Source organism: Synechococcus sp. BMK-MC-1, from assembly GCF_014279955.1.
Taxonomy (GTDB): Bacteria; Cyanobacteriota; Cyanobacteriia; order PCC-6307; family Cyanobiaceae; genus Synechococcus_C.
The window spans coordinates 1288640-1508543 of record NZ_CP047939.1; the positions used below are offsets into that span (position 1 = coordinate 1288640).

Consider the following 219904-nt stretch of genomic DNA (forward strand, 5'->3'; position numbering starts at 1 on the left):
TCGCTTCGCAAGCGCGGCGTAACGTCCTTATGGCCAAGAACAAGGGCGTCCGGATCGTTGTCACTCTCGAGTGCACCGAATGCCGGTCCAGCACCGAAAAACGTTCCCAGGGTGTGTCTCGATACACCACTGAAAAAAACCGTCGGAACACCACCGAGCGGTTGGAGCTGAAGAAGTTCTGTCCCCACGACAACAAAATGACGATTCACAAAGAGATCAAGTGATCTGCTGAATCCGAACTTTCTGTCCAAACGTCTTCTTCAACACCACCGCAATGTCCAGCTCCTTTTTCAAGAAGCGCCTTTCACCGATTAAGCCCGGCGATCCCATCGATTACAAAGATGTGGATCTGCTCAAGAAGTTCATCACTGAACGCGGCAAGATTCTGCCCCGTCGTCTCACAGGTCTGACGGCGAAGCAACAGCGTGACCTCACCAACGCCGTCAAGCGTGCTCGCATCGTGGCCCTCCTGCCCTTCGTGAATCCCGAGGGCTGATTTCTGGCGATCGCTGATTTCCAATCCGGTGACCTTGTCGGGGTCAGCGACCTCAAAGCTCCTCAACTTGCTGTCGTCCTTTCAGTTCAGGGCAGCAAACGGCGTTTGAGCGTGGGTTTCAAGGCCAAGGAGCAAGTCCTCCCGGCCCGGCAGCTCACCCTGATAGCCCCCAGCTCACCGTCCACCGCTGTGGCCGGCAAGTTGGGGGTTTTTCCATGGGATTTCAACGAACAAGCCCTGACTAGAGCGCGTCTCATGCATCGCGATTGGGGCCAAGCCTGGGTCCTGCTCGGTGAATTAGGTGAGACAGTTGCGCTGTCTGATTTTGCAGATCTTGTTTATGGGTCTCAAGATCCCCTGCACTGTGCGTCCGCTTGGTTGAATCTCGAGTCAGGGCATGATCTTTTCCGCCTCAAGCAAGGCTTGGTCAGTGCGCGATCGCTTGATGAGATCCGCTCCCGACGGCTCGAGAGGCGACGAGAGCAACTCGGGCAGGCCCGATTTCAACGTTGGCTGGATTACCTCGGCGCCAAAAAAGGTGTGGAACGGCAGGTGCTGGATCCACTCCATCTCGAATGGATTGAGCAACTGATTGGTTTCTGCGCTGGAAGCAACAGCTTCGACGACCTCACGGCTGGGCTTCGACAGTCGCTGACACAATTGCGCTTCGATCAAAACCGTGGGGATGTTCGCGAGCGTCTTGTGACCCTGGGTCATCTCGATCCTCATCAGCTTTCATCCATCGCCGGAACGCCGTGGTCTTACGGATTCAGCGCGGAGCTCACAGCTGAAGCGGAACGCTTGATGCGTTGCAGCATGCAGGCTCAGCCTGGTGATTCCGAGCGTCGCGATCTCACCCACCACGCCTGCTTCACGATCGATGACGCCGAAACAAAAGATATCGATGATGCCCTAGGGCTTGAACGACTGGCCGATGACCATCTCCGAATCTGGATTCACATTGCCGATCCCAGTCGATTGATCACAGCGGGCTCTCCCCTCGATCTCGAGGCGCGCCGCAGGGGAAGCAGCTTGTATCTCTCCAGGGGACTCTTGCCCATGTTCCCCTCAAAGCTCTCAAGCGAAGTGTTCAGCCTGAAGGCAGGCCAGCGCAATCCAGCCTGGAGCACCTGGGTGGATCTTGATGCCTCCGGTGACGTCACAGCCAGTGGACTCTGCCGAAGCTGGGTCAACCCGCGCTATCGGCTCACCTACGACGATGCCGACGAATTGATTGATTTGGCGCCACCGGAAGAGGCTGATCTCTCGGATCTTCATGCCTTGCTCACCACTAGACGTCAGTGGCGCGTGCAACGGGGAGCGTTGTTGATGGATTTGCCGGAAGGTCGCATTCGCTGTCGGGATGGTCAACCAACCATCGAGATCACCGAACCCAGTCCATCTCGGGACATGGTGGCCGAAGCCATGATCCTTTGCGGCAGCGTTGCGGCATCCCAGGGCATCGAGCACGACCTGCCTCTTCCCTTTCGAAGTCAGCTTCCTGCTGAACTTCCATCAGCGGCTCAACTGGAGAGCCTTGGTGATGGTGCCGTGCGTTTTGCAGCCATCAAGCGCTGTCTCAGTCGCGGGTTGATGGGAACCACTCCCGCAGCCCATTTCAGCCTTGGTCTTTCCGCGTATGCACAGGCCACATCCCCGATCAGGCGCTACAGCGATCTGGTGGTGCAGCGTCAGTTCGCAGCCCTGCTCTACCCACATGCAAATGAAGAGCCTCTGAACACCGAGTCATTGCAAACCCTTCTCCAGCAGATCGACACAGCCGTTCGTGAAGGCATTGCCGTCACCCGGGAAGATCAGCGCCACTGGCAGCAGGTTTGGTTCGAGCAACACGCCAACGCGCGTTGGCCGGTTGATTTTCTGCGCTGGCTGCGTCCTCAGGATCGCCTGGGGTTGGTGCGCCTCGAAGAGTTGGCCCTTGATCTTGCTGCTACCTGTCCAGCTGGCAGCGAACCCGGTGATGCCCTGGTGCTTGAGGTGGCAGGTGTTGACTCCATCCGCGACCAGTTGCATCTCGTCGCCAACGTCTCTAGCGGTCGTTGACCATTGCGTCAGGCCAGCAACGCTCGCAGCCGGCGAGCCAACGCTTCGAGCGAACCACCATCATTGGGGGCTGTGCACCGCTCACCTGTCTCCCCGTTCATCCACACAGGGTGCTGTCCGTGCCAAAGGATCGGTCGTGTGGGTTGATCGGCCCATGAAAGGGTCAGATTGAGATCGGATCCGCTCCGGTAGAGCTCCAGCTCGAGATCATTGCGTTCGAGACGAATCCCGTCAGCATCACGGCACTCGATCCTGCCGCAGTAATCCTCAGGGGTTGCATCCTCAGCGGAAACAACCGCATGAAGCCAAGGCTTGCAACACAGATCAGCTGCTGCTGCGATCAGGATTTCCAGCGGCGCACAGGACGCCATCTCAGAAGGCTTCGATGGAACGGATCAACAACGCAATCGATCCTGATCGGAAGCCGGGGTTGGCTTCGCCATCGTCGCCGAATCGGGAATGCAGCAGTTGAAGCCGCGTGATGCAGGTGGGATCAAAGCGGAGTGGCAACTTGATGGGGCTGGCCCTCACAACGGGTTTGAGCTGATCAAAAGGAATGTCAATCACGGTGGTGCCTTGCGATTGAGTCGGCACGGTGGACACCCATCGCAACCCGCCAGGGATGAGCTCTGTTAATCCGAGCACGCCATCACGGCACGCCACTGCAAACTTGAAACTCCGCCCCTGCCCATCCAGGGACAGACGCAGCCCTCGGAACGCAGACAGATCCAAGGGCGGTTTGTAAACCGGAGAGCGGCAGCTGACAAAGCCGCCGCCCTCGCTCACGACGTCGCCTTCCAGTCGAAGGCCCTCATCGGTGACGCGGCAGCCAGCCCTGCTCGACCCGCCCATGATCGTGTCATTAAGGCTGGCCCATCCATTGAAGGAGGCGCCGGAAGCAAGCACACGGATCTGGGGAGCGGGCTGGGATGGTGGCGTCGTCAAAGACCTTGGGAAGCAGCCTGATCAGCAAGCACAAGAATTTCCGTGCTTGGACTCACCAGTTTGGCAGGGGTTCGTTCTGACGATTCTGAAGGGTCAATCAGGCGCGACAGTGCCTGATGCTTGCCTTCTCCACTCACAAGGAACAACACTTTCCTCGCTGCACTCAGAACCGGTGCTGTGAGTGTGATCCGGTCGAGTCCCTTGCCTCGACCGACCGTGCTCCATTGATCCTGCACCTTCGGAGCGTCCGTTCCTGGGAACAGCGATGCGGTGTGACCGTCATCACCCAGACCGAGCAACATGAGATCAAACACCGGCGGATTTCCCTCACAAACCTTGGTCAGCAGAGAGGCGAAAGCCTCCGCACTGGCTTCTGCAGTGGGCAACTCCACGGTGGGAACGGGATGAAAGCAGGCGTGGGAGCCTGGTTGCCCTGCTTTGAGAAGCGTGTTGCGCAGCATCCGGGCATTGCTGGATTCATCATCAGCTGCAACCCAGCGTTCATCGCCAAGCACGACATCCACACGGTCCCAGGGAAGATGCTCTTGAGCGAGACGCTCGTAGGCACGGGCGGGTGTGCTTCCTCCTGAGAGGGCAATCTGGGCGCGATCGCGCTGATCAAGAGCCAAATCGATGGCAGCACCGATGTGCTCAGCGGCGAGGCGGGCCAGATCCTGAGGATCTGAGGCCCGCTCGATGCGATAGGAGGTCATCGTTCTGAGCTCAGTTCAACCATTCAGTGTGGAAGATTCCGTCCTTATCGACACGCTCATAAGTGTGTGAACCAAAGCAGTCGCGCATGGCTTGCACCAGGTTCTGAGGCAATCGCGCCGTGCGATAGCTGTTGATGTAGTCAAGCGTGCTGCTCAAGCAGGGGACAGGAATTCCAGCTTCGGCAGCTCCGGCGACCACCTTGGCCAGACCTGGAAGCCTGCGGTTCACCTGCTCCGCAAACCAAGGATCGATCAACAGGTTGGCCAGCTGAGGATCAGCATTGAATGCATCCTGAATGCGTTTCAGAAGCCGAGCACGGATGATGCAGCCACCCTTCCAGATCTGAGCGATCGAGGGCATGTGCAGGTTGTAATTGTGCTCAGCTGAAGCAATGCGCAACAGCTCCATTCCCTGGGCGTAGCTCGCCATACAAGCCAAAACCATGGCATCCATCAATGGAGCCATTCCATCGGCTGGGGTCCCCATATCAAACGACTTGATCGCCGGGCCCTTGAGGATTGGCTCCGCCTTGATCCGCTGCTCCTTCATCGAACTCATCACTCGTCCGTTCAAGGAGGCATAGATCGTGGGGACAGAGGCCCCCATCTGCAGGGCACTCACAACGGTCCAGAGCCCTGTTCCCTTCTGCCCGGCCTTGTCTTGAATTTTTTCCACCAAGTCGGCGCCATCGTCGGGATCCTTGGTGCGCAGGCACACTTCTGTGATTTCAACGAGGTACGACGACAGCTCTTCGGTGCTGTTCCAATGGGCGAAGACGTCGGCCATCTGGGTGCCGTTCATGCCACCCACGCGCTTCATGAGGTCGTAGCCCTCGGCAAGGATCTGCTCAATCCCGTATTCAATGCCGTTGTGGACGGTTTTCACGAAGTGACCAGATCCCCCTGGACCGATGTAGGTCACGCAGGGGCCGTCCTCCACTTGGGCAGCCATTTTGCGAACCAGGCTCTCAATGGCGTCGTAGGACGCCTTTGTCCCGCCTGGCATCATGCTTGGCCCCTCGAGAGCACCTTTGGCGCCACCGGAGACGCCCATGCCGATGAAGCCGAAACTTTTGCTCTCCAGCTCAGCGACGCGGCGCTCGGTGTCGTGATACTCGGAATTTCCACCATCGATCAGCAAATCTCCCTCTTCCAGAAAAGGAGAGATCTGCTGAATCACCGCATCAACCGGTCCCCCAGCCTTCACCATCATCAGAATGCGGCGGGGGCGCTCCAGCTTGCTGACGAAGTCTTGAAGGTCGGTGGCACCCTGAATGTTTTTATCGGCTCCCCGTCCAGACAGGAACTCCTCTGTCTTGGCGTAGGTGCGGTTGTAGACGACGCTTGAAAAACCGTTGCTCTCTGCGTTGAGGACAAGGTTTTCCCCCATCACACCGAGCCCGATCAGACCGAAGTGGGCCTTAGACATGGTCACACAAACGACACTCTGGCGTCAGTGTGACCACGTAATCAAGGTTCGGCTGCAACCTGGATAACCTCTGTGAGGATTAGGGGATCAGATCACCGTTCCGTCGGGGATCGAGGCGTTTTTCACCACAACAACAATTCCGTTACGGATGTAGAAGCCGTGCTCGGGACGATCGGCTTCTTCAACGTGGTCCTTGTTGACGATGGTGACGTTGCTGCCGATGCGGGCGTTCTTATCGAGGATCGCTCGCTTCACAGTGGTTCCTTTGCCCACACCCAGCGGGATTCCCCCACGCTCCCTCAAGACGGCTCGTTCGCTCGATGACTCGAAGAAGTCCGAACCCATCAGCAGCGAATCTTGAAGAACCACCTCGTCTTCAACACGGCTTCTCACCCCAAGCACCGAATGATGGATGCTGCAGGACTTGAGGATCGAGCCCTCACCGATGATTGAGTCGGTGATCTGAGAATCCACAAGCTTGCTGGGAGGTAAGTAACGAGGACGGGTGTAGATCGGAAACTCAGCGTCGTAAAAACTGAACGGCGGAGTGGGCTGCTGGGTCAACGCCAGGTTGGCTTCGTAAAACGCCCCGATGGTGCCGATGTCTTCCCAGTAATCATCAAAGACATAGCTCTTGAGACGATCGCCACGCTGAAGTGCTTCAGGGATCACCTCTTTGCCGAAATCCTTGTGGGTTGGATTCTGGTGAAGGAGATCAAACAGGGTGTCACGGCTGAACACGTAGATCCCCATGGAGGCCAAGTAAGGGCGCTCTTTGGCTGACTCAGCACTGAGCCCGAACCGAGACGTGTCAACCGCCATCTCCAAGAGGGAATCACCCTTGGGCTTTTCCCTGAATTCCAGGATGCGGCCATCCTCGTCGGTGCGCATTAGACCGAATGCCTCAGCCTGCTTGGCGTCAACGGGGAGAGCCGCAACAGTCAAGTCTGCGCCGGTGCTGCGGTGGTGATTGATGAACAGGCTGTAGTCCATTCGGTACAGCTGATCACCCGAAAGGATCAGATACTCATCAACGTCCCACTCTTGGAAAAGCCACTGGTATTTGCGAACAGCATCCGCAGTTCCCTCGAACCAGGATGGACTTTCCGGGGTCTGTTGAGCAGCCAGGACCTCAACGAAACCCTGACCAAAACCCGCTGAAAGGTTATAAGTCTGGCTGAGGTGCCTGTTGAGTGAGGCGCTATTGAACTGTGTCAACACATACATCTTGTTGATGTTGGAGTTGATGCAGTTACTGATCGGTATATCAATCAGTCGGTACTTACCAGCGAGTGGCACTGCGGGCTTGGCCCGCATCTTGGTGAGAGGGTAAAGGCGCGTTCCAGCGCCTCCCCCGAGAATGATGGCCAGAACGCGCTTCATGCCGCCCCCGCAGATCGGCGTTGCGGAGCAAACTTACTGGACTTTTCCCGATCTCAACCGGGGAATGGGCAAGATCCAGCAAGAATGGTGCGAATCAGTTCTGGACTGAGTCTTCGTCGGCTTGCAGATCAAACAAGCGCTCCACGACTGAAAGGGCGTTCTGACGATCGGAACGCGGCTGAGGGCTTCTCAGCGCCGTGACAGGAGTGTGCAGGATTTTATTGATGATGCCCTTGCTGAGGGCCTCCACCACCTTGCGTTCCCGCGCTGAAAAATCAGGACCCATGCGGCTCAGGGCTTTCATCAGCTCCTCCGAACGGATGGATTCCATGGAGGAACGCAAGCGATTGATTGTGGGGACAGCCTCCAGGGAGTCCCACCACTCAAGGAACTGCCGTGCTTCATCATCCAGAAGGCCTTGGGCTTCCCGGGCCACCTGCTGACGGGCCTCTTGGTTGCGCTCAACCACCTCTTTGAGGTCATCAACGTCGTGGGCATCGACTCCGCCAATGCCCTCAACATCGGCTGCAATATTGCGGGGAACGCCGATGTCGATCAAACGCAGTGAACTGCGTCGATTCAGCTTGGATAACCGCTCTGCATCAATGATCGGATCGTCAGCAGCCGTGCTGGTGAAAATCAAGGAGCAAGTGCTCAGGCAGTGATCGAGATCCTTGAGCGGTCTGCATTGCACAGGCAGGGTTGGAAAGTCTGCAGCGAGAGCTTCCGCTCGCGCCACCGTGCGATTGAGCACAACCACCCCTGAAGCACCTTTGGCCTGCAGATGTTGCAACAGCAAACGACTCATCCGGCCTGCGCCGACAACGGCGACCTGCTCATCTTCGAGGGTGACAAGCTCGTCGAGACCACGACTTTGGCCCAGCTTGAGTTGGGCCAGTTCAACAGCGGCAGAACTGATGGAGACGGCTCCGGTGCCGAGATTTGTTTCTGAACGGACGCGTTTGCCAGTGCTTACAGCCTGGGTCAGCAGGCGATTCAGGATCGGGCCAAGGGACTTGTGTTCCTGCCCCAGGCGCATCATTTTTTTGACCTGGGAGAGGATCTGTCCTTCTCCAAGCACCAGACTGTCGAGGCCAGCAGCGACTCGCAGGAGATGCCCCACGGCATCCTCGTGGTGATAAGCAAACAGGTGGGGTTTAAGGTCCCCAGTTTCCAAACCGGAATGGCTGCTTAGGAATTCGCGAACAGCACTGATTCCAAGCTCGGGATTACGAACCAGTGTGTAAATCTCAAGACGGTTGCAGGTGCTGAGGATGGAAGCCTCAAGCACCTGGTCATGACCGCGCAGGTTCTGAAGAGACTCCTCCATGGTCTGCTCAGGGATGCTGAGCTTTTCGCGCACTTCAACCGGTGCCGTTCGATGACTGAGGCCGACAACGGCGATGTGCATGGAGGAATCCCTTGTTGCGTGTACGAAAAAGTCAGCTCAGCGCGATGCTCTGAGCTCCGTCCTTGATGTGCACCGTGTTGGTGAAGCGGCAGGTGTTATCGAGATTGCTGATCACCAGGCTGCTTGTGCGCGTGCAGTCCGACTCGAACTTAACGCCATGGAAAAGCAACCCGTCAGTGATTCCACTGCCGGCGAACACCACGTGTTCCCCAGAGGCCAGTTCCTCGGCTTCATAGATCTTGTCGGGATCAGCGATACCCATTTCAGCCAAGCGGGCGAGATTGCCCTCTTTGGTGAGATCAGCCCATTCCTTGGTCTGGGCGACGGCGGGGTCGTAGACGAGCTGACCCTGGAAGTGTCCGCCGAGAGCACGCATGGCAGCTGCGGAGATCACGCCCTCGGGAGCTGCGCCGATGCCCATCAGACAGTGGGTGCCAGTGCCAGCAAATCCGCAAGCGATTGCGGCCTGCACATCGCCATCGGAGATCGGTTGAACACGAGCGCCTGTGGCACGGATCTCAGCGATCAAGTCCTTGTGGCGAGCACGGTCCATCACCACGATTGTGAGCTCACTCGCCGCCATTCCCAGACACTCGCTGAGAATCTTGATGTTTTCGGTGGCCGACTTGCGGATATCCACCTTGCCCTTGGCAGCCGGAGGTGCAGCCAGCTTCTTCATGTAGAAGTCTGGAGCGTTGAAGAGACCACCGCGATCGGAGGCAGCCAGAACGGCCATGGAGCCTCTCTGGTTGTTGGCGCACAGATTCGTGCCTTCGCAGGGGTCGACTGCGAAGTCAACGCCCGCACCTGATCCACTGCCGACTTCCTCACCGATGTAAAGCATGGGAGCTTCATCACGCTCGCCTTCACCGATCACGATGCGGCCCTGCATTTCGATCTGACCCATGCGCTGACGCATGGCCTCAACAGCGGCAGCATCGGCTTCATCCTTCTTGCCGAGACCAGTGAGGCGGGCTGAGGCGATAGCCGCCTGCTCAACGACCTCGAGAATTTCCTGGATGAGAGTGCGATCCACGGGAGTGCGGCGGGGGGGACGGATGCGATGAGTGTCAGCTCACTGGGCTTGGTGCCACTGGGCTTTTCACTCAAAAGCGCGGCTAACTGTATCAGCGACTTCCGCACTCTTTACAATCTCCTGGTCTCAGCAGTCTTCCCGTCATGAGCACCAAGTCCCTGGTGGTCTCTCCATCCATCCTTTCTGCGGATTTCTCACGACTCGGCGAGGAGGTCAAAGCTGTTGACCAAGCCGGCGCTGATTGGATCCACGTCGACGTGATGGACGGTCGCTTCGTTCCCAACATCACGATCGGTCCTCTGATCGTTGAAGCACTGCGACCAGTCACGACCAAGCCCTTGGACGTGCACCTGATGATCGTTGAACCCGAAAAGTACGTTCCCGATTTCGCTAAAGCCGGTGCCGACATCATTTCGGTTCAGGTTGAGGCCTGCCCCCACCTGCATCGCAATCTTGCTCAGATCAAGGACCTCGGCAAACAGGCAGGTGCTGTTCTGAATCCCAGCACGCCCTTGAGCACCCTGGAGTATTGCCTCGAGTTGTGTGATCTCGTGTTGATCATGAGCGTCAACCCCGGGTTTGGCGGCCAAAGCTTCATCGAAAACCAGGTTCAGAAAATTCGCGATCTCCGTCGCATGTGCGATGAAAAAGGTCTAGATCCCTGGATCGAAGTGGATGGCGGCGTGAAGGGTGGCAATGCTTGGAAAGTGATCGAAGCTGGAGCCAACGCCATCGTGAGCGGCTCAGGGGTGTTCAACCAACCCGATTACGCGGCTGCCATCCAAGGCATTCGTGACAGCAAGCGTCCTGAGGCCGTCCTGGTCTGAGATTGACGTCCGGACACCTTGTTGGGGCCGATTGCTCAAATGCTTTCGGCCCCAGCAAGGTGTTGTCCGCGGGATTATCAAAGAAAATCGCAGTGATCGTTATCACTCTCTGCTTCTCTTGCCTGAATCGCCAATGCGGAGAGGGGTAAGAGCATGGCCAATCCGATGAACAATTCCATGGTGCGGATGCATCAAGAACAGAAATGATCGACGTATGAGATTCAGAAGTCTGAATCAATCATTACCGTTCTAAACTATGTTTGGAAGCGAACACCTGAAGCTGGGTTGCATTATTCATTTTGTATTGGTTGTAATTGATACATTCAATCAAAAAAAGCTTGCTTACGTTTAAATGAGATGAATTGGTCTAGTGCCCTGGAATCCTGATTTGATCTTCAAAATCTCTGAATCGGACAGCATGCGGATGTCAGGAGGTGACTACCGGCACTGTGATGAACATCATCAATGCAGAGTCGTAAGCGCCCAAAGGTTGACAGGTGCTTTTGACGAGTTTCAAAACAGCAGCCACTACCGTGCCTATCCCAGTGATTGATGTTGTCATGCCTGCAAAAGGCTGATCGTGCAGGCCGTTGTTCTTGCTACGCATCAAAGAACCAGCCATAGCTATGCAGTCCGATACCCAGCAAGTTGACGCCGATATAGCAAACCACAATCACGACCAAACCCAATGAAGCAACCATTGCTGGTCTTCGCCCTTGCCAGCCGCGACTCAGTCGCGTGTGCAGATAAGCCGCATAAACCAACCAACAGATCAGAGCCCAGGTCTCCTTGGGATCCCAGCTCCACCAACTTCCCCAAGCCTCGTTGGCCCAAACGGCTCCACTGATGATTCCCACTGTCAACAACAGGAATCCCACAGTGATGGTTCGATAGCTGAGACTGTCGAGCTGTTCACTGCGACTGAAATCGATCGATGACAACTGCAGTTCGGGTGCAGCTTGCACTCCAACGGCACTTGTCTCACCTGTCATCGACACGGCTTTTCGGAATGCCCCGCTTCCAATGGAACTGCTGCGAAGCTCAAGTTGCTGACCACGATCCGTCACCAGAACAGCAACCGAGAGCAGAGAGCCCACCAGAAGTGCGGCATAACTCACCATGATCACACTCACATGCATCACCAGCCAGCTGCTGCGCAAAGCAGGAACCAAGGGCGATGCTTGCTGCAATTGATCCGGCAAAGCGAAACTGGCAAAGGCAATACACCCGAGCCCCATGGGTGTGGCGGAGGCAGCCACGAGTGGTGAAGGCCACTGACGTTCCACTAAGAGCTGGGTGAGGGTGCACGCCCAAGCCAGGAAGCACAGTGATTCGTAGAGATTGCTGATCGGGAAATGCCCTGATTGCCACCAACGCAACACCAGCTGTGCGGTTAGCAGCAGATTCGATAAGCCCAAAAGAGAGCGCACCCCACTGGAGCTGCGGCCGTTGGACAGGGCCCAGAAGCACCAAGGAAGGGCTATGAGCAGCAAAGCAAACGCTGCCAATCCCAATAGCAGCACCGGTTCTGAAGTGATGGATTGCAGGTCGAAACTCCCCAAAGCAGCCAAGAGACGATCAAGAGTGACCTGATTCTGCCGGGAAGGATCAACGGCTGGCCTGTCGAAGCAGAAAACCACCACCAGCCAATGAAATCAAAACCGGTGACCAAGCGGCCAACAATGGAGGCAGGGTGCCTTTGACGCCAAGGGAACTGAAGCTGAAGCTCAACACGTAATACACAAGGATCAACACAACGCTGATTCCGAACCCTTGGCTACGGCTTGTACGGCTATTGGGCTTCGCCCCCAGGCTGGCGCCGATCAGGCCGAAAACCAGGCATGCCATCGGCAGCGTGAATTTCTCTTGAATTCGCACCTGAAGCCGCCGCGCTTCTTTGATATCACCCGCTTGTTCCAGCAGCTCCCGCGCACGCAGGGCTTCGGCAACCGTCATGTTGTTGGCATCTTTCGGCAATTGAGCGATGCGGATCGGCGCTGCACTGAGTGGATAGAGGTATTGATCGAAGTCGGCTGATGTAGTGCTGCCAGAGGGGGTCAACGTGAGAATCTGCCCATCAAAAAACTGCCACTTGGCTTGGCGCTCGTTCCAGACAGCACGATCGGCCACAAGCATCTGCGTGAAGCCAGCGCGGGTGAAATCGAGAACGGTGACTCCGCTCATCACGCCATCTTTGAACTGCCTGGCATAAAAAAGTTGCGCGAGTCCTTTGCTACTGCTGCCATCGGGGTCTTGAATTCGACCAAAGCGGGAATACACAATGTTGCTTCCCTTTTCTGTGGCAATTGCCTTCCCAAGCGCACGACGCAAGGTGATTTCAGCAGATCGATTGGCTCTGGGCACCACCACATCGTTAAAGACGAAGGTGAGGCCTGACATCAACAGCGCAACAATCAGGGCGGGCACGATCATGCGCGTGGCTGTCACGCCAACACTGCGCAGGGCTGTGAGCTCGCTGTTGGCTGACAGACGGCTATAGGCCAACAAGGTTGCCATGAGGGTGGCCATCGCAAATGAGATCACCAGAAAGCTGGGGAGCCTTAGCAAAAGCACTTGCACTGCTATGGCGACAGGAAGGCCCGACTCAACGATCTGACGCACCAGTTCGAACATCACCCCAACTGAGAGGGAGACCACGGTGAAGGCGGCAATCGCAAAAAGCAGCGGACTGAGAAGCTCCCCGATCAACCAACGATCCAAGAGGGGGATCCGCTGAATGAGCCGATGGATGGAGGCCTTAATGGTGTCGATCACAGCTGGAAACCCTCACCGAGATAGTGACGACGGACCAACGGGTCATGGGCGACCTGTTCAGACAATCCAGAAGCCAAGATGCTTCCATCGGTGAGGATGTAGGCGCGATCTGTAATCGCGAGCGTCTCACGCACGTTGTGGTCGGTGATCAAAATGCCCATGCCCCGTTGGCGCAGGGAATGAATGAGTTGCTGCAAGTCGGCGACCGCCAGCGGATCGACACCAGCGAAGGGTTCGTCCAAAAGGAGGTAACGGGGTCCTTCCAAACCCACTGCCAGAGCCCGGGCGACCTCGCACCGTCGTCGCTCACCACCTGACAACTGATAGCCGCGGCGGTTGAGAAATGGTTCGAGATGAAAGTCTCTGATCAGTTGCTGCAGGCGTTCCCGGTACTGACCACCGGTTAGCCCACTCTGATCAAGCACCAGTTGCAGGTTCTCCCGCACGGTGAGCTGACGAAAAACACTGGGCTCCTGGGGTAGATAGCCTATTCCGAGCCGGGCACGCTGGGGCATGGATAAGCTGGCGACAGGATGGCCATCCAGCAGAACCTCCCCGCTATCCGGGCGGAGCAATCCGATAATCAGGTTGAAGCTGGTGGTTTTACCGGCACCATTCGGTCCAAGCAGACCAATCACTTCACCGGGGTCCAGGCTGAGAGTGAGGTTTCTCACCAGTGGTCTCCCCCCAAGGGTGAGAGACACGCCATTGAGGCTCAAACTCATGGTGTTAGCGGGGTCTTTGCAGGCTGATCAGGGCGCAGGATCATGGTGGACCGCACCTGCGCACCCTCACTCGGAACGGCCACAGCACGTTCATCATCGAGGTTGTAGGTCACTCTTTCGGCTCGCAGAGTGCTGCCATCGTCTTGAATCACGTCCACATCACCACTGAGAACCAAACGCCCTTCGCGGCTGAAATATTGGGCCTGCCGCGACGTGGCCACCATTCCCCTGGCTGGATAAACGATTCGAACATTTCCCGAAGCGGTGACCACTCCGGTGACATTGTCGGCGCTCTGGCTGTCCGACTCAATGGTGATCAAACCACCGTCCATCGGCTCGGACTGATTCACTGGTGCCGGTAGGGACTGGGAGCGAACCAACCCAATGGAGCCAACCGCTACAAACGCCATGAGCCAATGTCTCAGGGCAGGGATGGCAGTCAGCGAACGCGACTTGAACAACGGTGCTCGGCGATGAACCATCAGAGACTCATGATCCCACGGCATCATTCGTATGAATAAGCTTTGGGGGCGGATCGTCGTCCGGGTTGCCATCGTTTTGCAAGGCATTCAGGCGATCGCTTGACGCAGTGTGCAGGGCCTGGAGATCAAGCCCCAACGCTGAAGGAAGCGATGGCTTGAGACGACCGATTCCTTCCCCCAAAAGGATGGTGGCCCCACGGGTGTTCCCGCGCTCAAGGTGAACATGAGCAACGGCGATTTGAAGAATTCCCTGAAGCAGGCGTCTGTTGGGATCGACCTGCTCATGCCAGAGTTCTTCAAAGGCATCGTGCGCTTCATACCAGGCCCCTGAGTTGAACAACTCAAGAGCCTTGCTGAATCGAGGATCGTCTAGCAGGTTCAACGCTTGGACTTGGCCGCCTTCTTGGAAGGAAGTTTGCGCAGACGGATCGATTCAGGCGTGACTTCGAGCATTTCGTCGGGACCGATGTACTCGAGGGCTCTCTCGAGCGTCATCTGAACAGGAGCTTGAAGGGTGTCGAGTTCTTCGGCACCAGCTGAGCGCATGTTGGTGAGCTGCTTCGTCTTGCAGACGTTGATCTCCAGATCCTGGGGACGGTTGTACTCACCAATAATCATTCCCTTGTACACCTTGGTTCCAGGGGAGATAAAGAACTGACCGCGGTCTTCGGCATTCTTGAGGGCATAGAAAGTCGCAGTTCCCTCCTCGAATGCGATCAGCACACCATTGCGCCGGGTGTCGAAATCGCCAAGCATCGGGCGGTATTCGAAGAATGAGTGACTCATGATCCCTTCGCCGCGAGTCGCTCGGATGAATTCACCGCGGAAGCCGATCAAGCCGCGGGATGGCACCACGAATTCAAGCTGTGTACGGCCGTCCTGACCGGTTTCCATGTTTTGCATTTCACCCTTGCGAGTCCCGAGCTTCTCAATGCAGCTGCCCACAGATTCCTCGGGTACATCCATCACCAGGGTTTCCACTGGCTCACAGGGAGTGCCATCAATCGTGCGATAGATCACCTGCGGCTGGGAGACCTGGAACTCGTAGCCCTCACGACGCATGGTTTCAATCAAAATGCCGAGGTGAAGCTCACCACGACCACTGACGGCGAAGCGATCCGGTGAGTCAGTGTCCTCAACCCGCAGAGCGACATTGGTGAGCAGCTCGCGCTGAAGCCGGTCTCTGACCTGGCGGCTGGTCACGAATTTGCCTTCCTGACCGGCAAAGGGTGAATCATTGACCACGAAGGTCATCTGCAGGGTTGGTTCATCCACCTTGATCAGAGGCAATGCCGAAGGCTCGTCTGGACAAGCGATGGTTTCACCGATGTTGACGTCGTCAAAGCCGGCGACAGCCACAAGGTCACCAGCGGAGGCCTGATCAATCTCCACGCGCTGGAGACCTTCAAATCCAAGCAATTTGCTAATACGACCTTTCTTGACGTTGCCGTCATCCTTGATCAACGCAGCATTTTGCCCCTGTTTGATCACACCATTGTGAACCCTGCCGATAATGATTCGACCCAGAAAATCTGAGTAATCAAGGGTTGTGATCTGGAGCTGCAGAGGCTTTTCGGGATCGCCGACCGGGGGCGGAACATGTCGCAGGATCGCATCAAACAGCGGGCGCATGTTTTCGCTGTCGGTCTTCATGTCCGGCTTGGCAAAACCTCCCAAGCCACTTCCGAACAGATAGGGAAAATCGCACTGATCGTCGTCAGCACCCAATTCGATGAACAGATCCAGCACCTTGTCGACCGCTGTCTCGGGGTCGACGCGGGCTCGGTCAATCTTGTTGACGAACACGATCGGACGCAGTCCCTGCTCCAGTGCTTTCTTCAGCACGAAGCGGGTCTGGGGCATGGGGCCCTCGTTGGCGTCAACGATCAGCAGGCAACCGTCCACCATGCCGAGCACGCGCTCAACCTCACCACCGAAGTCGGCGTGGCCAGGGGTATCAACGATGTTGATTCGCGTGTCGTTGTAGGTGACCGCTGTGTTCTTGGAGAGAATGGTGATTCCGCGCTCTCGCTCCAGATCGTTGGAGTCCATCACGCAGGTGGGAACGGCCTCGTTATCCCGGAAGATGCCCGACTGGGCCAGCAGAGAGTCGACCAAGGTCGTTTTGCCGTGGTCAACGTGGGCGATGATCGCGATATTGCGGATCGCCTTTTGCTGGGCGCTCATGGGGGGTCCGTGTTGGGTCGAGAGGTCGCTGGGACGCCCGCAGGCGCAGCCGGTGAAGACTATCTCAACGTGAGATCGATGGAGTTCCCTGCGCACGATCTGCGCGAAGACTGCCCCGCGTGACACCGAGGCGATGTTCAATCTGCTCGCGGCGCCACACCTCAGCAGAGGGCATGCGTCCACCCAGGGCCTCGCCGTAAAGCCGCACGCGCCGCTTGGCATCCTCCGCATCTTCATCAAGCAGGTCCAGCCGGAAATGCCTCAATCCGCGCGAGCGCATGGCTGGAAAGGCTTCGATCCCGGTTTGCGCGGTTCCGTTGAACAGTGTGTTGCGACATCCGAGGTCTGCACGCAAGGGGTGTTCAACACCGCTGCGGTCTTTCAGCAGAACGGTGTGGGACTCACAGGGTCTGCCGCAATCCGTGTGATCGTGCCCATCCGAAAGCAAGGCGCAGAACAGGCAATGCTCCATATGAAAAAGAGGCATGTGCTGGTGCAGAACGACCTCCAGCCGATCAGAGGGCGAGTTCTCGGCTAAATCCAGAAGCTGCTGAAGATTTAAGTCACAACTTGCTGTGACCCGTTGCAGTCCCCAGTGCTCGAGAAACCACAAAAGACTGAGAGGATTGGCCACATTCAGACTGAAGTCGCCCCGGCAGGGGGCTGCCTCGCAGAGACGCTCAAGCTGATCGGCATTTCGCACAAGGAACCCGTCGGGTTTGGCACGCAGGAGCGGGTCCAACGTCCATCCCTCATTGGGACGCGTGACTTTGGGACCGGTTAGCCAAATGCCATCACTCCAGCAACCCCGTGCAATGGCAACAGCCTCCTTGAGCTCACGGGGTTGCTCCAAGTCGGCGATGACCCCTTCAATCGGCGTGTCATCGCCTAGCTCGATCAACCCCTTGAGTTGATCGAGACTTCGTACCAACACTGTGAGTCTTGCGACCTGAGGTTGATCGGACGTTTCGGCAGGTAAACGCTTGAAGCAGCTGCGAACCAGCTGCTGACGTTCAGCGCGACTCGGTATTGCCCTGCAGGGTCGTTGGGACATCAAACGGTTAGCAGGCGTCAGTCCGGCGTCAGCCATCGCTTGGAGCAGGGCTCGTCGGAGACGGTTGAGATCGCCGATTGGCAGGAAAAGCGACCCAGACAGGTCCAAGTGCAGAGTCTCCAGTCGCCAGCCTGTGCCTCCAAGACGGCCTAACTGAGCCTCTAGGCGCTCCCGATCCAATCCGTGATCCTTGGCTGGCTCGAGCAATCGCTTACTGACAACGGCGATGGGTTGGGCCTCTAAGCCATGGGCGCTTCCAAGCTCAAGAACCAGTGGCTCACCGATTCGGCCGCGAACGACCAGAGAAAGAGGAGCCTCTTGCGGAGGCGTCTCTCGACCGGCTCGGCGAGTCCAGATGGAGTGCCAATGAGGGTCACTCGTGAGCCAGACCGGAGCGCCAGGGCGCAGTCCCATTGAATCGACGCGACCCGGACCAAGCTTCAGTCGCCAGCAGGCTGGTCCTGAACGCTCCGATTCCATGATTCGGCCCCCCACCTCCCGAGGGATCTGAAAGGCTCCGCCCTCGCCTGCAGCCACTTCCAACACAATGCCTTGACCACGCTGAGGCTCAATCTCCGCCTCAACCTCGATCCAGCCCAGGGGATGGACTTTGACGAGGCATCCGAAGGACGGCCCACGCTTTTTGCTCCAACGGCCATGCACGAGTTCTGAATGGTCAATGCCTTCAAGCCAACCCGTGCCCAGTCCCCGGGAAAAACCAAGTTCCAGCTGATAACGAGTGGACTCTGGATCATCGAGAACTCCGTCGAGGGCGCGGCGATACACGTCGGTCACCGCGGCGACGTACGTGGCACTTTTCAACCTCCCTTCAATCTTGAGGCTGCTGATGCCGATCCTTGCGAGCTCCGGAATCACAGACCAGGCTGCGAGGTCTTGTGGTGAAAGCAAATAACGTTGGTCGCCTAAATCACGCTCCTCACCATCAACGATGAGTTGATAGGGAAGTCGACACGCCTGGGCACATTCCCCTCGGTTGGCACTGCGTTGACCCAACGATTCGCTCGTCAGGCACTGGCCTGAGTAGGCCACACACAGCGCACCGTGAACAAACACCTCAAGTGGAACATCAAGCTGCCGCTGCTTGAGTTGTTGCTGCACCCGTTCCAGATCGTTCAGCGTGAGCTCGCGTGCCATCACAACCCGCTCGCAACCAGCGGCGGCTGCCTGTGCAACACCAGCGCTGCTGGTCACCGACATCTGGGTTGAGGCATGCAAGGCCAGATCGGGCACCAGCTCTTGAGCCAGAAGGCACAGACCAAGGTCCTGAACAATCAAGGCATCAACCTCGGCCGACCAGCACTTCACCAGCAGTTCGGAGACCTGCTCAAGCTCATCGGTGAAAACCAACACGTTCAAGGTGAAAAAGCCCTTGACACCTCGCGCATGCAACCAATCCATCACTTCGGGAAGGTCTTGCACGCTGAAATTTTCAGCACGCAACCGGGCGTTGAAGAGTTCTACCCCGAAATAAACAGCATCAGCTCCACTGGCGACGGCAGCCTTGAGGGCGTCCCAATCGCCTGCAGGTGCCAAGAGTTCGGGTCGGCAGGCCATCGTTAACGACCGTCAGCCAATCGTCGCGCCGGTTCGAACGCACGCAGAGCCTCTGATGTTCCTTCAAAACGCCAATGCCACGGTTCGTAGCTCACCCCCTGGGGATTGACGGTGGGAAATGAAAGTGTGAAGTGATAACTCGCCGCATGGTCTTGCAACCAACGAAAGGCGCTCGTGTTTTCAAACGATTGGGACAGGTTGGTGGCGGGATCGTCGCCATCTCCGAGATCAACGGCGTAGCCGGTGCTGTGCTCTGAATAGCCAGGAGGTGCAGACACCTTCGCCCGTTCAGCTGCTGATTGATTGCGTTCCGACTTCACATCAAAAAAAATACTTTTCTGCAGATCGTGGGAGCGGTAACCGCTGAGAAGGCGTAAATCCACCCCATCCGCTGCTGCTGAGCGACGCATGGCATCGAGTGCACGCGCTGCATCACGGTGCAGTTCAATCCCAGCTTCCACCGGTACGAGAACGTCAACACCAGCCTCGGGGTAAGGAAAGTGTCCGAGCAAACGGCCATCGCCTGAAGGGCGAGCATCGATCCCCTCAATCGGTGCCGGAGAACGTTTGGCGTTCAACCACTCCGGGACAAACAGAACCGTGGCAAGGGATGCGGAGAAAACCAGTCCACAGGCCAACAGCAGACCTAAACCACTGCGACGCTTGGGAGCAGCCGATCGGCTGCGACGCGCCACAGGAATATCGTCGCGGTTGAGATCGCGGGATCTGCTGCGGCTGGCGACAGCCCGTGACACGACGCTTCTTGCAGTGTTGTTTCGATCGTAAGGGGGGGGCGCCAGTGCAGCCCTCAGTCGCGCCTCAACGGTGATAGCTTTTTAATAACAATCCAGCGGAGTGAGCTGAGATGCTGAGAGTTGCCGTCGTCGGAGGTGGTCCGAGCGGATCCTGCGCAGCCGAGATTCTGGCCAAGGCTGGCATCAGCACCTGGTTGTTCGAGCGAAAGCTCGACAACGCCAAACCTTGTGGTGGAGCGATTCCTCTCTGCATGGTCGAGGAATTCGACCTGCCGGAATCGATCATCGACCGCAAGGTGCGGAACATGAAAATGATCTCCCCCTCGAACAAGGAGGTGGATATCAAGCTTGATCCCCTCGGGTACGACGACAACGCTTATATCGGGATGTGCCGCCGTGAGGTCTTCGATGCCTTCATGCGCAACCGTGCCGCTGACCTCGGCACAACCCTGGTCAATGGTCTTGTTCAGAAGATCGACACCGGCAATGCACGTCAGGGTCCTTACACCCTGCATTACGCCGACTACAGCTCGGGGGGTCCGACCGGTGAACTGAAAACCCTTGAGGTGGACTTGATCATCGGAGCCGACGGTGCCAATTCCCGTGTGGCCAAAGCAATGGATGCTGGTGATTACAACGTGGCCATCGCTTTTCAGGAACGCATCAAACTGCCTCCTGAAGAGATGACTTACTACGAAGATCTCGCCGAGATGTACGTCGGGACCGACGTCTCTCCCGATTTTTATGCCTGGGTTTTTCCGAAATACGACCATGTGGCCGTGGGAACAGGGACCATGCAACAGAACCAGTCCCTGATCAAAGGGTTGCAAAAGGGAATCCGTGAGCGCGCACGCAAGCGCTTGTTCAAAGGTGAAGTGATCAAAGTTGAAGCCCATCCGATTCCTGAACATCCCAGGCCGCGTCGTGTCGTTGGGCGAATGGCTCTGGTTGGGGATGCTGCCGGTTACGTCACCAAGAGTTCTGGTGAAGGCATCTACTTTGCTGCCAAAAGTGGGCGGATGTGCGCTGAAGCCATTGTTGAGATTTCAGCGAACGGCAGCCGCGTCCCCACTGAAAAGGAAATCAAGTCTACCTACCTCAAGCGTTGGGATCGTAAGTACGGAGCCACCTACGCCGTTCTCGACATTCTTCAACGGATTTTCTATCGCAACGATGCGGCCCGCGAAGCATTCGTCGAAATGTGTGACGACCGTGATGTGCAGAAACTCACGTTTGACAGCTATCTGTACAAGAGGGTGGTGTTGATGAATCCCTGGCAGCAAATCAAACTCACCCTTCGTACCCTTGGCAGCCTGCTTCGTGGTGAAGCCCTTGCTCCTGCTGGCTACGACGCCGTTCCCTCCGCTGTGGGGCGGTCAGAGGGAGATTTCCTCGCTGATGAAGCAGCCCAGGCCATCAAGGCGCAGGCTCACAACGAATCCACCGCAGAGCCGAAAGAGCGCCTCACCGTCACCACAGGCTGAATCTCTGAGCAGCTGAATCTGCAAGATGCAGATTCAGCTGCAATCTCAGCTTTAGCTTTGGATATGGTCGAATCGAGCCAAAACTGAGGCTTGATTGCGCAGCACTCCCAGCAGGTTGAGGCGATTTCGCCTCACTGATGGGTCTTCAGCCATCACCATCACGCTGTCGGAGCCGTCAAAGAACGCTTCAAGCGCACGGGCTGCTCCCTGAAGTCTCTGAGCCAAACGCTCGTAGTCTTTCGCTTGGGCCAGGGGTCTCAAGGCTTCGAGTTCCACAAGCAGCGCAGCTTCACTCGGTGAATCAAAGAGGGAGGCATCCACGATGCCTTCAACAGAGAGCTTCGACGGAGGCAAGTCGCCTTTTTCAGCCAGACGGGATGCACGCTGGACAACAGCTTGAAGGTCTTGCAGTCGGCCAGATTCTCGCAGTGTCTTCAACAGCAGAAGGCGATCCCGTGCATCCACCGGATCCTCCAGCAAGCGCTCGGTGCTCACCCCTTCCCCACAGACGGCCTGCACCAGATCGATCGCAAATCCATCGTCTTCGAATTGGGACACCATGCGCTGACAGAGCAGCTGTCCGAGATCGTTGGCGAGGGCTTCAGCTTCAACATTGAAGGCTGGAAAACGCTCAGCCCAGTGCGTTGATGCGGTTGTGAAGAGGGACTGCAGAGGCAGTTGCCAACCCCGATTCCAGAGGATCTGAACAATTCCATTGCCGGCTCTGCGAAGGGCATAGGGATCAGAGGATCCCGTCGGTCGCTGACCTTTGGCGAAAATGCTCAGCAGCAATTCGATGCGTTCCGCTAAAGCCAACAGGGCACCAGCGTCACTGGCAGGGAGCGCATCACCGGACCCAGCAGGCAGATAGTGCTCTGCAACCGCAAGAGCCACGTCTCTGGGCTCTCCTTCTTCAAGCAGATACTTGCCGCCCATCAATCCCTGCAGTTCAGGGAATTCTCCAACCATCTGACAGACAAGATCGTGCTTGCAAAGGTGGGCGGCACGTCTGGCATGGCTGGCGACCGTCCCTTCGAGCTGAAGCGCAAGCAGCAATTGGTCCATGACCCAACTGATGCGTTCACTTCGATCGAAAAGCGACCCCAAACCCTCAGCAAAGGTGACACGCTCCAGGCTTTGCCGTCGCTGCTCACTGGACTGACGCCGATCAACATTGAGGAAGAACTCGGCATCGGCTAGCCGGGCCCCAAGAACGCGTTGATTTCCGCTGACAATGGTGTCCGAAGCGGACTCCACTCCATTGCTAACCAGCAGGAATTCAGGCTTCAGAACGTTTCGGGCCTGAAGCTGCAAAGGGTCTGAAACAGCCTGCGGGATCCGCAAAGGCACGTAACGCTGATGGGCTTGCATCACCGTGACAATCACTTCGGGTGGCAGCTCTAAAAAGCGATCCGCAATCCGGCCTTTCAGCACCGATGGGCTTTCAACAAGATCGACAAGTTCCTGAAACAGCGACTCTGGGCAATCAGCTTGTCCATCACAGCGCTCGGATTCCGAGACGATCGCAGCGCGAATGGTTTCAGCCCGTTGCTCACGGTTCACCATCACCCCGGCGTCGTTGAGTTGCCTCAGAAGGTCCTCGGCAGAGTTCACCTCCTGAAGCTGTTCATGCAAACGATGACCACGGCTTGTGCGTCCGCTGGTCACCACAGGGTCTGCAGTATCAAGAGTCACAGGAATGACGGCATCCCCCAGCATCACCACCAGCCAACGCACCGGTCGACTGAAGCGCTGCTCTCCACAGCCCCAACGCATGAATCGACGACCCTGCAGTGCATCGATCCATCGGGGAACACACTCTCCAAGCAGTGCGGAACTGGGTTGGCCTGGAGTCTTGACCCGTGCAAATAGACAAGGGCCTTTCGGCGTGTCCTTGGGCTGGAGATCCTCTGGATCGACGCCACAGCGCTTGGCAAAACCGATTGCAGCGGGTCCAGGCCGGCCATCCACTAAGGCCTGGGAAACTGGTGGACCTTTGCGGTCTTCTTCCAGATCGGGCTGAGAATCGATCAGTTCCCTGACGACCACAAGAAGTCGACGCGGTGTTCCCGTCACGGACAGTTCCCCGTGGGCCAGGCGCAGATCCTTGAGATCGCTACGAATCCTCTGCTCCAATTGCCGAAGAGCCGAGGGAACGAAATCGGCGGGAAGTTCTTCAGTGCCGATCTCGAGAAGGAACGTGTTCGCCACAGCACGCGGATATCCAAGAAGAGACTGTATTGGAAGCCGCTAATAGGAGTCGCTAGAGGTGGCCGCTTCGCTAGCTTCAAGAGGTTGCTGCAGCTCTTTGCCGGTGAGTCAGTCCAGTGTGGAATCCGCCACGGAATCAACCACTACCAGGCTGCCGAAGGCTGAGCAACGCAAGCTCGACAGTCATCACCTGCGGGACCCCCTGCTGGACGAACTCGCGAACGATCTTCCCTTCTTCAGTGAGGATGCCCTGCAACTGCTGAAGTTCCACGGGAGTTACCAGCAAGATGACCGCGATAAAAGGGAGAAAGGAAAAGACAAGACCTGGCAAATGATGCTGCGCCTGCGCAGTCCTGCCGGTCGCATCCCTGCCCAGTTGTTCCTGGCCATGGATGACCTGTCCAACCGCCTCGGTGATGGATCCCTGCGCGCCACGACGCGACAGGCCTTTCAAATGCATGGCATCCCGAAAGGGGACCTGAAAGAAGTCATTGGAACCATCGTGGAAAACATGGGTTCCACCTTGGCGGCCTGTGGAGACATCAACCGCAATGTCATGGCACCGGCTGCTCCTTACGCCAAAGGGGCTTATCCAGCGGCTCGCCAATTGGCCGACGAGATTGCCGATGTTCTCAGCCCCGAAGCCGCTGAATCCTCATACCTCGACTTGTGGATCGATGGCGACCTCAGTTACCGCATTCGTCCTTCGCGATCGGTGAAGGCAGCACGCCTCCGTCAACGCGATGCCGGCGTGTTCTCCGGCAGCGACGACGAGCCTCTCTACGGAGACACCTATCTCCCCAGAAAGTTCAAAGTGGCCGTGACGGTCCCTGGGGACAACTCCGTCGACCTTCTGACCCAGGACATTGGCCTCGTGGCGTTCACTGATGCTGCAGGTGCTCTGCTCGGCTGCAATGTGTATGTGGGCGGCGGCATGGGCCGCACCCACAACAAAGAAGAGACTTTCGCGAGGGTTGCTGATCCCCTTGGCTACGTCGCAGCAGGCGATGTGCTCGATCTCGTGCAGTCGATCCTGGCCCTGCAGCGCGATCACGGTGATCGTCAGATCCGGCGTCATGCCCGGATGAAATATCTTCTTCACGACAAAGGCGTGTCCTGGTTCAGGACCGAACTCACGCAGAACTATTTCCGCGGTGAGCTCAAAGGTCTTCGCAACGAGTCGAAAGCCAAGCTCAGTGATTACCTCGGCTGGCACCGACAGCAGCCCGGTGTTTGGTTTGTTGGCATTCCATTGCTGTGCGGACGACTTGAGGGATCCTTCAAGGCAGGGCTCCGCGACATCGTGGATCGCTACCAGCTCGAGCTGCGTTTAACACCCAATCAAGACGTGCTCCTCTGCAACATCGGCAGTGCTCAGCGCAATTCCGTGCGTGACGCGTTGTCGGATCTTGGAATGCAAACGCCGGAAGCGCCCCCACCGCTGGCTCGTCATGCCATTGCTTGCCCTGCCTTACCCACATGCGGGTTAGCCATTACTGAATCCGAACGCATCCTTCCCAAGGTGCTCGAGCGGCTGGATGCCCAACTCAGCAGGCTTGAAATCGAGAAGTCACTCCTGTTCCGCATGACGGGATGTCCCAATGGTTGTGCCCGTCCATACATGGCAGAGCTCGCACTGGTCGGCAGCGGTGTGAATCAGTATCAACTGTGGCTTGGTGGCAGCGCCAATCTTCAGCGCTTAGCGAAACCCTTTCTGCAACGCATGCCATTGGATGAACTTGAAAGCACGCTGGAACCGCTGCTTGTGAGCTGGAAGCAGGCTGGTGGTCGGAGAGGTTTTGGTGATCACGTGAACCGGCTCGGTGATGAGCGCGTCGCTGAACTGCTCGCCGCAGCGCACGCGTCACCATCCACGCGGCCGTAAACAGCGATCGACTCCGCAACCGTCCAGGCCCACAGCTGATCCCCGTGGCTGAAATGCCACCACTCATTGGGATGACGCACAAAACCCGCTTGTTTCATGGCGGCATGCAAGCTGCACCGTCTCTGGTGCCAGAGGGCTTCTGGGCTGTTGGGATTGGCCTTCGCAGCGGATGCATGGTGGTCTGGCAGGGATTCAGAGCCGATGGCATCGAATGCTCCCCCCATGTTCAAAGCCGCTCCACGCTGATCGGCCAGCGTTAAATCGATCGCTGCACCCGTGCTGTGGGGAGGCGGCATGGAGCGATCCTCGCTGGGTGGCGCCCAGAACCGTGAAACCTCGCGCTTAACCTCATCCAGTGCCGTCTGCCATTGGGGCTGCGACGGATTGAGGCCACGACGTCCACACTCCTCCTCAATCGCGTGCTCGATCATGAAGGCTTGAACACTGACTGGACGCCAGGCATCCAACACAAGGAGCTGAAGCGGGCCGACCTCGGGGTCCGGATGCTGAATGAGTTGGTTCTGCGCTTGCACCAGTCGCGCGATCACACTTGCGCGCAGCCTGAAGGGATCACCCTGATCTCCGTAGGGGGCACCGAGTTTTGCGTAGGGATGGGGCTCAAAACAGAGGAACGTCCCTCTGAGCGACTGCAGCGGTTCACCGCACTCCGTGATGGCCACATCACTCCAAGGCCGGCGCATCGTTGATCTTGCAATCAACCGAACTCTATTGATCAGCTCCTTAATTCAACTGCGCCGCAGACGTCACCCGGTTGCGTTGCGCATCCAGCAGGCTGCGCAGCACAGAGTGATCGATCAGATCAGGATCGTTGCGGAGAATATCGGCCGCTTCTTCCCGAGCTTCCTCCAAAACGGAGCCATCATCAGCCAGGCTGGCCAAAGCCAGGTCCGGCAACCCGGACTGGCGAGTCCCCAGCACCTGGCCGGGACCACGAAGTCGCAAGTCCATTTCGGCGATTTCGAAACCGTCGGTTGAACGTACAAGCACTTCAAGCCTTTGCCGGGCCAGGGGGTTGCGACTGTCGTTGATCAGCAAGCATCGGGATGCGGCCGCACCTCTGCCAACCCGCCCACGGAGCTGGTGAAGTTGGGCCAATCCGAAACGATCGGCATGATCAATCATCATCACGCTGGCTTCCGGAACATCCACACCAACCTCCACAACGGTTGTGGACACCAGAACCTGCGTCTCACCTTTCGCGAACGCCTGAATCACCGCCTGCTTGTCCACACTTGGCAACCGTCCATGCAGGAGTCCGACCTTGAGATCTGGAAACACCTCATCCTCAAGCTGACGATGCACATCAACGGCTGAGCGCAAGTCCATTTTTTCTGACTCTTCCACCAGGGGAAGCACCACATAGGCTCTCTGACCTTTCTCCACCTCTTCGCGGATCAAGCTGTAGGCCTGATCGCGCTCAGAGCCGGCCAGCATTGTGGTCATGATCGGCGTGCGGCCAGGGGGGAGCTCATCGATCTGACTGACGTCGAGATCACCATGAAGCGACAACGCCAGCGTCCGCGGAATCGGTGTCGCCGTCATCGTGAGCAGATGGGGTTGCAGCCCTTTTCCAAGAAGTCGATTGCGCTGACGCACCCCAAAGCGGTGCTGTTCATCGACAACCACCAAGCCAAGACGTTCGAAGGCCACGGGATCTTCGAGAAGGGCGTGAGTCCCCACGAGAACCTTGCAGGCCCCGGAAGCCACATCGGCGAGAAGGCGCCGACGCTTCTTCAGCGGCGTGGAACCGGTGAGCAACTCAACCGAGACATGCAAAGGGGGGAGCCATTGGCAGAGACTGCGGTAGTGCTGTTCAGCTAGCACCTCGGTGGGGGCCATCATGGCTCCCTGTAATCCAGCCTGAATGGCCTTGAGCAAGGCAGCGACCGCAACAACGGTTTTGCCGCTGCCCACATCACCCTGCACCAACCGAGCCATGGGTTCCGAGCGCTCGAGATCGGCATCAATTTCTGCCAACACTCTGGTTTGAGCGTTTGTGAACTGGAACGGAAGATTGTTCAGGAATCGACTCAGGAGACCGTCTCGATCCGACGTGATCTTCAGGGATGGCGCTGTTCGTTGGCGCAGTGCCGCCCTGCGCTGCATCAATCCAAGCTGGAGCAGCAGAAATTCATCAAAGACAAGCCGGTGACGGGCCTGTTGGAGTTGCTCGGATGACTCCGGTCGATGGATCGCCGTCATGGCCTGGTGCCGATGCAGCAGCTGCCTGGCCTGGCGTCGTTGAGCCGGCAGTGGCTCGGGCCACAAACGGATGGATGGCAGGGTTGCCTCCACCAAGCTCCTGAAACGATCCGCTGTCAGTCCTTCGGTCAGGGAATACACCGGTAGAAGCCGGCCGATGCGTTTGGATTGCAAAGGAGCCTGGGGACTCTCCATCACCTCAATCAACGGATCCTGAAAGCTGCGGCCGTAGGGTCCGTCCTTGACCAGTCCGCTCACTGCGACGGTGGCTCCATTCGGATAGAGCCTGGTCTGTCCATGGAGATAGGAGGGGTTGCTAAAGCGGCGACCGGCGAGGAAGCGGCTGACTTTGATCCGTCCGGTGGGATCTTGCAGCTGCAGTTCGATGATCGAAAGATTGGGGTTTCTCGGACTTGTGAAGCCGTGACAGCGACGGACCGTGGCCACGATGGTGGCCGTTTCCCCAGGAACTAAGGCCTCAATCCGGCGTAAAGCGGAATAGTCCACATAGTCCCTTGGGTAGTGCAGCAATAAATCTCTAACCACCAGCAGCCCGAGGCTGGCCAAGCGTTCCGCCTGCTTGGGACCAATGCCTCGAACCCGTGACAGCGGTGCGTCGAGAGAGAGATCTCCCTGCTGATGGGCTGCAGCCGCCGTGCTGCGAGTGGCAACCTTCAATTTGGGAGGTGCCATCGGTCGCGTGGGTTCCAGGCGCTGACGCAGGGCGTGAAGCCACTGCCTCACCGTTGTGACAAGGCGCCGACGCGCAGCATCACTGAGGGAGGGATAAGACTGAAATTCATGGCAGAACGCCTGAAGGCGCTCCTCGCAATCGGGCGGGAACGCGCCTGCTGGTGGAGCACCCAATTCACGGCTCATGAATCCGTGAAAGGTGTCCTGACGGCCTTGAACATTGACGAATCCACGATCCGCCTCAAGCGCCAGCGCTTGTTGAAGCGGGCGTAGCCAAATATGAAAACGTTCCAGGGACTGATGATCCTGCCCAGAACTCAATGGTGCGGAGGACTCTCCGTTTGGTTGGGCCACCAATGGGTTTGAACCTCTCTGGCGCTGCTGCGACGTTGCCAGTGTCGCTCCTTCACCACAAGAGTGGAGAGTGCTCGCCGTTGATGCTGGAGACGTCCGCGGCAACGGCGGAGAGCGTGATCATCGAATTCCAGTTCGGAGCTGCGCAGCAGCAAGCATTGCGCTTCGTAAGACTGCTGATCACCAGCCGTTGGTAGGGGCAGCTGAAGCTTCAGAAGATTGGACTGGGTGGCTTCCGATGGAATCTGACCGTTCAAGGCAGCCTCCAGAAGCTGAATAGGCAACAGGCTTCGAATGATTCCCGCACGCATCAGCTCCACGTTGAGCGCATGGGACAGGTTGCGCAAACGCCAGCTAAGAGCCGCATCAATCCCCTCCATCCAGACCAGCAGAGCACTTGGTGAGGTGGGCATCAACTGATTCGATTCAGTGCCATCCAACCTGAGAAGGGGATCTGTCGAGTCCGTGGATTCCGTGGAAGATTCTCTGGGTTCGATGGCTTCACCAGCGAGCACAAACAACGACCGGAGCAGGTCAAGCTCTGTCGTCTCCTGAGGGGGAGGGAGGTCATCGTGGGACGGCTCATCCATCTCGCAATCAGGCGACTCCTCAACGGTCTCCTGTGCAGGGAAGAGGCCTTCAATCAGGTCTGGACGTTCCAGGGGAAGGGACAGGCCGAGATGAACTTCCTCACAAACCCCGGGTGCAGCCGGTTGTTCAGCAGAAGGTTGTTCAGCAGAAGGCTGTTCAACAGCCGTGGTCAGTGCCTGGACTTGCAGCAGCCGGATGCGTTGCGCATCGCGACGCAGACGATCGGCCGTGACCAGAAGCTGCTCAACGGTGATCAGAGACGTGGTTCTCTGTACCAGGGCATCAACACGCCGAAGCAGATCGCCCACTCCATCCGCTCTGCGGATGGTTGGATCGACACTGCGCGCACAAAGAAGGTGCTTGATGGCTGTACGCACAGCTCTGGAGAGCTGATCGCGCACGATCTGAAGATAGAGCGCCTCTTCCCGGTAAAGAACAGGTGTAAGGGAGCGACACCGGCGACCCAGACGCTCCAGCTGGAGGTCTGGGTCGTGACGATGGCGGCTCTCCGAATCAGCCCCCAAAATCAGCCCTTGGTCATCGAAGCCACTTCAGCGGCGAAATCATTTTCCTCAACTTCAATGCCCTCGCCGAGGGTATAGCGCGTGAAACGGCGAACCTTCACGTTCTCGCCGATCTTGCCGGCCGTTTGCTTCACCAGTTCAGCAACAGTGAGGGAGCTGTCTTTGATGAAAGGTTGCTCCATCAGGGCCAGTTCCTTCAGACGCTTGTTGATCCGGCCTTCGACGATCTTCTCCTTCATCTGCTCAGGCTTGCCATCGAGGTCATCGCGGCCCATTTCAATGGCCTTCTCGCGTTCGCGGATCTCAGAGGGAATGTCATCGGTGTTGACGTACTCCACGCCTGGACAGGCAGCCACTTGCATGGACACGTCTCTGAGCAGTTCCTGGAACATGTCACCACGGGCGACGAAATCGGTTTCGCAGTTGATTTCGATCAGCACGCCCACACGGGCGCCTGTGTGGATGTAACTGCCGATGGCTCCTTCAGCAGCAGTTCGGCCTGATTTTTTCTCAGCACTGGCAATACCTTTCTGGCGAAGCCATTCGATGGCTTTGTCAGCATCGCCGTCGGTGGCTGCAAGTGCTTTCTTGCAATCCATCATTCCAGCGCCGGTCTTGTCGCGCAGGTCCTTAACGAGCTTGGCGGATACGGCAGCGGCCATCAGAGGAGAAGGAGAGGAGTGTTTGGACAAAAAGCCGCCCTTCCCGATTCATCGGAAGGGCGGCGTGAACTTAGCGGCTCGCGGGACTCAGCCTTCGCTGCCGTCACCACCACGCTGTTCATTCGAGCCGTGACGGCCTTCATTGATGGCATCGGCCAAACGGCTCAGCACCAACTGAACGGAACGCACAGCGTCGTCGTTGCAAGGAATGGGGACCTCACAGAGATCGGGATCACAGTTGGTGTCCAGCATGGACACCAGAGGAATATCCAATTTGCGGGCCTCGAGCACCGCATTCGTTTCCCGGCGCTGATCGACCAGCACCATCACATCGGGAAGACGGCGCATGTTCTTCAGACCACCCAGATACTTCTGGAGACGATCCAGTTCACGGCGAAGAACAGCACCCTCCTTCTTGGGGCGCATGGCGATGGCTCCGCTGGCCTCCATGCGCTCCAGGTCCTTGAGACGATCGATCCGGGCCTTCATGGTGGTCCAGTTGGTGAGCATGCCGCCCAACCAGCGTTGGTTCACATAGGACCCACCGCAACGCAGGGCCTCCTGGGCCACAACTTCAGACGCTTGCTTCTTGGTTCCCACGAACAGGAAACGTTTGCCGCTTCTTGCAGCAGAGCGCACCCATTTGTAGGCGTTGTTCATGCAGACAGCGGTCTGCACGAGGTCAATGATGTGGACCCCGTTGCGCGCGCAGTAGATGTAGCGCGACATTTTGGGATTCCAACGACGGGTCTGGTGCCCAAAGTGGGCACCAGCTTCCATCATCTCAGCGAGAGTGACGACAGCCATGATTGATTGAGGTTTCGGGTTGGCCTCCACCTGTCAGGGATCACGTGGCGGACTGAAGCCGATCACGATCAGCACCCGAAACAGACAGGTGTGCGGTTTGAAAGAACAGATTGAATGTATCAAATGGGCTGGTCAATGCAGACCCATGACCTTGGCTTCTCTGTACAAAGCCTCCACACCAAGTCGGTTCAATGGAAGGCGCAAGAGCTCCAGAGCCAGAGAGGGCTGTCCTTGACGGATCAACCAGGAGAGAAGCGGTTTGAGTGTTTGCTCGTTGACCAATCCCCCGAGGGTTAAGACCCACCAGAGAATCCTGTGCATCCAAGTGAACTGAATGATCATGCGCACTCGGCGGCTCGGATGCTTTCTGTAAAAGACAAGCCCCATGCGGGCCCGCTCTCTCTCCACACGAATCAGATCGGGGATTTGTTCAAGCCGAAAAGCGGGATGCCAGTGATATCCCACGGCTTCAGGGCAGCGGACGAGCGCAACACCCATTTGTCTGAGTCGTTCACCCAGCTCAAGATCCTCCCAGCCGTAGAGCCGGAATCCAGTATCGAAGAGACCTGACTGCTCGAGAACGCGGCGATCGATGGCGACGTTACCCGTTGCGAAATAAGCCCAGGACAGGTCTCTGAGCTTGTGCCGCTCATGGGTTGGATGCTCAAAATTCGCAGTGTTGATCACTGCGCCGTAGGTAAAACACAGGCGATGACCACTGCGATGCCACTGAGCAGCAAGGGCTCTGGCATGACTGGCCAGAAACGTTGGCGTGACGACCAGATCACTGTCGATAAAGACAATGACATCTCCACGGGCATGGCTGACACCCCGGTTGCGACCTTCCGCAGGCCCGCCGTGGCTTTGTTCAATCAGACGCACGCGGGGGAAGCGGCTGCTTGAAGCCCTCAACCAGTCCGTCGTTCCATCGGTGGAGCCGTCATCGACGACGACCACCTCATAATTTTCAATCTCCCCACTGGGATTTTGCCCTTCCAGTGCAAGCAAGCACTTTTCCAGGATCGGGCGTCGGTTGTAGGTGGGAATGACGACGCTGATGAACATCCGCGCTTCTCGGGAATCCGATTGACGTCAGCCTAAGGGCACAAAAAAAGGGGGGAAGCCCCCCCCGCTCTGGAAAGAGCACGCCCTTAATCGGCGGCTCCGCCGTTGTTGGCGGTTCCTGTCACACCGTTGCCGGCACCCTCGCCACGGCCGTCATTGCGCATCTTGCGCTTTTTGAACTTGCGCGCGTAAGCGCGGTTGCGCTCTTGCTTTTCTTTCTTGAGATTTCTGCGCTTGGCCATGCGTAGGTTGCAACTTTGGCGGTTGTCTTCCCAACTTACTCAATGGCCTGAAAGAGGCAGCCATCTTCCATGCGCACCAGCCGATCGGCAACATCAAGAATCCTCGGGTCGTGGGTGACCATGAGCACTGAGCAAGACTGTTCTCGCGCTAGACGCTTCAACAGTTCCACCACTTCTCGACCCGTCGCGCTGTCGAGGGCGGCCGTGGGTTCATCAGCCAGCAGGAGCTTGGGCCGTGCGGCAAGGGCACGGGCGATGGCCACACGCTGTTTCTGACCTCCCGAGAGATCGTGGGGAAGCTTGCTGAGCTCAGCATCGAGACCTACAGCACGCAACCACTCCCTGGCTTGATCGCGACGGGCCCGGTAGCTGAATCCAGGGAGAAGATCGGAGCCCATCTGAACGTTCTGTTCAGCCGTGAGGCAACGAAGAAGGTTATGGCCCTGAAAAATCATGCCAATCCGGCGGCGAAGCTTCTGTCGCTGCCCCCGCCCAGCTCCCTTCAACTGTTGTCCGAACACGCGAACATCACCGTCCTGCACCTGGCGTAGGGCTCCGATCAGTGTGAGAAGGGTGGTTTTCCCACATCCAGAGGGCCCCGTCAGCAGAACCACTTCACCAGCGGCAATCTGCAAGTCCACACCTTGCAACACCTGGCGACGGGTCGACCCCTTGCCATACCAATGGCTCAAGCCGCTGATGCTCACACTCAGCTCCTGTCGTGAGCCTTGCCTGGAATGGCTTTCTGAGAGGGTTGTGCTCGACATCAAAAGATCTCCGCCGGATCGGCATCGACAAGGCGTCGCATGGCCAACCCCGCTGACGCCATGCACATGATCAGGATCATCGTGAATACGCTTAATGCTCGGCTGAAATCCATGGCAACAGGGAGTTGGGTTGCATTGCTCACAAGCAGATACAAACCTTGGCCAGCGGCATAAGCAGGAAGATATCCAAACAGGGCCAGTAGTAAGCCTTCACGCACGACAACCCCGAGCAGGTTGAAAAGCCGATATCCCATCGCCATCAACGTGGCGTATTCAGGCAGGTGATCGCTCACATCGGAATAAAGAACCTGATAAACGATCACGCAGCCAACCACGAACCCCATGGCAGCTCCGAGGGTGAAGATGAAGCCAATCGAGGTGCCGGTTTTCCAATAGTTCTGCTCGAAATCGATGAACCCTTGTTTTGTCAGAACCGTGACATCGTCAGGTAGCAAGGTCTTCAGACGCATGACCACCTCCTCAGCGTCGGCATCAGCATTGAGGCGGATCAACCCAACCTCGATGCTTCCTGGAGGCGTGTTGGGGAGCAGTTCACGGAATGTTTCGCTGCTGGTGAGCAGGTTTCCATCGGCGCCAAACGATGTACCAAGCTCAATTAAGCCAGCAACGCGAACACGTTTACCGGCAATTTCGCTTTCAACAACGCGACCTTCGCGAAACCACTCAGCAACTGGCCCGAATTCCGGTCGCGATCGTTCATCAAAGAGAACACGGCCCTTTTGGGTGAGCTGTTTGGCTTTGGGTGCCAGGGTTGCATCGGTAAACAGAGGATCACCGGGCTCAAACCCAAGGGCCAAAATGGAGCGAGTTCCTCGGGTTTCCGGATTTCTCCAGAGGAGAAGATTCCAATTCACAGGGGTGATCCCTTCCACTTCAGGAAGGGCCATGGCCTGGACTAAACGCCTTTTCGGAAAGCCAGCCATACTCACCGAACTGGTCGATCGCGGGCTGATTAAAACAATATCGGTATCGAATAACTGATGCACAGTGACACTGGCATCAAACAACCCATCCCGAAAACCGAGCTGCATGAACATCAGAATTCCGGCAAAACTGATGCCAGCGAGAGCGACAGCCAAGCGCACAGGCTGTCGAATCAACATCAAAGAGGCCAGAGGAATGCCTCTGTTGCTCCAGAACCCACCACTCATGAGGTTTTGAAGCGAGCGATCACCTTCAGCCCCGCTAAGGATTCAACCCGTCGGGCCGAGTCACGATCAAGGCTGACCTGAACCTCCACAACCCTGGCATCGGCGTCACCGGTTGGATTGGTTGACAACACCTCGCGCTGCCTCACCTGGGGGCTGATGCGTTCGACGCGCCCCATCAGACGCCCATCAAATCCACCGTTTTCGCTGACGAGCGTCACAGGATCACCGACGGCGATCCTGTTGATGTCGGATTCATACACTTCAATTAGCGCTTCCATCGATTGGCTGGCGCCCACTTCGAGCACGCCATCAGCACCGGGGCGCTCACCGACTCGGGTGTGCAGCCTGAGCACAGTGCCGTCAATCGGTGATCGCAGCTCACTGTCGACGAGATCAGCCTCGAGGGCGCGGCGCTCAGCAATCAACTCGATGCGCTTGCGCTCCACCAATGTCAAATCTTTCTGTTTCTCTTCGAGAATCACCATCGAAGCGGCACCAACCTTGGCTGCTTCTGCGTAGCGAGCCACTTCTCGACGTCTCAGGGGTATTTCCGTATCAACCGTGCGGATCTGGGCATCAAGAGACTTCAGATCAGCTTCGATCTGAGGGCGGCTATCAAAAACAGACAGCACCTGACCGCGCGTGACCGTATCGCCCTCAGCCACCAGAAGTTTCGAGACGCGAGGGGTGCCTCCGAACCTGCTCATCGGTGCGGCGAGCCGGCGAATCTCTCCGAGAGGTCGAAGCCGCCCCAAGGCAGCGACGGCCTCCGGAGGGCGCGGTGATTCGGTCTGAGGAGCCTTCGCAACAACACGGGCAGGGCGTTGGAGAAACGCAACACCGCCGGCAATCACCAGGATCGTGAGCGTCCCTGCCCCAATCCATAGACCACGTTTGGACATCATGGACTCACCGGCTCGTCGAACAGCAGTTGTTCGATGTAGCGATCGGCCCAGTCCGTCCCGAAGGCTTTCTCCAGAACCCGGCGAGTTTTGTCGTTGCGTTTCTGTTGCTGACAATACGACACCTGCCCGTGGTATCGGGCAATCGTAAACGGATCGTTGGATGCCATTGGTTGGGCACGCTGCACAGCGCGGCTCAGGATGTTGAGGTAGCTCTCAACGAGCTCCACAAACCATTCCTCCTCCTGGCCATTAGCAGGACGGATGAAGCGAACGAAGGGCGAAAAAATTGTGGCCCACGCAGGGAGATCACGGACCTGTTCAAAAGCAGGCATGCCGATGCTGCTGAGGTCGTCCTCGATCGCAGCTGGCAGGTGCTCACCCACTGGCGAAAGATCAACGATGGCCGCAGAGATTCCCGCTGGACTGGCAACAATATCGGCTCCGAAAATGGGCAGATCGAAGCGTGGGTCGGGAAAGAACACGCAGTGGAGAATTTGCAGGCCCACGCCGAGTCGCGCGGTTTCGAGATGCAATTTGCGCAAACCACGGCAGTGGTGCACTTCATTGCTGATGCTCAACGCCTCACCATCAAGACTGCCGATGATCTCCTCAAGATCGGCCGGAACCGCAAGGTCCTGCAGCTCGGGAAGGCCCTCGCGACACTGACGGATGCGAGCGGCGAGAGACACCACCAACGGATGAAGCTCCGGGCCGCTTGAGGACTCAGGCATCAATCCGATCCGTCATTGCACAGAATGGGACTTTGCCACGGGACCCTGACAGCGATCTCCTCCGGTCCTGCACTGGATTACCTCACTCTCCCGAACCAAAGCACTCTGGTCTCTGCAGAACTACCGGGTGCCGGTCTGACCTGCCTTGATTTCTGGTGTCGGGGAGGAAGCTTCTGGGAACACGCAGGCGAGGAGGGCATCGCTCACTTTCTCGAGCACATGGTGTTCAAAGGCAGTGAGCTGTTGCAACCAGGAGAGTTTGATCGCCAAATCGAAGCCCTTGGCGGCAGCAGCAATGCTGCAACCGGCTTCGATGACGTGCACTTTCACGTTCTCGTTCCACCCAAGGAAACGCCAGCAGCGCTCAAGCTGCTGCTTGATCTGGTCCTGCGCCCATCGTTGGAACAGGACTCGTTCGCCATGGAGCGCGAGGTGGTTCTCGAGGAAATCTCTCAGTACCGCGATCAACCCGATGATCTCGTTTTCCAAAAAGTGCTGGAACTCGCGTTCCCCAACCATCCCTACGGCCGGCCGATCCTCGGAATCGACACCAGCTTGAAGGCGATGAATCCCTCGGGAATGCGTCAATACCACCATCGCCGTTACCAGGGGCCGAACTGCTGCCTTGCTGTCGCCGGTGCGATCCCTGGTGATCTCATCAACCACGTGAGGGACAGCGCGCTCTCCGCATTGAGCGATGGGGTTGAAAGCGCAGCACAACACCCACCTGCCGGTGAGCCCCCCTCTGCCAATCCGCTTCCCTTTCAAAAGGGAAGGGACTGCCAAAGCTTTGCCAGGCTTGAGTCAGCGCGCCTTCTCATGGTCTGGCCAACCGCGGCGGCGGCGGATCCCATCGCGGTAGCGGGCGCTGATCTGGCGACAACAATTCTGTCCGAGGGACGTCGGAGCCGACTGGTGCAACGGCTGCGCGAAGATCTTCAGATCGTTGAATCCATCGATATGGATGTGACGACCCTTGAGCAGGGAAGCCTGGTGATGCTTGAGGCATGTTGCCCGGAAGAGCAACTGGAACGGGTTGAACTGGAGATTCGACAGGAACTGCAGCGCAGCGCTGAAGCCCCCGTTCTCGAGGAAGAGCGACAGCGAGCTCTTCACTTGGTGGGCAATGGACTGCGCTTCAGCCTTGAAGCCCCCGGTGCGGTTGCTGCCTGTGCGGGCTCCCAAGCCGTTTGGGGACGGCAGCGGCAACTGCTCGACCCTCTCAACGATCTCGAACAGTGGACCGCGGAGGCCCTGAAGGACGATGTGATGCAGACACTGCAGCCCGACCAGGCCTTCACGTTGATCGCCCGCCCTGCGGAATCAACATGAACGGCACTACTGAAGTGGTCATCGACCCGGTCGCTACCACCGGGGTTCTTTCCGCGAAGCTCTGGATCTGCCGAGGAAGCGGCGCAGATCCTTTCGGTCAGCGGGGTGGACATCAGCTCCTTGGTTCCGTGCTCAGTCGTGGCTGCGGACCTCTCGACCATCTCCAGCTGGCTGATTTGGTGGAAGGCTGCGGTGCAGGACTGCGTTGCGACACCCACGAAGACGGGATTCTGGTGAGCCTGAAATGCGCGCAGAACGATGCCGACAGGTTGCTGCCAATCCTTGGCTGGATGCTGCAGCGCCCCCATCTGAACCCAGCTCAGATCTCTTTGGAAAAGGATCTCAGCCTGCAAGCGCTGCAACGACAGCAGGAAGATCCATTCCAACGTGCCTTTGACGGCTGGCGGCAACTCGCTTTTGCTCAAGGTCCCTACGGGCACGACCCCCTAGGAGTCGCTGGTGAGTTAGAGGGTCTTCATCACAACCACCTGGTGGACCTTTCCACTGCACTGAACGTCGACGGATCCGTCCTGGCTCTCTCCGGAACGATTCCCGAAACACTCCCAGACATTCTCGAAGGTTGGGGGGATGACCCCGTGGAATCTCGCTCCCAGAGCCGCCCCCGTAGGAGCAAGGCAGAGGGAGCGGGTGACTCATCAACTCTGAATAGCGTCGAGACCGAACAGGTGGTGCTGATGCTTGGTCAGGCCACGCTCCCCCATGGTCATCCGGATGATCTGGCCTTGAGAGTGCTGCAGGCCCATCTGGGATCAGGGATGTCGAGCCTTCTGTTCAGGCGTTTACGGGAAGAGCATGGCGTTGCTTACGACGTGGGACTTCACCATCCGGCAAGACAGCATGCGGCGCCCTTTGTGATGCATGCGTCCACCGGAGTGGATCGGGCTCGGCTCAGTCTCGAATTGTTGATGCGGAGCTGGGACGATCTGCTGAACACAGTGATTGACCCAGCGGACCTCGAGTTGGCGATGGCCAAATTCAGAGGGCAGCTGGCCCATGCATCCCAGACCACAGGACAGAGGGCGGAGCGTCGCGCCCAGCTCCGCGCGCTTGGCCTACCCGACGACCACGATCGCCACTGTCTCGATCAGCTCAGCAGCCTCAGCGGTGATGCACTCAAGGCAGTGGCGCAGCAACACCTGACCCAGCCGATGCTCAGCCTGTGTGGGCCAGCTGACTCCCTCAGCATGCTCAAATCAGTTTGGAACAACGGGCCGTTCGCGTCAGCTTGAGGCCTCGTCGTCGCTGGGGGTCAGCGCATCGGTTCCCAACAGAAAAGTCCCTCGCGAAAAACGCACCGCCACGGTCTCTCCGGGATGCAGAGCGGTCACGGTTCCCACCTCATCAAGGTCCACCAGATCGGGTGGACGCAGCATCGGCATCGGATCCGCTGATTTCAGATAGGGCTGAGCACGAAGCAGTCGTACTTGGTCACCAATGGAAACGGCCATAGGAGCTGGGCAATGCCTCCCTCTTACAGCAGGATGGCTCCAGCTGACGACTGTCCGTGAGGGCTCTGGCCACATGGAGCGGCGCTGTCGCCGGTCTGTTTCTGATTTTGGTAGGCAGCTTGATTCAGGCGGCCCTCGTGGTTCCTCTCCCTGAGCAACCTGGAGCTGTGCTGCCATTGCCCAGCACCTGGCAGGTTCCAGCATTGCTTTTGTGCGCCCTGGTTGCAGGCCCCCGTGCCGGTGTCATTGCCTCGGTCGCCTATCTCACCATCGGCCTTGTGGATCTGCCGGTTTTTTACGGGGGCGGCGGCTTTGCCTATGTGCTCACCCCTGGGTTCGGGTACTTGGCCGGATTCATACCTGCCGCGTGGCTGACCGGTCGGTTAGCGATGCAGAGCGGCATGAATGACATCCCACGGCTCACGCTGGCTGCCATGGCCGGTCTGCTGATTATTCAGCTCTGTGGCTTGCTCAATCTCCTTTTGGGAACCGCACTCGGTCGCTGGCAGCAACCCCTGGCAGAACTGTTGTTTAGCTACAGCCTTGGTCCCCTGGTGGCGCAACTCGCTCTTTGCTGCGCTGCAGGCCTCTTGGCACGTTGGCTGCGGAGTCTGTTGTGGGTGGAATGAATCCAGCCGGTCGCGCAGGGCAACGAACCCGTCGGTCGCTGCGGCGCGAAGCATTGCTCGTGATCAGCGTTGCGATGGTGATCCTGGATCAGTGGAGCAAGCACTGGGCGCACTCCGCTTTGATTCTTGGCAGGCCAATGCCGTGGATTCCTGGATTGCTGCAGCTTCGCCTGGTGAAGAACACAGGCGCAGCCTTCAGTTTGTTCACAGACTCCACCCTGTTTCTCGGCGTTCTCAGCCTGCTGGTCACCCTTGGCGTTGGCGCCTGGATCTGGCGTCAACCCAAGCGAGATGTCTGGATGGGTCTTGCGTTGGCATGTCTCCTTGGAGGAACTCTGGGCAACGGCATCGATCGTTGGCGCCTCGGATATGTCACCGATTTCCTGGAATTGGTGCCCATCCAGTTCCCCATTTTCAACTGGGCTGATGTCGTGATTAATGTCTCCGTCGTCTGCTTTGCCATCGACGCCTTCCGCGAACGCCGTGGCCATGACGAATCCTGATCTGAAGGGCGCAGCCCGGCTCACAATCCATCAGCACGATCGGCCTGATCAAATCCTTGTGCTGCACGGGGAGGGATACCGAATTGGTCGCGACCAAGGTCTGGAGATCTGCATCGAGCATCCCGCCGTCAGCCGTCAACACGCTGTGCTGCAGAAGCGCAAACGGCAGTGGTGTCTCGTTGATCAAGGCTCAACCAATGGCCTCTGGTGGAAGGGCCGCAGGGTCAGGGAAATCGAATTGAAAGACGGTGACCAGATCAGCCTGGCTCCCGCCAGCGAAGCCGGAGCCCCCTCCCTGCGGTTTGAAAACCCAGCAAATCGGGTTGCACAACGCATCCGGCGCTGGTTTGGCCTCGGACTTGTGCTGGCACTGGGGGGATCGGGTGCTCTTCTTGTTCTTGCTGGTCTGAATGTGCCCGTCCGTGGCCGCCTGGCCACAGTGCGTGGCCCGGTGGCCATCTACGACGGCAACAACAAACCGCTCGATTCCGTTGACTCCAGTCGTCACCGGGAACTGGACTCTCTTGCTGAGTTTTCACCGTCACTGATTAACGCCCTACTCAGCAGTGAAGACAACCGTTTCTGGTGGCACCCAGGGGTTGATCCCATCGGCACCATCCGTGCGTTCGCCACCAACATCACCGGCGGACGGGTTCTGGAGGGGGGAAGCAGCCTCACCCAGCAGCTGGCCAGAAGCCTCTACCCGGATCTGGTGGGCGAAGGAGACACCCTGGGCCGGAAATGGAGAGAACTGCTGGTCGCCCTTCAGTTAGAGAGTCGCTTCAGCAAGGGTGAGCTGCTGTTGAGTTATCTCAACAGGGTGTACCTCGGAGTGGGCTGGGGGTTTGACGATGCCTCCCGAATCTTTTTCAACAAATCAGCTGGATCACTCTCGGTGGAGGAAGCGGCGCTGTTGGTGGGCCTGTTGCCCTCGCCCAATGGCCACGACCCTTGTCAGTTCCCGCAACGCGCTCTCGAAGCACGCAACAGGGTTCTCAACAAGATGGCGGACGCCGGGCGGCTCTCCCTCGATGCAGCGCGCGCGGCTCGTCGTCAGCCCATTCAGCTGGCCCAAAATGCATGCAGCAAAGAGGCCACCCGTCGCTCAGCACCCTTCTACACCGATCAGGTGAAAAGGGACCTCACCGCTCTCGTGGGCCCTGAGGTGGCAGCTGAGGGGAACTTCCTGATCGAAACCCACCTCGATCCGGTGCTTCAAAACGTGATTGAACGACGACTGCGCAACCTGATTAGGACTGCTGGCGGTTTGGGAGTCACAGAGGGCGCTGCGGTGGTGATCGACAGTCGCAGTGGAGGCGTACTCGCGATTGCCGGTGGACGCGACTACCGCTTCAGTCAGTTCAACCGTGCCTCCATGGCCATGCGTCAGCCAGGAAGCACCTTCAAGCTCATGACTTACCTGGCTGCTTTGGACAAGGGGATCAAGCCCACTGAGAGCATTGACTGCAGCGCCATGGAATGGGGCGGACAGCGGTTTGAAAGTCCCTGCAAGGGGCGTCTGACGCTCACCAGTGCTTTTGCATCAAGCAGCAACACAGCAGCCCTGCGCCTGGCCAAGCGCGTGGGATTGGAGCAAGTGGTCCGTCAGGCAAGGGCCCTGGGCATCACCACCCCTCTTGATCCCGTGCCTGGATTGGCGCTTGGACAGAGTGAAGTGCGCTTGATCGAGCTCACCAGTGCCTATGCCGCCGTGGTCAACAAAGGGCAATGGAAACCAGCCACAACGATCCGTCGGCTGATGGATGCTGAAACCTGCCGCCAGGACAATCTGCGTGGATGCGGCAGTCTCACTGGACCACAAGCAAACAGCCTGAATGCCGGACGTCAGGCCATCCGTCCGGACGTTGCCAAACAAATGCAGGGGATGCTGCGCGCGGTAGTGAGAAGCGGCACTGGAACCGGAGCGTCTCTCGGAGGACAGGAAGGCGGCAAGACCGGAACCACCAATGACGGGCGCGATCTCCTGTTCATCGGCTATGAACCAAGCCGTCACTGGGTGCTGGGAATCTGGCTCGGCAATGACGACAACAGCCCCTCGGCCAGCTCGAGTGCCCTGGCGGCGTCTCTTTGGGGAGAGATCATGCGTTCAGCAGGACGGGGCGGGCTGAATACGCGATAACTGGCGCATGAAACAACAGACCCGCTTGCTCTTGGCAGGAACTGCGGCTCTGATCGCACTGATGGTGGTTGGCCTGGTGCTTCAGGCCATTCGCAACCTGCTTTGGGATCTCAGTTATTGGCTGCCTCCCTGGCTTGTTGGGCCCGTGCTTCTCATCGGCGCTGTGCTTCTGGTGGCTGCGCTGGTCCAATTCGGTGTTCCGTTGGTTCAACGCTGGAAGCAGGGACGCCGGGCCCAGGGCACAGGGGCATCCAGTCCAGTCCCGCCGAGCAATCGACGGGATGCCGCCCGTCAGAGCCTTGAGAGTGTGGATCGACTTCTGGCTCGACTACAAGACGATGTCGCTCGCCAATCGTTGCTGGAGGAGCGGGAACGCGTGGCCCGACAGCTTGACCGTGGCGACCTGGAAGTGGTGGTGTTCGGCACCGGATCAAGTGGAAAAACCTCACTGATCCGTGCCCTCCTGCGGGACATCGTGGGCGAGGTGGGGGCATCGATGGGATCCACCAGTGAAAGCCGCTCGTATCGCTTGAGGCTGAAAGGATTGGAGCGAGGCGTGCTTCTTGTGGATACGCCTGGAATCCTTGAAGGGGGCCAGGACGGACGCACCCGCGAGCAACAGGCCAGACAACGGGCGTCGCGCGCTGATCTGATGCTGGTGGTCGTGGATGGTGATCTGCGCAGCCAGGAACTGGCCATCGTTCAGAGCCTCTCAGGTCTTGGCAAGAGGCTTCTCCTCGTGCTCAACAAGTGCGACCTCCGAGGGGAGGACGAGGAGCGACGGCTCCTGCAGCTTCTGCGTGAACGCTGTCTGGGATGGCTTTCCCCTGAGGATGTCGTGGGGACCAGCGCGGCACCACAATCGTTGCCGAGGCCAGGGCAAAACCCTTGGCAACCTCCACCAGAGGTGGGGGCGTTGCTTACACGACTCGCCGTCGTTCTGCATCAAGACGGCGAGGAGTTGCTTGCCGACAACATCCTTCTCCAATGCCGATCGCTTGGTGAAACGGGCCGCACGCTGCTCGATCAGCAACGCGAACAGGAAGCCCGACGCATCGTTGATCGCTACACGTGGATCAGTGCAGGGGTGGTGGCAGCCACTCCCTTGCCGGGTGTGGATCTACTCGGCACAGCCGCGGTCAATGCCCAGATGGTGATGGAAGTGGCGGGTGTTTACGGCATTCAGCTCACCCGCGACAGGGCTCAGAACCTCGCGCTTTCCGTTGGGCGAACCTTGGCAGGGCTCGGTGTGGTGAAAGGAGGAGTGACGCTCATTGGCACAGCACTGAGCGTGAACCTTCCCACGCTTCTGCTCGGACGAGCCGTGCAGGGAGTCGCCGCTGGATGGCTCACCAGAATTGCAGGGGCCAGCTTCATCACGTTCTTTCAGCAGGATCAAGACTGGGGCGATGGCGGCGTCCAGGACGTCGTTCAGAGGCATTACGACCTCAACCGACGCGATCGCTCACTTCGGGAGTTTCTTGAGACGGCACTCCGGCGGGTTGTGGACCCACTTCAGCAGGAAGCGAAGAAACGACTGCCGCCCCGACCAGGGCCTCGGGCGGAGGCGGACGCATGGGACCGCGGCTATCGAGAACCGTGATCAGCCCGAGGTAAAGCAGGCCAATCAGGATCGAGACCGCTCCTGTGAGCACTGCAATCCATCGGCCTCGCTGTTGCTGCGAGTCAGGGCCTGACATCAGTGCTCACTCCGTGCGATCGATTGGTTGATGCACATCCCCAGATGATCGATCAGAGCATTGGAGGTATGGGGATTTCCGAGCACCATTTTGATGTGGTGGAGCCCTTGGTATTGGGGTCTTGACACCATGATCTGTTCATCAAGGAGACGCTGACGCAGTTGTGTGGACCAACGTTCACTGGAATCGCAGTCAGCATTTTTCGGCGCACAGCTCAGGAGGTGGAGCGGGCCGGAACGCACATCAAGGGCTTGATCGTCGAGGCATCGTTGCAGGCGCTCCCTGCGAGCCAGAGCATTGAACAAAAGCGAGTGAATCCCTTCCATTCCCAGTTGACGCAATCCAAGCCAGAGCTTGAGGATTTCCGCCGGTCTGCTTCCTTGCAATCCCATTTCGCCACCGTGAGCACCAAACGCGGCAGGCTCCATGTAGGGAAGTCCAGTTCCGAAGGCAGCTTGGAGCTTTGACACGTCGCGAACCAGCAACAGCGAGGAGGTCTTGGCGATCCCGAGCAGCTTCTGCGGATTCACGGTGATTGAGTCGGCTTCACCCGATCCGTCCACCAGGGAACGGGTTTTCTCAGAGAGAGCAAAAACAGCGCCGATGGCACCATCCACGTGCAGCCAGGTGCCATGGGTTTGGGCCATTTTGGCGATCGCCCTCAGGGGGTCGATCGCACCACGCACCGTCGTACCGGCCGTGGCGACGATGGCCAAACAGGGACGTTGCTCAGTCGCGAGATTGTTGAGCTCCTGTTGCAGAACATCCACCCTTAGACATCCATGCCCATCCACGGGGATCCGCCGCAGACCATCGGCGTGAAGCCCCATCACCCTGCAAGCTTTGGCCAAGGACACGTGAGCGTCGTCGCTTGTTAAGACGACAGCGTTGGACACAGCATCCAGACCAAGGGAATGGCGGGCGGTGACCAAGGCGGTGAGGTTGCTGAGCGTGCCACCACTGGCAGCGACCCCGCCTGCTCCCTCGGGGAGATCGAGACGGGAGGCAAACCATCCACAAAGTTGACGCTCCAGCTGGGAAAGGCTGGGTGAGAGTTCCTCCGCCAAAAGGTTGTTGTTCAGTCCTGCACAGATGAGCTCTGCGGCAATCGAGGCCGTATTCGGAGGAGGATCCAGATGGGCTAAGGCTCCCGGATGGGATGGCTGGTAAGCACCATCCATCACCTGCTGAAGATCATCCAGAAGATGTTGTGCTCCAAGGCCTTCCGTCTCCGGGAAGGCATGGGGGAGTAAACGCAGCGATGGCAATGGTGATCGCTGGTTCGCAGAACCAAACCAACGGCAAAGTTGCGCGCTGGCCTCCTCCAGAAACGTCTGCAACTGAGGGTCCAGGCCATCAGGTGAAGCGAAGGGGGCCAATCGGTCCAATGCTTCCGAAGATGACCGAGCGGAGCCGTGCAAGAAACAGTCGCGATCAAAAACCATTGTCACCTTTGGTGGCACATTGGAAGTCAGGCAGCGATGCATGGCCGTGCGGGCGGACCCGGTTCAGCTCACTCCCCAGGCGATGAGGGCTTGGATGCAGCGGCTGCTCAACAGGGCTGAGCGCGTGGGCGCCACTGGCGAGATTCCAGTAGCGGCTGTTCTCCTCGATGAAGCAGGGCGGTGTATCGGCCATGGATCCAATCGCAGGGAATGCCTCAACGATCCCCTGGGACATGCGGAGTTGATGGCCTTACGACAGGGCGCCTGGCTGCTCGGCGATTGGCGCATGAACCACTGCACCCTGATGGTGACCCTGGAGCCATGCCCCATGTGTGCTGGAGCCCTGGTTCAGGCCAGAGTTGGACAGGTGATCTTCGCTGCCCGAGACAGCAAACGCGGCGGGCTAGGGAGCACGATCAATCTCGCTGAACATCAAAGTGCTCACCACCACATGCGCGTGGTGAGCGGAGTGCTGGAAGAGCAGGCCTCGGCACTGCTGGCGGGCTGGTTCAGGCAGCGACGCAGGAACCTTCGCGGAAACGAGGAAGCTCAGTCTCAAACAAATTGAGCAGACGATTCACGTTTTCAGGGGTGGAGTTGTAGCCCATCAGGCCAACTCTCCAAATCTTTCCTGCCAGAGCGCCAAGACCACCGCCCACCTCAATGCCATGGGTGTTCAACAGATAAGACGAGAAGGCCTTGCCGTCCACGTCGTCTGGGATGCGCACGGTCGTGAGGGTGGGCAATCGCAAGGCCTCGGGGACATGCATCTCAAGGCCAAGAGATTCCAATCCTTTCCAGAGCGCTTCGGCATTGCGGCGATGCCTTGACCAGGCGTTGTCCAATCCTTCGTCGGCAAGAAGCCGGAGGGCTTCACGCATACCGAAATTCATATTCACTGGAGCGGTGTGGTGATAAACCCTGTCGCTTCCCCAGTACTGATTCAGCAAGGAGACATCCAGATACCAGTTTGGAACTTTGTCCTTTCTCGCAGCAAGCTTGGCTTCAGCACGAGGGCCCATGGTGAACGGTCCAAGGCCTGGAGGACAGCTCAAACCCTTCTGGCTGCAGCTGTAGGCCATGTCCACCTTCCACTCATCGAGGTAGAGGGGAACACCTCCAAGAGATGTGACCGTGTCGAGCAGAAGCAGACAGTCGTGCTTGCGGCAGAGGTCACCAACGCCCTCCATGGGTTGGCACACCCCTGTGGAGGTTTCTGCATGCACCATGGCCAGAATCGCCGGCTTGTGATGCTGGAGTGCAGAGTCCAGCTCGTCGAGCGTGAACGCCTCCCCCCAGGGTTTTTCAATCACGCGAACATCGGCTCTGTAACGGCCGGCCATATCCGCCAGGCGATTGCCGAAATAGCCCTTGACTGCGACCAACACGCGATCGCCGGGCTCAACTGTGTTGGCCAGGGTGGCTTCCATCGCCGCGCTTCCTGTACCGCTCATGGGCAAGGTGAGGCGATTGTCGGTCTGCCAGGCGTAACGCAGCAATTCCTGCACTTCACCCATCAGATCCACATACAAGGGATCGAGGTGACCGATCGGCGTTCTTGCCAGTGCAGACAGAACAGTGGGATGGGCATTCGAGGGACCTGGGCCCAGCAGGAGGCGGTCAGGCGTACTGATGGGCTCTACAGAACGGCGATGGCGCGAATCAATCTGGGGAAGAGAGTGCGTCATCGGCAGGCCGGAAACCATTAATAAGTGGTGAAAGCCTACGCATCAATCGAGCCGGTTTGAGCTGGAAAGCCCTGTTCCGATGCCGCTTGAAACGATCAGACACTCCCTAAGGAATTCAGCGCTGACGAACATCGCTGGCGGCGAGGCCCGATGCCATGTGCTCAAAAGGAGCTCGAACCAAATCCAGGCTCTTGGTGGGGACACCCTCTTCCAGGAGACGTTCGCAGAGAACATCAGCAAGCAGAACCATGCTTCTCACCGTCGGTCCGGTGGGGACGCCCAAACTTTTATAGGTATCGTCCAATCCGTTCAGAACCCGCTCATTGAGAATCGTGCTGTCACCTGCAATCAAGGCGTAGCTGGCGTAGCGAAGGAAATAATCCATGTCGCGCAAGCAGGCAGCAAGACGCCGTGTGGTGTAAGCGTTGCCTCCGGGAAGCAGCAGTTCTGGATCTCCTTGAAACAGACGCTGACTCGCTTCACGCACAAGCTCGGCCGCTTCACGGTTGATCAACTCAACGGCCTTCAGCCTGATGGCGGACTCATCGAGATAGCTCTCGATCCGATCGATGGCGGAGCGATCGAGGTATCGGCCGAGCTGGTCGTACCGACCGATCAATCCGGTGATGGCATCACGCATGCAGAACTCTGGCCACGTTGGCCGGAAGCTAACACCAACATCGATCCGAAACCGCTTCCAGCGCGTGGGATCCCGGGAACTTGACAGAAACGGTTACCAAGAAAGCCGTCGATCCAGCTCAACGCCGGCGAGAGAAAAAATGTACTCATTGATACAAAACCATCCCACGGCGATCCCTACGGTCCTGGAGTGATCGAAGACCCACTAACGCCAATGGCTAGCACCGCCCAGGATGTACTCCGGCAGATCAAGGATGAAGGCATTGAACTGATTGATCTCAAGTTCACTGATCTCCACGGGAAGTGGCAGCACCTCACCATCTGCTCTGACCTTCTGGAAGCGGACTCTTTCGAGGAAGGACTGGCCTTCGACGGATCCTCAATCCGTGGCTGGAAGACCATTGACGCCTCAGACATGGCGATGGTTCCTGACCCATCGACAGCCTGGATCGATCCGTTTTACAGCCATAAAACACTGAGCATGATCTGCTCGATCCAGGATCCGCGAACGGGCACCCTGTACGACCGCTGTCCCCGCGCCCTGGCGCAGAGAGCATTGGCTTATTTATCTGGCAGCGGTTTGGCAGATACGGCCTTTTTCGGCCCGGAGCCAGAATTTTTTCTCTTTGACGACGTTCGTTACAACTCCAGCGAGGGAGGGAGCTTTTACAGCGTTGACACCATTGAAGCGTCCTGGAATAGCGGACGCCTGGAGGAAGGTGGCAACCTCGGCTACAAGATTCAGCTCAAAGAAGGTTATTTCCCTGTTGCACCCAACGACACAGCGCAGGACATCCGCTCCGAGATGCTGTTGATGATGGCCCAACTGGGAATCCCGATCGAAAAGCATCACCATGAAGTGGCGGGTGCTGGCCAACACGAACTGGGCATGAGATTCGCCGAGCTGATCCAGGCGGCGGATAACACCATGACCTACAAGTACGTGGTTCGCAATGTGGCCAAAAAGTACGGCAAAACCGCCACATTCATGCCCAAACCCGTTTTCAACGACAACGGCAGTGGCATGCACGTGCACCAAAGTCTTTGGAAAGCCGGCCAACCGCTGTTTTTCGGAGAAGGCACAGACGCCAACCTGTCTCAAACCGCCCGCTGGTACATCGGCGGAATCCTGAAACACGCTCCGTCATTCCTCGCATTCACCAATCCCACCACCAACAGTTACAAGCGCTTGGTGCCAGGGTTTGAAGCCCCGGTCAATCTCGTTTATTCAGAAGGCAATCGCTCCGCGGCGGTGCGCATCCCGTTGACTGGTCCGAACCCCAAGGCCAAGCGCCTGGAGTTCCGCTCCGGAGATGCCCTTGCCAATCCCTACTTGGCCTTCTCCGCGATGATGATGGCCGGCATTGATGGCATCAAGAATCAGATCGATCCGGGTGCACCCACCAATGAGGACCTGTTCGAGCTTTCAGCCGAACGCTTGAGCGCGATCGACACGGTGCCTGCCTCCCTCAATGGTGCCCTTGAAGCCCTGAATGCTGATCACCACTACCTCATGGAGGGCGGCGTCTTCAGCAAGGACTTCATCAATAACTGGATCGACCTGAAGTACGAGGAGGTGCAGCAGCTGCGTCAGCGTCCACACCCCCACGAGTTCACCATGTACTACGACGCCTGAACCCAGGCTTCAGCGGTGCCGCAGCTGGGCCATGGCGCTGTCATGGAGATGCTTCTCGTGCAGTCTCCGACGCGCCCACACTTTCTGCTGAGCAGCGGCACTGCGTCGTTCCACTGGCTGTGGATCGTCATGCTGCACAAGGGTTGCCTGTGTGCGTGCAACCTCATGGGCATGGCGATCAGCCCAGCTCATGTACTCAGCGGCTGCGCGCTGACGCCTCTCCAGAACGTTGTTGGAATAATCCAGGCTGAATGCGGCAGCTTGCGTCTGTTGTCCCATCCCGTGCACTCCGTCTCAACGGATTAATTCTGTAGCAACAGCTACCAATTTTTCTTGTTCTTCACAGTTCTTTCCCTCGAGGCCCGAGCCACGGCCACGGCGAGCCTCAGGATCAGCTGAAATAAACCTGCTTGATCAGGCTCTTTCGCATGGCGCCCAGCTTCACCGAGATCGCGTATCGGACCCTTCAGCAGGGTAGGAGCCTCGCTGGGCTGGTGCACAAGGAGTTGAGCACCAAGGTGATGGAAGTGGTGGCTCCGGACGTCGTTCCGCAGACCGAACCCGTTCCGGCTGAAATGATGGCAGCTCTCCGCCAGTCGCTCAACACGCTCCACGACCGCGACTGGCTGGACGCTGAAGAAGGTCTGTACCCGCAATCGCTTCTCTTTGATATTCCATGGCTGGACTGGGCTGAGCGCTATCCCCGTGTCTGGCTCGATCTTCCTTCCAATTGGGCCCGTCGCAGAGCCAGAGACGTCCAGGATTTACCAGATCTGTCGGATCGCGACTTCTACCCCGACTACTACCTCCAGAATTTTCACCATCAAACGGGTGGTTACCTGTCAGATCACTCAGCGGAGCTCTACGACCTGCAGGTTGACATTCTGTTCAACGGCGCCGCCGATGCCATGCGCCGCAGAATCCTTCCCTCCCTGCTGGATGGCTTGAAGCACTTCTCCAAGCGCTCCCAGGCCAATCTGCGCATCCTCGATGTCGCCACGGGAACGGGGCGCACACTCCACCAGATTCGGGCCGCACTTCCCCAAGCCACCCTTGTCGGGGTGGATTTGTCTGAGGCTTACCTGCGTCAAGCCAACCGTTGGCTGAACCAAGGGCGAAGCAGCCTCGTACAGCTCGTGCAAGGCAATGCTGAACGCATGCCCTTTGATCAAGGCGGTTTTCAAGCCTTGTCCTGTGTGTTTTTGATGCATGAATTGCCCGCTGATGCCAGGCAAGCCGTTTTGCAGGACTGCTACCGCCTTCTCGAACCCGGCGGTGTGCTCGTTCTCGCCGACTCAGTGCAATTGAAGGATTCGCCCCAGTTCGATGTGGCTATGGACAATTTCCGGCGGGTGTTCCATGAGCCTTACTACCGCGATTACATCAGTGATGACATCGATCAGCGGCTTCTGGATGCTGGATTCTGCAACGTGCAAGCCGAATCTCATTTCATGGCCCGCGTTTGGAGTGCCACCAAACCCGACTGCGGCACGAAGTGATTCCCTGACAGACGGCCTTGCGTTGGGGGTGGAACCCCATAAGGTGCAAGCACTTGAATGTCCGCCAATGACGAATCCGTTCAGGATCCGCTGGTTGCAAGGCTGGACTTTTCAGCTGGTGCTCATGGAAGGCAAGGTGCAGGTCGAAGCCCATGGCTTCGGTATTTGCCTGAGAACTGCAGTGCATCCTGGTGAAAGTCCCAGATCCGCGGCAGATCGCCTTGTCCTTGCTGAAGACCGCCGGCGTCGAGCGCTGCACCAAGCCTGGATCAAAGGCCAGATGCTTCCAGACAGCAGTGCCTCCGAACTTCCTCCCCTTGATGGGGCTCAGCCTGAACCCCCAGATTCGTTGGTGGTTGTCCAGCAGTCTCCTGTCGCAGCCTGATTCAGCTTCGCCCTAGCCACCACCCGATCAGAAGCCCTGGTCCACCCCAGCGCAGGGCTTTCCAAAGGAGTTGTCCCCGTTCCGGGATGAACAGCCATTGCAAGGCTGCAGGGTCTGCCTCGATGCACTGCTGAAGCAAACGGCGCTGCTGCTTCCGCCGTTTTGATCTGCGATCCGAACCCTCCCAGGTTTTGGGCTGCAACCCTGCAAGCCCACCCAACTGGTGGAGATAACGCTGATGAAACCGACCCGGTTTGCTCACCGTCGTTATGCGTTGTTCATTCAGATTAGAAAGGGTACGCGTAGATATCAGCGTGACTGTGAATCTCTGGCCTGACGGTGTGGTGGAGCAAGCCAAAGCGTTGCATCAATCGCTGACTATTGGGGATCGGGAGTGGCACAAGCTCAAGTCCAATGCGGATCGTCGGGGAGCCGAGCTTCTTGCAGCAGCACTCACCCAGCTTCTACAGGATGGTGAGAAGCGCGATGTGGAAGCGATGACCGAGCAAGCGTTGGGATGGATCAGACGAGAACTGAAAGATCCTGGTTGCCCCCATCGCTGAGCGTTCCTGCAGGCTGTCCTGGACGGCGACAGGCCAGCTGCACGCGATTGCCCCGCGAGCTCCAGCGAATGTCATCAAAACATTGATGCATCAAGAACAAGCCACGTCCATGGTTGGCATCGAGCTGTTCAGGCAAACAAGCGAGCCGTGCAGAACCCGGCAAACCCTTGCCCTCATCTTGAATCTGCCAAATCAACCAATTGGGAGTGAGAATCCGCCGGATGCGCAGACATTTGCCGGGGTCACCGGCATTGCCATGACGCACGGCATTCACGATCGCTTCTTGCAACCCAAGCTGAAGCCTGCAGGAGGTTTCCTGGCAATCCACCGGTTCAAGCAGCAACTCCAAAAGAGGACTCAGCTGCAGCGTGGAGGGGAGGATGAAATCAGCCCACCGAAAGATGGGTCGATAACGGCTGAGCATTCGGACTGAACCATCCTGCTTCGACCATAACGAGGGGAGTCGGCCCTGCCAAATACAAGAGCTCTCGTGAACTCCCAGGGGTTCATCCCCTTGGCTGAAGACCTGGATGGGACAGCAACGCGTCCATCAACCGCACACCTCGGAGTTGATTGACCAAGGGCATGTGACCTTCCGGTGCCTCCATGGACCATTGGAATGCACCTGGATAACGGGTCCAGGCGCCATCGATTTTCCAGCCGATCCGAGGCCAGAGCCTGTCGTAGCGACCGTCCAAAGCCTTCAGGAGTCGTGCTTGAACAGTGAATCCGAAACGACCCTGCGAGTAGGCGACCCAGAGACGATCCAACGTGCACAGATCGACTCCCTCCATGGGGGGGACCTCGCTGAAATACACGTAACCGCGTTTCACGGCCTGCTCTCCGGCCAACTCACGCAGCACACAGCTGGTCAAACGATCAGCTTCTTCGAAGTCCTCGTCCAGCAACGCCTGCTGCATGGCGCTGTAATCAATGCCTCGCGCTGATGGCGTCTCGAACCAGCCACCCGCAGAAATGCCCGGAATCTGAGCCAAAGCGTCGGGCTGATGTCGGCGCAAAACCTGCAGAATCCACCCGGCGGCCCAATCGTCACCACTGGCTTGATAAGGCTTCAGAGCTTCAGATCCAACAGAAGCCAGGGCATCGGCTGCTGTCTCCAAGGCAACCGCTGTGGTGCGCCGCTGCCGGGCTGACCCGCTAGCGAGGCGTTCGAGGAGCTTGTCGATGCTGAGATCTTGAGCTGGAGTTCTTCCGGAGAGCATGTCGTCCTGCCGGCTCGACAGGGTCGGCGTTGGCCCACTATGTCAGGCATGGGCATCACGACCGCAGCCAGTGTCGAGACATTCCGAGCAGCGGCAGGTCCGCTGGTTGACGTTCGCACCCCTCAAGAGTTCCGTCAGGGACATTGGCCAGGCGCCATCAACATTCCACTGTTCACAGACGAGCAGCGCCATGACGTTGGCCTGACCTACAAGAAGCAGGGTCGCCATGCCGCCATTCAACTCGGGTTGGCCCTTTGCGGCCCACGCCTTGCTGATCTCTCGGAGACCCTCACGCAGACCGCTGGTGGCGAGGCACAACCGTTGCGCCTCTACTGCTGGCGCGGCGGGATGCGCTCCAACAGCATGGCCTGGCTGGCGGGCCTGCGTGATCATCCGGTGTCCTTACTGGAAGGCGGATACAAGCGCTACCGGCAGTGGGTGCTGCAGACCTTTGAGAGTCCTTGGCCCCTCATGGTGCTTGGAGGACGGACAGGCACCGGCAAGACGGATCTGCTTCTGGAGCTAGAGAGCCTGAACGTGGCCGTGGTGGACCTCGAAGGACTGGCCCATCACCGAGGTAGCAGCTTCGGCAATCTCGGTCTGCCTGAGCAACCAAGCACGGAGCATTACGAGAATCGACTGGCAGAGATCCTTGAAGGGCATGCGCGCCGGCGAGCCTCGGAAATCTGGCTCGAAGCCGAAAGTTCTCAGGTGGGCCGCTGCAGAATTCCCAGGGCTCTGTTTCAGCAGATGCAGATGGCCCCTGTTCTTGAGATCCGCCGTAGTGATCAGGAGCGGGTGGATCGTCTCGTGGATGTGTACGCCGTGCACGACGCAACCGCACTGCGAGAGGCGACTGAACGAATCCAGCGGCGCCTTGGACCTCAGCGCACCCGGGAGGCCCTTTTGGCGATCGACCAACAGCGCTGGAGCGATGCCTGCATGGCGATGCTCGCGTACTACGACAGCTGCTACGACCGAGAGCTGGAACGCAAGCCAGCCTTGAGAACCATTGACCTGGAGGGAGTGGATCCCAAAGGAGCAGCCAAACTTCTGGTTGAAGAAGGCATCGTGAGAGCCATGGTCTGCTCTTAAGATCGCGTCTTGCGCGGACGATCGATCCATGGCAGACGGCGACAAGGCAGCGATTCAGTTTTTCCGCGGTACAGATGAGCCCGTCGTACCTGATATTCGACTCACCCGCAGCCGTGATGGACGGACCGGCCAGGCCACATTCATTTTTGAGCAGCCTGAGGCACTGGCTCCGGAAACGTTGGGCAATATCGCCGGAATGTGGATGGTGGATGAGGAAGGTGAATTGGTGACCCGTGAGGTCAATGGCAAGTTCGTGAACGGCAAGCCCTCAGCTCTGGAGGCCACCTACACCTGGAAAACAGAGCAGGATTTTGAACGCTTCATGCGTTTTGCTGAACGCTATGCCGAAACCAAAGGACTGGGTTATTCCAATAACTCGGGTAACAATGAGGGTGCCGACGAAGCGTCTGAAGGGTGAAATTTCAGCACTGGCTCGGGTTTGCAGCATTGCTGATTTCCGGGCTACTGCTCTGGAGCCTTCGTGACGTCCTGATTCACCTGTTCGCGGGTGTCGTGCTGGCAATGGCTCTCTGCACGTTGGTGGGGGCTCTGCGTGAGCGCTGGACCTTGCCCAGGCCTCTGGCGCTTCTGGTGTGCTTGCTCGGGTTGGCGTCGGTGGTGGCCATCGCCGTGGCCGTGATTCTTCCTCCGTTTTTCAGCCAGTTTCAGCAGCTCCTGATCCAACTCCCCACTGCCGCCAGGGAACTGCAGCAGATCATCACCGGATGGATCAGTTCGGCTTCAACGCTTGTTTACGGCCAGAACACACAGCCGGCGATCACCCCATCGGATCTCTCCAATGGCCTCTCAGCGCTCCCAAGCGGCTCCGCGCTCGCTTCTGGTGTGTCCGGGAGTCTGAAGGGATTGCTCGGATTGGCAGGCAACCTCGGCAGCGGTCTTGTTCAGCTGTTGTTCGTGTTCGCCGTGACTCTGATGGTGAGCATCCAGCCAATGGCGTACCGCGAGGTGGGTATTCAGCTGGTGCCTTCGTTCTATCGACGCAGAGCAAGAACCATTCTTCTCCAGTGCGGCGATGCCCTCAGCAGCTGGATGATCGGCGTGTTGATCAGCTCCTTCTGCGTTGCCGTGCTCGCTGGCATCGGACTGTCGCTGCTCGGCGTGAAATTGGTTGTGGCGAATGCACTCCTGGCAGGGCTGCTGAATGTGATTCCCAACGTGGGCCCCACCCTCAGCACGGTGTTTCCAATGTCTGTTGCCCTAGTGGATGCCCCTTGGAAAGCACTTGCTGTTCTGGTGCTCTACGTGGTGATTCAGAACGTTGAAAGCTATGTGATCACCCCATCAGTGATGCAGCACCAGGTGAATCTCCTGCCTGGTCTCACACTCACAGCGCAATTCATCTTCACCGTGCTGTTCGGCCCCCTGGGGCTTCTGATGGCGCTGCCGCTTGCCGTTGTACTGCAGGTGCTGATCCGTGAAATCGTGATTCACGACCTTCTCGACCCCTGGAAAAAGCGACGGGTTAACGCATGAGTCCCCGTAACCTTCTGGCAGCCCTCACCCTGGTGGTGCTGGCCCTGCTGGTCTGGCAGTTGCGCTGGGTTCTGTTGGTCCTCTTCGGTGCTGTGGTTCTGGCCGTCGCCCTGGACGTCCCAGTGCACGGGCTGATCAAACGCTTCAAGATCCAGCGCCCCTTGGCACTCCTGGTTGTGGTGCTGGCGCTGATGGTTGGTGGACTGGTGGTCATCCGCCTGCTTCTTCCAGAGCTGATCACGCAGTTCGGACAGCTCACATCTCTTCTGCCAAGTCTTCTTGGCAAAATTCGCACGATTCTGGCCAGCCAGCCCCAACTCGCGGAACTGAATCAAACCATTCCTGACCAGATCAGTTGGGACAAAGTTCAACCTGTGGGATCCCAGCTGCTGGGATTCGCCGGAGGAGCGGCCAATGGTGTCATCCAGGTTCTGCTGATGAGCCTGCTTGCAGTTCTCCTTGCACTCGATCCCCAGGCCCATCGGGGCATGCTGATCGCTGCAACACCGAGGCCCGCAAGGGCCGCAATGGCTGAAGTGCTCAATTCCTGCAGGGCCGCTCTCGGAGGTTGGCTGGCAGGCATGACCCTGTCGGCGACCGCCGTGTTCCTTCTGACCTGGGCAGGTCTAGCGGCACTGAAGGTGCCATTGGCTCTGCTCAGCGCCTTGCTCTGCGGTGTGCTCACCTTCGTTCCCACGATCGGTCCGACCGCTGCCACCTTGCTCCCCCTGGGGATCGCTCTGCTGATCTCCCCAGCACTGATGGTGCAGGTGCTCGTCCTGCGGTTGGTGATTCAGAACCTCGAAGCCTTCCTGCTCACACCCCTGCTTCTGCGCCGAACGGTGAATCTGTTGCCAACGGTGGCGCTTACGTCCCAGCTCAGCCTGGGCGCGTTGCTGGGTCTTCCTGGGGTGTTACTCGCACTCCCTCTCGTTGTGGTGCTTCAAGTGGGCATGCAGCAGGTCGTGGTTCAGCGAATCATGGATCGCTGGACTTAGAAACCCAGCCTCGAACCGACCTGCCCATTCCCTCGAGATGCTGCGTGTGCTCCCCGCAGCTCCAGTGCTGCGGGGACACCTCTCGGGGTGATTGCGGAGAGTTCGTTTAAGAGGGCTCTGGAGACGTTTGCGGAACCACGATCAACCGCCGTATTGCCATCCCGTTGGTCCCAGTTCAAGAGCAGGGGCATCGCGATGCAGCACTGAAGACTTCACTTCCCCGATGAACACTGTGTGATCACCATGGGCGAGCTGGCCAACCAGCTCACACTCCACACCCCCAAGGCCATCGTTGAGGATCGGTAAGCCAAGAGGCCCAAGCTCATAAGGTGCTGCTTCGAAGCGGCCACCCACGGCTGCCTGGGGCTTGAAGAACACAGCAGCCAGATCCTTCTGGTCGCTGGCGAGCACGTTGAGTGAAAAACGGCCTGTGCGCTGAATCATTCCGTTGCTGGTGCTGTCTGCTTTGACAGCCATCACCACGAGGGGTGGCTCAAAGGACCCCTGGGTGACCCAGCTCGCCGTAAATCCATTCACCACATCTCCCTCGGCAACTCCGCAAATGAAGAGTCCATGGGGAATTTTGCGTAGCAGCGTTTTCTTGGCCTCGAGATCAAGAGTCATGGCTGTCCCTCCGTTCTGTCTGAAACCACCCTAGGGGGAGAAAATTCAACGCTGAACGGCAGACGGGTGTGTTAACCGCACTGAACTGCTAGCTTTCCGCTTGCTTCAGGCTCAAGTGTTGGAGAGGCCCTCCTCCCTCGTTGTATTCGCGACAGTGGCGGGAAGTGCCGTGTTTGGACTCCTCCTCTACGCCGGTCTCTTCTACGCCAACGCCCGACGTTCAACATCCGGGCCTGACGCTGAAACAGCCCTCCCTGACTATCCCTCCAAGGAAGCTGCCCAGGCCGAATCCGAACGCTGGATTATGGAGGGAGGAGACATCGTTGTGAGAACGACACAACGGACCCGCCGGTCCGTCCCTCTGAGCAAGCAGGAGCGGCTCAAATTGGAAATGCTTGCCGATGAGCGCCGTCGCGAGCGCATCGAAGCGGACTATGCCGAATGCCTCGACTCAGCTGACAACGATCTAGCCAAAGAACTCTGCTCATTCCAACAGAGCAGCGAACCGACCCAAGGTTCAACAACTGACAGCGATGGCGGCAAGATTCCCAAAACAAAGATCATTGAAGATGTTGATGTAGTCACCAACAAAGAACCAAGGAGAACATGCACATTTGTCGAAGATTACCGTCGATTCAATTGTGTCGAACTGGCCATTGATCGAGACGAAGTCATTGATGCCTCGCAAAGAGAATCTCTGGAGATCAAAACCTACAAGCAATTCAGATACTAATTTTTTCGAGCAATCGTTCACGCGGTGAGGTGAGTCCAGCGCGATTATTCGACAGATCGATGTTGGATTCGGGTGCGTCGATAATGGAACCAGAGAGATGGTTGAAGCATGAGCACAACCACCGCAAGCGTGTGCTGTCGAAGGGTATAGATCAGGGCTGTCAACGTGATGTGATCCAGAAGCAGCCGGAGTTCGATCCGTAGATCGAGGAGTGCCAGGATCAGGAGTAACAGTGGAACCCACTGCTGAGATGGCTCTCGCTGGCCTTTTTTCACCTCAGGCACTGGCCTGGGCACCGCTACGCGAGGGCCAGAGGCTCAGCAGCGACGGGGCCAAGGCGATGCTGGACCAGCTACCCACCACAACACCGAGAGCCAGGGCGACCGCGAACCAATAGAGAGTTGACCCCCCAAAAAGAATCAGAGCAATGAGAGGCAGCAAGGTGGTTCCACTGGTGTACAGCGTGCGCGTCAGCGTTGCGGATACAGCACGGTCCACTTGCACCGTCAAAGGAAGATCACCGTCCTCTCGCTGACGTTCGCGAATGCGATCGAACACCACCACGGTGTCATTCACCGAGTAGCCCGCAATCGTTAGCAGAGCAACAGCAAACAGACTGTCAACCTCAAGCCCCGTGAGCAGTCCAAGCCAAGCGAAGACGCCGCAAACAATCACAATGTCGTGAGCGAGTGCCACAAGGGCCAAAAACGCAAAGCGGCGGTCGTAGCGGATTGTGATGTAAAGAGCAATCCCTGTAAAAGCAACCAGAAGCGAAATCAAGCTGCTGCGCAGCAACTGAACGCCCAGACTGGGTCCAATCGTGTCGACCGATTGGCCTCCAGCTTCAAGGGGCCCGGCAACGGGTTCAAGAGCCTGGATCACCGCCTGACCCTGGGATGCCGTTAAAGCTGGCATGCGCAGAACAACCGACTGGCCACGATCAAGAAGCTGAACCCTTGCAGTGTCCAGATTGGGAGCCCGACGGCCCGGTTCCACAGGAAGCTGAAGGGAGGTCAGCGTGTTGTTGATGGAGCTGACGCTCAGATCAGAACAGGCATCCGCACAGCGGCGCTCCAACTGAATCTTGGTCCCACCAGTGAAATCAAGCCCAGGTTTGAGGGGGGAACGGATCTGGGGGTTGGTCCAGCTCAGGGCAATGCCAGACACGCTCAACAGAACCACCAGCACTGAGATCCACCAAACCTGCCGCCTGCGACTCGTGAGTGGCAGACGAAGAGAACGATCCGGATTGAGGTTGGAATTGGCCATGGCTCAGGCGGCAGACGTCGGAAGTTGCCCGGCGGGCAGAAAATTAGTGGGTTTACGCAGACCCTGATAACTCATCAGGAAACGCAGAAGGGTGCGCGTGCAGGTGAGGGCCGTGAACAGGCTGAGAACAACACCGATGCCGAGGGTGGCCGCAAAACCTTTCACTAGGCCAGTGCCAAGAAAAAACAGTGCCCCACAACTAATCAGGGTTGTGATGTGACCATCGAGGATCGACGAGACGGCCTCTTTGAAGCCGTTATCGATGGAACGGATCAACGTGTTGCCGCGACGCAACTCGTCCTTGATTCGCTCAAAAATCAAAACGTTGGCGTCGACCGCCATGCCGATGCTGAGGATGAACCCCGCGATCCCCGGAAGCGTGAGTGTGACGGGGATGAGGGCATAGGCCGCCAGGTTGAACAGGGCGTAAAGGCCGAGAGCCATCACGGCCACAAGGCCGGCAAGGCGATAGGTCACCACCATGAACACACCGACCAGGACAAGACCTGACAAGGCAGCGATCAGGCTGCGCCGTACGTTTTCGGCACCAAGGGTGGGGCCAATGGTGCGGACCTCAAGGATCTCCACAGGCAGCGGCAAGGAACCACCGCGAAGCTGAACTTCGAGGTCTCTGGCTTCCTCAGCAGTGAAATTGCCAGCGATTGTGGCGGCTCCACCAGCGATTCCAGCGGCCTTGAACTCAGGCCCCACACTGGCTTCACTGATCGGACGTCCATCGAGAACGATGCCAAGGAGTCGATCGGTTCCGGCAATGGATTGGGTGAGCTTGGCGAAGCGATCTCCGCCTTCAGCATTGAACCCCAAGGTGACCTCCCATCCGGTCGAGTTCTGGCGTTGCTGACGCCCTGCTGTCACCAGATCTTTGCCTGTGAGAGCCGCAGGTTCAAAACGATCGACGATCTCAGCATTGGTGCGCTCGAGCAGCTGCTCCAACTGCTCCTTTTCACTGCTGGCGCTTCCATCAAGGCCAAGGGCCTCTTGAACCTTGGCCAGTTCTTCGGAATCGATGGAAGCGTCATCGGTTTCGGATGACTCAGCCTTGGCAGCCAACACACTCCTGAGCTGGGCGCGGAGCTGCAGAAGGCTGCGCATCTCTTCTTCAGTGCCAGGTTTCTGAGCCCTGAACTCAAGCAGCGCCGTGCTGCCGAGAACACGGGCAGCACGGCTTGGATCGGTCACTCCCGGCAACTGCAGAAGCAACTGGTCGTCCCCGACGGTTTGCAGGGTGGATTCAGCCACACCCAAGCCGTTGACGCGACGCTCCAGCACAAGCTTCACCGCATCCAGTTGTTCAGGCTTGATCGCAGTGATCGCCCCAGCGGGTTGCACTTCCAGAGTGAGTTGGCTGCCGCCGCGCAAATCAAGACCGAGTTGCAGAGGGAAGCTGGTCAGAACAGACGCTGCCGCGATCGTCAGCGCGAGAATGAGGGCAAACCAGCCCTGTTGGCGGGCCATCGATCAGAGCCCCTGACGAACGATGGTCTGGGCTGCCTCAACGATCTGATGGGGCTGAATGATCGTGAGGTTCTCGAGATTGCCGTTGTATGGCGTTGGGATGTCTTGGCTCGACAGGCGAATCGGCCTGGCGTCGAGATCATCGAAACAGTGCTCGGTGATCAGTGCGATCAACTCGGCTCCGATACCGCCGGTCTTCATGCACTCCTCCACCACGATCACGCGATGGGTCTTGCGAATCGACCGGGCGATCGTCTCCATGTCGAAGGGCTTGAGGCTGATCAGATCAATCAGCTCCGCATTGATCCCATCGGCCTCCAGCTGTTCCACAGCCTTGAGGCAATGGTGGCGCATGCGTGAGTAAGTGAGAATCGTGACGTCGCTCCCTTCCTTCACGAGGTCGGCCTGATCAAGGGCGCAGGTGTAATCGCCTGCAGGGAGCTCCTCGCTGAGGTTGTAGAGGAGCACGTGCTCAAAAAACAGCACGGGGTTGTTGTCGCGAATCGCGGCTTTCATCAACCCCTTGGCGTTGGTCGGGGTGCTGCAAGCCACGATCTTGATGCCTGGCACAGCGTGGAAGTAAGCCTCAAGACGCTGGCTGTGTTCGGCTCCAAGCTGGCGACCCACACCCCCGGGCCCGCGAACCACTGTGGGGATCGTGAAATTGCCGCCACTGGTGTAGCGCAGCATCCCCATGTTGTTGGAGATCTGATTGAAGGCGAGGAGAAGAAACCCCATGTTCATGCCTTCAACAATCGGCCGAAGACCCGTCATGGCTGCTCCGACGGCCATGCCCGTGAAACTGTTTTCAGCGATTGGGGTGTCCAACACCCGGAGTTCGCCGTACTTCTCGTAAAGATCCTTGGTGACCTTGTAGGAGCCGCCGTACTGGCCGACGTCCTCACCCATCACACACACATGGGGATCCCGAGCCATTTCTTCATCGATGGCCTCACGAAGTGCATTGAAGAGAAGCGTCCCTGCCACGGCGTTGCTGCAATCCCGGCCATGCCGGCGTCAGCGGCCAAGCTATCTCAATCCAGGCAACTTCACCCTCCGGCCGCGAAAGTGGTCAGCAGGAGCACGGACAAAAGCAAGCCGGGAGACAGCAGCAGAATCAGCTGACCAAGATCGTGAAGGGTCATCGAGAGACCTGTTCTCCACCGACGCTAGGCAGCGTCACCATCGGGTCTTGTGAAAAGACTGCGAAGAAACACCAGGAAAAGGCCAAGGCCGATGAACGCGAAACTGAACGTAGCCAGAAAACACATTCCCGTGAACAAGGTCTTCAACGCTGAAGCAATGCTCTGGGCGATGGCATTGCTGAACGAGGGGGGATGGGCCGCGAAATAAGCCACCATCCCCTTGCTGAGACCAAGGCTTAGCCAGGCCAGCAGGAGACTGGTGAGTGACCCAGAGAGAAAACTCAATGGCCCCTTGCGGGGTCCGGGTTCAACCACCGACTCAGAACTGTTGTTGATGGACGATTGGGCCTGTTCGGCCGGCTGGCGCTCGGTCATGCCATCAGCTTGACCCCGTGGGGGATCAAGGAGCAACTCCAACTGCGTAAACCCAACTGATCCAATTGGGTCTGCACCTGGTCCTTGGCACGATCTGCCTCACCCCGGTTGTGAAACAGCGCAAAACAACTGGGCCCCGAACCGCTCATCGCCGCCTGAAGGCAGTTTGGTAAGGACGCAAGACACTGCAACGCATCGCGCACAGAGGGCGTGAGGGGCTCCACCACGGTTTGGAGATCGTTGCGCAATGGCGGCGCCTCCCCACCGAGGGGATGCAGCCACTGCGCCGCCCTGAGCGCTTCACGACGTGCTTCAAATGCAGCTTCATCTTGGAGATAGGTGCTGCCACGTTGGCGGCGGCACTCGCTGTACGCCCAGGGAGTCGACACTCTCACGTCGGGATCTTTCACAAGAAGAATCCCTAGCTGAGCCTCCAAAGGAGGCAGAGGTTCCAGTCGTTCACCGCGTCCAAAGCACAGTTGTGTCCCACCGGCAACACAAAACGGCATATCAGAGCCCAGCTCAGCAGCAAAACGCTCCAGTTGGCTTGCATCCAGGCCCAACCCCCAGAGCTCATTGAGTGCCACAAGAGCCGCCGCTCCATCGCTGGAACCACCCGCCAGTCCTGCACCGATTGGAATGTGCTTTTTCAGATGCATCCGTGCTCCCAGTTCACTGAAGCCGGACCGTTCCCTGAGCAATCGGGCAGCGCGGACAATCAGGTTGTCTTCACCACAACTGAGTTCCGAAGCATCACACCGCAGGGAAATGCTTCCGTCTGAGGTGTTTTCGCAATGCAGCTGATCCTGAAGGTCGATGCTCTGCATCACCATGGCCAGCTCGTGAAAACCATCGGCACGCAGGCCAAGCACCTCAAGATGCAAATTGATCTTGGCGGGTGCAGTGACGCAGACCGGAGCCGTCATAAAGAGGACGCAGCGGAGTCGGCTTGATTCAAACCCCTGGCGAGCTTCACCCAGGCATGGGGTGCCACCTCTTGGGGACGCTGGCGTAGATCAATACCGGCTTGCTGCGTGATCGTTTCCAGCTCACTGAGGGGCTGGGACACCGTGAGAGTGTTGCGCAACATTTTCCTGCGCGCCAGGAAAGCTTGCTTGAGCAAACGTTCCACCCGTCGACAGATGACTGGATCCGGCCGTTGTTCCAGGGGGAGGGGATCAAGGCGGATCACCTCTGAATGCACTTTTGGTGGAGGTTGAAAACAGCGAGGGGGAACGGGACAAACGCTGCTGCACTTGGCAAGCAATTGCATGCGAACACTGAGAGCGCTGAAACTGCTCGCTCCAGGTCGGGCACGGATCCGTTCAGCGACTTCCTTCTGCACAAGCAGCACCAGGCGCTGGTAAGGAGGATCAACGGGCTGATCCAGCCGACCGATCAGGCGCTCGAGAAGAGGACCTGTGATGTTGTACGGAATGTTGGCAACGACCTTGGTGGCGCGTTGACCATCGGGAAGGGTCAGCGGCACCGCAAGCACATCGCCTTCGTGTAGCGAGAACCGCGGGGAGTCACCAAACCGATCCTGAAGTCCTGCGACAAGGTCACGATCCAGTTCAACGGCATGCACCGCAGCAGCTGAAGAGGCGAGAAGTCTTTCTGTGAGTGCTCCACGTCCTGGACCAACCTCCAGGACACGGTCGTCGTCTCCAAGGTCGGATGCGTCAAGAATTCGATCCAGCACCCGTTCATCGCGCAACCAGTGCTGCCCGAAACGCTTGCGTGGCGTGTGGCCTCCGAAACTCATCACATCGCTGTCATCCCATCACTGTGCATCAGCAGGCCTGCCGCTCCTGACGGTCCTAGGGCGAGCCTTCACAATGAGCATCAGCCGCGCTGAGATCCGCTGAAGGGATCGCTGTTGCCTTTGATCTGTATCTGCGGGCCGTCGGCTGCAGGCAAAACGCTTTTTGCCGGTTTGCTGGCTTCAGCCCTGCAAAACGCAGACATCAGAGCGATCGTGATTGGCTGCGACGACTACTACCGCGAACACTGGACACCCGACCCCTTCTTTGGTTTCGACACCGTTGAGGCCATCGACTCCGAAAGCTTGATCAACGACTTGAGAGCCCTGCGATCGGGGGAGCTCAAGCGCCTCCGCCGTTACGACATGGGCACACGGGCCGTGCATTGGACCCGTCTCGAGGCGGAAGCCGATGTGGTGCTTCTGGAGGGCGCGTTTGGACCTCAACTGCTTCTGAACAGCTGTCCTCCTGATCTCCTGATCTACTTGGAGGAGTCCCTGGCGGTCAGGGCACTGCGCCGACTACGCCGGGACATCCGAGAGCGGCAACGCACGGTGCTTTCTGTGCTTAAACAGATGTTCAGGCAGATGATTCCTGGCGAACGGCGTTTCATCCAACCGTTGAGGGAGGAGGCGGATGTGGTGGTGAGGCACGGCGCTAGGGACTTGTCTGAAGCCCTTGAGCCAATCATCAGCCTCTGCTCGTCTAGGCGCGCACAGTGAGGCATTGTCGCCTCGTTAGCGTGGCGTTGAGCCTGCTGTGAATGGCGTGCTGGTCTGGACCTTGGTCACGGGTTTGCCCCTGCAAATAGCGTCCCACCCCGTAGCACCGCCTCCGGTGCCCATCGAGCCGAATCGAACCGAGCGGATTCAGGAACAAAGCATCAATTTGGAGGACTTCTCCCTTGAGATCGACGGTCGCAATGTCGAGTGCGGTGCGGCTGAATTAGGAACTGGCCGCAGGGCCCCCTTCGCTTACAACCCTGAGAGTTCAGACCGCAGCCGAGAAGTGACATTTCAGGCCACCACCTGTCGCTTTCGCTTTTGACGTCAGGCCTCGCTTCAGCGATTGGGTTCAACGAGATCAGGCACTTTGAGCCAACGCACAGGTCGATGTCGATGATTGGGCGGAAGGGGAACCAAGGCCAGAACCACCTCAAGCTGAGAGCAGGCGTGTCGCGGATTGAGAGCGATCCAATAATTCAGCGTCAGGGCCAATCGCTGGCGCTTGCGGGCATCAAAAGCGGCAAGCCCCCAGCCATCCGGCCCACAACGCCGGCGACCTTTCACCTCAACGGCCAGTAACCGGGGAACGGGCGCATTCGCTTTGCACAGCAGAAGGTCGATCTCTCCATAGCGGCATGACCATCGCTTCTCCAGCAGGATCCACCCCCTGCCTTGCAACAGACGCAGAGCTTCCGCCTCAGCCCAGAGTCCGGTTGTCGCCGTCGTCAACTTCGCGTTCACCCACTGATGACGTTCCTGCTCCCTGAGCATTCCCCGCAAGCACCCAGATCACCAGGGATCATCGTTGTAAAGCGCATCATCAGGACAGGGATCCTGACCACGACCGCCAGGAAGATCCTCATCGGTGACGATGTCGTCGAGGTAGGCAGCGCACAACTGCTCGGGCGTGAGGCTGTACACCCAAGACTCCCAGCCACCGCCTGCATCAGCTCGAACTGGCAAACCGTGCCAGAACGCGATCAACATCAGCGCGGTGCAGGCATGGGAGCGCATGGGCGTTGCGTCGCGGACAAACCCAGTGTGAATGCTCTTCAGTTCAAAGAGGCCAAGGGATCGGGGATGCTTTCACTCGGAGCTTCAAAACTCCCTTGCAGGACGTATTCAAGGCGCAGCTTCATGAACGTGATGAAGGTGGAATCAGTGGATACCACAGCAGCAAAGGGTTCAGGCAGCTCACGCTTGATGGCCGAGAGCTCCGGGCTGTTGAGAAATGCAGGGCTGCGAATCAGCCAGAAGTCAATATCCTTCCCTTCCTCCGCGTAATGACGCCGGCGTTCCTTCAGCACTTCTTCAAGCGGCTCCTCTTCGGTGAGAAACCGCTCGCTGGCCGCAACGAAGTGATAGGTCGTCATGATCAATAGCTTCCGAACAGTGGATCCCGTCGGGGATTCTGAACCAAGGCCTTCATCTCCCGAACAGCCTGCTGCAGACCCACGGCCACGGCCCTGGCCACGATCGTGTGACCGATATTCAGCTCCTCCATCCCTTCAATCGCCGCAACCGGCTCAACGTTTTGATAGGTGAGGCCATGGCCGGCATTCACCCGTAAACCCATGGCACGGGCCAGGGCTGTTGCTTCGGTGAGGCGGGCCAGTTCAGACGGTTGATCAGTCCATTTGGCCTCCGCATAGGGGCCGGTATGCAACTCAACCCAACGGGCACGGCAGTCTCGGCAAGCCTCGAGCTGCCCCCTCTCCGGATCCACGAACAGGCTGACGGGAATCCCCGCATCCTGTAGGCGATTGATTTTGGACGTGAGATCGACGCGCTGGCTGGAGACATCCAGTCCCCCTTCCGTCGTGACCTCCTCCCGCCGTTCAGGAACCAGCGTGACCATGTCGGGCTGCACCCGCAGCGCAATCAAGACCATGTCCTCAGTGGCTGCCATCTCCAGATTCAGGCGGGAACGCACCGTCTGACGCAACAGATCCACATCCCGGTCTTGGATGTGACGACGATCTTCGCGGAGATGAACCGTAATCCCGTCCGCTCCACCGAGCTCCGCCAGAAGTGCCATGGGCACTGGATCGGGTTCCACTGTTCGCCGTGCCTGACGCACGTTGGCGATGTGATCGATATTGACCCCGAGGCTGGCCACAGCTGGACGTTCCAAAACTGAATCCTATGGAGGCAAGCCAGGAGATCGGCCGCAGTATTAACTGCCCTGCCTGTGGCGACGGACTGCAAGCCAAGACCTAGCTTTTTCCTCAGATGATCTGCGGCTCAAGGCGGTGCCCAGCAGCCTGGCAACAAGAGCGACAGCCCTACAGACGGGAATCCAACCCTTCTGGGCTGCCTTGGCCATGGTGGCCACGCAGGACCTCGCGTTGCCTGGATACTTTCGGAAACGCCTGGTGCTCGGAGGCGAACACCTGCCGATGAAGGGTCCAGTCCTGTTGGCCCCAACCCATCGCGCCCGCTGGGACGCCCTCATGCTCCCCATGGCAGCGGGACGTCGCATCTCCGGACGCGACTGTCGCTTCATGGTGACGCGGACGGAAATGACTGGACTCCAGGGATGGTTCCTCCATCGCCTGGGATGTTTTGCCGTTGACCAGGACAAACCGTCGCTCACCACGCTGCGATTCGCGCTGGATCTTCTCGCCAGTGATCAGCAGCTAGTTGTTTTTCCTGAGGGACGGATCAATCGCGACGACGATCCAATCGTTCTGGAGCCAGGTCTAGCCCGCTTGGCCCAAATGGCTTTGAGACAAGGGGTGCAGGTGCCCGTTGTCCCGGTGGGTCTGGCCTACAACCCGGCTCGTCCCGGTCCCCGCAGCCGAGCTGCGATCTGTTTTGGACCGGCACTGCACGTTGCAGGGAGGGGGCGAGATCACACCGATCACTTCAACCAACGTCTTGTGGAGGGGATGCAGGCGGCTGAACAAGCGGCAAGGAGGGCCGTTGGTCGGCCCATGGAATGCCTTTAAAGTCCGCCCACTAATGATCAAAGTCATGCGCTCCCGCCTCATCTGCTCGGCGCTCGCTCTGACGGCCGGATTGTTCGTCAGCCCAGCGATGGGTCAGACCGCGACGGACGCAAATTCGACGTCTGTCAATAAGGTTCTCGCCTCAAGCGGTGCAGGATTCAATGTTGCAGCAGTTGAGTCCCTGATCCAACGCGGTGACTCCGCCGTGTCGGCAGGAAATCTCGACCAAGCCAAGAAGGACTACGACAGTGCTCGCACTGCCGCGAAGCAGCTGCTGGCGTTCTATCGCGACCTGAGTGGTGCCTTCCGTGGTCTTGACGCCAGAATTCCCCGCGAAATGGATGCCAAAGGGCGTCAAGCTCTCTCGCTTGTGGCTCAAGCGAACCTGAGGCTGGCTGCCCTGTTCCGCCGCCAGAACCAGCCCGAAGTGGCCGTGCCCGTCCTCGTTGAAGTGGTTCGGTTGATGACACCGACAAAACCGGAGGGCCAGAAGGCCTATCAGAGCTTGGTTGAGCTCGGGTTTGTTGACACGCCGTTCCGTGGTGGTCAGAGCACACCAGGCAGCTGACCCGTCCAAGAGCGTCACTGATCTGCCAGCATCATTGTTGTTGTTTTTGGACCTCATGGTTCAGCCCGACGCCGTTGGCGCTGCCATACGCCGTGCCCTCCCCGATGCACAAGTGAGCGTGGAAGATCTCACCGGCGGGGGGGATCATCTCCAGGTGAGTGTGGTGTCGTCCGCTTTCAACGGATTGAACCGCATTCGTCAGCACCAGCTCGTCTACAAAGCTCTGAAAGATGAACTGGAGAGCGAAGCAATCCACGCCTTAGCGCTCAACACCTCCACACCAGCCTGATCTCTACACCCCCTACACCGTCGACCCATGGATGCTCAGACCAAATCCCGCATCGAGGCTCTTATCAGTTCCAGCCCCGTTTTTGTGTTCATGAAGGGCACGAAGTTGATGCCTCAGTGTGGTTTCTCGAACAACGTTGTTCAAATCCTCAACGCTCTCGGGATCACCTTTGAAACCTTCGATGTGTTGTCTGACATGGATGTGCGCCAGGGCATCAAGGAATTTTCTGATTGGCCAACGATTCCCCAGGTCTATGTCAAAGGAGAGTTCATGGGTGGCTCAGACATCCTGATCGAGATGTACAACAACGGTGAACTGAAAGAAAAGCTCGAAATCGCTCTCGCCAGCTGATTTCAATACTGCTGAGGATGTTCATAGAGCGTTCGGAGATCTCCATCAGGCCCGATAAAGCTTGAAGGATCCATAATCCAACGCTCAACGAGCATTTCCAATTTGGCAAGCTCCCTTGAATCCAAATCAGCGGCCCGACGCAACGCGTGCAGGTAACCGTCCGCATAAAGACGCAACTCAGATGGGCTGTGGAAGCGAGTGGTCAATTCCTGACAGGCATCACACAGCGATTGGAAATGACGGATGGCCTCCGGATGCTGAAGGGATGTCATCTTTCTTGAGGTCGGCAGCCTCTGCTACCAGATTGCCAGAGAATTGGTCCTAGCGTAGTTGGGCCTGATGATCGCGTGTGACTCCCCCTTCCAGAGATCTGATCGCCAAAGCATCCGGACTCGTGCCGGCTCAGCAGACTCCCCCAGCGGCCTCGCCGGCGAAGGAGCCTGCGCGCGTGCTGGTTGTTGAGCCCCATCCAACCTTGCGGACCGTTCTTGTTCAAAGACTCCGCCAGGATGGCCATCTCACGGCAGCTGTCGCCTCCTCGTCTGAGGCCATTGAGCTTTGCCAGGAACAAACTCCTGATCTTCTAATCAGCGCAGAGCTGCTCGAGAAGAGTTCGGCGCTCCGGCTCGGCCAACAGCTGCGCTGCCCTGTGATCGTTCTTACGGCCCGGAACGGAGCAGAGCCTGTGGTGGGCCTGCTCGATGACGGAGCCGACGACGTGCTTCGTAAGCCCTTCGGCCTTGAGGAACTCGCCGCACGGTGCCGAACCCTGCTCAAACGCGAACGCAGCGGCCTTCAAGAACGGGTGAAGGTGGGGACGCTTGAGGTCCACCTCCTGCTTCGCCAGGTCACCCTGCGCGAAAAGCCCGTTGAACTCAGTCCCCGAGAGTTCGCACTCCTTTGCGCCCTCTTGATGCCTCCAGGGATGGTGCGCAGTCGTCAGGAGTTGTTGAGGATGGCGTGGCCCCCCTTCAGCGGTGGGCCACGCTCCGTGGACACCCAAGTGCTCACGCTCCGGCGCAAACTTGAACAGGCCGGCCTGGGCGACGGAGGGGGGATCACAACCGTTCGGCAACAGGGCTATCGATTCAGCCTGGATACGCTGCCGGAAGAGTCATCCAGTTCATCTGAACTGCCGTAGCGATCGCCAATTCGGTAAGGAGCATCAGCACAGCGAGGGCTGCAAGCAACTGGTAAGTCCAGGGAGGCGTCAGCCTGCCGATGGCACTGGTATCGATCCCTGTTCGTTCCTGAAGGATGGACAAAAATTGATCGAAACGTTCCAAGCGTTGGGGAAGCAGACGATGTCCGTCATTGGCTGTTTTGAGGTAGTAAACCGAGCCCCCCTGACTGGTCCCCACAGGGACCACACGGCGAATCTGATCCCAACGCAGCTGCCATCCGCGACGCAACAGCCAACGGCACCATGCGGGATGACCGACCACGAGCCCCGATTCATCGACCGAAACCTGCTCGCTCAACATCGCCAAAACCACAAAAAGACCCAGCGGAGCGGCAAACCAAAGGGCGACCCGCAGCGAAGGAGGAGCCATCAAAGGGAGTGGCATCACAAGGGCCAGGTACACGCAGATCAGGGTCCCCCGAATCAGGCTCGAAAGGCGGAAGCAGTCACGCATGGTTCAGCGATCTTCAGGGGAGCCCGGCAGGGGTTCGATCACATCCGAAGGGCTGTAATCACCGGAGAAAACCTCGGCTTCACGGCCCTTCCAGAATTCTCCAAGGCGCATCAAATCGGCGTGAGCCTCTTGCAGACTTTCGATGTAGGCCTCAGGCGACATCGAGGCTTTTGCCTCTTTGAGCTTGGCCAAGCGCAGCATCTGCAGCATCCAGGGCTTGCCGATCTCTCCGCGCTGCTCAATGTACCGAGCCAGATCCGCTGCGCTTGGTTGGGGCGCCGAGGCCATGATCATTCAGTAAGAGTTTTGAACCCTAAGCAGTGGCAAAAAACTCCGTGGTTTTTAGGCCGGCAGCGCCCAGGCGTTCAGGCCTAAATCAGCGCCGATGCGATGGCTGCAGGCATAACCACTGAACGCCACAGCATTGAGACCCTGACCTGGAAAACAGGAATCACCCACGCAGTAAAGACCTTTGAGTCCGGTCCTGTTGAACGGCATCGGCAACAGTCCCGGTAGGCGCATGGAGGGAATCGGGCCATAACTTCCTCCCATCCGTCCAAGAAAGCGTCGATGGGTTCGTGGTGTTCCCACCTCCCGGAGTTCAATGGCCGCTTCAAGTCCCGGAAGAAGCGCCTCCAAACGCTCAATCAACCTGGCGGCATCAGCCTCTTTTTTGGCTTTGTACTGCGCAGGAGACAAGCCAGACCAGGCGGAGATCTCGCTCATGGTGAAGGTGTGCACGATGTGGCGACCTTCAGGCGCCAGAGATGGATCCAGCAAGCTGGGGATCGATACGAAAATCACCCCCTGTTCCGACTCGAGCTCATTCCAGTCTTCAAGAAGAAGGTGATGACAGTGCAAGCCGTTGGGAATGACATCAGCCCTCACGCCGAGATGCAACGACAAAAATGAACTCGAGGGTTGATACCGTCGGCGCCAGGTTGCCTCTCGAGCGGGCGTATGGTCCGCATCCACAAGCGTTGTTGAAGGAGACCCATCCCCTGAGAACGTGTCCCAGCGTGTGGCGTTGCTCACCACGCGCCGGGCAAAGAGCTCCTCTCCATCAGCGAGACGTACGCCAACGGCTTGACCAGCTTCGATGATGACGTCAGTCACGCGCGATCGGTAGCGAATCTCACCGCCATGGCTTTGGAGGCCGGCCACCAGTTTCTCCGCGATTGTGCCGACACCACCCTTCGGATAATTGATTCCCCCGGCGTGACGGTCTGAGAACACCATGCCTGCGTTGATCATCGGTGTGCGATCGGCAGGCATCACAGACCAGCAGAAACACTCCATGTCAATCAAACGCAGAAGCTCCTCGTCGCGGATGTGCTGACGGGCCACATCTCCAACGTTGAATGGAAGCCACCGAGCAAGACCGAGGCAGGCCAGAGGAGCTCGAAAAAACACTTTGGCCAGGTAGGCGGGATCCTCGAGCGACAACAGCGGCATCGCATCGAGACAACGAAACACCTGCCAGCAGGTGTCGTAAAACGCACGGATGCCCTTGGCTTCGTGCGGGAACCGCGCCGCCATCCGATCCATGAATCCGCCGTAATCCCGGTCCACCTGCATGGTGAGACCGTCGGGCAGGTGGTACTCAAGCTGTACGGGATCGGGCACTGTGTCGCAGCTCTGGCCCACATCCGCCAGAGCCCGAGTCAGCAGATTCGTATGGCCGTGCTCTCCGAAGCCGAAAATCATCGAAGCGCCCACATCGAAGGTGTAGCCGTCCCGTTTGAAGCTTCCCCCAGACCCTCCTGGAATCAGATAGCGCTCAAGAACGAGCGTCTTTGCTCCTTTCACAGCCAGCTGGGACGCTGTGACTAGACCACCGATTCCAGAGCCGATCACGATCACATCCCAACCCGGCTTGGACCTTGAGACCACGTTCAGGATTCGCGTCAGCGTTCAAACTTAGGAGGGCTCGCCCGATGTGAAGGGCGGTGTTGCCGTCAAAATCACTTCAGTCCTCACAGGCCGAGCCAGCAAGTCGCCGCAGCGCTCATCAATTCGGTGACGGATGAGATCAAGAGCGGCCCCATCCATGGGCTGGCTGGGATTCAGATACACCACCACAAAAGCCGTACGACCCACCTCATACACGGTGAGATCAAGCAACCAGCACGACAGTCCCGCGAGTAGATCCTCCAAAGCCAAACGCGTGCTTCGAATCAAATCGGATTCAGCAGAAACCCCAGCAGCCTGACCCAAGGCTGTGAGAAAGCCATCGAGAGGTTCGCGCAGCACAGCGACACTCACCACCAGCACGAGCAGTGAGTCCATGATCGGAATCAAAACTGCCAGCATCGTGCCCCGGAGCAAGGGAGTGCCCAAGAGAGCCAATCCCGTCAAGCCACTGATCAACCCATCCACACGAGCCGCTTTCGCTTCTGTGAGCAGAATCTGCGAATGACGGCCGGTGATTGCCCAGTCGTGTTGATGACGCCAGGCCAGGCCCCAGCAGATCACCACCATCGCCAAGGAATACCAAGCCACAGGACCGAGACGCACAGGCATCACGGGTCGTCCATTGGCATAGTCCACCACCGTGCTGAGTGCCGAAATGGCGGCAAACGACAGCACCCCGATCAGGACCAACGAGCGAAAGAGCACGTACAACGCTTCCTGACCGTCGTATCCATAGGGGTAGGCCCTGTCGGGAGGGCGCACCACATTGCGACTGACCCGTGCTGCCACAAGTCCGGAGCCCACCATCACTGCGGAATAGAGGCCATCAAGCAGCAAGGCATAGGACCCGGAGATCACATGAACACCGATTCCTGCAACGGCCATCACGGCACTCGCCATCACGCCGACTTTGAGGGAGCGACGTTCAATCAGTCGGTGTTCAGGCCGGACAGGGGACATTCCCGAGAGCTTGTTCCTCTCTTGCTAGCAGTAGATCCGCCAATGCCCTGTCCCGATAAGCCCCGTAGCGAGCTCGTTTGTCGCGGATGCGCTCAGGCAGCTCAGGCAGGAGACCGAAGTTGGGGGGCATCGGCTGAAACTTGCCAGAGGGCGCTTCGCTTATGAAATGCGTCAAGGCCCCCACCATGGTGGTGCGGGGGAGATCGATGGGGCGCTCTCCGCGAACAAGGCGCGCAGCGTTAGTACCCGCCAGCCAACCGCCGGCAACCGCAGCGGCATAACCCTCGGTACCTGTGATCTGTCCAGCAGCCAGAAGGCTCGGTCTGGAGCGGAACTGAAGCGTGGCATCGAGCAAGGCCGGAGCCTCCAGGAATGTGTTGCGATGCATCACGCCAAAGCGAACAAACTCCGCCCCCTCCAGACCGGGAATCATCTGCAGAACACGTTTTTGCTCTCCCCATTTGAGATTGGTCTGGAAGCCCACAAGGTTCCACAGCCGGCCATCTTTGTCTTCCTGACGCAGCTGCACCACGGCATAGGCGCGTTTGGCCCGGCGCACATCCCGATCATTGACATCGCCCCAGCGCGGATCCCAGAGGCCGATCGGTTTAAGGGGGCCGTAGCGCATGGTGTCTTCACCGCGCCTGGCCAATTCTTCGATCGGTAAACACCCTTCAAAGAATGTGGCATTCCCCTGATCGAAGTCTTTGAGCTCCGCTTGTTCGGCCGCCAGTAAGGCGTCACGGAACGCCAAATACTGCTCCCGGTTCATCGGGCAGTTGATGTAATCCGCGTCTCCTTTGTCGTAGCGGCTGGCCCGAAAGGCCTGGGTCATATCGACGCTGTCACCTTCAACAATCGGGCTCGCTGCATCGAAGAAATGACAGTCAGCACGTCCGGTAAAGCGACGCAGATCCTCCGCGAGAGCGTCGCTCGTGAGCGGCCCTGTGGCGAGCACCGTGACCTGGTCGGTAGCAGGCAGCGCAATCTGCTCCTCACGTACGAATGAAACCCGAGGGTGCTGCTCAAGCAATTGAGTCAGGGATGCGCTGTAACGGCCGCGATCCACGGCAAGGGCTCCGCCCGCTGGAACCGCATGACGATCGGCCATCTGAATCACAACGGATCCAAGCCGCCTCAGTTCTTCCTGAAGCAGTCCAGCCGCTCTGTCACTGCTCAGTGCGCCAAAGCTGTTACTACAAACAAGTTCAGCGCATTCCGAACTGTGGTGAGCAGGGGACCGACGGATAGGTCGCATCTCCACCAACTGCACATCGAGACCGGCCTCGGCGACTTGCCAAGCAGCTTCTGTGCCGGCAAGGCCAGCACCGATCACTACAACGGATGGAGCTGCCAAATGGATCGGGGCGATGGATCTCAACCCTATCGATCCAAGTGGTCGCGTTGGATCAGGCCCGACTGCGCTTGATCATCAACTGCAGCTGGCCCACAGCGGCACGACCGATGTTGAAACCGGCCCAGCCCAAGGCAAGCAGGATGGGTGATGCCACGAGGACGAGCCGGAGATCCATGAGTCCAGACAGGAGGATTGGGAGATCTTAAGGATTGCAGAGCCAAGAGAGGCTGTGTTGCATCACTCCGTTTGGATTTGCAGCATTCGAGCCCAAGTGCGTGCCAGTTCGGCGTAGCGGCGAGCATGGTCCCTCTGCGCGGCGCGAGCGTCAGCATTCAGCTCTCGTTTCACCTGCGCTGGAACACCAGCAACGAGGCTGCCGGGAGGAACATCCTTCGTGACCACGGCTCCTGCCGCCACAAGGGAGCCCTGACCGACGGTGACGCCATTTAGGACGATGGCACCGATGCCGATCAAGCAGCCGTCCTCAAGGGTTGCGCCATGCACCACGGCTCTGTGACCAATGGTGACATCAGCGCCAATGGTGACGGGCGCATCGGGATCACCATGAAGAACGGCGCCATCCTGCACGTTGCTGCCCGGGCCAATCGAGATCGGCGCCATATCCCCCCGGGCAACCGCCAACGGCCAAAGGCTTGCGTCAGCGGCCATCTGCACATCCCCCATCACCACAGCACTTTCAGCAACCCAAGCCCCAGGATCAATCTGAGGCGCAGGAAACATCGCGCTCTGCGGGCCGCTCCGGTCAGTCATCAGGCCATCTGCCGATGGAACCCATAATCCCAGCTCCATAACCATCCTCCACGGGCAGCCCCTTGGACGAAGGTTCGCCCGGGTGATACTTTTCACAGGTGCTTCACGGCACACCCTGTACCTGTCTCGATAGACCGGCACAGAAGGGTCGCTAGCTCAGCGGTAGAGCACTCGGCTTTTAACCGATTGGTCCTGAGTTCGAATCTCAGGCGACCCATGCGTTTTTCATTTGTTTCGTTGCCTGGGCTTCCGTGAGCAATGGCTGATCAATTCGTTGTTGCAGTTGTGGACGATGATCCACGCTTGCGCCAATTAATTCTCGAAGAGCTCACGGATGAGGGGGTTACGCCCATCCCCTGCGAGACAGGGCAACACCTCCTCGATCTCCTTCAGACACAAACAGTCGACCTGGTTTTCTTGGATCTGATGATGCCAGGGATGGATGGTTTTCAATGTTTAGCGGAACTCAGAAAGCAATCAGTTCCAGTGCCTGTGATCGTCGTCACCGCACTCAACGACGAGATCAATCGCCAGAAAGTTCATGATCTCGGCGCAGTTGACTACATCCTCAAGCCCGACCTGTTTGAGCATCTTCCCGAGCTTCTAGATCAACATTTACCAGGCCCTCGCAACGTGATCAATCGGGGGCAACCACTGGAAAGCGAAGGGTGACTGAGTCATAACCATTGATTGAAGTCTCCATATGCGTGGAATTGCTCAGGAGCATCCCTCCCATTCCTGCTACAAGATTTTTAACAACTGAAAATCCGAGATTATTGGCGTTCCAATCCCCTTGAGCCAGCTCTGGTTCATCCGAACTGAACCGACTCCCTTGCCTAGAGAGTTGCTGATTGCCAGCCATCTCAGCTGAATTGAAGCCAACGACCACATCCACGAACCCAGACGAACGACACTCATCGACACAAAGAACAAGCCCCTCTGATCCATCAATCAAACTGTTTTCAAGAAGGGTATTGAGAATTCGAGTCAGAGCAACTTGATCAAGATCGACCCAACATGTAGATATTGATTCATTGATTTGTAAAGACACACTGGGACGCTTGTCAGGCTCAAGTGAATGAAGCCATCGATCGAGAAAATCCCGAAGAGGAGCACGCTTTAGGTTCCAATGGAAATGATCAGTATCCAGTTCGGAAAGAATCAAGAGTTTGTCAACCAGCGCTGCCATCCGCTTGGTTTCGTCGATGGCGTCGCCCAAAGCACGATCCAATGGTTGCGCCAAGTCAGACTTGCGCTCAAGGCGACGCAAACTTCCGGTGAGAATGGCCAGTGGCGTGCGCAACTCATGAGCCAGGGTGTTGATGAAAGCACGCTGTTGCTGGAGCGACTTTTCGAGTGGCTCGAGATCTCTGAAAGTCAGGAGTGTGAAAACACCACCTAACTCAGAGATCGGCCGCCAAGACACCATGCGTTGAAGAACATCCGATTCATCTCCCGCAAGCGCCACAATCGCTTGCACGAGCAAGGAGGCATGTCCCTCACCCAGCCTGGCCTGATTCAAAGGGTGCTGCGGATCAGACAACGTCAGCAAGCGTTGATCGAGATGGCGTAAGCGAAGCAGAGCCTCCAGGGGCTTTCCGACCACGCGCAAGGGAAGACCACCACCCCATAAGTCAGCGGCTGTTTGATTCACCCAGCGCACCTGATGCCCGGAATCAACAATCAGCATCGCCTCGCCAGTGGCATCAAAAGCCACCCTCAGCAAACCCAGGGATTGACGCAGCTGCTGCACGAGTGCGGAGGTCTCGGGATGCGGCTCGAATCCTTCAGCAGGCATGGGGGCCTTCCAGTGGCCTCAACGTGGCCGCAAAACTCCAGCCTTCCTTTGAATCCTTTTCCGCCACGATGAAATGTTCACTGCGGATCACCGAGCCGTCAGCACAGATCGTGGCCAGCTCCAGTGGGTGGTTCACCACCTGCGACGACTCCGTGATCTGGAAACGGGCAAATCCGGCGTGGTGAAGTTCGCGGAACTCTTCGGGAAGGATCATTCCAAGAGTCTCTCCAAGGAGGGATGAATCCCATCCATAAATCGTGCCAAATCGATCGTTGAACTCAACCACGAGCCCTTCGCGATCGGCACGTACAAAGGGAAGGTCGAAACGCTCCCGTAGGGCCGCAACCGCTCCGGGGGTCCAGTCCATTCAAAGGATCAGCGTCTCTTTGCAGGTTAGGCCTGAGTAGCGCTGACGAGCGTTGGCCAACAACCAGTGCACGTCCAGGTCAACAATTACAATCTCAGAAACGGGGCGTGGCGCAGTTTGGTAGCGCGGGTGCTTTGGGAGCACTAGGTCGCAGGTTCGAATCCTGTCGCCCCGATTGTCTTGTTGTTCTGGCATCAGTAGCTGTTGAGACGGTTGCAATCGCCTCCACCGTCCAAGCTCCCGCCAATTACCAAGAACCAGTGGAAGTTCTCACCGCTCTGGCCATCCTTCCTTTCTTGGCCGCACTCGTCGTCGGCGCCCGAGAAGCGGAAGATGCCAGCCGCAACAGCTGATCGCCATCGGCCTTGACGGTTCGACTGTGAAGGATCGGCTCCAAAGAACCTTGTGTCCGTGGTGCTTGAACGACGTTCGTTGCTAAGCCGGATGCAGAGCCGGATACTGCGATGCGCTGGACGCTGGTCCTGACAAGTCTTGTTTTAGGTGGTTTTGCAGCGACAGCCAAGGCCGACAGCACCCGTGTGGTTCTGCAAAGCGGGCAGTCCATCGTCCAAGCCAATGCGTCTCTCACAGCATCGGGATGGCTCCCCGCACCCCAACGTCCAGCCCTTGACTTTGAGAAGTCCCTGTCTGGAACAGACTTGCAAGCCTTGGCGTCCTGTTCAGGGACAGGTCCGGGCTTTTGTCGATACGACTATCAACGTGATGGTCAGCGCCTCTTCGTGGTCACGGTTGCAGACGGCGCTCAACCGCAGAAAGCGGGCATTGTGACCCGCTGGTGGACTGAACCCTAGGGCCGGCCTGATTTCAAGCCAATCCGTTCACAAGACGGAGGGTGCCCCAGAGATCAAAAACGCAGAAGACGATACCGATCACAATCAGGTCCCAGGCTTTATGGCGCAGGGCCCAAGGAGCGAGAAACACTTCGGCAACGCCGTGCAGGGCTGTTCCCAAAGCGATGTGCTCGAGCACCAGGAGTCCATGGGCCAGAAGGAAGAGCCCACTGGCGACGAATCGCATCAACACCGTCCAGGAAGCTGACACCCTCGCCCTCAAACAGGCATCAGATTATCGGGTTCACCCTGCTGGTTGCTCACAGGCCGACCAGCGCATGAGGCGCTCCTGCACAGAACCATCATCCATCAGATCGAGCAGGCGACCGCCGGGATCCCAGGCCCTTCCGAGCGGACAGGGCTGAACTGGATGAAAGGACACCAATGTTGAAGGGCAACCAAGCAGGCTGAGATCTGAGCGGGGAGCCGCCATTCCCTTCCAGTGCTGATGGATGTGACCAAACAGCACAACCCGAACCGCAGGCCATCGCTTCAGAGAGTCCATCAATTGCTCACCATCAGAAAGCCCGATGGTGTCCATCGAGGCGTCACCAATCGGGACTGGAGGGTGATGAAGAGCCACCACCACAAACTTTCCAAGCGTTTCGGCCTCCCTGAGTTGGGTGTTGAGCCAAGACAGTTGAACGCCACCGATCACTCCAGCGCACCCCCCTGCTCGGTGACTGGACACAACAAGCAAACGCCAGCACCCCGCGTCCATCACGCCGGGAGCAACTACCCAATGGCGACCCAGCACGGCACGCAACCTCTGGGGATGATCATGGTTGCCTGCTGTGAAGCCAAGGCAAACTGTGCGTGCAGCCTGTTGCTGGATCGCAGCATCAACCGCATCACGCAGACGCACGTAACCGCACCAGGTTTCGTCATGGCAGCAATCTCCGGTGACCAGCAGCAGATCCGGCTGTTCCTGCAGGGCTTGGGCGAGTGCCTTTTGAAAGAGAGACAACGCTGAACGTCCGCGCACACGCCCATCAGCACGCGCCACCAGGTGTGGATCACTGAGTTGAATCAGTCTTGGCATGAGCAGCGTCAGGAAGGCCAGCGCCAGGCACTGCGTTCCAGCATGGTCTGTTCAGGAATTTCTGTGGATCCCAATTCACGCACCAAGTGCACGCGATGACAGTCGTCACCGCCTGACAAGGCCTCGATGAGACGCGGGGAGTGGGCGATCACCCACACCTGCGTCCGTTGGGAGCAGGAGCGGATCAAACGAGCGAGAGGCAACAGCAAATCGGGATGCAGGCTGCCTTCCGGCTCGTTGAGAACCATCAGAGGCGGCAGTCTTGGACTGAAGAGCGCAGCTGTGAGCAGCAGGTAACGCAGGGTGCCATCGGACAGCTCCGCAGACTGGAGGGGACGAAGAAGGCCAGGCTGATGAAACTGCAGCCGGAACAAGCCATCGCCATGGTTCACCGACACGTGGGCACCAGGAAATGCATCGTCCACAGCCGCTAAAAAGGCCTCACCATCCCCGCTCTCGAGAATGGTTTGCACCGCAGCGGGTAAATCGCGACCATCAGCGGCCAGAGCGAAGCAGCGAGTACCCACCACAGGGCAACGGGCGGGAGCCTCAGGATCCGTCCTGAAGCTGTCATAAAAACGCCAGCTCAGAATTTGCTCGCGCAGAAGCAGAACCTCAGGTCGCTCCTGCGGATCCACGCCCGACTGAAACAATCCACGGTCTGGATCACGCTCCCCGGAATCAGAGCACAACAGAGCACGGGGGTGAAAAGGCGATCCGGCCCAGATCCATTCCCCCTTGCGTTCAGGATCGAGGGCAAAGGCGGTCCGTCGTTCCTGGGGGTAACCAAGCTCAACGGCATAGGAGAAGGGATCTGCTGCAAATCCCAAACGCAAACGAACTGGCTTGGCGCGAGGTCCACCCTGAATGGGGGCGTCACCCGAGCGCATACCCCGGCTAAGGGTTTCGGGTCCGGCCCACATCACCGCAGGCAATCCACCCTCTCGGGCGAGACAGCCCATCAGATCTCCACGAGCAGCCGCAACAATCAGCTTGAGGGAACGGAACAGATTGGATTTTCCGCTGCCGTTGGCCCCGGTAATCAGCGTCAGGCGATGCAGAGGAATCACCACATCCCGGAGAGAGCGATAACCAGACACGGCCAGGTGCTGCAGGGTCAAATCTGGACTCCAGTCTCAATAAACACTACTATTGAGAATGATCAGCAGGATTGGGATGCCATCTGTGTCCATGCACCCTGAGACTGGCGGATCTCTGAAGCAAGGGCTGCATCAAGACGGACGTCGACTGACACCCCAACGCAGGCGAATCCTGGAGTTGTTCGAATCGCTTGGAGGTGGACGGCATCTCAGCGCCGAAGACGTGCATCATCAATTGCTGGATCGTGAGTTGAAGGTTTCACTCGCCACGATTTATCGCACACTGAGGCTGTTGGTGGAGATGGGGTTTCTTCAGGAATTGCAAACCAGCAACGGCAGCCAGTTCGAACTGGCTGACGCCGAGCACATCCGCCACCACCACCTGGTTTGTGTGCGCTGCGGCCGCACGGAGGAATTCGAAAGTGATGAGGTTCTCAATGCTGGCTTGCAAGCCAGCAACAAGTTTGGCTTCGACCTCATCGGCTCCAGCCTCACGGTGCGAGGCATTTGCCCGCAATGCCGTTGAAGAGGAGTCAGTGATGCTCCTGCGGATGCTCCAAGCAGGGCATCCAGTAGTTCCCCATGCGGTGTGCACCCTTGCAGCCAAGGCTCTTGGCCTGTTCTTCGGCAAGCTCTCGGGTTGGGTAAGCAAGCGTGCGGGGATCATCCCCATTCAGGGACCCTGATCCTTCAGCGCCGTGATGGGCGTGGTGATCGTGATCACCTGGTTTCGCTCCGATTCGCACCAGGCCCATGCTCATGGGTCCTGCGGTCCAAACCCCCATGGTGTTCACTCCAACCGCGAGCAGTCCCATGCCAACGATCGAGAGATTGATCACACCCATGGCCACAATGCCAATGGAGACCACACCCATCGGCACGATTCCGATGCAGACGACGCCCATCGGAACGATGCCAATGGACACCGTGCCCAAAGGGGCAACGCCGATGGCAAACCGTTTGGGTTTGCTGCCGCAGTGGGCAGGACCCTGATCAGTAGGTTGCATTGCATTCATCCGTTCATGATGACGATTTCTCCCACCGCAGCTTGCTTGAGCCAAGCTGAGTGTGATGGATGGTGATCTTCCCGAAGGATTTCACGAGGTGATCGTGATCACTCCCCTGCTCTTCGAGCAGGGAGCGGAAGCGGTTCTGGCCATTCGCGAGCAGTGCACGGTGGTGCTGAATCTCTCGGCCATGGAGCCATCATTGGCCCAGAGGACAGCCGATTTCGTTTCCGGTGGAGTCAGGGCACTCGACGGCCAGGAGCATCGCGTCGGAGAGCAGGTTCTGCTCTTTGCGCCTGCCAACGTTGATGTGAATCTCAGCTGAGCGACCCACCACAACTGGATCCCTGTCCGGCAGTGCAGCCGAAGCAATGATCCGCAACAGCAATGGGCTGATCCTCCAAACCACCCTGCACCGTTAAAAGGTCGGCGAGCACGGCAGGCTCTGCGCCGGCTGCACAACCGAGTTGTTGATTGAAATCGCAGTCATGAAGTGCTCCGGTCCAGCTCACGCTGATCAACGTCCGACACATCACCTCATCAAGATTGGCAGGTCGATGCGCCTCACGCAGGAGAGTTTGATATCCCTCGAGTTCTCCGCTGACCTCGAGATCGCGAGCAAAACGCTTGATTGGCATATTGGCGATTGTGAGCAACTGATGAAACGAAATCCCATGGGACTTCATCAATTGCTCCCTGTATTGCGCCTGTAATGATTGCTGCGGTGGTGGCAAAGAGGGCCCGGACGGGTTGTAGACAAGATCCAGCTCCAGTGGCGAACCGGGCATTCCATATCCCAACTGATTGAGCCTTTTCAACGCATCAAGACTGCGCTCGAATACACCGCGACCGCGTTGTCGATCAACGCGATCCTGTTCGTAGCAGGGCAGTGAAGCCACGATGCGCACACCTGAATCAGCGAGAAATTCAGCGAGTGTTTCTTGCCCCGGTTCCATCAAAATCGTGAGGTTGCAGCGATCAATCACCGCGACGCCCTGGGCGCGGGCCTCACGCACAATCTCCCTGAACTGCGGATGGAGCTCGGGGGCACCACCTGTTAAATCAAGAGTTTTCAAGTGACAGTGCTGCAGAACCTGCGCAATCAGCTTCACCTGATCGGGCTCCATCATTTCTGTGCGCCAAGGCCCTGCATCCACATGGCAATGACTGCAGCTTTGATTGCAGCGGTAGCCGAGGTTCACCTGCAATGTTTCAAGGCGACGTCGCCGAAGGGATGGGAAGGGCGAGGGCAGAGTCTTCATCGCATCAGATTGGATTCTGACTGACCCCGCCATCAAGATTGTGCCGCCACGCGGTCGAGTAGCGCCACAGTTAAATCGTCGCCTTGGGTCTGAAGGTAGGCATACCCCTTTCCATCGGAACGAAGGATCGCTGCATACACGTAATTCACCCCCCGGGCATCTTGCTGACGAATGCGCCCGACGCAATTGTCGTCTTGTAGGAAACGACCCTGATAAGCCGCGACTTCACCGGCACCGTCATACGACGACACAGCCAGCCCCGCCATTTGCCATGCCGACCAGGTCTCACGTTGAATCACGGCATTCGGCGTCCAAGCTCCATTCGCGAACGTCATCCCCATCTGACGACTGAGCACGGTGCCATCCATTGCAGAGGGTTTGCAGGCGCCAGCAGGCTGGGGCAACCACTGCTCGGTCACGACATCACCAACCTTCGTGCTGATGCCAAAACGGGGGGTTCCCTGATCGGAGAGCAGCACACTGCTTGCACTTCCCTGCTGGTCACGGGTCACGGTGAGGCCGCAGGCGGACACTCTTTGCCAACGCCCCTGATAGCGGGTTTCGCTGTAGCGGCGCCCGACGCGCAGAAAGCGTCGACCACGGACCGATCCATCCTCCAACCAGGTTTCAAGCTGCAAACCACCTAAAGGTGCCTCGCCACGCTGGCCTTGGCGAATCACCAGATAACTGCCGGGACGAGGAGCGGCACACTCCATGGGTTCCGGTTGATTCGCACGCACCGATGCCGGCACGAAAACAGTCAAGGCAATGGACCAACACAACAGCGAACGCATGCTCACGATTCCACTGAACTCAGTGTGCAGACTTCGGAGAGTTGAGCCATCATCGTTCAGCGATCTGAGGCTTCAGTTGTGCGCATCTGGCCGCTGATAGCCCTCGGTGTGTTCGCCGGGATCGCCGGAGGGATCAGTGCCCGCCTCTTCAGTGGTGGATCGATGCACTGGCCGGAGCTGCCTGCCCAACTGATCTTGAATCCGCGCGAGGAGCCACCGCCGCAACCTCCATCACGCGATGAAATTGCGCGCTTCGTGCCTGATCAACGTGCCGAACTCATTCGCGAGAACGGAGATTCCATCGCTGTTGAATACAGCAGCGTGATTTTGGATCCGCGCTGGATCGATCTGGAATTTTTCGGAGGTTGGAACCGGGAATTCGAAGCCAACGAGGACTCAGAGGCCCTGCTTTTTTTCACCGGCCCAACCTTCGAGAAACAATTCGGTCGCGGGGACTTGGATATGGCGCTCCATGGCGATCTGATGCTCAGCAATGGAACCTGGCGAGCTGGAAACCGAGCAGCGGCAGCGGGCCGGGCCTACATCGCTGTTTCTGAAAACGGAAACCTGGAGTTCGGCTACGGGGATCTCACACCGAGCCGAGAGGAGAGATTCCGTCTTTTCATTGGTGGGTTGCATGCCTTCAGTCACAAAGACCAGATCCCTCCAAGCAGCTATCGCGGTGTCTACGGAGAGATGCGGCTTGCCGACGTACGCATCGTCTATGCACTACGAAGCGATGGCGCGCTTGAGCTGATTGAAACCGCCGATGGCGTTCATTTCAATGATCTCAAGCTGCTGGTGGAGCAGCGCAACTTCAAGGCAGCCTTTCTTCCAGACCATGCCTCGAAATCCCGGCTGATCGTCCCGGGCCTCCGTCCTTGGAGTGAGGAGCAGGCCATCTGGGTGAGTGGGGGCAAACCCTCAATCACCCAGCTGCCCTTCATGCTGAGGGTTCTGGCCCGTGATGCGCTTCCGCAAGTGCAATGAACCAGTTCACGTAGCGCTCCGGTCCTTCAGGAATACAAACATCAAACCGCAGTGAGTCGTTTGGATCACTGATCCCTTCGAGAGAGCCATCCAGTAGGGAAGGTCGATCCACTTCCCCAGCGCTGCTGTCCACGAGAACGACACGGTTGCAGTGCCCATAGCTCTCACCGAGCTCCTGGAGAAGGGTGAGAAATCCGCGGTCACTGCCACCGCGTAACCATCCATCCCCTGAAGGGCAGGGTGTTGAAGTCACAGTGTCACCGACACCAACGAGGTGTGGCATCTGGTCTTGGGCGATGCGCTCATGACAGAGCGCAAGCAGTGCCCCATGGTCGTGGGGAGCTGTACGCACGTTGAAGTCGTCACCCAACGGTGCCGTACCGGTGCGATCGGCAATGTGGCGATTGATCAGCACCAGCAAACCAACTTCCTTGATCGCTCCACGCAGCATGAACTGAATGTCGGTGCTCCCCACATCACCGGCCTCCGCTGGTTTAAGGCGTTCGACCCCCTCCTGATCACGTCCAAGGTTCGGAGCCACATGCAGAAAGAAGGAGTTCGCCAGGCCTTCGGCTGCAGCCATCGCCATCAGCTGATCCATGAGCTCCTGAAGCATCACCTGCAACTGCCGTTGCCGTGCCACATCATTGGGAATCAGGCTGAACAGGCTGTTGAGATTGATGGTGGGCGAGACCTGGGTGTCGAGGATCGCGCGCTCAATCTCCGCGGCGATGGCCTCGTTTCCAAGCTCAGGCATGACGGAGGGAAGTCTCTCGGCAAGAAGACCCTGCATGCGCGTTGGCACATTGGCGAGAAACGTCATCTCGGCATCACTGACACCCGGATGGGTGAGATGCCCGTAACAATCTTGCAGCTGCACACCACCAGCTGCCAGTCCTGGCAGGTAAAGGCCCTCCCGTGCAGCCGTTTCGGTGTCACCAAGGGCAGCCTCCACAAGCCGGTTCACACCACGGCGGCCTTCATGCTCACCGTTGGTCAGCACCTGAAAGCGCCCCTTCAACGTCGCTGCTGCTCGCACGTAATCGGCCGGCATCCTGCGGGTGAGCGGGTCCTTCACCAGCGGCATGCACACTCCGTCGAGGTCCTGAACAATCAACAGATCCGAACTGGCGAGCAGCTCCTCTTGAAGTTGGGCGAGATCCATCCGAAACACCTCGATCGCTGAACCGGTCGTCACGATCCCACGATCAGCCCATCCAGCCAATCACGCCCAGCAGAGCAAAGACGGCAACTGCCAGGATTTAAACGAGGCCACTGCCTAGTGTTGAAGATCAAGGCTTGATCACAGGAGACTGCGCCGATCGCATGGACACGGCCCTGAACAGCAACGGATTCTTCCCTCGCAGCTTGGATGCCGACCTGGTGCGGCAACGCATCCGCGAGCTGGAAGCAGGGAAGGTGGGTTTTTACAGCGTGGGGTTGTACCCCGCCTCACTCGCTTACAACTGCGCCATGCAGCAAGAGGAACCTGCTTCATTGCTTCTGGCGGCCCGCCCTGGCAGACAACTTCTTGGGGCCTTCTCCCAGGAAGCCCTCGAAGGCATGGACCCAGATCACGTTGCCACCGTGGAGCGGATGGGAAGCCATCTTCAGAACGGTCAGCGCTGTCCGAACACCCTGAAAGACCTCTTGCTGCGCTGCGAGCTGGTTGTGCTCAGCGCAAACAGCAATCACGTGGAGGAGGATCTGCAGGAAGCCTGCCGCTTGCGTGCGGAACTCGGCCGTGACCACGTGGTTCTTGCCTGCCTGGCTGGGTCATTCAGCCATGACCACATCGCCAACGAGTCGTATGTGCTGTGTGAGAAGGTCCCCAACCTGGGATTCTTCTCCGGATTTCATCGCCACGGGGCACTGCGCAATCCCCACGACAGCTTCACCGCCAATTTCTGCCATCCCAGCGCCCTCACAGCCCTGCTGGCAGCACGAATGCTGGATCGCCTCTCTCCGAATATCCAGGTATCGCCTGGGGTTCACAACGTCGAAGGGCAATACATCAAAGCGGCCAAAAACATGGCGTCGGTGTTTGCCGGGTTTGGCTACACCTACCACTACGACAACCCTGGGGTGCTGCCCACCTTGCTCACCCTGCTGCTGGATCAATGCCTCGATCAGGCAGCCACGGTGTCGATGGCACGCCGAAACAGGCAACGCCTCTACAACCGCCAACCGTTCCCCCTCACCGAACTCGGCTACGGCGTCCAGAGAATCGAAGCCGCTCTTGTGAGAGGAGGGGATATGGAGAAGGTGCGCGATCACACGTTTGCCCAACTCACAGCGATGGTCGCCGATGTGCGCGGCAGCATGATGCGTCCTGTTTCCGGAAAGCCAACGCGCAATTTCCAGGCAGGCCAAGTGCTCGCCGAACACATGCGCGTGGAACAACGCTGCCCAAACTCCATGGAGGAATTGGAAAGCTGGTGCGAAGACGCTGGCTTACGCAAAGGGGGGCTTGAGGGACTCAAGGCCCTGCGCTACTGGCCTCAGATTGCCAGGAAGTATGCGATTCCAGTGCATGACGCGTCCATGGTCAACTTGCTGTACATGGCGATTTACGGCCAATCCAGCACCAAGGATGTGGCCTTTTCGGTGATGACCGAAAGCCGCGAGCTCTCGAACTACTGCCAGGAATCTGTTCGGCCCACCCACAGCCGTCGCTACGCCGAAGCACTTCAAAACCTCGATCAGTCAGAGGCGATGGACTTAGTGGTCAATGCTGTGATTGCTGACAATGCTCGCCGTTTGATTAGAGACGACTCCGGTGTGGAGGAGACGGAGGCCAACGCCGAACCCCCCGCCTATCTCAAAGCGATGAATGTGATCGAAAATGCGCTTTAAACCGTTGGCTCAAGAGGCGGCAGCATGACGCAGGCATCAGCGATGTCGCGATACGGGTCCGGATCACAACTCAGAACCACCACCTGAAGCCCAAGATCAACAGCCTTCCGCAACATGGTGAGCACTGAAGCCAACCGCTTCGGATCGGTGTTGGTGAAGGCATCGTCGAACAGCAGGGGTAGGCAACCGTCATGACTGCTGCGGAGCGTGTCGGCGATCGCCAAACGCAGAGCGGCATTGAACTGCTCCTTCATGCCTCCGCTGAGCTGGGCGAACTCAAATAACCGCCCGGATCGTTGCAATTGCAGCGCATTCAAACCCTTCGTGGGATCCAGATTGAGCTCACAACCATCAGAGGCCTCCAGAAGCAGGGGAGCCAGGAAGTGATTGATGCTCTGCTTGAGGGGCATGGAATAGCGCCTGGAGAGATCGCGTCGTGCCTCCTGGAAACGCCTCAGCAACAGCTGGCGTGCTTCCGCCACCAACGTTTGCTGCTGTTCAGCCCGGATCGCCAGATCCATCGCGGCTGCAGCCTCCTCGACCAGCGCGTGCAAATCGCTGCGCCCGAAACGATCGCAGCGCTCCAGCAGCCCCCCCTGTTCACGATTGAGATCTTCACGCCGACGGGCGAGGGTCAGCTCTTGCTGTTCAAGAGCGGCCAACTGCTTGTCAACATCAGCCTCCCGCTCCAAACCAGCCTCAGCAGTGAGCGCAAGAAGCTTGGACTGCTGAAGACAGATGGTCTCCATCAGACCATTCAGCTCCTGCTGAATCTGTGCCTGTTCACCGTGAGAGTCGACAAAGGTTTGCCGCTGTTGGCGGCGCTGAAGCTGTTGGGCTTCCTGGCGTTCAACCGCGACGCGTCGCTCCTGTTGGTTCGACTGAACAGTGCGCAAGGTCCGCTCCAGTGCATCGAGCCCCGCGCGAAGCGCCCGGGTCTGATCTTGAACGGATTTGTAGGTGGCCCGGCAGTCGAGAAGTGCCTGATCCAAAGCCGCGGAATCCATCGTGAACGCTGTCTCCAGGCCAAGGTCCTGCTGGAGGGCTGAGCGTTTTTGCTGCAGTGTTTCCAGGGATTCGGTCCCGTCAGCATGGGCTGGATGCTGCTGATCCAACTGCTGGAGGCGCGCTGTGACCAGAGCGAGCTCCTGGCTGAGTTGTTGCCGTTGGAGGAACTGCTCCTTGGCCTCCTCCAGGGATTGGGCGCCCCATTGCCGCAGCCCTTCGTTGACTTGGGTTTGGAGTTGGGAGCGTTGTGTGGTCAGCGCAGCGATGCCAGTGCCCTCTCCGGGATTCACCTGCACCATCACCCCCTCACCGACCTGCAGCCGAAATGGCCCGGAACGCTGCAGTGTCTGTCCCTCAGGCAACGCGACACCATCCAGCACCACCTCCTGGTCAGCCGCTTCCAGGTGAATCGACGACGCCATACTGTTCAGTCGGATCTCCAGTTCGCGAAGCCGTTCCTGCCAACCTTGCAGGGCCGACAGAGCCTCGCTGGTTTGGCTCGGAGCAGCAGCAAGCTTGTTTTGGAGTGATCCCTGTTGCGCGAGCAGGCGAGCCCGCAGATCGGCACGTTGTTGATAGTCGCGAATTCGGGTTTCGAGGGTTCGGATCTCCTGCTGCCGACGCAGTGCATGACCGCGCTCCTCAAGCGCTTGTCGCTGCTCTTCCAAAGCGTTGAGAGACGCCTGCCTGGCTTTGAGCTGTTCGGACTGCTGGGCGACCTGGTCTCCCGCTTTCTCCAGGTCACGGCGATGGGCCTGGATTGAGCGGTCTGTCGACTCCGTTTCAGCATCGAGAGACATCAAAGTCTTGAGCTGCTGCTTGCGCTGTTGTTCCTCCTGAATGAGCGGCGCCAGCGAACGCTGCAAATCGCGCAAGGTGGTGAAGCGTCTGCGCTGTTGTTGAAGTGCTGGAGCCTGGACGGTCTCAAGATCTCGGAGCGCCTGCTCATTGCGATCGAGCTCTTGGCAGGCCGCTTCGTACATCTCAAGCTGTTGACACGCATCCCGGTGCCGCTGCTCAGCCTGCTGTAACTCCTGGCGTCGCTTCCAGAGTTCGCTTTGCTGCTTGACACCACGCGAAGTGAAGCTGGAGGCGACCAACACCTCGAGCTGATCGTGAATGTGTTGATCCAGGGGTGATTGCAGGGAGTCCGAAGCCTGATTCTCCAGGGCAGCAATGAGGCCGTTGAGGTCGTAATGGCTGCCATCGAGATCGAGGAGATTGCGGCCTGCAAGTCCTTGCATCACCCAGAGATGAGCCCAACGACTGGGCAGAATTCGATTGACCTGTCGACTGCCGATGATCTCTTCGACACCGAGCAGTGCAGCCAGGCGATCCTCCGCATCTCCACCCAAGTGCGCGGGCTCCCCCAGCCGGCTGAGACGGCAGGTGCCACTGGAACCACTGAATGATTTCTGCAGCGACCAGTGATGCCCCTGGGATTCGAAGTCGAGCTCTATCTGGGGATGACCGGCATGCACCGTAGAGCGCAGATCACGCATCGCGGCACCGGTCGCTGTGGCACGCACGAACAGCGTGCGATGCATGGCCTCCACCAGTGAGCTCTTTCCGGTTTCGTTACCACCGCCAATCAACGTCAACCCCGGCGCAAACGCCACCTCCAGTTCTCGATGGCGGCGCACACTCTCCAGCCGGCAACGAATCAGGCGCATGGCGAGTCGACGCAGAGCTGATGGAGTTCGATCAAAGCCTGCTCGATCAATGGGTCACCATCCCCCTCGAGCTCTTGTTTCAAACCGGCAGCAATGCTGCTGAGGAGCGGACCGTCGCTCCGGTTTAAGCAGTGATCGAGTTCACCATCGATTGGATGGCGGCGCAGTTCACCTCGCAAGCGCAGGTGCAGAAGCTGTTCGGAAAGCTCATCGACCATTGCCTGCAAACGACGATGGGCGTCCAAACCAAGACGTCCGTTCAATTCAAGTCGCAGCAGATCGCGGCCCGCACGGCTGCCGATGCAGGCATCAAGTTCTTGGTTCAAGCGTTCCAGATCGGGAAGCCCCTGGAGCTGCATGGTGATCCGATGCCATGCCACCCGCCCAGTCGTGATCGTTTGCACCCGCGGATCGTCCCCCCGCATGAGGTCGGCAAGAATCACTTGCGATCGCTGATCCTCTGGCCCCGCCGGGAAACGATCAGGCTCCGGCGTACCGCTGTACCAGGCATTGCTCTGAACCTGCATCAATCCATGCCAGTCACCAAGAGCGATGTAATCGACCTCTCCTGGAGGAAGTTGCTCAAGGTTCAAGGCATTGACATCAACCCCAGAGCCGAATCCCTGCACCGATCCATGGGCCAGCAGAACGCGTGGAGCCTCTGAATCCAGGTTCTGCCAGTTGAGCTGTTCAATCCAGCGCATCGGCCCGACATTGTCGTGCCGCCGAAGCAAGGGACAAGGCAGCAGGGTCACCCCCGCTCGGCTCGTGGGCTCAGGTTGGGTGAGAAGCTCCAGATTCGGGGCCCGCTCCCGCATCCGGCGCAAAAGATCCTCTCGACGCCAGATGCCCCCGGCGCCGCCATGGTCGTGATTGCCGGGAATCACCAGGACAGGGCACGGCAGCGCACCGATCAGCTCCATCACTTCCAAAACCTCAGAGGCCGGAACGGTGGAGGAATCAAAAAGGTCGCCTGCCACGAGCACGGCATCCACCGATTCGCTGCGGGCCACATCGCCGATGCGGCTCACGACCTCAACGCGTTCCCGCTGAAGACGAGCTTGTTTCTGAGGATCAGAAATCCAGCGGTAAGGCTTGCCGATCTGCCAGTCAGCCGTGTGAAGAATGCGGGGCACGCGCTCCCTTGATGCCGTCGGAGCCCATGCTGCCGCCTCCCCGGCTGTTTTTCCGCACACTCTTCACTGGCAAATCAGGGAGAAGACGGCATGGTTTCGCTGTGAGACCCAGGCGATACACCGTGACCAAGGCTCCCTCAGGCTCCAGCTCCCCCCTGGAGACCATTGCCGGACTGTTCCATCCACCGGAACAGATCAAGGCAATCAATCAACTTGGAGCTGGAAACGTAAATGACACCTTTCTGGTCACCCTCGAGGGAAACGCTGCAAGGCAAGCCTTCGTGATGCAGAGACTCAACACGGATGTGTTCGAGAGCCCGGAACTGGTGATGCGCAATCTCCTGCGCCTTGGTGATCACGTCGAGCGGCGACTAGCGCAAGACCCCCCTGAACTTTTGGGGAGACGGTGGGAGATTCCCAGGGTTCTGCCCACCCTTGATTGCGACGGGCACTGGGTTGAGCACGAGGGTGAGTTCTGGCGCTCGATCTCCTACATCGGAGCGGCCACAACCGCCGATGTGATTAAAGATGAGGCCCATGCCTGGGAGCTGGGTTACGGGCTCGGGATGTTTCACCATTTGATCAGCGATCTGCCCACTGAGGAACTGGCAGACACCCTTGAGAATTTCCACATTGCACCGGCGTATCTGGATGAGCTCGATACCGTTCTCGATAGCTCGTTGCCCATCACTGACGCGCGGGTGACTGACGCGCTCGCCTTCGTGGATGCGCGCCGTGAAGGACTCGATGTGCTTGAACAGGCTTGCGCCAGAGGGGAACTGAAACGCCGCCCTATTCATGGAGATCCGAAGATCAACAACGTGATGATTGATGATCGCAGCGGGCATGCCGTGGGATTGATCGATCTCGACACGGTGAAGCCCGGATTGCTTCATTACGACATCGGCGACTGTTTGCGCTCTTGCTGCAACCGCCTCGGGGAGGAAACCACAACGCCTGAGAAGGTGGTGTTCGATCTTGAACTCTGCCGCTCGATCCTGGAGGGGTACCTCAAGGTGGGGCGATCCTTTCTCAGCGATGACGATGTGCGCTACCTGCCAGCGTGCATCCGCCTAATCCCCTTGGAATTGGGTCTGCGTTTTCTCACTGATCACCTGTCAGGCGACTGTTATTTCAAAACGGAGCGAGCCGGCCACAATCTGGATCGGGCTTGGGTGCAGTTCGCTCTCGCGCGTTCAGTGGAGCAACAGTGGGATGAGCTGGTGTCCTTGATCAACAGCCTTCAGGGAGGGAACTGACATGGCACGCCATCCCGTGATGGTGCGTCAGGTTTGCCCGCTGGTCCCGTTCTCTGCCAACACATCCCCGCTGCTCCTGGCCAGTGCGGAATTCGTTTGGGAAGAACACAACACCCTCGAATTGAGCTTCAGCCTGAGGCCATCCCAATCGGGTCAGCCGCTTCCCAGGCTGGATTACAGGGATGCAGCGCTCCGCTCGAACCAGCGCGACGGGCAGCGCCTCGATGGGCTCTGGAAACACACCTGTTTTGAAGCGTTCTTTGCCCTGCCAAACCGCGACCGTTATTGGGAACTGAATGCGTCACCCAATGGCGACTGGAATCTTTACCGATTCGAGACCTATCGAGGTGAGGGGACCCGCGAACAAACGTCTGCACCACTGATCCACTGGCAAAGCTCCCGGTGGGATTGCCGCTGCACCATCGCGTTGCCTCTTGATCCCTGGTGGACTGCGGTTCAACTTCCTGAGCTAGCGATCGCGATGGTGCTTGAGGACATGGACAACAACCTCAGCTACTGGGCTTTGTCTCACCACGGAGACGAGCCAGACTTTCACGACAGGCGTGCCTTTCTCACCGCATGACCAGGTTCCTGATCCGTCGCCACCGCTGGACGACTGTGCTGCTCGGTCTGCCGATTCTGTTTACACCTCTCACCGTTGCCTGCCGGCCGCTGAACACACCAACGTCGGAGCGTCCAGAAGCCGTCAAGCCAACGGTGGCTGGCACCAGCATTGAACTGCCAACCCGCTCAGGCCTTCCAGTGGCACCGAACGGGCGCCATTACCCCCTGGTTCCGGTCGAGGCCAACAGCACAGCAACTCTTCTGGTTGGCATCGAAACCGCCTTGGTGGATCCGAACCACGATCCAGCGGAGATCGCTCAACTCGCCCATCAACAGCAGGTCATCTACCGAGTGCTGTCCCACCAGCCTGCAGTTGCTGCAGCGGTGAGGGATCAACTGCCTTCGCAGCTGCAATGGGTGTTCGATCAACACATCGCAGCAAGACGCTCGTTCCTGGCCATGCACCGCGGACCGGCATCCACGACCCTGCCGGCGTGGCGCATCCAGAAACCTGCCTCGCAGGATGTTCTTCTCAAGGCCTACCGAAGCGCAGCGACCTCCACCGGTATTCCCTGGGAGGTGCTGGCTGCTGTCAATCTCGTAGAGACCGGAATGGGCCGGATCGATGGTGTGTCTGTCGCCAATGCGCAAGGGCCCATGCAGTTCCTCCCGACCACCTGGGCCGAGCCGGGAATTGGCCGAGATGGAGACATCCGCGATCCGTGGGACGCCATCCATGCAGCGGCGCGTTATCTGGTGCGACGTGGCGGCCTCAAGGACATCCGCCGCGGTCTCTGGGGATACAACAACAGTGATCATTACGGCAAGGCCGTGATGCACTACGCCGCATTGCTCCAACGGGAGCCACTCACCTATCGAGGCCTCTACAACTGGCAGATCCATTACGCCGCCTCTGCAGGTGACCTCTGGCTGCATGAGGGCTATGCAGCCTCGTCACCTGTACCCGTGAGCGTGCATCTGAAGCGGTATCCCCACAGTGCCCCCCCTCAGCGTGCAAAACCCAAATGAACTCTTCGCGATAGCGACCAGACAACGATCGTTCCTCGCTCTTGAACGTGACCACTGAGTCAACTGGCAAGCCTTCGCCGATCGCTGCCGCGATCGGCAACACGGTGGAGTGGTTCGATTTCGCTGTGTATGGCTACTTCGCGGAGTCGATTGGATCAGCCTTCTTCCCACAGGATTCACCCACCCTGCAATTTCTGAGCGCCTTCGGGGTGTTTGCCGCCGGCTACCTGATGCGCCCAATCGGGGGTCTGTTGCTCGGCCCCATCGGCGACCTCTTCGGACGGCGAATTCTGCTACTGCTGAGTGTGGCCATCATGGGCAGCTGCAGCCTCTTGATCGCGCTGCTGCCCACAACAGACCAGATCGGTCCCATCGCAGCCGTGTTGTTGGTGCTCCTGCGGATGATTCAAGGTCTTTCTGTTGGTGCGGAGTACTCGAGCTCAATCGCCTGGAGTGTGGAGACATCTCCCCAACAAGCGCGTGGATTTCTCGCCAGCGTGACTGCAGCTGGGGCCACCGTGGGCTTCATCTCCGGCTCGCTGGTGGCCACCGTGATTGATCACTTCATCCCGATCACCGCCATGAATGCAGGGGGCTGGAGAATCCCATTCGTCATCGGCTCTCTGCTGTCCCTGCTAGCCCTGATGCTGCGCAGATCGATTCAGGACAGCCGGCCTGCCGGGGCTTCGCGTTCGATTGCCGGTCAGTGGCGTCAAGTGATGGCGGACTGGCCAGCCATGCTGCGCCTGATGGGAACCGTGGGGGTCGCTACGGCGGTGTTCTACGCCGTTGGGGTGTACTACGTCGACGAGGCATCCAGGCTTGATCCAAGCAATGCATCGCTTTACAACGGTATTAACACGGTCGTTCAGATCGCTGGACTTGGCATGGCGCTCCTGGCAGGGCGCTGTGCCGATCGCTTTTCTCCCCTTCCTCTGGTGCGGCGCTCGCTGCTGATCAGCGTGGTGTTGATGATTCCTGGCCTGCTGATCCTCGCCAAAGGAGGAACGATTCACTTTGCGATCGGCCAGGCCATGGTTCTGCTTCCAATCTTTTTCTATTCCGGGGTGACTCCACTGCTTCACCCGCTGTTCTTCCCTGGGGGGTCGCGATGTGCAGCTTTCTCCTTTTCCTACAGCCTGGTGGTGGCCGTCATCGGAGGCACCGCACCGCTGATCTCCACCTGGCTGAAGGATCTCAGGGGCTGGCCCAACGGTCTCATTCTCTACTTGCTGATTCTGGCGATTCCTGCGTTCTGGGCCTGGTCGACAGGCCCCCGGCATTTACGCTTCGAGGAACAGGACTGAACAAGCTGCGTGGCCAAGGAACTCACCCATCGCGCCGATGAACTGGCTGCTCTCGGTTGGTCAGCGGAAGACGTGAACCGCTACGCCGAGCTGTGGGACTACAGGCAGCGCTGGGGTGCGATGAACCTCGAACGGGAAGACCGTCTGTTTTTGCGCAAGGCAGAAGCAGCGCTCCCAGAACTTGTCACTGGCAAGGCCGCGGCGAAGAAAAGCACCAAAGACAAGTCGTACTACCGCTGGCTTGCTTTCCATCTGGATGCCATGACAGCGTCGGAGGCACAGATGTCCCTCCCCGAAGGAGCCAGGGGGGCATGGCCGATCCTGCTCGAGGAGGAACTGCGGCTTCTTGACCACTATCAGCCCGTCCTTGGCCTGCCCGACACCCTGAAAGCCAAGGCCTTCGATGCATTCCGTGAGCTGATGGCTGAGCAGGCCGCTGCGCTGCCGGTGGAGAGCATGCAGATGGGCCGTTACGACTTCCAAAACGCTCTGCTTGAACTCAAGGAGAAAGAGAACAGCAAATGGCGCCACCTGCGCGAGCGCAGTGGAGAGCAGCCCTATCCGATTCTGTTGCAGGGTTCTGTCGACAACTTCCGCGCCGACGTGCGCAGTCAGTTCACCCCCCTGCTGCGTGAGACTCTTCCGTCGCTCAAGGACAGCGACAAGCCGGAACCAAGCGAAGATTGAGTCGGGGCAGCACCGCCTGTGGCTAGAAATGGAGAAAGACAGCAGTGACGTCGTGACGGATCAGCGATTCGAAACTCTCCAGCTCCATGCAGGTCAGGTTCCAGATCCCACCACGAACTCCAGGGCGGTTCCGATCTATCAGACCAGTTCCTACGTGTTCAACGACGCCGAGCACGGCGCCAATCTCTTCGGCCTGAAGGAATTCGGGAACATCTACACCCGGTTGATGAATCCCACCACCGACGTGTTCGAGAAGCGGGTGGCCGCTCTGGAAGGGGGAGTCGCTGCCCTGGCGACCGCTTCAGGTCAGTCCGCTCAGTTTCTGGCCATCACCAACTGCATGCAGGCTGGAGATAATTTTGTCTCCACATCGTTTCTCTACGGAGGCACCTACAACCAGTTCAAAGTTCAGTTCCCTCGCTTGGGAATCAATGTGAAGTTCGCCGAAGGGGATGACGTCGACAGCTTTGCAGCACAGATCGACGAGAACACGAAGGCGATCTATGTGGAAGCCATGGGCAATCCACGCTTCAACATCCCCGATTTTGAGGGACTTTCAGCCCTTGCACGGCAAAACAACATCCCCCTGATCGTGGACAACACGCTCGGGGCTTGCGGTGCTCTGCTTCGGCCCATTGAGCATGGCGCGGATGTTGTGGTGGAAAGCGCCACCAAGTGGATCGGTGGCCATGGCACCAGCCTTGGCGGCGTGATTGTGGATGCCGGCACCTTCAACTGGGGCAACGGCAAGTTCCCTCTGATGAGCCAGCCAAGCGCCGCTTATCACGGACTCATCCACTGGGACGCCTTCGGCTTCGGCAGTGACATCTGCAAGATGCTGGGTCTCCCTGACAACCGCAACATCGCCTTTGCCCTGAGGGCACGTGTGGAGGGACTGCGGGACTGGGGGCCTGCAGTCAGCCCCTTCAACAGCTTTCTGCTTCTCCAGGGGCTCGAAACGCTGAGTTTGCGTGTGGAGCGCCATGCACAGAACGCCATGGCCCTTGCCTCTTGGTTGCAAGGCCATCCCCAGGTCTCGGACGTCAGCTATCCCGGACTGCCCGGTGATCCATACCATCCAGCGGCAAAGAAATACCTCACCGGTCGCGGCATGGGCTGCATGCTGATGTTCTCGCTCAAGGGCGGCTACGACGATGCTGTTCGTTTCATCAACAGCCTGAAACTGGCCAGTCATCTGGCCAACGTTGGCGACGCCAAGACCCTGGTGATCCATCCAGCTTCAACAACCCACCAACAGCTCAGCGAAAGTGAACAGGCTTCAGCCGGAGTCACCCCCACCATGGTGCGGGTCTCGGTGGGTTTGGAACACATCGACGACATCAAGGCTGACTTCGATCAGGCCCTTGCATCAGGTGATTGATGGAGAGGCGTAGCTGAATGGCGCTGATCCTCCCCCCCAACTATCACAAGATCACAGCGGTTGAACGCAACCGAATCTCATGGATCGAACCAAAGGAAGCTGAACGACAGGACATTCGTCCTTTGCGCATCGGCATTCTGAACATCATGCCGCTGGGAAAGCAGTATGAATTCAATCTGTTGCACCCCCTCGGTCTCTCAGTGCTCCAGATCGAGCCAATCTGGATCCGTCTGCAAACCCATGCTTACAAAAGCTGGGACCAGTCCCATCTCAACGACCTGTACGTGAGCTGGGAGGAAGCCCTCTCCCAGGGACCTGTCGACGGTTTGATCATCACAGGTGCACCTGTGGAACATCTGGCCTTTGAGGATGTCACCTACTGGAAAGAATTGGTCGCCGTGGTCGAGGAAGCGCGCCAAACCTGCGCTAGCACTCTTGGGCTCTGCTGGGCCGGATTTGCTCTGGCCTATCTGGCCGGTGTGAACAAGACGGCTTTCAAGCGCAAGTTGTTCGGGGTCTATCCCCTGCGCAGCCTTGTTCCAGGTCACTCATTGATGGGAACGCAAGATGATCAATTCCTCTGTCCCCAGAGCCGCCATGCCGGCTTGCCCGACGCAGCCATGGAATCAGCACAACGGCAGGGACGGCTGCGCCTGCTCGCCCACGGTGAATCCGTCGGTTACACCATTTTCGAAACCCCGGATCAGAGGCAGCTGATGCATCTCGGCCATCCCGAATACAACGTCGGCCGGATCATTGCCGAGATGGAGAGGGACAAAGCCCGTGGCGACGTACCACCGCCTGAAAATTTCAATGCCGACCATCCCAGAACGCTGTGGCGATCCCATCGCAATTTGCTGTTCCAGCAGTGGCTCTGGTTTTGCTACCAGCGCGTTTCACTGCAGGGATAAGCAGCCTTTGAGCCTTCTGATGCATCCACTTGATCTCTATGACCAATGGCGACGACGCTTGCTTCGTTGGCTTCCTGTTCGCCAATCCTTTGACCGCTCTCCCGATGCTGTAGCGCCCCATGGCTCTGAGGATTGGTTGTTGGAGCCCATCGATGCCGAGGAAGCCTGTCGACTCTTTCCGCACCTTGAAAAGCAACGCGCTGTTGTTCAATATCAGAAGCTGCGTTTGCAGATGCGAGAGCAGGACGGGCGCGGATTTTAAAGCGAAACCGTTTCTTTGGGTGACTGTTGGGCTTCCTTCGGTTTCGCCGCAGCCCGGTTTAACTCACGCTCCAGTGCTTCCACCCGCCGCTCGCGCAGGCAATGCCGACAGCCCCCTGTGGTTTGCAGATGCTTTTCGGGAGTAATGGTGATGGGCTGAACAGGATGCTTGCGGCAGCGGATTTTTATCGGGCTCTTGTAGCTGCGCCACTGGATCTCCGAGTAATCGAAACGATCACCGAAGCGCTGCTTCGCCCGCTCCAGAAAGAGCTCGAGGGTAATCCGTGCTGCCATGGCGGCAATCTATGGACGAATGGATTCAACGTTGCTCTGCTGTTATCCGTCTTCACGTCGACACCATGAATTGGTCCCTTCACTCCCGCTGGCTTTCGCCGGATCGCTCTCAGGAATGGATGGAGCGCTGCAATCGGGACATCAACTGGGAGCAGACGGATGTCAGGGTGTATGGCCGATGGCACAAGGTGCCAAGACTCACCGCATTCCTGGCGGAACGGTCGGTGACCTACCGCTACAGCGGTGCCCTTCACCACGGAACTGGCTGGCCTCAGTGGTTCCTGCCTCTGCTCGAGACCATCTCAAGCCAATGCAACGCCCCATTCAACGGGTGCTTGTTCAATTGGTATCGAAACGGCGAAGACCGAATGGGCTGGCACGCCGATGACGAACCTGAGATCGACGCATCCTTTCCGATCGCCTCACTCTCGCTTGGAGCAACACGCGATCTTCACTTTCGCCACCGGCAAACGGGGCAGCGACACAATCTTCCCCTCTGCGATGGCGACTTGTTGCTGATGGATCCTGCATGCCAAAGCCTTTGGATGCACGCACTGCCAACGCGACGCAAGATCACAACGCCGCGACTGAATCTCACCTTTCGTGTTTTCAGAACAAACGATTGAGAACGACACTCCAGAGAGGGACGCTGACCAAGGCAATGAGCGTGCTGCGCAGGATCAACTGGGCGGATGCGGAGGGATCGCATTGCTCAGATTCCGCCATCAACAACACGGAGATCGCTGTTGGAGCCGCTGCCTGAAGCACCAAGGCTTTCTTGGCAAGAAGAGACAGAGGAAGGGGCAGACAGATCAGGACCATCAGAAGCGGAAACAGCAACAGCTTGCACACCAGAGGAGCGTGCAAACCGCTTAGCGCCGTCGCGCGCGCGCGCGCAGCGATGCTTCCCAAGCGCATCCCCACCACGGCAAGTGCCAGAACGATCACCACCCGCGAAGGCAACCAAAGGCCTGCACTGATGACGTCATGCCATGGCGTGGCCATCACGATCAGAGCACCGATCAAACCCCGCGTGGCAGGGCTCGCCATGAGATGACTGGCCAATGCCCTCCAGTAGCCACCATGACCGTGATGGTTGCTCTGGTGCAGCCAGAGAGGGCCCAGTCCCCAAGCCAGCAACGTGGCTCCGAAGTCATACCCGATGCTGACTGGAAGTGCCTCAGCGGGAAGCAATGCCAAAGCAGCGGGGATGCCGAAGTAGGCCGTATTGCCGATGCAACTGGCCAACTGTTGATCAGGCATGGCCCAGGCATCCGTGATGAACCGACTACCCCGCAACAGAAGCAGCATGAGCGCGATCGCTGTCACGGACAGCAACGCCATCAACAGAAGGGAGCGGTTGAGCCCACCGTGAAGGAGCAACCCCATCAGGCTCACGGGAACGCCGTACCGCACCAAAGGTGTGGCCAGAGGAGTGATCCATTGCGGACGCCAACGGCCGATCAGAGCTCCGACCAACAGGCAGGGAACCATCTCCCAGAGCAGCCTCAGCACTGTGCACCCCCGGCAAGAACCAACCCGAGCACCTGGCCTTGTGCCAAAATTCTCACCGTCCTTGCTTGACCGGCAGCATGACCGTGGCTGCGCCGTCCTGTTTGATCCAACAGCATCTCCTGCAACTCAGCACTGCGCTGATGGAACGCTGTGAGCAGCTGCAACTGCATCTGTCCGAACAGATCGACCAACTGCCCCTCGGCAATGAAAGCTGGCTGCAGACGGAGCGTGAGCTGGTCGCCGCTGAACGCGCTCTGGATCGCCTGCATCATGCGTCTCAGTGGGCCATCTGATTGAGAAAACGTTGAGAGCGTTCTTCCTTGGCATGGGTGAAGAACGTTTCGGCATCGGTTAGCTCAACAACCCGTCCTCCATCCATCAACAACACTCGGTCAGCCACCTCACGGGCGAAGCCGAGTTCATGGGTGACCACCACCATCGTCATTCCATCGGCAGCCAGTTGACGCATGGCATCGAGAACCTCTTTCACCCGTTCAGGGTCCAGGGCACTGGTGGGCTCATCGAACAGCATCAACTCTGGATCCAAGGCCAAAGCCCTGGCAATGGCGACGCGTTGCTGCTGTCCACCACTGAGCTGAGCTGGATACTTCAAGGCCTGATCGGCGATTCCCATCTGGTCGAGCAACGCGTGCGCTCGGCGTTCTGCCATGGGCTTTGGGACCGACTTCACTTGAATCGGCGCCAAGGTGATGTTCTGAAGAATGGTGAGATGGGGAAACAGATTGAACTGCTGAAACACCATGCCCACACGACGACGGATTCGGCGGATCTGACGCTCGTCGTGATCGCAATCAAGGGGGATGCCCACCACATCCAGGGAGCCGGAATCAATCGATTCCAAACCGTTAAACGTGCGAATGAGCGTGCTCTTCCCTGAGCCCGAAGGCCCCATCACCACGAGAACCTCGCCATGGCGAACGCTGAGACTGACATCATCGAGAGCGTGAGTCCCGGCAGCAAAGCTCTTGGTGACGGACTCTGCGCGAACAGCAACAGTCATGAACGGCGGGTTGCAATGAGATTGGAAGGGTCTTGGCGCTCAAACTGGCGCGCCATCAGTGCCATCGCTGTGCAGAGCAACCAATACAGGGCTGCCAACCAGACATAGACCTCAAGGTGCCGACCGATATAAGCCGGATTGGCGAGCAAACTCTGGCTGATGCCCAGCAATTCCACTAAACCGAGAATCGCCATCAAGCTGGTGTTCTGAAGCAGTCCCACCGCCTGGTTGGTGAGTGCAGGGACGGCGATGCGTAGAGCCTGGGGAAGAATCACTAAGCGTTGAATCTGCCAGGGGCCAAGTCCGAGAGCTGCTGCTGCCTCGCTCTGTGTTGGCGGCACCGCCTGCAACCCTCCTCTCACATCCTCCGCCACATAGGCAGCTGCAAACAAGCCAAAGGCCACAACGGCACGCAGCACACGGTTGATCTCAATCTGAACAGGAAGAAATAGCGGCAACAAAAGCTGGCCAAAAAAGAGAACAGCAATCAACGGAACAGCACGCATCCCGTCGATGTAAATCTTGGAGAGTTGGCGCGCTGTGGTCAGCTCGCTGCAGCGCCCTAGGGCGAGAAGAACACCGAGTGGCAGCGCGATCACTCCACTGAATACGGTCAGCAAAAGCGTCAGCACAAGGCCTCCCCAGAGACGGGAGGGCACGGGATCCAGCACACCACCACCAGCCAGAAGCCAGAGCCCGAGGGGCATCATCAACAACCAGCTCCAGGACAGGATCGTGCTGTTGAGGCCGATCCCTCGTCGCAGGAGTAGAGGCTGGGCCAACGTGAAGAGCGTGAGCAGCAGCAGCGAACCAAGCCAAAGAATTGGCCTCCATCGCGACGCCTCCGGGTAGCTGCCAATCGCAAAGAGCGGCAGATTCCCCGAAACCACCGACCAGTCGGCTCGCTGCACAAGCCAGAAGCCTGTTGACCAGAGAGCCCAGGCGATGAGTGCCAGGAGAACGACACTGAAACAACTTTGCAAGGGATGGCGACGAAAATGACGCAACCCAGCGCGAAGGGACGACGACCTCGTCAAATCTCAGACACCAGGCTGATTGGACGGAGACCGGAACAAATTCAGCGCTGAAAGGAACAGGGCGACACCGAAAAGGGTTCCAAGGGCCCAGAGGCTGTCGGAGGGCCACTCAAGAACCAACAGCAAACCCAAAATGGAGGTGACAACACCATCCACAACCGTCAAACCAGCCGCAGCTCCAGGGGTCGTCGCACCTGAGGCTAGTTCCATGACCCCTTCAATCAGAAGCAGAACACCTGCAAACAGCGTGAGGCTGATTTCACTTTCGATCGGATCGAGCAGGATGAATACGGCGCCTCCGATGTACAGAAGCGCAGACAGCACACGGAAGAGCTTGGCCTGTGTGGAGGCCTCAGAACCCAGACGAAGAAACTGTCCGATCCCAGCGGCGAAAGCAATGCCTCCGATGCCAATGGTCAGCAGCGTGGCGGAAACGAAGGGGAGAAGAATGGCAGCAACAGCCGCAACAACGAGAAGTACAGCAGCAATACGGCGTGAGGTCATGGCTCCAACCAGGGTCGCCGAATGTTAAGTGCGTTGACCCTTGTTGAGCACAGCGTGATTGAAGATCTGCATGCTTCCGTTGATCAGCAGGTTGAGCAGAAGAAAGCTCAACAACAAGAGCAGAAAGCCTTCGATGGCACGTCCGGTCTGGGTGATGGCCGTATCACTGACGGCATAAAGATCGGCGTAGCCCACCGCGATCGACAAGGTGCTGTTCTTGGCGAGGTTGAGGTATTGGCTGCTGAGAGCCGGGAGAATGGCTGGAAGGGCCTGAGGCAAAACCACACTTTTTAGCCCAAGCCCCTCACCGATTCCCAGGCTGCGGAACGCTTCCCACTGTCCCCGCGGCACGGCATCCAACCCCCCCCGCACCACCTCAGCGATGGAAGCTCCGGTAAACACACTGAGTCCAACCAAAACAGCGGCAAATTCAACGCTGAGATTGAGACCCATCACGTTGATGGCCTGGTTGGAAATCCGGATCAGTGCCCCAAGCGGAGCGAGCGGTTCGGATGGCAGGCCCAGGAAAGCCACGAAATACCAAAAGAGCAGTTGCAGAAGCAGAGGGATCTGACGAATGAGCCCCACATAAAGACCAGCGAGCGCGCTGAACAGTGGGTTGTTGCTGCGAGAAGCAGCGCCTGCCACAACGCCCAGCACCGTGGCCAGAGCAATGCTGCAGGCGATCACCCGAAGACTGTTCAACCAGCCCATCAAGAGGGCCCAGGCCATGCTGTCGCTGGGTTGGAACGGCAGAAGATGCTCACTAATCGCAAATCCCGCTGGCCTGCTGAGCCAACGGAAACTCAACCCCAACCCTGTACGGATCAGGTTGACGGTGAGGTTGTTGATCAGAATTCCAGCCAGCATGAGCACGGCCGCCAACAGAAGAACCTGGATCCACCAGCGTTGACGCCGCGTCATTGGAATGGCGGAGCAATCAAAACACCACCGTCTCGGTGCAGCTGATTGAGTCCTCGCGGGATGGGCACAGCACTCTGCGGACCGAGATGGCGGTTATAAATCTCGCCGTAATTGCCGGTGGCCTTCAACACACTGACCACAAAATCATTCGGAAGACCCAGTTTGGATCCAAGCTCTCCCTCAACCCCCAATAAACGCCTTAACGCTGTTTTGCTGGGATCGTTGATGGCCTCCTGAAGCTTGGCATCCACATTGTTTTGCGTGATCCCCATCTCCTCAGCGGTCACCAGGGCATACACAACCCAGCGCATGGCATCAGCTAGGCGCTGATCTCCACCGGAGGAGAGGGGAGCCAAGGGCTCTTTGCTGAGCACCTCAGGCAGGATTTGATGATTGCCCGGCTGTTCAAAGCCAGAGCGCGCTGAGGACAGTTGCGAGCGGTCGGAAGTCATCGCTGCGCAACGTTTCTGCAAGTATCCCGCCACAAGCTGATTCAGATCCTGATATTTGACTGGCTTGTAAGGAATTCCCTTGGCCTGAAATACATCGTTAAGATTCTGTTCTGTTGTGGTTCCAGAACCAACACAGATTGTTTGATTTCTGAGGTCCTCGAGCCTTTTGATGCCGGAATCCCGGCGTACCAGAAGACCCTGACCATCGTGAAAAACAACTGGGGCAAACGCAACGCCATTTCCCCCCGATGCATCACGGCTGAGATTGAAGGTGGTGTTCCTTGAAAGAAGATCAATTTCACCCGTTCTCAAGGCCGTGAAGCGCTCAGGAGCCGTCAAGGGTCTGTACTCAACCTTATTGGCATCTCCCACAAAAGCCGCCGCAAAGGCTTTGCACATGTCCACATCCAAACCTGCATAGCGACCCTCTCGGTCGAGAAAACTGAATCCAGGAATTTTGCCGCTGACACCACAACGCAACTCCCCCCGTTGCCGAACCAGATCCAGGCGGGAAGCGCCCCCTTCTCCGAGCGTGGCACAAGCCTGCAAGCCGACCAGCAAGACTCCGAATGAAAGACAAAAACCCTGCTTCATGAAGACGCCCTGAGCCAAAGCCAGTGTGTCAGAGGTTGCACACAACGATGGCTGTGATTGCAAATCCCAACCGAAAGCAGATTGAATGAGCGCATCTTTTCATTCAATGGAATGCTCCGATCCCATCGGGGATCAGTTGCGGCAGTGATCCTTGGGGTCTGCCTCAGTGTTTCGCCCTCTGTCGCCTGGGCCTGGGAGATGGGAGATCGCCAGGCCTACAACAACAAGATGGCCATTCTCAAGGTCATTCTCGAAAGTGCAAGGGAGCGAGCCATTGCCAGCGATGACCTTGAGACGATGTGTCTCATCATGAGCATTGGCAATGATGTAACCGAAACCTATTTGCGGGTTCGTGCTGACGACGCCTTGATCCAGAAGCGGCTCAAGGGCATGCGCAACGACCTCACCGCTTGCCTGGCACTGCTCTACAACCGTCGATGATCCTTCAGCCGTGGGAGGCTTCAGGTTGAGAACCGATGCGTTCAAACAGGTCAAGGCTTTCGGTGTTGAGCCCCACCACTTCAACCTCTGAGCCGCCTTGCCTGAGTTTCCTGATCAGCTGATTGAGTGCTCCCACACCGCTCTGGTCCCAGATGTGCGCTGAAGACATATCGATGATGATCTTTGCCGGGTGATCATGCACATCAAAGCCTTGAAGGAAATAGATCTTGCTCACAAAAAACAGCTGCCCCGTCACCACATAACGACGCAGATCTGGAGCCACATCCACCGGCTCCACGCGAATCACCTTGGCAACCTTTCTGCTGAAGAGAATGCCCGCCAGCGCCACTCCCGCCAACACACCCAGAGCCAGGTTGTGGGGGGTGGTGAGCATGGTCACAGCAAAGGTCATCAGCATCACGGCCGTATCGCTTTTGGGGATGGAGCGGATCCTGCGCAGGCCCGCAACATCAGCGGTACTGACAGCGATGCTGATCATCACGGCCACCAGCGCAGCCATCGGAATCTGCTGGAGCCAGGGTCTGGCCAGCAGGATCATCGCCAACAGGCTGATTCCTGAAAACAGCGTGGACAGTCGCGTTCGCCCTCCGTTGTCGATATTCATCACGGACTGCCCCACTAGAGCGCACCCCGCCATACCGCCAAAAAGCGACGACGCGATGTTGGCAATGCCTTGCCCCCGTGCTTCCACGTTCTTATTGGAGTTGCTGTCGGTGCGGTCATCCAAGATGTCCTGGGTGAGGAAGGTCTCCATCAGCCCCACCAGTGAAATGGCCAGGGCTGTGGGCAACACAATTCCCAGGGTTTCCAGGCTGAAGGGAACTTTCATGGTCTCCGGCGAACCGAAGGGCCAGCTCGGCATCGGCAATCCTGTTGGCAGATCACCGAGGCTGCTAACGGTCGGGATACCGAAATTGTCCGCCAGATTGAACACCACGGAAATGACCGTCAGCACAACAATCGCCACCAGCTGAGACGGCAAGACCCGCGTCAGCCGCGGCAGGCCGTAGATGATCACCAGACCCAGCAAAACCAGTCCCCAGATGATCGGCAGCTGCAATCCGCTGAACACCACGTCATGGACATGATCAGCCGCCTTGGTTTCGCCGAAATGAAGATTGATGCCTAGTTGAGGCAACTGCGCCTGAAAGATCAGCAGGGCCAGAGCGTTGACGAAACCGCTCAACACAGCCAGCGGCACAAAGCGCATCTGATAAGCGAGCCGCATCCACCCCCAGAGGATCTGCAGGATGCCGGTCACCACGCCGGCAACCAGGAGATAAGCCAGGCCAAGGCCGGGTCCTCGAGCTTCGCCGGTCGCCACAAGCCCCGTCATCAGAAGAGCTGTGGAGCCCGTGGCGGACGTGATCATTGCCGAACGTCCACCCACGAAGGCGATGGTGATCGACAGGCAGAAGGCTCCAAACAAACCAACCTGAGGATCAACGCCTGCAATCCCGGAGAAAGCAATGGCTTCGGGAATCATGGCGAAAGCCACCACCAAGCCGGAAAGAAGCTCCTTGCTGGGGTTACCGATGAAGGACTCCAACCGCAGCGCTGCGGGTCCGCTAGCCATAAATCAATCAGTACGTTCGGCGACCGTATCTCAAAGCGGGCACAGCCGCTGATCAGGATCAATCTCGGCCTTCAAGCGCTGTAGCGATGGCAACCAGGATCCGAATGCATCGCTCAACTCCTGGGCATGACCGGGAAGATGGTCATGGATCTGAGCGAGATGAACCCCGGGATTGAGGGCCCACAACGCCGTGCTCACGCAATCCATCCAATCCAGAGCCCGCGCACGACCCTGCAGATCACCCGGTGCCCAGGCTGCGGTGATCCAGGGTTTCCACTCAGCGTTGCGATGGATGAATGATGTCGACGCTGGGGACACAGTGCTGGTTGCCCCACCCAGTTGCTGAGCGCTGATTCGGCAGGACGGATGGGGTCGTCGCAGCATCCACTCGCGCAGACAATCCACAACGGCCTCGGCGTGTTCACCCCAACGCCCTCCAAGCCGGCCCAGCACCTCACAGTGGGATGGCAAAGGGGCGTGATCACTGGTCAGCCTCCCGAAACCGGGCTGTGACAGCTGATCCGCGCAGCGTTCAGCGGCTTGCTCCGCCAAGGCCCCAAACCAATGGTCTGAGCCTCCAGCGGCACCACTCTGCACGGCGTAAATCTCGAGTTGGTCACCCCAAGACCATTGGAGGCTGGCAGAGGAGGGCCATTCTTCAGCTGCTCGAATCCAATTCGGCAAGGCCTCAATAGCAATGCGCTGCTGCAGAACAGCAAGCGGCTTGATGGGGTGTGTACTGAGCTCCACAGCTGTCACGACAGCCAGGAAAGGAGCGGCACCAAGCAGGCCCCTCCAGCAACACGCGCTGTGTTGATCACCGATGGTGTCATCACGGTGAATGTTGAACGGTTCACCATTGCCCCAAACCCCTTCGATCCGCTGGATGTGATCCATCGCCAGCCCTTGGGAGCGGCTCAGAGGCCCCATACCTCCTGTCAGGAGAAATCCAGAACCGGGTAACCCCGACAGCCCGATCGGCAGAGCGCGTTGCTCGCTACGCAGGCCTTCGAGGACCTCAGCCATGGTCAAACCTGTTCCGATCCTCACCTCAGAAGCCCCCTCCTGGTAGCAGAACTCCCGGTAACGCTGTTTCAGATCAAGCGTCCAAAGTCCATCACCGGCACAACGACTGCTGGTGCCCCCTGAACTCACGAGCAGCTGAGTGGCATGCAGAGAATGCCCCAACACAGCTGACAGAAGCTCAGGGCCAAGATTGAGTCGTCCTTCCGACCGTGCATCCTTCGCCAAAGCATTCATGACCTCACTCCTCCAGGGACGAATAGGTTCGGTAGAGATGCCGACTCAGTGTGACCCTGGCGATTGATGCTTGTTCGGATCGGAAACATGGTGTTCTGATCTGCGGTCATGGGAGCCGGAACCGTCTCGCGGTTGAGGAATTTGAAGGCCTTGCCCGTGGATTGAAGGCCAGAATTCCCGACCTTCCCGTGGAGTACGGCTTTCTTGAATTTGCCCAGCCCATTCTCCGTGAAGCACTCGATCGCCTTCGGGCCCAGGGAGTTGAAAAGGTTCTGGCCATCCCAGCCATGCTCTTCGCTGCTGGGCACGCCAAAAACGACATCCCATCAGTTCTCAACACCTACAGCGCTGAAACGGGTCTGGAGATCGATTACGGACGGGAGCTGGGCGTTGATCGTTTGATGATTGCGGCAGCAGGCGCTCGCATTCGCGAGGCGCTCATGGCGGCGGAACCCTGCCCAGCAGCTGACACCCTGCTGGTGGTGGTGGGACGGGGATCATCGGATCCCGACGCCAATTCAAATGTGTCCAAAGTGACGCGGATGCTGGTGGAGGGCTTCGGCTTCGGTTGGGGTGAAACCGTGTATTCCGGCGTCACGTTTCCTTTGGTGGATCCTGGGCTGCGACACGTTGTGAAACTCGGGTTCAAACGCATCGTTGTCTTCCCCTATTTCTTGTTTTCGGGCGTGCTGGTGAGCCGTATTCGTCAACACACCCATGGTGTTGCCAACGACCATCCCAACGTCGAATTCATTGACGCTCCCTACCTCGGTGACCACAGCTACGTGCTGGACACGTTCCTTGAACGGGTGAACGAAGTGCTTGGAGGAGAAGCGGCCATGAACTGCTCGCTCTGCAAGTACAGAGCCCAAGTGCTGGGTTTCGAGCAGGAAGTGGGCTTGGAGCAGGCCAGTCACCACCACCATGTTGAGGGCCTTACTGAAGCCTGCAATCTGTGTGAGAGGGAGTGCACTGGAGCTTGCCAGCCTGATGGCGTCCCGATTCCGCTCGGCGGCGCTCATCACCACGACCACGACCATGACCACGGCCACAGCCATGGGCATGAGCATGGACACCACCATCCCTATCCCCACGCAGAGCACCCCCTCGGCCCCAGCACACTGCGAGCCAGCTCACAAAAAGACACAACTGAGCCCAAAAGCTGAAGCAATTCAGACAAATCCCCATGCTCAGTCGTCTCTGTCTCAACGCGTCGCGAAAGACACGCAATCATCAGAGGGACTGATCAATGCCAGCGCCTGTGGAAAGAGCGGTCCCTTTTCCACAGGTTTGAGGCTGTTTTCCACGGCAAAGTCGCAAACGTTCAAGCGTTCATGGTGTGCCTGTGAATCATTCGGGTTCAAGCGCCAGGCGGTTGACAACTGAATCGTCGGCAGCCAAGAGGGGCACAACCTTCACAGAGCGCTGCCGGGAAGCAGGCAGGACCATGAGTCTCAATCAAGATCAGGATTCGATGGCATTCAGAAAGGCGCTTTGACGACAGGGGGTGAACTGTGGCTTCCTATCGGTGACTGAACACGCCTGAAAGGCTTGATGGACAGGAATCATCTCGAACGTTGCATCGACGCACAACCACCCAGCAGCGAGTCCGAATCGCCCTACGTGAGCCTTGAAGCAGAGATCCCTGAGGTTCTCTACGAAGGCATGAAGACGTTCATTGGCTCCAATCCCTCCTGGGACCAATACCAGGTGATGAGTTCAGCCTTGGCCCAGTTCCTCTTCCAGAACGGATGCTCGGAGAAAGCTGTGACGCAGCGGTACCTCGATGATCTCTTCAGCCGCAGTCGTTCGCAGGCCTGAGAGCCTCCAGGCAGGCACGACGGGTCACCGCCATCATCGTGAGTGTGGGGCTTTGCCACGCGGATGAAGGCCAGCAGGCTCCATCCACCACGAGCACATTCCTGCAGCGCCAGAGACGGTTGTAAGGGTCAACAACACTCGTGTCTTCACAGAGACCCATGGGTGCTCCGCCCACTTCATGGATGTAGTAGCCCGGAGGCGGGGCGTCGTCTTGAACAGCGAGAGCGCCGCGAACGAAGGGTTCGACAAACGGAAGATGCAGCAAATCAGGGAGTGATGCGGGGGTCCCACCTGCCACACCGATGCAGTCCAAGATCGTGTCTTGCATGTGTGTCACCATCGCCTTTTCGTTAGCCCCCCAGCGGCAGCTGATCATGGGCATCGGCACCCCGAGCGGATCACAGCGATCAGACAATGTGACGCGATTGGTCTTGGAGGCCAACACCTCGCCATGGCCGATCAAAAACCCCAGGCGTTGATCCGGTTGCCTCTTGAGCCACCAGGGTGGATCAAAGCGATTGATCGCACCCCAGAGTCCATAGCCCCGTAGGAATGAGCGCCCCTTGCAATGGGCAGGATCATTGCCGAAAGGAAGAAAAAAGCTTCCCGCCCCGGACAGCACACTCGATGGATCGCGCTCCTGCATCGCCGTCCGCCCGGAGAGCGATGGCACTGAAAAGAAGCGGCAGCAAGACACATGATCCATCAGGCCTTGACCCAGCAAGCCAGAGGAATCATGGAAACCGCGGGAATTGTGGCTGTGCTCCGATTGCAGAAGCAACCGGAGGCTTGCGATGGTGGACGCGCACACCACGATCAGCTCAGCTTCGAGCAGGCGCTGTTCGCCACTGGAACGATCCACCACAACGACGGCTCTGGCTTTGTCCTGCCCGGGATGCAGCAGCAAATTCACAGCCATACAACCGCTGAGCACTTCCACCCGGCCTGTGGCCAGGGCTCGCCGCAGCGTTGAACCATTACTGCTGGACATGGGCCAGCGCGATGCGGAACCTGGAGGGCTGGCGGCAAAACCACGGGAGTGAATCAATGCAACATCCCGATCTCGAAGCAGGAGATTGCGGAAATGTTCTTCCTCCGGAAGCAACGGCAAAGGCGACTCCAGTTGGCCATCGGGAAGATGCTGAAGACCGTCTCGGTTCCCTTTCACCTGAAACAAGCGCTCAAGAGCGCTGTAGTGAGGGTCGAGATCGCCGTGAGCGATCGGCCAGCTTTGTCCGTACCCATCGGATTCAGCAGCCTTGAAGTCAAAGTCAGACAGGCGCAGGGTGATGCCTCCCCAGGTCAGGCTGCGGCCTCCCACCTGACGGCCCTGGGTCCAAAGAAAGGGTTGGTCCGCTGGCGTGCAGTAGGGATCTTGATATTCATCGGCGTACAGGGCCGGATTTTGCTTCCAGTACCCGGGATGTTGGGCTTGCCTTTGATGCCGGCCACTGAGCAGACCCTCCGCTCGACGCAGACTGTTCGCCGGTTCTGATCCGCGTGCCTGTTCAGGAGACCGGTCAGGGCCTGCTTCCACAACAAGCACGCGCACTCCTGCTTCGGCAAGGGTCATCGCAGCCACTCCCCCGGTGGCTCCGGAACCGATCACGATGGCCTCGAACGGATGGTGCGGCATTCGGTGAGAAGCAAACCATTTCTGGTCGCTTGATCGTTAGAAAAAAAACAGGGTTTGCGATTTTGGCTTCAACAACAAGCTGTACAAACGCCCTCCCTCGTGCAGAGACAATCGCACCACAATCGCAAGAAAGCAATAAAAAAACCCCACGACTGCGGGGCTTTTTGAAGTTGGTGGCGGGGGGGAGATTTGAACTCCCGACCTTCGGGTTATGAGCCCGACGAGCTACCAGACTGCTCTACCCCGCGGTGACTCAATCACTATACAACTTGGTGTCGAACGACACCACGAATGTGATCGATCAACGCAGTTCCCCCTCCACTGCGAGATGCACGCCAGGGTTGAGAACCAACAATTGCTCTTCGAGCTCCTGAAGACCTGCTGGCGTGAGCCAATCCAATTGGCGCAACACGTGCAAAGCAACAGCTTGCTTGGCACGACGGGCTCCATCCACAACTTTGATGGCAACGCCGAGGCCGTCTCCTGTTCGGCTGAGGCACTGAACACCCTCGGCACCTCCCTTGCTGATGACCTGATTGTGGGAACGGCGCATCAGCTCGGTGTCGAAACGGCCCTCACCAGCCACAAGCTCGGGATGCGCGAGCATGGCGCGGCTGATTTGCTCCATTTCTGCATGGGTTGAGGCGCCCAGATGGGCATAGAGCAGGCCGATTTGAGCGAGTTGAAGCCTGAGGGTTGGCGCTCCACAGTCGTCCCGTTCTGCCACAAGCTCTTCCGCAGGCAAACCGAGCAGCTCAGCGACACGACGGTTGACTTCCTGCTGGACGGGATGATCGCCACGCAGGTAAGTGTCGAGAGGCCAACCCATCTTCTTGGCCGTGATTAAAAATCCGGCATGTTTCCCGGAACAGTTGTGTTCGAGAGGACTGCGAGCCCCAACGGGGATTGGGCATTGCAGATGGTCGCTTTCCAACTCGGCATTCCACAACAGCCGGAACGCCTCCCGAGCATGGGACGGGGTACCGGCATGAGAGGCACAGCTGATCGCGATTCCCCGCTCTCCACAGCTGTAAGCCTCCGATGCTCCACTGCTGAGCAGGGGCAACGCCTGAAAGGGCTTGAGCGCTGAACGCACGAATGTTTCATGGTCTGGCTCTCCGGCTCTCATCAGCACACGGCCGCGGCTGTCACAGACCACCACATGAACCCGATGACTGGATTCAATCGATGCACCTCGCCTGAGCTGCACGTTCAAAGGAGGGATGACGGGTGCGCGTGCTGAACCTCTGTATCCGGATGGAAGCGGCATAAAGAGACGAGTTCCCTCGAATTCAGAGAGCTTGACAGATGCTGGCGCCCCCGAGCATCAAGCCGGTGACCAGGGCCATGGCCCGAGCGAGGCGACCGAGAATTGGACGCACTTCGTGTTGAGCAAGCAGGAGATCACGCTCCCGCCAGGACAGAGGCTTCTCCCACACCTGACCGTCGTACCAGCCTGACTCTTCGTATTCAACTTGCTCTGACAGCAAGCGTTTGTGCACATAACTCCATCCCAGCCATTGGCGCACCAACAGCAACATCGGCAAGACGAGTGCAGCCACACCCCCTGCCAAACAAAGCCGGATTGGATCGTGACGCAGAGTCCAGCTGCCACTCGCGACTAGAACGCTCACCGGTGAGATCAACAACCAGCTGATCAGAAGGGCCCGATCGAGATCATTCTGAGACTCGCATGGCCAAGTAAAAAACCAAGACCGGGTGAGCTCTGTGAATTCCTCCTGAGGACGCTGCTCAGGAGGCACAGGGCAGGACACGCTAGAGACCATTCCAGGACTCAGTCCTTTGAGGGATTTGAGGCTAAGTGGGGGCGACGCTGGCCGTGGCTCCAGAACGCCTCCAGGTCGTAATAACGGCGCTCGGTTGGCTGAAGAACATGAACAATCACCTCTCCGTAATCCAACAGGGCCCAACGTCCTTCGTTGATGCCCTCCTTGCGGAGCGGCAGGCGCTGCGCTTCGTCCTCGAGCCGATCTTCAACAGATCGGGCGATGGCGCGCACCTGTACATCGCTTTGCCCGCCTGCAATCACCATCCAGTCAGCAAGGCTGGACACTTCATCAACGCGGATGAGCTGGATATCCACAGCCTTGCGGTCATCACAGGCCTCGGCTGCCAGTTCAGCCAGTTGCTCACTATCCATAGACGTTTTCACTCGTGACGGATTGACGGGACCCCTGCTGCTGAGCCATTTCAGCTCGAGCCTTGCTCGCACTCTTGCGCAGAGCCTCCAGGCGATCCTCGTAAAACCCCCTCTTCTTCTTTTTTCTGGTCTTCTCGACGAGATCCTTGAGGGCACCGCCAAGGCTTTTGTAGGCATTCGGAACGCTGTAACCGAAGCGGCAGGCGAGATCGATCGCACGCTCATCAGCAGCGATTGCATCACGCAAGCGCTTTTCAGCGTTGTTTTTGAGGTAAAGCCGGTATCCGGCAAATCCGGACAAGCCCAGGGCCATCACCAGCAACAACCCGTCTTGAACCCAGAGTTCACCGATGGCACCCCCGAGACCGATGGCAAGAGCAGCCATCTCCCAACCATCACGGGGAATGGTGTCGTTCTGAATCCGGCCCACCTCATGCCAGAAGAGCAAGTTGCGGTAGTCCAGCGCCAGGCTGTCCCAGGCATCGAGGTCAACCTGGATTTCCACTTCGTCGCGACCGATTTCCTCCAGCGTGATCAGAGCGGGATCCACCGCAGCAGCAGCCTCAACGAACACCCAGCTCTGCATCTCGGGGGGCAGCAGCCCCTTCAGGCGCTGGAGTTCGCTCATGATTGTCGTTGTTTCTCCTGACCCTCAAAGTTAGCGACTCAAGCGCACAAGGTGCCGGAATCTCAGCCTTGCCCATGGGCTGCGTGGGAGACTCATAAGGTTTGGCCATTCACCATCTATGCCCAGGCGGAACGATCTGCAGCGCATTCTTCTGCTGGGTTCCGGGCCGATCGTGATTGGCCAGGCCTGTGAATTCGACTACTCGGGAACCCAGGCCTGCAAGGCCCTGAGAGCGGAAGGTTACGAAGTTGTTTTAGTCAATTCGAATCCCGCTTCGATCATGACCGATCCGGAAATGGCGGATCGGACCTACGTGGAACCTCTCACCCCTGAGGTCGTCACACGGGTGATCGAACGGGAGAGGCCGGATGCACTGCTTCCAACCATGGGGGGGCAGACAGCACTGAACTTGGCTGTTGCACTGGCAGAGAACGGCACGCTTGAGCGTTTCGGCATCGAGTTAATCGGTGCTGACCTCAAGGCCATCCGCAAAGCGGAGGATCGCCAGCTGTTCAAACAGGCGATGGAACGCATCGGCGTGCAGGTCTGCCCTTCAGGGATCGCATCCTCGATGGATGAAGCCAAGGCTGTGGGCGACTCCATCGGCTCATTCCCTCGCATCATTCGTCCGGCCTTCACGCTGGGAGGCAGCGGAGGAGGGATTGCCTACAACCCAGAGGAGTTTGATGCCATCTGCAAGAGCGGCCTTGATGCAAGCCCGGTTTCGCAAATTCTGATTGAGAAGTCACTGATCGGCTGGAAGGAGTTCGAACTCGAGGTGATGCGCGATCTCGCCGACAACGTCGTGATTGTGTGCAGCATCGAGAACCTCGATCCGATGGGAGTGCACACGGGGGACTCGATCACCGTGGCCCCCGCCCAGACGCTGACGGATCGGGAATACCAACGTCTCCGAGACCAGTCGATCGCAATCATCCGCGAAATCGGCGTTGCAACGGGCGGCAGCAACATTCAGTTTGCGATCAATCCAGCCGACGGCGAGGTGGTGGTCATTGAGATGAACCCCCGCGTCAGCCGATCATCAGCACTGGCCAGCAAGGCCACGGGGTTCCCGATCGCGAAGATCGCCGCGAAGTTAGCCGTCGGATACACCCTCGACGAAATTCTCAACGACATCACAGGCAAGACACCGGCCTGCTTTGAGCCAACGATCGACTACGTCGTTACCAAAGTCCCCCGCTTCGCCTTTGAGAAGTTCCGCGGATCGCCAGCTGTTCTAACCACAGCGATGAAATCCGTTGGCGAGGCCATGGCGATCGGACGATCGTTTGAGGAATCCTTCCAGAAAGCGCTGCGCTCCCTCGAGACAGGCCTTTCTGGTTGGGGAGGTGATCGACCGGAACCAACCGTTCAACCCGCTGAACTTGAGCGGTCCCTGCGCACTCCCTCCCCCGAGCGCATTCTCAGTGTGCGTGCCGCGATGATTGCCGGGCGGAGCGATACCGAGATCCATGCTCTCAGCAACATCGACCCCTGGTTCCTCGCCAAACTTCGCCAACTCATCGATGCTGAGAAACGACTCCTGCACGGCAAGCGTCTGGATCAGCTCTCAGGCGATGCCCTGCTCGAGTTGAAACAACTCGGTTTCTCTGATCGACAAATTGCCTGGCAGACAAGCAGCGATGAACTGGCAGTTCGCCAGCGGCGCAGCTCGCTCGCCGTTCTCCCCGTTTTCAAAACTGTCGACACCTGCGCTGCTGAATTCGCGTCCTCAACGCCTTATCACTACTCCACTTACGAAAGGCCAGTGGCTCAGATCACCGCCAGCGGAGATCTCACCATTCAGGCACCAGCTTCTGAAGTCACATCAGACCCGCGGCGCAAACTGATGATCCTTGGCGGTGGTCCGAACCGGATAGGCCAGGGCATCGAGTTCGACTACTGCTGCTGCCATGCCTCCTTCTCCGCACAGAGCCAGGGGTACTGCACGGTGATGGTGAACAGCAACCCGGAAACAGTCTCCACCGACTACGACAGCAGCGATCGTCTGTACTTCGAGCCCCTCACCTTTGAGGATGTGCTGAATGTGATTGAAGTGGAGCGCCCTGCAGGGGTGATCGTTCAATTCGGTGGTCAGACGCCACTCAAGCTCGCTCTTCCTCTATTGCGATGGCTCGAAACACCGGAGGGGCAATCCACCGGCACGCAGATTTGGGGAACGACTCCTGAATCGATTGATCTTGCCGAGGACCGTGAACAGTTCGAAGCCATTCTTCGACAGCTAGACATTCGCCAGCCACGCAATGGCCTTGCACGCAGTGAAGCGGAAGCCAGGGCAGTCGCCGAAACAGTCGGCTATCCCGTGGTGGTCCGCCCCTCGTACGTCCTGGGTGGTCGCGCCATGGAAGTTGTCTATGACGAGAACGAACTGAATCGCTACATGAACGAAGCCGTTCAGGTTGAGCCTGATCATCCGGTACTCATCGACCAGTACCTGCAAAACGCCATTGAGGTGGACGTTGACGCCCTCTGCGATCACGAGGGCACAGTCGTGATCGGTGGACTGATGGAACACATCGAACCTGCAGGCATTCATTCCGGTGATTCGGCCTGCTGCCTTCCCTCCGTCTCCCTGGGGACTGAAGCGCTCAACACCATCAAAACCTGGACAAAAGCATTGGCGCTTCGGCTGAACGTGCGTGGACTGATCAACCTTCAGTTCGCTGTACAAAGAGCAGAAACCGGTGAAGAAAGGGTGTTCATCATCGAAGCCAACCCAAGAGCATCAAGAACCGTCCCTTTCGTCGCCAAGGCCACGGGTGTGCCTCTCGCTCGCATTGCAACACGGCTGATGGCAGGAGAGAGCCTCGCGACCATCGGGTTGTTGCAAGAACCTCGCCCGCCCCTGCAAGCTGTGAAGGAGGCTGTTTTGCCATTCAGACGTTTTCCAGGTGCAGACTCGCTGCTCGGCCCTGAGATGCGCTCCACCGGAGAAGTGATGGGGTGGGCTCCAGACTTTGGAATGGCCTACGCCAAAGCCGAGATCGCTGCAGGTGAAGCCCTGCCGACGGAGGGTACGGTGTTCCTGTCAACGCATGACCGCGACAAACCGGCCTTGATTCCGGTCGCGCAGCGTCTGATCGCTCTTGGATTTGATCTGATCGCGACGGCTGGCACCGCCCAAACCCTTGCTGAGGCAGGGGTGACGGTGACCCCTGTGCTCAAGGTGCATGAAGGCAGACCGAACATCGAAGATCAGATCCGCTCAGGGGATGTCCAGCTCGTGATCAACACCCCCATCGGCCGCCAGGCTGCTCACGATGATCGCTACCTCAGGCGAGCGGCCCTCGACTATTCCGTACCCACGCTCACCACCCTGGCAGGTGCCCGCTCCGCGGTTGAAGGAATCGAGGCTCTTCAGTCGCGGAGCATCGACATTCACGCGCTGCAGGATGTTCATGCAGGGGTTGAGTCCCGGTAAGGTCACGGAAGATTGATCAAGCCCAGTGACCGTCAGCACTCCCGCGCAAACATCACCAGGCAGCGACTGCCGCGAGGCTTTTAGGGCTGCTTATGAGAACCGTTACACCTGGGATCCTGGCTTCTCCGGCTATCGCGGACGTTGCATCTGGCAACAGGGCGACCGCACCGTCGAGGGCCGCTTCGAAGTTGGTGCCGACCTGAAGGCCAAGGTGACAGGCGTTGACGATGCAGAGGTTGAGAAGGCCATGGCATCCCAGCTCTGGGAAGTGGCGATCCACCGGGTTCGGAGGTCTTTCGATCAGGTGCACGGTGACAACACGTTCACTGCGGGAACCACCAGCGATGAAGGTCTGGAAGTCCTGATCGGCGGCAAGGGTGAGGGAGACCGCTACCGCATCAAAGATCGGGTGGTTACCATGGTTCACCGTCATATTCACGGAACTGTGGTCACAATTCACACCGGCAGTACCACCGACACGGGGTCTGGATACCTCAGCCGTACTTACACAAGTCAGTATGCGGACCCATCAACCGGCGAAGCTCGCGGCGGACTCAGCCGTTTTGAAGACACATTCATGCCACTCGAATCCAACGGTCCCTGGGTTCTTGAGCAACGGGTGATCAGCACCGAAGCGCACGGCCAAACACCGGCTAGCACTCAGTCTTTCCTCTTCCTCGATTGTTCCAGCCTGTGATGTCCGTCTCCATCGCGACTCTGAGGAGTCTGAGCCTCGAAGAGGTCAGTTCGGTTGTCTGGGGACCAGCGACACTCGTACTCATTGCCGGTACAGGCCTCTACCTGATGGTGGGCCTGCAGTGGATGCCGCTGCGTCGCTTGGGTTTCGCCCTGAAGGCGATGGTGGCGTCAATGCGAACTGGCAAAAGTTCCGAGCAGTCCGGTGAAGGCGAGGTGAATGCCTTCCAAGGCTTGATGACGGCCCTCGCTGCAACAATCGGCACAGGGAATGTGGCCGGAGTCGCTGCAGCGATTGGGGCTGGAGGACCAGGTGCCGTGTTCTGGATGTGGCTTGCGGCTGTTCTTGGCATCGCCACCAAATACGGCGAATGCATGGTGGCCGTTCAGTTCCGTGAGGTTGATTCTCTGCGCGACCATGTTGGCGGTCCGATGTACGCCATCCGCAATGGTCTTGGTCCCCGCTGGGCCTGGCTCGGCATCGTGTTTGCCTTGTTCGGAACCTTCGCTGGATTCGGAATCGGCAATGGTGTGCAGGCCCATGAATTAGCGAGCGTTCTGAGCAGCTATGGCATCCCCCCCCTGGCAACAGGCATCGGGATGGCTCTCATTACCTTTGTTGTGATTATTGGTGGAATCCGCCGAATCGGTCGCGTGGCAGGTGTGGTGGTTCCAGTGATGGCTGGGATTTATGTTCTCAGCGCGCTTGTGATTCTTTTACTTCACGTCGGTGAGATCCCAGCGGCATTTCAGCTGATCGTGCAGGACGCTTTTACAGGTCGGGCAGCAGCTGGAGGGGCCGTGGGTGTGGTGATCCAAAAAGGAATCGCTCGTGGAGTGTTCTCCAACGAAGCCGGCCTGGGAACGGCTCCGATCGCGCAGGCGTCAGCTCGTCCAGGAGATCCAGTCCTTCAAGGTGCCGTCGCCATGCTGGGAACCGTGATCGACACGCTGATTATTTGCACAATGACGGCGCTCGTGATTGTGATCAGTGGTCGCTATCTAGACAGTGAACAAGGTGTGATGTTGACCAAAAGTGCTTTTGATTGGGCCTTGCCTGGTGCCGGCCATCTTGTGAGTTTTGCAACAGTCACGTTCACGGCAACCACCATCCTTGGTTGGAGCTTCTACAGCGAACGCTGCCTGGAATTTCTCGCTGGTGTTCGTCCGATTCGCTGGTTCCGTCTGGTCTGGGTGGCGGTGGTCGTCATTGGAGCCACCGCCAGCTTCGACGTGGTTTGGTTAATTGCCGACATCCTCAACGGATTGATGGCAATCCCGAATCTCTTGTCCTTGCTACTTCTCTCCCCAGTGATCTTCAAGCTCACCAGGGATTACAACTTCAACCGTTCTCAGGCAAAGGAGTGACGTTCTTCAAGCGTTCATTCAGTTGCATTGCCATGGTCTGACGTCCAACAGCTAACACCTTGAGGGTGTCTTCATGCATCCTCAGCTGTGCATCGGCCACTTGCATCCCGCGTACAAGCTCCTTGAGCTCATCGGGCAAGGCGTTGAGGTCATAGCGCTTGCCTTCAAAGGTCAGAACCGGATTGTCGGACGGAGTGGTTGTCATGGCTTTCAGCAAGATGCGAGCGAAACACCTGAAACTTAACGCTGGCGATCACGAATCATCTGCCGTTCACACAGTTCGCGATAACGCCCGTTGTGCTGCATCAAGGCGTCATGGGTTCCCTGCTCGATGATCGAGCCATTCTCGAGAACAACAATCCGGTCTGCTTCCTGAACAGTTGCCAGTCGATGCGCAATCACCAGCACTGTCCGGCCGCGCATGGCCTGACGAAGGCCTACCTGCACAGCAGATTCCGCTTCGGCATCCAGCGCACTGGTGGCTTCATCGAGAAGCATCACAGCAGGGTCCCCAAGAACGGCGCGGGCGATGGCGATGCGCTGAAGCTGCCCGCCAGACACATTGGTTCCCCTCTCTTCCAGATGGGTCGCGTATCCCTCCGGGAGGTTGATAATGAAATCGTGGGCATTGGCCAGACGGGCCGCTTCCACGACTTGCTCTTGGCTGGCCGCGCGACCGAAGCGAATCGCTTCGGCAATGGTGCCTGAGAACACACTGCTGCGCTGCGGAACCAGGGCCACCTGCTGGCGAAGATCACGGGCCCTCACTTGGGCCAGATTCTTGCCGTCCAGCAGCACCTGACCACTCTGCGCGGTGTTGAAACGCAGCACCAATGAAAACAGTGTGCTCTTGCCAGCCCCCGATGGCCCCACCAAAGCCACAACAGTTCCCGCGTTAATCGTGAGGTTCAGGTCATGCAGAACGGGTTGATCGGGGCGATAACCGAACTGAACATGTTTGAAGACGAGATCACCACGCAACCGGTCAAGAGCAAGAGCAGGGTTGGGATCGGCCGGTTCAGACGGCTCCTTCTCAATCGCCCGCAAACGGCGCAACGAAGCCTGGCCCTGCTGAAACTCGTTGTAGTTCGTGGTGAGGTGAGCAATGGGGTCGATCAGCACCACAAGACCGGTCACGTAACTGGTCAGCCCTTTGCTGTCGAGATCTCCATTGCTCAGCCTGTAAGCCGCAAGCACGAGAACCACCGCAATACCCAGAACCTCGATGATGCCGACGACCGGATGTTGTAGAGCGACCAGCCGGTACGTGTTGTAGCGGGCCCGCCTGTGCTGATCGATCTCTTGTTCGAAGCGGCCCTGCAACCAAGGTTCGGCCGCGAAAGCGCGAACGAGAGGCAAGCCCTCAATCGCCTCACCCAGAAGCCCGGCCAACTCACTCACCTTTTTCTGACTGCGTTCAGTGGCGGCCATGACCCTTCCACCGAACAGACTGATCAACCACACGATCAACGGCGCCAGCAGAAGGATCGCGAGGGTGAGTTTCCAGTCGAGCCAAAGCATGTAGCCGAGCACAGCCACAAGCTGAAGGGCACTGGGGATCGTGTCGTGGAGGGTTTTGTAGATGACTTCGCTGACGCGGTCGGCGTCTTCGGTCAGGCGATAGGTGAGGTCCCCAGCGGAAAGCTTCTCGAGGGCACCGAGTTCCACCTGCTGCAGCTGCCGAAAGAGATCCCTGCGCAGGCTCTGGCTCACCTGCAGTGCCGGACCAGCCAGCAGAGAGTCTTGGGCGAATTGAGCAAGCTTCTGTAGCAGAAACACCACCAGAACCAGGCCGATCACCGGAAGCACAACCGCGAGATCGCCAGAGCCGAGAGCAGGAATCAGGCGTCCGACCAGATCCATCAGCAGCGGCCAGCTGCCGACAAAGAGGATCATGCTGATGGCCCCCCAAAGCAGCTGGATGGAGTGCGGGCGCAGAAGAGGAAGAAGTCTGCGGAATCCGGCTTCGGAAGGGTTCAGCATCGGAGCACACTATCAATGGCATCTGGACGAACTGCCGCAATGAAGCTCGATCAATTCCTCAAATGGCAGGGATGGGTTGCCACAGGGGGGGAGGCCAAGCTGCGCATCCGTGATGGGCAGGTGCAGGTCAACGGCAGTGTGGAATCCAGGCGAGGACGGCAACTGATGGCTGGAGATCGTGTTGAACTCGGTGGAGAAAGCGCCACTGTTCCCGAAAATCCTCAGGCTGGGCCGTAAGTTGGCTGCTGCTGAGCAGCAGAGGACGCAAGCGTGCGCAAACCGGTGATCGCAGGAAACTGGAAGATGCACATGACCTGTGCCCAGACCCGGGATTGGATGGGCACCTTCCTACCCCTTATCGCCGAGACCCCGGATGACCGCCACTTGGTGATCGCTCCACCGTTTACGGCGATCAGCACGCTTGCGGATGTTGGAGCTGGCAGTCGGGTTGAAATCTCCAGCCAGAATGTGCACTGGGAAGGGCATGGGGCTTACACGGGTGAAATCTCGCCGGCCATGCTTCAAGAGCACGGCGTGCGCTACGCCATCGTTGGCCACAGCGAGCCACGGAAATACTTCAGCGAAAGCGACGAACAGATCAATCATCGGGCCCGTTCAGCACAGGCGCACGACTTGATTCCCATCGTCTGCGTCGGCGAAAGCGATGAGCAGCGCAGCCGCGGTGAAGCGGAACGGGTGATCCGTCGACAGGTGGAGCAAGGCCTGGAAGGTCTCGACCCGCAACGCCTGGTTGTGGCCTACGAACCGATCTGGGCCATCGGTACAGGAAAAACCTGTGAATCGGCGGAGGCGAATCGGATCTGTGGATTGATCCGCAGCTGGGTTGGTTCACCTGATCTGATCATTCAATACGGAGGATCGGTGAAGCCAGCCAACATCGATGAGCTCATGGGCATGAGCGACATTGATGGTGTGCTGGTTGGAGGCGCTTCGCTCGATCCAGAAGGTTTCGCCAGGATCGCGAATTACAAAAAAGGCTGATCCAACGATGCGCCATCCCACCTGCTGGGGCCGCAGACCAGCTGTCATGGGGGTGATCAACCTCACACCCGATTCCTTCAGCGATGGAGGACAGTTCAACAGTGCCAAGCAGGCCAGAAAAGAGGCTGATCGGCAGATCAACGATGGTGCCGACGTGCTCGATCTCGGTGCCCAGAGCACTCGACCTGGGGCCGAAGAAGTGGGAGAGGAGGAGGAGCTCAAACGTCTGATCCCGTGCCTCCAAGCCATCAGACGCGACCATCCCGATGTGATCATTTCTGTGGACACCTTTCTCGCTGCTGTGGCCACAGCGGCGCTTGAAGCAGGTGCTGACTGGATCAACGACGTGAGTGGAGGCCGGCGCGATGCAGGCATGCTTCCGTTGATCGCGGACGCGGGCTGTCCTTACGTGCTGATGCACAGCAGGGGAGACAGCGCTTCGATGGACGCCTGCACCAATTACGGCAGCGAGGGTGTGGTGAACGCAGTCCGACGAGAACTGCGGGAGAGCACCAAGCGGGCCTTGAGGCAAGGAGTGAAAGCAACGCAACTCATCTGGGATCCAGGCTTGGGATTTGCCAAAGACAATGAACAAAACCTTGAACTGATTCGCCAGCTCGAAGAATTCCAACGGGATGGCATTCCCCTGCTGCTGGGGCCCTCTCGAAAACGTTTCATCGGCGCGGTTCTAAACCAGCCACGACCCAAAGCACGCATCTGGGGTACCGCAGCGGTCTGTGCCCGTGCCCAGGCTGCAGGCGTTCATGTGTTGCGGGTTCATGATGTCGGTCCAATCCATCAGGTGGTGAGCATGGGCGAAGCCGTGGCTCGGAACACCTGATTGGCTCCGCTAGAACAGAGCTCCTTTCGAGTTTCAGACACCCATGACAGCGGAGCATGCGCTCACCCTTCTTTACGACGGCGGATGCCCACTTTGCGTGCGGGAGGTTGAGTTCCTACGCCGAAAAGATCAAGGCCAAACAATGCAGTTCGTAGACATTAATGCTGCTGATTATTGTCCTGAAACTTGGAGCGGGATTACTTACCGCCAGGCCATGGCCCGAATTCATGCCATCGATGCCGAGGGAACGGTTCTCAAAGATGTCGCTGTGTTTCGCGCTGCTTATCGCTTGATTGGTCTGGGCTGGATCTACGCACCAACCAAGTGGCCGCTCATTGGTCCGGTCATCGATGCCGTCTACACGGTTTGGGCCCGCTACCGACTGCTGATCACCAGACGACCTTCATTGGATCAGCTATGCAACGAACGTTGTGAACGAACCGGGGCATGAACCCCGGTTCGATTTGGCGGCCTTCACGCTGCAGGAGTAACTCCTTCGATCCGATCCTCAACCTCCTGATAAAGCTCTTGGAGTTGTTGGATGTTTTCGTCGGACGCTTCCCAGTATCCGCGGCCATTCACCTCGAGGAGTGTACCGACGATGCGCCGGAAACTGTGAGGATTCAACTCCAACAAACGCTTGCGCATCTCCGGATCGTTGATGAACGTTTCGTTCGCTTCCTCATAGACGAAGTTATCAACAGCGCCACTGGTGGCACTCCATCCGAGGGTGAAGTTAAGACGCTTGGCCACTTCACGAACGCCCTCATAACCAGAATCGAGCATGCCTTCATACCACTTGGGGTTGAGGAGCTTGGTCCTTGAATCCAGGCGAATGGTCTCACTCAAAGAGCGCACCTGAGCATTGGCAGTTGTCGTGTCGGCGATGTAGCTGGTCGGAGCTTTGCCGTCGTCACGCAGACCCTTGATCAGTTTTGTGGGGTCACTATCGAAATAGTGGCTCACGTCCGTAAGTGAAATCTCTGCTGAGTCGAGGTTCTGGAACGTGACATCAGCTGTTTTCATCACATTTTCAAAGACGTCACGCTTCTGATTCATCTCGCCAGGATTGTCTGCGTTGAATGCAAACGTTTTCCTGGAAAGATACATCTCCTGCAACTCACCCTCTTCTTCCCAGGTGCTGTTTTCAATAGCAAGGTTGACATTCGAGCTGTAACTTCCGCTGGCATTCGAGAAGACCCTGCAAGCAGCATCTCGGAGTGACGTGCCTTCCTTCTCAGCTTGCTCCAAAGCATGCCGGCGGACAAAATTCTGCTCAAGAGGCTCATCAGCCTCAGCAGCCATCTTCACAGCCTGGTCGATCAACGCCATCTGATTGATGAACAGATCACGGAAAACACCGGAACAGTTCACCACCACATCAATCCGAGGGCGACCCAACTCTTCAAGGGGAATCAACTCAAGCTTGTTGACCCTGCCCACGGAATCAGGCATTGGCTTGACACCAACGAACCAGAGAATCTGCGCAAGAGATTCACCATAGGTTTTGATGTTATCCGTACCCCAAAGAACACAGGCAATCGTTTCTGGCCACGTGCCCTGTTCTTCGCGCTGACGCTCAATCAGCTTATCGACCACACCTTTTGCTGCTGCAACAGCTGCACGGGTTGGGATGGCCTGAGGATCAAGGGCGTGGATGTTCTTACCGCTGGGAAGAACACCTGGGTTACGGATTGGATCACCACCAGGCCCTGGAAGCACATATTCACCGTCGAGAGCCTTCAGCAGACTTTCCATCTCCATATCGGCACAGATCTGTCCCAGACAGAAGCGCAAATAGGCGAAAAGCTTGTCGAGTTCTGTAGAATCAATGCTGGTGAAGCCGGCTGCACAACAGGCTCTCAACCAGGGGGTCGGCAGCTTGAAGCCGAACTTGGTCAGCAGATCAAGAAGCCATCCGAAATTACCGCGCATATTCACTCGACCATCGAGCCCTGTGAGGGAGCGAACCATCGAGCCAATCGCAGCACGCGATGTTTCGGTGATCGTTCGGTTCAGCTCGACATCGGAGAGAACACCTTCATCATTTCCCCGATAGATGTCCTCGATGCTGCGCCCCATCGCTTCGGCCAGCAGTCCTGGCAGTGAGCGAAGGCCATCTTCCTCACGCTCCAGCGCAGCGATATTCACAAGGGTGGCCACCGCTTCTTCGGCGGTGGGGGGCTTGCCGATGGTGTGAAGACCGCAGGGAAGCAGGCGGCTCTCAATCTCCATCAACTGGCGATAAACAGCACCAACAAGAGCATCCCGACCTTCAAGCTCAAGGGATGCCGCATCCTCCTCAGGAAGATCAACATCTTTATCGAGGTTGCACTGACGGGCCGTTTCAACAATTGTGTTCACGATCTGCACGCCGCGACCGCCTTCACGCAGTTGCTGATAAGAGCCAACCAGCTCGCCAAGTTCCTTGAGACCTTTATACAAACCAGCGTTTTCAGCTGGCGGCGTGAGGTAGCTGATCGTGGAGGCATAGCCCCGACGCTTGGCGATCGTAGCCTCAGAAGGGTTGTTTGCCGCGTAGTAATAGAGATTCGGCAGAGACCCGATCAATGAATCCGGATAACAGGTTTCACTCATGCCCATCTGCTTGCCGGGCATGAACTCGAGCGAACCATGGGTCCCGAAATGGAGCACAGCATCAGCGCCCCACACCTTCTCGAGATAGGTGTAGTAGGCAGCGAAGCCATGGTGAGGACTCGCACTGCGGGAGTAAAGCAGGCGCATCGGATCGCCTTCGTAACCGAATGTGGGCTGCACCCCCACAAACACGTTGCCGAAGTGACGGCCGTAAATCAGCAGGTTCTGCCCGTCGCTGTTCAGATTTCCGGGAGGCTTGCCCCAGTTCTCTTCCAAACGCTCGGAGTAAGGAGTGAGCCGCTCGTACTCCTCAACACTCATGCGGTGGGCGATTGAAAGCTCCGGTGCCCCCTGCATGGCTTCAGGGTCATTGATCACCGCTTCCATCAGGGTTTTGGAATCACGCGGTAGATCCTGAATGTCATATCCCTTCGCCTTCATCTCTTCGAGAACGCGATGAATGGATCCGAACACGTTGAGATACGCGGCGGTTCCAACATTTCCCTTGTCTGGAGGAAAGCTGAACACAGTGATCGCCAGTTTCTTCTGCTGACGCGGCTTGATGCGCAGAGATGACCAGCGGATCGCCCGTTCAGCGATGGCGTCAACCCGATCTTGGAGGGTGTGGGCCTTGCCGGTTGCATCATCACGGCCGGAAAGAACAATGGGCTCGATGGCACCATCCAGCTCAGGAATCGCGATCTGCAAGGCCACCTGCACGGGGTGGAGGCCAAGATCACTCTCCTCCCACTCTTGCGTGGTCTGGAAGACCAACGGCAACGCCACCATGTAGGGACGGTTGAGCTTTTTGAGCGACTCAATCGCCTTCGGGTGGTCTTGGCGGGCCGGACCACCAACCAGGGCGAAGCCAGTCAGCGACACAATGCCGTCGACCAAAGGCTGCTCTTGGTTGAGGGGGTCATAGAAAAAGGCGTTGACCGGCTTGGAGAAATCGAGACCACCGCAGAAGATCGGAATCACTCTTGCGCCCCGAAACTCAAGTTCCTGGATGACGGCGACGTAGTGCGCGTCATCGCCGGTCACGATGTGACTGCGCTGCAACACAAGACCGATCACCGGTCCCTTGCGGGCCTCATCCGACAGATCGGGCCGGCTCGACGTCCAGTTGAGGTATTCCTTGAGGTCCTCAAACATCGTGGGGGCCAGGGGATGCCAGATGCCCAGATCGGGGAACACCTCGGGCTCCGCCACCTCCATGATCGGACGCTCCTCGCCCTCAGCTGCTGGGAAGACGTACTTGTCGGCCAGCATCAGCAGGAAATTCCTGAGATTTTCGGGCGTACCTCCCAACCAGTACTGAAAACTGAGCATGAAGCTGCGCGCATCCTGCGCCTTCTCCACAGGCAGGTATTTGAGGACTGTCGGAAGCGTGTTGAGGAGCTTGAGCATGGCGTCCTGAAAACCAGCACCACCGGCTTCCTTCCGCTTTTTCATGAAGCCGGCAATGGCGCTCTTGCTCTGCCCAAGCTGCGCCATTGAAAAGGAGCCGAGCTTGTTGAGGCGCATCACCTCGGGCATCGAGGGGAAGACCACAGCAGCCTTGAGACGATCGCGATGGGGTGCGACAGCCTCAACCACTTTCTGCGCGAGGTCCTCAATGAAAATGAGGGAGGCGATGAACACATCGGCCTCGCTGACATCACGCTTGAAATTCTCGTAGTTGTCGGGATCGCGGAGTTCCTCGATCAGATATCCACAAAGGTCGATGCCGAGATCGCCTTCCGCGGCATTCAATGCGGTGGCGGCCTGGGTCAGTGCGTTCTGGTACTGGGGCTCAAGAACCACGTACACCGCCTTCATGACGGACTTGTGGTTTTGACCCTCCACAGGAGCAACGCGACGATCAGCGGAGCGGACCTGTGTGAACATCTGCACTCTTTGAGCAATGTGAAGAACACTACGGTGAGGTGAGCTCGCGGTGCGAGTGTTTGAGCGCTGGTGTTACAAGTCGCCCTCGAGCCCATAGGCTCAAGCCAGTGATTGCAGTGCCATGAGTTCAGCGGCGGGTGGATCGATCCCGGTGGTGGTCACCGGAGCCCTCGGAAGGATGGGTGCTGAAGTGATCCGTGCCGTCCAAGCCGCGGAAGACTGTCGTCTCGTGGGTGCTGTGGACACCACGCCCGGCACCGAGGGGCAGGATGTGGGCGAGCAGCTTGGGCTCGGCCACCTCGATGTGGCCGTGACCGCTGATCTGGAAGGGTGCCTGTGTGCCTGCAGCCAAGCCGTTCGCGATGACGGTCGAGGCCAGGGAGCCGTGATGGTGGACTTCACGCATCCCTCGGTTGTCTACGCCAATACCCGCGCAGCGATTGCCTATGGCGTGCACCCCGTGATTGGCACGACTGGGCTCTCACCGCAGCAAATGAATAACTTGAGCGACTTCGCGCGCAAAGCATCCATCGGCGGCGCTGTGATCCCCAATTTTTCGGTGGGTATGGTTTTGCTGCAGCAGGCTGCTGCTGCAGCGGCACGTTTTTATGACCATGCCGAGCTCACGGAGCTTCATCACAACCGCAAGGCCGATGCACCCAGCGGTACGTGCATCAAAACGGCTGAACTCATGGAGGAGCTCGGCAAAACCTTCAACCCTGAAGAGGTCGAAGAGCATGAATCCCTTGAAGGGAGCCGCGGTGGTCGCCGCCCCAGCGGACTCCGCCTTCATTCCCTCCGCCTGCCGGGTTTGGTCGCGCACCAGGAGGTGATGTTTGGAGCACCAGGCGAAACGTATACCCTGCGCCACGACACAATCGATCGCTCGGCTTACATGCCAGGGGTTCTGTTGTGTGTGCGTCGGGTGCGTCAACTCGAAGGGCTGGTGTACGGCCTGGAACGCTTGATCTGATCGACGATGCTTCTGCCTCTGCGACCGGGAGAACTGCAGCGTCTGATTCCGGCAGTCGCCACGGGAACGCAGTTCAAAGCAACTCTTGGCAACCCCCGCAAAATCCTTCAGCGCTTGCTGATCTCAGGGATTGGCGGAGTTATCACCCTTCTCATCAGCCAAAGCCTGTCGTTCAACCGCTGGGGGTCGGTCTGGCTGATTGCAGGGGTGGTCCTTCTCCTCTACATCCTCTGGGGGCCCATTATTGAAGCGGGGCGCCGCAACGCTGAGCTGCGTCGCTACCCGGCAGCGGCTCTCTTCGAAGGCGAAGTTGCGGAGGCGTTCACCGAGGAACGCGTGGAGAACCAGCGTGAACAGGCCGATGCCAATGGACGCCTTGAACTGGTTGAAAGCAGACGAACCTGGATGGTCCTCGAGCTTGCCGATGAGGATGGTTATCTCGGCAGGATCAGCTTCCCGATGACCAAGTCCCACGGCCTGATCCGGGCAGGACTGGTGATCCGATGCATCGTGCTCAGTGATCGCAAGGATTTCAGTCGCTTGGGTGCGCTCTCGGATGCCTGGTTGCCCGAGGTCCGTCTCTGGATTGGCGACTACCCGTTCTTGCTGAGGCCTGCATTCGAAGACCTTTGCCGACTGCGCCTACGCCGATGAGCTGGCAGCTGAAATCAGAAGTTCTGAAAAGATGCGTTACGCTATGTAAAGACGCCTGAGACACATGTCTGAAGTACCTGCCAACGCTCCTGTCATCCGCGGCGCCACTGTGACCACCGAAGACGGCGGTCGTTTGAATGCGTTTGCCACTGAGCCCAGAATGGAAGTGGTGGACACCGAAAGCGGTTGGGGCTTTCACGAGCGCGCCGAAAAGCTGAATGGACGGATGGCCATGCTCGGCTTCATTGCTCTGCTTGCAACTGAGCTCGCCCTCGGCGGCGAAGCCTTCACCCGCGGCCTTCTGGGCATCGGCTGATTCCTTGCCAATTCCGATGGCAACGGACCGGATCCTGATCGTGGGAGCCGGTCCTACCGGTTCCCTTCTCGCTTTGGGTCTTGCCCAACAGGGCTTTCAAGTCTTGTTAATCGATCAACAAGCGCGTCCTGATCTTGTTGAACGGAGCCGGGCCTATGCCCTGACCCATTCCTCGAGACGTTTGTTGCAACGTCTCAACCTCTGGGAACAACTCCACCAATTTTCCTCTCCCTTCGACGCTCTTCGCCTCGACGACAGAGTTCTGGGATTAACGGCCTGGTTCCGCCGCGGTGATCTCAGAAGCGGTAATCGAAGATCTGAATCAATCGGCTGGATCCTGGACCACAAGCCGCTGATGGCGGAACTCCTGGATCAGTTGGACTCCAACACGTTGGTTGAGCTTCATTTCAACGCTGATGAAGTCAGCTGCCGCCACTTTCAGCAACAGGCTGATTGGATTGTCGCCGCTGATGGTGCTTATTCAACACTGCGGAAATCCAGAGCCATGGCTTTCTGGACTCATGCCTATCAACAGGGGTGCATGACCGCCAAGGTCTCCCTCGAAGGTGCGCAGGAACGCTGCGCCTACGAATTGTTCCGGGCTGAAGGACCCATGGCTGTCTTGCCCCTCGGAGGCAGCGATTATCAGGTGGTTTGGAGTGCACCTCTTCAGCACTGCCGCCAACGGACGCAGCTTCAACCGCAACAACTGCTGCAGCAACTGGCAGCGATCCTTCCTTCGGGGCTCCGTCCAACAGCTCTTTTGGATCGACCTGGGGCATTCCCTCTGGAACTCAGCCTCGCACCCCGACTCAACAGTTCGAATCTGCTGTTGGTGGGTGAGTCAGGCCATCGCTGCCACCCCGTTGGTGGACAGGGTTTGAACCTCTGCTGGCGCGATGTGAGCGATCTGCTCGATCTCACGGCATCGAAAAGGATCAATGGTTCCCTGCCAGCGCATCTGGGGCGCCTCTACAGCTGGCGACGGCTCCCGGATCTGATCGGTGTGTTGATCTCCACAGACCTTCTGATCCGCCTGTTCTCCAATCGTCAGCCGCTGATCCTGCCGATGCGGTTTCTGATCATCAAGCTCTTAGCGCACGCACGGTGGATTCGTCGCATCAGCCTGTCGGCCATGACGGATGGTCCTGGCACCTTGTGGTCCCGCTTGCCAGAGTATGGGCAAAAGATTGCCCGCCATGGTGATCAGCAGCGATCCCCAACCCCAGCCGAGCCCCGCTCTACTCAGTTTTCTTCAGCAAAAAATGGGGCTGAGTGACAACGCAATCAATCTGGGACTGCGCCAAGCAGCCCTGGAGCAGGCTCCTCTCCCTGTGGTGCTTTGGAGCTTCGGCCTGCTCAACCTCAACCAATATCAGGATGTTCTGAACTGGCAGTACCAGCACGAGTGAGCGATCACCCGTAAATGATGAGGGATTCCACTGGAACCCCCTCAGGCAGTTTCGCCCGGCCAGCAAGATCCGCGAGTTCGATCACGAATCCACACCCCACAAGCTCTCCGCCGGCCTTGGTCACCAATTCAGCCGATGCCGAGGCCGTGCCACCGGTCGCCAGCAGGTCGTCCACAAGCAACACCTTCGGGTGATCAGCCAGAGCATCAGCGTGGATCTCCAATCGATCACTGCCGTACTCCAAGGTGTAGTCGATACCGATCACCTCTCCAGGCAATTTGCCTGGCTTGCGAACCGGCACGAACCCCTTGCCTAATTGCGTTGCCAGCGCCGTTCCAACGATGAACCCCCTGGATTCGATGCCCACGATCAGATCCGGTTGCCATCGATCACACACAGCAACCAGGCGTTGGATCACCTCATGCCAACCAGCGGGGTCCCGAAGCAGGGGGGTGATGTCACGGAACAGGATTCCGGGCTTCGGAAAGTCGGGAATATCGCGAACGTACTGACGAAGATCCACGAGGTGGTGACGGAAAGGCCTCAACCCTGGCATCATCGCAGCCATGACCGATGTTTCAGTTCCGGCGGTGTCCGATCCGTCTCAACCCGAAGCCGTTCTCGGCCGACGGGCGCTCGAACGCCTGGATCTTCTGTTGCTGACTGTGGAGTCATTGGATCTCAATGGTGGGGAGGCCATGCTCTGGGCGACCCGACAACTGGGGTTTGAAACGGTCTTTCCCAATCGCGTCGAACTCTGGAAGCGCCGGTGCCACAACCCACTGAGGCGATCAACCCGCCGTGGATCGCTTGCAGCGGTTGAAACTGAAGCCCTGATCCGCATTCTCTGCGCCATGGCGGATCGTCTCTACCCACTGCTGCATCAATTGCTGTCAAGCAGGGAACCTGCAAACCTCACAGAACAACGTTGGGCTCTCCTGGATCAGCGCCTTGGAGACCTCATCGAAGAGCGCATGAACCTCCGCAGGGGAGCCATTCAGCGCCTTCTTGATGGTCAACAGGCCATGCCCCTTCAGCGCCAACTCGTGCTCACACTGGCCCTGGCTGCCGGTCCAGGTGGAGTCGATCGGCTCCGCGCCAGCCTTCTCGATCCGACCCCCTGATGGTGATGCTGAAACAGTCCTTCCGATACGACCAAACCGCTGCACGCTTGGAGGTTGAAGGTCTTCCAGACTTTTCTGCCGACCATGGCAGCAATGCGATCGGCATTCTCTCCAGTTGGAGACTCACCATGATTGGCGGCCCTGAAATGGAAGGGAAACGGGAGCACCTGGAAGCCCTCATGGCTGCGGTCATTCCCTATGCCCGTCTTCAACTGTCGGGGGTATCCAGAGTTCAAGGCCAGGATGGGGGGCCCGTGCGAATCCTCCCTCTCGAGCAAGGACATCAACTGGAACTAATCAGCAGCCGCAGTGGAGTTCCTCCTCTGACCCTTCAACTTGATGATGCGGATCTTGCAGACCTGGTGCGCTGCCTCGATGCCCTGCGTCACGACGAAAGGGTTCGCATCCAGTGGCCTCGGATCACCCATGCTCCCCTGCCGAAACGGGATCTGGCAGAGCGAACACCTTTGCTTCAACGCTTGGCGGCACCAGCACTGGGCACCGGTACGTTTTTGATTCTTGGGCTGGTCGGTCTGCTTGTGCCGATCCCCACACCCGAAACCCCGCAGACCAATCCCCAGCTCGAAAAGCAGGAGGGGCGAGCAGAGCCACCGATTAGCAATCCTTCACAAGCTGATTGAGAGCGTTGACCTGAGCAGAGAGATCCTCAGAATGATCAGATCGGATGAATGCGGGAATGGCATCAAGCTGGTCAGATCTCCGTCGTCGGGTTGCACGCATTGGGGCTTCGCTTGATGTCGTCGTCCGGAGCGATCCGGAAGTTTGCGGTCTCAGTGGTTCTGGATATCACATCACTCTTCACCACAGTGGTTATGGGGATTGCACTGTTGGCGATCTCACCTTGATCGACTGTCCCAACGAACTCGTGCTCACAGAATTTGAGCGCTGGATGCGAGGTGCCGGACACCAGGCGATGTCATGAATCCACCCAAGATCCGCCCCCTGCGCAAGGGAAAATCACCGAGAAAAGTGTTCAGTAAAGGGCGCTCCTCCCGACCGATGTCCGTCGGCAGGCAACTCTTCGAGTCCGTTCTGCTGCTCGGCTTTGGTGCGGGTGCATTCACCTTCCTGAGCTGGCTTCCCCAGAAACTCGACGCCATGGTGGTCGTGAGCGAAGCGATCGCCGACCTAATCCGGGGTCTGAGTCAGCTTGTTGAAGCAGCGCTGGGGCTTGCGGCCATCATCCTGATCGCCCTGCTGCTGGTGCTGGCGTTCGTATCGATCATCGCAGGAACCATCCGCCTCTTTAAGGGATGCAGCCGGCTCATGCGCGGAACGACAAATCCTCACGTGAAAACGAGGCGCTCAGCGTCAAAGATCAAGCGCTGAAAGGCTTGAGGAGCTCAGGGAGCAGGTGATCGAGGGGCCAGTGAACGCTGAACAATCCAAAGCTCCTCAAGTGTCAAACCACCATTCGCATCAAGATCGAAGCTGGTGAAGTTGCGGTTGAGCCAGGGCAAAGAACGACATTCCGATCGATCCAACTGACCATCGCCGTTGCGATCGGCCTGACGGAAGCGTTGCTGTAGACGCCTGCCACTGGGATGGGGCGTTGATGGTCTGAGATCTTCCAACAAAAGGAAGCCCCGAGAATCGCGCCGTTGCAATCTGCGTTCGAGGTAAGGATCACCCTTCACTTCACCAGTCTCCAAGCGCCCGTCGCCATTCACATCCCTACGAATAAACAACGCCTCCATCCGTTGCCCATAGGAGTGAACGGGCCTGGATTCAGCCCAGACCGGAAGAACCGCGAGTGGGGTGATCAGAAGCCCAAACGCCCCGATCTTCAGTGATGGCAGCGGTAAGTCCATTTCATCAGGTTATGAGCAACCTGAGGCCAGGGAGTGTCTGAGTGGTGACAGCACGCTGATCAGCTGTGACAGGGTCAATCCCTGGGCGACAGGGTGCTGATGCATCCATACGATCAGGGCATCTCTTGCAGGACTAACAACGGTGGGACGCTCCTCAATGATCTGGGTGGTCGACGATGATCCTGAGCTGCGCCAGATGGTGGGCACCTATCTGATCGATCAGGGCTACGACGTCCGCAGCCTCAGTGACGTCAAACAGCTCGAGGCGAGGCTCGAGTTCCAGCGGCCCGACCTGATCGTTCTCGATCTGATGATGCCTGGAGACGACGGTCTCACAGCCCTCCGCCGTCTACGCGACGCGGGAGACGACCTGCCAGTGGTCATGCTGACAGCCCGGGGCGAGGGCGTTGACCGCATCATCGGACTCGAACAAGGAGCTGATGACTACCTCGCCAAACCCTTTCTGCCGAGGGAACTCTCCGCGCGGATCGAAGCCGTTCTACGGCGCCGCAGTTCCCTGCCGGCCGGAACCCCCCTGGCGGAAGGTGGCGATGTGGTGTTTGGCGAGAACGTGCTCGACCTTGCAGCCCGGACTCTCACCCGCGAGGGGAAACCGGTGGTGATCACCAGCGGGGAATTCAGTCTGCTGGCATCGTTTGTTCAGCACCCACACCGTCCGTTATCAAGAGAACGGCTGATCGAGCTGGCGCGAGGGCCCGGTTGTGACACGGATAGCCGAAGCATGGACGTTCAGGTCTCGCGCGTGCGCAAACTGGTGGAACCTGACCCCACACGTCCCCGCTATTTGCAGACCGTCTGGGGCTACGGATACGTGTTTGTGCCCGATGGTCAACCCCGCTCTCGCTGACTTTCTCCCATGCCGTCTCCGTCCTGGCAGAAGCGCATCAGCTCACTGCTGGGATGGGGAAGCCTGGCCCTCGGCAGCTCGGCCTTCTGTCTGCTTGTGTTCCAAGCCCTGTTCGGACGTCAGCTGGAGCAGCTTCAGACCATTCAGCTTGGGCGCGACCTCGCCCTCAACGTCCGGCTCACAGAACTGGCCCTTGAGCGCTATCCACCCCATCTGGTGGGGGAACTGACTGGCTTGGATCTGGTCGTCACCGTGCGACCCAAAGCATCGACCTTGAATCCTTCCCCAGGCTTCAAGCGTCAGGCTGATGCACTGCAGAAGGAACTGTGTCAGCGGTTGTCCCACTGCCCGATGGTGTATCCCCAACGCGCTGCTGGGGATGAACGCAGCATCTGGATTGAGCTGATTTCCCCCTTGGAGCCCATCTGGTTGAAGGTGGATGTGCCCTCGATGATGCGTTGGCCCCCAGAGCCCACCCTGCTGGGTCTGTCACTGGTTGGAGCGGGCATCATCTGCGGTGGGCTGTTCCTGCTCGTGGAGGTTGAGGCGCCTCTGAGAAGCCTGGAGAAGGCTCTCGCCAGGGTCGGAGACGGGGGTGGACCGGATGCTGTACCGGCTCGCGGTGCACCGGAAGTGCAACGTCTCACCAAACGCTTCAATGCCATGGTGCAGCGCCTGGCCACGAGTCGCCAAGAGCGAGCCACCATGCTGGCCGGTATTGCCCATGATCTGAGGGCACCGATCACGCGCCTTCAGTTCCGGCTCTCCATGCCTCAGCTCACGGCGGAAGACCGAGAGCGCTGTGCTGGAGATCTTCAGTCCCTCGAGCGGATCACGGGGCAGTTTCTGCTGTTTGCAGGAGGCGGTGACGGTGAAGCCTCAGTCGAGGTTCCTCTCGAGCAGCTGCTGGCAGAAGTGGCCAGCAGTCATCCAGCTGATCAACTCCATCTGGATCTCACGCCTCTCTCCATGGCCGTGAAACCGGTGGCCCTCGGCAGGGCTGTTGCCAATCTCATCGACAATGCGTTCTCTTACGGAACAGCCCCTGTGGTTTTGCGCCTGCGTGACATGGACTCACGCTGCAGCATCGAAATCTGGGACCAAGGTGAAGGCATGCCAGCCAGCGAATGGGAGCAAGCGCTTCAGCCCTTTCATCGCCTCGATTCTTCCCGTGGTCAACAAGGCCACTGCGGTCTCGGGCTCGCGATCGTCTCCCACGTGGCGACTCTTCACGGGGGACGTCTGGAGTGTCTGCAGGGAGATCTCTGTTCCGACAAGCAGCCACCAGGACGCTTCGCCATTCGTCTCAGCCTTCCTTGGCCTGGGGCTCGCAACGCCCCAGCCGCACCACAAAGCTGAGAAAAACATTGGCCCTGAAGAGGTGGCCCTCGATCTCAGTCACCAATGGATGAGAGGCTTGGTCAGACCATGGCGCACAAGGACAAAGACAAGGGGAAGCACAAGGGCCACGACAAGAAAAAAGACGGTGGAGACAAGCTTCCCGATCGTGTGTTGAACAGCCTTGCCGGTAGCGAGCACGACCTTGACAGTCCGGCGGAACTCCTCGACGACTTGCTGGAAGGTCGCAATCACAAGATCGAGCGGCTGAACAAAAAGCTGTACGAAGCGGATCTGGTGAAACTCCAGACCCAGCTTGTGAAAATGCAGTATTGGATCAAAGACACCGGTTACCGGATGATCGTTCTCTTCGAAGGTCGCGATGCGGCTGGAAAAGGCGGCACGATCAAACGGCTCACAGAACCCCTGAATCCCCGAGGCTGCCGTGTCGTCGCTCTGGGAACGCCAACCGAGCGCCAGAAAACGCAATGGTATTTCCAGCGCTACGTGGAACATTTCCCGGCAGCCGGAGAAATTGTGGTGTTCGATCGCAGCTGGTACAACCGTGCCGGCGTGGAACGGGTGATGGGCTTTGCCACTCCTGAACAGGTGGAGCAATTTCTTGATGATGTGCCTGAATTCGAACGTATGTTGGTGCGGAGCGGAATCCTGCTGCTGAAGTATTGGTTTTCGGTGAGCGACACGGAACAGGAGGCCCGTTTCCAATCGCGGATCGACGACCCGACCCGACGCTGGAAACTGAGCCCCATGGACCTGGAGGCCCGCAATCGTTGGGTGGAATTCTCCCAGGCGAAAGACGCCATGTTTAACCGCACCAACATTCCGGAGGCTCCCTGGTTCACCGTTGAAGCCGACGACAAGCGCAGAGCACGCCTCAACTGCCTGCGACATGTGCTGAGCAAGGTGCCCTGGGAAGACATGACCCCACCGGCGATCGAACTTCCACCGCGGCCGGAGCAGGGCAACTACAGCCGCCCACCGATCAACGAACAGTTCTTCGTGCCCAATGCCTACCCCTACACCTAAGGAATGAAGAGGCCATTGCATGCCCCAAGACATCCCCGCGCAGGAACAGACACGCAAATGGTTCCGCAGCCATTTGCTCGGACGGGAGGTGGAATTGCAGGATCTCTATGAACTGCCGCTAGAAGAACTTGACCTCTTGATGGCCGAAACGGCTGAAATCCGCTCGGATCCTGAAAACCGAGTTCGCAGCCATGGTCGCTGGTGTACTGCAGGCTATGTACTGGAACTTGCCAGGATCATCGATGCACGACGTCTCAATGAATGAGTCATCAACTGCCATGAACTCTGTGCAACGACTCCTAGCGCTGGCGACGCTCTTGATTCTCTCCAACAGCACTGTTGTCCATGCTGGATCGGTGACCATGGGTGGCGTCAGCGAGGCCATTGCCACCAACCGTGCCCTGGCCAAGGTTCCATCAGGCAAAACCGTGACGGACACAACCTGCGAAGAGATTGGAACCGCAGGGAATTCGAGCACTTATCGCTGCACAGTCACCTGGGAGTGAGCCCGCAGCGCTGAGGTCCGGCGTTGTGTTCAGGGTCAGCCCCCACCCCGGAGCTGGGCAAACCAGAATCCCGCGAGCTGCCAACTGGACCACAAGAAGATTCCAAGGAAGAGCCAATTCACCCACGCGGGGCGGTTCTTGTTCTCAAACATCGACAAGCTGATCAGCTCCTCCATTCTGTGCAAACACCGACGGTTCAGACGGGGGAGTGAAGGGGTTGTTTGCGCTTGAGATCGTGCATCCCCTCGAGCTGCTGATGCACGGCTTTGAGCTGACGCTGAATGTGATCGCTTTGTGGCAGCGAACTCAGGGATGCCAACGCATGCTCCACGTGGTGCTTGGCATCGATCAGCAAACGGCAGTCAAGGCTTCCAGGCTCGTAACTCATGGCACTCGCGAAACTTCTTTTATTCAGCCGCAGCCTGTTGAGATCGACTGTGTCAACCACAACGCTTTCGACCTGATCAAGGCTCCAGTCGCCCTCCAGATGCCTCGATCAGATTCCATGGGCGTTCAATGCCTCCCTGAACACTCCAAACCCCAAGCTGGGCGGCTTTGGCTTCACGCTCAAAACGGGGGTAATCGAGGTCATTGCACTGCCCCAGATACCCGTCGTAGGCAAAGACAGCACCTTGCTTGAGAAGAGGTGTGGCGACATCGGCGCCAGCCTTGATCAATCGAGCCACAACCCTGCCGTACACATCCCTGGCACGCAGTTCCAGAACAACGCGGTTTCCAGGCTGAAGGGAGCGACGAAGCAGATCCGTGGCGTTTTGCGCCCAAGGTCTATGCTCGGCGAGCGGTGCCTGAATGCAAGCCAGCCTGACAGCACGACCCTCACCGTCAAGCTCAACCAGCACTTCCTGGCCGTTGTTCACCGTTAGAACCGTGACCTCCTGACGAGGATGCGGGTCTGCGGCAACCGTCGTGGTGGGGAGCAGCGAACAGAGCGTCGCTGCAGCACCAAGAAGAATGAATTCCCGGATGCGCCCTCGTCGCGAACGTGCCATCAGCTCGGTACCGCCTCAACGTCAATGAACTCTCCGGACTCCATGGCCTGTGCTGTGAGGTAGCGGAGTGTTCGATTACGGATCAACTGAACCTCAATCGCATTCCAGGTGCCACCGATCACGCACCCCACCAGCGGAACCGTTTTGGTGACCAAAGCACGTTGACTCACCCTGCGCCCGAAGACTCGCGTCATCACCCCATTGATCAAGGCGAGACTGCGCTTGTTGATCAGCTTCAACACCATCTCACGGGTGGCCGTGTGCGCAGCCTTCAACCCCAGCTCCACACCCACTTGGCTAATCACACTGGAGCCGAAAACCGGGAACAGCAACTCGTGGCGAGCGTTCTCACTCTCAAGAAATCCTGGAATCAGGAGCTCGGCGGCGCAGGCTGCAGCGAACAGCTGGGTCCGGGTTGTGACGGACAGATCCGCCAGTGCCCCAGCCACACTGAGGACGGGATTCGCAGTCAAGCCCATCGCCGCTCCCGCAGTAATCACACGCAATCGCGCATCGCTGAATGCACGTTCAGCGAGTTCATAGGTCGTGGCATCTGGATATCGGCGGCGAAGGAGATCCACTTCGCAGCGCACCTTGCTGGCATCAAAACTGATGACCCAGTCGAGTAAGTCAGCAACTGAGTTCAGCGGCAAGGCGAAAGTCCCCACACTCTTCACCTTATCGGGATTTGCAAAGCTGGGTCCTAGCGAACGAAGAGCATCTCCCGGTACGAGGGCAGGGGCCAGCGATCGTCGTCCACGAGTTCCTCCAAGGAATCCACGGCTTCACGCAACAGCTGCAGCCGGGGTAACAACACACCCGAGCAGTGGTTCATGGCCGCGGCGGTATCTCCGTTGTGCAACTGGTGCAATTCCCCTGCCAGAGCCGTTGCATGGTCGTCCATACGCCGATGCAGCTCAGCGATCTGGTGGAGATCACGGGTTTCAGGCTGAAGTCCGAGTGACTGCTGCTGTTGCAGGCTGCGTGCCAGGGCGCTCAGGTGCTTCTGAACAGCTGGGCTGATTTGCGTGCGCACCATGGAGAGGGCCACTTTGGCCTCCACTTCAATCGCGAGGGAGTACTGCTCTCCGTACACCTCATAGCGGCTCTCCATCTCCACCGATGAGATCACGCCGTGGCGCTGGAACAGGCTTCGCACCTCCTCCCGGCGCAGCACTGGCAGGGCTTCAGCGGTATTGCGGAGATTTTCCAGGCCACGATCCTCGGTCGCTTCCCGATGCCACGCGTCGGAGTAGCCATCACCGCCAAACACAGCGGCACCATGCCGATCCATGATCTGGCGAATCACCGCCGCCGCCGACTGTTCGAGACTCTGGCCAGAGCCCATTTCAGCTTCGAGGCGATCGCTGATCCATTCCAGGGAGTCAGCCAGCACGGTATTCATGGCCACGAGAGGCCCAGCGACGGACTGGCCGGAGCCAACAGCACGGAACTCAAACCTGTTTCCGGTGAAGGCAAAGGGGGAGGTGCGGTTGCGATCTCCTGCATCTTTTGGGAATTCGGGAAGGGTATCCACACCCAGACGCATCACTCCCCCATGGGAGCTGCCTGTGACCTCTCCCCGTTGAATCTGCTGGAAGACCTGCTCCAACTGCTGGCCGAGATACACGGAAATGATCGCCGGAGGGGCTTCGTTCGCACCAAGGCGATGGTCGTTGCCTGCCGTCGCCACAACCGCACGCAGCAAGGGACCATTGCAGTGCACGCCGCGGATTACGGCAGCACAGAACAACAGAAATTGAAGGTTGTCGTGGGGGGTGCGACCTGGATCCAGCAGGTTGCCCTGGGTGCTGTTGCCAACCGACCAGTTCACATGCTTTCCGGACCCGTTGATTCCAGCAAAGGGCTTTTCATGAAGCAGGCAGGTGAACCCATGACGCTTGGCGGTGCTGCGCAGGGTGGTCATGATCAGTTGCTGATGATCCGTCGCGACATTGGCGGCTTCATGAACTGGCGCGATCTCAAACTGGCCCGGTGCAACTTCGTTGTGTCGGGTCTTTGCTGGAATCCCCAGTCTGTAAAGCTGACTCTCCACGTCTTGCATGAAGACCTGCACCCTTTCCGGTATCGCACCGAAGTAGTGATCATCAAATTGCTGACCCTTGGGTGACGCCGCGCCGAACAGCGTGCGACCGGCGAGAAGAAGGTCAGGCCTGAGGGTGGCGAACTGAGTGTCCACCAGAAAATATTCCTGCTCAGCCCCACAGGAGCTGTTCACAGGAGCCACCTCTTCGTTGCCAAGGAGGCGAAGCAACCTCTTCGCCTGCCGGTTCATGGCGGCATTCGAACGGAGCAGAGGCGTTTTCTTATCAAGAGCCTCTCCTGTCCAACTCACAAACACCGTGGGAATGCAGAGCGTCACCCCGTTGGGGGTACGCATCAAATAAGCCGGACTGGTGATGTCCCAGGCCGTGTATCCACGAGCCTCGAAGGTGGAACGGATGCCTCCATTAGGGAAGGAGCTGCCATCAGGTTCACCCTGAACGAGGAGCTTGCCTGAGAACTCATGGATCGCCTGACCATCACCTTGCGGGCTGATGAAACCGTCGTGCTTCTCCGCAGTGGAGTTGGTGAGGGGATAAAAAACGTGTGCGTAGTAGTGCGCACCCTGGGACACAGCCCAGTCCTTCATCGATTGGGCCACCACATCCGCCACGGCGAGATCAAGACGCCCGCCATCACGGATCACACGACGAACCGCTTTGTAGGACTCCTTGGGCAGAGCACTTTTCATCCTTGCAAGCGTGAACACGTCGCTAGCCCAAACGTCTTCAAGGGGTTGGGCGGGCGCGCAGTCCACTGGCGTGCGCTGCTGGATGGCCTGAAGAGCAGCCAGACGGGCGGGATGGGGCATGGTGAAAACCCGCAGATCAGCGGGATGAAGCGCTTTAACTCGACGCTAAGCCGCCGACCTCCGCACAGCAGGAAGCCGAAGGCTGGTGAGCCACGAGAGCAACACCAGGAGAGATGAAGTCCAGAGGCAGGCCTGCATTCCCGAGCTGGGCGTTCCGCCGATCAGAAACACCGCACCGGACAGCAACGTTCCAACCAGACGACCAGCCGCATTGGCCATGTAGTAGAAGCCCACATTGAGGCTCACACTCTCCGCATCCGTGTAGGCCAGCACCATGTAGGAGTGAATCGAGGAGTTCATCGCAAACACAACTCCAAACGCCGCCAGCCCTCCGACGATGGCCACCGTCACATCGACCTCCCGAAGAAGGGCGATGGCGATCAGGGCGGGAATCGCCGTGAGTACCGCGCTCCAGAACTGCACGGCTGATGCACCAGGACTTTCCCGCTGTCCCCAGAGGCGACGCAGCCCGGGGGCTGTGCCCTGCACGATGCCGTAGCCGATCACCCAGAGGCCGAGAAAACCGCCAATTTCCCAGAACCCCCAGCCAAGGGAGGCTTCGAGAAACACCGGAAGAGCCACCACAAACCACACATCGCGGGCACCGAACAAAAAGAACCGGGCCGCAGAGAGAACATTGATGCCCTTGCTCTTGGAAAACAAAGACGAAAACGCTGGCTTGGCTTTCATCTTTCCGATCTCGCCCGGCAACACCAGGGTGACGAGAAAAGCCAGCGCCAGACCCGCAGCCATCCAGGCCACGGCAGCATTGAAACTCAGTGCTGTGAGCAGCACTCCTCCGAGAAAAAATCCAACCCCTTTAAGAGCATTTTTGGAACCGGTGAGAATCGCCACCCATTTGAACAACTGCTTTTCCCCCTTCTGAGCATCATCCGGCGTTTCCGGAACCACCGTTTTGATCGCACTCTTCGCGCTCATCTTGTTGAGGTCTTTGGCAATCCCACTGATCGCCTGAGCGACCATTACGTACACCACGCTCAGAAGCTTGGGCCAGGATTCCGCGACGGGAACCAGCATCAACAACGCCAAAATCTGCAGAAGCGTCCCGACCCAGAGGGTGAGCCGCAATCCATAACGCGCTCCGATCCAACCTCCATAGAGATTGGTGAGAACCCCAAAGAACTCGTAAAAGAGAAACAGAAAGGCGATCTCGAGTGTGGAGTATCCGAGCTCGTGAAAGTGAAAGACCACCAACATGCGCAAAGCGCCGTCAGTGAGCGTGAACGCCCAGTAGTTGGCGGTCACAATCCCGTACTGCTGCAGAGCGGAGAGCTTCACGCGTCCAGCCCCACCACATAGCTGGTGAGGTCGGCCATCCGGCAGCTGTAGCCCCATTCGTTGTCGTACCAGGCGAACACCTTCAACTGAGTGTCGTCAACGACCATCGTGGAGAGCGCATCAATGATTGAGCTGCGGTTGTCGTTGGTGTAGTCGCAAGACACCAACGGTCGCTCCTCGTAACCCAGGATTCCCTGCAGTGGACCGTCTGCAGCAGCTTTAAAGGCTGCATTCACCTGTTCGACCGTGACGCTCTGTTTGAGCTCAAACACCGCATCAGTCAGGGAACCGTTAAGCAGCGGTACGCGCACGGCGTGACCATTGAGCTTGCCCTTGAGCTCAGGAAAGATCATCGCGATCGCCTTGGCAGAGCCCGTGGTGGTGGGGATCAGTGAGGTGAGGCCGGAGCGGGCCCGGCGCAGATCACTCTTGAACGCATCGATCGGCACCTGGGTGTTGGTGATGTCGTGAATGGTGGTGATCATTCCGTGCTCGATGCCGAAGCTCTCGTGCACCACCTTCACCACCGGCGCGAGGCAATTGGTGGTGCAGGAGGCAGCGGTCACCAACCGGTTCCGATCGGGCTCATAGAGGTGATGGTTGATGCCGTAAACAACGTTGAGAGCTTCGGCGCCGGCGACGACACCCTTCACAGGACAAGCCACCACAACGCGCTTCAGCCCCACCTGATCGAAGTAGGGATTCAAGGTCTCCGGGGTCTTGATCTTGCCGCTGGCCTCGAGCACCATCTCCACACCGCGCTCGGCCCAGGGCACTGCGGTGGGATCTTTCTCACGCGACCAAGTCAAAGAGGAACCCTCCACAGTGAATCCCTCAGCGCTGCTGCAGATATCTCGGTCCCAGCGGCCATGCACCGAGTCAAACTCCAGAAGATGGGCAGCGGTCGCGGCATCACCGGCGGGGTCATTCACATGAACCAGCTCGATACCGGGGCGTCCCCAGAGCGCTCTGAAGACGAGGCGACCGATTCGCCCGAAGCCATTGATGCCGATCCGCATGGAGGTGTGCCGTGCATTCACCAAATAAATTTGATCAGTCGCGTGCCATCCCGCAAGTGCCTGGATCACACGAAGCGTTTCACCACCACCGCTAACGTTGATTCATAAGCCGCCTCGCCGATGCCATCCATCGAGGCCACGCAACGTTCTCTCAGTGCACCGGAGGCCTGCAGCCTTCTCAAGGCACTGTCTGACCCCCTGCGCCTCCAGGTTCTCAACCAGCTTTCCACCGGTGAGCGCTGCGTCTGCGACCTCACTAGTTCCCTCTCACTCTCCCAGTCGCGCCTGTCCTTCCACCTCAAGGTGATGAAAGACGCGGGATTACTGAGCGACCGCCAGAGCGGGCGATGGGTGTATTACAGCATTCGGCCACAAGCGCTGAATGCCTTGCAGGGTTGGATCAAAGAGCTCACCCGCTCCTGCGAAACCCCGGCCAGCAACTGCGCCGAATGAGTCCGATGGAGAGCTCCAGTGATGATGCGCGGCTGTTCTTCCCGGCTACGCAACGCAATGTGCATGCGATCGGAGACGTGCTGGCCGACGCCCTCCCTGCCGGTGGACTCATCCTCGAACTGGCGAGCGGATCGGGAGAACACGGCGTTGCCTTCCAACATCGATTTCCCAGGATCACCTGGCAATGCAGCGACCCCGACCCCGACCACTGCCGCAGCATCAGCTCCTGGATTGCTCACGCGGGGCTGACGTCTGCCATGCCACAACCTCTGGCTTTGGATGTCTGTGAACCCGACTGGGTGGGTGGTCTGCCAACAGCACCAGCCATGGTTGTGGCCGTGAACCTTCTGCATATTTCTCCATGGGAATGCACGCAGGCCCTCATGCAGGGCTCAGCTCGTCACCTGCCTCCCGGCGGTCGACTTTTGATCTACGGGCCATTTCGCGCTGAAGGGAAGCATGTGAGCGAAAGCAACCAACTGTTCGACACGTCGCTGCAGGAACGCGATTCCAGCTGGGGGGTGCGCGATCAAGAGGCAGTCATCAAGGAAGCCCAAGGAGCAGGACTGTCTCTTCAAGACATTCGCTTGATGCCATCAAACAACAGGATCATCCTTTTCGAGCGCTAAACATCGGAGCTTTGGATGGAAGGCACACTGATCCAGGGCTTGGGCTTTGTACTCGTCGTGCTGGCCTGCACGGCCAATGATTCCCTCCAGACCCTCGGGACATTCCTGGTCAGCAATCGAGGACGAACACCGCTCTGGTTGCAAGTGCTCTGGATCTGCTTGGCAACGGCAGCAATCCTGATTTTCGGATGGATCCGATATCACGGCGATCCGGCCTGGGATCGCTTGGGATCATTCCCTCCACCGGAGGCATTCAGCTGGTTTTATCTAATCCCACCGCTAACGATTGCAGTTTTGACCTGGTGGGGAGCTCCGAGTGGAACCATCCAAACCATCATTCGCCGCAAGATCAACATCCACGACATCCGATCCGCAACATTGATCGACCTTGTATTCGGAATGATTTTGTTCACCAGGGCACTCAGCATGTCGATGGTTCCCCTCAGCACCACCTGGGTGTTCCTTGGCTTACTGGCCGGTCGGGAGTTGGCGCTGGTGGCAAGACTGCATCAATCGTCGCCTGGGCAAGCCATCAAGCAGCTGGCGGGAGATCTGTTCAAAGCCAGCATCGGCGTTGGCGTGAGTCTGGCTGTGGCGTCGTCTCTGCAACTGGTCCTGATGTAGGCCTCATTGCCTAGGGGACCGGAACCACCAGCGCTCTCAAACAATCCACCAGCCCCCCCCCCCCCCCGGAGTATCCATAAAGCACCCCCAGAGTCACCGCTGAGTTGCCCTGCAGCCACTCCGAGCTAAGATCAGATCATTCAGCCGTCCCGATGCATGGCCGTCCCCCGGGAAAACCAGGTGAAGCTGACGGTCTCCGTTCCGCCGAGCCTTCACGTCTTGTTGCGCAGCTGGGCTCTCTGCGAGGGGCGAGAACTCACCAGTGTTGTTTTGCAGTGCGTTGAATTGTCGGTACGCCAACTGAAAAGCAACGGGTCCATCCCTGCTGGTGCGATCCGCAATTACGAGATGGCGTGCGAAGAGCGCCTCACCGCCGGAGGAGCGCTGTCATGACTTTGAAGCAAGCCACCCTTGAGCAGGCCTTGTTGGCCCCGTGCATGGAGGCGGTGATCGCCGTGACCGAGCGGTATCAGTTTCTGGAGGATCACCAGGGTGCACGCGTTTTCACCGCTTACCGGGAGATCGACCACGTGATCAAGCTCGGCTTCAGTGAAGACCTCCAGGGACAAACCTTCGACCTGGAGAATCGCGGATTTCAAATACTGGAAGCGAGGGAGGGAACCCGACGGGAACATCGCCTGCTGATGCTCACTTTGAAGGAAATCGGCTACGCGCCCCACTACAACAATGAGTACTTCCAGGCTTCAAAAGGACTGCTACGCCATCTCAGAAATCTGGGATGGCCCCTCGGCGAGCTTGCTCAACTGCTCAAGAGCCAACGCACGCATTAATCACGCCGACGACGGCGGATTCCGCGACCGATGAAATCACAATCCAAGGGGGAGAGTTCACCGGTTCGGCAAGCTTGATCCAGCACGGCCTGCCGCTGCGATGGAGTCTGGGCATCGTGCTTTTCAAGAACATCCCTCACCGCGGGTGTGATCAGGCGCTGGCGCTGAAGCTCATCCAAGCTTTGGGCCCACGCAATCGCGCTCCAACCATGAGCGTCAGTACTGATCAGCACCCCCACCATCAGCAGCAGCCGGCGCAAGCGCATCAGCATCTCGCCACGGGTCAGAAGGTCTCTCCGATGCCTGGACCGTACCAACCGTCTGGCCAGAAATCATCGTCGTAATCCACACTCCACTGATTCTTGGGAATCGGTCCCGATGACGGTTGGGTGCCATCCAGGCAGCCATCCGCCGTGGTGAAACCACTGGAAAACGCTTCACAGGTCACAGGGTCCTGCTGCGCCAGGGCTGGCATCACCTGAAGAGCGGCGGCCAAAACCACAACGACCATGCGCATGCCCGATCTCATCACTGCTGCGATTCTGATAGGCATCAGGTCCAGGTGAGTTGTGTTTGCAACTCCAGACCTGCCCAACGCTGGAGGGCACCCCACGACCGAACCCGCTGCTCGATCCAGTGATGACCGGCACTGTTGAGGTGGATCCCGTCGGGCTCAATCCAGCCAAGCCAACCCGGCTCTGCCAGCATGGCCGCGTGGAGAGGCAAAAAAGGAACATCCACCTCGAGACAGGCCTCTTCAATCTGAGCTTCATGCACAGCGATGTCGTGGTTGCTGTACCAGAGGCAGTCGGCAAACGGCATCACCTGTTCATCCACTGCCGAGAGGCCAAGTACAAACACCTGAGTACGCGCTGTCATGGCGTGCAGCAACTGTTCGTACCCGAAGCGCAGGGCCTGAGCATCGAGCGGCTGCCGGCCGTCGGCACGACCAACCCTGGCTGAATCGTTGAGCCCCACGGCCAGCAGCAAAGCCTTCGGCTGTTGACGTCGAAGCTCACCACGACAAGCCCACTCCGCTTCCCATCGTTGCGACACCGACTCCAGACCGTCACCACGAATCCCCAGTGGGTAGATCACCGGTGCATCGGGCAGCGCCATCCAGGCACGCCGTAAGCGCTCGCACCAGCCGCCACCCTCGGTGTCTCCCCAGCCGACCACGCCACTGTCACCAATCACCACCAGTTGACGCGGATGGCGCATGGATTCCGTCGCTCATATCGGGTGATCAGCTTTGCAGCCTGCGGGTCCGGCATTGATCGCTGAACCACTCCCCGAGCAGGGTGATCAGGGCATAAGCCCCAATCAACACCACAACTGCATCCCAGTGAAAGGAGCTGAGCGATTCCAGCAACTGCCAACCCAGTCCACTGCCACCGATCAGGCCCACCACAACGGTCTCCCGCAGAATCACATCCGTGCGATAGGCCCCATAAGCCAGATACCCAGGGCTGCGCGGCGTGAACAGGCCGTAGAGCCAGCCGAGCCGTGCTGACGCTCCAGAGGTGGCCATGGCCTGTTGTTGATCAACAGACTGCTGCTCCAGTTCTTCGCGCAACAGGCGTCCCATCACCCCGCCGTTGTGCAATCCAAGCGCCAGCGCACCGATCGCAAGGGTTGGACGGTTGCTGAGCAGCAGAAGCAACACAGTGAGCGGTGGGGGGATGAGACGCAGCAGCGCCCAAACAGGATTGAGAGCCACCTGCCAAAACCGCGAGGGGGCCAGCAACATCGCCAGTGGAGGGAGACCAATCGCAATCCCAGCAGCCAGCACGGTGAGCAGGAGCGTCTCAACAATCAGCGGCAACCAGGGAATCTCCGCAGCTGCTTGCGTGAGACCGCGCCAGTCCGGCAGCGCCAGTCCTTGCCAGACGACAGTGCCGGAATCCGGGAGCAGCACCTGCAGCCAGAGGCGTCCTGCGATCCCCGCCGCAATGGTTCCCGCAAGGAAGAGACACAGGCGTCGCTGGCCAGCCTGGGCCTTGCGAGTTTGACGTCGCCAAAGCGTGAGCAGCAGCTCGAGAGCAACACTGAGGAGTCCCAGCATCCACAGCCCACTCCAGAGCTCTCTGAACTGAAGCGACTGCAGGCTGAGCTGCAGATCAGTGCCCAGGCCTCCCAGACCAAAAACGCCCAAAAGCGTGGCACTGCGCAAGGCACACTCCAGGCGGTAGCCGCCATAACTCATCAACACGGTGCCCATCGCGGGAGACAGTGCCGTGAAACAGGCTGCCAAGGGGGGGGCACCACCCTGCAACAGAGCCTGAAGCCTGGATGGATCAAGCGCCTCCAGCTGATCACGCCACACGCGAGCCACCAGGGCCGCATAGGGAATCGTGATCGCTGCGACCGCCACCGAAGGATGCAAGCCAAGAACCTGCAGGAGCAGCAGTCCCCAGATCAGTTCATGCACCGATCGAGGCAGGGCCAGGGTGCGACGAAGAATCATTGCTGGCCAGGTTGGCCAATTCCACGTTTGCAACAGCCGTTCTGAGGCACAACAGCCAAGCAGCACCCCAAGAACCAAGCTGAGGCTCCAGCCAGCCAGAGCCATCGCCAGCGTGACCTGCAGCGCACTAAACAGAGCTGTGAGCAGCGCTGGGTCCAGGGATGGATGCACTGCTGCCGCGAGAAATGTCAACAAGATCTCCACGCCGCCGGCATGAAGTCCGGCGACAACGGTGATCAACACCGGCAGCAAGGCCAGAGCTGGCAGCAGTGCGAGCGCGGGTGCACTGGGTCGGGCCAACGCCATCACAGTGCGTAGAGATCCTCAAGTTCTGCAGGCGTCACAGCGGTCGCTGGAGCGTCGATGCGCAAACGTCCATCGCGCAGGGCGAGGACTCGATCAAAACGATGGATCAAATCCGGGCGATGCAGCGACACCACCACCGCTTGCGCACCATGGATCAGGGAGCCATCGGCGTTCTTCTCCAGAATGCGATCGAGCACTTCAGCGGCAATGGCTGGATCCAGGCTGGCCAAGGGCTCATCAGCCAAAAGCAGAGACGGTTGTTGCCGGAACAACCGGGCCAGAGCAACCCGTTGCCGTTGACCACCCGACAGTTGCTGGACGGGGCGATCCAGACCTTCGGGAGCCAGAACCTGAGGATCCAATCCAGCCTGACGCAAGCACTGAAAACAAGGTGCTGCACCGATGGTGAACAGAAGATTCGCCAGCGCCCAGGGCAGTCCACGCCGGCCCAGCACGCCGGCATTGATGTTCTGGCCAACACTGAGCTCCTCAATCAAGCGCAGGTCCTGCCAAAGGGTGCCGATTTCACAGCGCTGACGGCGCGTGCGCTGCCGAAGACTCTTGCCGCGCCAGAGGACCGTTCCCTGGTGCGGAGTCAGGCTGCCATTGATCACGGAAATCAGTGAGCTCTTTCCGGCACCGCTGGGCCCCAGAAGGGCCACGCGCTCACCGCGATGGATGCGCAACGACAGGTTGTAGAGCCGGTCTCTCCGAGAGCCGGCCAACCGCACCTGTTCAAGCTGGAGCAGAGAACTCAACGAATCTTGCCGAGCTGGCGACCCACCGTCTCGATCGGCTTGTACTGGCTGGCCTCGGCGGGAATGAAGCGCTTGGTAGCAAACAGTTCAAGAATCGTGGCCTGGCGAGGGGTGGATGGCTGAATGGCCAGAATCGCCTTCTGCAGGCGCGTTGTGAATCCCGAACCAAAGCGTTGATCCAGATCAGGGCGTGCCACCCAGTGGTAATCCACATACTCAGGGGTTCGCCAGATCACGCGCACCTTGTCGGTGTTCACCCGCCCCTGCTTGAGCGCCGACGTCCACACCTGCTCGTTCAGGGCACCTGCCTGGTAGGCCCCGCTTTGCACCAAGGCGATGGTGGCGTCATGACTGCCACTGAAGCCGGCCCGTCCCCCACTGAACTGACTGGGTGAGACGCCGGCTTTCGCCAGGAAATGCTGGGGCATCAACCGTCCAGACGTTGAACTCTCCGAGCCAAAGGTGAATCGCTTTCCGCGCAGACTGGTGAGACCGTTAATCGACTGAATCGGCTGAAGATCCGCTGAGGTATTGGCAATGAACACACTGCGGAAGCGGGCGTCAATATCCCTCTGCGCCAAAACCTTGGCCCCAGGCGTCTGCAGCCGCGCCTGAACACCGGTCAAACCTCCAAACCACACCAGATCGAGGCCTCCGGTCCGAAAGGCACTCACAGCGGCCGGGTAGTTGCTGACGGGTACGTAGCGAACGGTCACCTTCAGACGATCGCTGAGCTCATCGGCAAGCTGTCCGTAGAGACGATTCAAACGCTCGGGGTTCTGATCAGGGATGGCGCCGACGCGCAGAGCCGGTTTGGCAATCGACGGCAGAACCGACACCCCCTGGCAGAGAAGCAATGCCAATAAGGCGACGGCCCCACGTTCTCGACTGGGCATGGGTGAGCTGGAATGAAAAGGGAAGAGCAGCAAGCTGCAGGCGTTAACCAGCCTTGAGCAAGCGGTTGAGGCGATGCAAGCCATCAGTGATCGTCTCACGCGACACCGCACAAGACAGTCGAATGCAGCGGTCATCACCGAAGGCCGCGCCAGGAACGATCGCCAACCCTTCCTCTTCAAGGGCCCTGCGGCAGAAGTTCATGGAATCGCCACAACCGTCAGGCAGCTGAGGGAATGCATAGAACGCGCCTTGGGGCGGCACCAAGGTGATTCCGTCCATCGCCTGCAGGCCTGACACGAGAAAGGATCGGCGGCGGTTGTAGCTCTCAGCCATCGTCTGAACGCAGTCCCGAGGACCCGTTAGCGCAGCAACAGCCCCCTGTTGGGCAAAACTGCAGACATTGCTGGTGCTCTGGCTCTGGAGTGCCGAAGCCGCTTTGATCACGGATTCGGGCCCGCTGAGATACCCCAAGCGCCAGCCGGTCATCGCCCACCCCTTGGCGAAGCCGTTCACCATGAAGCAGCGGTCTTGCAGATCAGGAGCAAGGGAGGCAAAGCTGTGGTGGGTGACGCCGTCGTCGAGGAGGTACTCATAGATCTCGTCGCTCATGACCACGAGCCGCGGGTGACGACGCATTAACTCCGCAATCGACAGAAGTTCATCGCGGCTGAGCACCCGGCCTGTGGGATTGCCAGGAGAATTGATGACCAGCACCCGCGAGGCCGGCGTGATCGCGGCGTCAAGCGCATGGAGATCAAGGCGGAAGCCGTCGGCGGCCGACGACGGAACCGCAACCGGACGGGCACCAGCGAGGCGGGAAATCTCCGGATAACTGAGCCAGTACGGCGCAGGAATCAACACCTCGTCGCCTGGGTTCAGCAGAACCTGGAACAGGTTGTAGATCGCCTGCTTCCCGCCGTTGGTGACCAGAACCTCGGCCGCTGACGTTGGAATTCCGTTCTCGCTGGTGATCTTGTTGGCGATCAGCTCACGCAGATGGGGATCCCCGGCGGCAGGACCGTAACGGGTCATGCCGTTTCTCAAAGCCTCAACGGAAGCCTCCACGATGAAATCGGGAGTATCGAAATCAGGCTCACCGGCGCTGAGGCTGCAGATGTCGCGACCCTCCTGCTGCAGGGCCTTGGCCCGAGCGCTGATCGCCAGCGTGAGCGAAGGCTGCAGGGCTTCGGCCCGGCTGGATAGAGAGAGCGGGCGTGACATCGGCTCGGCACCCCTCCAGTGGATGCGCAGGTACGAAAGTTCTCATCCTGCCTGATGTGGTGTCACAGACAACCAAGCACGGATGCAAAAGGGCCGTCCTCCCAGGGAGCAGCATGGAGAGATGCACAGCTCAAAGCCCTCTGTCAGCTGGGTCCTGGCCGCGCGTGACCCTCACAAGCTGGCGATTTTTTATGCAGGACTTCTTCAGACCGAAGCCCAAACGGGACTGGCGGACCACCACTGGATCGTTCCCTTGCCGTCGGGAGGGTCGCTGCAGATCTACACGCCCTCTAGGCATCGGCCCTGGCCGGCCTCAGGCGCTGTGCTGGCACCTTGTCTGCAGCGGGTCACCTGCCACAACCCCCTTGAAGACCTTCGCTGCTGGAGAGCTGAGGTCCTCGCCATGGGCGGATCCAGCCCGGAGGAACCCCGCCAGGAATCCTTCGGCGCAGAGTGCTGGTTAACGGATCCCGAGGGGCAGCGCTTTTTGCTTCTGGTCACGCAAGCAAAGGAACCAACCGAGGAGGCGATGTGAACACGCTCGACGCCTTGAAAAGCCAATGTGCAGCTTGCCAGTGCTGTGATCTCGCGTATCACAGGCATCAGGTTGTGGTCGGTAGAGGGAATCCAGGGGCCGATCTGATGCTGATCGGCGAAGCACCCGGAGCCGACGAGGACAGCCAAGGGCTTCCCTTCGTTGGCCGCTCAGGCCGCCTTCTCAGTGAACTCCTCGAGGCAGCAGAACTGGATGAAGAGCAAGACCTCCACATCTGCAATGTGATCAAGTGCAGGCCACCCAACAATCGAAAGCCCACGTCCAACGAAATCAAGCAGTGCAGACCCTGGCTGGAGGAACAGATTGCCTTGGTGAATCCTTCCTTGGTGCTCTTGGCAGGGGCGACGGCCCTGCAGGCGTTGCTGGGGATCAAAAGTGGAATCAGCAAGCTGAGAGGCCAATGGCATGAGCAGGAGGGCAAGGCCTTCATGCCGGTGTTCCATCCCTCCTATCTCCTGCGATTTGGATCGCGGGAAGAGGGTTCTCCCCGTGCCCTCACCCTCCAGGATTTTCAGGAGGCGAAACGCAGGCTCAGCGCACTGAGGGGATAGTTATGCGATGGTTTGGCCAAGGTCCCTGAACGATCCATGACCGGCACCCTGGCCACCGCTTCTCAGACCGGCAACGACACCGCTCGGAATCAGCGCTACGACACGGTGATCCATCGACGCCGGACCCGCACCGTGATGGTGGGTGACGTGCCGATTGGCAGTGAGCATCCGGTCGCCGTTCAGTCGATGATCAATGAAGACACCCTCGATATTGAGGGTGCTGTTGCCGGCATCCGCCGACTTGCTGATGCCGGCTGCGAGATTGTTCGCGTCACCACACCCTCCATGGCGCACGCCAAGGCCATGGGAGACATCCGCGCCGCTTTGAGAGCGCAAGGCTGTGGTGTTCCCCTCGTTGCCGACGTGCACCACAACGGCATCCGCATTGCCCTCGAAGTCGCGAAGCACGTTGACAAGGTGCGCATCAATCCAGGGCTGTTTGTGTTCGACAAACCCGACCCGGGTCGGCAGGACTTCAGCCGCGAGGAATTCGAGGCCATCGGTCGACGCATCAAAGATGACTTCGCTCCTCTTGTGGAGGTGCTCAAGACGCAGAACAAGGCCCTGCGCATTGGCGTGAACCATGGATCCCTGGCCGAACGCATGTTGTTCACCTACGGCGACACGCCCGAGGGAATGGTGGAATCCGCCATGGAATTCGTGCGTCTCTGCGATGAACTCGACTTCCACAACATCGTGATCTCGATGAAAGCCTCCCGGGCTCCGGTGATGTTGGCGGCATACCGCCTGATGGCCGACACTCTGGATCGCGAGGGCTTCCACTACCCCCTTCATCTTGGCGTGACCGAAGCGGGTGACGGCGACTACGGACGCATCAAGAGCACCGCCGGGATCGCCACGCTTCTGGCAGAGGGCCTCGGGGACACAATCCGGGTGTCACTCACCGAAGCACCCGAAAAAGAAATTCCTGTCTGCTTCTCAATCCTGCAAGCCCTGGGATTGCGCAAAACGATGGTGGAATACGTGGCGTGCCCAAGCTGCGGTCGCACTTTGTTTAATCTTGAGGAGGTGCTTAATCAGGTACGGGATGCCACATCCCACCTCACCGGTCTCGACATCGCCGTGATGGGTTGCATTGTGAACGGCCCAGGCGAGATGGCAGATGCTGACTACGGTTATGTGGGAAAAACCCCTGGAATCATCTCCCTGTACAGGGGGCGTGAAGAGATCCGCAAGGTGCCGGAAACCGAAGGGGTTGAAGCACTGATCCAGCTCATCAAGGACGATGGACGCTGGGTGGATCCCGCCTGATGTCGTTACTCTGAAGAATCAGTCCTTCAGGACGTTATGCCCACTCCCCGCATGAGCACTGAGCCGTCCAATCGCAAAGGCTTGCTGCTGATTCTTGGTGCCGGAGGCATTGCAGCCGCCGTGGCAATCGCGGCACCGGGTCTGGGCCTACCCAGTACAACCTCGTCGTCGATCACCGACAGCCCGAAAGAGGTCATCGACCAGGTTTGGCAAATTGTTTACCGCGATTATCTGGATTCCACGGGTCAGTATTCACCGGAACGCTGGACAAGTCTGCGCCGCGACTTGCTGAACAAGAGTTATGCAGGCACCGACGAATCGTATGAAGCGATTCGGGGGATGCTGGCCAGCCTTGACGATCCCTACACGCGCTTTTTGGACCCGAAAGAGTTCAAACAGATGCAGATCGACACCTCCGGTGAACTCACCGGGGTTGGCATTCAGATCACGCTCGACAAAGACACCAAAGAAATCGTGGTGGTGTCTCCGATCGAAGGAACCCCAGCATCGAAAGCCGGTGTTCAACCTAAGGACGTGATCGTTTCGATCGATGGCGAATCCACCAAGGGGATGACCACCGAGGACGCGGTGAAGCTGATCCGCGGCCAGGAAGGGAGTGAAGTCACCCTCGGACTGCGCCGCAAGGGGGAAGTGGTCACGGTTCCCCTGAAGCGAGCACGCATTGAAATCAACGCTGTCGAGAGTCGGCTGAACACAGGGTCCGATGGCACCAAGGTCGGATATATCCGTCTGAAACAGTTCAATGCCAAAGCCTCCCGGGAGATGAGAACTGCAATCCGGGAGCTTGAGAAACAGGGTGCCCAAGGATTTGTTCTCGATCTGCGCAGCAATCCCGGCGGCCTCTTGGAGGCGAGTGTGGACATCGCTCGCCAATGGTTGGACGAAGGCACGATCGTCAGCACCAAAACACGCGACGGCATTCAGGACGTGCGTCGCGCCACAGGCAGTGCGGTCACAGACCGCCCCGTCGTGGTGCTCGTGAACGAGGGATCCGCCAGTGCCAGTGAAATTCTCTCGGGTGCCCTGCAGGACAACAACCGTGCTGTGCTGGTCGGTCAGAAAACCTTCGGCAAGGGCCTGGTGCAGTCGGTCCGGGGACTCTCCGATGGTTCAGGACTCACTGTCACGATTGCCAAATACCTCACCCCGAAAGGCACAGACATCCATAAAAACGGGATCCGCCCCGATGTGCCCGTCGAACTGAGCGAAGAGGAAATTCAATCACTCACTGTTGAACAATTGGGGACGGGGAAAGACAGTCAGTACAGAACGGCAGAGACCACGCTGATCAAGGCCCTGCGCTCTCCGGAGAGGGGCCAGGCCTACCGGCCTGGCAGCGCCAATTTGCAATCAGCTCTTCAGCGGTAGGGATAGAGCCCGAAACCCTCCTGCTCACTGCGACTGCCGCCGAAACGCGGTCGCTCGCTGGCGGGAACAACGGCTGAATAAGGAGAGGTTGGCCTTGTTTCTCGAATCCGGCTCACCATCGTTTTGCAGCCACCAGCGGCACGTATGGCTTGATCAACCCGGCTGAGAGGAATGCGCTGTCCCCACTGAGAATCCCAACCCCAGGCATCACCCTGACGACTCAGCATGGTGAGCGCCTGATGACGGCTGAGCTGTCCCTCACGCAAAAGGCAAGTCACCGTGGCCAAAGAGGCCAGTTGCAAAGAGGAGGTCTGGCCAGCGGGGGACAGCACGGGGCGTGAACGGCGAGGTGCCAGCACCGGTGCCGTTGGCACGCCGATGCCAGCCAGAAAACCGCCAGCGGGCATGGCCACGGGCAGGCCGCTTCCGCCACCGGCGAACTGCCCGAGCGCGGCCATGGCAAGTTGCATGAGAACTGAATTCATTCGATCAAGAGGACAAAAGAACAGGGTGAGCAGGTAGGCAGTGCAAACGCCTAAACCCGAATCTGCGATCCGCAATACCGGTCAAACAGCCGGAGAACCTGCTGGGGAGGAAGCTTTGCCGTGTACCTGGCTTCCAGCTCAGACAGTTGCTGATTCCGTGGGTAGGCACGCATGGAACGAAATTCGGAGGGGTGATTGCGCATTAGAGCGGCCGCCATCGAACGGTGATGCCGCTGGTCGGTGATCGGTCCACCAGCGCACGTCTGCATGCGATGGGTGGCTTCATGGGCCAGGGTGTCCCACACCTGAGAGGGTGTCTGATGCGATCGGCAGACCACGAGGGTGTCACTTCTGGGGTGGTACAGGCCCTGCAAACCGCGACGGGAACAGTCCTGCTGAACAACACGCACCCCGGCGCGGGTCAGCCTTCCCCGCAGGGCATCAATGGCTTCCCAGGATGTCGCGTGAGCGGGCAGAACACCCAGAACAACAACAGAAACACCGCCGAGCCAAAGGGCCAGACACCTTGAAGACATGGTGAGGGATCGCAACAAGGAACCCTTCCACCCTCGGATGACGGAATAAAAAAAACATCACCCAACTGGGTGATGGTTCTGACGAACTATGACTGACTCAGAGCAAGCGAACGGTTCAGGCTATCGGTTGCATCAAGCCACCGCCAGGGCTCGAATCATCATCGTCATTTTGAGAATCGTCTTGCCACAAGGCGTAAACACCAAGGGCGGCAGCTCCAACAAGGCTCGACAGCAGGCCGAAGGAGCCCACGGAACTGATCGGATCGATGAATTCGCCCATGGTTCCCTTTATCTGAGAACCACTGTAACGAAGAATTGCGCAATGTGTCGGGACTTTCTCATGTTCCTGGGGCACAGCGACGCCCCGGGGTTCAAACGCTGAGAACAGCCTCGTTGCGCTCCTTCTGCTGTTGCTCGCGCTGATCGGTGGTCAAACCATCAACTCCCGGGATCTGAGCCGCCATCTGCTCCAGCCAACCCTTGAGCTCGTCGAGCTGTTTGTCCATCGGCAAAACCCCAAGCCCGCGGGCCAGCACCTTGGCCGACGCGCCTGTTCCGGCCTGGTACACCAAGCGGCCGTGGAGATGCTGAGGCAAGCCCTGGCGAAGAAGCCTGAAGGCAGGCTCTTCCATGGGCGTCTCCAGAGCGATGTTGGGCTTCTCCGGACGGATGCGGGAAAAACCGCAGCGCTTGGCCAGAAGCTTCAGATTCATGAGCTGCAGCAAAGACTGAACCGGTCCTGGCAGCGCGCCATAACGGTCGGCCCAGAGCGCAGCCAGTTCCACGAGTTCATCACCGCTGAGGCATTCCGCTGCAGCCCGATACGCAGCCATCTTCTCGTCAGCATCGGTGATCCAGTCCGCAGGAATGAAGGCTGTGACCTGGAGATCCACCTGGGTGTCATCCACAGAAGGAATGTCTTGCCCTTGGATCTCCGCCAAAGACTCCTGCAACATCTCCATGTAGAGATCGAAGCCGATCGCTTCCATCTGTCCGCTCTGCTCCACACCCAGCAGGTTGCCGACGCCGCGAATCTCCATATCGCGCATGGCCAATTGATAACCACTTCCCAACTGAGCGAATTCCTGAATCGCGCGCAGTCGCTGACGCGCGGCCTCACTCAACGAGGCATTGCCGGGATAGAACAACCAGGCATGCGCCTGAATGCCACTGCGACCCACACGTCCGCGCAACTGATACAGCTGGGCGAGTCCGAAGCGATGGGCATCCTCGATGAGAATCGTGTTGACCCGAGGAATGTCGAGACCGCTTTCCACGATCGTGGTGCAAAGCATCACATCGGCTTCACCTCCGTTGAAGGCCACCATGGCGCTCTCCAGTTCACCCTCAGCCATCTGGCCGTGGGCCACCAAGAGCTTCAGTCCAGGCAGCATCTGACGCAGCTGAGCGGCCACATCCTCAATGCCTTCCACGCGAGGCACCACGTAGAACACCTGCCCGCCCCGATCCAGTTCCTGACGAATCGCACTGCGGATCGCCTCTTCATCGAGAGCAGCGAGATGGGTTTTGATCGGACGCCGCAACGGAGGTGGTGTGGTGATCAGGCTCATCTCCCTCACACCGGACAGACTCATGTAGAGCGTGCGCGGAATCGGTGTTGCTGACAGCGTGAGCACGTCAACGTCCTTGCGCAGAGCTTTGATCTTCTCCTTCTGGTTCACGCCGAAGCGCTGCTCTTCATCCACCACAAGAAGACCAAGCTTGTCGAATGCTGTGCTTTTGCTGAGCAACTGATGGGTGCCCACCACAGCATCGATGGTGCCTTTCTTCAATCCCTCGAGAATGGACTTGCGTTCGCCGGCCGTACGGAACCGGTTCAGCAGAGCCACCTTGATCGGATACGGAGCAAACCGTTCGGAGAGGGTGCGCCAGTGCTGCTGGGCCAGCACCGTGGTGGGGGCGAGCATGGCCACCTGACGTCCTGCGGTGATGGCTTTGAAGATCGCCCGAATCGCCACCTCGGTCTTGCCGAAGCCCACATCACCACACACCAGCCGGTCCATCGGTTGAGACTTCTCCATGTCTTTCTTGACCTCGGCCGTGGCCTTGAGCTGGTCGGGCGTTGGTTCATAGGGGAATGACTCCTCAAGCTCGCTCTGCCAAGGACCATCCACCGGAAAGGCGAACCCAGGGGCCTGATGGCGCTCGGCATAGAGCTTCACCAGATCAAGCGCCACTTTGCGCAGAGCCTTACTGGCCCGTTCCTTGGCTTTCACCCAGGCCGAACCGCCCATCTTGCTGAGTTGAGGGGGAGCATCGCTGTTGGCCCGGTACCGGCCCAGACTTCCCAACTGGTCGGCTGCCACCCGCAAAATGCCGTCGGCGTACTGCACGACGAGGTAGTCGCGAACCTCGCCACTGATGGCGAGCTTTTCGAGTTTCTGAAAGCGACCGATGCCATGGTTGCGATGCACCACGAAGTCGCCGGGGCGCATTTTGTTGGGATCCACGGTGCGACTGGCCGCCTTGCGCCGCCGCCGCACATACCCCGTGCTGGTGAGTGTCTGCTGGCCGAAGAATTCGCGATCGGTGATCAGAACAACGCGCCAGGCGGGCAACTGCAGTCCCTCGAGATCAGCGGTGCCGCGGGTTTTCAGAGCCACCGGTGTGCTCTGCTCAACCAAGCGTTCAATCGCCGCGGCATCGGCCGCATTGGGAACGAAACGACTGATGCAGTCGTGTTCTTCGAGCAGGGCAACGGCACGACTGGGCTGGGCCGACAGCAGCCAGACCGCTTGCTTCTGCTGCTGATAGCCCTTGATCAGCTCGCCAAGCTTGCCGAACTGATTGGGATACGCCGGCACCGGCCGGCTGTTGAGATCAAAGGCATTGGGATGGTCGTCCTGCTCCTGGAGCTCCGCCAAATCGAACCCATGGAAGGCAGAGGCCAGAGCCATGGCCTGATCGATGGAACGGTGGAGTCTTGGCAACGGCAGGCCGAGATCGCCGTGATGCTCCTCGGCGTGATCAAACCATTGCTCACCATGGGAGCGTCCATGGCGGCGCTCATCAATGGCAACGCAGCACGCTTCAGGCAAATAATCGAGAAGTGACGCGGGTTCCTGCCAGGCCAGCCCGAGCAACCGGCGCATGCCTTCCGGGGTGCCGCCTTCGAGAAGCTCATTGAGAGCCTGATCACTGAGAAGCTGATCCAGTCCATCGGGCATCGACTCGCGCAGGGCTTCAGCGATGAGGGGGCTGAAGCCAGTCGGGGTCAACCGCAGGCTGTCGATCGGATCCAGGGATCGCTGGCTGGCGGGGTCGAACTCCCTGAGTTTGTCGAGTTCATCGCCGAAGAACTCAAGCCGCACCGGGAGCTCACTGCTCACCGGAAATACATCAACGATGTCCCCGCGCCGACTCCAGGTGCCTTCCTGGTCAATTGTCGACACCCGCTCATATCCCAGTTGGCTGAGAGACACGGCCAACGCCTCCAGGTCGATGCTGTCGCCCTTGCGAAGGGTGCGGCAGCGGTCAGCGAGAACCTGCGGCGGGGGGAGGTGGGGCTGAAGGCAACGCTCTGTGGCCACGATCGCCAGGTCGCGGCTTTGCCCCTCCACCTGCAATTCGCTGAGCACCTGCAGCTGTCCCCAGGTGATCTCACTGGTGGGATCGAAGGGTTCGTAGGGGGAGCCTTCGCTGGTGGGATACAGCTGGGCACTGCGCCACCCCATCAGCTCAAGCAGCGCAGTCCAGCGACCGGCCTCCTCCAGGGTGGGCACCACCACCAGCAGGGGCTGGTCTTGATGGCGGGCCATGGCACTGGCCACCAAAGCGCGGGCAGCGCGACCAGCGCCACGCAGCAACAAGCGATCAGAGCGCTCGATCCGCTCACACAGTTCACCGCTCAGCGCCGAGGTCTGAAGCAGACGCACCAGGGAGCTGAGGGGCATGGCGTGACCACGAGCGGCAACGCATGATTGTCGCAATCCACTGCACGGTTTCGTGCGCTGCACCAGGCTCTGCGTCCTATGCCCCGCTACCGCTGCCCCGAATGCTGTTGCGGTCCTGCGATCGTTCTCCATCCCCCGAAAGGGTCCGTGCCGGTGTGTGCCCGCTGCAACACCGTGATGGAGCGCCAACCGCTGGTGCGCCCAGGGCCTCTGCTGGTGTTGCTCACGGTTGGTTCGGCTTTGATCGCCATCTCCATCCCCGCCCTGCTCACCCCGCCCCCGCCACCCCGACCGGCGGCGTCCCAAACCACAACCTGACGGCCGCTTGGCTGCTAAGGAAGACCAAGAGATCGAGAGACCATGGGCGACAACCGCAAACCGCTCCGCAAAGCGCGGTTGGAGCGTCGTTTCGAGACTGCAATCTGGAGGTTTCGCCTGATCACGCTCATTCCTGTGGTGATGAGCCTGATCGGCAGCGTCAGTTGCTTCGTGCTTGGCACCTACGAGGAACTCACAGTGCTCGCGAAGGTGGTGCAAGGGCAGTTCACCTACGCCAACAGCACGCTGTTAATCGGCAAGGTGGTGGGTGGAATTGATTTCTACCTGATCGGAATAGCCCTGCTGATTTTCGGCTATGGCATCTACGAGCTGATTATTTCCGACATCGATGTTCGCCAGCAGGACAACTCCCAAGAACGGCGCAATCTGCTCAACATCGAATCCCTTGATGGGCTGAAGCAGAAACTCACCAAGGTGATCATCGTGGCCCTGATCGTGACCGCCTTCAAGCTGATGGTGAGCTTCGAGGTGACCAGCATGACCGAGCTCCTTCAGTACTGCGCCGGAGTGCTGATGCTGGCCTTCAGCGCCTATCTGATCGGTCGCACGGGCAAGCACTGACGCGGAATCTGGGCGTGCATCCCCCGAAAGGATGAAGCGCGTTCATCCCCAGGGGGGAGGCCTCACAAGCTGGAAGCAGCGGACGGTGAAGGGGTACCAACGCCTTGCCAGCAAATGAGCTCCACCACAGCACCAACCCCACCCTGCCGCCGGCTCGAACGCCTCCAGCGCCGGGAGCAGCACCGCCCAATTCCTGCATCCATCCAAAAGCGCAATGGCCTGGTGTTGCAACACCTGGGGCTGGCTCACCATGCCGCCAATCAACAGTTGCCCAGGGGCGGTGGCGAGTACGACGACCTCTGCCAGGAAGCTCGTCTTGGACTCGTGAAGAGTTTGGACCGCTTCGAGCCCTCCCGAGGCCATCAGGTGAGCAGCTACGCGATTCCAAAAGCCACAGGACAGATTCTTCATTACAGGCGCGATCGCTTGCACACCTTGAGGATTCCTTGGCGGATCAAGGATCTGCACACCCGCGGCATGCGCTTGCAGGAGCAGCGTCTGCAGGCAGGCCAGGCACCCTTCAGCGATGCAGATCTGGCCGCCGCTCTGGGGGTAGCCCCTCAACGCTGGCAGCTGGCGAGAAGCGCCCATCAAGGGCAACACCTGCTGTCGCTGAACGCACCAGTTCCCAGGGGAGGCCGAACGGATGCCACAGAAGCAAGCGAACGGATCGATCTGCTTCCCAGCCCTGAGAGCGAGGCGCAAGACGACCCCCAACACCATTGGTTGCACGAGGCTCTGCAGAGCCTTGATCCAACCCATCGCCGCTGGCTCTGGTCGCACTGGATCGATGGGATCCCCCTCGGCAAGCTGGCTGAGAGGGAGTGCATGGATCGACGAACCCTCTCGACAATCTTGCGCAACACCCTGCAGCACCTGCGCCGCAGGGCTGCAGCAGCCTTCAGTGCAGCATCCCCAGAAGTGCTGCCGCTGCCATCGCCAGCAGCGCAGCCCAGGCCGTCTGCAACCCATTGACCAGTTCGTTGCTGAGCCAGGGCCATCGGCCCTGGCCAGTGGCCCCCAGCAAACTCTCAAGCAGCGTGGAGAGCAGTCCAACAACCGACACCAGCACGATGGCGGATGCCGAAGTGAGCAGCCCCAGCAGTGCCATCACCAGGGTCATCAACAAACTTCCCGCCGCACTGGCAAGGGTTCCCTCCACGCTCACAGCCCCCTCAGTGCCGGCCGGAACCGGCCGCAACGTGGTGATCAGCAGGGTGGTGCGCCCCCAACGCTTACCGATTTCACTGCCGAACGTATCGGCAAGCTTGGCCGCGAAACTGGCAGCAAAACCGATCAGCAGCAGACGCTCTGATCCAAGCCCGGCGGCAATGAGCATCGCCAACACCAAACCGGTGAAGGCTGAACCCCAGACATTTTCAGGGCCGCGTCGCCCCCCTCTGGCCTCGGCGAGACCCAGATCAAGCTTGCGGGCAAATCCAAGCTTGGTGACCAGCGAGCCCAAAACCAGGTAGGCCACCACCGCAAGCCAACCGCGCCAACCCAAGGATCCCCAGAGCACCGTGCCCAGAAGCCCCGCGTGACACCACCCGGCACGCGTCAGCACCGGAAAGCGTTGCGCCACGCTGATCAGAACACCGTTCACCACCAACGCCGTCAGCCAGAGCATCGGCTCCTGGGTTGGAAAATCTGGCGAAGGAAAAGCCATGGCTTGTGTTGCACTGCCCTAAGCATCAACGCTGGAGGCTGCGCTTGCGCGGATAATCACCAGTGGTGTCACTCCGGATCCGCATGGTGCTGCTGCGCAAGGGTTTTTATCTCGAACTCGATACGGGGAAGGCGGCTGAGACTCCAAAGCTTCAGCTCGGCACGGTCAGAACCGTGAGCGAATCCCCAGACGACGGGGACGACACAGCCGGCGCAGTGGCAGCTCCAGCCACTGGCGGGGTTCAGGCAGCGTCGACCAGCACCAATGCCAAACCCTCCCTCACCACCGCTGAGGCCATCGCCGCGGAACTGGCTGCTACCGAAGCATCCCGCCCTGCTGTTCAATACGTCACCTTCGCTCCAGAAGCCCTCAAACCCGGCTCCAGCATTCGACCTGGCAAGCGCAAGCCCGGACGCAACCTCTCCAATTTCCGCTCCATGGCGTCTGAACTGTTCAAGAGCTGACGTTGACTTCACTGTCGGAGATGACCTTGAAATCCAAGCGATCAAATGGCTTTCTGAGCTGGATCGGAGTTGGTGATCGTGCCAATCCCGAGGAGGCCAAGCCCAGTTCGCCCCGCGAACAACCCCTCACGAGCGCGCGCATCGCCCGTCTGCGCCGGATGGGGGTCAAGGGACGTCAGCTGATGGATGCGTACAAGCGTCAGGTGCGCTGAACGGCTCGCCTCCAACTGCAGAGGGCCGTGGCAGCAGCCACTGCAGCCGTGGAGCTGCGCAGGATTGTGTCGCCAAGACCAACACCACACCAGCCGGCCTCGGCCGCGGATCGCAGCTCGTCGCTCGTCCAACCACCCTCAGGCCCGATGGCGATCCAACAGCAACCAGCCCCGGCCCCATGCGCCGCCAACAGCGTTGACAGATCCGTAGAGGCTTGATCACGGGTCACCGCAATCAGGCGCAGGCTCTGCCCAGAGGGACCGTTCCACCAGTCGTCTGAGGACAGCACGGGCAGGAGCTCAGGGGCCCAGAGACGTTCACATTGCTCCACCGCTTCGCGCAGGATCACCCCCCAGCGATCCGGCCTGCATTCCGCCTGCGGGACAGACCGTTGGGCCTGAAGAGGTTGCAAGTGATCCACCCCCAGCTCGCAGGCCATGCGCATCACCTCATCCATCCCGCGGCGCATCAACGCCACGGCCAATCCCAAGCGTGGTTGGGGGGCTGCAAGGGTTTGAAGACGTGCATCAGCGCCACGATCGAGCGAAAGCTCACCCTCTGGGGTGAGGCGGGTACCGAACAACTGGCCGCAACCATCCACCACGTGCACCTCGGCACCAGGACGCAGGCGGAGCACCCGCTTCAGGTAGCGCGCCTCCGCAGCGGTGAGACCAAGACGGCCCAGCGCCTGGGCGTCACGAAGCCTGGCCGGTTCGATCAGCAGCCGCCGTCGCTCAGCCACAGCCGCTCAACTCATGCCAGGAAAGATGCTGTCCGGATGGTCTTCAACCGGCCAATCGTCGTTCACGCCACCGATCAGCAATTCCTCAATCTGCACAAGATCGGAATCGAGTTGACGCAGGGCGTTAATCAACACATCCAGGCACACCCCGTCGCTTGTTCCGAGATCAACCCAACAACGCGCCCAGTCTTGCTCGTACTCGAGCTGCCCCATGTTGTGCATCAAGGCCGGCATCACTGAGGTGGACTCGTCGTTGTCGTAACTCATCCAACTGAGCTCATCTCCCTCCTCGTGCACCTGCATGGACTCGGCATTGAATCCTCCGAGCCTCCCCAGCACATACCAGCTGTCGAAGATGCCATCGACGTAGTTGCGCTCCCCCTGACTGGGAACTTCGCTGAATCGCAGCCAGAGCCAGCAATTGAAGGGGTCGACCTCTCGGAAGCGAACGTGCATGACCTTCAGGAGACTCCTGCATCATCGCTGGCTTCTGGCGGATCGACCATGCTGGGTTTCCTTGTGAAGGGATGCAGCGCGTTCAGAACATGCTGGAACTCACGGATCTCCACTACAAACCAGCGACTTCAGAGCGCGCCATTCTCCAGGGAGCGTCTCTCAGAGCTCAGGAGGGCAGCCCTCTGCTGATTTCAGGGGCAAGCGGCAGCGGCAAAACCAGCCTGCTGGAGATCATCAGCGGCATGGCCGGCGCCCAATCCGGCTCCATCACCTGGAAGGGGGCGAGCCTGAATCAACGCCAGCGACGCTGGCTTTGTGGTGTCGTCTTCCAATTTCCTGAACGTCACTTTCTGGGACTGAGCGTGAGCCAGGAACTGAAACTGGGTCACCGCAGGCTGTCGGGTAGCGAGCAGATCGAGGTCCTCAGCCAGGTAGGACTGCATGGGGTGGACAATCGACAGGCTCCAGAGCGGCTCAGTGGTGGTCAACAACGCCGGCTGGCTCTGGCGGTGCAACTGCTGAGGAAACCGGAGGTGTTGCTTCTTGATGAGCCCACCGCGGGCCTGGACTGGTCGGTGCGTGGTGAGGTGCTGGATTTGCTCTACAACCTCTCGCGACAACGGGTTCTGATCGTGGTCACCCATGAACCCGAACTGTTCTTGAACTGGAACTGCGAGCACCGGCAGCTGCGCGACGGCCAACTGCGCCCTCTGTCACCATGACCGCTGCGATGCAGTGAGCCCATGGCTGATCGGCTGGTGCGGGCAACCGCAGCCGGAGGAGGAATTCGGCTTGTCGCCGTGACCACCGGCGAGACAACCCGCTATGCCCAGTCACGCCATGGGCTGTCGTACCTGACCACCGTGATGTTGGGTCGGGCCATGAGTGCGGGGCTTCTGTTGGCCAGTTCCATGAAAGTGAGCCACGGCCGGGTGAATCTCAGGCTGGGCTCGGATGGTCCGATCCGAGGGCTTTCGGTGGATGCCGGCCGGGATGGACGGGTGCGTGGCTACGTGGGGAATCCAGGTTTGGAACTCGATCCTGTGCGGACAGCCAACGGCCAGGCCGGATTCGACTTCACAACGGCCGCGGGAACGGGTTATCTGCACGTTGTGCGTGACGAAGGCAAAGGGGAACCCTTCAGCAGCACAGTGGAGCTGGTGAGCGGTTGCATCGGTGATGATGTGGCGTCGTACCTGCTGCACTCCGAACAAACGCCATCCGCTGTGTTCGTGGGTGAAACGATCAATAGTGATGGCCTGCAGAGCAGCGGTGGATTGCTGGTGCAGGTTCTCCCGAAAGCAGCCGAAGAGCCCGCTTTGGTGGCCTTGCTCGAGGAACGCTGCCGTGAGATTCAGGATTTCAGCGACCAGCTGAACCGTTGTGGTGATCACCCGGAGCAGCTCATCCAACAGGTGTTCCCCGACCTGGATCCGCAACCGATTCCAAGCGGCGAACCGATGCAACCGGTGGAATTTCACTGCCCCTGCAGCCGAGAACGCAGCCTGGGAGCCCTCACCCTGCTGGGTTCAGAAGAGCTCAACGACATGCTCAAAAACGATCGAGGCGCCGAACTCACCTGTCACTTCTGCAGCGAGGTCTACAAAGTGAATGAAGACGAGCTTGCAGCACTGATCAAAAGCCTGGCTTGATCAAAACTCTGGCTTGATCAAAACCCTGACTCAAGCCAGAAGCAGCGTTCCTGCAAGCAGAAGGAGCAGGGCGGGCAGTGATTGCCACTGTTCAACGGTGAATGGCAGGCCCGATCCAGCGACGGCAACACTGAGCAATGCCCCAACCACCAAGCCCACAATCAGCAGCAGAACGCTCCAACCCAAGGAACCGAGGGGGCGGCGTCCACGCCGGATCTGACTTATGAACAAACCGATTGTTCCAAGCGCGAGAAGCAGCTCGATCGTTTGCGGAGCAAACAGCAACAGCAGCAGCGCCAGGGCACCAAGGGAGAGGCGCACCACCAGCCCCTGACCTTGCACCAACGTGAGGTCGGGGACCACCGCCGATCCCTTCAACGATGAAGCTGGAAGCGAAAAATTGCGGAGACGGGTGAGAAGAGCTGCTGGTCCGTTGCTGGTTTGCGAAGCCGCTCCTTCGCTTTGCTCACGCTCCATCCGCGATGCCGTAGCCGCTTCAGCACTGAGGCGGCCCGATTGACGGTCGCGGAGACGATCCATCAAAACGGCGTCGTATGCGCCTTCAACCTTCGCTCGGGCAACAGCGTCCTCGCCGCAGGTCTTAAGGACGCGATCACGGGCCCGTTGAACCTCATCAAAACTGGCGTCGGGTCGGATCTGCAACTGTTGATAAGGATCCTGTCCGTCGGTGTCATCACCGGGATTCAGCCCTGCTGCCATCGGAGCTCTCTTCTCTAACGCAAGGCTATCGAGGAAGACGACCAGACGAGTTGGTCATGCGAGATCAGCAGACGAATCAGAACAGAGGTGGACCGTGGCGAAAGCCCTGCTGACGCTCGAAACGGTGGCGGCAACCAGGAACTTCTGCGCTGAGGAGAAACTGGCGGTGCTTAATCAGGGGCATCTGCGGCGGCAGGTGGTACCCCTCGAGCACTTCCACACGATCGCTGCAATCACGGAAGCAGACGTAGTCCGTTCCTCCGTCATCACAGGGCCGAAGTAGCCAAAGGGTGTCCAAACCTCACCACACAAGGGATTGCAGTCTGGCGATTTCGCTCTGCGGCCGTGAGGGCCGTAGGGGGATGCGGACAGCCGCACCTGACATTGGTAAAGGCTGGGTTAAGACTGAATGCAGATGAATGAGGACGCCATGCAAACCCTCACCCACACCCAAGCCACCCGTCAGCACCAGCCCTTGACGTTTGCTCCGGGCACGTGGCCCGAAGCTGCTGCCCACGACGTCAGAACCTGGATCCGAGCTCTGATCCATGTTTGGTTCAGAGGCTGATCGGCTCCACGCCACTCACCACAGGAGCAACCGCGCTGAGCTCGAGGGCCGGGTGCTCCTCATTTAACTGATTGAGATTCCACTGATTCTTGAACAACAACACCGGGCGGTTCCAGGCGTCACGCACCGTTTTGCAGTTGAAGATTCGACCCACTTTCTCCAGCGCTGGCCAACCACCATTGACCCAGCGAGCCACTTGATAGCCCAGCGGTTCCAGCCTGGTCTCCACGCCGTATTCATTCTCTAAACGGTGCTGCACCACCTCAAGTTGCAGCTGACCGACAGCAGCGAGGATCGGATCGCGCTTGCTCTCGTCGGTGTCGTAGAGAATCTGCACAGCGCCCTCTTCACGCAGCTCATTGACCCCTTTGCGGAAGTTTTTGAAGGCTGAAGGATTGGGATTACGCAGCCAGCTGAAAATCTCCGGACTGAAACAGGGAATGCCTTCGTACTCAACCTTGGGTCCGACATACAAGGTGTCTCCGATCGAAAACATGCCCGGATTATTGAGGCCGATCACATCCCCCGGATAGGCGTCCTCCACCACAGCCCGGTCCTGACCGAAGAGTTTCTGAGGTCGGGAGAGGCGGATGGCACGCCCTGTTCGCGCGTGGCGAACGGTCATGTCCTTCTCAAACCTGCCGCTGCACACCCGCACAAACGCCACACGGTCGCGATGGCGTGGATCCATGTTGGCCTGAAGCTTGAACACGAAGCCACTGAAATCCGGGTTCAAGGGATCGACAGGGCCGTCATGACCGAGACGGGCCACCGGTTTCTGCGCCATCTCCAGAAAGGCATTGAGGAACGGACGCACTCCGAAATTGGTCATTGCAGATCCGAAGAACACCGGCGTGAGCTCACCGGCATGCACCAGCTCAAGGTCAAGCTCAGCCCCGGCAGCATCCAGAAGTTCCATCTCCTCAATCGCCTGCTCCAGGAGATCGGACTCCACCAGATCGAGAAGCTCTGGATCGTTGAGAGACAAATGCCGCTCTTCCGACTGCTTGCCGCGTTCAGCGCGGCTGAACAACACCACCTCTTTGGTCCGTCGATCGATCACACCTCGAAACTGCTCGCCACTGCCGATTGGCCAATTCACAGCCCAGGGAGTGAGTTCCAGTTCGGCTTCGATTTCATCGAGAAGTGCCAGAGGCTCACGCCCCGGACGATCCATCTTGTTGATGAACGTGAAAATCGGAATTTGCCGCATCCGGCACACCTCAAACAGCTTGCGCGTCTGAGGTTCCAGTCCCTTCGCTGCATCTTCCAGCATCACGGCATTGTCTGCCGCCGCCAGCGTCCGGTAGGTGTCTTCAGAAAAATCCTGGTGTCCAGGTGTATCGAGCAGGTTGATGATGTTGCCCGTGTAATCGAACTGCAACACCGTTGAGGTGATCGAGATTCCCCGCTGCTTCTCCAACTCCATCCAGTCGGAGGTCACCTTGCGCTGCTCACCCCGGGCCTTCACAGCTCCCGCCTGCTGAATGGCACCGCCATACAGAAGAAGCTTTTCCGTCAGGGTGGTTTTACCGGCGTCCGGGTGGGAAATGATCGCGAAATTTCGGCGGCGGGCCACCGCCTCCAGAAGTTCCTGGCCGTCTTGTGTACCTGCTTCCGTGCTCATGCGCTGGACTGATCCAGACCAGCCTGACAGCCCGTGATCCAGCCATGGATCTCGAGATAGCGATCCTCCAGTTCGCGAACCTGCAGATGAGCGAGTTGGGCGTCCCGCAGTTGCGCTCTCACCTCCTCCAGCGTGAAGGCAGCCTGCAGCGACGCCCTGTAGTCCCTTTGCAGCACTTCAGGCGCATCAGCCACGTAACGCTCGCAGAGCTGGTCCAGCGCCAGCGCCGAGGGAGGCCGCCTTAAGTCGCGATGCACAACCAGACAGCGACGGCCGGCAAGCAGACGCAGGCCACTCCAGAGCTTCTGCGGATCATGGAGATGGTGAAGAAGACTGTTGCTCACGATCAGGGAGGCCCTGGATTGAAGCCCATGCCAGGGCAAGGGAGACAGCACATAACGGAGCCGTTCGCGCGCGATGCCGGCCCGACGACGGTTGGACTCCGCCGCCGCAATCATCTGCGGGGCAGCATCCACCGCCACGACTTGGCAGGTCGGCCAGTGCCTGGCCAGACGCTCGCTGATGTTGCCCGGGCCGCAACCCAGATCGACCAAGCAGTCCCCAGCCCCCAGTCGCTCACCGGACTGCTGCAGCAACTGCTCGATGCACTCCACCAGGGCCTGGTCGCTGGCTGCGAAGTCTGCAGCTGCATAGGCCTGCACCTGGAGCGGATCGTTCATGAGCTCCGGCTCGGGCGTGCGCGGGATCATGGGGTCACATCGGTGGAGTGCACTTCGAGAGTCTGGGTAGGAAAGGGAATTTCGATGCCGTTCTCGCCCAGGATCGCGAGGATACGGCGGTTCAAACGGTGCATGCTGTCTTCGAAATCGTCGTGGAGATCGTGCGTCGACGAGATTTCGAGCTCATGGTCATAACTGAAGGCAGAAATGCGCACAAGCCGGCAGGCTTCGTAGTTGAGCTGGGGGTCTTCAGCGACCACCGAATGCAGGAGCTCTGGAATGCGCTGCAGCTGCTCGGCGGTGGTGCTGTAAGCAACACCCACCACGATTTCCGAAAGATCAACCCGCTCGAGCAGCTCCTCCAAGGCAACCATCAAGGTCTCGCGCACGCGCAGAAAGGCTTCCCACCCATGCAGTTCCACCATCACGAACACGATCAGTTCGTTCCCTCCAGCGTCCGAAGGCCCCAAGCTCACCACCGGCTGGTGCGATCCAGCCAACTGACTTTGAAAGGACGCTCCTTCGAGCAGCCTGCGCGTCTGCCGCAAAAGCTCCTCCAATTGGTAGGGAGACAGGGGGTCACGGATGGGCAGACGCACCTCCAGCCCCTGGGTCGGCGAGCGATGCCGGCTGAGACCACGGCGCGAGAAATTAACGATGGTGGCTTCATCAGCCACGGAATTGGGGATCGTGACGCGACTCTCGAGGGTCTGCAGCTCCATTGAGCGCAGACCGATTTTGGTCACGAATCCGAGCTTGCCTCCCACCTCACAAAATTCACCAACGCGCAGCGGTCGGTCCGTTTGGATCGACAATCCAGCGAACAAATTGCCCAGCAGCTTGGAGGCACCCAAACCGATCGCCAAACCGGGCACCGCCGAGAAGGCGAGCACCGTGCTCGAGGGAAGCCCGAGCAGGAGCAGGAGGCGGTAGATCAGCACCACCGAAACCAACATGCCAATGGCACGGCTGATCGGCATCACCAGGCTGTTGATCCTGCGAAGCCGAATCGGTGAATCACTCCCACGCCAGCGGGACAAGGATTCTGCTCCGCTCCGGCCGAAGGCCTCAAAGAGAAAAAACACCAGAACACTGGCAGCCACATACCAGATCACATAAAAGGAATAGATGACCACCACGAGTGGAAAACCGGTGAAATTGAGGATGTTGTCGATCAGGTCCTCGATGAAATAGGTGAGAGGCAAGAGCGGAAAAATGATGAACACCCGTTTCCACGCCAACGCATCCCTGCTGTAAAGCTCGAGATCCTCATTCGCAGGCAACGACTCACCCCGATAGGTGTTGATCAGCAGGCGCATGAGCCACAACGCCAGCACGCCATACAAACCAATGAACACGGCAGCACTCACCACCTGAAACAGGGTCTGGTCACCGATGGGCCACTCGAGCACGCGGCGCCATTGCAGAGGCAGTGCCAGATACCAGTCAGGGGGAATGAGGTAGCCGGGGGTGTAGATGAAATCCGCGTAGAACCTTGGTGTGGCGAAGGGTTGTGCGATCACGGGAATGTCGCGAATCTCGTCGTACATCGCGCGCGCCGATGCCACGGTTCCAGCGGAAAAATAGAAACTTTCGTTTTCAGGATCCCCCTCAAGGTCTGACGTCAAAGTGATGGCCGTGCCAGGAATGCGCCAAGAGTCCGTCGGTGTGGATCGCAAGTCGTTGCGCTGTTTCATTCCTTCCACATCAGGAATGTCAATGGGCTGACGGCTGTGAGTTAACACGTAATCCAGCACATGCTTGAGCTGAATGGCAGCCTCATCAGCCATATCGGAGCGCACGCTCTCAGCAAAGGCAGTGGCATCCAGCGCTTTCACCGCCAAGTTGAACAAAAGAGTCGTGTCGTCGATCTGCTCCTGCCTCGACACCCCTCCACGTCGCCCTGCGTCAGGGGTCTGCCCGAGACGGTCAGCACGATGCCCCACATCGGCCATCACGGCGTAGAAATTCAACAGGGTGGAGCGGGGGCTATCGCCCACCACCTGGTCCAACACCACATCGCTCCAGTTATCGGCATCCCGCTGAAGCTGGGGGTAAAAGGGCTGCTGTTCGATCGGGATCAGCTGATTCCCACCTGGCGCGGGCCTGGACGCCACACCTGGGGGTTGCGTGCGCCCCAGAGCCGGAGCAAAACCCAGCAGACAAGACAGGCAGAGCACCAACAGAAAGCGCCCCGGTTTTGAAGAAAAGCCAGCAAGAAAGCGCTTTTGCTTCGGCATCGACCTGGAGCAGCAGTGGCATCAATGCTGCCAAGGCCTGGGACAGCCAACGCTGAACACTGCGGGTGGTGCCAGCACCCCCTTGCTGCCCCCATCGCTGGCGTTAGGGTTCCGGTACTGACCCAATCTCCCGTGACCCTGACTCCAAGCCGCAGCGTCGGCCCGGACTCCAAACCATCGCTGTCTGGCAATGGCGATTTCCCAGCCACTGCCCCTGCCGCCAACCCCGTCTTTTATCGGACGTACAGCCGCCGCAACAGCGAAGGACGGGAAAGCTGGACTGAGGTTGGCGCACGCAACCTTGCTGGATTGAAGACGCTCGGCAGCCTCACCGCCGAAGAGATCGAGTTGATGGCGCGGATGCAGGCCGAGAAGAAAGCGCTCCCCTCCGGACGCTGGCTGTGGATCGGCGGCACGCCCTGGATCGAACAACAGGTGAACTTTTCAGGTGCTTACAACTGCACCTCCACCAACCTGGTGGACTGGGAAGCCTTTGGTCTGATGATGGACCTGGCCATGATGGGCTGCGGCACTGGCGCCATCATTGAGCCCCATTTGATCGAACGTTTGCCGGTCGTCGGCAACCCGATCGAGGTTCTCAGCGTTTCCGACATCGGCATCACTCCCGCTGGTAAGCGCCAGGAACACACCAGCCACACCATCCACGGAGACGTTGTCTCCATCAAGGTCGGTGACACGCGCCGGGGTTGGGTCGACAGTTACCAGCTGCTTCTGGAGCTCAGCAGTGATCCCCGGTTCGCAGGCCGAACCGTCAAGGTTGAGGTGGATCTCTCCGATGTCCGTCCTGTTGGCGAGACCCTCAAGGGCTTTGGCGGGATGGCCAACCCCGTGAAGCTCAAGGATTTGTATGCGCGGGTTGCCCGGCTTCTGGGCAAAGCGATCGGCCGCAAGCTCACCTCCGTGGAGTGCTGCCTGCTCATCGACGAAGCCGCTGTCACCATCGTGGCGGGCAACATCCGGCGCAGTGCTGGCATGCGCCAGTTCGCCTCCGATGATTCCAGCGCCGCCGGTGCCAAGGACAACCTCTGGCAACAGGATGCAGAGGGCAACTGGCGCATCGATCCTGAGCGCGATGCCTTGCGCATGGCCAACCACACGCGCGTTTATCACACCCGTCCCAGCCGAGAGGTGCTGCTCGACGCCGTCACCCGTCAGTTCCACAGCGGTGAAGGAGCGATCCAGTTCGCCCCCGAGGCCATCGCCCGTTCCAACGCTGATCTGCTCAGCACTCCCGAGCTGCGTCGGGAATTCATTGAGATCTACTGCGATCAAGGCAGGGAGGAGGCCGGCCGTTGGCTGAGCCTCAACCACGGTCCCATTGCTGAAGACGAGCTTGAGCATCGCCTCGGCCGCTACGGCCTCAACCCCTGCGGCGAAATCCTCGGTGCCGATTTTCACTGCAACCTGGCGGAGATCCACCTCAACCAAATCGACCCCAGCGATGACGAGGGCCAACGCGATGCCTTCCGCGCAGGTGCTTTGTCAGTGGCCTGTCTTCTGAACCACCAGTTCGAAGTGGAGCGCTACCGCCAGAGCCGGGCCTGGGATCCGATCGTTGGTGTGAGCTTCACCGGTCTGTTCGACTTCTTCGTGCACGCTTTCGGCACTCCCTGGCTGCAGTGGTGGGAGGCAGGTCGTCCCAACAGCGAAGACGGTCAGGAGTTCAAACGGCGCGAGGCGGAGTACCTCAGTCGCTGGAAAGCCACCGTCAACGAGGCTGTCTGGGAGTACTGCGATCGTCACGGCCTGCGTCGCCCCAACCGCTGCACCACGGTTCAGCCCGCAGGAACCAAGAGCCTGCTCACCGGCGCTGCTCCCGGCTGGCACCCCCCCAAAGCTCAGCGTTTCATCCGCCGGATCACCTTCCGCAAAAACGACCCCGTGGCCATGGCCTGCATGGACTATGGCTACACGGTGGTGCCGTCCCAGTCGGATAAAGACGACCAGGGCCGCCTTCTGGATGACCCATTTGATCCTCGCTGCACCGAATGGCTGGTGGAAATCCCCACCGAAGTGAGCTGGGCCAATCTGCCCGGTGCCGATGCCGTGGATATCAACGCCTTCTCAGCGATGGCCCAGTTCGACTTCTACATGCAGGTGCAGACGCACTACACCGCGCACAACACCTCAGCCACGATCGAGTTCCGCGAGAACGAGATCGAGGCACTCACTGATGCATTGCACGGAACCATTGAACGGGGCGAGGGCTACATCTCGGCCGCACTGCTGGCCCGCTTCGATGCCAACGCCACCTTCCCGCGTTTGCCCTTCGAACCGATCGATGCCGACACCTATGAACGGATGCAATCCGACGTGATCCAACGCCGCGTGAGTTCCGATTTCTTCGAAGCGCTTCAACGCTACGACATGGGTGAGATCAGTGAGGCGGGTCCTGCCGGCTGCGACTCCGACAAGTGCCTGCTGCCACTGGCGAAGCCAAACGCCTGATCGCAACCGAGGAGTCCCTGCCAAGGGACTCCTTTAAGATGAGTTTTCAACCCTTTGTGAGGGTTGCGTTTGGAGAGGTGGTCGAGTGGTTGATGGCTCTGGTCTTGAAAACCAGCGATGTGAAAGCATCCGTGGGTTCGAATCCCACCCTCTCCGTTCTTTTCCGAGTGAAACCAAGCGATGACCGTGAACCGCCTGGTATTGGCTCTCGGATCCATCCTTGGCTTGATCGCCATCGTGGCCTGGATTGGTGAACTCGATGTTGTGTTGTTTGACTCAGTCCCCAAAGAACAGCCACGCAAAACGCCACAACAAAACCAGTCAACCCGTCTTTGAACGGGTCTCAACACTCACGCTCACGGCCTCCAGCAGGTTTCACACCGGGCTCACCCTGACTAGCGTCAGTACATCTGTACTCGCTCAATGCCTGAAGAGTGCTCGCCGCGCCCGAAGCGGCCTGATCCTGAGCATCGTCCAATCTTCCTGAGCCTGAAGCCAGGCATGACCGTGATCGTCCGGCACGATTCCCTGGCAGGAGAAGCGCAAGGCAAAGACTGGTGGATGGGACTCGTGCTCCACTGCAACGGCGGAGCAAGGGATCCGAGCATCTACACCCTGTTCCAAATCGCTGATGTCGACACGGGCGCTGTCCATTGGGTCAACGCTGATCTGGTGACCCACGCCTTGCCGGCAGGCTTCGATGAGCAAGAGGGGGCAACGGCCTGAGTACTGTTGGAGCTTGCCTTTAGGAGGGCAAGACGGATCAGACCCCACAACCCCTACTCGACGCCCTCGATCACCTCTGCCTTCAAGTTGAAGATGACCCGGAGGTTCAGAGAAATTTTTATATCGCGAACACCCCAGAGCAAATCGTTCAACTCTCGATTGACTTGGGCATTTTGATTGATGCTGAAGACTTCCGGGCCTTACTGAGAAGCGGCAACACGGAACGCTGGTTTTTGCGTGGAGGTGACCAAACCAATCCCATTACCCATCTAAAGCGGGTTTTTCACGTTTGAATCCTCAACAACAGCAGCGGATCAGCCACGCGCCAGGAAACAAAGGGCTTTAACAGCCGAACTCGAGCATGTAATCACCAACTGTATTTTTTGCAACTGGTCTCCACTGTCCACCCGATTCTTTAACAAGCCTTTCTCGACACTTGAAGGCGTTCACTAAAACGTAATCCTTGTTTTAAGAATCAGGATCATTAATAACGCGCATTTTGATCACAACTGTGTCGGCAATTTTTGTTTCAATCTTCACAAAATACAGCGTGCCATCTTTTGCATCAACGATGTATTCAAATACGTCATCCTGAGGAGACGATGCCTGCAGAGGCGAAGCAGCGAAGGCCGCATTGAAGGCTGCCAAACCCCAGAAACCAGCAAAAAGGATGGGAATGATTCGCGCCATGACTCAGGTCTTCACCACCGCTTAAATCCTAGACACAGTGGCTCAACACGTCGTTCAACGGCCAATCGTGATCGGCGCTTCCTTGTTTTTCCACCACACCCAATCGCGAATGGGTGGGGTGTTGCGCAACTGCTCACGCGTCAACCCGAGCCCGAGCTTCTGGGACGCCCCCAAAAGAACGTCGAGCATCTCCTCACCGTTGCTGCAGCGTGCCAGCGCCTCGTTTGTTTTTTTCGCTCCATCCAGAGCTTGAACCAACAGGGCGACCCGACGGGCCACAGGAAGCGAACGAGGATCCATAGGGGTTACGAAAGCTGATAACAGTAACCATCTCCGCAGACAGGAACAGCCGAAGCCTTCAGAATCAACGCAGATTGTTCATGGCAATGGCGGCCGCACAGGCAAAGCACTGGGTCATCGGTGATGTTCACGGGTGCCATGAAGCCCTGGTCAGCTTGCTGACGGTTCTGCCGCACAACGACCACTTGGTGTTCTGCGGTGATGTGATCAACCGAGGGCCTGCCATTGCCGACTGCATGAATCAGGTTTGGGATCTGGTTTGCGCAGGGCGGGCAACATGGCTGCGCGGCAACCATGAGCAGGCCTTACTCCAGGGTCTTGAACAATCCCCCGCCAGCGGCCATGACGACCTCTTGACGATCGACACCTATCGCCAGCTCGGGGATGCTCTCTCTCGCCAGTGGCTGCAGCGTCTGCGGCAGCTCCCTGAGGTGTTCCAAGGCGAAGGGTGGCTCGCAACCCACGCAGGATTTGACAACTCCGGGCGCCCCGACCTGCACATCCGTGAACCCTTCTGGGATCACTACGACGGGCGCTACGGCAGGGTCGTTGTGGGCCATACCCCGCGACCCACTGTGGAGTGCCAAAACCACATCGTGATGATCGACACTGGCGCCGTCTACGGCGGCCTGCTGTCGGCTTTTTGCCCTGAAACCGATGCGGTGGTTCAGGTGCAGGGCCCCAGAGCTGTCTCGACGACTGAGACGCACCCACGGGAACTGGCCACAGGGCTGCCTTGCTGAGGATTTATCGCAGCAACCGAGCCGAGCTTCTGGCTCAGCTGCTCGCTCAGGAGCTCAATCTCAACCCACCAGGGCCTTTCGAACAGGTTGAAGTGGTGGTGAACACCTGGCCCACGAGCCGTTGGCTTGGGGAACGCCTAGCCAGCTTCAACGGAATCAGCGCCCTCGTGCGCTTCCCTTTTCCGGGGAGCCGCCTGCGCCAACTGGCGCAAGCCGTGCTGAGCAAGGAGCCCCCCCTGGAGGATCCCTGGCGTGCCGAACGCTTGGTGTGGACGGTGATCGCTGTGCTTCCGCAACTGATGCAGTGTGAGGCAGCCAAGCCGCTCAGGCAGTGGTGGAACAATCAGCGCACGACAAGCGACGCGCTGACGCGGGAGCAGTGGTTGCTTGCTCGCCAGCTGGCGGATGCGGTGGATGATTACGCGCTCTACCGCCCCCAAGACCTGGCTGGCTGGCTGGCTGGCGATGACGGAGACCATCTCCCAGCCGTTCTGCGTTGGCAGCCCCTGCTTGTGCGTGCGCTTGCTGAGCGCCTTCCCTGCGAACCCTTCGGCCTGCAGGTTCAACAGGCCGTGGATCAGCTGCGCTCGGGGCAGGCGCCGGCCACACCACTGCCGAAGCGCCTGAGGCTGTTCGGTCTCAGCAATCTCGCCGCAGTGCAGATCGATCTGCTGCAGGCACTGGCTGCCGTGATGCAGGTGGAGCTCTACTTGCTAACGCCCTGCCCAGACCTGTGGGAGCGATCAGCGCAACGACGGCGCCGACTGGGCGAGAACTGGACCGCATCCCCTGATGGAACCTGGCTGATCGAGGCTCCGAAATTGGAGGCCATCCTCGGTCGCATGGGAGGGGAATTCCAGCTGCTGCTGGAGGGCAGTGGCGACTGCTTACTCAGCAGCACGGACCAGGCTGATCTGTTCGCCGACCCGGTGGCGATGGCAGCGTCTGAAGGCAGGCAGGGGTCCTTGCTGGAGCAACTGCAACGACAGCTCGCAAGCAGCGAACACTTTCCCTTGCAGCACACGAGCGCTGATCGCTCGTTGCTGTTCATGGGCTGTGCAGGCCCCTGGCGGGAAGTGCAGCTGGTGCGGGACCAGATTCTTCACTGGATGGCCGACGATTCCACGCTTCAACCCCGGGACATCCTCGTGATGACGCCCGATGTTGAGCGTTATGCCCCGCTGCTGGCCTCCGTGCTCTCTGACCAGGACGCCACTGGAGTGGATCTGCCCTGGCGCCTGACGGACCGCAGTCAGCAGAACAGCCCTGGATTGCAGCAGGCCTTCATGACCCTGCTGCAGCTCAGTGCGGAGCGTCTCACCGCCACAGGACTGGCAGCACTGATGAGCAATCCGGCGTTTCTCGATCTACAGGGTCTTGAGGCCCAGGAGGCGATGGACATCACCACTGCCTTGCAACGCAGCGGCTTCCGTTGGGGACTCGATCGAGAGGAGCGCCATGGCGATGACACCCACAGCCTGCGCTGGTGCCTGGATCGCTGGCTCATCGGCCTGATCCTCCCCGATGAGCCTGGCCTGGCACTCGGCAGCTGTGCACCCGCCGTCGCGGATCTCAGCCTTCAGCAGCTCGAGCGCTGGTGGCCACTCCTGGACCAGATCGCCCAGTGGATCGCGCAGCTGCGCCAAAGCGGAAGCTGCACGGTGTGGGTGGAACGCTTGCGGCGGCTGCTCTCCGATCTCTTCGGCGAAGGCGGTGCCTGGGATTGGGAACTGCAGGCCATCCAGCAAGGCCTCGAGACCTGGCTGATCCAGGCAGGCCACTGCGAGCTCAACCTGGAAACCACTGTGGTGATCGCAGTTCTCGAGGAAGCACTGTCGGCCGACAGTGGCCGCTTCGGGCACCGCAGCGGTGCCATGACCGTGAGCGCCCTCGAACCGATGCGTGCCATCCCCCATCGGGTGATCGTGCTGATGGGGCTGGATGCCGCCTCCTTCCCGCGCACGCGCGAACGCCCGGGATTTCATCTGCTGGAGCGGCAGCGGCGGCTTGGGGACCCAAGCAGTACGGATCAGGATCGCTATGTGCTGCTCGAGGCGCTGCTCTCCTCCCGTCAGCACCTCTTAATCAGCTGGAGCAGCCGTGATGAACGACGGGGGGACGCACTGCCACCCTGCCCGCCCGTGCAGCAGTGGCTCAACCTGCTGCGCCAGGAGCTCAGCGAGGAGGCGATGGCACAGGTGCTGATCGAACCACCGGCCAACCCTTTGGATGCAGCCAACTTCATCCCTGCCAAAACGCACGCCTTGAGCTGCGACCGTCGCCTGCTTCAGGCCCGGCAGTTCCTGGATGATCCGCAAGGCCGGGCCCCTGGCGTCGCCCCCCTCGGTCTCGCCCTGCCCATTCACTGGCTCCCGGAGGCGCCCCCCCCGCCAGCGCACGCCACCACGCTGAACAGCGACCAAGTGGAACAGCTGGAACGCTGGCTGCAGGCTCCCCAAAGAGCCTGGCTGCGGGAGCGGGGCATCGAAGCCGGGGAATGGTGCGATGCCGTTGAAGATCGTGCACCGCTGGCCCTGCCCGAACGCAGCCTCCGCGCCTTGATCACCGAGCGCCTGCGTGATGAACTCGATCGGCTCAAGACCCATCCTGAAGCCCGGTGGGACGTCACCAGATCTGGAGAGTGGATCCGCTGGAGTCAGGGCCGGGGACTGCTGCCGCCCGGGGCTGGGGGGGCCTTGGACGACATCCGCCTGGAACAACGCTGGCAAAACCTGCAAACCACCCTGTTCAGCCTCGGATCCCTCCAGCAGCCTCCGCGATGGGAAGGGCTTGCCACTCCTCCCCTGCCCATGGCGGGAGAGACCGCGGTGTTGATCAGTGCCTCCAAGCTTCAGGCCCGCAGCGTGCTCGAGGGCTGGTTGAAGCATCTGCTCAACCAACGGGCCGGCCGAGCCGCTCCGACGGTGGTGATCTGCCGCGGTGAGAGCAGCAGCAAAGCCGAAACCTTCAGCATCGCCATGCGCTGGCTGCCGATGGAGTCGCAGCAGGCTGATGGCTTACTCAGCGACCTGTTCGCGCTGGCTGAGGAAGGACGCCGGATCTGCTGGCCGATCCCCCCGGAAAGCGGACTGGCCCGGGCCGTTGCTCTGGCCAAAGGCAGAGACGTTGCCGACCGCGCCTTCAGCGCTTGCTGGCATGGCGGCATCAAACGCTGGGCGGAACGGGAACGCAGTGATCTCCAGGCCTGTTTCGGTAACGGTTGCGATGCGGAACGACTGCTCAGCAGCCCGGGGTTCGACAGCGCGTTCGACAGCTTGTATGCCCCGCTGCTCGAGGCCAGACGTCCATGACAGGCCCAGGGGACGCCCGCACCATCCGGTTCGAACCGAACCGTTACCCGCTCAACCCAGGGCTGAGATTGTTGGAGGCCAGTGCAGGCACCGGCAAAACCTTTGCCCTGGCCCATCTGGTGATGCGACTCGTGGTGGAACGGGAGCTCAAACTCGATGCGCTGCTGGTGGTGACGTTCACAGAAGCCGCGGCCGACGAACTGCGCGACCGGATCGGCAAGCGACTCGACGGAGCGCTTCAAGGCCTTCTATGTCTTGAACAGGGAGGCGATGGCGAGGCCATGGCGACCGATGCGGTTCTTCAGGAATGGCTGGCGGAGCACGGCCGCGATCCAACAGGGCGTAAAAGCAAGGCGAGCCTGCTTCTTGAAGCTCTCGAAGCACTGGAGCGAGCCGACATCACCACCATCCATGGCTTCTGCCGGCGCACCCTCCGCCGCCAAGCCCTGGACAGTGGCCGGAGCATGGACCTCTCCGTTGATGATGACCCTCAGACCCTGGTGGAGGAGGTCGCCCATGACCTCTGGCGCGAACAGGTCCTCACCCTTGATCCCGATGATGTCGCTGGGCTCTTGCAGTCAGGGCTGCGGGAAGACACCCTGACGGCCGAACTCCTACGTCTTGATGGTGATTGCGGTGTGCGGATCGCCGAAGACGCCGAGGCCATTGATACTGAAACCGCTCTTCGGGATGTCTTTCCCATCTGGCTCGAGCAGCGCTGGCTGCAGGTTGGCGAGCTCTGGAGCCAGGACGGCGACGCCCTCGAGCGTTGCCTGCGCGATTGCGCGCAGGACTGGCACAGCCTCGGCTGCAAGGACACGAAGCCGTACAGCCGCAACCCCAGAAAGAATCGCGCCGCTCTGCTGAGCACCTGGCTTCAGACAGATAACGACACGCAATCGTTACCGATTCGTTACGCAAACGTGCGCAATCAGGACTTGCTGGGCACTTATTACCACCCGGGCGTCTTTGCCAAAACAGCCCGGAAATGCGGCGAAGACGCACCGAGCCTGCCCAGACCGGAGCTGATGCGAGCCATCGCTGAACTCTGGGATGGACCTGGGGAGCAAACCTGGCGCTATCTGCTCGTTCGCGGCTTGCAGGAGATTGACCAACGACGCCAACGGCGCGGGGTGGTGGGTTTCTCCGGCCTGCTCGATGCACTGAACCCAACCGATCCATCCCGATCCCAAGCGTGGATCACAGCCCTGCGCGAGCGTTACAAGGTTGCGTTGATCGATGAATTTCAAGACACCGATCCCCTGCAGTGGAACCTCCTGCACCAGTGCTTTGCCTCCAGTGACCACCTGCTGTTGATGGTGGGTGACCCCAAACAGGCGATTTATCGCTTTCGCGGTGGTGATCTCCAGACCTACAAAACTGCTCGTGCTCAGGTCGATCGCATCGACGACCTGCTCGATAACCGGCGCACTACACCTCCACTGATGGAGGCCATGAATCACTTGATGTCCCCAGGACTCAAGCACTCCGAACTCAGCGTTCCAGCGGTATCGGCGAAGGCCAGCTGCACCCCTCTGACGCTCCCGCCAGAGACGGCCCCCCTGCAAATCCTCGCGTTCAATCCCGATGATGCCGATGGGAGCAGGAGCCGAACCGATCTGGAGGCGACCATCCCTTGCTTCGCTGCGGATCTGCTGCTTCAGATCCTCGGCAACGACGCCTCGCTCACGCCTGCCGACTTCTGCATCCTTGTGAGTCGCCACCGACAGGCTGAAGCGATCCGCGACCAGCTTTCAAAGGTTGGCCTGCCCAGCCGCCTGATCAGCCCAGGGGATGTGCTCAGCAGCCAGGGGGCCGGTGAGTTGCAGTGGTTTCTCGATGGCCTGGCCCGACCAGCGGACAATGAACGACTGCGTCGACTGGCGGCAGGAGCCTTGATGCAATGGCCTGCTCACACCCTCGAGGCCTGCGAACAAACCGGACAGCTCGACCTGTTCGCCGCCAAGCTGCAGACCCTGGCCGAAGCCTTGCCACGGCTGGGACTGATGGGCTGCCTGGCCCAGTTGCTGGAAGGGGAAACCCTGGCGGACCTCTCCATCCGCGGACGGCTCCTTGGGGATCTGCAGCAGTGCGCACGCCTGGTGCAGGACGCCATGCACCGACAAGGGCTCAATGCTGCAGGAGGGGCCGACTGGCTACGCCGCCAACGCCTGCATCCACCGAACAACGTGCCGGATCAGCGTCAGCCCTACAGCGATCTGGCGGCCAGCGCCGTGGCCGTGGTGACGGTGCACCGCAGCAAGGGCTTGCAATATCCCGTGGTGATTTGCCCTTACCTCTGGGAGGCGCCATCCCCTGGGAAAGGGCCGCTATGGCGTCTTCCCGCAGGCGATCCCACAGGGAGCTGGAGGGTGGCCCTGAATCCGCACTGGGGCAGCGGCCAGGCCGCTGCCTGCGCCGACGCACTGGACTGCATGGCGGAGGCCGAACGCCTGGCCTACGTGGCGCTCACCCGCGCTGAACGCCATTTGGTGCTGTTCAGCGCGGGAGAAGCCAACCCCAGTGGCAACCCTCTGGATCCCTGGCTGAGTGCACTGGCCGATGGAAACCATCCGCACATCAGCCTGCATCATCCGCGTTCTCCAGCGGCCCATCAGCGCTGGACCCCACCCAGACAGAACCAGACACTGCAGTGTGCACCAGTCCCGAAGGGAGCCCTGGATCGCTCCTGGGGACGCAGCAGCTACTCGGCATGGATCGCCAGTGCCTCGAACCACCACCCAAGCAAGCGCAGCAACCCCCACGAACTCGAAGAAGGCCGGGATGTGGATGCGGGCACCGACACCTCTTCGCTGCGCGAACCAGCCGTGGGGCTTAGCAGTGACGTTGAACGGGAGTTAGGCGACGCCTTGCCACCACACAATGGCGCTCTCAGAACATTCCCCCGCGGCGCGTCAGCAGGGGATTGCCTGCACCGGATCCTGGAGCAGCTCCCCTTTGATCAGCCGGTCGAACAACCCGCCAACCAGGAGCTCGTTGCCCGAGAGCTGAGCCGTTCAGGCCTAGACCTCTCCTTGCAGGATGACGTTTTGAGCGCCATCAGCACCCTGCTCCGTTCACCGTTTGGCGGACCTCTCGGCCAGCTGCGCCTGGCTGATCTCCACAGCGGCCGGCGCCTGCATGAACTCAGCTTCGATCTTCCAGTCGCCCATGCAGGCAGCGCTGTGCGGGCCTCGACGCTCGCCAGAGCCTTCCGCTGCGATCCCAAGCAGCGGTTCGGTTCGGACTACGCCGCGCAGCTGGAGACGCTCGACATTCACAGCCGGGGCTTTCTCACCGGCTCGATCGATCTGGTGTTCACCGATGGGGATGATCTGAGCACGGCCCGATGGTGGGTCGCCGATTGGAAAAGCAACTGGATCGGCGAGCGGGATGGTGAAGGTCAGCCCCTGCACTGCGGCCCGCGGCACTACACCCAAGCCGCGATGGAGGAGCAGATGCTTCAGCACCACTACCCGCTTCAAGCCCACCTCTACCTGGTTGCCCTGCACCGCTTCCTGCAGTGGCGCCTGATCGACTATTCCCCTGAGCGCCATCTCGGCGGCTATGCCTACGTCTTTCTGCGCGGCGTCAGTGAGCAGGGAGGAAGCGGCGTCATCATCGAGCCAGCCCCATTGCAACGGCTCGAGCATCTGAACACGCTTCTCCAGGGAACCCAGCCATGATCCGCAGCGAAGGGGCACAACGCAGCCTGCAACTCGGCGACGGCGTGATGGCCATGCTGCGCCGCCGCCGCCCTCCCGCGGCAGACCTGTCAGCGACGGATCAGCAGGCGCTCGAGGAACTCGTTCAGGCACTCACTGCCGCACTGAGCGCGGGAGACACCAGCTTGCGCATCGAGGAGAACCAGCGCGAGCTGCTCGAGCGCAGCGGCTGGCTCACGGATCCTCCTCAGGTGATGGTTCTCGATGGCGATCAACTGCACTGGACGCGCTGGCATCAGGCCATGCAGCGCCTGGAGCTGGAGCTCATTGATCGCAGTCACGCCCAACCCAGCGGCAGCCTTCCCACGGACAGCCTTCCCCCTGACCTCGGGAGGCTCAATACGGAACAACGGGCTGCTGTTCAAGCGATCACACGCCATCGCCTGGTGATGGTGAGCGGCGGCCCAGGAACGGGAAAGACCAGCACCGTGCAAGCGATGCTGCTGCAAGCCATGGCTGAACGCGGAGCGCTGCGCATCCATCTGGCGGCTCCTACCGGCAAGGCGGCCCGGCGCCTGGAGGAAGCGCTGCAAAGCGACGCTCGGACCCGGAGCTTGCCCTGCACCACCCTGCATCGTCTTCTCGAAGCGCGACCCAGTGGCTTCGCGCGCAATGGCAGGCATCCCCTGAATCTCGATCTGCTCGTGGTCGATGAGGCCTCCATGGTGGATCTCAACCTCGCGCAGGCTTTGCTCAGCGCCCTGCCTCGCGAAGCACAGCTGGTGCTCGTGGGAGATGCCGATCAGCTTCCGCCCATCGGCGTTGGAGCGGTCTGGCGCCATCTTCAGCATCCGGAGCGCCGGCACTGTTTCGGTGATGCCGCCATCAGCCTCCACCGGGTCTATCGCAACAGAGGTGAGCTGGCACGGCTGGGGAGCCTGCTCCGCGACGCTGGCGAAGAGGCGTTCTGGAACGCCTGCAACGGGCTGAACGACGGGGCGAATGTCACCCTCCAGATCTGCCGCGACCGTCGCATCCCCGACGCGGTGACCCAAACCTTGCGCCATCGCCTCGCCGAGCTCGGCCGCGCGACGGCCGACTTGAGCACCGACGCCGAGGGCCAACCCAATCCCACAACCAGCGCAGAACTGCTGGGGCGGCTCGACGATCTCATCGTTCTCTGTCCTCGTCGCCGGGGATCCTGGGGTGTTGAGGCCCTGCATCGCGAACTGGTGCAGGGCGATGATCCGGCGGGATGGCCTGAAGGGTTGCCGGTGCTGTGCAGCGAAAATCAGATGGATCTCGGACTCGCCAATGGCGACCTGGGCCTGGCGATCGGTCGCGGTGCGTCGCGACGGTTGCTGTTCCGTTGCAACGACGGCCATGCAGGCAGCCAGTACCGACTGATTCATCCGGCGCGCATCCGCCAGCTGGAACCGGCTCTAGCCCTCACCATTCATAAGGCGCAGGGAAGTGAGGTCGACAACGTGATCGTGCTCTGGCCCCCACAGGAGGCACTGGAGTCTTCAGCCCTTCTCTACACAGCGATGACCCGGGCACGCCAACAGCTCATCCTGTATCGCCTGGCGCCAGCCGTGATCGACGGCATGCTGTGAGGGAGCAGCGACGGTTCAAACGTGTCAACACGGGTGGAACGCCCCTGGGGTTGGTATGAGGACCTGCTTTCAGGACCTGGCTACAAACTCAAGCGATTGCTGGTGCGCCAGGGCTGCAGACTGAGCCTGCAGCGCCACCGCCATCGCAGCGAGAACTGGACCGTGGTGGCTGGTACGGGACAGCTGCTGTGTGACGGCCACGCGCTGGACGCCAAGGCAGGAAGCACGTTTCACATTCCCCGCGGATCGATTCACCGGGCCCTGGGTGGGCCAGGCGATCTCCTGATCATCGAAGTTCAACACGGAAGCACACTCGAAGAGAGTGATATCGAACGCCTCGAAGATGACTTTGGTCGGGTGATAAATTAAGTACTCACCTTTGAACAGACGGCAAGCAATACTGCGCGGCATTTGCCGATGGGACGTTGCAAGCCTGATTTGAAGGATCAATCAGGCTGAGTGCCGTTTCCTATGACCCAGACACACCCGCAGGCCACAGTGCCTTGCGCAGTGGATCTCACTGTTTCTGAACTTCCCTCCGAATCCCTGCCCAACGAGGAGGTCTTCACCACCGTGATCGCGCCTTGCAGCGACGCCGATTCCGAAGCGACGAGCGAGGGCGAATCCGCTGAGAGCGCATCCGGCTTCGCCGGGTTTGGCTTCAGCGAAGCTCTCCTTAAAACCCTCGATGCCAAGGGTTACAAGGAACCGTCTCCGATCCAGAAAGCAGCCTTCCCGGAGCTGATGCTGGGTCGTGACCTTGTCGGTCAAGCCCAGACAGGCACCGGTAAAACAGCGGCTTTTGCTCTGCCCCTGCTTGAGCGCCTCGACGGTCGCAGCAACACACCGCGCGTGCTGGTGCTGGCCCCAACCCGGGAACTGGCCATGCAAGTGGCTGACTCCTTCAAGGCCTACGCCGCTGGCCATCCCCACCTGAATGTGCTGGCGATTTACGGAGGATCGGATTTCCGCTCCCAGATCCATGCCCTCAAGCGCGGGGTCGATGTGGTGGTTGGCACTCCAGGGAGGGTGATGGATCACATGCGACAGGGCACGCTCGACACCACCGGGCTGCGCAGCCTGGTGCTCGATGAAGCCGATGAAATGCTGCGCATGGGCTTCATCGATGACGTGGAATGGATCCTCGACCAGCTTCCCGAGGAACGCCAGGTGGTGCTCTTTTCGGCAACGATGCCGAATGAGATCCGCCGCCTCTCGAAGCGTTACCTGCGTGAACCGGCCGAAATCACCATCAAAACCAAGGATCGTGAGGCCAAGCGCATTCGCCAGCGCTCGATCACGTTGCAGAACGCCCACAAGATCGAGGCGCTCAACCGGGTCCTGGAAGCAGTGACCGGTGAAGGCGTGATCATCTTTGCCCGCACCAAAGCGATCACCCTCACGGTGGCTGAATCCCTCGAAGCGGCGGGACACGATGTCGCTGTGCTCAATGGAGACGTTCCTCAGAACCAGAGAGAGCGCACCGTGGATCGGCTGCGCAAAGGCACCGTGAACATCCTCGTGGCGACTGACGTTGCTGCGCGGGGGCTCGATGTGGACCGCATCGGCTTGGTGATCAATTACGACATGCCGTTCGACAGCGAGGCCTATGTGCACCGCATCGGTCGCACCGGACGCGCCGGTCGAACCGGCGAGGCGATTTTGTTCGTCACACCCCGGGAACGCCGCTTCGTGGGCAACCTCGAGCGCGCTGTGAACCAGTCGATCGAGCCGATGGACATTCCCAGCAACGCGGAGATCAATCAGAGCCGGCTCGACCGACTCAGGGATCGCCTGAGTCAGGCCGCCGCCTGTGAAGCCAACGACGAAACCTCCCTTTTGCAGGAACTGATTCAACGCGTGGGCCAGGAGCATGAGCTCACGGCGGATCAACTGGCTCTGGCGGCGATGAAACTGGCCGTTGGCGATCAACCGCTTCTGGTGAGTGGTGATGAAAGCTGGCTGCAGACACCGTTGCGCAACGATCGCCGTGATGATCGCCGTGGGGACCGAGGCCGGGATCGCCGTCGTCCCGACCGTGAGGCCCGCCCACCGGAAGACAACATGACGCGCTACCGGGTGGAGGTTGGCCACCGCGACCGGGTCAAGCCTGGAAACCTCGTGGGTGCCATCGCCAATGAATCAGGGCTTCAGGGCCGCATGATTGGTCGGATTCAAATTTTTGAGTCCCATAGCTTTGTCGACCTTCCCAAGGGGATGCCTGAGGATGTGTTCAATGCACTCAGGCGCCTCAAGGTGCTGAACCGCGAACTGCAGATCACCCAAGCCTCATGACTTTGATGAACGCACCGCTTCCGGCTTTCGGCTTGGCTTTGAGCCTGGTGGTTGCCCCGATCGCACCCGCCATGGCATCAGGAGAGAACGACACGATCACCCGGTTGTGCCTGGCTGGCTTCAACGCCGCCATGGCCCACGCGGGCAAGACCCCTCCGGCGGGGATGGGTGACTACACCTGCAAATGCTTTCTCGATGCGGTGAATGCAGGGGGGTCGATCCAGTCCGCCCAGGCCACCTGCAAGCAGAAAGCAGCCGAGCGCTACAAGCTCTAGTAGCTCGGTGTTGGCGTGATCTCGAGGCTGGCGCAGGGCTGGCGTAGCGCGGTGGCCTCGATCAAATGGATGTATTCGAGCTGCACATCGGCCTGAGAGCTTGTCATCAGCGATTGCAGCAGCTCGAACTGATCCGCTGCGATGAGTTCACCATCGGCTGTCCATCCGAGACAACGAAGGCTGAGTCCAGACATCGACCACTCCGTCAGGGTCTCCTGACAATGGAGGGAGCCGGACGCAAAAGCAGTGCAACTTCCGATTTCCTTCCAATTGTTGTGACGGAGCTACAGGCCAGGCTGTAACTTGGAGTTGCATCAGATTCAGCGTTCGGCTCTGAACGGCTCGCTCCCCCAGGCTTCAGCTTTCCGGCTTCAGCATCAAGGACTTTCCAATTCGGACCACGGCTTCACTGATCACATGTCCATCGGTCCAACCAGGAAATGACCATCTACATCGGCAACCTCTCCTTTCAGGCCGAGCAGGAAGATCTGCTCGATCTGTTCAGCCAGTACGGCGAGGTGAAGAGCGCCAGTCTTCCCCTTGATCGCGAAACCGGCCGCAAGCGCGGATTCGGCTTTGTGGAAATGAACAACGACGAAGACGAACAGAAGGCCATCGATGACCTTCAGAACGTTGAGTGGATGGGTCGCATGATCCGCGTGAACAAGGCCACTCCCCGCGAACGCACCGGTGGCGGTGGCGGCGGCCGCGGTGGCTACGGCGGTGGCGGTGGCTACGGCGGTGGCGGCGGTGGCGGTTACGACGGTGGTGGAAACCGCTGGTGATCGTTGCCTGAGCCGGCTTAGCGAGCCGGCTCTTCCTCCAGAAGCAAATCCAGAGATTGATCCCTGCTGATGGCACGATCCATCAGCCGATCGCTGTGGTCAATCACAGGAACGGTATTGGCATCGTCGTGGTCGCGCTGTGAGCGAATCTGTCCCCGCAGCACCTGACGATGCTTCTTCGCCAAATAACGATTGAATCGCGTGGTCTCGCGTGAACGGGCCATAGGTCCTCCTCGTTCTCCTTCCGGTCTACAGCGCCTGTGACCCTGTTGATGTTCAGGTGAAACACAACGCTTGAATACAAAGACTGCAGGTTTCGCGGATGCCGTCTTCTGTTGCTCCAGCCCGACCTCCAGCCGCACTGAGCCGGCTGATTCTCCACCTGAAGCCCTACCGGCGCAGGGTCTGGCTGGCAGCCAGCTGCTCAGTGATCAACAAGATCTTCGACCTTGCCCCCCCTGTGCTGATTGGCCTTGCGGTGGATGTGGTCGTTCAACAAGACACGTCCTGGCTCGCCCAGTTAGGGGCCACCACGGTGCCAACCCAGCTCATCGTGCTGGCAGGCCTGTCCTTCATCGTCTGGACAGCTGAATCCCTGTTCGAATATCTCTACGGGGTGTTATGGCGCAATTTGGCCCAATCCACGCAGCACAGCCTGCGCCTTGAGGCCTACGACCATCTCCAGAAGCTGGAGATGGATTTTTTTGAGCGCGACAGCACGGGCCGTTTGCTGACCGTTCTCAACGACGACATCAACCAGCTCGAACGCTTTCTCGATCACGGTGCCAATGAAATCCTGCATCTGATCACCACCGTGTTGCTGGTCGGTGGAGCCATGATCGTTGTGGCCCCAGCGGTGGCGCTCTTCAGCTTTCTGCCCATTCCGGTGATTCTTTGGGGGTCTCTGCGTTTTCAACGCCAACTGGCTCCGCGGTACCGGGAGGTGCGTGAACGGGCCGGCAACTTGGCAGCGCGACTGAGCAACAACCTCGGCGGCATGCTCACAATCAAGAGCTTCGCCAACGAAACCTGGGAGCTGGAGCAACTGCGGCAGGAGAGCAATGCATACCGGCACTGCAACCGCAGCGCCATCCGCATTTCGGCGGCCTTCATCCCCCTGATTCGCTTCGCGATTCTGTTCGCGTTCCTGGCGATCCTCCTGATCGGAGGTCTCCAGGCCTGGCAGGGCGTGATCGCTGTGGGCACTTACAGCTTTCTCGTGTTCATCACCCAGCGGTTGCTCTGGCCACTCACCACCCTCGGCCGCACGCTGGATGATTACCAGCGCTCCATGGCCTCCACCCACCGGGTGCTGGATCTGATCGACACGCCGATCCACATCTCGGGGGGCACCCGGACCCTGAATCACGCCCAGATCCGGGGTGAAGTGCGGTACGAGGCCGTGAACTTTGGCTACCGGGAGCGGCCACCGCTCCTGAATCACTTCGATCTCACCATTCAGGCAGGCAGCACCCTGGGAATCGTTGGCGCGACCGGATCAGGCAAAAGCTCACTCGTGAAACTTCTGTTGCGCCTGTACCCCTTGAGCGGAGGGCAGATCCTTCTTGATGGCATTCCGATCGATCAATTGCAGCTCGGTGACCTGCGGCGGGCGATCGCCCTCGTGAGCCAAGACATCTATCTGTTCCACGGCACCGTGCGGGACAACATCGCTTACGCCGCTCCCGAGGCCAGCGAAGCGGCGGTGCGTGAATCGGCCCGGCAGGCCGAAGCACTCGAGTTCATCGATGCCTTGCCTGATGGGTTCGACACGGTGGTGGGTGAGCGGGGACAGAGGCTCTCTGGTGGACAGCGACAACGCATCGCCCTCGCTCGAGCCATCCTCAAAGATGCTCCGATCCTGGTGCTCGATGAGGCCACAGCCGCCGTTGACAACGACACCGAAGCGGCGATTCAGCGCTCCCTGATGCACATCACAGCGAATCGCACCACACTGGTGATTGCCCATCGCCTCAGCACGGTGCGTCATGCCGATCGAATCGTCGTCATGGATCAAGGACGCATTGTTGAGGACGGAACCCATGATCAACTCCTGCATCAGCCGGGCGCCTACGCAGACCTCTGGCGCGTGCAAGCCGGCCTGCGCAGCGACGAGGCGCTGGCGCTCTAATCGCAGGGGCTGATGGCAGCATCACTGCATCACATGATGGAGCACCCCCTGGGCATCTTTGCCCTGTTGGTGGCCATCGCCGTGCTGGTGCCACCTCTCACCAGACGCCTGCGACTGCCAGACCTCGTGGGCCTTTTGGCAGCCGGCGTGCTGGTGGGTCCCCACTGCCTGCAATGGCTTGATGCCCAGGGAGAAACCATCACCCTGCTCTCTGATATCGGCGCGATCTACCTGCTGTTCACCGTCGGACTGGAGATCGATCTTGAGGAGTTCAACCGGGTGAAAAACCGCTCGGTGGGGTTTGGCCTGTTGGTGTTTGGCTTCGGTGTGGCCACAGGGGTTGGCATCGGCCGCCTTTTCGGTTTCCCCTTGGTCTCCAGTCTGCTGCTTGGGGCCTTGATGGCCACGCACACCCCCCTCGGCTACCCGATCGTGCGCAGCTACGGAGCCCAGCGTGATGAATCGGTGATCGTGAGCGTGGGCAGCACGATCCTCACGGATATCGCCGCCCTGCTCTTGCTTGCGGTCGCCCTGGGACTTGGAGGCGGAAACCTCACAGCGAAAGGGATCACCGGGCTGTTCGCCAGCATCGCCATCTTCTCTGTCGGCGTGGTGTGGGCGATCCGATGGCTTGGACGGCGGCTTTGGATGCGCAGCATCACCGACGAAAACCGGGTTTTTCTCACGGTGTTGCTGGCTTTGTTCATTGCCTCCCTCGGCGCTGAACTGGCAGGTGTGGAAAAAATCGTTGGCGCTTTTCTCGCCGGACTCGCCGTGAATTCGGTGCTGCCCGAGGGGAGAGTGAAGGAGCAGGTGATTTTCGTCGGCGGCGCGCTCTTCATCCCCATTTTCTTCATTCACCTTGGGCTGCTGCTCAATCTCGGCGACCTTGTCGCGAGTGTGAACACGCTCGACTTCACGGTGTTGATGCTGGTTGGTGCCCTGGGCTGCAAAGCCTTGGCAGCGATCTGCGCGGGTCGCTGGTTCGGATACAACAACAACCAGATCCTGCTGATGTGGTCCCTGGCGATGCCGAAGGTGGCCGCCACCCTGGCCACTGCCTTTGTGGGATTCCAAGCCGGCTTGCTGAATGCCACGGTGCTGAACAGCGTGCTCGCTGTGATGGTGGTGACGGCGACCCTGGGCCCAACGCTGACCACCCGATCCGTGGTGGCGCTGATGGAACCTGACGAAGACAGCTCCCAACCTGGTCTTGCCAGCACAACAGCGCCTGCAAGCGCCACATCGCCCACGCGAGCCGTTGTCCGAAGGCCCTTGAATATCGTTGTGCCCATCGCCAATCCAGCCACCGAAGGGCGCCTTCTCACCATCGCCGCACGCCTGCTCAAAGGAGACGATGACCAACGCGGGCAGCTGCTGCCCCTCGCTCTCGTGAGCCCCAATCTCGAGGATGCCCGCGGTGGGCTCAACAGAGCTCTCGCTGCAGCAAGGGAGCGGCTCAAGGAAGCCTCCCTAATCGGTAACAGCCTCTCCGTCACCACCCGCTGCCTGCTGCGTCTGGATGAAGACATTCCAGGCGGCATGAGCCGCAGCGCCCTTGAGCAAAGCGCTGATTTGCTTCTCATCGGCGCAGGTCGTCCCGATCGACTGCGCAACTGGCTGTTCGGCGATTTGGTGGATGGCGTGTGCAGAACAGCTCACTGCCCTGTGGTGGTGGTGAATCTGAACAAGGAATCCAACACAGGATTCCGAAGAATCCTTGTGCCAATCAAAGATCTCTCCTCCAACGCACGGGAGCAGTTCGAGTTGGCCTTGCGCCTTCAGGACAGCGCCAGTGAGACCAGTGACTCCCACATCACCCTCCTGCACATCCACGACCCCCGCTTCAATCGCCATGACCGGTCATGGATGCGCGATGAACTCCTCAGCTGGTCATCGCGAGGCGACGCCAAAGCACTTGACCTACGCATCGAGCTCTGCGAGGGGCCCGGAGTTGACCGCATCATCCACCGCAAAAGCCGTGATCACGATCTGGTGATCCTGCGCTCACAGCGCCGGCGTGTCGCAGGCCTTCCGATTCCCGCCAGCGACCGCACCAGCAATCTGGTGAACCAGCTGGCCTGCGGGTCCTTGGTGATCAGCGACCCGCTGCTTTAGACGCAACACAAAGAAAATCTTAAGAACAGGGAAACAACGGCCTAAGTTGAGGAGATGAACAACCGGCAGCGCGTCGGAACCAACGTCCTTCTCCTGGCAGCCGCCGCTGGCCTGACCGGAGGGTTTCTGCTGGCGATTCCGCTGAGCCGGACGCTGATGCCGGAAGCGGAAGCCCCCGCGCTGATTCCCGTCAGCAATCCATTCTCAGCCTGGTCGGTCTTCGACAATCGCGAGGTCCTGGTCCTGGGAGTGGATGAAGGTGGCGGAAACACCGACGCCATTTTCACCATCCGGCTCGAGGCAGGCCGGACCTCCATCACCCAGATTCCAAGAGACAGCTACATCGACTCCCGCAGCTTCGGTCCGCTCAAAGCCAATGCACTGTTCGCTCGCGGTGGTGCGGACGCCCTGAAGAGAGAACTCTCACGGCTGATGGGACGTCCGATCGACCATCACATCCTTGTGAATCTTGAAGGAATCCGCACCCTCAGCGATCTGGTGGGAGGCGTGGAAGTGGATGTTCCAAAGCGCCTCTACTACCGCGACAACAGCCAGGGATTGCTGATCGATCTCCAGCCTGGCCTCCAGGTGCTCCGCGGCCGTGAACTGGAGGGATTCCTGCGTTGGCGCCATGACGGCGAAGGCGATCTTGGACGACTCGATCGCCAACAACTGGTGCTGAAGAGCCTGTTCAGCACCCTGACAAAGCCCCAACATGTGCTGAAGCTTCCCGCTCTGATCAATGCGGCGGGTCGCAATCTCGACACGGATCTTGGCGCGATGGAGCTGGGAGGGTTGATCACGGCGATGGGACTCACCGAACTGGAAACGCAACGCCTGCCGGCGCGCCCCTTTTACCGCAATGGCATTAGTTATCTGGAGACAGAGTGGCCGGGACAGGGGCCCAAGGGCATCGACGCCACAGAGTCCAGCAGCTGGCGCTACCGCCTGCTGTTCTGAGCCAACACCCCTTCAGCGCACCAGAATGCTGGCGACGCTGGGGGTGCATTGGACGCCAATCTGCTGCGACAGAGTCTTCGACTGGGTCTCAGCATCCTGATCACCTGTGCCATCGCCCAGCACTTTCAACGCATCACCTACCTCTGGTACCCCTTGCTGGCCGTCATCACCGTGGTTGATGACCAGGATGAAAACAGCCTGCAGGCTGCGCGCGGCAGGATTCTCGGCACAGCCGTTGGAGGCCTTGTCACCTTTCTGGTGCATACCATTCTCTCAGGCTGGATCGGAATCCTGGTCAGCTTGCTGATCACGATTCCCGTGCTCAGACGCATGGGTTGGTCGAGTGGACTCTCAACGGCCGTTGTGGTGACGGTGATGTTTCTCGGCATCGATGCCTACACCAAGCTCAACTGGAGCTATGTGTTCAACCGCAGTCTCGACACGCTCGTGGGGATCGCGGTGGCATTGGTGATGGGACGGCTGCTCTGGCCAAAGAACCGTTTGGCTCGTATGCAGGAGCTGCACCAGCAACTGGAAGCCAGCCTGCAGCAACGACTGGAGGCGCACAGCGCCGCGCTCATGGGTGAAGGCCCTCCTCCTGCGGCCATCAACGCGGAAGCCATCACCCGGCAGCTTCTGGAATTGCAGCGCCTGATCAACGTTGAAAACAACCTCGGGGAGAGACAGGCCCGCACACTGAAGCGTTTGCGCTGGCCTCAACGGATGAGCCTTTGGCGCTGCCTGCAGGTGCGTTGGCTTCTGGTGGAACGCCTGATTCAGCGGGTCCATCAGGAGCTTGGCCCCAACCCGCTACCCGAGCTCAGTCACTATCTCAGCGCTCACCTCAATGGGCCGGGAGCCCCAGCCGAAGCCCTGAGATTGGAGTCCAGCGGATCCGCGCTAGCGCTCCCTCAACGCATCGCCCTCGAAGAACAGGTCACCCGATTCCAACGACTGATCCGCAGCCAACAGCTCTTGAACCGAGTCCAGCCCTGATGAGCAAGCCACCCTCTACAGCCCGTCCATGGGTGCTGCGCTCCGATCTCCGCCTGGCGCTGGTCACTGGATTAGGCGCGGGGTTCGGTCTGCTGAGCCCGATGGGCTTTGGCTACTACATCCCGCTCACCACCGCAGCGGTTCTCACGAGCAGCTACGGCAATTCTCTCAATCTCAGCATCCAACGGATGCTTGGCAGTGTGCTTGGGGTGATCGTGCTGATGATCTTTTCCCGCGACCTGCAGATGCCCTTGGCGCTGGCACTCGGATTGGCTCTGGCAACGGTGCGATTCCTGGGAGGAGCGCTCGGTCTACAGGTTGGCTACAAGGTGGCCGGAAACATCGTGATCATGGGCTGGCTGGTCCATGGAGCAGGGGAAACCAGCTGGGGAACGGCACGGCTGTTCTGGACCGCTATCGGCATTGCGCTGTCGCTTTGGGCCACCCGCACGATCTGGCCCAGCAAAAGCATCCCCAACCTGCATCAGGCCCTGGCCACGATGGTGAATGCTTTGAGCGAGGAGTTTTCACTGGAAGCCGACCGTCTTGAACAAGACGCACCGGCACGGTTGTCGATGTCCCTCCGACGCCAACGTCGCCAAGCATTGCTGAAGCAGATCAACGCCATCCGCGGCCAGCGGGAGAGCGCCCAGCTGGAGCTCGGCGTCGATCCTGAACATCATCCCTTGCATGAGCTCTGGAGCGAACTGGATCTTCTCTGCTCCCAACTGCTGTCGGTGCTGGACGGGCTGCGGGGCCTACCGGCCCCGATTCAGTCCCCAGCCGTGATCAAAGCGTTGCATCGCCAAGAAGCCGAGGTGTTGCATCAGCTGATCACCCTTCTCAACACCTTGGCTGGGGAGCTGCGCAAGCTCTCTTTAGGAGACAAACAAACGCTCAATCTCGATACGCTCAGCCACCTCAACCGCAACCTTGATGCTGCCTCAGGCCACTTGGTGAGCAGTCTTGAAAAAGACACTCTCCAGGACCACGAAACCCAGGCAATCGCTGCCGCAAGGATGCGACAAATTGTTCTTCGGGCTTCACTGATCGACCACGCAGCCTCGGCACTGCGCAATTGCAAACCGGGAATGGCCAGCTCAACGCCTGTCACTGGCTCAAGGCCTGACCCTTGAAGCTCGGCAGGATCGTTGTCAATCAACGTCAGGACAGTTCCTTGATCAGGATCGCCATCCGAGGAACCCTTCTGGTCCCGCTGATCGGAGGTGTGCTGCCTGCCGTTGTTCGCTCCGCCCCCTTACCGGCTGGCGCAGCGGCAGCGCCGTTGAATCTGGGCGGAAGCACGCGGCAACTGGAACGCAGCTGGGAACGTCTGAATCAGCAACTCGACAGCCTCGACACCCTGCTCGGTCCCGCACCAGCGCTGGAGTCAAGCGATGACCTGCTGACACCGGAACTCCCTGCCAACCTGATGGACGCCAACCGACCCGCGGAGGGTCCGTTGCGCGAGGAAACCAGCCGGCCGGACAGCCCCCTGGCCTTGCCGGAACACGCCAGCAAGGCCACCCCCGTTCAATCGGTCACCCTGGAGCAGGCGGTCGCCATCGCCTTCCGCAACAATCCCTCCCTTCAGGTGCAGCGTGACCAGATCGAAGCCCAGGCCGCCAGAGTGGCGTCGCTGGCCGGCACCTACTGGCCCACGATCAGCGTGTTTGCTGACGCTGAGGGATTCCAGAGCGGCAGCACAACGTATTCGCCCTACGCCAACAACGCGTTTGGATTCGGGCCCCTGTTTGCCAAGCAGGGACAGTCACCGAATCTTGCCCTCACCAACAACGGCACAACGGTGAAGGGTGAGCAGGCTGGTCCCTTTTTCGTTCCCGCAGGCGGTGGGCTCTATGCCGTGTCCAACGGCGTGGACTCCCAGGCGGGACTGGAACTCAACTATGCCGTGATCGATTTCGCGCGCACCCCCAGGGTTCGCGCTGCACAAGCCAGGCTTGATCAGGTCCAGCAGCAGTACGCCAACCAACTGCGCACCCTGCAACTGGAGGTGAGCGAGGCGTACTACCAGCTTCAACTCAACGAGCAGTTGGTGCGGATCCGCGATGCCGTGGTGCGAACGGATCTGATCGTGCTGGAAGACACGCTGAATCTCAAGCAAGCCGGTCTGGTGCCGCGGGTTGACCTGCTGCGCCGCAGTGCAACGCTGTCGACGGATCAGGAAGATCTCATCCAGGCTCTTGCCGATCGCGCCGTCTCCAGGAGGGCCCTCTGGAGCGTTCTCAATCTGCCCGCTGATGTGATTCCCAGCGCCGCTGACCCGATCAACCTATCACCAGCCTGGCCTCTGAATCTCGAACAGACCCTCCTGGCCGCTTACGACAACAACCCAGAACTCGACGCGATCCTTGCCACACGGCGGGCCCTGGCCCTGCGCCAGGACGAGACTGCAGCGCAGCTCCTTCCCCAGCTCAGCCTGTTTGCCTCCATTGGCGGATTGGCCTCTGTGGAGCGCATCTTCAACTTCTCACTGATCGGTGACGGCTGCTGCGGAGCCACATTTCTGCCGCTTGAGCAGGTCGCCGGATACGACTGGTCGGTCGGCTTGGCCTTCAACTGGATGATCTTCAATGCCGGTGTCACATCCAATGCCGTCAAAGCGCTGTCTATCCAGGAACAGGCCGCAACCCAGGCCTATGCAGCCACCCGCAATGCCATCCGCCTGCGGCTTGAACGGGCATTTCTGAACCATGAGGCCAGCCTGGCCAAACTGCTGTCGGCACGGCGTGCCGTGGGGGCCAGCAAGGAAGCCTTCCGTGACAGCACCCTTCGCTACAAAACCGGACTTGCCAATGAAGTGGATCTCTCCGTCACCCAAACCCAGCTGGTGAACGCCCTGGTCAATCGCCTGATCGCCACCGTGGATGTGAATGTCACCTACGCCCAGCTGCTGAGGGAACTGCTTCCCATGCCCCGCAATCCGCAGCAAGCGGTTCCCGCAACCCTCACCCTGGAGGCGTCGTCGTTTCGGTCAGCTCCCCGGCCGTGACGACCACCAACGCTCGATCCGATAGCCGAACACCACCAGAAACACCACCAACCAAAACCACAGTTCCGGAGGATTGGCATTCAAGAGAATCATCAGCAGAACGATCTCGGAAATGAGCCAGGGAAGTTCCTGACGGAGAAGAGAACGGATGGCCATGGGCGTTAGGGCATCACTGTGGAGTTCCGGGCTGCCGCAGGAATGGCAGATCCCAGAGACGATCGATCCTGAAGGTTCGGAACCCACCGGTCAGCGAGCGCAGACCGGGAATGATGTAGGTGATCGGCGAACGCCATTCGACGTAAGCAAACGTATCGACGGTGAGACCATCGCGGATCGGAAACACGCCACTGCCTTGGGACAGTGTCCAGCGATAACCATCATCGCTGCCGGGGAGACGATCCAGTTCGATTTCGGCACGCATCACGGGCCCATCCTTCACGAGTTCTTCGGCCAACTGACTGTTGCCCACGGTTGTGGAGATGTCTTCTTGCGTTGCAGGCAGCGTGAGCACACTGCGCACTTTGCCCTCGATCCCACCGAAACGACCACGCTGGTTCCAGTGTGGAACCACTTCAACCGGGAGCCCGAGGGGGAGACGACGGGCATCCGCCGGAGAAAAGTAGGACACAGCAATCAGATCGCCTCCAGTTTTGCGTTGATCGCCCCCTGGCGCTTGGTTTCGGCCGATGGTGCCGAGGCGGTCACTGGTTTTCACGGTTTGACCAGCAATCACCTGTAGATCGAGAACGGTTCCGCTGCGCTCGGCGATCACCTTTCCATCAAAGGCAATCTTGGCTTCCGTCACTTTGATCTTGCGCTTGAGATCGTCGATCTGAAAATTGCGATCGAGTTGCTCGGTTTCAATGCCCAGCTTGATCTGCTGAAACTGGGTGATCTCATCTTTGCGCTGAATCTTGATGTCATCGAGCTGAACACTGGTTGTGGTCAGGCCTTGCTCCGCAGACACCACAGCCCTCGAGAGCGGTGCCACCACCTCGCGCTGGGCCAGCCAATCGAGATTCTTGAGCTTGCTGGTGTAGGTGGATTGCAGCTGGGCCAGACGTTTCTGATCATCATCAAGCTTGGCGAGAGCGGTATCCAGTGCTGCCTTGGCCGTGGCGATCCGCAGAGCGTCGCGTTGATTGAGCTCCTCGTTCTGCAACATGAGCTGCTCGAGATTGCCTTGCTGCTGATCGAGCTGACGTTCCAGTACAGGGAGATACAAGGTCATCAACACCTGGCCCTGGCGCACCCGATCTCCCACCTTGGTGTCGATGCGCAGGACCTGCCCTCCCGAACGGGCATTGAGGATCCCCGCATTGTCGGGATAAATCAAAACGCCCTGGCCTTCCACCTGCGTGGGCACAGGCCAGAACATCAGCCAAAGGCCAAACAACCCACCAACCCCAGCAAGGGAGACCCCGACCTGCTGATGCTCCGAGAGGCCATTCCAGCGCCCCCGGAGTCGTTCAACCCTGCTGGATGTTGTCATGAAGTCATCCTGCTGCTGACGGGCGCCTGTTGCTGCACCAAGGAGGACAGTTCAAGCAGACGCCATCGCTTCAGATCAGCAAGGTGAAGGATGTGATCACCGACTCAAACAACCCCTGAACCTTGGTCCAGCGCGCTTCATTCGTGCTGGTGGCCAAGGTGTAAAGGCGACCACGATCGACCACAACCGTGGCCAGCTCGTGCCGGTCTCGATCCTGAAGATGAACGGCGTATTCGAGGTCGTAAAACGTGTGACCATCACTCTCGCGTTCGCGCGCTTCGATGAGGTCGGCAACACGGCCGCTGCCCTCGGGGGCAATCACCTCACGACGCAGACGTTCGCCGACAGCAACGGCACTTCCCAACCCCTCAAGGTCATTGTCTGGATCGACATCGGAGACCACCAAGCTGACGGTCTCATCACTGTTGATCAGGTCATGAAAGACCACCTGGGGGCCACCGGTCACAGCAACGCGCGTCCATCCAGACGGATACAGAAAGGCATAGCGTCCATCGGGGCTCTTGAACGAGTTGAGCCCGGCCCCTGCTCCGCTGCAAGCGGTCAGCATCAAGACACAGAAAAGTGCGCACAACGTTCTGAGCGAGGAGTGCAGCTGAACACGCATCGGGAAATCGTCGGGATGGGAGCATTCTGCCCGTGCCAATGCCTGCCTAGATTTCAGACACTTGCCAAAGAGTTCTGAGCGGCTTCACCCGCCCACTGGCACGGCTGATCGATCAATTCGAGCGGTTGCCTGGAATCGGACCACGCACTGCGCAGCGACTGGCCCTGCATCTGCTTCGCCAACCGGAGGAGCAGATCCGCAGCTTTGCCGATGCACTTCTGGCGGCACGAACGGAGGTTGGCCACTGCCAGACCTGCCACCATCTCAGCGCGGAGCCCACCTGTGAGATCTGCCGCAACCCCGAACGGGCCAACGGACAGATCTGCGTGGTCGCCGACTCACGCGATCTCCTGGCGCTGGAGCGCACCCGGGAATTTTCTGGCCACTATCACGTTCTCGGAGGCCTGATCTCACCGATGGATGGAATCGGCCCCGACCTGCTTCAGATCTCCAGTTTGGTGAAGAGGGTCGCAGCCAACAACACCGAAGAAGTGATCCTGGCGCTGACGCCCAGCGTGGAAGGCGATACCACCAGCCTTTATGTGGCCAGGTTGCTCAAACCGTTCACCCGCGTCAGTCGGATTGCCTATGGGCTTCCGGTGGGGAGCGAGCTGGAATACGCCGACGACGTCACCCTGAGCCGGGCGCTGGAAGGGCGACGGGCTGTGGAGTGATTGGCATGGGCCAGAAGATCAGTCGCTACTCCTCGATTCCACCGCGGGAACGCCTGCCCGAATGGTTGCGGCGACCCGTGGGCAACGTCTCGGCGATTGAGCATGTTCAGACCCTTGTGAAATCCAACGCCCTTCACACCATCTGCGAAGAAGGGCGCTGTCCGAATCGGGGCGAGTGCTACGCCGCTGGCACGGCCACATTTCTGCTGGGTGGGTCGATCTGCACGCGCAGTTGTGCGTTCTGTCAGGTGGATAAAGGCCAGGCACCCGAACTGCTGAATCCCATGGAAGCGGAGCGGGTGGCCGATGCCGTGATCACCATGGGGCTGCGTTACGTGGTGCTCACAGCAGTGGCCCGCGACGATCTGGAGGACCATGGCGCGTCCCTGTTCACCCGTGCCATCGAGGCCATCCGCCGGCGCAACCCACTGATCGCGATTGAAGTGCTGACGCCAGACTTCTGGGGCGGCCAGCCGGACCAGCGCGAGGCGATCCAGATGCAGCGGCAACGGTTGCAAACGGTGCTGGATGCCTCACCCGTCTGCTTCAACCACAATCTGGAAACCGTGGAGCGCCTCCAAGGCGAAGTGAGGCGGGGAGCGACCTACGCTCGCTCGCTCGGGCTGCTGGCCGCTGCCAGGGAACTTGCACCCGAGATCCCCACCAAAAGTGGCTTGATGCTTGGACTGGGAGAAACCCAGGAGGAGGTGATCCAAACCATGGAGCACCTCCGAGCCGTGGACTGCCAGCGCCTCACCATCGGTCAGTACATGCGGCCGTCGTTGGCCCACATTCCCGTGACCCGCTACTGGCATCCAGATGCATTCGCGGAGCTCGGTCAGATCGCCACGGAGCTTGGCTTCTCAGTGGTGCGCAGCGCTCCACTGGTGCGCAGCAGCTATCACGCTGCCGTTTGAGCGCGCCAACGGCCAAGAGCGCCTTCGAGCACTGCGGCACAGTCGCCCACCATCAGTTCACCGGCACCGCCCCAGACCATGCGCAACGGGAGATCGAGCAGAGCCGCCTGCACGTCGCGAACCGACTGGAATCCCTTGGCCTGGAAATAACGGACGAGCCGCCGATGTTGACGATCGTCATCGCGGATCGCCAGCAGACGGGCACGGCGGCACGGGGTGGCTTCCAGGGCCCAGGCCATGGTCGCGGCCCAGATCAGATCCCCGCATCCCGCCGGTGCACCGGGAAGGACGCGCAGCGTGTCGAGCTGCAGTCCACCAGCACGTCCGTAGGCCCAGGCTTTCATCTCTCCCAGCAACTGCAACCTCTCCCCGCTGGAGCGGGCCACCACCAAGCGCAGACTCCAAAGGCCGAGGGGACGTCCGACTTGAAGCCTCAGCAACAGGTTGCGGCTGCAAGCCTCGCGTTCCAGTTGATCCAGCATCAGGTCAGTCTGTGGGGTAGGGGATGGCCGAGGTCACAGCCTCCACAGGCAACGCGCCGTAGAGGTGGGGGAACAGCTCTCCACTGGGAACGGCATCAGCACGCAAAGGGGCTAAAACCCGCCTTGGGTCCACGGTGAGCAAGAGCACCTCCCCGGCATCAGCGTAAAAGCGCCGGAAGGTGTCGGACACCTGATCTCGCCAGGACAGGTGAATGAAGCCCACCTGTTGCAAGGACAGCCCTCGCGTTGAGATGGAGTACAGCCCGCCACGCTCAGCCTGCGCCCAGTCCTCGGCAAGCGCGAGGTGAAACAGAGGTTGATCCGTCGGGACGGCGATGGCGTCGGCGGGGAAATGGGGCTGGTGCCCCCCCTGGGCCCAGGGATCGGCCCGTTGCATCAAGCGTTCAAATCCAGGGTGATCGAGAAAGGCCTGCAACCAACCGCGAATGCCCTGCAACCCCGGATCACTGTCGAAGCCTTGCGGATCGGCGATCCGCCACTGGCGCACGAAGGGGAACAAGGCAATGTCCGCAAGCGAACACCCCCCTTCGAGAAGCCAGCCTTCATGGCCATCGATCCGCTGCGACCAGCGATGCAGGATGGCCAAACCCGCCTGTTGTTGCTGGTCTTTGCAGGCTCCGGGATAGCGATCGGTGTATTTGAAGCGATCCAGATGATGCTTGAACGCACCATCATTCGTCGTCACCAGCTCGTGGATCTCGGCTTGCTGCGTCAGGCAGTGCCTGCGCGTGAGATCGCGGGGATCAGCCTGGTTCAGGGCCCAGTGCATCACATCCACACTTTCATCAACGATCGTCCCGTCAGCAAGCACCAGAACAGGAACGGTCCCCTTCGGCGACACCTCCAGCATGGCGGCGGGCTTGGCCTTGAGTTCCACTTCCCGCCACTGCACCAAGAGGCCTGCTTCGAGAATGGCCCAGCGGGCTCGCATGGCGTAAGGACAACGCCGGAAGCTGTAGAGAATCGGCAGTGGGGTCATGAACAGTGCGCGGTTGTGTGCTGCTGCTCCCACTGGCGTTGGCGTTCACGAAAACGCTCACGATCCTGATCCGAGAACCGGTCCTGGCAGTGAAGACACTGCACCCCGGGGATATAGCTCTCCAGCCCCCGTTGCTCAGGCGTGAGCGGCAGGCCGCAGGCATGGCAAAGCCTGTGCTGCCCTGGCTGAAGCTGGTGGTTAAGGGCGACACGCTGATCGAACACGAAACATTCCCCCCTCCAGCGGCTTTCGGATTCGGGAATCTGCTCCAGGTAGCTGAGAATTCCGCCCTGAAGGTGATGAATTTCAGGGAAACCCTTCTGCATCAGAAAACTGCTGGCTTTCTCGCAACGGATGCCACCGGTGCAGAACATGGCGATCCGAGCCGGAGCCCTGCGCTCCACCAGCGGGCGGAGTTCCTTTTCAACCCATTCAGGAAACTCTCGGAAACTGTCGGTTCCTGGATCAACAGCACCTTCAAAGCTGCCAATGGCCACCTCATAACGGTTGCGCGTGTCGATGAGGAGCGTGTCCGGGTCATCCACCACAGCGTTCCAGTCCGACGGAGACACATACGTGCCAACCCGCGCGCGCGGATCAACCGACGGAACGCCCAGAGTGACGATTTCCTTTTTCCGCCTCGCTTTGAAGCGCCGGAAGGCCTGACGATCACAACGGCTGTACTTCACCTGAAAGCGCTCGAAATGCGCTTCGCCAAGATCGAGATGGCAGCGCAAGCGCTGGAGAAGGGAGCCGACCCCCTCCTCAGGACCGGAAATGGTTCCGTTCACCCCCTCCGGTGCCAGCAGCACAGAGCCGAGGACATGGCCCTGGGCTGCCAGAACGGGAAGTTCCTCCAGCAACAGCTCGAGCGTGTGCGGCTCCAGTGGGGTGAAGGCGTAGAACGCAGCCACCTGAAAGCGCGATGGAGCCTGGGGCCGCGAACTCATGCTGCGGCACTCTCATGCCAACTGGCCTGCACTCCGGCCGCAGCGAGAAGGGCACGGTCGGACTCAACCGCGGGGTTGCTGGTGGTGAGCAGAGAGTCTCCATAGAAGATCGAGTCGGCACCCGCCTGCAAGCAAAGGATCTGGGCTTCGCGATTGAGTTGCTCGCGACCGGCACTGAGCCGCACGCGGCTCTGGGGCATCAGAATCCGGGCGACAGCCACCATGCGCACAAGCTCCAGGGGGTCGATGCTGGGTTGGGCTTCCAGTGGGGTTCCCTCGACGGCAACGAGCGCATTGATCGGAACACTTTCAGGATGGGGATCGAGACACGCCAACACCTGCAGCATTGAGGCGCGATCACGCACCGACTCGCCCATGCCGATGATGCCGCCACAACAGAGCGTCACCCCTGCCTGTCGGACCCTTTGCAGCGTCTCCAAACGCTCTTGATACGTGCGCGTGGTGATGATGCTGTCGTAGTGCTCCGGACTGGTGTCCAGGTTGTGGTTGTAGGCCGTGAGCCCGGCCTCCGCCAAGCGTTCAGCCTGCGAGTCGGTGAGCATGCCGGCGGTCACGCAAGCCTCAAGGCCAAGCTCCCGCACGCCACGCACCATCGACAACATCGATTCGAACGCAGGCCCCTCGCGGATCTCTCGCCAGGCCCAGCCCATGCAGAAGCGATCAGCACCGGCCTCAGCAGCCACGCGGGCCCTGTCGAGGACGGCCTTTACCTCGAGGTCAGGCTGGCCTGTGACATCACTGCTGTGATGCATCGACTGCGGGCAGTAGGCACAGTCTTCCTCGCACCCCCCAGTCTTGACACTGAGCAGCGAAGCCAACTGCACTTTGTAGCCGGGATTGGCCGAACGGTGCACAGCCTGGGCCTTCCAGAGCAGATCCATCAAGGGGCTCTGGAGAAGCGCTTCAATCTCTGCCAACGTCCAGTCGTGGCGTAGGTCTACCTGTTCGCTCATCGCACCAGCCCCGTGTCCTGCAATGTTCAGGATCCCAGAACGTCGGGCATCACCCCATCCAGTCCGCCAAAGCGCCGACGACGGCTTTGGTAATCGGTGAGAGCCGAGAGAAGGGCATCAGCACCGAAATCAGGCCAGCACACCTCGGTGACATGAATCTCCGCATAGGCCAGCTGCCAGAGCAGAAAATTGCTGATCCTCTGCTCGCCACTGGTGCGAATCAGGAGATCTGGATCGCGCTCTCCCACGGTGTAAAGCTCTGCAGCAAGTGCTTTCTCGTCAATCTGAGCCGGCTGAAGTTCGCCACTGGCCACCCGTTCAGCAAGGCGGCGTGACGCGCGCACCAGTTCCCGTCGACCGCCGTAGTTGGTGCAGACATTGAAATGAATGCCTCGGTTGCTAGCCGTGCGCTCTGTGGCATCGGCGATCAGGGCCTGCAACCGCGGCGGCAGAGCTTCGAGATCGCCAAGAAAGCGGATGCGCACCTGTTCCGACTCCAGTGCATTCAGCTCACGCTGCAGCACTCTTTCGAACAGGGTCATCAAGAAATTCACCTCCTCACCGGGACGCGACCAGTTCTCCGTTGAGAAGGCATAGGCCGTGAGGGCGCCGATCCCCCAGTCATTGCAAAGCCTGAGCGTGGTCTTGAGGGCTTCCACGCCAGCACGATGCCCCATCACCCGGGGCAGGCCGCGAGCGTTGGCCCAGCGTCCATTGCCGTCCATGATCACCGCGATATGGCCAGGCAGCTTGGAGGGATCCAGACCATCGGGGCAGCGCCTGGACTCGATCTGATCGGCGCTAGTGGCCAGTTGACGACTCAAGGCAGGAATTCCTGAGTTCCTTTCTTCACGCTACGTGGAGATGGTGCTTTGACTGCCGCCGATGAAACCGAGGCGGCGATTAATTCAGTGAGCAAGTCCTGCAGACGAGAGCTGGTAATCGGTCGCTCAAGCTTGCCCTGGTTGGCAAGGGACAGGGTGCCGGATTCCTCGGAAATCACCACGCAAATGCAGCGATCGAACCGTTCAGTAATCCCCAGAGCGGCGAGGTGTCGGGTTCCGTAGCGACTGACTCCCTGCCTGGACAAAGGAAGGATGACCCCTGCCGAAATGATCCGGTTTCCTTTGATCACCACAGCGCCATCGTGCAGAGGAGTATCGGAAGCAAACAGATTCAGCAGCAGTTCTTTGCTGAGCTGAGCATCAATGGTGATCCCTGGATTGAGGAAGTCCTCAGGCCTCAGATCACTGCCGAGATCAACCACGATCAAGGCGCCCCGACGGCTTTTGGATAAGCGCCCGGCTGCCTCAGTGAGTTGAGCCACCGTGCTGGCTGTGGTTCGCAATCGGCTCTGGGGATTGCCAAGCAGCACAGCCAGCTTGCCAGTTCCCAGGAGTTCCATCAGCCTGCGCAATTCCCCCTGCCAGAGGATGGCCAGAGACAGGGAGCAGGCCAGCACCAACGCATCAATGAACGTTGACGTGAGAGGGAGCTTTTCAGACCACTGAACAAACCACGCCAAGAAGACGAGGAAGAGATATCCCCTGAGCAACCACAGCGTTCGCTGTTCGTTGACGCGGGAAAACAGCAGGAACCCGAGAAGAACCGCACAGAAGACGTCGAGGAGGCGCCACTGAATCAGTGAGGATGACAGTTGGTCGTACAGCTGGCGCCACTGCAACACCGCCAACACGTTCATCCACTCCCCTCTCACATCAGACTACCGATCGCAGGCGTTCTGGCAGCAGGTCGTAACGCAGTAAATCTTCCGGCTGTTCCCTACGCTGCACCAGTTCCGCTTCAGCACCTTTCACCAACACCGTGGCAGGCCTGGGAATGCGGTTGTAGTTCGAGCTCATGGAGACGTTGTAAGCCCCGGTAGCGAGCACCACGAGAATCTCGCCACTGGTGCAGGCCGGGAATGGGAGATCCTTCAGCAGAACGTCACCAGATTCGCAGTGCTTGCCTGCAATGGTGACCGTCTCTTCGGCTTCTGCCTTGGGCCGATCGGCCAGACAGGCTGTGTATTGCGATTGATAGGTGATCGGCCTGGGGTTATCGCTCATGCCTCCATCCACCGACAGATAGGTGCGAATTCCAGGCACAACTTTGCGAGCGCCAACCGTATAGACGGTGACGCCGGCAGGAGCCACTAGCGACCGACCCGGTTCACACAGGAGCCGGGGTAGCTCGAGATTGCGCTGCTGGCAGGCCGATGCCACTGCCGTACCGACCACTTGAACCCAGGCATCGATGCTCGGTGGATCGTCGCTGCTCACATAGCGGATCCCCAAACCGCCACCCACATTGAGATCACGAACTGGATGACCAAGTTCCCGGGCTAACCCAAGGGCATCAGCCATCACAGCGGCAAGGTCACGGTGGGGTTCCAGTTCAAAGATCTGGGAGCCGATGTGGGCATGCAGACCCTCGACCCTGGCCCAGGCGGCACCTTGCAACGCGCGGAGCACCGGCTCGAGCTCATCGGGATCGAAACCGAATTTGCTGTCGAGATGTCCAGTGCGGATGTACTCGTGGGTGTGACACTCGATTCCCGGCGTAAAGCGGAGCATGAGCCTCACTGGCTCGCCACCCTCCGGAACGATGGTTTGCAGCAAATCAAGGTCGTGCTGGTTATCAGCGACCACCATCACGCCGTTGCGATAGGCCAGTGCCAACTCCTCCAAGGATTTGTTGTTGCCATGCAGCACCATGCGCTCTGCCGGCATGCCACCGTCGAGGGCGGTGATCAATTCACCGGCTGAGACGGCATCCAGACCGAGTCCTTCAGAAGCGACCAACGCCGATAAGGCCATCGAACTGTTGGCCTTGGAGGCGTAGATCGCCAACGAGGGGCCGGGATAATGACGTTCAAGGGCCTCCCGGTAGGCCCGGCATGCCTGGCGGATGCTGGCTTCATCGAGCACGTAAAGGGGCGTTCCATAACGCTCAGCCAGGTCGCTCAGCGCACAGCCTCCAACCGCGAGCTTTCCCTGGGCATCGATCTCAGCCGTGATCGGAGCCAGGTTTCGGTTGGGACTGGTTGTGTCACACCCGAGTTCAAAAGGCTGAGACATGGAGCGTGTGACAGAGGCGATGGGCAATGGTAAGAGGCACGTTGTTCCAGAAGCGTCCATGGAGGGCATGCCAGGCCAAGCGCAGGGCCCGCAAAGCTGCAACCCACCGCGCTTGCTCGGTATCCGAGACCTTGAGGCCTGCCTGGCCCTCGACCGCACCGCTCTGAACGGCCTCTGGACACGAGAGCAGTGGATGCGAGAGCTCAGCGACGATCGCAGGATCGTCCTGGGGATCGACGATACGAAGCAGCAGCTGATCGCCCTCGCAGCCGGTTGGCTGGTGGCTGACGAACTGCAGATCACCGCTGTCGCCGTTGCTCCCCATCAGCGCAGGCTGGGGCTCGGGGCACAGATCACCAACGCCCTGATCCAGCGTGGAGGGATGGCAGGGGCCCTGGAGGCAAGCCTGGATGTGGCGAGCAACAACCAAGCCGCACTTGCGTTGTACGCAAGCTTGGGGTTTGTGACCACCGGTTCTAGGCAGAAGTACTACCGGGATGGAAGCGACGCACTGCTGCAATGGCTAAAAATCGAAATCGGTAGGGTTATCCGCACTGAACAAACAGAAAACCCGAATACATTTCGGCATTGATTAATACTTTCTGCGGGGTTCAACCCTGGATATCACAGGGATTTCCCGTAGGCAGAGGCGTCGTCACAGTGACCCGTCACTCCTGATAGCTTGGGTTCACCAGCTGTCGGCCTGATCGATGTTTGAGAGGTTTACTGAAAAGGCCATCAAGGTGATCATGCTGGCCCAGGAAGAGGCCCGCCGCCTCGGCCACAATTTCGTGGGCACTGAGCAGATCCTGCTCGGCTTGATCGGTGAAGGCACCGGCGTTGCCGCCAAGGTTCTCAAATCCATGGGTGTGAACCTCAAGGACGCCAGAGTTGAGGTCGAAAAAATCATTGGCCGTGGGTCTGGGTTCGTTGCCGTCGAAATTCCCTTCACACCACGCGCCAAACGCGTGCTTGAGCTCTCCTTGGAAGAGGCTCGCCAACTCGGTCACAACTACATCGGCACGGAGCATCTGCTGCTCGGTCTGATTCGCGAAGGCGAAGGCGTTGCCGCCAGGGTTTTGGAGAACCTTGGTGTGGATCTCTCCAAGGTGAGAACCCAGGTGATCCGCATGCTCGGAGAAACCGCAGAGGTTGGAGCCGGTGGAAGTGGATCAGGAAGCAAGGGATCCACAAAAACGCCAACGCTCGACGAGTTTGGAAACAACCTCACCCAACTGGCAGGCGAAGCCAAGCTTGATCCTGTGGTGGGTCGTCAGAGCGAAATCGACCGTGTCATCCAGATCCTTGGCCGCCGCACCAAGAACAATCCGGTCCTGATCGGCGAGCCCGGCGTTGGCAAAACAGCCATCGCCGAAGGATTGGCGCAACGGATTCAGCAGGGAGACATCCCCGACATCCTTGAGAACAAACGGGTCCTCACCCTCGACATCGGACTTCTTGTCGCCGGCACGAAGTACAGAGGTGAGTTTGAGGAGCGCCTCAAAAAGATCATGGAGGAAATCAAAGCCGCCGGAAACGTGATCCTGGTGATCGACGAGGTGCACACCTTGATCGGTGCCGGCGCTGCCGAAGGGGCCATCGACGCAGCCAACATTCTCAAGCCAGCCCTGGCACGGGGAGAACTGCAATGCATCGGTGCCACCACCCTCGATGAGTACCGCAAACACATCGAACGTGACGCTGCCCTCGAGCGACGCTTCCAGCCCGTCACGGTGGGAGAACCATCCATTGATGACACCATTGAAATTCTCAAGGGTCTGCGCGAACGCTATGAGCAGCATCACCGCTTGCGCATCACCGATGAAGCGCTTGAAGCCGCTGCAACCCTTGGCGATCGCTACATCTCCGACCGTTTCCTTCCCGACAAGGCCATCGATCTGATCGATGAAGCCGGCAGCCGCGTGCGCCTGATGAATTCCAAGCTTCCACCGGAAGCCAAGGAAGTGGATAAGGAACTTCGTTCTGTTCAGAAGGAGAAAGAGGACGCCGTCCGCGAGCAGGATTTCAGCCGCGCCGGTGAACTGCGCGATAAAGAAGTTGAGCTGCGGGACAAGATTCGTTCGCTGTTGCAGTCCAGCCGCGAGGACTCCCCCTCTGACAATCAACAGACTGAGGATCAAGCCACAGACGTTGACGTTGCATCAACCGAGTCTGCTGTAGCCACTGAGTTGGCGGTCACGGGCACGACACCTGTTGTGAACGAAGAAGACATCGCTCAGATCGTGGCGTCCTGGACGGGTGTGCCTGTTCAGAAACTCACGGAAAGCGAGTCGGTGAAACTCCTCAACATGGAGGAAACCCTGCACAAGCGCTTGATCGGTCAGGACGAAGCGGTCAAAGCGGTCTCCAAAGCCATCCGCCGGGCGCGTGTGGGTCTGAAAAATCCCAACCGCCCCATCGCCAGCTTCATTTTCTCTGGCCCGACGGGTGTGGGCAAAACCGAACTCACCAAAGCGCTCGCGGCTTACTTCTTCGGCAGTGAAGAAGCCATGATCCGCCTCGACATGTCGGAATTCATGGAGCGGCATACGGTCAGCAAATTGATCGGATCCCCTCCGGGCTACGTGGGATTCAACGAAGGCGGTCAGCTCACGGAAGCCGTGCGTCGCAGGCCTTACACAGTGGTGCTGTTCGATGAGATTGAGAAAGCCCACCCCGATGTCTTCAATCTGCTGCTGCAGCTGCTCGAAGATGGCCGTCTCACCGATTCCAAAGGCCGGACGGTGGATTTCAAAAACACCTTGATCATCATGACCTCGAACATCGGTTCGAAAGTGATCGAAAAAGGTGGTGGTGGCCTCGGCTTCGAATTCTCCGGCGAGAACGCTGAAGAAAATCAGTACAACCGAATCCGTTCCCTGGTGAATGAAGAGCTCAAGCAGTACTTCCGCCCTGAGTTCCTGAACCGACTGGACGAAATCATCGTGTTCAGACAGCTCAACCGTGACGAAGTGAAGGAGATCGCAGAAATCATGCTGCGTGAAGTCTTTGGTCGGATCGGTGAAAAGGGAATCACCCTTACGGTCTCCGATGCCTTCAAAGAGCGGCTTGTGGAAGAGGGTTACAACCCCGCCTACGGCGCCAGACCACTGCGCCGTGCCGTCATGCGTCTGCTCGAGGACAGCCTTGCTGAGGAAGTTCTCTCCGGTCGCATCAAGGACGGGGACGAAGCTGAAGTGGACGTCGAAGATGGCAAGGTGGTTGTCAAACACTTGAACCGCACGGCCACTGAGACCCCTGAGCTGGCCAGTGCCGGTCGCTGACCTGGATGTCCGCAACAGAAAACACCTGTTTGATCTCCCATCACTCCATGGCGCCGGTCCGCGTGATTCGCGGCTCCGGTGCCTGGCAAGACGCCCTTCCCCAGATCCGTGCGCTCTGCTCCAGCCCGCTCTTCCTGGGTCGAAGTTCAGCCACGCAGCCTCTGCGCGACACGCTGATCTCCAGCCTCACGTCGGCTGGAATGAAGGTCGCGCCAGCGCTCCTTAGGCATGACTGCTGCAACGAAGACTTAAGTCGTCTTCAAGCGGAATGGTCGGTTCACCGCAGTGATGGGGTGATCGCCGCTGGTGGAGGAAAAGTTCTGGATGCCGGCAAGCTCCTTGCCGACCGTCTCGATCTGCCCTGCATCACCGTTCCACTGAGTGCCTCAACCTGTGCTGGCTGGACCGCACTCTCCAATCTCTACAGCCCAGACGGTGCATTTCTCGGCGATCAGGCCTTGAAACACTGTCCGGACCTGCTGGTGTTCGACCACGATCTCCTGCGTCAGGCACCCCCCCGCACCCTTGCCAGTGGCATCGCTGATGCGCTGGCCAAGTGGTACGAAGCCTCCGTGAGCAGTGGTGCCAGCCAGGATGGACTCATCCTGCAAGCGGTTCAGATGGCGCGCGTTCTGCGCGATCAGCTTCTGATCGACAGCGTGGATGCCATGCAGAATCCAGGCGGTGACGCTTGGGTTCGCGTGATTGAAGCCTGTGGGCTCACAGCAGGCGTGATTGGAGGCCTGGGTGGGGCACGCTGCCGCACGGTTGCAGCCCATGCTGTGCACAACGGGCTCACCCAACTTCAGGCCTGCCACGGATCCCTGCACGGCGAAAAAGTGGGATTCGGAGTGCTGGTTCAACTTCGCCTCGAGGAACGCTTGGGCGGCAATCGCCTGGCAGAACAGGCCCACCGTCAGTTGCTGCCCCTGCTCAAGCAACTCGGACTCCCGGTCAGCCTCGACGATCTCGGACTCTCCGAGGCCAGCTTGAGTGACCTTCAACAGGTTTGCGATTTCGCCTGCCGTGAAGGCTCCGACCTTCACCATCTCCCCTTCTCTGTGACACCGGGAGCTCTTCTGGAAGCGCTTGTTGGAGCCTCAGAACCCAGCGTTCGACGCCCTTGAAAACCCAACTCGAAGCCATTCGCTGCAACCTGCTGGATCCCCAGGCTGCGGCCCTGCTCGACCAGCTGCAGTGGTGGAGTCTCCCTGAATTAGGAGTCGAAGCTCCCTTCCCTGTGGCGGTTATCGGCCAAGGGGAACCCCTGCTCCTTCTCCATGGATTCGACAGCAGTTTTTTGGAGTACAGACGGATCGCCCCCCTGCTGTGCAGTCGGTTTCAACTGTTCATCCCCGACTTGTTCGGATTCGGCTTCAGTCCCAGACCCAGCGCAGCTGACTACGGCAGGGAGCCGGTTTTGCGCCATTTGGACAGCGTTCTGCAACGGATCCCGGGTCACCGTCCGGTCGGTGTCATCGGCGCGTCGATGGGGGGAGCTGTCGCCGTGGAAATGGCCCGTCGTCAGCCTGATCGGATCAACACGTTGCTCCTGCTGGCACCGGCTGGACTAACCGGGCGTCCCATGCCCGTCCCGCCCCTTCTGGATCGACTCGGCGCCTGGTTCCTCAGCCGTCCGGGAGTGCGTCGTGGTCTCTGCCGACAGGCGTTTGCCGACCCTGACCGCGATGTCGGTCCCGCGGAGGAGCAAATTGCATCGCTCCATCTCCAATGTCCTGGCTGGAGCGAAGCACTGGCAGCTTTTGCCCGCAGCGGTGGCTTCTCAGGCAGCGGTCACCCGCTTCCCCAACAGCCCCTGCATGTGCTTTGGGGAAACAACGACAGGATTCTCAGGGCGGGGCAAAAGCAAGCGTTAAGCGCCCTGCTGAAGCATCCCGTGGAAAGCCTCGATGCCTGTGGCCATCTCCCGCACATTGATCGACCTGAGGACGTTTCAGAACGATGCAACACTGTGTTCCTGCCTGGTTGATCCATGTCCAGCCCCAGTTCAGGCCCGGTCTTACAGCTGCTGGCAAGCGGTCTGCAGCGATGGATCCGCTCCCAGTGCGACTCCGTTGACGACTTGAATCTCTCGCTGCAGGGGTCCGCCTTCGCGTTACTGAAAGGACGTCTCAAGGGTGTGACGTTGCAGGCCAAACGTGTTCAGTTCCAGCAATTGCCCCTGGTCAGGGCTGACCTTCAATCGGGTGAGTTGAAGGCTTCGCTGCGGCCGGGTCAGCCCAATCAACCGGTGCAATTCGAGGAACCCTTCTTGATCTCTGGAGAAGTGGTGCTTTCGGGTGTGGAGCTCAACCAAGCCCTGGCCAGCGATCGCTGGCGCTGGTTGGGTGACCTGCTGTCCGAGCAACTCATGGGTCTAACTCCCCTGCGATCCCTCTCGATTGACAACGACATCCTCAAGCTCACGGCTGACGTGATCACAGGCAAAGACCCCGTGCGCCGCAGTTTCCGGCTGAACGCCGAACAGGGAACGATCCGGGTTGATCACTGTGATGCGGAAGGAAGCATGCTGATTCCGATGGATCCTGCGATTCAGATTGAAGAGGCCCGTCTGCAAGCAGGGCAGCTTCTGCTGAAAGGCAAGGCCAGCGTGCAGCCCTAGCTGAGCACCGGCAGCACCAGGGTGACGGCATAAAACACAACGGCAGGAGTGAACAGATAGCTGTCGATGCGATCCAGAATTCCGCCATGACCTGGCAAGGCATCGCCTGAATCCTTCAAGCCTGCATCCCGTTTCATCATCGATTCGGTGAGATCGCCCACGAGCGCAAACAGCGCGACCAACGCGCCCAGACATCCCCCCGTCCACCAGCCGAGAGGCCACATCAACAGGGCGCCGGTCAAGGCGCCGATCACGATGGCGGAAGCCAAACCGCCATAGGCACCCTCAATGGTTTTGGCGGGCGAAATCGGCGAGAGAGGCCGGGATCCAAAGCGACGGCCGATGGCATAAGACCCGATGTCGCTGGCCACCACCATCAGGCAGGCCGCAAAGGTGATCAGCAAACCAGCGCTGATCCAAGATCCATCCAGCGACTGGAGCACCGGCGCCGCATCCGGAGTCACGAGGTTGCGAAGACGCAGCCAGTGGCTGGGTAGGAAGCCGAGATAGAACAATCCAAAGATCGATGCCGCGATATCGGCGATCGATCCTGTGATCGGCTGGAGAATCAGCCACCCGCAAATCGCAGCCCCCGACAGGGGCAAAACAGCATCAGCGAGATGAGACGCCAATCCCCCGTTCACCGACCACTGGGTGCTGACGAGCAGAAGCTGGCAGGCCACGAGCGTTGTTTTCGTGGCTGGACGCATGCCCTTGAACTGGGCCATCCGAAAAAATTCCAACAGGGCGAGATGCACGATCACGCCGAGAGCGATGGTGAACCACCAACCGCCCAATCCAACAACCACAACTCCAAACACGCCGGCCAGCACACCACTGCTCAGACGCTTGCGATCAACGCCACCGCGCCTGAGCGCCGTCTCATTGGTTGTTCCGTCAGCAACCACCCGTTGGATCCCGCGGCCTGTCAGGCCAGAACTTTCACCATACCGGGCACCTGCTCAGGCCAGCGCGCGTGCTGCCGTTGCAGCCATTGCACCCGGGCCTGATCAATGCGCTCTCCAGGCACGAGCAAGGGAATCCCCGGGGGATAGGGACAGATCATCTCCGCAGCGATCCGATCCGCACACTGCGACAACGGACACGCAAGAGTGGGCCGATGGGAGACAGCCGCGGGAGACAACTCCACAACGTTCACTGCATCAAGAGGAGGTGCCGCGACGGGAGCGAGGGGCGGCCCACCCCTGTCCTCGAGAAACAGCTGCCAGAGGCGTTGAAGCCGCGTTGAAAGCCCGCGATGGCGGGCAAGCCCCAGACAAAAAGTCAGGCAAAAGGGCTCCGGTAGCTCGGCAATCAGCCCACGGTTCATAAACCAGGTGTCTGCCTCCAAACCGCTCACGCCAATGGAGGCTGTATTCAGAATGATCCGCAGGGGATCGTCGCTCTCATGCAGGGGCACACCCTGGCAACGCCAACAATCCTGCAACCTGCGGGCTGTCTCCAGTCTTTGCTGCAGAAGTCTGGTCCATCGGGAAGAAAGCATCCAATCCAGGGTTGCTTCACAGGACGCCAGCAGCAGCGCACTGGGACTGCTGCTCTGCAGTCGCTGGAGGGACAAACGCAACGCTGTTGCGGAGATGCGTGTCGTCCGCTGCCAGAGCACTGCGGTCTGAGCCAGTCCTGGCGCTGACTTATGCAGCGAGTGCACCACGAGATCGGCCCCGGTTGTGAGAGACGACGGTGGCAATCCCAAGCCGGGGGCAAAGGCGAGATGGGTGCCATGGGCTTCATCCACCAGCACCGGCAAACCATGGGCTTGCAGGCGATCCACGAGAGGGGCAATCTCTGCGGCGTACCCGTGATACGTGGGATGAACCAACACGGCAGCGGCCAGGCGACAGCCAAGATCGGGTAAGGCGTCGAGAGAGCGGCTCAACCCATCGGCGGTCATCGCGCCAGGGTGACCCCGGAGCGCATCAAACGGAACCGGCAGGAACACCGGCAACAATCCCCCCAGCTCACACGCGGCGATCAGGCTGCGGTGAACATTGCGCGGTAACAGAACAGCGTCGCCGGGAGCGGCCATGGCCAGCAGTGCTGCCTGCAACAGGCCCGTTGCTCCATTCACGCCGAACCAACAGCACTCCACACCCATCCGCGCCGCAAGCCTCGCCTGCGTGTCTGCAACCGCCCCATCCGCCTCCAGAGGGCCGCCGATGTCTGGCAGTTCAGGAAGATCCCAACGCCCTGGCTGCTGACGCAGCAGACCACTCAGAGCTGGTGGCAAGGCTTCACCCCGGCCATGCACCGGGAGATGCAGGGCGAATCGCTGGTTTGAAGCGCGCAGGAGTCGCAGCAGGGACATGGGCACTGAATCGACAAGACCGCAGCCACCCGCGCGAACTGCGGCTAGAAGCTGAATCGTGGCATTACCCCTGTTCAACCCATGGCGAACTACCGGTACACCAAGGCCATCGCCGGGAGCTGTGCCATCGGCATCGGCCTTGGTGTGGTGCGGTTTGACTTCGCAGTTTTGGGGCGTTTGATGATCGAGAGCGGCCTCTTCAGCGCTTCATCGATCGGAGAGCTCTCCTCCTTGAATCTGGCCGGATACATCCTCGGCTGCCTGCATCATTCCCAGTTGCGCATCCTGCGGGATCGGCGCGTCACCCTCTGGATCGCCCTTCTCACCATTCCGATCTCACTCTTTGCAGAGGGGCTGAGCAGCGCCCTGGCGATGCATGCCTTCTGGAGAATTCTGGCCGGTTGGGCATCCGGGCACCTCATGAGCGGAATCCCCCACCTGGCCACCCTTGGCTGTGCCGATAGGCAACGACGACGGGCGAGTGCCCTGGTGATGGCAGGCGCAGGAATCGGTGCCCTGATCGGGGCCTTGAGTGTGGGCAGCCTGCCCAAGGAAACCGTGGAACTCGGCTGGATGGTGCTGGGAACGGTGGCTGCGGTTCTGGCGATTCCGGTGGGCTGGCTGTTGCTGGTGGGGTTCCGAGACGAAGCCAGGCACGACCCCGAGGCACCGTTGGCCCGCGGGGAAGCGCCCAAGATCCCTGCCTCGTCCCTGCTCCCCCTGGCAGCGTTGACGCTGGGCTACCTGCTGCTCGGGGCTGGGCAGACACCAGTCGCGCTCTACGAACCCCTGCTGGTGAGTGAACGTCTCGGCGCGTCACCCATGCTGAGCAGCACATCGCTGGCCGTGTTTGGCGCTGGCTGCACAACGGGATCCTTGCTGGCCAGCACCTTTCCGCGGCGCTGGCCCACCGTGGTGTTGCTCCCCATCGTGGCCTGCCTTGGTCTGCTGGGGAACATCCTGTTCCTCACTGGAAGCAGCGCCACCATTCTCGGTGCAGCCACGTTCTGCGTGGGCGCCTGGATCTGGCTGACGGCCAGCCTCACCTTCGACCGTCTCAGTCAGTTGGTGGATCCCAGCGAACTGCGACCGACCTGGTCATTGATCACCATGATTCTGGGAATCGGTTTCGCGTTGTTTGCGTTCGCAACCTCACCTCTGGTGTCCCAACACATCGATGGGCTGATTCTGATCGGCGTTGTTGTTGTGGTGTTGCAGGTGATCGCTGAACTGATCCAGTGGCTCGGCGATCGCCGCCATCGGCACCCTGATGAAGCGAACTCTCTAAGATTTCCTGGAGGAAGTGAGATCTGAGCGTGGAGTCTGTGCGGTACAACCCTGGCCGAGATGCCCGTTGGCTGCTGCTGCGTCCGTGGATCGCCGTACCCCGCATTCTCCAGATTGTGTGGGCGTTGTCTGGATTGGTGCTCAGCCTGCTGATCCGAGGCAACAGCAGTGATTCCAAGGTTCAGAAAAACCTGGCGCGCATGCTTCTGCGCACACTCACAAATCTGGGTCCTTGCTTCATCAAGGTGGGACAGGCTTTGTCCACCCGTCCCGATCTGATCCGACGGGACTGGCTGGATGAACTCACGAAACTTCAGGACGATCTGCCTGCTTTCAGCCATGCCGTTGCCCTGAAGACGATTGAAGCCGAGCTGGGATCTCCGGCTGATGCACTGTTTGAAGAATTTCCGGACTGTCCTGTTGCCGCAGCCAGCCTGGGCCAGGTGTACAAAGCCAGGGTTCACGGTCAGCACTGGGTTGCCGTCAAGGTGCAGCGCCCCAATCTCACGTTCATCCTCCGGCGCGACATGGTGCTGATCC

237 protein-coding genes, 4 tRNA genes and 1 pseudogene (1 of these 242 only partly in view) are annotated in these 219904 nt (G+C 59.1%); 114 read left to right on the top strand and 128 right to left on the bottom strand.

Translation table 11 applies throughout. The annotated features are described in order from the left end of the window. Positions 1-29: 29 nt before the first annotated feature. From rpmG to SynBMKMC1_RS07265, 3 genes are all read left to right on the top strand, one after another. Complete coding sequence (gene rpmG / locus SynBMKMC1_RS07255; protein WP_011933197.1) at positions 30-224, top strand: 50S ribosomal protein L33; 195 nt, start codon at positions 30-32, stop codon at positions 222-224. A 50-nt stretch (positions 225-274) separates the two neighbouring features. Further along, positions 275-496, top strand: a complete 222-nt coding sequence (rpsR, locus tag SynBMKMC1_RS07260; protein ID WP_006041316.1) for a 30S ribosomal protein S18 — start codon at positions 275-277, stop codon at positions 494-496. A gap of 111 nt (positions 497-607) precedes the next feature. After that, positions 608-2557: a ribonuclease catalytic domain-containing protein gene (locus SynBMKMC1_RS07265; protein WP_186473246.1), complete on the top strand. Its 1950-nt coding sequence runs from the start codon at positions 608-610 to the stop codon at positions 2555-2557. Positions 2558-2565: 8 nt separating this feature from the next. Here the strand turns inward: SynBMKMC1_RS07265 and SynBMKMC1_RS07270 are convergent, their stop codons facing one another. From SynBMKMC1_RS07270 to glpX, 7 genes are all read right to left on the bottom strand, one after another. Then, positions 2566-2928, bottom strand: coding sequence for a hypothetical protein (locus SynBMKMC1_RS07270; protein ID WP_186473247.1), 363 nt, complete (start codon positions 2926-2928; stop codon positions 2566-2568). Between the two features lies 1 nt (position 2929). Continuing rightward, the gene (locus tag SynBMKMC1_RS07275) at positions 2930-3502 is read right to left on the bottom strand and encodes a CIA30 family protein (RefSeq protein ID WP_186473248.1); all 573 of its coding nucleotides are present in this window, start codon (positions 3500-3502) and stop codon (positions 2930-2932) included. Then, positions 3499-4215, bottom strand: coding sequence for a 6-phosphogluconolactonase (gene pgl, locus SynBMKMC1_RS07280; RefSeq protein ID WP_186473249.1), 717 nt, complete (start codon positions 4213-4215; stop codon positions 3499-3501). Before pgl ends, SynBMKMC1_RS07275 begins: the two co-directional genes overlap by 4 nt. A gap of 10 nt (positions 4216-4225) precedes the next feature. Beyond that, complete coding sequence (gene gndA / locus SynBMKMC1_RS07285; RefSeq protein WP_186473250.1) at positions 4226-5644, bottom strand: NADP-dependent phosphogluconate dehydrogenase; 1419 nt, start codon at positions 5642-5644, stop codon at positions 4226-4228. 87 nt (positions 5645-5731) lie between these two features. Then, positions 5732-7027 (bottom strand): glucose-1-phosphate adenylyltransferase, encoded by a 1296-nt coding sequence (locus tag SynBMKMC1_RS07290; RefSeq protein WP_011933203.1) that lies wholly within the window; start codon positions 7025-7027, stop codon positions 5732-5734. A 94-nt stretch (positions 7028-7121) separates the two neighbouring features. Next, positions 7122-8438: a glutamyl-tRNA reductase gene (locus tag SynBMKMC1_RS07295; protein ID WP_186473251.1), complete on the bottom strand. Its 1317-nt coding sequence runs from the start codon at positions 8436-8438 to the stop codon at positions 7122-7124. Positions 8439-8469: 31 nt separating this feature from the next. After that, complete coding sequence (gene glpX / locus SynBMKMC1_RS07300; protein WP_011933205.1) at positions 8470-9474, bottom strand: class II fructose-bisphosphatase; 1005 nt, start codon at positions 9472-9474, stop codon at positions 8470-8472. A 143-nt stretch (positions 9475-9617) separates the two neighbouring features. On the opposite strand from glpX, the gene rpe reads away from it, so the two are divergent. Beyond that, the gene (gene rpe, locus SynBMKMC1_RS07305) at positions 9618-10301 is read left to right on the top strand and encodes a ribulose-phosphate 3-epimerase (protein ID WP_186473252.1); all 684 of its coding nucleotides are present in this window, start codon (positions 9618-9620) and stop codon (positions 10299-10301) included. Between the two features lie 427 nt (positions 10302-10728). Here the strand turns inward: rpe and SynBMKMC1_RS07310 are convergent, their stop codons facing one another. The 9 genes from SynBMKMC1_RS07310 to SynBMKMC1_RS07350 all read right to left on the bottom strand — a co-directional run bounded on the left by SynBMKMC1_RS07310 (position 10729) and on the right by SynBMKMC1_RS07350 (position 19854). Then, positions 10729-10923 carry a hypothetical protein gene (locus SynBMKMC1_RS07310; RefSeq protein WP_186473253.1) on the bottom strand — a complete coding sequence of 65 codons (195 nt, stop codon included), beginning with the start codon at positions 10921-10923 and terminating at the stop codon, positions 10729-10731. After that, entirely contained in the window at positions 10901-11872 is a 972-nt protein-coding gene (gene ccsB / locus SynBMKMC1_RS07315) for a c-type cytochrome biogenesis protein CcsB (protein WP_255486359.1), read from the bottom strand. The genes SynBMKMC1_RS07310 and ccsB overlap by 23 nt, the downstream gene beginning before the upstream one ends. Positions 11873-11909: 37 nt before the next feature. Continuing rightward, positions 11910-13076 (bottom strand): LptF/LptG family permease, encoded by a 1167-nt coding sequence (locus SynBMKMC1_RS07320; RefSeq protein WP_186473254.1) that lies wholly within the window; start codon positions 13074-13076, stop codon positions 11910-11912. After that, positions 13073-13801: an LPS export ABC transporter ATP-binding protein gene (gene lptB, locus SynBMKMC1_RS07325; RefSeq protein WP_186471258.1), complete on the bottom strand. Its 729-nt coding sequence runs from the start codon at positions 13799-13801 to the stop codon at positions 13073-13075. Before lptB ends, SynBMKMC1_RS07320 begins: the two co-directional genes overlap by 4 nt. After that, positions 13798-14211, bottom strand: a complete 414-nt coding sequence (locus tag SynBMKMC1_RS07330) for an LptA/OstA family protein (protein WP_186471259.1) — start codon at positions 14209-14211, stop codon at positions 13798-13800. The genes lptB and SynBMKMC1_RS07330 overlap by 4 nt, the downstream gene beginning before the upstream one ends. Before the next feature lie 79 nt (positions 14212-14290). Beyond that, on the bottom strand, positions 14291-14665 hold the full coding sequence (locus SynBMKMC1_RS07335; RefSeq protein WP_186471260.1) for a DUF309 domain-containing protein: 375 nt from the start codon (positions 14663-14665) through the stop codon (positions 14291-14293). Beyond that, complete coding sequence (typA, locus tag SynBMKMC1_RS07340; protein WP_186471261.1) at positions 14662-16470, bottom strand: translational GTPase TypA; 1809 nt, start codon at positions 16468-16470, stop codon at positions 14662-14664. The genes SynBMKMC1_RS07335 and typA overlap by 4 nt, the downstream gene beginning before the upstream one ends. A gap of 64 nt (positions 16471-16534) precedes the next feature. After that, positions 16535-19099 carry a U32 family peptidase gene (locus tag SynBMKMC1_RS07345; RefSeq protein ID WP_186471262.1) on the bottom strand — a complete coding sequence of 855 codons (2565 nt, stop codon included), beginning with the start codon at positions 19097-19099 and terminating at the stop codon, positions 16535-16537. A 2-nt stretch (positions 19100-19101) separates the two neighbouring features. Next, positions 19102-19854 (bottom strand): D-alanyl-D-alanine carboxypeptidase family protein, encoded by a 753-nt coding sequence (locus SynBMKMC1_RS07350; RefSeq protein ID WP_186471263.1) that lies wholly within the window; start codon positions 19852-19854, stop codon positions 19102-19104. Positions 19855-19964: 110 nt separating this feature from the next. On the opposite strand from SynBMKMC1_RS07350, the gene chlP reads away from it, so the two are divergent. Next, positions 19965-21338: a geranylgeranyl reductase gene (chlP, locus tag SynBMKMC1_RS07355; protein WP_186471264.1), complete on the top strand. Its 1374-nt coding sequence runs from the start codon at positions 19965-19967 to the stop codon at positions 21336-21338. A 51-nt stretch (positions 21339-21389) separates the two neighbouring features. Here the strand turns inward: chlP and glyS are convergent, their stop codons facing one another. After that, a complete protein-coding gene (gene glyS / locus SynBMKMC1_RS07360; protein ID WP_186471265.1) occupies positions 21390-23549 on the bottom strand; it encodes a glycine--tRNA ligase subunit beta in 2160 nt (719 codons plus the stop codon). A 103-nt stretch (positions 23550-23652) separates the two neighbouring features. Here glyS and SynBMKMC1_RS07365 point away from each other — a divergent pair, with 103 nt between their 5' ends. Further along, positions 23653-25434 carry an NADPH-dependent assimilatory sulfite reductase hemoprotein subunit gene (locus SynBMKMC1_RS07365; RefSeq protein ID WP_255486084.1) on the top strand — a complete coding sequence of 594 codons (1782 nt, stop codon included), beginning with the start codon at positions 23653-23655 and terminating at the stop codon, positions 25432-25434. Here the strand turns inward: SynBMKMC1_RS07365 and SynBMKMC1_RS07370 are convergent. The 11 genes from SynBMKMC1_RS07370 to SynBMKMC1_RS07420 form a co-directional block, all read right to left on the bottom strand. Further along, positions 25356-26135 (bottom strand): M15 family metallopeptidase, encoded by a 780-nt coding sequence (locus tag SynBMKMC1_RS07370; RefSeq protein ID WP_186471266.1) that lies wholly within the window; start codon positions 26133-26135, stop codon positions 25356-25358. The two genes, SynBMKMC1_RS07365 and SynBMKMC1_RS07370, sit on opposite strands and share 79 nt — an antisense overlap. A 40-nt stretch (positions 26136-26175) precedes the next feature. Then, on the bottom strand, positions 26176-28707 hold the full coding sequence (gene recG / locus SynBMKMC1_RS07375) for an ATP-dependent DNA helicase RecG (protein WP_186471267.1): 2532 nt from the start codon (positions 28705-28707) through the stop codon (positions 26176-26178). Beyond that, positions 28668-29819, bottom strand: a complete 1152-nt coding sequence (locus tag SynBMKMC1_RS07380; RefSeq protein ID WP_255486085.1) for a hypothetical protein — start codon at positions 29817-29819, stop codon at positions 28668-28670. Before SynBMKMC1_RS07380 ends, recG begins: the two co-directional genes overlap by 40 nt. 2 nt (positions 29820-29821) lie before the next feature. Beyond that, the gene (gene tsf, locus SynBMKMC1_RS07385; protein ID WP_011933233.1) at positions 29822-30481 is read right to left on the bottom strand and encodes a translation elongation factor Ts; all 660 of its coding nucleotides are present in this window, start codon (positions 30479-30481) and stop codon (positions 29822-29824) included. Positions 30482-30568: 87 nt separating this feature from the next. Then, positions 30569-31288, bottom strand: a complete 720-nt coding sequence (gene rpsB, locus SynBMKMC1_RS07390; RefSeq protein ID WP_186471268.1) for a 30S ribosomal protein S2 — start codon at positions 31286-31288, stop codon at positions 30569-30571. A gap of 132 nt (positions 31289-31420) precedes the next feature. Continuing rightward, positions 31421-32353 carry a glycosyltransferase family 2 protein gene (locus SynBMKMC1_RS07395; protein ID WP_186471269.1) on the bottom strand — a complete coding sequence of 311 codons (933 nt, stop codon included), beginning with the start codon at positions 32351-32353 and terminating at the stop codon, positions 31421-31423. A gap of 86 nt (positions 32354-32439) precedes the next feature. Further along, positions 32440-32595: a hypothetical protein gene (locus tag SynBMKMC1_RS07400; RefSeq protein WP_006850288.1), complete on the bottom strand. Its 156-nt coding sequence runs from the start codon at positions 32593-32595 to the stop codon at positions 32440-32442. Between the two features lie 35 nt (positions 32596-32630). Then, positions 32631-33362 carry a DevA family ABC transporter ATP-binding protein gene (locus SynBMKMC1_RS07405; protein WP_186471270.1) on the bottom strand — a complete coding sequence of 244 codons (732 nt, stop codon included), beginning with the start codon at positions 33360-33362 and terminating at the stop codon, positions 32631-32633. Next, positions 33362-34534, bottom strand: a complete 1173-nt coding sequence (gene devC, locus SynBMKMC1_RS07410) for an ABC transporter permease DevC (protein ID WP_186471271.1) — start codon at positions 34532-34534, stop codon at positions 33362-33364. The genes SynBMKMC1_RS07405 and devC overlap by 1 nt, the downstream gene beginning before the upstream one ends. After that, on the bottom strand, positions 34531-35436 hold the full coding sequence (locus tag SynBMKMC1_RS07415; RefSeq protein ID WP_186471272.1) for an HlyD family efflux transporter periplasmic adaptor subunit: 906 nt from the start codon (positions 35434-35436) through the stop codon (positions 34531-34533). Before SynBMKMC1_RS07415 ends, devC begins: the two co-directional genes overlap by 4 nt. Continuing rightward, positions 35436-36170, bottom strand: a complete 735-nt coding sequence (locus tag SynBMKMC1_RS07420; protein WP_186471273.1) for a phycocyanobilin:ferredoxin oxidoreductase — start codon at positions 36168-36170, stop codon at positions 35436-35438. Before SynBMKMC1_RS07420 ends, SynBMKMC1_RS07415 begins: the two co-directional genes overlap by 1 nt. 24 nt (positions 36171-36194) lie before the next feature. On the opposite strand from SynBMKMC1_RS07420, the gene SynBMKMC1_RS07425 reads away from it, so the two are divergent. Both SynBMKMC1_RS07425 and SynBMKMC1_RS07430 read left to right on the top strand, forming a co-directional pair. Further along, a complete protein-coding gene (locus SynBMKMC1_RS07425; protein WP_186471274.1) occupies positions 36195-37502 on the top strand; it encodes a pitrilysin family protein in 1308 nt (435 codons plus the stop codon). Next, the gene (locus SynBMKMC1_RS07430) at positions 37499-38752 is read left to right on the top strand and encodes a pitrilysin family protein (protein WP_186471275.1); all 1254 of its coding nucleotides are present in this window, start codon (positions 37499-37501) and stop codon (positions 38750-38752) included. The genes SynBMKMC1_RS07425 and SynBMKMC1_RS07430 overlap by 4 nt, the downstream gene beginning before the upstream one ends. On the opposite strand, the gene SynBMKMC1_RS07435 is transcribed toward SynBMKMC1_RS07430, so the two are convergent. Then, positions 38744-38971, bottom strand: a complete 228-nt coding sequence (locus SynBMKMC1_RS07435) for a DUF3148 domain-containing protein (RefSeq protein ID WP_186471276.1) — start codon at positions 38969-38971, stop codon at positions 38744-38746. The genes SynBMKMC1_RS07430 and SynBMKMC1_RS07435 overlap by 9 nt on opposite strands. A gap of 56 nt (positions 38972-39027) precedes the next feature. On the opposite strand from SynBMKMC1_RS07435, the gene SynBMKMC1_RS07440 reads away from it, so the two are divergent. The 4 genes from SynBMKMC1_RS07440 to SynBMKMC1_RS07455 are packed head-to-tail and all read left to right on the top strand — an operon-like array spanning position 39028 to position 43846. Beyond that, positions 39028-39600 carry a biotin transporter BioY gene (locus tag SynBMKMC1_RS07440; protein WP_186471277.1) on the top strand — a complete coding sequence of 191 codons (573 nt, stop codon included), beginning with the start codon at positions 39028-39030 and terminating at the stop codon, positions 39598-39600. After that, positions 39597-40103: a signal peptidase II gene (gene lspA, locus SynBMKMC1_RS07445; protein WP_186471278.1), complete on the top strand. Its 507-nt coding sequence runs from the start codon at positions 39597-39599 to the stop codon at positions 40101-40103. Before SynBMKMC1_RS07440 ends, lspA begins: the two co-directional genes overlap by 4 nt. Beyond that, positions 40090-42243 carry a transglycosylase domain-containing protein gene (locus SynBMKMC1_RS07450; protein WP_186471279.1) on the top strand — a complete coding sequence of 718 codons (2154 nt, stop codon included), beginning with the start codon at positions 40090-40092 and terminating at the stop codon, positions 42241-42243. Before lspA ends, SynBMKMC1_RS07450 begins: the two co-directional genes overlap by 14 nt. A gap of 7 nt (positions 42244-42250) precedes the next feature. Further along, a complete protein-coding gene (locus SynBMKMC1_RS07455) occupies positions 42251-43846 on the top strand; it encodes a GTP-binding protein (protein WP_186471280.1) in 1596 nt (531 codons plus the stop codon). Positions 43847-43942: 96 nt separating this feature from the next. Here SynBMKMC1_RS07455 and SynBMKMC1_RS07460 read toward each other — a convergent pair whose 3' ends face one another. Then, on the bottom strand, positions 43943-45388 hold the full coding sequence (locus SynBMKMC1_RS07460) for a pyridoxal-dependent decarboxylase (RefSeq protein WP_255486386.1): 1446 nt from the start codon (positions 45386-45388) through the stop codon (positions 43943-43945). Between the two features lie 40 nt (positions 45389-45428). Here SynBMKMC1_RS07460 and SynBMKMC1_RS07465 point away from each other — a divergent pair, with 40 nt between their 5' ends. Continuing rightward, on the top strand, positions 45429-45956 hold the full coding sequence (locus tag SynBMKMC1_RS07465; RefSeq protein WP_186471282.1) for a nucleoside deaminase: 528 nt from the start codon (positions 45429-45431) through the stop codon (positions 45954-45956). Here the strand turns inward: SynBMKMC1_RS07465 and SynBMKMC1_RS07470 are convergent. Further along, on the bottom strand, positions 45898-47094 hold the full coding sequence (locus SynBMKMC1_RS07470) for an alanine--glyoxylate aminotransferase family protein (protein WP_186471283.1): 1197 nt from the start codon (positions 47092-47094) through the stop codon (positions 45898-45900). The two genes, SynBMKMC1_RS07465 and SynBMKMC1_RS07470, sit on opposite strands and share 59 nt — an antisense overlap. 97 nt (positions 47095-47191) lie before the next feature. Continuing rightward, positions 47192-47716, bottom strand: coding sequence for an allophycocyanin subunit beta (locus SynBMKMC1_RS07475; RefSeq protein WP_186471284.1), 525 nt, complete (start codon positions 47714-47716; stop codon positions 47192-47194). 213 nt (positions 47717-47929) lie between these two features. Between SynBMKMC1_RS07475 and glnA the strand changes: the two genes are divergently transcribed. Continuing rightward, a complete protein-coding gene (gene glnA / locus SynBMKMC1_RS07480) occupies positions 47930-49351 on the top strand; it encodes a type I glutamate--ammonia ligase (protein WP_186471285.1) in 1422 nt (473 codons plus the stop codon). A gap of 9 nt (positions 49352-49360) precedes the next feature. Here glnA and SynBMKMC1_RS07485 read toward each other — a convergent pair whose 3' ends face one another. Then, positions 49361-49630 carry a hypothetical protein gene (locus SynBMKMC1_RS07485; protein ID WP_186471286.1) on the bottom strand — a complete coding sequence of 90 codons (270 nt, stop codon included), beginning with the start codon at positions 49628-49630 and terminating at the stop codon, positions 49361-49363. A gap of 149 nt (positions 49631-49779) precedes the next feature. Here SynBMKMC1_RS07485 and SynBMKMC1_RS07490 point away from each other — a divergent pair, with 149 nt between their 5' ends. Together SynBMKMC1_RS07490 and SynBMKMC1_RS07495 are read left to right on the top strand one after the other, a co-directional pair. Then, the gene (locus SynBMKMC1_RS07490) at positions 49780-50850 is read left to right on the top strand and encodes a class I SAM-dependent methyltransferase (RefSeq protein WP_186471287.1); all 1071 of its coding nucleotides are present in this window, start codon (positions 49780-49782) and stop codon (positions 50848-50850) included. A 67-nt stretch (positions 50851-50917) separates the two neighbouring features. Next, entirely contained in the window at positions 50918-51235 is a 318-nt protein-coding gene (locus tag SynBMKMC1_RS07495) for a hypothetical protein (RefSeq protein ID WP_011933254.1), read from the top strand. Position 51236: 1 nt separating this feature from the next. Here SynBMKMC1_RS07495 and SynBMKMC1_RS07500 read toward each other — a convergent pair whose 3' ends face one another. Then, entirely contained in the window at positions 51237-51497 is a 261-nt protein-coding gene (locus tag SynBMKMC1_RS07500) for a hypothetical protein (RefSeq protein ID WP_255486087.1), read from the bottom strand. 7 nt (positions 51498-51504) lie between these two features. Between SynBMKMC1_RS07500 and SynBMKMC1_RS07505 the strand changes: the two genes are divergently transcribed. Then, a complete protein-coding gene (locus SynBMKMC1_RS07505; RefSeq protein WP_186471288.1) occupies positions 51505-51798 on the top strand; it encodes a DUF6439 family protein in 294 nt (97 codons plus the stop codon). On the opposite strand, the gene SynBMKMC1_RS07510 is transcribed toward SynBMKMC1_RS07505, so the two are convergent. Both SynBMKMC1_RS07510 and SynBMKMC1_RS07515 read right to left on the bottom strand, forming a co-directional pair. Next, entirely contained in the window at positions 51758-52222 is a 465-nt protein-coding gene (locus SynBMKMC1_RS07510) for an ATP-binding protein (RefSeq protein ID WP_011933256.1), read from the bottom strand. The genes SynBMKMC1_RS07505 and SynBMKMC1_RS07510 overlap by 41 nt on opposite strands. 82 nt (positions 52223-52304) lie before the next feature. After that, positions 52305-53021: a GUN4 domain-containing protein gene (locus tag SynBMKMC1_RS07515; RefSeq protein ID WP_186471289.1), complete on the bottom strand. Its 717-nt coding sequence runs from the start codon at positions 53019-53021 to the stop codon at positions 52305-52307. Positions 53022-53060: 39 nt separating this feature from the next. On the opposite strand from SynBMKMC1_RS07515, the gene mnmH reads away from it, so the two are divergent. Genes mnmH through SynBMKMC1_RS07535 form a run of 4 tightly spaced genes read left to right on the top strand, consistent with a single transcriptional unit; the run spans position 53061 to position 56608 of the window. Beyond that, positions 53061-54116: a tRNA 2-selenouridine(34) synthase MnmH gene (mnmH, locus tag SynBMKMC1_RS07520; protein ID WP_186473372.1), complete on the top strand. Its 1056-nt coding sequence runs from the start codon at positions 53061-53063 to the stop codon at positions 54114-54116. A 28-nt stretch (positions 54117-54144) separates the two neighbouring features. Further along, positions 54145-54534 carry a photosystem II reaction center protein Psb28 gene (gene psb28, locus SynBMKMC1_RS07525; RefSeq protein ID WP_011933259.1) on the top strand — a complete coding sequence of 130 codons (390 nt, stop codon included), beginning with the start codon at positions 54145-54147 and terminating at the stop codon, positions 54532-54534. Beyond that, positions 54531-55610, top strand: a complete 1080-nt coding sequence (locus SynBMKMC1_RS07530; RefSeq protein ID WP_186471290.1) for an AI-2E family transporter — start codon at positions 54531-54533, stop codon at positions 55608-55610. Before psb28 ends, SynBMKMC1_RS07530 begins: the two co-directional genes overlap by 4 nt. Then, positions 55607-56608 (top strand): AI-2E family transporter, encoded by a 1002-nt coding sequence (locus SynBMKMC1_RS07535; RefSeq protein WP_011933261.1) that lies wholly within the window; start codon positions 55607-55609, stop codon positions 56606-56608. The genes SynBMKMC1_RS07530 and SynBMKMC1_RS07535 overlap by 4 nt, the downstream gene beginning before the upstream one ends. 141 nt (positions 56609-56749) lie before the next feature. Here SynBMKMC1_RS07535 and SynBMKMC1_RS07540 read toward each other — a convergent pair whose 3' ends face one another. Further along, the gene (locus SynBMKMC1_RS07540) at positions 56750-57232 is read right to left on the bottom strand and encodes a flavin reductase family protein (RefSeq protein WP_011933262.1); all 483 of its coding nucleotides are present in this window, start codon (positions 57230-57232) and stop codon (positions 56750-56752) included. A 169-nt stretch (positions 57233-57401) separates the two neighbouring features. Here SynBMKMC1_RS07540 and SynBMKMC1_RS07545 point away from each other — a divergent pair, with 169 nt between their 5' ends. Next, positions 57402-57965 (top strand): hypothetical protein, encoded by a 564-nt coding sequence (locus SynBMKMC1_RS07545; RefSeq protein WP_255486089.1) that lies wholly within the window; start codon positions 57402-57404, stop codon positions 57963-57965. Positions 57966-58241: 276 nt separating this feature from the next. Here the strand turns inward: SynBMKMC1_RS07545 and secF are convergent, their stop codons facing one another. The 6 genes from secF to rsmA all read right to left on the bottom strand — a co-directional run bounded on the left by secF (position 58242) and on the right by rsmA (position 63995). After that, complete coding sequence (secF, locus tag SynBMKMC1_RS07550) at positions 58242-59234, bottom strand: protein translocase subunit SecF (RefSeq protein ID WP_186471291.1); 993 nt, start codon at positions 59232-59234, stop codon at positions 58242-58244. A gap of 3 nt (positions 59235-59237) precedes the next feature. Beyond that, positions 59238-60710, bottom strand: a complete 1473-nt coding sequence (gene secD / locus SynBMKMC1_RS07555; protein ID WP_186471292.1) for a protein translocase subunit SecD — start codon at positions 60708-60710, stop codon at positions 59238-59240. A gap of 3 nt (positions 60711-60713) precedes the next feature. Further along, entirely contained in the window at positions 60714-61697 is a 984-nt protein-coding gene (locus SynBMKMC1_RS07560) for a pyruvate dehydrogenase complex E1 component subunit beta (protein ID WP_186471293.1), read from the bottom strand. Between the two features lie 182 nt (positions 61698-61879). Beyond that, positions 61880-62230: a DUF3082 domain-containing protein gene (locus SynBMKMC1_RS07565; protein WP_011933268.1), complete on the bottom strand. Its 351-nt coding sequence runs from the start codon at positions 62228-62230 to the stop codon at positions 61880-61882. Next, positions 62227-63156, bottom strand: a complete 930-nt coding sequence (gene ispE, locus SynBMKMC1_RS07570; RefSeq protein ID WP_186471294.1) for a 4-(cytidine 5'-diphospho)-2-C-methyl-D-erythritol kinase — start codon at positions 63154-63156, stop codon at positions 62227-62229. Before ispE ends, SynBMKMC1_RS07565 begins: the two co-directional genes overlap by 4 nt. Next, entirely contained in the window at positions 63153-63995 is an 843-nt protein-coding gene (gene rsmA, locus SynBMKMC1_RS07575) for a 16S rRNA (adenine(1518)-N(6)/adenine(1519)-N(6))-dimethyltransferase RsmA (RefSeq protein ID WP_186471295.1), read from the bottom strand. The genes ispE and rsmA overlap by 4 nt, the downstream gene beginning before the upstream one ends. 114 nt (positions 63996-64109) lie before the next feature. On the opposite strand from rsmA, the gene SynBMKMC1_RS07580 reads away from it, so the two are divergent. Then, complete coding sequence (locus tag SynBMKMC1_RS07580; RefSeq protein ID WP_370593905.1) at positions 64110-64715, top strand: uridine kinase; 606 nt, start codon at positions 64110-64112, stop codon at positions 64713-64715. A 115-nt stretch (positions 64716-64830) separates the two neighbouring features. Then, a complete protein-coding gene (locus SynBMKMC1_RS07585) occupies positions 64831-65040 on the top strand; it encodes a hypothetical protein (RefSeq protein WP_186471296.1) in 210 nt (69 codons plus the stop codon). Positions 65041-65054: 14 nt separating this feature from the next. Here the strand turns inward: SynBMKMC1_RS07585 and SynBMKMC1_RS07590 are convergent, their stop codons facing one another. From SynBMKMC1_RS07590 to SynBMKMC1_RS07605, 4 genes are read right to left on the bottom strand one after another with little or no spacing between them, the layout of a single operon-like run. Further along, positions 65055-65489: a YraN family protein gene (locus SynBMKMC1_RS07590; protein WP_186471297.1), complete on the bottom strand. Its 435-nt coding sequence runs from the start codon at positions 65487-65489 to the stop codon at positions 65055-65057. Positions 65490-65507: 18 nt separating this feature from the next. After that, complete coding sequence (locus tag SynBMKMC1_RS07595) at positions 65508-65732, bottom strand: hypothetical protein (RefSeq protein WP_186471298.1); 225 nt, start codon at positions 65730-65732, stop codon at positions 65508-65510. Positions 65733-65770: 38 nt separating this feature from the next. After that, positions 65771-66091 carry an MgPME-cyclase complex family protein gene (locus SynBMKMC1_RS07600; RefSeq protein ID WP_186471299.1) on the bottom strand — a complete coding sequence of 107 codons (321 nt, stop codon included), beginning with the start codon at positions 66089-66091 and terminating at the stop codon, positions 65771-65773. 2 nt (positions 66092-66093) lie between these two features. Then, entirely contained in the window at positions 66094-66837 is a 744-nt protein-coding gene (locus tag SynBMKMC1_RS07605; protein ID WP_186473375.1) for a pyridoxine 5'-phosphate synthase, read from the bottom strand. A gap of 133 nt (positions 66838-66970) precedes the next feature. Between SynBMKMC1_RS07605 and SynBMKMC1_RS07610 the strand changes: the two genes are divergently transcribed. From SynBMKMC1_RS07610 to grxD, 4 genes are read left to right on the top strand one after another with little or no spacing between them, the layout of a single operon-like run. Further along, on the top strand, positions 66971-67669 hold the full coding sequence (locus tag SynBMKMC1_RS07610; protein WP_186471300.1) for a 1-acyl-sn-glycerol-3-phosphate acyltransferase: 699 nt from the start codon (positions 66971-66973) through the stop codon (positions 67667-67669). Between the two features lie 25 nt (positions 67670-67694). Further along, complete coding sequence (locus SynBMKMC1_RS07615) at positions 67695-68237, top strand: hypothetical protein (RefSeq protein ID WP_186471301.1); 543 nt, start codon at positions 67695-67697, stop codon at positions 68235-68237. Positions 68238-68292: 55 nt separating this feature from the next. Beyond that, a complete protein-coding gene (locus tag SynBMKMC1_RS07620) occupies positions 68293-68526 on the top strand; it encodes a BolA family protein (protein WP_011933278.1) in 234 nt (77 codons plus the stop codon). A 27-nt stretch (positions 68527-68553) separates the two neighbouring features. After that, entirely contained in the window at positions 68554-68877 is a 324-nt protein-coding gene (grxD, locus tag SynBMKMC1_RS07625) for a Grx4 family monothiol glutaredoxin (RefSeq protein WP_011933279.1), read from the top strand. 2 nt (positions 68878-68879) lie between these two features. On the opposite strand, the gene SynBMKMC1_RS07630 is transcribed toward grxD, so the two are convergent. Next, positions 68880-69149: a DUF6761 family protein gene (locus tag SynBMKMC1_RS07630; protein WP_011933280.1), complete on the bottom strand. Its 270-nt coding sequence runs from the start codon at positions 69147-69149 to the stop codon at positions 68880-68882. Between the two features lie 77 nt (positions 69150-69226). On the opposite strand from SynBMKMC1_RS07630, the gene SynBMKMC1_RS07635 reads away from it, so the two are divergent. Beyond that, entirely contained in the window at positions 69227-70018 is a 792-nt protein-coding gene (locus SynBMKMC1_RS07635; protein WP_370593906.1) for a response regulator transcription factor, read from the top strand. Here the strand turns inward: SynBMKMC1_RS07635 and SynBMKMC1_RS07640 are convergent. From SynBMKMC1_RS07640 to SynBMKMC1_RS07670, 7 genes are all read right to left on the bottom strand, one after another. Further along, positions 69966-70514, bottom strand: a complete 549-nt coding sequence (locus SynBMKMC1_RS07640) for a hypothetical protein (protein WP_186471302.1) — start codon at positions 70512-70514, stop codon at positions 69966-69968. The genes SynBMKMC1_RS07635 and SynBMKMC1_RS07640 overlap by 53 nt on opposite strands. 3 nt (positions 70515-70517) lie before the next feature. Further along, positions 70518-70802 carry a hypothetical protein gene (locus SynBMKMC1_RS07645; protein WP_186471303.1) on the bottom strand — a complete coding sequence of 95 codons (285 nt, stop codon included), beginning with the start codon at positions 70800-70802 and terminating at the stop codon, positions 70518-70520. A 54-nt stretch (positions 70803-70856) separates the two neighbouring features. Beyond that, positions 70857-72407: a carotenoid isomerase gene (crtH, locus tag SynBMKMC1_RS07650; protein WP_186471304.1), complete on the bottom strand. Its 1551-nt coding sequence runs from the start codon at positions 72405-72407 to the stop codon at positions 70857-70859. A gap of 27 nt (positions 72408-72434) precedes the next feature. Further along, positions 72435-73388 carry a cation transporter gene (locus SynBMKMC1_RS07655; RefSeq protein WP_041428514.1) on the bottom strand — a complete coding sequence of 318 codons (954 nt, stop codon included), beginning with the start codon at positions 73386-73388 and terminating at the stop codon, positions 72435-72437. Then, a complete protein-coding gene (gene trmFO, locus SynBMKMC1_RS07660; protein WP_255486091.1) occupies positions 73369-74745 on the bottom strand; it encodes an FADH(2)-oxidizing methylenetetrahydrofolate--tRNA-(uracil(54)-C(5))-methyltransferase TrmFO in 1377 nt (458 codons plus the stop codon). The genes SynBMKMC1_RS07655 and trmFO overlap by 20 nt, the downstream gene beginning before the upstream one ends. Positions 74746-74797: 52 nt before the next feature. After that, positions 74798-74920 (bottom strand): photosystem II protein Y, encoded by a 123-nt coding sequence (locus SynBMKMC1_RS07665; protein ID WP_011933287.1) that lies wholly within the window; start codon positions 74918-74920, stop codon positions 74798-74800. 62 nt (positions 74921-74982) lie between these two features. Further along, the gene (locus tag SynBMKMC1_RS07670; protein ID WP_186471305.1) at positions 74983-75516 is read right to left on the bottom strand and encodes a gamma carbonic anhydrase family protein; all 534 of its coding nucleotides are present in this window, start codon (positions 75514-75516) and stop codon (positions 74983-74985) included. 145 nt (positions 75517-75661) lie between these two features. Between SynBMKMC1_RS07670 and SynBMKMC1_RS07675 the strand changes: the two genes are divergently transcribed. Both SynBMKMC1_RS07675 and SynBMKMC1_RS07680 read left to right on the top strand, forming a co-directional pair. Further along, a tRNA-Lys gene (locus SynBMKMC1_RS07675) sits at positions 75662-75733 on the top strand. A gap of 41 nt (positions 75734-75774) precedes the next feature. Continuing rightward, a complete protein-coding gene (locus tag SynBMKMC1_RS07680; RefSeq protein WP_041428516.1) occupies positions 75775-76188 on the top strand; it encodes a response regulator transcription factor in 414 nt (137 codons plus the stop codon). Here SynBMKMC1_RS07680 and SynBMKMC1_RS07685 read toward each other — a convergent pair. The 3 genes and pseudogenes from SynBMKMC1_RS07685 to SynBMKMC1_RS07690 form a co-directional block, all read right to left on the bottom strand. Continuing rightward, positions 76154-77068 (bottom strand): sensor histidine kinase KdpD, encoded by a 915-nt coding sequence (locus SynBMKMC1_RS07685; protein ID WP_255486387.1) that lies wholly within the window; start codon positions 77066-77068, stop codon positions 76154-76156. The two genes, SynBMKMC1_RS07680 and SynBMKMC1_RS07685, sit on opposite strands and share 35 nt — an antisense overlap. Before the next feature lie 30 nt (positions 77069-77098). After that, positions 77099-77314: pseudogene (locus tag SynBMKMC1_RS14695) on the bottom strand (PAS domain-containing protein); the annotation flags it as partial. After that, on the bottom strand, positions 77304-77681 hold the full coding sequence (locus tag SynBMKMC1_RS07690) for a PAS domain S-box protein (RefSeq protein WP_011933291.1): 378 nt from the start codon (positions 77679-77681) through the stop codon (positions 77304-77306). The gene SynBMKMC1_RS07690 and the pseudogene SynBMKMC1_RS14695, both read right to left, overlap by 11 nt. 101 nt (positions 77682-77782) lie before the next feature. On the opposite strand from SynBMKMC1_RS07690, the gene SynBMKMC1_RS07695 reads away from it, so the two are divergent. Together SynBMKMC1_RS07695 and SynBMKMC1_RS07700 are read left to right on the top strand one after the other, a co-directional pair. Continuing rightward, positions 77783-77856 (top strand) — tRNA-Pro (locus tag SynBMKMC1_RS07695). Between the two features lie 289 nt (positions 77857-78145). Beyond that, a complete protein-coding gene (locus SynBMKMC1_RS07700) occupies positions 78146-78493 on the top strand; it encodes a hypothetical protein (protein ID WP_011933292.1) in 348 nt (115 codons plus the stop codon). Between the two features lie 13 nt (positions 78494-78506). Here SynBMKMC1_RS07700 and SynBMKMC1_RS07705 read toward each other — a convergent pair whose 3' ends face one another. From SynBMKMC1_RS07705 to SynBMKMC1_RS07715, 3 genes are read right to left on the bottom strand one after another with little or no spacing between them, the layout of a single operon-like run. Next, complete coding sequence (locus SynBMKMC1_RS07705; protein WP_011933293.1) at positions 78507-78743, bottom strand: hypothetical protein; 237 nt, start codon at positions 78741-78743, stop codon at positions 78507-78509. Positions 78744-78776: 33 nt separating this feature from the next. Continuing rightward, positions 78777-79574, bottom strand: a complete 798-nt coding sequence (locus tag SynBMKMC1_RS07710) for a metallophosphoesterase (RefSeq protein WP_186471307.1) — start codon at positions 79572-79574, stop codon at positions 78777-78779. A gap of 8 nt (positions 79575-79582) precedes the next feature. Next, the gene (locus SynBMKMC1_RS07715) at positions 79583-80695 is read right to left on the bottom strand and encodes an AAA family ATPase (protein WP_186471308.1); all 1113 of its coding nucleotides are present in this window, start codon (positions 80693-80695) and stop codon (positions 79583-79585) included. Between the two features lie 55 nt (positions 80696-80750). Between SynBMKMC1_RS07715 and SynBMKMC1_RS07720 the strand changes: the two genes are divergently transcribed. Beyond that, a complete protein-coding gene (locus tag SynBMKMC1_RS07720) occupies positions 80751-81200 on the top strand; it encodes a Fur family transcriptional regulator (RefSeq protein ID WP_186471309.1) in 450 nt (149 codons plus the stop codon). A gap of 7 nt (positions 81201-81207) precedes the next feature. Here SynBMKMC1_RS07720 and SynBMKMC1_RS07725 read toward each other — a convergent pair whose 3' ends face one another. Then, complete coding sequence (locus SynBMKMC1_RS07725; RefSeq protein WP_041428520.1) at positions 81208-81690, bottom strand: GLTT repeat protein; 483 nt, start codon at positions 81688-81690, stop codon at positions 81208-81210. Between the two features lie 55 nt (positions 81691-81745). On the opposite strand from SynBMKMC1_RS07725, the gene SynBMKMC1_RS07730 reads away from it, so the two are divergent. Next, positions 81746-82006: a cell division protein SepF gene (locus tag SynBMKMC1_RS07730; protein WP_186471310.1), complete on the top strand. Its 261-nt coding sequence runs from the start codon at positions 81746-81748 to the stop codon at positions 82004-82006. Here SynBMKMC1_RS07730 and arsS read toward each other — a convergent pair. Next, on the bottom strand, positions 81999-82943 hold the full coding sequence (gene arsS / locus SynBMKMC1_RS07735) for an arsenosugar biosynthesis radical SAM (seleno)protein ArsS (protein WP_011933299.1): 945 nt from the start codon (positions 82941-82943) through the stop codon (positions 81999-82001). The two genes, SynBMKMC1_RS07730 and arsS, sit on opposite strands and share 8 nt — an antisense overlap. Before the next feature lie 32 nt (positions 82944-82975). Then, entirely contained in the window at positions 82976-83737 is a 762-nt protein-coding gene (locus tag SynBMKMC1_RS07740; RefSeq protein ID WP_186471311.1) for a hypothetical protein, read from the bottom strand. A gap of 78 nt (positions 83738-83815) precedes the next feature. Between SynBMKMC1_RS07740 and SynBMKMC1_RS07745 the strand changes: the two genes are divergently transcribed. Continuing rightward, positions 83816-84727 (top strand): hypothetical protein, encoded by a 912-nt coding sequence (locus SynBMKMC1_RS07745; RefSeq protein ID WP_186471312.1) that lies wholly within the window; start codon positions 83816-83818, stop codon positions 84725-84727. On the opposite strand, the gene stpA is transcribed toward SynBMKMC1_RS07745, so the two are convergent. Continuing rightward, positions 84681-85892 (bottom strand): glucosylglycerol 3-phosphatase, encoded by a 1212-nt coding sequence (gene stpA / locus SynBMKMC1_RS07750; RefSeq protein WP_186473378.1) that lies wholly within the window; start codon positions 85890-85892, stop codon positions 84681-84683. The two genes, SynBMKMC1_RS07745 and stpA, sit on opposite strands and share 47 nt — an antisense overlap. A 161-nt stretch (positions 85893-86053) precedes the next feature. On the opposite strand from stpA, the gene SynBMKMC1_RS07755 reads away from it, so the two are divergent. After that, on the top strand, positions 86054-87583 hold the full coding sequence (locus SynBMKMC1_RS07755; RefSeq protein WP_186471313.1) for a hypothetical protein: 1530 nt from the start codon (positions 86054-86056) through the stop codon (positions 87581-87583). On the opposite strand, the gene SynBMKMC1_RS07760 is transcribed toward SynBMKMC1_RS07755, so the two are convergent. Continuing rightward, positions 87580-90264: an AAA family ATPase gene (locus tag SynBMKMC1_RS07760; RefSeq protein ID WP_186471314.1), complete on the bottom strand. Its 2685-nt coding sequence runs from the start codon at positions 90262-90264 to the stop codon at positions 87580-87582. The two genes, SynBMKMC1_RS07755 and SynBMKMC1_RS07760, sit on opposite strands and share 4 nt — an antisense overlap. Beyond that, positions 90255-91400 (bottom strand): DNA repair exonuclease, encoded by a 1146-nt coding sequence (locus SynBMKMC1_RS07765; RefSeq protein WP_186471315.1) that lies wholly within the window; start codon positions 91398-91400, stop codon positions 90255-90257. Before SynBMKMC1_RS07765 ends, SynBMKMC1_RS07760 begins: the two co-directional genes overlap by 10 nt. Positions 91401-91426: 26 nt before the next feature. On the opposite strand from SynBMKMC1_RS07765, the gene SynBMKMC1_RS07770 reads away from it, so the two are divergent. From SynBMKMC1_RS07770 to SynBMKMC1_RS07805, 8 genes are read left to right on the top strand one after another with little or no spacing between them, the layout of a single operon-like run. After that, a complete protein-coding gene (locus SynBMKMC1_RS07770) occupies positions 91427-92659 on the top strand; it encodes a phosphotransferase enzyme family protein (protein WP_255486094.1) in 1233 nt (410 codons plus the stop codon). A 1-nt stretch (position 92660) separates the two neighbouring features. Continuing rightward, positions 92661-93242 (top strand): DOMON-like domain-containing protein, encoded by a 582-nt coding sequence (locus SynBMKMC1_RS07775; protein ID WP_186471316.1) that lies wholly within the window; start codon positions 92661-92663, stop codon positions 93240-93242. Then, positions 93239-94252: a lytic transglycosylase domain-containing protein gene (locus SynBMKMC1_RS07780; protein ID WP_186471317.1), complete on the top strand. Its 1014-nt coding sequence runs from the start codon at positions 93239-93241 to the stop codon at positions 94250-94252. Before SynBMKMC1_RS07775 ends, SynBMKMC1_RS07780 begins: the two co-directional genes overlap by 4 nt. Before the next feature lie 47 nt (positions 94253-94299). Then, a complete protein-coding gene (locus SynBMKMC1_RS07785; RefSeq protein ID WP_186471318.1) occupies positions 94300-95559 on the top strand; it encodes an MFS transporter in 1260 nt (419 codons plus the stop codon). A gap of 9 nt (positions 95560-95568) precedes the next feature. Further along, positions 95569-96246, top strand: coding sequence for a hypothetical protein (locus SynBMKMC1_RS07790; protein WP_186471319.1), 678 nt, complete (start codon positions 95569-95571; stop codon positions 96244-96246). 28 nt (positions 96247-96274) lie between these two features. Next, positions 96275-97627 (top strand): O-acetylhomoserine aminocarboxypropyltransferase/cysteine synthase family protein, encoded by a 1353-nt coding sequence (locus SynBMKMC1_RS07795; RefSeq protein WP_186471320.1) that lies wholly within the window; start codon positions 96275-96277, stop codon positions 97625-97627. 17 nt (positions 97628-97644) lie between these two features. Beyond that, entirely contained in the window at positions 97645-98538 is an 894-nt protein-coding gene (locus SynBMKMC1_RS07800) for a homoserine O-succinyltransferase (RefSeq protein ID WP_186471321.1), read from the top strand. 19 nt (positions 98539-98557) lie between these two features. Beyond that, positions 98558-98800: a hypothetical protein gene (locus tag SynBMKMC1_RS07805; protein WP_011933313.1), complete on the top strand. Its 243-nt coding sequence runs from the start codon at positions 98558-98560 to the stop codon at positions 98798-98800. Here SynBMKMC1_RS07805 and SynBMKMC1_RS07810 read toward each other — a convergent pair. Then, positions 98797-99093 (bottom strand): hypothetical protein, encoded by a 297-nt coding sequence (locus SynBMKMC1_RS07810; RefSeq protein ID WP_011933314.1) that lies wholly within the window; start codon positions 99091-99093, stop codon positions 98797-98799. The genes SynBMKMC1_RS07805 and SynBMKMC1_RS07810 overlap by 4 nt on opposite strands. A 65-nt stretch (positions 99094-99158) precedes the next feature. On the opposite strand from SynBMKMC1_RS07810, the gene SynBMKMC1_RS07815 reads away from it, so the two are divergent. After that, complete coding sequence (locus SynBMKMC1_RS07815; protein WP_255486096.1) at positions 99159-99719, top strand: alpha-ketoglutarate-dependent dioxygenase AlkB; 561 nt, start codon at positions 99159-99161, stop codon at positions 99717-99719. On the opposite strand, the gene SynBMKMC1_RS07820 is transcribed toward SynBMKMC1_RS07815, so the two are convergent. Beyond that, positions 99703-100587, bottom strand: coding sequence for an AEC family transporter (locus SynBMKMC1_RS07820; protein WP_186471323.1), 885 nt, complete (start codon positions 100585-100587; stop codon positions 99703-99705). The two genes, SynBMKMC1_RS07815 and SynBMKMC1_RS07820, sit on opposite strands and share 17 nt — an antisense overlap. 98 nt (positions 100588-100685) lie before the next feature. Between SynBMKMC1_RS07820 and SynBMKMC1_RS07825 the strand changes: the two genes are divergently transcribed. After that, positions 100686-100901, top strand: coding sequence for a hypothetical protein (locus SynBMKMC1_RS07825; protein ID WP_011933317.1), 216 nt, complete (start codon positions 100686-100688; stop codon positions 100899-100901). Here SynBMKMC1_RS07825 and SynBMKMC1_RS07830 read toward each other — a convergent pair. The 5 genes from SynBMKMC1_RS07830 to SynBMKMC1_RS07850 are packed head-to-tail and all read right to left on the bottom strand — an operon-like array spanning position 100886 to position 105140. After that, positions 100886-101629, bottom strand: a complete 744-nt coding sequence (locus SynBMKMC1_RS07830; protein WP_186471324.1) for an amino acid ABC transporter ATP-binding protein — start codon at positions 101627-101629, stop codon at positions 100886-100888. The genes SynBMKMC1_RS07825 and SynBMKMC1_RS07830 overlap by 16 nt on opposite strands. Beyond that, a complete protein-coding gene (locus SynBMKMC1_RS07835) occupies positions 101626-102612 on the bottom strand; it encodes an amino acid ABC transporter permease (protein ID WP_255486097.1) in 987 nt (328 codons plus the stop codon). The genes SynBMKMC1_RS07830 and SynBMKMC1_RS07835 overlap by 4 nt, the downstream gene beginning before the upstream one ends. Positions 102613-102669: 57 nt before the next feature. Further along, a complete protein-coding gene (locus SynBMKMC1_RS07840) occupies positions 102670-103170 on the bottom strand; it encodes an HdeD family acid-resistance protein (RefSeq protein ID WP_011933320.1) in 501 nt (166 codons plus the stop codon). Between the two features lie 24 nt (positions 103171-103194). Continuing rightward, positions 103195-104094 (bottom strand): ABC transporter permease subunit, encoded by a 900-nt coding sequence (locus SynBMKMC1_RS07845; RefSeq protein ID WP_186471325.1) that lies wholly within the window; start codon positions 104092-104094, stop codon positions 103195-103197. Then, entirely contained in the window at positions 104091-105140 is a 1050-nt protein-coding gene (locus tag SynBMKMC1_RS07850) for an amino acid ABC transporter substrate-binding protein (protein WP_186471326.1), read from the bottom strand. The genes SynBMKMC1_RS07845 and SynBMKMC1_RS07850 overlap by 4 nt, the downstream gene beginning before the upstream one ends. Positions 105141-105251: 111 nt before the next feature. On the opposite strand from SynBMKMC1_RS07850, the gene SynBMKMC1_RS07855 reads away from it, so the two are divergent. After that, the gene (locus SynBMKMC1_RS07855; RefSeq protein WP_186471327.1) at positions 105252-105581 is read left to right on the top strand and encodes a hypothetical protein; all 330 of its coding nucleotides are present in this window, start codon (positions 105252-105254) and stop codon (positions 105579-105581) included. 4 nt (positions 105582-105585) lie between these two features. Here SynBMKMC1_RS07855 and SynBMKMC1_RS07860 read toward each other — a convergent pair whose 3' ends face one another. Both SynBMKMC1_RS07860 and SynBMKMC1_RS07865 read right to left on the bottom strand, forming a co-directional pair. Next, positions 105586-107178 carry a SulP family inorganic anion transporter gene (locus SynBMKMC1_RS07860; protein WP_186471328.1) on the bottom strand — a complete coding sequence of 531 codons (1593 nt, stop codon included), beginning with the start codon at positions 107176-107178 and terminating at the stop codon, positions 105586-105588. Positions 107179-107208: 30 nt separating this feature from the next. Then, positions 107209-108438, bottom strand: a complete 1230-nt coding sequence (locus SynBMKMC1_RS07865) for an FAD-binding protein (RefSeq protein WP_186471329.1) — start codon at positions 108436-108438, stop codon at positions 107209-107211. 50 nt (positions 108439-108488) lie between these two features. Here SynBMKMC1_RS07865 and SynBMKMC1_RS07870 point away from each other — a divergent pair, with 50 nt between their 5' ends. Both SynBMKMC1_RS07870 and SynBMKMC1_RS07875 read left to right on the top strand, forming a co-directional pair. Beyond that, the gene (locus tag SynBMKMC1_RS07870; protein ID WP_186471330.1) at positions 108489-109604 is read left to right on the top strand and encodes a sirohydrochlorin chelatase; all 1116 of its coding nucleotides are present in this window, start codon (positions 108489-108491) and stop codon (positions 109602-109604) included. Positions 109605-109992: 388 nt separating this feature from the next. Next, positions 109993-110259, top strand: a complete 267-nt coding sequence (locus SynBMKMC1_RS07875; RefSeq protein ID WP_011933327.1) for a DUF2811 domain-containing protein — start codon at positions 109993-109995, stop codon at positions 110257-110259. On the opposite strand, the gene SynBMKMC1_RS07880 is transcribed toward SynBMKMC1_RS07875, so the two are convergent. The 6 genes from SynBMKMC1_RS07880 to SynBMKMC1_RS07905 all read right to left on the bottom strand — a co-directional run bounded on the left by SynBMKMC1_RS07880 (position 110234) and on the right by SynBMKMC1_RS07905 (position 114684). Further along, positions 110234-111895, bottom strand: a complete 1662-nt coding sequence (locus tag SynBMKMC1_RS07880) for a GMC oxidoreductase (protein ID WP_186471331.1) — start codon at positions 111893-111895, stop codon at positions 110234-110236. The two genes, SynBMKMC1_RS07875 and SynBMKMC1_RS07880, sit on opposite strands and share 26 nt — an antisense overlap. Positions 111896-112066: 171 nt before the next feature. Continuing rightward, positions 112067-112143 (bottom strand) — tRNA-Met (locus SynBMKMC1_RS07885). A 53-nt stretch (positions 112144-112196) separates the two neighbouring features. Beyond that, positions 112197-113165 carry an asparaginase gene (locus tag SynBMKMC1_RS07890; protein ID WP_011933329.1) on the bottom strand — a complete coding sequence of 323 codons (969 nt, stop codon included), beginning with the start codon at positions 113163-113165 and terminating at the stop codon, positions 112197-112199. A gap of 22 nt (positions 113166-113187) precedes the next feature. After that, a complete protein-coding gene (locus tag SynBMKMC1_RS07895) occupies positions 113188-113682 on the bottom strand; it encodes a CGLD27 family protein (protein WP_186471332.1) in 495 nt (164 codons plus the stop codon). A gap of 8 nt (positions 113683-113690) precedes the next feature. Continuing rightward, a complete protein-coding gene (rsfS, locus tag SynBMKMC1_RS07900; RefSeq protein WP_011933331.1) occupies positions 113691-114056 on the bottom strand; it encodes a ribosome silencing factor in 366 nt (121 codons plus the stop codon). Further along, positions 114049-114684, bottom strand: coding sequence for a DUF3318 domain-containing protein (locus SynBMKMC1_RS07905; protein ID WP_011933332.1), 636 nt, complete (start codon positions 114682-114684; stop codon positions 114049-114051). The genes rsfS and SynBMKMC1_RS07905 overlap by 8 nt, the downstream gene beginning before the upstream one ends. A 118-nt stretch (positions 114685-114802) precedes the next feature. Between SynBMKMC1_RS07905 and carB the strand changes: the two genes are divergently transcribed. From carB to SynBMKMC1_RS07920, 3 genes are read left to right on the top strand one after another with little or no spacing between them, the layout of a single operon-like run. Further along, a complete protein-coding gene (carB, locus tag SynBMKMC1_RS07910; protein ID WP_186471333.1) occupies positions 114803-118126 on the top strand; it encodes a carbamoyl-phosphate synthase large subunit in 3324 nt (1107 codons plus the stop codon). Positions 118127-118151: 25 nt separating this feature from the next. After that, on the top strand, positions 118152-118823 hold the full coding sequence (locus SynBMKMC1_RS07915; RefSeq protein WP_186471334.1) for a DUF3386 domain-containing protein: 672 nt from the start codon (positions 118152-118154) through the stop codon (positions 118821-118823). Further along, the gene (locus SynBMKMC1_RS07920) at positions 118823-120190 is read left to right on the top strand and encodes a sodium:alanine symporter family protein (RefSeq protein WP_186471335.1); all 1368 of its coding nucleotides are present in this window, start codon (positions 118823-118825) and stop codon (positions 120188-120190) included. Before SynBMKMC1_RS07915 ends, SynBMKMC1_RS07920 begins: the two co-directional genes overlap by 1 nt. Here the strand turns inward: SynBMKMC1_RS07920 and SynBMKMC1_RS07925 are convergent. Together SynBMKMC1_RS07925 and SynBMKMC1_RS07930 are read right to left on the bottom strand one after the other, a co-directional pair. Next, positions 120165-120395, bottom strand: a complete 231-nt coding sequence (locus SynBMKMC1_RS07925; RefSeq protein WP_186471336.1) for a DUF6447 family protein — start codon at positions 120393-120395, stop codon at positions 120165-120167. The two genes, SynBMKMC1_RS07920 and SynBMKMC1_RS07925, sit on opposite strands and share 26 nt — an antisense overlap. Before the next feature lie 35 nt (positions 120396-120430). Beyond that, entirely contained in the window at positions 120431-122173 is a 1743-nt protein-coding gene (locus SynBMKMC1_RS07930; protein ID WP_186471337.1) for an ABC transporter ATP-binding protein, read from the bottom strand. A gap of 39 nt (positions 122174-122212) precedes the next feature. Here SynBMKMC1_RS07930 and SynBMKMC1_RS07935 point away from each other — a divergent pair, with 39 nt between their 5' ends. From SynBMKMC1_RS07935 to SynBMKMC1_RS07950, 4 genes are read left to right on the top strand one after another with little or no spacing between them, the layout of a single operon-like run. Then, entirely contained in the window at positions 122213-122410 is a 198-nt protein-coding gene (locus tag SynBMKMC1_RS07935; protein WP_011933338.1) for an RNA-binding S4 domain-containing protein, read from the top strand. A gap of 33 nt (positions 122411-122443) precedes the next feature. Then, entirely contained in the window at positions 122444-123175 is a 732-nt protein-coding gene (tpiA, locus tag SynBMKMC1_RS07940) for a triose-phosphate isomerase (RefSeq protein ID WP_186471338.1), read from the top strand. A gap of 7 nt (positions 123176-123182) precedes the next feature. Beyond that, on the top strand, positions 123183-124016 hold the full coding sequence (gene folP, locus SynBMKMC1_RS07945; RefSeq protein WP_186471339.1) for a dihydropteroate synthase: 834 nt from the start codon (positions 123183-123185) through the stop codon (positions 124014-124016). A 43-nt stretch (positions 124017-124059) separates the two neighbouring features. Beyond that, positions 124060-124467 carry a thiol-disulfide oxidoreductase DCC family protein gene (locus SynBMKMC1_RS07950; protein WP_011933341.1) on the top strand — a complete coding sequence of 136 codons (408 nt, stop codon included), beginning with the start codon at positions 124060-124062 and terminating at the stop codon, positions 124465-124467. 23 nt (positions 124468-124490) lie between these two features. On the opposite strand, the gene SynBMKMC1_RS07955 is transcribed toward SynBMKMC1_RS07950, so the two are convergent. Further along, positions 124491-128504, bottom strand: coding sequence for a magnesium chelatase subunit H (locus tag SynBMKMC1_RS07955; RefSeq protein ID WP_186471340.1), 4014 nt, complete (start codon positions 128502-128504; stop codon positions 124491-124493). A gap of 121 nt (positions 128505-128625) precedes the next feature. On the opposite strand from SynBMKMC1_RS07955, the gene dapB reads away from it, so the two are divergent. The 5 genes from dapB (at position 128626) to SynBMKMC1_RS07980 (ending at position 131859) form a co-directional block, all read left to right on the top strand. After that, positions 128626-129477, top strand: a complete 852-nt coding sequence (gene dapB / locus SynBMKMC1_RS07960) for a 4-hydroxy-tetrahydrodipicolinate reductase (protein WP_186471341.1) — start codon at positions 128626-128628, stop codon at positions 129475-129477. Positions 129478-129483: 6 nt separating this feature from the next. Then, on the top strand, positions 129484-130131 hold the full coding sequence (locus tag SynBMKMC1_RS07965) for a hypothetical protein (RefSeq protein WP_011933344.1): 648 nt from the start codon (positions 129484-129486) through the stop codon (positions 130129-130131). Between the two features lie 64 nt (positions 130132-130195). Continuing rightward, entirely contained in the window at positions 130196-130447 is a 252-nt protein-coding gene (locus SynBMKMC1_RS07970) for a hypothetical protein (RefSeq protein ID WP_011933345.1), read from the top strand. Between the two features lie 16 nt (positions 130448-130463). Beyond that, the gene (locus SynBMKMC1_RS07975) at positions 130464-131726 is read left to right on the top strand and encodes an FAD-dependent monooxygenase (RefSeq protein ID WP_186471342.1); all 1263 of its coding nucleotides are present in this window, start codon (positions 130464-130466) and stop codon (positions 131724-131726) included. Further along, the gene (locus SynBMKMC1_RS07980) at positions 131647-131859 is read left to right on the top strand and encodes a DUF2949 domain-containing protein (RefSeq protein ID WP_041428529.1); all 213 of its coding nucleotides are present in this window, start codon (positions 131647-131649) and stop codon (positions 131857-131859) included. Before SynBMKMC1_RS07975 ends, SynBMKMC1_RS07980 begins: the two co-directional genes overlap by 80 nt. 4 nt (positions 131860-131863) lie before the next feature. Here SynBMKMC1_RS07980 and SynBMKMC1_RS07985 read toward each other — a convergent pair whose 3' ends face one another. After that, complete coding sequence (locus SynBMKMC1_RS07985; RefSeq protein WP_255486099.1) at positions 131864-132382, bottom strand: adenine phosphoribosyltransferase; 519 nt, start codon at positions 132380-132382, stop codon at positions 131864-131866. Between the two features lie 43 nt (positions 132383-132425). Here SynBMKMC1_RS07985 and SynBMKMC1_RS07990 point away from each other — a divergent pair, with 43 nt between their 5' ends. The 4 genes from SynBMKMC1_RS07990 to SynBMKMC1_RS08005 are packed head-to-tail and all read left to right on the top strand — an operon-like array spanning position 132426 to position 134333. Beyond that, a complete protein-coding gene (locus SynBMKMC1_RS07990) occupies positions 132426-132983 on the top strand; it encodes a DUF3038 domain-containing protein (RefSeq protein ID WP_186471344.1) in 558 nt (185 codons plus the stop codon). A 5-nt stretch (positions 132984-132988) separates the two neighbouring features. Continuing rightward, on the top strand, positions 132989-133624 hold the full coding sequence (locus tag SynBMKMC1_RS07995) for a DUF4335 domain-containing protein (RefSeq protein ID WP_186471345.1): 636 nt from the start codon (positions 132989-132991) through the stop codon (positions 133622-133624). 56 nt (positions 133625-133680) lie between these two features. After that, positions 133681-133926 (top strand): hypothetical protein, encoded by a 246-nt coding sequence (locus SynBMKMC1_RS08000; protein WP_186471346.1) that lies wholly within the window; start codon positions 133681-133683, stop codon positions 133924-133926. After that, entirely contained in the window at positions 133923-134333 is a 411-nt protein-coding gene (locus tag SynBMKMC1_RS08005; protein ID WP_255486100.1) for a hypothetical protein, read from the top strand. Before SynBMKMC1_RS08000 ends, SynBMKMC1_RS08005 begins: the two co-directional genes overlap by 4 nt. A gap of 14 nt (positions 134334-134347) precedes the next feature. Here the strand turns inward: SynBMKMC1_RS08005 and SynBMKMC1_RS08010 are convergent, their stop codons facing one another. Next, positions 134348-134815, bottom strand: a complete 468-nt coding sequence (locus SynBMKMC1_RS08010; RefSeq protein ID WP_186471347.1) for an EF-hand domain-containing protein — start codon at positions 134813-134815, stop codon at positions 134348-134350. 157 nt (positions 134816-134972) lie between these two features. On the opposite strand from SynBMKMC1_RS08010, the gene SynBMKMC1_RS08015 reads away from it, so the two are divergent. From SynBMKMC1_RS08015 to SynBMKMC1_RS08035, 5 genes are all read left to right on the top strand, one after another. Beyond that, on the top strand, positions 134973-135683 hold the full coding sequence (locus SynBMKMC1_RS08015; protein ID WP_041428534.1) for a response regulator: 711 nt from the start codon (positions 134973-134975) through the stop codon (positions 135681-135683). Between the two features lie 9 nt (positions 135684-135692). Next, on the top strand, positions 135693-137042 hold the full coding sequence (locus SynBMKMC1_RS08020) for an ATP-binding protein (protein ID WP_186471348.1): 1350 nt from the start codon (positions 135693-135695) through the stop codon (positions 137040-137042). Positions 137043-137111: 69 nt separating this feature from the next. Further along, entirely contained in the window at positions 137112-138068 is a 957-nt protein-coding gene (ppk2, locus tag SynBMKMC1_RS08025; RefSeq protein ID WP_011933355.1) for a polyphosphate kinase 2, read from the top strand. A 19-nt stretch (positions 138069-138087) separates the two neighbouring features. After that, positions 138088-138333, top strand: coding sequence for a hypothetical protein (locus tag SynBMKMC1_RS08030; RefSeq protein ID WP_186471349.1), 246 nt, complete (start codon positions 138088-138090; stop codon positions 138331-138333). A 13-nt stretch (positions 138334-138346) separates the two neighbouring features. After that, entirely contained in the window at positions 138347-138574 is a 228-nt protein-coding gene (locus tag SynBMKMC1_RS08035; protein ID WP_186471350.1) for a hypothetical protein, read from the top strand. 196 nt (positions 138575-138770) lie between these two features. On the opposite strand, the gene SynBMKMC1_RS08040 is transcribed toward SynBMKMC1_RS08035, so the two are convergent. From SynBMKMC1_RS08040 to SynBMKMC1_RS08065, 6 genes are read right to left on the bottom strand one after another with little or no spacing between them, the layout of a single operon-like run. Beyond that, on the bottom strand, positions 138771-139022 hold the full coding sequence (locus SynBMKMC1_RS08040) for a hypothetical protein (protein WP_370593909.1): 252 nt from the start codon (positions 139020-139022) through the stop codon (positions 138771-138773). A gap of 16 nt (positions 139023-139038) precedes the next feature. Further along, positions 139039-139584 (bottom strand): thermonuclease family protein, encoded by a 546-nt coding sequence (locus SynBMKMC1_RS08045; protein ID WP_186471351.1) that lies wholly within the window; start codon positions 139582-139584, stop codon positions 139039-139041. Then, positions 139584-140237 carry a hypothetical protein gene (locus tag SynBMKMC1_RS08050; RefSeq protein ID WP_255486101.1) on the bottom strand — a complete coding sequence of 218 codons (654 nt, stop codon included), beginning with the start codon at positions 140235-140237 and terminating at the stop codon, positions 139584-139586. Before SynBMKMC1_RS08050 ends, SynBMKMC1_RS08045 begins: the two co-directional genes overlap by 1 nt. Positions 140238-140287: 50 nt before the next feature. Then, positions 140288-142459, bottom strand: coding sequence for a glutamine synthetase III (locus SynBMKMC1_RS08055; protein ID WP_186471352.1), 2172 nt, complete (start codon positions 142457-142459; stop codon positions 140288-140290). Between the two features lie 45 nt (positions 142460-142504). Then, a complete protein-coding gene (arsJ, locus tag SynBMKMC1_RS08060; protein ID WP_186471353.1) occupies positions 142505-143758 on the bottom strand; it encodes an organoarsenical effux MFS transporter ArsJ in 1254 nt (417 codons plus the stop codon). After that, positions 143755-144777, bottom strand: coding sequence for an ArsJ-associated glyceraldehyde-3-phosphate dehydrogenase (locus SynBMKMC1_RS08065; RefSeq protein WP_186473383.1), 1023 nt, complete (start codon positions 144775-144777; stop codon positions 143755-143757). Before SynBMKMC1_RS08065 ends, arsJ begins: the two co-directional genes overlap by 4 nt. Positions 144778-144897: 120 nt before the next feature. Here SynBMKMC1_RS08065 and SynBMKMC1_RS08070 point away from each other — a divergent pair, with 120 nt between their 5' ends. The 5 genes from SynBMKMC1_RS08070 (at position 144898) to SynBMKMC1_RS08090 (ending at position 147274) form a co-directional block, all read left to right on the top strand. Then, positions 144898-145230, top strand: a complete 333-nt coding sequence (locus SynBMKMC1_RS08070; RefSeq protein ID WP_186471354.1) for a helix-turn-helix transcriptional regulator — start codon at positions 144898-144900, stop codon at positions 145228-145230. Positions 145231-145235: 5 nt separating this feature from the next. Then, positions 145236-145859 (top strand): DUF938 domain-containing protein, encoded by a 624-nt coding sequence (locus SynBMKMC1_RS08075; protein ID WP_186471355.1) that lies wholly within the window; start codon positions 145236-145238, stop codon positions 145857-145859. A 15-nt stretch (positions 145860-145874) separates the two neighbouring features. Further along, on the top strand, positions 145875-146483 hold the full coding sequence (locus tag SynBMKMC1_RS08080) for a DUF2878 family protein (protein ID WP_186471356.1): 609 nt from the start codon (positions 145875-145877) through the stop codon (positions 146481-146483). Between the two features lie 156 nt (positions 146484-146639). Continuing rightward, a complete protein-coding gene (locus tag SynBMKMC1_RS08085; RefSeq protein ID WP_006041641.1) occupies positions 146640-146876 on the top strand; it encodes a hypothetical protein in 237 nt (78 codons plus the stop codon). After that, positions 146873-147274, top strand: a complete 402-nt coding sequence (locus SynBMKMC1_RS08090) for a hypothetical protein (protein ID WP_186471357.1) — start codon at positions 146873-146875, stop codon at positions 147272-147274. The genes SynBMKMC1_RS08085 and SynBMKMC1_RS08090 overlap by 4 nt, the downstream gene beginning before the upstream one ends. Here the strand turns inward: SynBMKMC1_RS08090 and SynBMKMC1_RS08095 are convergent. The 7 genes from SynBMKMC1_RS08095 to SynBMKMC1_RS08125 are packed head-to-tail and all read right to left on the bottom strand — an operon-like array spanning position 147271 to position 152923. Then, complete coding sequence (locus SynBMKMC1_RS08095; RefSeq protein ID WP_186471358.1) at positions 147271-147546, bottom strand: hypothetical protein; 276 nt, start codon at positions 147544-147546, stop codon at positions 147271-147273. The two genes, SynBMKMC1_RS08090 and SynBMKMC1_RS08095, sit on opposite strands and share 4 nt — an antisense overlap. 11 nt (positions 147547-147557) lie before the next feature. Then, on the bottom strand, positions 147558-147791 hold the full coding sequence (locus tag SynBMKMC1_RS08100) for a hypothetical protein (RefSeq protein WP_186471359.1): 234 nt from the start codon (positions 147789-147791) through the stop codon (positions 147558-147560). Positions 147792-147826: 35 nt separating this feature from the next. Further along, positions 147827-148495, bottom strand: a complete 669-nt coding sequence (locus tag SynBMKMC1_RS08105) for a GDSL-type esterase/lipase family protein (RefSeq protein WP_186471360.1) — start codon at positions 148493-148495, stop codon at positions 147827-147829. 25 nt (positions 148496-148520) lie between these two features. Further along, positions 148521-150047, bottom strand: a complete 1527-nt coding sequence (locus tag SynBMKMC1_RS08110) for an ABC transporter permease (protein WP_186471361.1) — start codon at positions 150045-150047, stop codon at positions 148521-148523. Continuing rightward, positions 150047-150805 (bottom strand): phosphonate ABC transporter ATP-binding protein, encoded by a 759-nt coding sequence (locus tag SynBMKMC1_RS08115; RefSeq protein WP_186471362.1) that lies wholly within the window; start codon positions 150803-150805, stop codon positions 150047-150049. The genes SynBMKMC1_RS08110 and SynBMKMC1_RS08115 overlap by 1 nt, the downstream gene beginning before the upstream one ends. Further along, positions 150802-151701, bottom strand: a complete 900-nt coding sequence (locus SynBMKMC1_RS08120) for a putative selenate ABC transporter substrate-binding protein (RefSeq protein ID WP_186471363.1) — start codon at positions 151699-151701, stop codon at positions 150802-150804. Before SynBMKMC1_RS08120 ends, SynBMKMC1_RS08115 begins: the two co-directional genes overlap by 4 nt. Before the next feature lie 43 nt (positions 151702-151744). Continuing rightward, on the bottom strand, positions 151745-152923 hold the full coding sequence (locus SynBMKMC1_RS08125; protein WP_186471364.1) for a pyridoxal phosphate-dependent aminotransferase: 1179 nt from the start codon (positions 152921-152923) through the stop codon (positions 151745-151747). Between the two features lie 121 nt (positions 152924-153044). Here SynBMKMC1_RS08125 and SynBMKMC1_RS08130 point away from each other — a divergent pair, with 121 nt between their 5' ends. From SynBMKMC1_RS08130 to SynBMKMC1_RS08145, 4 genes are read left to right on the top strand one after another with little or no spacing between them, the layout of a single operon-like run. Then, on the top strand, positions 153045-153458 hold the full coding sequence (locus SynBMKMC1_RS08130; RefSeq protein WP_255486103.1) for a VOC family protein: 414 nt from the start codon (positions 153045-153047) through the stop codon (positions 153456-153458). Continuing rightward, entirely contained in the window at positions 153455-154030 is a 576-nt protein-coding gene (locus SynBMKMC1_RS08135) for a uracil-DNA glycosylase (RefSeq protein WP_186471366.1), read from the top strand. Before SynBMKMC1_RS08130 ends, SynBMKMC1_RS08135 begins: the two co-directional genes overlap by 4 nt. Before the next feature lie 36 nt (positions 154031-154066). Next, positions 154067-155302, top strand: a complete 1236-nt coding sequence (gene ispG, locus SynBMKMC1_RS08140) for a (E)-4-hydroxy-3-methylbut-2-enyl-diphosphate synthase (protein WP_011933378.1) — start codon at positions 154067-154069, stop codon at positions 155300-155302. Positions 155303-155338: 36 nt separating this feature from the next. After that, complete coding sequence (locus tag SynBMKMC1_RS08145; RefSeq protein ID WP_186471367.1) at positions 155339-156691, top strand: S41 family peptidase; 1353 nt, start codon at positions 155339-155341, stop codon at positions 156689-156691. On the opposite strand, the gene SynBMKMC1_RS08150 is transcribed toward SynBMKMC1_RS08145, so the two are convergent. The 4 genes from SynBMKMC1_RS08150 to mfd all read right to left on the bottom strand — a co-directional run bounded on the left by SynBMKMC1_RS08150 (position 156682) and on the right by mfd (position 161626). Then, positions 156682-157176, bottom strand: coding sequence for a hypothetical protein (locus SynBMKMC1_RS08150; RefSeq protein ID WP_255486105.1), 495 nt, complete (start codon positions 157174-157176; stop codon positions 156682-156684). The genes SynBMKMC1_RS08145 and SynBMKMC1_RS08150 overlap by 10 nt on opposite strands. A gap of 50 nt (positions 157177-157226) precedes the next feature. Then, positions 157227-157712 (bottom strand): hypothetical protein, encoded by a 486-nt coding sequence (locus tag SynBMKMC1_RS08155; protein WP_186471368.1) that lies wholly within the window; start codon positions 157710-157712, stop codon positions 157227-157229. Between the two features lie 115 nt (positions 157713-157827). Next, entirely contained in the window at positions 157828-157992 is a 165-nt protein-coding gene (locus SynBMKMC1_RS08160; RefSeq protein WP_186471369.1) for a hypothetical protein, read from the bottom strand. 91 nt (positions 157993-158083) lie between these two features. Further along, entirely contained in the window at positions 158084-161626 is a 3543-nt protein-coding gene (gene mfd, locus SynBMKMC1_RS08165; protein ID WP_186471370.1) for a transcription-repair coupling factor, read from the bottom strand. Positions 161627-161653: 27 nt separating this feature from the next. Here mfd and SynBMKMC1_RS08170 point away from each other — a divergent pair, with 27 nt between their 5' ends. The 3 genes from SynBMKMC1_RS08170 (at position 161654) to SynBMKMC1_RS08180 (ending at position 163501) form a co-directional block, all read left to right on the top strand. Further along, positions 161654-161944, top strand: coding sequence for a hypothetical protein (locus SynBMKMC1_RS08170; protein WP_255486106.1), 291 nt, complete (start codon positions 161654-161656; stop codon positions 161942-161944). A gap of 42 nt (positions 161945-161986) precedes the next feature. Beyond that, positions 161987-162526 carry a YqhA family protein gene (locus SynBMKMC1_RS08175; RefSeq protein WP_186471371.1) on the top strand — a complete coding sequence of 180 codons (540 nt, stop codon included), beginning with the start codon at positions 161987-161989 and terminating at the stop codon, positions 162524-162526. Between the two features lie 114 nt (positions 162527-162640). Then, a complete protein-coding gene (locus tag SynBMKMC1_RS08180) occupies positions 162641-163501 on the top strand; it encodes a sigma-70 family RNA polymerase sigma factor (protein WP_186471372.1) in 861 nt (286 codons plus the stop codon). On the opposite strand, the gene SynBMKMC1_RS08185 is transcribed toward SynBMKMC1_RS08180, so the two are convergent. After that, positions 163428-164195: a DUF92 domain-containing protein gene (locus tag SynBMKMC1_RS08185; protein ID WP_186471373.1), complete on the bottom strand. Its 768-nt coding sequence runs from the start codon at positions 164193-164195 to the stop codon at positions 163428-163430. The genes SynBMKMC1_RS08180 and SynBMKMC1_RS08185 overlap by 74 nt on opposite strands. Before the next feature lie 65 nt (positions 164196-164260). Here SynBMKMC1_RS08185 and SynBMKMC1_RS08190 point away from each other — a divergent pair, with 65 nt between their 5' ends. Together SynBMKMC1_RS08190 and SynBMKMC1_RS08195 are read left to right on the top strand one after the other, a co-directional pair. Then, positions 164261-164659: a hypothetical protein gene (locus tag SynBMKMC1_RS08190; RefSeq protein WP_255486107.1), complete on the top strand. Its 399-nt coding sequence runs from the start codon at positions 164261-164263 to the stop codon at positions 164657-164659. A 20-nt stretch (positions 164660-164679) separates the two neighbouring features. After that, complete coding sequence (locus tag SynBMKMC1_RS08195; RefSeq protein WP_186471374.1) at positions 164680-164871, top strand: hypothetical protein; 192 nt, start codon at positions 164680-164682, stop codon at positions 164869-164871. Here SynBMKMC1_RS08195 and SynBMKMC1_RS08200 read toward each other — a convergent pair. Beyond that, positions 164859-165614 carry a 16S rRNA (uracil(1498)-N(3))-methyltransferase gene (locus SynBMKMC1_RS08200; RefSeq protein ID WP_011933390.1) on the bottom strand — a complete coding sequence of 252 codons (756 nt, stop codon included), beginning with the start codon at positions 165612-165614 and terminating at the stop codon, positions 164859-164861. The two genes, SynBMKMC1_RS08195 and SynBMKMC1_RS08200, sit on opposite strands and share 13 nt — an antisense overlap. Before the next feature lie 6 nt (positions 165615-165620). Continuing rightward, entirely contained in the window at positions 165621-166070 is a 450-nt protein-coding gene (locus SynBMKMC1_RS08205) for a DUF3531 family protein (RefSeq protein ID WP_011933391.1), read from the bottom strand. Between the two features lie 89 nt (positions 166071-166159). Here SynBMKMC1_RS08205 and SynBMKMC1_RS08210 point away from each other — a divergent pair, with 89 nt between their 5' ends. Next, on the top strand, positions 166160-166792 hold the full coding sequence (locus SynBMKMC1_RS08210) for an ABC transporter ATP-binding protein (protein WP_186473386.1): 633 nt from the start codon (positions 166160-166162) through the stop codon (positions 166790-166792). 21 nt (positions 166793-166813) lie between these two features. Then, on the top strand, positions 166814-167722 hold the full coding sequence (gene hslO / locus SynBMKMC1_RS08215) for an Hsp33 family molecular chaperone HslO (RefSeq protein ID WP_186471375.1): 909 nt from the start codon (positions 166814-166816) through the stop codon (positions 167720-167722). 30 nt (positions 167723-167752) lie between these two features. Here the strand turns inward: hslO and SynBMKMC1_RS08220 are convergent, their stop codons facing one another. The 5 genes from SynBMKMC1_RS08220 to SynBMKMC1_RS08240 all read right to left on the bottom strand — a co-directional run bounded on the left by SynBMKMC1_RS08220 (position 167753) and on the right by SynBMKMC1_RS08240 (position 173557). After that, entirely contained in the window at positions 167753-168442 is a 690-nt protein-coding gene (locus SynBMKMC1_RS08220) for a CPP1-like family protein (protein ID WP_186471376.1), read from the bottom strand. A 76-nt stretch (positions 168443-168518) separates the two neighbouring features. Further along, positions 168519-168740 carry a hypothetical protein gene (locus tag SynBMKMC1_RS08225; RefSeq protein WP_011933395.1) on the bottom strand — a complete coding sequence of 74 codons (222 nt, stop codon included), beginning with the start codon at positions 168738-168740 and terminating at the stop codon, positions 168519-168521. 259 nt (positions 168741-168999) lie between these two features. Continuing rightward, entirely contained in the window at positions 169000-170637 is a 1638-nt protein-coding gene (locus tag SynBMKMC1_RS08230) for a peptide chain release factor 3 (RefSeq protein ID WP_011933396.1), read from the bottom strand. Then, positions 170634-171317: a trans-aconitate 2-methyltransferase gene (locus SynBMKMC1_RS08235; protein WP_370593911.1), complete on the bottom strand. Its 684-nt coding sequence runs from the start codon at positions 171315-171317 to the stop codon at positions 170634-170636. Before SynBMKMC1_RS08235 ends, SynBMKMC1_RS08230 begins: the two co-directional genes overlap by 4 nt. Positions 171318-171343: 26 nt before the next feature. Then, positions 171344-173557, bottom strand: a complete 2214-nt coding sequence (locus tag SynBMKMC1_RS08240) for a mechanosensitive ion channel family protein (RefSeq protein WP_255486108.1) — start codon at positions 173555-173557, stop codon at positions 171344-171346. A gap of 132 nt (positions 173558-173689) precedes the next feature. On the opposite strand from SynBMKMC1_RS08240, the gene nrdJ reads away from it, so the two are divergent. From nrdJ to SynBMKMC1_RS08260, 4 genes are all read left to right on the top strand, one after another. Continuing rightward, on the top strand, positions 173690-176026 hold the full coding sequence (nrdJ, locus tag SynBMKMC1_RS08245; RefSeq protein ID WP_186471378.1) for a ribonucleoside-triphosphate reductase, adenosylcobalamin-dependent: 2337 nt from the start codon (positions 173690-173692) through the stop codon (positions 176024-176026). 71 nt (positions 176027-176097) lie between these two features. Beyond that, positions 176098-176182: transfer RNA gene (locus SynBMKMC1_RS08250), tRNA-Ser, on the top strand. Positions 176183-176206: 24 nt separating this feature from the next. Then, the gene (locus SynBMKMC1_RS08255; RefSeq protein WP_186471379.1) at positions 176207-176362 is read left to right on the top strand and encodes a hypothetical protein; all 156 of its coding nucleotides are present in this window, start codon (positions 176207-176209) and stop codon (positions 176360-176362) included. Positions 176363-176449: 87 nt separating this feature from the next. After that, positions 176450-176752, top strand: a complete 303-nt coding sequence (locus SynBMKMC1_RS08260) for a DUF3104 domain-containing protein (protein ID WP_186471380.1) — start codon at positions 176450-176452, stop codon at positions 176750-176752. Between the two features lie 468 nt (positions 176753-177220). Here SynBMKMC1_RS08260 and SynBMKMC1_RS08265 read toward each other — a convergent pair whose 3' ends face one another. Together SynBMKMC1_RS08265 and SynBMKMC1_RS08270 are read right to left on the bottom strand one after the other, a co-directional pair. Then, a complete protein-coding gene (locus tag SynBMKMC1_RS08265) occupies positions 177221-177442 on the bottom strand; it encodes a hypothetical protein (protein ID WP_186471381.1) in 222 nt (73 codons plus the stop codon). Positions 177443-177496: 54 nt separating this feature from the next. Then, positions 177497-177742, bottom strand: a complete 246-nt coding sequence (locus tag SynBMKMC1_RS08270) for a hypothetical protein (protein WP_186471382.1) — start codon at positions 177740-177742, stop codon at positions 177497-177499. 86 nt (positions 177743-177828) lie between these two features. On the opposite strand from SynBMKMC1_RS08270, the gene SynBMKMC1_RS08275 reads away from it, so the two are divergent. The 7 genes from SynBMKMC1_RS08275 (at position 177829) to SynBMKMC1_RS08305 (ending at position 189647) form a co-directional block, all read left to right on the top strand. Further along, positions 177829-178485: a metallophosphoesterase gene (locus SynBMKMC1_RS08275; RefSeq protein ID WP_186471383.1), complete on the top strand. Its 657-nt coding sequence runs from the start codon at positions 177829-177831 to the stop codon at positions 178483-178485. Beyond that, entirely contained in the window at positions 178479-181796 is a 3318-nt protein-coding gene (locus SynBMKMC1_RS08280) for an exodeoxyribonuclease V subunit gamma (protein WP_186471384.1), read from the top strand. Before SynBMKMC1_RS08275 ends, SynBMKMC1_RS08280 begins: the two co-directional genes overlap by 7 nt. Then, positions 181793-185482 (top strand): UvrD-helicase domain-containing protein, encoded by a 3690-nt coding sequence (locus SynBMKMC1_RS08285; RefSeq protein ID WP_186471385.1) that lies wholly within the window; start codon positions 181793-181795, stop codon positions 185480-185482. Before SynBMKMC1_RS08280 ends, SynBMKMC1_RS08285 begins: the two co-directional genes overlap by 4 nt. Next, positions 185479-187077, top strand: a complete 1599-nt coding sequence (locus tag SynBMKMC1_RS08290) for an ATP-dependent RecD-like DNA helicase (protein WP_186471386.1) — start codon at positions 185479-185481, stop codon at positions 187075-187077. The genes SynBMKMC1_RS08285 and SynBMKMC1_RS08290 overlap by 4 nt, the downstream gene beginning before the upstream one ends. Before the next feature lie 21 nt (positions 187078-187098). Beyond that, the gene (locus tag SynBMKMC1_RS08295) at positions 187099-187446 is read left to right on the top strand and encodes a phosphomannose isomerase type II C-terminal cupin domain (protein ID WP_255486109.1); all 348 of its coding nucleotides are present in this window, start codon (positions 187099-187101) and stop codon (positions 187444-187446) included. Positions 187447-187548: 102 nt separating this feature from the next. Continuing rightward, positions 187549-189372 (top strand): DEAD/DEAH box helicase, encoded by a 1824-nt coding sequence (locus SynBMKMC1_RS08300; protein ID WP_186471387.1) that lies wholly within the window; start codon positions 187549-187551, stop codon positions 189370-189372. Then, positions 189369-189647 carry a hypothetical protein gene (locus SynBMKMC1_RS08305; RefSeq protein WP_011933415.1) on the top strand — a complete coding sequence of 93 codons (279 nt, stop codon included), beginning with the start codon at positions 189369-189371 and terminating at the stop codon, positions 189645-189647. The genes SynBMKMC1_RS08300 and SynBMKMC1_RS08305 overlap by 4 nt, the downstream gene beginning before the upstream one ends. Here SynBMKMC1_RS08305 and SynBMKMC1_RS08310 read toward each other — a convergent pair. Then, the gene (locus SynBMKMC1_RS08310; protein WP_186471388.1) at positions 189644-189841 is read right to left on the bottom strand and encodes a hypothetical protein; all 198 of its coding nucleotides are present in this window, start codon (positions 189839-189841) and stop codon (positions 189644-189646) included. The genes SynBMKMC1_RS08305 and SynBMKMC1_RS08310 overlap by 4 nt on opposite strands. A 246-nt stretch (positions 189842-190087) precedes the next feature. On the opposite strand from SynBMKMC1_RS08310, the gene SynBMKMC1_RS08315 reads away from it, so the two are divergent. After that, on the top strand, positions 190088-190432 hold the full coding sequence (locus SynBMKMC1_RS08315; RefSeq protein ID WP_186471389.1) for an RNA-binding protein: 345 nt from the start codon (positions 190088-190090) through the stop codon (positions 190430-190432). A 17-nt stretch (positions 190433-190449) separates the two neighbouring features. Here SynBMKMC1_RS08315 and SynBMKMC1_RS08320 read toward each other — a convergent pair whose 3' ends face one another. Then, positions 190450-190656, bottom strand: a complete 207-nt coding sequence (locus SynBMKMC1_RS08320) for a hypothetical protein (protein ID WP_186471390.1) — start codon at positions 190654-190656, stop codon at positions 190450-190452. A gap of 98 nt (positions 190657-190754) precedes the next feature. On the opposite strand from SynBMKMC1_RS08320, the gene SynBMKMC1_RS08325 reads away from it, so the two are divergent. From SynBMKMC1_RS08325 to SynBMKMC1_RS08350, 6 genes are read left to right on the top strand one after another with little or no spacing between them, the layout of a single operon-like run. Next, positions 190755-192563: an ABC transporter ATP-binding protein gene (locus SynBMKMC1_RS08325; protein WP_186471391.1), complete on the top strand. Its 1809-nt coding sequence runs from the start codon at positions 190755-190757 to the stop codon at positions 192561-192563. A gap of 12 nt (positions 192564-192575) precedes the next feature. Beyond that, a complete protein-coding gene (locus tag SynBMKMC1_RS08330; protein ID WP_186471392.1) occupies positions 192576-194681 on the top strand; it encodes a cation:proton antiporter in 2106 nt (701 codons plus the stop codon). A 54-nt stretch (positions 194682-194735) separates the two neighbouring features. Next, positions 194736-195641 carry an LCP family protein gene (locus SynBMKMC1_RS08335; RefSeq protein WP_186471393.1) on the top strand — a complete coding sequence of 302 codons (906 nt, stop codon included), beginning with the start codon at positions 194736-194738 and terminating at the stop codon, positions 195639-195641. A gap of 48 nt (positions 195642-195689) precedes the next feature. Continuing rightward, entirely contained in the window at positions 195690-196637 is a 948-nt protein-coding gene (locus SynBMKMC1_RS08340; protein ID WP_186471394.1) for an aromatic acid exporter family protein, read from the top strand. Beyond that, entirely contained in the window at positions 196637-197773 is a 1137-nt protein-coding gene (locus SynBMKMC1_RS08345) for an FUSC family protein (protein WP_186471395.1), read from the top strand. The genes SynBMKMC1_RS08340 and SynBMKMC1_RS08345 overlap by 1 nt, the downstream gene beginning before the upstream one ends. A gap of 41 nt (positions 197774-197814) precedes the next feature. Then, positions 197815-199650 (top strand): TolC family protein, encoded by a 1836-nt coding sequence (locus tag SynBMKMC1_RS08350; RefSeq protein WP_255486111.1) that lies wholly within the window; start codon positions 197815-197817, stop codon positions 199648-199650. On the opposite strand, the gene SynBMKMC1_RS08355 is transcribed toward SynBMKMC1_RS08350, so the two are convergent. The 3 genes from SynBMKMC1_RS08355 to psbP all read right to left on the bottom strand — a co-directional run bounded on the left by SynBMKMC1_RS08355 (position 199633) and on the right by psbP (position 201767). After that, the gene (locus tag SynBMKMC1_RS08355; RefSeq protein WP_186471396.1) at positions 199633-199806 is read right to left on the bottom strand and encodes a hypothetical protein; all 174 of its coding nucleotides are present in this window, start codon (positions 199804-199806) and stop codon (positions 199633-199635) included. The two genes, SynBMKMC1_RS08350 and SynBMKMC1_RS08355, sit on opposite strands and share 18 nt — an antisense overlap. 13 nt (positions 199807-199819) lie before the next feature. After that, positions 199820-201142, bottom strand: coding sequence for an NHLP bacteriocin system secretion protein (locus SynBMKMC1_RS08360; RefSeq protein WP_186471397.1), 1323 nt, complete (start codon positions 201140-201142; stop codon positions 199820-199822). A 70-nt stretch (positions 201143-201212) separates the two neighbouring features. Then, on the bottom strand, positions 201213-201767 hold the full coding sequence (gene psbP / locus SynBMKMC1_RS08365; RefSeq protein ID WP_011933427.1) for a photosystem II reaction center PsbP: 555 nt from the start codon (positions 201765-201767) through the stop codon (positions 201213-201215). 95 nt (positions 201768-201862) lie between these two features. Here psbP and recR point away from each other — a divergent pair, with 95 nt between their 5' ends. Both recR and lipA read left to right on the top strand, forming a co-directional pair. After that, positions 201863-202441, top strand: coding sequence for a recombination mediator RecR (gene recR / locus SynBMKMC1_RS08370; protein WP_370593953.1), 579 nt, complete (start codon positions 201863-201865; stop codon positions 202439-202441). A gap of 17 nt (positions 202442-202458) precedes the next feature. After that, positions 202459-203358, top strand: a complete 900-nt coding sequence (lipA, locus tag SynBMKMC1_RS08375; RefSeq protein WP_186473390.1) for a lipoyl synthase — start codon at positions 202459-202461, stop codon at positions 203356-203358. Here lipA and SynBMKMC1_RS08380 read toward each other — a convergent pair. From SynBMKMC1_RS08380 to lysA, 7 genes are read right to left on the bottom strand one after another with little or no spacing between them, the layout of a single operon-like run. Then, entirely contained in the window at positions 203343-203840 is a 498-nt protein-coding gene (locus tag SynBMKMC1_RS08380; RefSeq protein ID WP_186471398.1) for a hypothetical protein, read from the bottom strand. The genes lipA and SynBMKMC1_RS08380 overlap by 16 nt on opposite strands. A gap of 4 nt (positions 203841-203844) precedes the next feature. Further along, on the bottom strand, positions 203845-204840 hold the full coding sequence (locus SynBMKMC1_RS08385; RefSeq protein WP_186471399.1) for a DUF952 domain-containing protein: 996 nt from the start codon (positions 204838-204840) through the stop codon (positions 203845-203847). Beyond that, on the bottom strand, positions 204837-205790 hold the full coding sequence (locus tag SynBMKMC1_RS08390; RefSeq protein ID WP_186471400.1) for a rhodanese-related sulfurtransferase: 954 nt from the start codon (positions 205788-205790) through the stop codon (positions 204837-204839). The genes SynBMKMC1_RS08385 and SynBMKMC1_RS08390 overlap by 4 nt, the downstream gene beginning before the upstream one ends. Then, positions 205787-206764 (bottom strand): biotin synthase BioB, encoded by a 978-nt coding sequence (gene bioB, locus SynBMKMC1_RS08395; protein WP_011933433.1) that lies wholly within the window; start codon positions 206762-206764, stop codon positions 205787-205789. The genes SynBMKMC1_RS08390 and bioB overlap by 4 nt, the downstream gene beginning before the upstream one ends. A gap of 26 nt (positions 206765-206790) precedes the next feature. Beyond that, positions 206791-207588 (bottom strand): isoprenyl transferase, encoded by a 798-nt coding sequence (locus SynBMKMC1_RS08400; RefSeq protein WP_186471401.1) that lies wholly within the window; start codon positions 207586-207588, stop codon positions 206791-206793. Continuing rightward, positions 207585-208466, bottom strand: coding sequence for a diadenylate cyclase CdaA (cdaA, locus tag SynBMKMC1_RS08405; RefSeq protein ID WP_011933435.1), 882 nt, complete (start codon positions 208464-208466; stop codon positions 207585-207587). Before cdaA ends, SynBMKMC1_RS08400 begins: the two co-directional genes overlap by 4 nt. Before the next feature lie 16 nt (positions 208467-208482). Continuing rightward, a complete protein-coding gene (gene lysA, locus SynBMKMC1_RS08410) occupies positions 208483-209844 on the bottom strand; it encodes a diaminopimelate decarboxylase (protein ID WP_186471402.1) in 1362 nt (453 codons plus the stop codon). 67 nt (positions 209845-209911) lie between these two features. Here lysA and SynBMKMC1_RS08415 point away from each other — a divergent pair, with 67 nt between their 5' ends. The 5 genes from SynBMKMC1_RS08415 (at position 209912) to SynBMKMC1_RS08435 (ending at position 215751) form a co-directional block, all read left to right on the top strand. Further along, the gene (locus SynBMKMC1_RS08415; protein WP_255486112.1) at positions 209912-210436 is read left to right on the top strand and encodes a GNAT family N-acetyltransferase; all 525 of its coding nucleotides are present in this window, start codon (positions 209912-209914) and stop codon (positions 210434-210436) included. Between the two features lie 118 nt (positions 210437-210554). Beyond that, positions 210555-213128 carry an ATP-dependent Clp protease ATP-binding subunit gene (locus SynBMKMC1_RS08420; RefSeq protein WP_186471404.1) on the top strand — a complete coding sequence of 858 codons (2574 nt, stop codon included), beginning with the start codon at positions 210555-210557 and terminating at the stop codon, positions 213126-213128. 47 nt (positions 213129-213175) lie between these two features. Further along, positions 213176-214255 (top strand): iron-containing alcohol dehydrogenase family protein, encoded by a 1080-nt coding sequence (locus SynBMKMC1_RS08425; protein ID WP_255486113.1) that lies wholly within the window; start codon positions 213176-213178, stop codon positions 214253-214255. Next, a complete protein-coding gene (locus SynBMKMC1_RS08430) occupies positions 214252-215118 on the top strand; it encodes an alpha/beta fold hydrolase (RefSeq protein ID WP_186471406.1) in 867 nt (288 codons plus the stop codon). The genes SynBMKMC1_RS08425 and SynBMKMC1_RS08430 overlap by 4 nt, the downstream gene beginning before the upstream one ends. Positions 215119-215121: 3 nt before the next feature. Then, entirely contained in the window at positions 215122-215751 is a 630-nt protein-coding gene (locus SynBMKMC1_RS08435) for a DUF2993 domain-containing protein (protein ID WP_011933441.1), read from the top strand. On the opposite strand, the gene SynBMKMC1_RS08440 is transcribed toward SynBMKMC1_RS08435, so the two are convergent. Both SynBMKMC1_RS08440 and SynBMKMC1_RS08445 read right to left on the bottom strand, forming a co-directional pair. Beyond that, positions 215748-216659, bottom strand: coding sequence for a phosphatidate cytidylyltransferase (locus tag SynBMKMC1_RS08440; RefSeq protein WP_186471407.1), 912 nt, complete (start codon positions 216657-216659; stop codon positions 215748-215750). The two genes, SynBMKMC1_RS08435 and SynBMKMC1_RS08440, sit on opposite strands and share 4 nt — an antisense overlap. Before the next feature lie 20 nt (positions 216660-216679). After that, positions 216680-218077 carry an aminotransferase class I/II-fold pyridoxal phosphate-dependent enzyme gene (locus SynBMKMC1_RS08445; RefSeq protein ID WP_186471408.1) on the bottom strand — a complete coding sequence of 466 codons (1398 nt, stop codon included), beginning with the start codon at positions 218075-218077 and terminating at the stop codon, positions 216680-216682. Between the two features lie 81 nt (positions 218078-218158). Between SynBMKMC1_RS08445 and SynBMKMC1_RS08450 the strand changes: the two genes are divergently transcribed. Together SynBMKMC1_RS08450 and SynBMKMC1_RS08455 are read left to right on the top strand one after the other, a co-directional pair. After that, entirely contained in the window at positions 218159-219391 is a 1233-nt protein-coding gene (locus tag SynBMKMC1_RS08450; protein ID WP_186471409.1) for a YbfB/YjiJ family MFS transporter, read from the top strand. Between the two features lie 11 nt (positions 219392-219402). After that, on the top strand, positions 219403-219904 hold the 5' end (the start) of the coding sequence (locus SynBMKMC1_RS08455; protein ID WP_186473392.1) for an AarF/ABC1/UbiB kinase family protein. It continues 1145 nt past the right edge of the window; only the first 502 of its 1647 coding nucleotides appear in the window; its start codon is at positions 219403-219405; its stop codon lies off the right edge, out of view.

Excerpts from the sequence above, each read along its gene's own strand:
- SynBMKMC1_RS08270 (WP_186471382.1), bottom strand. The coding sequence starts at position 177,742 with ATGGATCCTCGTTCGCTTCCTGTGGCCCGTCGGGTCGCCCTGTTGGTT.
- SynBMKMC1_RS08095 (WP_186471358.1), bottom strand. The coding sequence starts at position 147,546 with ATGCTGATGCGCTTGCGCCGGCTGCTGCTGATGGTGGGGGTGCTGATC.
- SynBMKMC1_RS08275 (WP_186471383.1), top strand. The coding sequence starts at position 177,829 with ATGGCGGCCGCACAGGCAAAGCACTGGGTCATCGGTGATGTTCACGGG.
- ispE (WP_186471294.1), bottom strand. The coding sequence starts at position 63,156 with ATGACGGCTCCGGTCTGCGTCACTGCACCCGCCAAGATCAATTTGCAT.
- SynBMKMC1_RS07905 (WP_011933332.1), bottom strand. The coding sequence starts at position 114,684 with ATGAGCGAACTCCAGCGCCTGAAGGGGCTGCTGCCCCCCGAGATGCAG.
- SynBMKMC1_RS08320 (WP_186471390.1), bottom strand. The coding sequence starts at position 190,656 with ATGGCCCGTTCACGCGAGACCACGCGATTCAATCGTTATTTGGCGAAG.
- SynBMKMC1_RS07665 (WP_011933287.1), bottom strand. The coding sequence starts at position 74,920 with ATGGATCTCCGGCTCGTCCTCGTGGCATCACCCATCCTGCTTGCCTTG.
- SynBMKMC1_RS07710 (WP_186471307.1), bottom strand. The coding sequence starts at position 79,574 with ATGCCAAGACTGATTCAACTCAGTGATCCACACCTGGTGGCGCGTGCT.
- SynBMKMC1_RS07535 (WP_011933261.1), top strand. The coding sequence starts at position 55,607 with ATGAGTCCCCGTAACCTTCTGGCAGCCCTCACCCTGGTGGTGCTGGCC.
- stpA (WP_186473378.1), bottom strand. The coding sequence starts at position 85,892 with ATGGATCTCGCCCAACTTCAAGAGGAGCTGCTCGCCAGTTCGGATCTG.
- SynBMKMC1_RS07600 (WP_186471299.1), bottom strand. The coding sequence starts at position 66,091 with ATGACGACCTATCACTTCGTTGCGGCCAGCGAGCGGTTTCTCACCGAA.
- SynBMKMC1_RS08315 (WP_186471389.1), top strand. The coding sequence starts at position 190,088 with ATGACCATCTACATCGGCAACCTCTCCTTTCAGGCCGAGCAGGAAGAT.
- pgl (WP_186473249.1), bottom strand. The coding sequence starts at position 4,215 with ATGACCTCCTATCGCATCGAGCGGGCCTCAGATCCTCAGGATCTGGCC.
- SynBMKMC1_RS08220 (WP_186471376.1), bottom strand. The coding sequence starts at position 168,442 with ATGGCAGCAGGGCTGAATCCCGGTGATGACACCGACGGACAGGATCCT.
- SynBMKMC1_RS08450 (WP_186471409.1), top strand. The coding sequence starts at position 218,159 with ATGGCGAACTACCGGTACACCAAGGCCATCGCCGGGAGCTGTGCCATC.
- SynBMKMC1_RS08305 (WP_011933415.1), top strand. The coding sequence starts at position 189,369 with ATGACTTTGATGAACGCACCGCTTCCGGCTTTCGGCTTGGCTTTGAGC.
- SynBMKMC1_RS07850 (WP_186471326.1), bottom strand. The coding sequence starts at position 105,140 with ATGAAGCAGGGTTTTTGTCTTTCATTCGGAGTCTTGCTGGTCGGCTTG.
- SynBMKMC1_RS07470 (WP_186471283.1), bottom strand. The coding sequence starts at position 47,094 with ATGGTTTCCGGCCTGCCGATGACGCACTCTCTTCCCCAGATTGATTCG.
- SynBMKMC1_RS07860 (WP_186471328.1), bottom strand. The coding sequence starts at position 107,178 with ATGGCTAGCGGACCCGCAGCGCTGCGGTTGGAGTCCTTCATCGGTAAC.
- SynBMKMC1_RS08330 (WP_186471392.1), top strand. The coding sequence starts at position 192,576 with ATGGCAGCATCACTGCATCACATGATGGAGCACCCCCTGGGCATCTTT.
- grxD (WP_011933279.1), top strand. The coding sequence starts at position 68,554 with ATGGATGCTCAGACCAAATCCCGCATCGAGGCTCTTATCAGTTCCAGC.
- SynBMKMC1_RS07920 (WP_186471335.1), top strand. The coding sequence starts at position 118,823 with ATGTCCGTCTCCATCGCGACTCTGAGGAGTCTGAGCCTCGAAGAGGTC.
- SynBMKMC1_RS08285 (WP_186471385.1), top strand. The coding sequence starts at position 181,793 with ATGACAGGCCCAGGGGACGCCCGCACCATCCGGTTCGAACCGAACCGT.
- SynBMKMC1_RS08310 (WP_186471388.1), bottom strand. The coding sequence starts at position 189,841 with ATGTCTGGACTCAGCCTTCGTTGTCTCGGATGGACAGCCGATGGTGAA.
- SynBMKMC1_RS07680 (WP_041428516.1), top strand. The coding sequence starts at position 75,775 with ATGGCTGATCAATTCGTTGTTGCAGTTGTGGACGATGATCCACGCTTG.
- SynBMKMC1_RS08000 (WP_186471346.1), top strand. The coding sequence starts at position 133,681 with ATGGCATCAAGCTGGTCAGATCTCCGTCGTCGGGTTGCACGCATTGGG.
- SynBMKMC1_RS08335 (WP_186471393.1), top strand. The coding sequence starts at position 194,736 with ATGAACAACCGGCAGCGCGTCGGAACCAACGTCCTTCTCCTGGCAGCC.
- SynBMKMC1_RS08085 (WP_006041641.1), top strand. The coding sequence starts at position 146,640 with ATGGCCGTCCCCCGGGAAAACCAGGTGAAGCTGACGGTCTCCGTTCCG.
- SynBMKMC1_RS08120 (WP_186471363.1), bottom strand. The coding sequence starts at position 151,701 with ATGCCCAGTCGAGAACGTGGGGCCGTCGCCTTATTGGCATTGCTTCTC.
- mfd (WP_186471370.1), bottom strand. The coding sequence starts at position 161,626 with ATGCCCCTCAGCTCCCTGGTGCGTCTGCTTCAGACCTCGGCGCTGAGC.
- SynBMKMC1_RS08325 (WP_186471391.1), top strand. The coding sequence starts at position 190,755 with ATGCCGTCTTCTGTTGCTCCAGCCCGACCTCCAGCCGCACTGAGCCGG.
- SynBMKMC1_RS08240 (WP_255486108.1), bottom strand. The coding sequence starts at position 173,557 with ATGCCGAAGCAAAAGCGCTTTCTTGCTGGCTTTTCTTCAAAACCGGGG.
- SynBMKMC1_RS07620 (WP_011933278.1), top strand. The coding sequence starts at position 68,293 with ATGGTTCAGCCCGACGCCGTTGGCGCTGCCATACGCCGTGCCCTCCCC.
- SynBMKMC1_RS08425 (WP_255486113.1), top strand. The coding sequence starts at position 213,176 with ATGGCGCCGGTCCGCGTGATTCGCGGCTCCGGTGCCTGGCAAGACGCC.
- secF (WP_186471291.1), bottom strand. The coding sequence starts at position 59,234 with ATGGCCAATTCCAACCTCAATCCGGATCGTTCTCTTCGTCTGCCACTC.
- lspA (WP_186471278.1), top strand. The coding sequence starts at position 39,597 with ATGAATCCAGCCGGTCGCGCAGGGCAACGAACCCGTCGGTCGCTGCGG.
- SynBMKMC1_RS08185 (WP_186471373.1), bottom strand. The coding sequence starts at position 164,195 with ATGGCTTTTCCTTCGCCAGATTTTCCAACCCAGGAGCCGATGCTCTGG.
- tsf (WP_011933233.1), bottom strand. The coding sequence starts at position 30,481 with ATGGCCGCTGCCGTATCCGCCAAGCTCGTTAAGGACCTGCGCGACAAG.
- lysA (WP_186471402.1), bottom strand. The coding sequence starts at position 209,844 with ATGTCTCAGCCTTTTGAACTCGGGTGTGACACAACCAGTCCCAACCGA.
- SynBMKMC1_RS07615 (WP_186471301.1), top strand. The coding sequence starts at position 67,695 with ATGCGCTCCCGCCTCATCTGCTCGGCGCTCGCTCTGACGGCCGGATTG.
- SynBMKMC1_RS08055 (WP_186471352.1), bottom strand. The coding sequence starts at position 142,459 with ATGCCCCATCCCGCCCGTCTGGCTGCTCTTCAGGCCATCCAGCAGCGC.
- SynBMKMC1_RS08175 (WP_186471371.1), top strand. The coding sequence starts at position 161,987 with ATGGGCGACAACCGCAAACCGCTCCGCAAAGCGCGGTTGGAGCGTCGT.
- lptB (WP_186471258.1), bottom strand. The coding sequence starts at position 13,801 with ATGAGTTTGAGCCTCAATGGCGTGTCTCTCACCCTTGGGGGGAGACCA.
- SynBMKMC1_RS07755 (WP_186471313.1), top strand. The coding sequence starts at position 86,054 with ATGGACACGGCCCTGAACAGCAACGGATTCTTCCCTCGCAGCTTGGAT.
- SynBMKMC1_RS08010 (WP_186471347.1), bottom strand. The coding sequence starts at position 134,815 with ATGGACTTACCGCTGCCATCACTGAAGATCGGGGCGTTTGGGCTTCTG.
- SynBMKMC1_RS08205 (WP_011933391.1), bottom strand. The coding sequence starts at position 166,070 with ATGCACGTTCGCTTCCGAGAGGTCGACCCCTTCAATTGCTGGCTCTGG.
- SynBMKMC1_RS07780 (WP_186471317.1), top strand. The coding sequence starts at position 93,239 with ATGACCAGGTTCCTGATCCGTCGCCACCGCTGGACGACTGTGCTGCTC.
- SynBMKMC1_RS07510 (WP_011933256.1), bottom strand. The coding sequence starts at position 52,222 with ATGCTCAGCCGTTATCGACCCATCTTTCGGTGGGCTGATTTCATCCTC.
- SynBMKMC1_RS08445 (WP_186471408.1), bottom strand. The coding sequence starts at position 218,077 with ATGTCCCTGCTGCGACTCCTGCGCGCTTCAAACCAGCGATTCGCCCTG.
- SynBMKMC1_RS07825 (WP_011933317.1), top strand. The coding sequence starts at position 100,686 with ATGACCGTGGCTGCGCCGTCCTGTTTGATCCAACAGCATCTCCTGCAA.
- hslO (WP_186471375.1), top strand. The coding sequence starts at position 166,814 with ATGGCTGATCGGCTGGTGCGGGCAACCGCAGCCGGAGGAGGAATTCGG.
- gndA (WP_186473250.1), bottom strand. The coding sequence starts at position 5,644 with ATGTCTAAGGCCCACTTCGGTCTGATCGGGCTCGGTGTGATGGGGGAA.
- SynBMKMC1_RS08130 (WP_255486103.1), top strand. The coding sequence starts at position 153,045 with ATGCACAGCTCAAAGCCCTCTGTCAGCTGGGTCCTGGCCGCGCGTGAC.
- SynBMKMC1_RS08110 (WP_186471361.1), bottom strand. The coding sequence starts at position 150,047 with ATGGCGTTGGCCCGACCCAGTGCACCCGCGCTCGCACTGCTGCCAGCT.
- SynBMKMC1_RS08265 (WP_186471381.1), bottom strand. The coding sequence starts at position 177,442 with ATGGCGCGAATCATTCCCATCCTTTTTGCTGGTTTCTGGGGTTTGGCA.
- rsmA (WP_186471295.1), bottom strand. The coding sequence starts at position 63,995 with ATGAGTTTCGGAGGCCACACGCCACGCAAGCGTTTCGGGCAGCACTGG.
- SynBMKMC1_RS07770 (WP_255486094.1), top strand. The coding sequence starts at position 91,427 with ATGCTGCCGCCTCCCCGGCTGTTTTTCCGCACACTCTTCACTGGCAAA.
- SynBMKMC1_RS08260 (WP_186471380.1), top strand. The coding sequence starts at position 176,450 with ATGCCTGAAGAGTGCTCGCCGCGCCCGAAGCGGCCTGATCCTGAGCAT.
- SynBMKMC1_RS08345 (WP_186471395.1), top strand. The coding sequence starts at position 196,637 with ATGAGCAAGCCACCCTCTACAGCCCGTCCATGGGTGCTGCGCTCCGAT.
- SynBMKMC1_RS07795 (WP_186471320.1), top strand. The coding sequence starts at position 96,275 with ATGGAGAAAGACAGCAGTGACGTCGTGACGGATCAGCGATTCGAAACT.
- SynBMKMC1_RS07395 (WP_186471269.1), bottom strand. The coding sequence starts at position 32,353 with ATGTTCATCAGCGTCGTCATTCCCACCTACAACCGACGCCCGATCCTG.
- SynBMKMC1_RS07425 (WP_186471274.1), top strand. The coding sequence starts at position 36,195 with ATGGGACTTTGCCACGGGACCCTGACAGCGATCTCCTCCGGTCCTGCA.
- SynBMKMC1_RS07310 (WP_186473253.1), bottom strand. The coding sequence starts at position 10,923 with ATGGCTGGTTCTTTGATGCGTAGCAAGAACAACGGCCTGCACGATCAG.
- SynBMKMC1_RS08390 (WP_186471400.1), bottom strand. The coding sequence starts at position 205,790 with ATGAGTTCGCGGCCCCAGGCTCCATCGCGCTTTCAGGTGGCTGCGTTC.
- SynBMKMC1_RS07975 (WP_186471342.1), top strand. The coding sequence starts at position 130,464 with ATGGCAACGGACCGGATCCTGATCGTGGGAGCCGGTCCTACCGGTTCC.
- SynBMKMC1_RS08415 (WP_255486112.1), top strand. The coding sequence starts at position 209,912 with ATGCCAGGCCAAGCGCAGGGCCCGCAAAGCTGCAACCCACCGCGCTTG.
- SynBMKMC1_RS08075 (WP_186471355.1), top strand. The coding sequence starts at position 145,236 with ATGGAGAGCTCCAGTGATGATGCGCGGCTGTTCTTCCCGGCTACGCAA.
- SynBMKMC1_RS08180 (WP_186471372.1), top strand. The coding sequence starts at position 162,641 with ATGAGCTCCACCACAGCACCAACCCCACCCTGCCGCCGGCTCGAACGC.
- rpsR (WP_006041316.1), top strand. The coding sequence starts at position 275 with ATGTCCAGCTCCTTTTTCAAGAAGCGCCTTTCACCGATTAAGCCCGGC.
- SynBMKMC1_RS07980 (WP_041428529.1), top strand. The coding sequence starts at position 131,647 with ATGGTGATCAGCAGCGATCCCCAACCCCAGCCGAGCCCCGCTCTACTC.
- SynBMKMC1_RS07645 (WP_186471303.1), bottom strand. The coding sequence starts at position 70,802 with ATGGCCTCGGCGCCCCAACCAAGCGCAGCGGATCTGGCTCGGTACATT.
- SynBMKMC1_RS08005 (WP_255486100.1), top strand. The coding sequence starts at position 133,923 with ATGAATCCACCCAAGATCCGCCCCCTGCGCAAGGGAAAATCACCGAGA.
- SynBMKMC1_RS07370 (WP_186471266.1), bottom strand. The coding sequence starts at position 26,135 with ATGCGCCGGCCTTGGAGTGATGTGGCCATCACGGAGTGCGGTGAACCG.
- SynBMKMC1_RS07970 (WP_011933345.1), top strand. The coding sequence starts at position 130,196 with ATGTCTGAAGTACCTGCCAACGCTCCTGTCATCCGCGGCGCCACTGTG.
- SynBMKMC1_RS07855 (WP_186471327.1), top strand. The coding sequence starts at position 105,252 with ATGCTCCGATCCCATCGGGGATCAGTTGCGGCAGTGATCCTTGGGGTC.
- SynBMKMC1_RS07465 (WP_186471282.1), top strand. The coding sequence starts at position 45,429 with ATGGCCGTGCGGGCGGACCCGGTTCAGCTCACTCCCCAGGCGATGAGG.
- SynBMKMC1_RS08155 (WP_186471368.1), bottom strand. The coding sequence starts at position 157,712 with ATGTCTTCAAGGTGTCTGGCCCTTTGGCTCGGCGGTGTTTCTGTTGTT.
- SynBMKMC1_RS07595 (WP_186471298.1), bottom strand. The coding sequence starts at position 65,732 with ATGCGCTCCCATGCCTGCACCGCGCTGATGTTGATCGCGTTCTGGCAC.
- SynBMKMC1_RS07725 (WP_041428520.1), bottom strand. The coding sequence starts at position 81,690 with ATGAATGCAATGCAACCTACTGATCAGGGTCCTGCCCACTGCGGCAGC.
- SynBMKMC1_RS08080 (WP_186471356.1), top strand. The coding sequence starts at position 145,875 with ATGGAAGGCACACTGATCCAGGGCTTGGGCTTTGTACTCGTCGTGCTG.
- SynBMKMC1_RS07295 (WP_186473251.1), bottom strand. The coding sequence starts at position 8,438 with ATGCACATCGCCGTTGTCGGCCTCAGTCATCGAACGGCACCGGTTGAA.
- SynBMKMC1_RS07460 (WP_255486386.1), bottom strand. The coding sequence starts at position 45,388 with ATGGTTTTTGATCGCGACTGTTTCTTGCACGGCTCCGCTCGGTCATCT.
- SynBMKMC1_RS07690 (WP_011933291.1), bottom strand. The coding sequence starts at position 77,681 with ATGGACTGGACCCCCGGAGCGGTTGCGGCCCTACGGGAGCGTTTCGAC.
- SynBMKMC1_RS07875 (WP_011933327.1), top strand. The coding sequence starts at position 109,993 with ATGGACAGGAATCATCTCGAACGTTGCATCGACGCACAACCACCCAGC.
- SynBMKMC1_RS08020 (WP_186471348.1), top strand. The coding sequence starts at position 135,693 with ATGCCGTCTCCGTCCTGGCAGAAGCGCATCAGCTCACTGCTGGGATGG.
- SynBMKMC1_RS07935 (WP_011933338.1), top strand. The coding sequence starts at position 122,213 with ATGAAGCTCGATCAATTCCTCAAATGGCAGGGATGGGTTGCCACAGGG.
- psb28 (WP_011933259.1), top strand. The coding sequence starts at position 54,145 with ATGGCAGACGGCGACAAGGCAGCGATTCAGTTTTTCCGCGGTACAGAT.
- SynBMKMC1_RS07590 (WP_186471297.1), bottom strand. The coding sequence starts at position 65,489 with ATGCTCAGGGAGCAGGAACGTCATCAGTGGGTGAACGCGAAGTTGACG.
- SynBMKMC1_RS07805 (WP_011933313.1), top strand. The coding sequence starts at position 98,558 with ATGCATCCACTTGATCTCTATGACCAATGGCGACGACGCTTGCTTCGT.
- SynBMKMC1_RS08035 (WP_186471350.1), top strand. The coding sequence starts at position 138,347 with ATGAACTCTGTGCAACGACTCCTAGCGCTGGCGACGCTCTTGATTCTC.
- SynBMKMC1_RS07955 (WP_186471340.1), bottom strand. The coding sequence starts at position 128,504 with ATGTTCACACAGGTCCGCTCCGCTGATCGTCGCGTTGCTCCTGTGGAG.
- secD (WP_186471292.1), bottom strand. The coding sequence starts at position 60,710 with ATGGCCCGCCAACAGGGCTGGTTTGCCCTCATTCTCGCGCTGACGATC.
- SynBMKMC1_RS07810 (WP_011933314.1), bottom strand. The coding sequence starts at position 99,093 with ATGGCAGCACGGATTACCCTCGAGCTCTTTCTGGAGCGGGCGAAGCAG.
- rpe (WP_186473252.1), top strand. The coding sequence starts at position 9,618 with ATGAGCACCAAGTCCCTGGTGGTCTCTCCATCCATCCTTTCTGCGGAT.
- SynBMKMC1_RS08290 (WP_186471386.1), top strand. The coding sequence starts at position 185,479 with ATGATCCGCAGCGAAGGGGCACAACGCAGCCTGCAACTCGGCGACGGC.
- rpmG (WP_011933197.1), top strand. The coding sequence starts at position 30 with ATGGCCAAGAACAAGGGCGTCCGGATCGTTGTCACTCTCGAGTGCACC.
- SynBMKMC1_RS07515 (WP_186471289.1), bottom strand. The coding sequence starts at position 53,021 with ATGCTCTCCGGAAGAACTCCAGCTCAAGATCTCAGCATCGACAAGCTC.
- SynBMKMC1_RS08125 (WP_186471364.1), bottom strand. The coding sequence starts at position 152,923 with ATGTCACGCCCGCTCTCTCTATCCAGCCGGGCCGAAGCCCTGCAGCCT.
- SynBMKMC1_RS07950 (WP_011933341.1), top strand. The coding sequence starts at position 124,060 with ATGACAGCGGAGCATGCGCTCACCCTTCTTTACGACGGCGGATGCCCA.
- SynBMKMC1_RS07330 (WP_186471259.1), bottom strand. The coding sequence starts at position 14,211 with ATGGCGTTTGTAGCGGTTGGCTCCATTGGGTTGGTTCGCTCCCAGTCC.
- SynBMKMC1_RS07450 (WP_186471279.1), top strand. The coding sequence starts at position 40,090 with ATGACGAATCCTGATCTGAAGGGCGCAGCCCGGCTCACAATCCATCAG.
- SynBMKMC1_RS07505 (WP_186471288.1), top strand. The coding sequence starts at position 51,505 with ATGCGTTGTTCATTCAGATTAGAAAGGGTACGCGTAGATATCAGCGTG.
- SynBMKMC1_RS07455 (WP_186471280.1), top strand. The coding sequence starts at position 42,251 with ATGAAACAACAGACCCGCTTGCTCTTGGCAGGAACTGCGGCTCTGATC.
- SynBMKMC1_RS07815 (WP_255486096.1), top strand. The coding sequence starts at position 99,159 with ATGAATTGGTCCCTTCACTCCCGCTGGCTTTCGCCGGATCGCTCTCAG.
- SynBMKMC1_RS07420 (WP_186471273.1), bottom strand. The coding sequence starts at position 36,170 with ATGCCTGAGTCCTCAAGCGGCCCGGAGCTTCATCCGTTGGTGGTGTCT.
- SynBMKMC1_RS08015 (WP_041428534.1), top strand. The coding sequence starts at position 134,973 with ATGATCTGGGTGGTCGACGATGATCCTGAGCTGCGCCAGATGGTGGGC.
- SynBMKMC1_RS08150 (WP_255486105.1), bottom strand. The coding sequence starts at position 157,176 with ATGAATTCAGTTCTCATGCAACTTGCCATGGCCGCGCTCGGGCAGTTC.
- SynBMKMC1_RS07415 (WP_186471272.1), bottom strand. The coding sequence starts at position 35,436 with ATGTCCAAACGTGGTCTATGGATTGGGGCAGGGACGCTCACGATCCTG.
- SynBMKMC1_RS07990 (WP_186471344.1), top strand. The coding sequence starts at position 132,426 with ATGACCGATGTTTCAGTTCCGGCGGTGTCCGATCCGTCTCAACCCGAA.
- SynBMKMC1_RS08230 (WP_011933396.1), bottom strand. The coding sequence starts at position 170,637 with ATGAGCACGGAAGCAGGTACACAAGACGGCCAGGAACTTCTGGAGGCG.
- SynBMKMC1_RS07400 (WP_006850288.1), bottom strand. The coding sequence starts at position 32,595 with ATGGCCAAGCGCAGAAATCTCAAGAAAGAAAAGCAAGAGCGCAACCGC.
- SynBMKMC1_RS07430 (WP_186471275.1), top strand. The coding sequence starts at position 37,499 with ATGAACGGCACTACTGAAGTGGTCATCGACCCGGTCGCTACCACCGGG.
- rsfS (WP_011933331.1), bottom strand. The coding sequence starts at position 114,056 with ATGGATAGTGAGCAACTGGCTGAACTGGCAGCCGAGGCCTGTGATGAC.
- SynBMKMC1_RS07775 (WP_186471316.1), top strand. The coding sequence starts at position 92,661 with ATGGCACGCCATCCCGTGATGGTGCGTCAGGTTTGCCCGCTGGTCCCG.
- SynBMKMC1_RS07640 (WP_186471302.1), bottom strand. The coding sequence starts at position 70,514 with ATGCGTGACTGCTTCCGCCTTTCGAGCCTGATTCGGGGGACCCTGATC.
- cdaA (WP_011933435.1), bottom strand. The coding sequence starts at position 208,466 with ATGAACGTGTTGGCGGTGTTGCAGTGGCGCCAGCTGTACGACCAACTG.
- glnA (WP_186471285.1), top strand. The coding sequence starts at position 47,930 with ATGGCTAGCACCGCCCAGGATGTACTCCGGCAGATCAAGGATGAAGGC.
- SynBMKMC1_RS08385 (WP_186471399.1), bottom strand. The coding sequence starts at position 204,840 with ATGACCCCACTGCCGATTCTCTACAGCTTCCGGCGTTGTCCTTACGCC.
- devC (WP_186471271.1), bottom strand. The coding sequence starts at position 34,534 with ATGAGTGGTGGGTTCTGGAGCAACAGAGGCATTCCTCTGGCCTCTTTG.
- SynBMKMC1_RS07630 (WP_011933280.1), bottom strand. The coding sequence starts at position 69,149 with ATGACATCCCTTCAGCATCCGGAGGCCATCCGTCATTTCCAATCGCTG.
- SynBMKMC1_RS08090 (WP_186471357.1), top strand. The coding sequence starts at position 146,873 with ATGACTTTGAAGCAAGCCACCCTTGAGCAGGCCTTGTTGGCCCCGTGC.
- SynBMKMC1_RS07865 (WP_186471329.1), bottom strand. The coding sequence starts at position 108,438 with ATGAATGCTTTGGCGAAGGATGCACGGTCGGAAGGACGACTCAATCTT.
- dapB (WP_186471341.1), top strand. The coding sequence starts at position 128,626 with ATGAGTTCAGCGGCGGGTGGATCGATCCCGGTGGTGGTCACCGGAGCC.
- psbP (WP_011933427.1), bottom strand. The coding sequence starts at position 201,767 with ATGCGTGTTCAGCTGCACTCCTCGCTCAGAACGTTGTGCGCACTTTTC.
- carB (WP_186471333.1), top strand. The coding sequence starts at position 114,803 with ATGCCCAGGCGGAACGATCTGCAGCGCATTCTTCTGCTGGGTTCCGGG.
- rpsB (WP_186471268.1), bottom strand. The coding sequence starts at position 31,288 with ATGGCTGTCGTCACTCTCGCTGAGATGATGGAAGCTGGTGCCCACTTT.
- SynBMKMC1_RS08360 (WP_186471397.1), bottom strand. The coding sequence starts at position 201,142 with ATGACAACATCCAGCAGGGTTGAACGACTCCGGGGGCGCTGGAATGGC.
- SynBMKMC1_RS07540 (WP_011933262.1), bottom strand. The coding sequence starts at position 57,232 with ATGACTCTTGATCTCGAGGCCAAGAAAACGCTGCTACGCAAAATTCCC.
- bioB (WP_011933433.1), bottom strand. The coding sequence starts at position 206,764 with ATGAGCGAACAGGTAGACCTACGCCACGACTGGACGTTGGCAGAGATT.
- SynBMKMC1_RS07435 (WP_186471276.1), bottom strand. The coding sequence starts at position 38,971 with ATGGCCGTTTCCATTGGTGACCAAGTACGACTGCTTCGTGCTCAGCCC.
- SynBMKMC1_RS07930 (WP_186471337.1), bottom strand. The coding sequence starts at position 122,173 with ATGCTGAACCCTTCCGAAGCCGGATTCCGCAGACTTCTTCCTCTTCTG.
- folP (WP_186471339.1), top strand. The coding sequence starts at position 123,183 with ATGCGCCATCCCACCTGCTGGGGCCGCAGACCAGCTGTCATGGGGGTG.
- SynBMKMC1_RS08435 (WP_011933441.1), top strand. The coding sequence starts at position 215,122 with ATGTCCAGCCCCAGTTCAGGCCCGGTCTTACAGCTGCTGGCAAGCGGT.
- SynBMKMC1_RS07760 (WP_186471314.1), bottom strand. The coding sequence starts at position 90,264 with ATGCGCCTGATTCGTTGCCGGCTGGAGAGTGTGCGCCGCCATCGAGAA.
- SynBMKMC1_RS08420 (WP_186471404.1), top strand. The coding sequence starts at position 210,555 with ATGTTTGAGAGGTTTACTGAAAAGGCCATCAAGGTGATCATGCTGGCC.
- SynBMKMC1_RS08195 (WP_186471374.1), top strand. The coding sequence starts at position 164,680 with ATGACCTTGAAATCCAAGCGATCAAATGGCTTTCTGAGCTGGATCGGA.
- SynBMKMC1_RS07840 (WP_011933320.1), bottom strand. The coding sequence starts at position 103,170 with ATGACCTCACGCCGTATTGCTGCTGTACTTCTCGTTGTTGCGGCTGTT.
- chlP (WP_186471264.1), top strand. The coding sequence starts at position 19,965 with ATGCTGAGAGTTGCCGTCGTCGGAGGTGGTCCGAGCGGATCCTGCGCA.
- SynBMKMC1_RS07895 (WP_186471332.1), bottom strand. The coding sequence starts at position 113,682 with ATGGTCTCTAGCGTGTCCTGCCCTGTGCCTCCTGAGCAGCGTCCTCAG.
- SynBMKMC1_RS07670 (WP_186471305.1), bottom strand. The coding sequence starts at position 75,516 with ATGACTGACCGGAGCGGCCCGCAGAGCGCGATGTTTCCTGCGCCTCAG.
- SynBMKMC1_RS08100 (WP_186471359.1), bottom strand. The coding sequence starts at position 147,791 with ATGCGCATGGTCGTTGTGGTTTTGGCCGCCGCTCTTCAGGTGATGCCA.
- SynBMKMC1_RS08065 (WP_186473383.1), bottom strand. The coding sequence starts at position 144,777 with ATGCGGATCGGCATCAATGGCTTCGGGCGAATCGGTCGCCTCGTCTTC.
- SynBMKMC1_RS07290 (WP_011933203.1), bottom strand. The coding sequence starts at position 7,027 with ATGAAGCGCGTTCTGGCCATCATTCTCGGGGGAGGCGCTGGAACGCGC.
- SynBMKMC1_RS07720 (WP_186471309.1), top strand. The coding sequence starts at position 80,751 with ATGCCATCTGTGTCCATGCACCCTGAGACTGGCGGATCTCTGAAGCAA.
- SynBMKMC1_RS08210 (WP_186473386.1), top strand. The coding sequence starts at position 166,160 with ATGCTGGAACTCACGGATCTCCACTACAAACCAGCGACTTCAGAGCGC.
- SynBMKMC1_RS07490 (WP_186471287.1), top strand. The coding sequence starts at position 49,780 with ATGGCGCCCAGCTTCACCGAGATCGCGTATCGGACCCTTCAGCAGGGT.
- SynBMKMC1_RS07270 (WP_186473247.1), bottom strand. The coding sequence starts at position 2,928 with ATGGCGTCCTGTGCGCCGCTGGAAATCCTGATCGCAGCAGCAGCTGAT.
- SynBMKMC1_RS07820 (WP_186471323.1), bottom strand. The coding sequence starts at position 100,587 with ATGGTTCCCTGCCTGTTGGTCGGAGCTCTGATCGGCCGTTGGCGTCCG.
- arsS (WP_011933299.1), bottom strand. The coding sequence starts at position 82,943 with ATGAAGACTCTGCCCTCGCCCTTCCCATCCCTTCGGCGACGTCGCCTT.
- SynBMKMC1_RS08160 (WP_186471369.1), bottom strand. The coding sequence starts at position 157,992 with ATGGGCGAATTCATCGATCCGATCAGTTCCGTGGGCTCCTTCGGCCTG.
- typA (WP_186471261.1), bottom strand. The coding sequence starts at position 16,470 with ATGAGCGCCCAGCAAAAGGCGATCCGCAATATCGCGATCATCGCCCAC.
- ispG (WP_011933378.1), top strand. The coding sequence starts at position 154,067 with ATGACCGGCACCCTGGCCACCGCTTCTCAGACCGGCAACGACACCGCT.
- SynBMKMC1_RS07475 (WP_186471284.1), bottom strand. The coding sequence starts at position 47,716 with ATGCGTGATGCCATCACCGGATTGATCGGTCGGTACGACCAGCTCGGC.
- SynBMKMC1_RS07655 (WP_041428514.1), bottom strand. The coding sequence starts at position 73,388 with ATGTCCCCTGTCCGGCCTGAACACCGACTGATTGAACGTCGCTCCCTC.
- SynBMKMC1_RS07830 (WP_186471324.1), bottom strand. The coding sequence starts at position 101,629 with ATGACTGTTGCTGTTCGCGCAGAGTCCGTCACCAAGAGCTTTGCTGCC.
- SynBMKMC1_RS07880 (WP_186471331.1), bottom strand. The coding sequence starts at position 111,895 with ATGCCGCACCATCCGTTCGAGGCCATCGTGATCGGTTCCGGAGCCACC.
- SynBMKMC1_RS07925 (WP_186471336.1), bottom strand. The coding sequence starts at position 120,395 with ATGACAACCACTCCGTCCGACAATCCGGTTCTGACCTTTGAAGGCAAG.
- ppk2 (WP_011933355.1), top strand. The coding sequence starts at position 137,112 with ATGGCGCACAAGGACAAAGACAAGGGGAAGCACAAGGGCCACGACAAG.
- SynBMKMC1_RS07845 (WP_186471325.1), bottom strand. The coding sequence starts at position 104,094 with ATGACGCGGCGTCAACGCTGGTGGATCCAGGTTCTTCTGTTGGCGGCC.
- SynBMKMC1_RS07800 (WP_186471321.1), top strand. The coding sequence starts at position 97,645 with ATGGCGCTGATCCTCCCCCCCAACTATCACAAGATCACAGCGGTTGAA.
- mnmH (WP_186473372.1), top strand. The coding sequence starts at position 53,061 with ATGTCAGGCATGGGCATCACGACCGCAGCCAGTGTCGAGACATTCCGA.
- SynBMKMC1_RS08235 (WP_370593911.1), bottom strand. The coding sequence starts at position 171,317 with ATGAACGATCCGCTCCAGGTGCAGGCCTATGCAGCTGCAGACTTCGCA.
- SynBMKMC1_RS07965 (WP_011933344.1), top strand. The coding sequence starts at position 129,484 with ATGCTTCTGCCTCTGCGACCGGGAGAACTGCAGCGTCTGATTCCGGCA.
- SynBMKMC1_RS07740 (WP_186471311.1), bottom strand. The coding sequence starts at position 83,737 with ATGCGTTCGCTGTTGTGTTGGTCCATTGCCTTGACTGTTTTCGTGCCG.
- SynBMKMC1_RS08105 (WP_186471360.1), bottom strand. The coding sequence starts at position 148,495 with ATGCGCCATCCGCGTCAACTGGTGGTGATTGGTGACAGTGGCGTGGTC.
- SynBMKMC1_RS08070 (WP_186471354.1), top strand. The coding sequence starts at position 144,898 with ATGCCATCCATCGAGGCCACGCAACGTTCTCTCAGTGCACCGGAGGCC.
- SynBMKMC1_RS08355 (WP_186471396.1), bottom strand. The coding sequence starts at position 199,806 with ATGGCCATCCGTTCTCTTCTCCGTCAGGAACTTCCCTGGCTCATTTCC.
- SynBMKMC1_RS08255 (WP_186471379.1), top strand. The coding sequence starts at position 176,207 with ATGACCGTGAACCGCCTGGTATTGGCTCTCGGATCCATCCTTGGCTTG.
- SynBMKMC1_RS07405 (WP_186471270.1), bottom strand. The coding sequence starts at position 33,362 with ATGTCGAGCACAACCCTCTCAGAAAGCCATTCCAGGCAAGGCTCACGA.
- SynBMKMC1_RS07345 (WP_186471262.1), bottom strand. The coding sequence starts at position 19,099 with ATGGCCTGCCGACCCGAACTCTTGGCACCTGCAGGCGATTGGGACGCC.
- SynBMKMC1_RS07495 (WP_011933254.1), top strand. The coding sequence starts at position 50,918 with ATGACGAATCCGTTCAGGATCCGCTGGTTGCAAGGCTGGACTTTTCAG.
- SynBMKMC1_RS07565 (WP_011933268.1), bottom strand. The coding sequence starts at position 62,230 with ATGACCGAGCGCCAGCCGGCCGAACAGGCCCAATCGTCCATCAACAAC.
- SynBMKMC1_RS08030 (WP_186471349.1), top strand. The coding sequence starts at position 138,088 with ATGCCCCAAGACATCCCCGCGCAGGAACAGACACGCAAATGGTTCCGC.
- SynBMKMC1_RS07995 (WP_186471345.1), top strand. The coding sequence starts at position 132,989 with ATGCTGAAACAGTCCTTCCGATACGACCAAACCGCTGCACGCTTGGAG.
- SynBMKMC1_RS08145 (WP_186471367.1), top strand. The coding sequence starts at position 155,339 with ATGCCCACTCCCCGCATGAGCACTGAGCCGTCCAATCGCAAAGGCTTG.
- SynBMKMC1_RS07485 (WP_186471286.1), bottom strand. The coding sequence starts at position 49,630 with ATGGGACAACAGACGCAAGCTGCCGCATTCAGCCTGGATTATTCCAAC.
- SynBMKMC1_RS07730 (WP_186471310.1), top strand. The coding sequence starts at position 81,746 with ATGGATGGTGATCTTCCCGAAGGATTTCACGAGGTGATCGTGATCACT.
- SynBMKMC1_RS08380 (WP_186471398.1), bottom strand. The coding sequence starts at position 203,840 with ATGCTGGATCAACTGGAACGCGAGGCTTGCAGCCGCAACCTGTTGCTG.
- SynBMKMC1_RS07890 (WP_011933329.1), bottom strand. The coding sequence starts at position 113,165 with ATGCCGCTTCCATCCGGATACAGAGGTTCAGCACGCGCACCCGTCATC.
- SynBMKMC1_RS07700 (WP_011933292.1), top strand. The coding sequence starts at position 78,146 with ATGCGCTGGACGCTGGTCCTGACAAGTCTTGTTTTAGGTGGTTTTGCA.
- SynBMKMC1_RS08300 (WP_186471387.1), top strand. The coding sequence starts at position 187,549 with ATGACCCAGACACACCCGCAGGCCACAGTGCCTTGCGCAGTGGATCTC.
- SynBMKMC1_RS08045 (WP_186471351.1), bottom strand. The coding sequence starts at position 139,584 with ATGGCACGTTCGCGACGAGGGCGCATCCGGGAATTCATTCTTCTTGGT.